Origin of the sequence: Streptococcus xiaochunlingii, assembly GCF_006385805.1 — a bacterium.
Taxonomy (GTDB): Bacteria; Bacillota; Bacilli; order Lactobacillales; family Streptococcaceae; genus Streptococcus; species Streptococcus xiaochunlingii.
The window spans coordinates 56,947-287,632 of sequence record NZ_VFSG01000001.1; the positions used below are offsets into that span (position 1 = coordinate 56,947).

Here is a 230,686-nt window from a genome sequence, read left to right on the forward strand (position 1 = left end):
GGCATGGAATTTTGGTTCAGTTGCCTCTACCAGCCCATATCGACGATGAGGCAGTTTTGTTAGCCATTGATCCGGCTAAGGATGTCGATGGCTTCCATCCTCTCAATATGGGACATCTTTGGGCAGGAAATCCGATCATGGTCCCCTCTACACCAGCAGGGATTATGGAAATGTTCCGGGAATATGATATCGATGTTGAAGGGAAAAATGCAGTCGTCATTGGCCGTTCAAACATCGTTGGGAAACCGATGGCCCAGCTTCTCCTAGCAAAAAATGCAACGGTGACCTTGACCCATTCGCGGACTCATCATTTGGCTAAAATTGCTAGAAAAGCCGATATCTTAGTGGTGGCAATTGGTCGTGCCAAATTTGTTACAGCTGACTTTGTCAAAGAGGGAGCGGTCGTTATCGATGTCGGAATGAACCGTGACGAAAATGGGAAGCTCTGTGGAGACGTCGACTATGAACAAGTAGCTCCTCTGGCTAGTCACATCACTCCGGTTCCAGGTGGCGTTGGTCCTATGACCATTACCATGCTGATGGAGCAGACCTATCAGGCTGCAGTGCGTAGTTTGGATAAAAATTAAGTTTATGATGAAAAATGGTTGAGATAGTAATTTCTCGACCTTTTTATTTATTATAAACCCTGTTTTGTCAATTGAAGTTTAATTCTATCTTTTTGTAGTATAATGAAGTAGAGGTGATTATATGATTGTAAAAGTTTGTAATTCAGATTATAGTCTCCAGTGGGATGGAATTTATCAATTTGCCCTTGAAAGCTATCCTCAGATTAAAGAATGGGAATTGGAGAAGCTAGCAAAGTTTATTGCTTATGAGCGCGACCATCATCGTCAGACCAATGTGGAATGTGAGAATCATGAATTAAATATACAAATTCATGATTACTTGCAAGAGCATAGCTATTTTCCTCCGTACAGACCAAGTCATCGCCTTGTAGCTTCTACCTATGATATCCAGAGGAAGTTGGTTACTTCAAATTATTGTAGTCATACTTGTACAGTTGAGGTGGCTAAGGCTATTTTTCAGACTGGAAAACTCATGTCGGCGGTAAAAGTATTTGGTAAAAGTGGGGCTGAGCTAGTTACAGATAGTCGTAATGCAGCTTCTGATCCAGCAGACTATTTTGACTATATCATGTTCGGATGGTCTAATACGACTTCGGGTTACCGACTCGCTATGGAGCGTTTGTTAGGACGGGCACCGTCTGAGGAGGAATTGCAAGAAAAGTTCATTCCTGGCGTTAGTTTTCATTTTCTGTATGAAGAATTAATTCAAGCACCAGGTTATATGTTTGATGGCTATCATGTTGCGAAGGTAAGAGATAGTTTAGATTTGGATACCTTTCTTCATTTGTGTGTTATTCCTTCAAAAGATAAGTCTTGTTTTGAAAGCTTGATTCCTTGTCAATTACAAGATAGAGTGATTTACCTAGACTATGAGGGAGAAGGGTTACAGGCTTGGAATACTAAGGTTAATCAAGTACTACATGGTAAGGATAAGTTGAAGGAGTAGTGTATGAAAGAGATTGATCAAGCTCTTTTGAAAAAAGTTATCATCGAGCGTCCTCGTTCTAGTCATAAGGGAGACTATGGGCGTCTGCTCTTGATTGGAGGGACCTATCCCTATGGTGGAGCCATTATTATGGCAGCCCTCGCAGCGGTTCATAGTGGAGCAGGACTTGTCACGGTAGCGACAGACCGAGAGAATATCCCTTCCCTTCATAGTCAGCTACCTGAAGCCATGGCATTTGCTGTGACGGACCAAGAATTATTGGCTGAGCAAATCGCAAAAGTAGGCGTCATTTTATTGGGACCAGGACTCAATGCCAATGAGCTAGGGGGACACCTTGTAGAACTTGTTTTTGAAAGAGTTCAACCTCATCAAGTGCTCATTCTAGATGGTGGGGCCATTAGCCTCTATACTCGCTTAGGACTTTCTCTTCCTCCAGCTCAACTGGTCTTTACTCCTCATCAAAAAGAATGGGAGGCCATGTCCGGGCTAGCAATCGGAGATCAAGGGGAAGAAGCAACAAGGCAGTCTCTGTCCCAACTTCCTCCAGCAAGTATTTTAGTCCAAAAGGGTCCTCAGACTAAGATCTGGCAACAAGGGCAGACAGATTATTACCAACTATCGGTTGGAGGCCCCTATCAAGCAACGGGTGGTATGGGCGATACTTTAGCAGGGATGATTGCGGGCTTTGCGGGTCAATTTCCGCAAGTTGGACTCTATGAGCGCGTGGTAGTTGCCAGTCACCTTCATTCGGGCATTGCAGACGATTTGAGCAAGAATGCCTACGTGGTTTTACCGACCGCGATTAGTAAAGAAATTCCAAAATGGATGAGGGAAATTTGCCTTTCCAACTGCCAATAAAAAATCAAGTCTCAGATGATGAAATCTGAGGCTTTTTCCGTAGGTAGAATCAGATTTTTCCGCTTATTTTTGGTATAATTTATACTAGAATTTTCCGTGTGAAAGGGGAACTATGTCAGAGTATTTATCGGTATCCAGTCTGACCAAATACCTCAAGTTAAAATTTGATAAGGACCCCTATCTAGAGCGGGTCTATTTGACGGGTCAGGTCTCGAATTTCCGTAAGCGTCCCAATCACCAGTATTTTTCTCTAAAGGATGAAAAAGCTGTGATCCAGGCGACTGTCTGGGCTGGGATTTATAAGAGTTTCGGCTTTGAGCTCGAAGAAGGCATGAAGATCAATGTCATCGGTCGGATCCAACTCTATGAGCCAAGTGGCAGTTATTCCATTGTCATCGAAAAGGCGGAGCCAGATGGCGTCGGTGCTCTAGCTATTCAGTTTGAGCAGTTGAAAAAGAAACTCCAGGAAGAAGGCCTTTTTCAAGAGAAGTTCAAACAGGCTATCCCCCAGTTCTCCAAGAAAATTGGGGTTATTACCAGTCAGAGTGGGGCCGTTATTCGCGATATTATCACGACTGTTTCGCGGCGCTTTCCGGGCGTGGAGATTCTCCTTTTTCCAACCAAGGTACAAGGAGAGGGAGCTGCCCAAGAAATTGTCGCCAATATCCAAAAGGCCAATGATCGGTCGGACCTCGATGTCTTGATCATCGGTCGTGGTGGTGGCTCCATCGAAGACCTGTGGGCCTTTAATGAAGAGCCAGTTGTGCGGGCTATTTTTGAGTCTAGAATTCCCATTATTTCCAGTGTAGGGCATGAGACAGATACTACTCTAGCAGACTTTGTCGCAGATCGCCGGGCAGCAACTCCTACAGCTGCGGCTGAGTTGGCAACGCCTGTGACCAAGTTGGACCTGCTCAATCATTTGCAGAAGCAGGAAGGGCGGATGGCAACCGCTATGCGCAATCGCCTAGTCTATCATCGAGAACGCCTGAAAAAACTAAGCCAATCGGTCATCTTCCGTCAGCCAGAGCGGCTGTACGATTCTTACCTGCAAAAGCTGGATCAGATTCAGTTGCGATTGAAACAGGCTGTGTCAGAGTCGGTTACCAGAAATAGTCGCCAGTTACAAGAACTCCGCCATCGATTGGCTTCCCAAGCGCCACAGCATCAGCTCGAGCGTTATCGAGACCAGATTCTCCAGATGGAGCGATTGCTGACCTTGAAAGTCAAGGAGCTCTACCAGACAAAAGCAGCAGATGCCAAGCGCCTATCGGAAGCTCTCTTGATGTTGGATACCAGTCGCATTGTGGCTAGAGGCTACGCCTTGGTACAGGCTGGAGATCATGTTTTGGATAGCGTGGATACAATCAAAGAAAAGGATGCCTTGACGCTAGTCATGCGGGATGGGCAAGTAGAAGTAGAGGTAAAGCATGTCGAAAGAAAAGAAATTTGAAGAAAATTTAGCTGATTTGGAAGCTATTGTCCAAAAGTTGGAAAGTGGGCAAGTGCCCCTCGAAGAGGCCATCTCAGAGTTTCAGAAAGGAATGAAGCTATCAAAAGACTTGCAAGAAACACTTGATCAGGCTGAAAAGACCTTGGTCAAGGTGATGCAAGCAGATGGCTCAGAAACGGAACTAGTATGATTCTAGAAGAAAAACTGCAAGGGGTTGAAAAAGCGATAGAAGGTTTCTACGAGGCTAAACAAATCGCTCCCCGCTTGGTAGAATCTATCCTCTATTCAGTCCATGCAGGGGGGAAACGGATTCGACCTTTGCTCTTATTGGAGTTGCTGGAAGCCTTTCATGCTCCCATCCTTGAAGCTCATTTTCAGGTGGCAGCCGCTCTTGAAATGATTCATACGGGAAGCTTGATTCATGATGATTTACCAGCCATGGATAATGATGATTATCGTCGTGGTCAATTGACCAACCATAAAAAGTTTGGGGAAGACCTAGCCATCTTAGCAGGAGACTCGCTCTTCTTAGATGCCTTTGGCTGTGTGGCAGAGGCAGACCTTCCAGCTTCTATCCGGGTGCAACTGATTGCTCTGTTATCGGATGCTTCAGGGACAGCTGGGATGGTGGCAGGCCAAGTCTTGGATATGGAAGGGGAAGGGGCGAGCCTGACCTTGGACCAGTTGCAAGTCATCCATGCCAATAAGACGGGGCGACTGCTCGCCTATCCATTCCAAGCAACAGGGATCCTCTTAGAGCTTGAGCCAGCTATCGCGACTCTCTTAGAGGAAATTGGCCTCCATTTAGGATTGGCCTTCCAGATTCGGGATGATATTTTGGATGTGACTGCTGATTTTGCCTCCTTAGGGAAAACCCCTCAGAAGGACCTGCAAGCTGAAAAATCGACCTATCCTGCCCTCCTCGGTCTAGATGGAGCTCAGGATTATTTGGACCGGGAGCTAGATGCCTGTGAGGACTTGCTCAATCGCATCTCTCAGCAGGTAGACTTCGACGGGACTGGAATCAAAAAGATTATAGAAAGACTTAGAATTCATGGCGAAGGAAAGAGTTGACGTACTGGCCTACAAGCAGGGACTTTTTGAAACCCGGGAGCAGGCCAAACGCGGTGTGATGGCTGGTCTGGTCGTTGCGGTCCATAATGGCGAGCGCTTCGATAAACCAGGCGAAAAAATTGACGAAGCGACAGAATTAAAACTCAAGGGTGAAAAACTCAAATATGTCAGTCGTGGTGGTCTCAAGTTAGAAAAGGCCTTGGACCTTTTTGAGATTGATCTGCAGGATAAGGTCACACTGGATATCGGGGCTTCGACAGGAGGCTTTACGGATGTCATGCTCCAAAATGGGGGTGCCTTGGTCTATGCAGTGGATGTAGGGACCAATCAGTTGGCATGGAAGCTTCGTCAGGATCCTCGTGTCATCTCGATGGAGCAGTTCAACTTCCGCTATGCGACGTCTGAGGATTTTGAGCAAACCCCAAGCTTTGCTAGCATTGATGTTAGCTTTATTTCCCTCAACCTCATCTTGCCTGCTCTTTATGGGATTTTACAAGAAGGGGGCCAGGTGGTCGCCCTTGTCAAACCCCAGTTTGAAGCTGGTCGGGAGCAGATTGGAAAAAATGGGATTATCAAGGATGCCAAGGTCCATCTGTCTGTCTTGGAACAGGTTCAAGGCTTTGCATTAGAACATGGTTTCTCCGTTTTGGGAGTGGATTATTCACCGATTCAAGGGGGCCATGGCAATATTGAATTTTTACTTTATTTAGAAAAAAATACCGGGCAAGATCGTCTTGAACTGCAAGAGTTTGTGGCAGTTGTCGAAAAAGCCCATACTGATTTTAAACATGAATAGTAAACAAAACCGATTAGAAAAAATACGCCGCTTTATCCGAGAAAATAAAGTGGGTACTCAGGATGCCATTGTCGAACATCTGAAGGGAGCAGGAATTTCTGCGACACAAGCGACTGTTTCCCGTGATATCAAAGAGTTAGGAATTATTAAAACGCCATTAAAAGGTTCAGCCTATGTCTATGAATTGCCACGCGTCCAACATAGTGGCAAGTTAGCAGAAAATAATCTTCAATTTTTTGAACGCATGGGAAGCTTTTTGACCCTTAAACTTGTACCGGGAACAGCCTATTTAGTCAAGCGGCATCTGCAGGAAGATTTTGATGACATCATCTTTAGTATGATTTCAGATGACAATAGTATTTTGATTGTGGCCCGATCGGAAGAAAAGGCTCAGTTTATCGAACAACGATTGATGGAATGGTAGGAGAGAGATGCTATTAGAAATTTCAATTAAAAACTTTGCCATCATTGAAGAAATCGCTCTGAATTTTGAAACGGGGATGACCGTTTTAACCGGTGAAACTGGAGCAGGAAAATCCATCATTATCGATGCTATGAATATGATGCTGGGGAGCCGGGCGACGACGGATGTCATCCGCCACGGTGCTCCTAAGGCTGAGATTGAAGGCCTCTTTGCGATTGATGAAAACCGTGCCCTTCAGCAGCTCTTTGAGGAGCAAGGCTTAGAATGGGCAGAGGAGTTGATTATTCGCAGAGAAATTTTCCAGAATGGCCGGAGTGTCAGTCGAATCAATGGGCAGATGGTCAACCTCTCCGTTCTTAAGGCGGTTGGCCAGCATTTGGTAGATATTCACGGCCAGCACGATCAGGAAGAACTGATGCGGGCTCCATTGCATATCTCTATGCTGGATAGCTTTGGGGAGGATACTTTTTTTGCGACGAAGAAGGCCTATAGAGAGACCTTTGAGAATTATAAGTCTTTGCGCAAGCAGGTCTTGCAGATCCAAAAAAATAACCAGGAAAACCAAGCTCGCATCGAAATGCTGGAATACCAAATTTCGGAAATCGAGGCGGCTGTCTTGTCCCTGGATGAAGATGTCCAGTTAGAGCAAGAACGGCAACGCCTGCTCAATCATAAGATGATTGCGGATACTCTAAGCAATGCCTACGCTATGTTGGACGCAGAAGACTTTTCCAGTCTTAGCAATGTACGGTCGGCCATGAATGATCTGCAAAGCATCGAAGAGTATGATGCAGAATACAAGACCTTGTCTGATCAACTGGCTGAGACCTACTATACTCTGGAGGATTTGACCAAGCGCTTGGAGGATCTGGTAGATGGCTTGGACTTTGACGGCAACCGCTTGATGCAGGTAGAAGCTCGATTAGACCTAATCCACTCGATCACTCGTAAGTACGGCGGTCAGGTAAAGGATGTTCTTGATTATCTGGAGCAAATTAGCAAGGAATATAGCCTATTAACAGGAGGGGGCACCTCTTCTGAAGACTTAGAGAAAGAACTCAAGTCTATGGAAGGACAGTTGGTTGCCTTGGCCAAGGAGCTGAGTCAAGGACGTCATGCCCTGGCCCAAGAGCTGGAAGCAGAGATCCAGCAGGAATTGGCGGATCTCTATATGGAAAAAGCCCGTTTCCAAGTGCGTTTTACTCCATCTAAGTTTAATCGGGAAGGAAACGAAGCTGTTGAGTTTTATATTTCAACCAACCCTGGAGAGGACTTTAAGCCTTTGGTAAAAGTAGCATCAGGTGGGGAATTGTCCCGTCTCATGTTGGCCATCAAGTCAGCCTTTTCCCGCAAAGAAGGCAAGACCAGCATCGTCTTTGACGAGGTGGATACAGGGGTATCTGGTCGAGTGGCGCAAGCCATCGCTTCTAAGATCTATAAAATTGGACGTTTTGGTCAGGTGCTAGCCATCTCTCATTTGCCTCAGGTAATTGCAGTAGCCGATTACCAATTCTTTATCGAAAAGGTGAGCGATGAATTTTCAACGGTTTCGACCGTTCGTTTGCTCAGTCATGAAGAGCGGGTAGAAGAAGTAGCCAAGATGCTTGCTGGTGAAGATGTGACAGAAGCAGCCCGCATGCAGGCAGAGCAATTGCTTAAACGGCCATCCTAAAAAGAAAGGAAGGGATATGGGAAGCTATTTCGTAGTGGGAGACATTCATGGAAAAGCAGGTATGCTGGAGGAACTGATGACCCATTGGGATGGTCAGTCCCAGTTGGTTTTTCTCGGAGATCTGATAGACCGTGGGGAAGATAGTCGTAAAGTTATCGAACTGGTCAAAGATTTTGTCGAACAGCAAGGGGCCATCTGCCTCGCTGGTAACCACGAATACATGTTTTTAGCCTGGATTGATAACCCGACCGAACGCTATGACCATTACCGACGTAACGGAGGAGATACCACGATCAACTCTCTACTTGGTCGTCCCCTCACGGCTCCAGTAGATGGAGTGGAGGATGCTCGGCGCGTGCAAGAGACTTGTGGGGACTTAGTTGCTTTCATCCGTTCGCTTCCTTTTGTCTATGAAACAGAACACTATATTTTCGTGCATGCTGGACTTGACTTAAGCTTGCCTGATTGGCACGAAACGACAGATTACCAGAAAGTCTGGATTCGCCAGCCTTTCCATGAAGCGACCAATCAGACAGGAAAGACCATTGTTTTTGGCCATACCCCCGTCCACTATCTCTTGGATCAAAAGATTGGAACCAAGGAACTCTGGCTGACCGAAGATGGGAAGATTGGTATGGATGGTGGAGCTGTTTATGGTGGCGTCCTCCATGGCATTCTCTTTGATGAAAGTGGAATGAAGGCCGATGTTGCTTTACTCAATGAGGGATTTGCTGCTATTGATGAGTAAGTAAAAAGGACTTTGTCCCACAAAAGCCTAGAAAATTTGATATAATAGAGTGGATATATCTAAGAAAAGATTGTAGGAATGTTATGTCACAAGTAAAAATTGTTACAGACTCATCCGTAACGATTGAGCCTGAAGTTGTTGAAAAATACGGAATTACCATCGTTCCCCTCTCCGTCATGGTGGACGGTGTCCTCTATTCAGATGCGGAATTAACAGAAGGACAATTCCTTCAGTTGATGAAGTCCAGTAAGAACCTTCCAAAGACCAGTCAACCTCCAGTAGGTGTGTTTGCGGAAGCCTTCGAAGGTCTGGCGGAAAAAGGGGCGCAAATTATTGCAATCCATATGTCCCATGCCTTATCTGGTACAGTGGAAGCTGCACGTCAAGGAGCTACCTTAGCCAATGCAGATGTCACAGTGATCGATAGTAGCTTTACGGACCAAGCCATGAAGTTCCAAGTGGTGGAAGCAGCGAAACTGGCTCAAGAAGGAGCTAGCGTAGAGGAAATTGTAGCTCGCATTGAAGAGGTCAAGCAAAAATCTAGACTCTACATTGGGGTTTCTACTCTGGAAAACTTGGTTAAAGGAGGCCGGATTGGACGCGTAACTGGTTTATTGAGTTCCCTTTTGAATATTCGGGTGGTCATGGAAATGAAGAACGATGAACTGCAACCGATTGTCAAAGGACGTGGACAGAAGACCTTTAAAAAATGGATGGACGAGTTGATACAAGACTTATCTGGTAAAGAAATCGCTGAGATAGGGATTTCCTATGCTGGTGGACCTGACTTTGCTAACCAAATGAAGGCGCAACTACAGCCTTTGGTTGCAACTCCAATCTCTGTTTTGGAGACAGGTTCGATCATTCAAACTCACACTGGTGAAGATGCCTGGGCAGTTCTTGTTCGGTTTGCATAGAAGCCCGTCTGTAAAGGAATTTATTCCTAGATAAATGTTGATAAAAACAAGTTTAGTACTTGACCTAAAAGCATTTTTTAGATATGATAGAGATGTTAAGGGTAAAACCTAAAAAAATTTGGAGGATTTGTTAAATGGCTAACAAACAAGATTTGATCGCAAAAGTGGCAGAAGCTACAGAATTGACTAAAAAAGACTCAGCAGCAGCAGTTGACGCTGTATTTGCAGCTGTTTCAGAATACCTTTCAAAAGGTGAAAAAGTTCAATTGATCGGTTTCGGTAACTTCGAAGTTCGTGAACGTGCAGCTCGTAAAGGTCGCAACCCACAAACTGGTAAAGAAATCAAAATCGCTGCTTCTAAAGTTCCAGCATTCAAAGCTGGTAAAGCTCTTAAAGACGCAGTTAAATAATTGTGATTAAAAAGGTTCCTTCTAGCTTGCTAGAAGGAACCTTTTTGTTTTGGAGTAGTTTCTAGACAGGGCCTATAAATAGGAGTATAATAGAAAAAATTGAGAAATGGAGGGTGGACCATGAGATGGATTGTTGGAATCTTTGTTCTGCTCATGATTAAGCCAATTATTTATCTATTGAAAGGTCTCTGGTTTATCGCGGAACTCTTCTTTATGTTCCTCTTTGTCAAAATTTTACTGGGAACTATGAGATGGATCCTTAATTGGGGAAGTTAAGAATAAAAAAGTGTGGGAGTAAAGGAGCTTGATTCGAGCTAATTTAATCCTGCACTTTTCCTTATTTACAAACATTCTAATTAGGAAAATTTGGGTATTCGTGATATAATAGTTTTTAACAAGAGACAGAAAGGGGAAAGACCATGCTAGCTTGTTTAAGGCTCGATTCCGTTCAACAAGAAAAAGTAGAAGATGTATTGCAACACCTGCGTAAAAAATCTGTACGGATTACAGAGACGCGTCGGGCGGTCCTTTCTTATCTTGTCAAAAGTCAGGAACATCCGAGTGCCGATGCTATCTACCAAGATTTGAAACCTGCCTTTCCCAATATGAGTCTAGCAACCGTTTATAACAATCTTAAGGTCCTCATTGAAGAAGGCTTTGTCTCTGAAATAAAAGTACGCAATGATACCACGACCTACTTTGACTTTATGGGACACGATCATTTGAATCTGATTTGCGAGTCTTGTGGGAAGATTGATGATATTGACATCGAAGTTCCAGATGTAAGAGTAGAAGCGAGAGAAAAAAGTGGCAACGTCATTACCAAGTGCCAAACTACAGTTTATGGCCTTTGTCCGGAATGCCAGAATAAGCAATTGTAAGCAAACCTCTTTTTAGAGGTTTTTTGTTTAGTCTGGCTTGTGAAAAATGGTGGGACAGGCAGGATTTAGAGGCTGGTGAGAGCAACATGTAAAAATCAATGAAAAATAATTGATAAAATTTTCACGAAATCTCCGATCTGGCCCTGTTAAGACTAGATTTTTCCTTAAAAATCTAGTAGAATAGAATAGATAAACGAGGGGAACCTCGGAAAATAAAAGGAGATCCATCAAATGGTAAAATTGGTTTTTGCTCGCCACGGTGAGTCTGAATGGAACAAAGCTAACCTTTTCACTGGTTGGGCTGATGTTGATTTGTCTGAAAAAGGTACACAACAAGCGATCGACGCTGGTAAATTGATCAAAGAAGCTGGTATCGAATTTGACCAAGCTTACACTTCAGTATTGAAACGTGCGATCAAAACAACTAACTTGGCTCTTGAAGCTTCTGACCAATTGTGGGTTCCAGTTGAAAAATCATGGCGCTTGAACGAACGTCACTATGGTGGATTGACTGGTAAAAACAAAGCTGAAGCTGCTGAACAATTTGGTGATGAGCAAGTTCATATCTGGCGTCGTTCATATGATGTATTGCCTCCAAACATGGATCGCGATGATGAGCACTCAGCACACACTGACCGTCGTTACGCTTCACTTGACGACTCAGTAATTCCAGATGCTGAAAACTTGAAAGTGACTTTGGAACGTGCCCTTCCATTCTGGGAAGATAAAATCGCTCCAGCGCTTAAAGATGGTAAAAATGTATTCGTAGGAGCACACGGTAACTCAATCCGTGCTCTTGTAAAACACATCAAACAATTGTCAGACGACGAAATCATGGACGTGGAAATCCCTAACTTCCCACCATTGGTATTCGAATTTGACGAAAAATTGAACGTAGTTTCTGAATACTATCTTGGAAAGTAAGATAGCGGGATTCGTTATCAATCATAAAAAGCTGACTTCGGTCAGCTTTTTTTGTTCATCGCAGACCTAGCCGGTTTTTGGTTTTCAGGGTCTTCTAAAAATGATATAATGAAGTGTTATTACATAAGGTTTCATTAGCCTTGAAAGGAAAAGAAAATGACAAAATCATTCTACATCACAACCCCTATCTATTACCCATCTGGTAAATTGCATATTGGTTCAGCTTACACAACCATCGCCTGTGACGTCTTGGCACGTTACAAACGCATGATGAACTACGATGTTTTCTACCTGACTGGTCTCGATGAGCATGGGCAAAAGATTCAGCAGAAAGCAGAAGAAGCTGGCATTACACCGCAAGCTTATGTAGATGGAATGGCGGTTGGAGTGAAAGAACTCTGGCAATTACTCGATATCTCATACGATAAATTCATCCGTACGACAGACGATTACCATGAAAAAGTGGTGGCCCAGATCTTTGAACGCTTGCTTGCGCAAGACGACATCTACCTGGGTGAATACTCTGGTTGGTATTCAGTATCTGATGAAGAGTTCTTTACAGAAAGCCAATTGGCTGAGGTCTACCGTGATGAGAATGGCAAGGTCATCGGTGGGGTAGCCCCATCAGGCCACGAAGTAGAATGGGTTTCTGAAGAATCTTATTTCCTTCGCCTCAGCAAATACCAAGACCGCTTGGTTGAGTTTTTCAAATCCCAACCAGACTTCATCACTCCAGATGGCCGTCTCAATGAAATGTTGAAAAATTTCATCGAGCCAGGTTTGGAAGACTTGGCAGTATCTCGGACTACCTTTACCTGGGGAGTTCCAGTTCCATCCAATCCTAGACACGTTGTCTACGTTTGGTTTGATGCTCTGCTTAACTATGTGACAGCTCTCGGTTATGGCCAAGAAGATCATGAAAATTTTGACAAATTCTGGAACGGAACCGTCTTCCACATGGTCGGAAAAGACATCCTTCGTTTCCACTCCATCTACTGGCCAATCCTTCTCATGATGCTCGATATCAAATTGCCAGAACGTTTGATTGGCCATGGTTGGTTTGTCATGAAAGACGGTAAGATGTCTAAGTCTAAAGGGAATGTCATCTACCCAGAAATGTTGGTGGAACGCTTCGGCTTGGATCCGCTTCGTTACTACCTCATGCGCAGTTTGCCAGTTGGTTCGGATGGTACCTTTACACCAGAAGACTACGTGGCTCGTATCAACTATGAATTAGCAAATGACCTTGGAAACCTCCTCAACCGGACAGTAGCCATGATCAATAAATACTTTGGTGGTCAAGTTCCGGCTTATGTCGAAAATGTCACAACATTTGATGCAGATTTGGCTAAGGTAGTTGAAGAAAACATCGCTGAATACCACAAGCAAATGAACGCGGTTGATTACCCACGCGCTTTAGAAGCGGTATGGAATATTATCTCTCGGGCTAACAAATACATCGATGAGACTGCTCCTTGGGTCCTCGCTAAAGAAGATGGTGACAAGGAACAATTGGCAGCAGTGATGGCTCACTTAGCAGCTAGCCTTCGTGTTGTGGCTCATTTGATCCAACCATTCATGATGACCACCTCAAATGCCATCATGGAACAACTTGGCTTGGGCTTGGACTTCGATCTTGAAAACTTGACCTTAGCAGGATTCCCTGAAAATGTCACAGTAGTTGCCAAAGGAACTCCAATTTTCCCACGTCTGGACATGGATGAAGAAATTGCCTACATCCAATCGCAAATGACTGCTGGTAAACCACAAGAAAAAGAATGGATTCCAGAAAAAGTGGAGCTCAAGTCTGAAAAAGACGAGATTAAATTTGAAGACTTTGACAAGGTTGAAATCCGTGTAGCAGAAGTCAAAGAAGTGGAACGCGTCGAAGGATCAGATAAACTGCTTCGCTTCCGCCTAGATGCAGGAGATGGCGAAGACCGTCAAATCCTCTCTGGTATCGCGAAATTCTATCCAAATGAACAAGAATTGGTCGGCAAGAAACTCCAAATCGTGGCCAACCTTAAACCACGTAAAATGATGAAGAAATATGTCAGCCAAGGCATGATTCTTTCCGCAGAACACGGGGATCAATTAACAGTCCTAACAGTTGATCCATCTGTTCCAAATGGAAGTATTATTGGTTAAACGATAATTGTATATGAAAAGCACTCCCGCGGGAGTGCTTTTGTTGTGACGAGATGGTTCCCGTCATTGAGTTTTACAAGGATGGTAGATGAGTCCTTAGTAATGAATGTTAACGGAGACTTCCGCAGTGAGATAAGAGTCTGAAACATTTTCGTTTCAGACTCTCGGAAGATTTGAGACAGTAGGCTCAAATCTTAGGTATGGAATCCTAAAGGGATTCGCTACCGTCCGTCCTCACCTAAGGAAAGTCTCCGAAAATAGTCACTATTCATCTGGCCGGTATTCTAGGATATCTCCGGGCTGGCAGTCGAGTTCTTTGCAGATAGCTTCAAGGGTGGTGAAGCGAATGGCTTTGGCCTTGCCTGTCTTGAGGATGGAGAGGTTGGCTGTCGTAATGCCGATTTTGTCAGCTAGCTCATTGGATTTCATTTTTCGCTTGGCCAGCATGACATCTAGATTGACGATAATCATGGCACCCTCCTTAAATGGTTAGCTCATTTTCTTCAGCAATCTCAATCCCTCTCTCTAAAATCTTGCCAAGGACCCAGACAATTGGGACAGCAAGGAGAAGTCCCGTGTTAAAGGTCAATTGGAAGGTAAAGGGAAGGAGATAAGCATCGCCATTGGTCTCAAGTGTACCAGACATAAAGGACAAGACCAAGAGGATCTTCCAAGCTCGGTTGCAAAGATCAATGTTGGAGTGAGAGAAGATCTTTTCTTGGTAGAGATTTTGGAGGAAGCTGCGAATAGTGAGGAGAAGAAAAATATAAATAGCGCTTGAGGCTAGTGGGAAGAGCAACTGCCAGAGGGGTTGCAGATGTTTGGGGAAGAGCTGGATGCCATTTACCTCAAAGGACAAGCGTCCAGATTGAATGAGATCCTTAAACACTCCCATCCGAGAAAGCAGGTGGATGACCAGTGCAGCCAGGGTCATAAAGCCACAGAAGTAAATGAAAGCCGTTAAGACTTCAATGACATTTTTTAAGGTTTTTGAGTTTTTCATCGCAAGCCTCCTTAAAGTTTTTTATTTTTCACTTATAGTATACTCCTTATAAAAAATAAGTCAATAAAAAAGTATCGAAAAACGATAAAAAGTTTATGAAATTCAGTCAAAATTTGCTTTAAATAGAATTTAAGGTATACTATTAGGTAACTACCATTTCAAGGAGGTATTGAAATGATCAAAAAATTAGATAAGAAATATCTTTGGATGATCATCGCTTTTGCGAGTGCAGTGGTTCTAATCGGGGGAGTTTATCTCTACTCTAGCTCCAATATTCAACCGGATCATCAAAAAGAGTTCAATCAGACCTCGAAGACCTCGTCTTCTTCTAAGGAAAAAGCCATCGATCTATCTGGTGAATATGTCTCAAGTGCGCGTGATAAGGCCAAGATTCAAAAAGATGGGAAATCTTGGAAGATTGATTACGAGACAGAAGATGGTCCTGTATCAGCAACTTTCTCAACGGATTTCAAAGTAGAAGGAGCCAATAAGGTTTCTACTAGTCAGATGAAAAAGTCAGATGGAAATAAGGATTTCACCATCACTGTGCGTATCTTTAAATACAAAACAGATAAAGACCCCCTTATTACGGTAACCATGTCAGATAAAGACCCCGATCATGAGATGGTCTTTGCCAATCGGAAGGATTTCTTCAAATCGACGAATCCAGATGATGCGGTATTGGATGGGGATTTGACAACCTTCGCGGGAAGCTATTCCAATGAATCTATTGAAAAGCAGATTGCGGATTCCGGCTTTAAGCTGTATGGTTATAGTCCAGAAGATTACTACAATCACCGGACTACTGTCTTTCCTTCTATCTACTCTGATCAGGACAATGGATGGAGCTTCTGGAGTGGAGCCACCAATGTCCAATTTGTCCTCAATAAAGATAAGAAACCTAAGAAAGCAGGCGCGACCTATCAGGTTTACTTTGTTCAAGCTGGAACAACTGGAGCAAGTCCTGGTCAAGAATTGATTGTCACCTTGATTCCTGAAAATGTTCAAGGTCCTGATGGTGTCGTGTCGCCTTTGAGACGTATCTTCTACCATCAAGCCTCCTTCCAAGCCTACCAGGACAAATGGTGGGAAGCTTACCCAGCGCCTAAGAAGGAAGTAGACCTCGATATTGCGGCTATCAATAATGGAGATTTTTCAAGCCTGGCAGGGACATGGCGCAATGCCAAAGGCCAAGAGATGGTCATCCAAGAAGATGGAACTGTGAAAGGCCAAGGAAGATTAAAAGCAGTGCCAAACTCTGATAAAACAAGTAAAGTCCCTTATGTAGATCTACGTGTGGGAGAAACAGGAGTGGCAGTTGGCCTCTTTAAGATTGGTTTTGAAAATCCTGATGGAGACCAGTCAGATAAGAGCAAACCTCGCTTGGTTGTTACCCAATCAGCTGGGAACTATCCAGCAGATCAATACTTCTATCGTCAATAAGAAGCGAAAAACCCAGGAAATGTGATTTCCTGGGTTTTGTTTTGCTTTAATGAATTCTCTTTCTATAAAAAAATTCGTTTACACCATTGGATGTAAACGATATTGTTACATTTTATAAAATAGAGTTAAAATTGTCAATCTTTGTGCTCAAGAAGCAGAGGTGAGGAGGACTCGATTGCTTTTTTTCGCTTGAAAAATGCAGTCATTTGAAGCAGGATCCGGGGAACTGTTTGCCATTTTTTCCAAGCTTGGACACGGGTGTCGATGAGTTGCTTGGCTAGACGTTCCAGCATTTCTCTTTCTGTTGGATCTAGGTCCTGAGCATTTTGAAAGATTTCTTTGATCTTGGAGAAATTTTTCAAGTTCATCAAATCATTAATCGAAGTGATGCCGGCGTCTAGAAAAATGCCAAAAAAGGTATCAAAGAACTTCTTGCGCTCATCCGCCGATGTTTCGCGAACCCATTGCTTCAGAGTCTCGTCGGTTTGCTGGCTATCAGGACTGGTTTGATCTAGGGTTACAAATTTATCTTTCTCAGTCATCCATGTAAAGGCGTCATGCTGGGCAAAGCCACCAAAAGCTCGGCTTTTGACAATCGTAGCAGGCTCAGGAACTTCCAGCATCATCCCAACGATGGACCCTTGCGGGACAAAGCGGTGAACGAGGTGCGCGATTCGTTGATAGCCCTCCGTTTCGATAATGGCCTTGTTGAGGCCAGGAGCGTCGTAACAGTAGATGGCGTCGACCCGTTCAATCAGATGATCAGGAAGGTAGGAGCAGGCGTAGGTTGCGAGATTGCCCCCTTTGGAGTGTCCGGCTACTATGAAGTGTCCTTTTGGGAACTCCTTCATGACATGTTGTAGGTAGCTAGTTGCACGTCTCTGAGCTGGGACATGGTCCATGTAGGTCATGTGGAAGTCTTCCTTCCAACCGATCAAGGTATCATCCGTCCCTCTGAAGACAACTAAATAAACATCCATGGTAAGACGATAAGTCATCGCCGCAAACTGCTTCTGAACATCGGGGTCATATTCGTCGACATAGTTAAGAAGTTTGACATTCTTAAAGCGTTTGGATGTAGCTAGGACATCGACTATTTGCAGGTGTTGGTCTGTCACGATGAAATCTGTGGTTCGATCGACTAGCTCTGCTGCATCAGATAAGCGGACTTCAATATTTGTCGTATCCCCTTGGGGCACGATCCGATCAAAAGGAAGATAGGTCAGCTCTGTCAGTGCCAGGACATCGAGTTCCTTAAAAGGGCGATCGTAGATGGAATCATAGGCGACATAGTCTAGATAATCAAAAATCGTGGACATGAGATTCTCCTTTGTATCTGTATGTTCAGTATAGCATAAAATACCTGAAAAGCCCCTCAGTAAAAATAGGAAATTGACGAAAGGAGTTACCTGTAACTTGAGATGGCGAAAAATATGTATGCTCCTTGGATAATTTGATATAATGAAAGGGTAATACTCTAGTAAGAAAGAGCAGGAAAGAGCATGCATAAAATTCTTCTTGTCGAAGATGACCAAACCATTCGCCAACAGGTGAAGATAATCATGGAGCAGTGGGGCTTTGAAGTTATTGCAGTTGATGACTTTATGGATGTATTGGGGACCTTCGTCCAGACCAATCCTCATCTGATTCTGATGGATATTGGCCTTCCTCTTTATAATGGCTACCATTGGTGCCAGGAGATTCGTAAGGTGTCTAAGGTCCCTATCATGTTTTTATCCTCACGAGATCAAGCTATGGACATCGTTATGGCTATCAATATGGGAGGAGATGACTATGTGACCAAGCCATTTGATCCCAATGTCCTTCTGGCAAAAATTCAGGGTCTCCTTCGCCGCTCTTATGAGTTTGGAACTGATCAAGATTTGTTAGAACACCGGGGCGCTATCCTCAATCTCAAATCCATGGATCTGGTCTACGAGGGAGAGGTGGTTAATTTGACCAAAAATGAATTTCAAATTCTTCGCATCCTTTTTGAAAAAGCTGGAAGTGTAGTGGCTCGGGATGATTTAATGAAGGAATTGTGGAACAGTGATTTCTTTATTGATGACAACACCCTCTCGGTCAATGTAGCTCGGCTTCGGAAGAAACTCGAAGAAGCAGGACTGGAACATTTTATCGAAACGAAAAAAGGGATAGGATATGGGTTGAGCAATGGATAATCAATTCTTATTTGTCAAACACTATCTGATTTCTCATCGCCGCTATCTCTATTTGATTGGTTTACTCCTTTCATCCCTGGTCTTGTTTGCCTATATATTCGAAGGCTACCGCAATTTTCTCCTTTACCTGACAGGAATTTTGGCTTTTTTGAGTCTTCTTCTGGTCATTTGGGATGCTGTGGCTGGGTATCAGGCCTGTCGGAAGGAAGTGCTCTATGGGGAGGGACTACCTGAGACCCCTCTAGAACTGGTCTTGAGTCAGAAACTAGCAACCAGTCAGCAAGCCCAACGTGAGCAGACAACGGTGAGTCTAGAGACCTACAATGACCTGATGGATTACTATACCCTCTGGGTCCACCAGATTAAGACGCCCATTGCGGCCAGCCAACTCTTAGTTAAAAATATAGAAGACAGCGACCTGAGACAACAAATGGAGCAGGAGCTCTTTAAGATTGATTCCTATGCCAATGTGGTCCTCCAGTATCTGAGACTCGAAAGCTTTCACGATGATTTGGTTCTTAAGCGTGTTCCACTCGAAGAGCTGGTCAAAGAAGTCGTGCGAAAGTATGCCATCTTCTTTATTCAAAAGGGCTTGACGGTGGATCTGCATGACTTAGATGTCGCCGTCATTACCGATCGCAAGTGGCTCTTGGTCATCATCGAGCAATTGCTGTCTAATAGCCTTAAGTATACCAGCACTGGCGGGATTGAGATTTATTTCAAAGACCAGACCCTTTTTATGAAAGATAGTGGGATTGGAATTAAGGATAGCGATATACTCCGTGTCTTTGAGCGGGGATTCTCCGGCTACAATGGGCATTTGACCCAGCAATCTTCGGGACTAGGCCTCTATCTGTCTAAAAAGATTGCCGATCAGCTAGGGCACCAACTCCAGATGACGTCTCAAGTCGGCCAAGGGACGACTGTTGCTATACGTTTTGAAGAGAAGAAGTTGGTCATGGATTAGGGGAATTCGTCGGTACTAATGATTCTCTCCCTAAGCTTCTCTTTTATTTGAAAATGACAAAAATGTAAGATTTAATTTTAAAAATGAAAGGTTAGGTTATGGTGACCACCTTTTATTTTTTATACAATAGTCTCATCAAATGAAGGAGGTCAAGAAAATGAAACTCTTGAAATGGATGAAAGAACCCAAAAAGATTAAGAAACCAAATAAGAAAACCGATTTGGAAAAGGTGGAATTTGGTCGCCAAGTCCTACAACAAACCCAAGAATTTTTCTTGATCTACTAGTATAAGGAGAAAAATATGTCATTACTAGACGTTCAACATATCAAAAAAATCTACAAAACCCGCTTTCAAGGGACGCAGGTCGAAGCCCTAAAGGATATTCACTTCATCGTGGAAAAAGGGGAGTATGTCGCTATTATGGGGGAATCAGGATCTGGGAAATCGACCCTCCTCAATATCTTAGCCATGCTGGACCAGCCGACGGAAGGGCGGGTCTACCTCAATGGCACGGACACTTCAACCATCAAGAACAAGGATGCCTCCAGTTTCCGTCGGGAAAAACTAGGCTTTGTCTTTCAAGATTTTAACCTGCTCGATACCTTGTCTGTCAAGGACAATATCCTCCTGCCCTTGGTGCTTTCTCGTAGATCGGTCAAAGAAATGATGAGTAAGGTCGATAGCATCAGTCGGGAGTTGGGTATTCACCAACTGCTTGAAAAATACCCTTACGAAATCTCTGGTGGTCAAAAACAACGGGTGGCTGTAGCACGGGCCATCATCACCTCACCTGAAATCCTCCTTGCTGATGAGCCAACAGGGGCGCTGGATTCCAAGTCTTCGGCTGCTTTGCTAGATGTCTTTGAAGATATCAACACCATGGGGCAAACCATTCTCATGGTGACCCACTCAACCGCAGCGGCAGCTCGGGCCAAGCGCGTGCTTTTTATCAAGGATGGAATTCTCTACAACCAGATCTTCCGCGGGGAAAAAACAGAACGTCAGATGTTCCAAGAAATCTCGGATACTTTGACGGTTATGGCAAGTGAGGTGGGGTAGATGTTTCGGTTAACCACTAAATTAGCTTGCTCCAATCTGATCAAGAACCGCAAGCTCTATTATCCCTTTGCGATTGCGGTCATTCTAGCAGTGACCATCGCCTACCTCTTTGACTCCCTGACCTTTAATCCCCACATTCAGGAGCTTCGAGGGGGATCTCCCATACTCTTCACCCTTGGATTGGGACTGTTCGTGGTCAATGCCGCGGGAGCTATCATCGTGCTCTATGCCAATAGCTTCGTCATGAAAAACCGCTCCAAGGAGCTGGGAATCTACAGCATGCTGGGCCTTGAGAAACGCCATCTCATCAGTATGATCTTCAAGGAGCTCTTGATGTTTGGCTTTTTGACTATCTCAAGCGGTGTCTTGATTGGAGCCCTCTTTGACAAGCTGATCTTTGCCTTTCTTTTGAAACTCATGAAGATGAAGGTCCAGCTAGTATCCACCTTCCAACCTGGGATTGTCATCTTGGTCTTTGTCACCTTTGGTCTCATCTTTGGCCTCCTAGTTTTTCTCAATGCTTGGCGAATTCTTCGTTTGAATGCCCTGCAGTTGACGCGTGAGAAAGCGAGTGGTGAAAAGAAAGCTCGCTTCTTGTGGCCCCAAACCATCCTGGGCCTAGCCTCTCTCGGTTTTGGCTACTACCTAGCGCTATCAGTCAAAGACCCCATGTTTGCGATTGTAACCTTCTTTCTAGCAGTTGTCTTGGTTATGATTGGGACCTACTTACTCTTTAATGCTGGGATCACCGTCTTCTTGCACCTGCTTAAGAAAAAGAAGGGGTATTATTACCAACCCAACAACATGATTTCGGTCTCTAACCTCATCTATCGCATGAAGAAAAATGCAGTGGGCCTTGCGACCATAGCCATCCTCTCAACCATGGTATTGGTGACCATCTCCTCTGCAACCAACATCTATATCGGTGGTGAAATGATCAAGAAAATCATGAATCCACATGATTTCTCCATTCAAGGAAAAGGCGTGGATTTGGAGCTAATCAATCAAAAATTTGATGAATTTGCATCTGAGCACCAGCTTGAGATCAAAAATCGTGACCTGATGAACTATGCCACCTTTGGGGTCGAATCACAAAAGGGCACAGACTTCACGGTCTATCCTGATGATGAACACGATGTCAGACCGAGAACAGTCTTTCTGGTCTTTGATGCAGCTAGCTATGAGCAGATGACAGGAGAACACGTCGATCTGACCGGCAACCAAGTCATCCTCTTTGCCCACAATAAGGCTCTCACAGGGCAAAAGCAGTTTACCATCAATGGGCAAGACTTCCAAGTCAAGGAAGAAGTGACCAAGGATTTTATCACAGATCATGTTCCAAATATCTTCAATATGCTGACAGAGGATTTCAATTACCTGATCGTGCCTGACCTTTCAGCCTTTGTCGCTCAGTTTCCGAACCTTGCTGTCGTTACTCAAATCTATGGTGGTTTCAATGTCAATGTTGACGAAGACCAGCAACTCAAGCTGGCAGCTAGTTATGACAAGATGATCGATGAACTGAGTAGCCAACAGGGACAAGGAACTTTTGTCTATGGAGGCAATCGAGCATATAATGTGAGAGAAATGAATAGCCTCTTTGGTGGCATCTTCTTTATCGGAATTTTCTTGTCATTGATCTTTATGGTCGGAACAGTCATCGTCATCTACTACAAGCAAATCTCAGAAGGCTATGAAGACCGTGACCGCTTCGTTATCCTCCAACAGGTGGGACTTGATGAAGATGAAGTCAAACGGACCATCAACCGTCAAGTGCGGACCGTCTTCTTCCTTCCCCTTATCTTTGCCTTTGTCCACCTGGCCTTTGCCTACCATATGATCCGCCTGATACTCAAAGCCCTTGGCGTCATTAATAGTGGCCAAGTCCTCATCGTGACCCTCAGTGTCTGTGCTGTCTTTCTCATCACCTACCTGGTTGTCTTTTGGATCACCTCTCGGAGTTATCGCAAGATTGTGCAGATTTAGGAAAAGAAACTCAAATTAAATTAGAAACTTTCCTTAGGTGAGTACGGACGTCAGCGAACTTCGAAGAAGTTCCATGACTAATTATTGAGCCTAAGGTCTCAATAATTCCGAGTGCCTGAAACATAATTATTTCAGGCACTTTTCTCACAGCGGAAAGTTTCAATATACTCTAATAATAATCAGATATTATTTGGATATTTTTGCACAATAATCCAGCATAGGTTATTCAAAGAAAAGAATTGTCAATTTTTTTAGCTTGCTCATAGCGGGCTTTTTTGTACGAAAACCGACTGCGATTGTTTTTGTTTTTCAAAGGGATACACAAAAAAGACTGAACCCGTAGAGTTCAGTCTTTGTTCACTTTCTATTAAAGTGATGTAAGGAAAGTCAATCCCCCTAGGATGACACCTGCCGAATTCGGAATGATCAAAATCCAGTCTTTTTTAGGTTCCTTTGTCCAACCATAAATGACCCAGATCAAGCAAGAAATAGCAGCTGACAAGGGTTGGAAAGGTTGGGCCTTATTTCCCTGTAAATTAGCAATAATTTGTGGGATGTAGGCAATGAAAACGATAATCCCAATAAAGGCACCGATCGAGCCAACGATTTGGTTGATTTTTTGTTTATTCATAAAATTTTACCTCTGTGTATCAAAATAGCATAAGTAGGAAGAAAATGCAATTAATTTGCATGCTACGCAAAATGAAAACGATCACATTTGCAAAAGAATTAGACAAAGTGTCAAAAAATGGCAACTAGAGAGAAAATTCACTCGAAAAGAAATCCATCTTCCTGCAAAATCACAAGATTGTGACACTTTACAGTTTAGTAACATTTGAAAAAAGTACTTGAATTTTAAGAGGGCAAGCGTTAGAATAGTGCGTACTTTAAAAATGAAAGGTGTCATAAAAATGAATGAAAAACAAATGAAAATTCTTGGTTGGGTTGCGACCTTTATGTCTGTGATGATGTACGTGTCTTACTTTCCTCAAATTATGGATAATCTCGCTGGTCACAAAGGAAACTTTGTACAACCCCTTGTCGCAGCTATCAACTGTAGCCTTTGGGTCTACTACGGACTCTTTAAAAAAGAACGCGATATCCCACTTGCTGCAGCCAATGCACCAGGGATCATCTTTGGGTTGATCACAGCCATCACAGCCTTATAAGAAGGAACTAGTTCCCGCAAGGAAGCTAGTTTTTTAATACCTTACAGAAATGTAAGAAATCAGGGTAAAAATGAAAGGTTAGCTTATTGTAGATCTCTCCCCAAATGGTCACAATAGAGGTGTAAAAAGTTTTATGGATATCAATCATATAACTAGATGGAAATGGAGAATGAAAATGGCCTTATTAGATGTACAACATGTGAAAAAAATTTACAAAACCCGCTTCCAAGGAACTCAGGTCGAAGCCCTAAAAGATATCCACTTCACCGTGGAGAAGGGCGAATACGTCGCCATCATGGGGGAATCAGGGTCCGGGAAATCGACCCTTCTCAATATCCTGGCCATGCTGGACCAGCCGACCGAAGGGCGAGTCTACCTCAATGGCACCGACACCTCAACCATCAAGAACAAGGATGCCTCTAGTTTCCGTCGGGAAAAATTAGGTTTTGTCTTTCAAGATTTCAATTTGCTCGATACCTTATCGGTCAAGGACAATATCCTCTTGCCTCTTGTCCTTTCTCGCAGACCAGTCAAGGAAATGATGAGTAAGGCGGAGAGCGTGAGTCGGGAGTTGGGCATTCACCAGCTCTTAGAAAAATACCCTTACGAAATCTCTGGTGGGCAAAAGCAAAGGGTAGCCGTAGCGCGTGCTATCATTACTTCACCTGAAATCCTCCTGGCGGATGAGCCAACAGGGGCGCTGGATTCCAAGTCTTCAGCTGCGTTACTAGATGTCTTTGAAGATATCAATAGTATGGGCCAAACTATCCTCATGGTAACCCACTCAACTGCAGCCGCAGCGAGGGCCAAGCGGGTGCTCTTTATCAAGGATGGGATCCTCTACAACCAGAGCTTCCGAGGAGAAAAGACAGAGCGTCAGATGTTCCAAGAAATCTCGGATACCTTGACGGTTATGGCGGGTAAGGAGGATAGCGATGTTTAAATTATCGAGTAAATTAGCCTTTTCTAACCTCAAACAAAATCGCAAGCTGTATTACCCCTTTGCCCTGGCTGTTATTTTAACGACCATGATCCTCTATAGCTTTATCGCTTTGGCATCAACCCCTCATTTAGAGGATTCTTACGGAGGGGGGGCGGCGAGAACTGTTCTTGGTTTTGGTAGTTTCGTCGTCCAGCTGGTCGTCATCATTTTGGTGGCTTATGCCAATGGCTTTGTCATGAAAAATCGTTCCAAAGAACTGGGCTTGTACAGTGTTCTGGGAATGGAGAAGAAGCATCTCCTCATCATGACCTTATGGGAATTGCTCTTCTTCTATGTTCTCACAGTTGGAGTAGGACTGGGTTTGGGGCTCTTATTTGATCGCCTGATTTTTGCCTTGCTCCTAAAATGTATGGGTCTACCAGTCGTCATTCAATCAACCTTCCAGATAGGGGCTGTTCTTAACACTTTACTTGGGTTAGCCTTAGCTTTTGGCCTCATTCTCTTGTTGAATTCTTTCCGCCTCTTGCGCTACAGTTCCCTCCACCTCATGCAACAGAAAAAAGCAGGAGAGAAGAAGGGACGCTTCTTGCTGGTCCAAACTCTTTTAGGACTTGGGCTCTTAGGAATTGCGTTTTATATAGCGCTAACCGTTGAGCGTCCGGTAGCGGCTGTTCAAGGATTCTTTATTGCTGTCATTTTGGTCATTCTGGCGACTTATCTCTTATTCAACGCAGGATCCATTACCTTCTTAAGATTTCTCAAAGGTCGGAAATCCTATTATTACAAGCCAGAGAATTTTATATCCGTCTCTAACTTAATAGCTCGGATGCGAAAAAATGCAGCGGGCCTCGCGACCATTAGTATTCTTTCCACCATGGTCTTGGTCACCTTAACCGGGTCGCTCAATATCTTTATTGGAGGGCAGAATTACCTAGATACTGTTTACCCTTCTGATTACATGATTAGTGTGGGGCATATGCCTTCAGATGCTGAGATAGAACCGGTTATCGAGGATGTTCAAGCTCAAATTAAGAAAACAGCCGATGCAACACATCTGTCAGATTATCAGGTGGCACAGACAACATACTGGTCAGCTGAAATTCGAAAGATTGATGGAAGAATCTTAGAGGTGAATGACCAGTCCACTCCATCAACTGGTCAGGAGTTGAAGACAGAAGGAACAGTCTACTTTTTTGATCAAGCGACTTATGAGCAACTGACCGGTCAAAAAGTTGAGCTTGGGGAAAATGAAATCCTAGCCTATGGGTATCAATATCCTGGAAAATTAGACGCACAATTAGAAATCAATGGGAAGACCTTCACGATTAAACAAAAACTAGACTCTAACTTTATCCAAGGGAAACTCCCTCAATCCGACCTGTTTCAACACCAAATGGGCTTGTACCTGGTCCTCCCTGACTTGAACCAACTGGGACTAAAAATTGATAAAAATTTGGAATTCTCTATTACTGCTAAAAATAAAGATAACCAAGATTTTATTTCTGGCTTGATCAAAGACCTTTATTCGACAGACAAAATGAGTCAATATGGTGCGACCTTTTTTGGTGGATTTGAACGATACAGTATAGAGAAAGAGTGGCGTGAAACAGCAGGGACTCTTCTATTTATCGGGATTTTTCTATCGGTGATCTTTCTATTAGCTACAGTTCTCGTGATTTACTACAAGCAGATTTCAGAGGGGCATGAGGATCGGGATAATTTTGTGATCTTGCAACAAGTAGGATTGGACCAAAAGCAAACCGGCACCACCATTCGCAAACAGATTCTCACCGTCTTTTTCCTTCCTCTATTCTTCTCCTTCCTGTACCTAGGAGTAGCCTACAAGATGATTGCAAAAATCGTTGCCATCCTAGGAGCGACAAATGCGGGCTTGGTCCTTCAAACAACTCTTTCCATTTGTGCTGTCTTTTTCATCTCTTATGTTCTCGTCTTTCTACTGACTTCTAGAAGTTATCGGAAGATTGTCGTGAGATAGCGTTTGATACGATGGAAGCTTAGGAAAATAGGTGAAGATAAAGCTCCCCTTGAAACTTTCTTTAGGTGAGTACGGACATCAGCGAACTTCTAGGAAGTTCCATGACTTAGTTTTGAACCTAACGTTTCAAAACTCCCGAGTGCTAGAAACAAGAATGTTTCTAGCACTTTTCTCACAGCGGAAAGTTTCAGTGTATGCTTGAATGAGCTAATTGGATGTATTATCTTAATTATTTATGTGTTCCTAATTTGTTCTATATAAAGAAACAATTTGTCTACATTTTAAAACACCGAGGATGTAATCCCCGGTGTTTTTATCGTGATTATTTCACGTGTTTTGCAAGTTCTTCTTGTGCTTTTTTGTTTGATTCTTCTTTTTCTTTTAACCAATTCTTATAAGCTTTTTCGTAGTCGTCAGTTGTGACTGTCTTGTCTTGAACTTTTTGGTATTTGAAGAAGGTTGGTTCACCTTTAATACCAATTGCAGAATTTGCTGCTGAGAATGGTGTTACCTTGGTGATAGATGGAACTCCACCCTTAGAGTAGATTGGAAGAACCATGGCATTTTCTGTCAACCAAGCTTGGGCAGCAGCGTATTTTTCATAACGTGCATTAGTATCCAATTTTTCATCATTGGCAGCATCGAGCAATGCTTGGTATTCGTTCAAACCAATTTTCTCTATGAGCGCTTGGTCTTTCTTAGGATCAAGTCCCATACCAGTCAAGGTTGAACCATCTGTTGGGTTTAAGATATCCAAGTAAGTAGATGGATCTTGGAAGTCAGGTCCCCAACCAGTGATATCCATATCAAAGTCTTTTTGTTCTGGTGATTGGGCAAAGTAAGTAGCGTTATCTGCATCGTCTGTTGACAATTTTTGTACATCGATCACGACATTGTCTTTACCAAGGGCTGATTCAATTGAGTTCTTCATAGAGTCTGCTTGCTGGACAAGAGCATTAGAAGATTGGTCTACAACATAGTCGATATGGATTGGGAATTGAACACCTTGTGATTGCAATTCAGCCTTAGCTTTTTCTAGTTTTGCTTTGGCTTTATCCGCATTATGCAAGCTATCTTGAGCATCTGCGAAGCTAACACCGTTCCACTCATCTCCTGTTGCGGCAAGTTTTTCTTCAACGAGAGTACCGAAGTCTTTCCCGTCCGCTTGCACAAATGTCGGTGGAACTAGAAGGGTACGAAGAGTTTTTGATGCTCCGTCTTTCCCGTTAACTTGAGCGCTGTATGAAGTTCTATCTAAAGCAAAGTTCAAAGCTTGACGGAAGTTTTTGTTTTGAAGAGCTGTCTTCGTGTTGTTCTTTTGCTCATCAGATGTCTTCTTCGTATGGCCGTAATTTTGACGGTTGACGTTGAAGTAAGCGTAGTAAACAGTAGAATCTTGTGGGGAATAAACGATGTTATCCTTGAATTTCTTCTCAATCGTACTGTAGGTTGAGCTAGTTGGGAAGAGACGAGCAGTAGATAGGTTACCATCTGAGAAGTTACGAGCAAGGTAGTCTTGGTCGGATCCATCGAAGTAAGTCAATTTAACCGTATCGATGTGAACATTTTTCTTGTCGTAGTAATCAGGGTTCTTTTCCAACTCGATCTGTGATTTTGAAGTGAAGGACTTCAAAATATAAGCTCCGTTATAGAGGATACCATTTGGTTTCACGATACCGAAATCTTTCCCTGCTGATTCCAAGAATTTTTCGTTGACTGGCATCATGGTCGAAGTGGTCAATTTAGAATTCCAGAAAGATTCTGGTTGGTTCAAAGTATATTGAAGAGTATGATCATCAACAGCTTTGACCCCAACAGTTGAGAAGTCTTTGGTTTTTCCGTTCACATAATCATCCAAGCCTTTGACTGAGTTTTGAACCAAGTAAAGGGCATCGGATTTTTTATCGGCTACATATTTCAGAGATGTCACGAAATCATTTGCAGTGACATCTGCATATTTGTTCCCTTCTGAGTCATACCATTTTGCATCTTTACGAAGTTTGTAAGTATAAGTCAATCCATCCTTAGAAACAGACCAATCTTCTGCTAGAGCAGGGACCAAGTTACCGTATTGGTCGTTTTCGAACAAACCGTCGACCAAGTTGGTTGTAATGTCGCTTGTAGTTGAACGATTTGAAGTCAAATAGTTCAAGGAATCAGGGTCTGTACCATACACGTAGTTGTAGGTTGTTCCCTTTGATGAGTTAGTAGATGATCCACAAGAAGCAAGGAACAGGGCTGAAGCAACCGTGACACCTGCAAGGAAAGCTAGTTTAGATTTTTTCATCACTTATCTCCTTTAATAAAGATTTTGTATTATTATACACCTTTTTTTATAAAAAGCAAATTTTATTTGAAAATAATTGTATATTTAGTCATAATGTTCGTTTTAATCGAGTTTCATGCAGTATTTTTAACTATTATGCTTTACAAACTAGCTAAGGAGGAGTATACTAATAATGAAAGGACTAGTATGTAAAACAAACTAGCTAAAAAGATGCGGTATAGAAAGGGGGAGCAGGATGAAAGAGTCGCAATTGCTCAAGGGTGTCCTGGAAGGTTGTGTTTTAGAAATTATTTCAAAAAAATCTATTTATGGCTATGAATTGATCCAAAGTCTTAAGGAAACCGGCTTCGATAAGATCGTTGCGGGGACCGTTTATCCCTTGCTTCAGAAACTAGAGAAGCAGGGAGTCATCGTAGGAGAGATGAGGCCCTCTCCGGATGGACCTGATCGCAAATATTTCTCTCTAACCAAGGAAGGAAGAGAGCGCCTAGAGGAATTTTGGAACCAGTGGCAGGATTTGGTCATTAAAGTAGAACGCGTGAAAAAGGAGGGGGAAGCATGATCGAAGATTATACAGAAAAAATGTCAGCCGAATTGATGCACCTGAATAAGGACAATCAAACCTATATGAAAAAAATGATAGCTTATATTGGAGTGAAGTCCTATTTTTATGATGATGAGCTACTGGGTGAACAGCTCTACAATATGGTTTGCGATTTAAAAGTTGCTGAGCGAGACGGGATTGGTGCAATGGACTACTACGGAAAGGATCCAAGGGCCATGATGGACCAAGTTCTCTCGGAGTTACCTAGACGCAGGCTAGGTTCTTATGTGGGGTTATTTTTGATTCTTGGAACGATTTTCGTTGGCATGCGGTTTGTAATGGATTTTGCCTGGATGCTGCCACTGGTGATTGCTCCCTTAACATATTTGCTAGATCTACTCATTTTCTTTGTGTACAGTCAATTTATGATGTGGCTTTGGTCCAAGCAGAGCTATGGGGAAATCAAGTGGACTTGGGCTCTTGTTATCAGTGTGATTAGTTTGATCCTGTCTCCTAGGATAGAGCGCGTGTTTTCTGACCATTTGAGTCTGAATCGAAGTATCCTTTTGCCAGATGGTTGGGCGATTGTTCTGGCTTTTTTGGTTCTTCTTGGATTTACGATCATGACCTATAGAAATCAGGGACGGCTCGCTGTTAGCCTACTGGTCATGGGGGTGACTTTCTTTGTAACTGGATGCTGTGTTCGCTTTGTGAATCCAGGAACTGCTAATTTATTACGCTGGCTACTCCCTCTGATAGGACTAGTCTTGTCCTTCATTGTATTTCGTCTCCAAAGAAAGGGTGAAACATCATGACATCAGCTATTTATTATGAAGAAACGCAGTCTTTGGTTCAAACCTTTAGCCAGGAGGACCAAGCTTATTTCCAAGATCTCTGGGATTATTTCAATTTTGCCGGCTTCTTATATGAGGAGAAAGCATTAAGAGAGCAGGTCTATAATCTAGCGCTAGATTTTTCGCAAGCAAGCGGTGATGGATTGACAGCCAAGGACTATTTTGGACAGGATCCAAAGGGAATGGCAGACCAAATCATCGAGAATATGCCCAAAGAATCCACGCGGTCTGTTCTGAAGTATGGGGCGATTGTCTCGGGAATTGTGATTTTTTATCGCCTCTTAAGTGATTTTGCTTCGCAAGCGGTCCTGGTTCTTAAGCCCCTCGTCTATTTAACAGATAGCATTTTAGGACTTTTAGTCGTTGGGTTGCTATTCTATCTCCTTCGTCGTCTCATTTTTGCAGAAGAAAAGTCAAAAAAAGCAATCTATGTGGCATTCGTTCTCGTCCTTGGGATCTATTTCATCAGTGAAATAGTAGGGGTCCGTTTCTTGCCAACTCTAGGTTGGTTGACGGTACCTAGTCCATGGGATACCTTCATCATGACAGGGGCTAGTGCAGGACTTATCCTCTGGCAGTGGAAAGAAGAGTTTGCTCGTGCCTTCATCTTTCCTATTCTGTCCTTCTTAGTAGTGGGATTCTTGCATCGTTGGACTTTGGCCCAAGGGATTCAGAATTCCAGCATGACCATCATTTTGCCGACGGTGATCATCGTTATAGGATTGATGATTTACTATTGGTTCACGATACGCGCTTTGAAAAAGAACAAGACAGAAAATGGTGAGTAGAGTGCAAAGGGGGAGGAAGCTCCTCCTTTTTGCTGTTGAAAAGCAACGAGCAAGCTTGATTTTTGTTATAATGAAAGGGAGTATGAAACAAAGGAGAAGATCATGACATTTGAAGAAATCTTGCCTGGACTAAAGGCAAAAAAGAAATATGTACGTACTGGTTGGGGTGGTGCTGAGAACTATGTCCAACTCTTTGATACCATCGAGCAAAATGGAGTGGCTCTGGAAGTGACCCCTTATTTCCTCATTAACGTTTCTGGTGAGGGCGAAGGTTTCTCTATGTGGAGTCCAACTCCTTGTGATGTCTTAGCGACAGATTGGGTAGAAGTGCATGACTAGACGTGTATTGATCACGGGAGTGAGTTCAGGGATTGGTCTGGCTCAAGCTCGCCTCTTTCTAGAAAAGGGCTACCAGGTCTATGGAGTGGACCAGGGAGTGGATCCCCAGTTGACGGGTGATTTTCACTTCTTGCAGCGGGACTTGACCCTGGATTTGGCGCCGATTTTTGACTGGTGTCCCCAGGTCGATGTCTTGTGCAATACGGCTGGAGTTTTAGATGATTACAAACCGCTCCTTGAGCAAAGCGCCCAGGAGATTCAGGAGATTTTTGAGATCAACTATGTGACTCCGGTAGAGCTGACACGGCATTATCTGACTCAGATGTTGGAGAAGAAGCAAGGGACCATCATCAATATGTGCTCCATTGCTTCTAGCCTAGCGGGAGGCGGTGGTCACGCTTATACCTCCTCCAAGCATGCCCTAGCGGGATTTACCAAGCAGTTGGCCTTGGATTATGCAGAAGCTGGTATTCAAGTCTTTGGCATCGCGCCGGGAGCTGTCAAAACAGGCATGACCGCAGCGGACTTTGAACCAGGAGGCCTAGCAGACTGGGTGGCTAGTGAGACCCCTATTAAACGCTGGATAGAGCCAGAAGAAGTGGCAGAAGTCAGCCTCTTTTTGGCTAGCGGGAAGGCGTCTGCTATGCAAGGGCAAATCCTGACCATTGATGGTGGCTGGAGTTTGAAGTAAGGGCTGAAATAAGCAAAAAAGACAAGGATAAAATGAGTCTAGTAGAACCGCTGGGCTCATTTTCTATTTTAGCTTTATGGAAAGGGAATCTTATGGTATGATAGCCTAAAAGGGACCTGTAATATGGAGGTCAAATAAAAAAAGCCTTTGGGAAGAGAGACTCAAAAGGAGACGGGATGCTAGTATTAACAGACACAGATCCAGCTATTTCAAGCGAAGATTTTTTACAATTTGAGGAGATTCTTGGAAAGAAATTGCCGGAAGTCATGAAGGATTTTTATCTCAAGTACAACGGTGGCCAGCCCCAAGTAAGGGGTATCCACGATGACCGTCATCTCTTTCCTTTCAATTCCTTTGATTCACTGGAGGAGATGAAGAAGTCTTTTACCTGGTTTGACGATGAGGCTGTGCCTGAGGGATTTAGGGCTACAGACCTTCTCCATTTTGCCTATGATCCTGGATCGGGTAACTATGCTCTTACTCTAAGGGCAGAGGATTATGGCAAGGTGTATTTCTATGTTTTAGAAGAAACAGCTGAGATCTACGGTCAGTGGGCTTCTTTTGAGGAATTTTTGAACTCTTTTGTTGAAGAGTGAGATTAAAAAGGAGAAGGGATGCGAAAACACCAAGAACTTTCACTAGAGCAGATAATCGAGCAGGTCATAGCGGACCAATTATCTTCAGATGATTTTTGCCTCTATGGCAAGGAGGATGGAGAACTGGAACTAGCTAGACTCTACTGGGTATCCGATTATCCGGATGTCGTGGAAGACTCTGATGTTTACCCGACGGATGTAGCTGAGCAAGATCTGCAACTAGTCTACTATGGAGAGCAGTTGATTGATGTTCTTGCAGTCGCACTTGAGGAAAAACCAAATGCAAGTCCCCAAGACTTGGTCGAGGCTTTAAATTATTATCAGCAACATGATAGCTTTATGCCATTTGATGATTAGCTAGTCAGATTAGATAAATGGCATCCGAAAGGAAGAAAGATAGTGATGAGAGAATATAAATTTGATATCCATAACGAGATGTATGTAGCAATTCCAGAGGAAAAGGAAAAGGTCTGCCTTGCTTTAAGTGATTCTTTAGAGGTTATCAATGAGGAGTTGACTCCATCTTATAAAGCAAAACTCGATCATCTACTGGATCAATCATCAGTATGGTATCCAAAAGCTTTGGAAAAAATTCAGGAGGAATTTCCAGAACTAGCGCACGCCAGACTCCTATCCATTTTTATCTTGTCTGAACAAAGGGATATAGACCTAATTTTTGGTTTGGAATTTGGACTAAGAGAGGACTCGGAGCATGGTAGAGGACTTAAATTCTCCCTCGATAGTTTTGAAATTTTAGAATATGGTTTAGGGGAAGTCGCTTACAACTAGGTCTAGTCGATAACAAGAGAAGCACTAGAAGATGGAGCAGGAAATGGTTGAGAAAGAATGGCGTTTTTATTCATCAGAGGATGATAGGGAGTGGGTGATTTTATCCGATCGTGATAGGGCTGAAACAAAAGAGGATATCCACTCTGTCAATCAGAAAGAAGCCGTTATGCGGATGTATCGAAGACCGGGTGACTTTGTCTCAGTATCTTTGCTGTCCGCTTCTTATGAAATAGACGATGTAACAGGGAAACTTGGACAAGAACGAGATTTCTATTTAAAAATTGAATGCCTACAAGACGGATGGGCCAGTATTAGTTCTCAAGTCTATAAAAAAGAGGAAGCAGTAACCATAGCAAGCCTCTTTATGGGACTCAGAAAAGATGCGGCTATCAAGCTTTGGAAGTTAAAAAAATTGGGTGAAAAGAACCTAGGAGATCGGATAGAGAAATGACAGTCAATATCAATGAATTAGTGAAGGAGCAAGGTTTTTGTGTGGTATCTACAGAGGAGAAACCATTTTGTCTGGATGAGGTCCGTTTCAACCTTTTGGCATATTTAGAGGATTATCCAAAAATGGGATTTTCTTTTGTCAAAGCAGCTAACGAACTAGTGGAACTCAGGAGAGAGCAAGAGAGTTATAGGCTTTTTGGTCAGAGTTTTTTAGGTGCTTTTGTAATAGGAGAAGAGGAGCAAGTCTTCTTACTTTGCAATCAAGAAGGAAGGGAAGTTTTTCAAGAAGAAAGAGTTTTTGTCAATTCTTCCTTGCAAGCTTTTATTTCTTCTTATTCGCTCTTTCTATCAAGCATCTTTCTTTTGAAATCAAAGTTTTATGAGATTGAGCAAGATGAAGTCGAAGAAATTGCAGCAAACTTGAAGGCTCAAGTACTTGCCTTGGAAAAGTCCCTTGAACAAGAATTGCCCTTCTGGGAGCACATGGCCTATTTGATAGAAGATGATGGAATCGTTCTAAGAGATGATCTCTTTCATATCTTAAATAAAGAGCAGTAGGAATTAATTATGGAGAAAAAATTGCCCCAGATAAAGATTCGAGAGTGGAATGAAAAGCCACGAACAAAACTTCGATTTATTAAAAATGGTGATATTTTTTGCTATCAATTTTCGGAGGAAATGTTTGTATTTGGTCAAATCCTTGGAAAAGTGAATGTTGGTCATGTCATCCAATTTTTCGATATCTTTCAAGCAAGTCCTACTATAACAGTTGAGGAGCTAAGTCGTGCTCAATTTATGGGTAAGCCCATCATTGTAGATTCCTACACCTTGTTTGATCGAAGTCCAGTATGGTCTTGGCAGATAATTGGTCACCAAGCGGATTTTGATCCAAGCCCTTTTAAGGATTTAGCCTTTAAATGGGGAGATCCAAATGGTCCTCACTTTGGGAAGGTCTGGCTAGATGGTAGGCGGGAACCTAAGATTTTTTCTAGGGAAGAAGTTGAGGACCTAGACTGGGAAGCCTGTGTCGGAAGTATAGTTTATAACAGAATATTGGAAGAAGAACTGGACAAGCAAATGAAATAAAGGAATTTTTAGATGGACTATGTAGATGAGTTAACTTCAGGACGTACGCCCTTGATAAAAAAAGCTGCGAAAAAAATTTTAAAGGACAGACTAAAAGGATATGGACCATTCTTGCATCAGGCCTTGGAAGGGGAGATGGAAAAGCCTAAATCATGGGAATCACAAATGTACTTGCTCTACGCCATGGCCGCAACGGATTGCACAGAAGAAGTCCCCTATCTCAAGTCATTACTGCTGAGAGACATCCCAACCCCTGTAACCTATCGCTCTCTAGCAGTAGCGATTGCTTATCTAGAAAATTTAGAAACAGAGAACTTGTCTTTTGTTTATGAGTCCTTGGAATCGAATAACTTATTGCAAGCTGCAGGTGCTTGTGCAGCACTCTATCTGAGAAAGATTGTGCTGAAAGATGACGATTTTAACAAAATTATGTCTCATGTGACTCAGCCTAAATACCTTGAGCATATTGGTCAAGTCACAAATCCATTTTTATTTATTTTGGCTGCATCATATCTTTATCCAGAACAGAATCGTCAGAAAATTGTTGACTTTTCTCGTCAGTTCGATATATCTATCGTCAAGGACTTAATCAATGACGTTACAAAAGGAAAGGACGGCAGAAGAGTTAGTCTATTCTAAAATCTACTTAAAGAGAGAAACTGTCACTTCCTTAAAGAGGGAAACAATGAATCTTAAAAAGAAGACTTATATTCATTTTTAAAAAGGAGTTCATACTGTGAAATGGTTTGAAAAAGTAGTGGGGAAGGAAAAGATTATTCATTTGTTTGATGGTGATTTGGACTTGAATAATGTATTTCTTGATACTGTATTATATTACGATTACAAATTAGATCTTGTCCTTTATGTATATGATTTACCAACTGACTTCCCTGAAAAGTGGCAGAAAAGTGCATTTAATGCCATAAAAATTAATTTAGAGTTTTTTAATTTAGATGAAATCCATTTTTATTCTAAGGGGATTCATAAGGTTAAGGGACAACTGGAACTGCTCTTTTTAGAGAATAAGGTTGAATTCAATTTTATAAACCAAAATGATGTGATGTTATCGGGTTCTTCTGACCTAGTTAGAATTGCTGAGATTGGTCCTGTGAAGATTGATACTTAAAGATGTATTCTTAGCTTATTTGCGGAGATTCTGGATGATCAAACAATCCTCCATTGCTAGGAGGGACACCACGACTATGGGAAAAAGTGAAGGAAGAGCACAAATATTAGACCTTGACCTAAGGCTAGACCTTTCTACAAGAAAAAAACTACGAGACCACGAATATGAAGTTACAGTATTTTGAATTAGATAAGCCCTATGTGGAAAATCAACAGAGGATTGAGAAGCTGATGGACTCAGCTACGCTAACTTACGAGGAAGCTAGAATTAAGGACTATCGACAGAATTGGAAAGACCTTCGAAGAGCGTTCGTATATGAATCCAAATGTATGACCTCTATGGTAGAACGGCTTTTCAAACCAGTTATAACCCAGGATTGTTGGAAAATCATCGTAGAATGTGTAGATACGATTAGCAATCCAGCTATCATGAACCTACTTGGCGTCTATACTGTTCAGGTCTTATTTGATTTTTCTAGCTATGAAAGCTCGAGTCCATTGGAACAGAAAAAGCTGCTCTTAGAGGCCTTGTTAAAAGGGGTAAAGCGCGTGTTTCAGGAGCTCTCTATTCCATACTCCTTGATAGAGGATGTAGTCAATGAAATAGAGAAAAACGATTATGAAAATAGCTGGGAGTGGAAAAGGAAGAAGATCCAATCCACGATCTTTTCCATTCAAGTGGAGCATCAGCTGGATAAGGTGGATTTGTTTTGGAAGATAGAGCAAAAGGATAAGAGAATCCGTCAGTTGATTCAATCCTGCGCTGCTCATGAGATGGATTATGGGGCTAAGCTTGGTAAACTGGAAGCAAAAAGTAACTTCCTGTATCTGCTGGATAAAGAGAATGAGGTTGTGAGCAAAATTTCTGTTTCAGAATGATGGAGCACAAACAATGAGTGACTTAAAAAAGAAATTATCCTTGTTAAAAGTGAAAAGACGAATCAAGAGTTTGAAGGGGATAAAGGATGTCCATTTTCTGACCGATAAACCTAAAGAAATTGCTTGGTATGCTGGGGAGTTGAATCCTATCGATTCTCCGATTCCATGCCTTTATGAGTTTCCTGTTGCCCACACTACTCAAGATTTAAGTAGGTTAATTCAAAGTCTAGTTGGCAATAGCAGGCAGTTTATCCTAGTTTTTGGGGAATTTTCACCGATTTATGTCTTGTTTCAAATGGAGTCTCTGGATGAATTTTTGCCCTCTTATTTTAGTGAATTTTCTACCAGAGACTTGACGCTATTCTTTAAAGACCAGGAAAAAGTATTGGATCTCCATTTAGCGGAGGATAAAGTAGAAGTGAGAGTCTTGGAAAATAAGGCTAAGAACCGGTAAATTCTATAAATTGAAAATGAACATAGAATTAGTCGATGAAAGAGACAGAGAGGAAAGAATGCCATTCTTGGAGAGACAAATGGTAAAGGAAGATTCTAATGTGTGAAAAAGAATATTATTATTATGGCAATAGTGAGTTTATGTCAGGCCTAGGAGTTATTTATACAGAGTTTACTGGTCAGCGTGCGAGTCGACAAATTAACGTTTTGAATGGGCACTCTTATGCTTCCTCTTGCCTACAGGATTATGTTCCAGAAGTAGGGTTTCTACTCTATGATGGTCGAAAAGATGAGTTGGATCTATCAGACTCCATCAAGATTAGTCAAGAGGAATTTGAACGAATTTGGGCTCAGGCTGTCGCTAGCGGTCAGAATGATACGTAATCGTCAGTTGAAAATAGCCAAATATAATCCCAAAAATGTGAGAGGAGTCTAATAATGATGTTCAATTTGTTGAAGGAATTCGTAGAAGTCTATCATAGAAACAAGGGCTTAGGAGAGCTTGTATTTACTAGTGACTGTCTTCATGTCGAAAAGCGAGATTTGTCTGGTCAATTGAAAGAGTTCTACCAACATTTGAGCTTTGAGGAAGAAGCTTATTTTAGAGGAGCTCCCTATGATCTTGCTCTAATTCCTCTCCCTCTATGTGAAGCTGCATCAGAAGGATGGCAGGATACTAGCTGGAAAGAGAGTTATGTGGTTTTTGCTCACATGATGGGGGATGAGCCAATTTTGTGTGATCTAACTAGCGAGCTTAGTCCTGTATTTGGCAAGATTCCTGGGAATTCCAAGCTCTATTGCTTAAGCCCCTCTTTATCTACTTTCTTGTCTACTTATAGTCAGATGAAAAAGCTAGAAATCACCAAGTTTGAGAATGACATCTACATTGATGAGGACTTGTCGGACTATAAAGAAGGTTTTTTAACAGGAATCATGGCTATTATCGAGGAGCAACTTCCTGAAGCCTATCGAAAAGACTTTATTGAATTTATGCTTGGCTAAAGCCAAAGATGAAGAGATGAGAAGCAAATGAAAATGAAGAATTTTTTAAAATGTTGTGAGGATCTGGTCATACAAGAAAGTGGGGCCTCAGCTTTTGAACTAGAAAAACTCAAAGCCAGACAGTTTCCTCAAGCTCACCTGAATTTGCTCTCCATGACCAATGGCTTGGAGTTTTATGGTGGCTATTATCGCTTGTTTGGGACGGATTCTACTCAAGCTATTACGCTAGATTCCTGGAATTCGGATGAGCTCTGGAAAGATGTCTGGAGAGATTATGCATCAGACTACTATTTTTTTGGTATGTCTGCTATTGGAGATCAATTCGCTTATAGATTGAAGGATGGGAACATTCAAAGTAATCAAGTTTATTATTTAGATGGGATTACGATGGATGTTATCGAGATCTACGACAGTTTTGAAGCGTTTTTTGAGAGGGAATTTGTTCTGAAAGCCCAAGGTGGGATGGAATCTATTTTTGTTTCTGCTAGGGAACGATTTGGAAATCTAGACCCCTCCACAAGCTGTATTTATTCCCCTTCCTTAATGATAGTGAATGATCCAAGTGTTGAAAATCTCATGCTTTTACCGACAAAGGATGTCATGACCATCAATGGGGATTTGTTTGTTCAATTGTCTGATTCAGAGGAGTCTATTACGAAACTAGAGCAATATCTAGACGCTTCGGGTAGAGCCAGAGTCAAGGTCATTTTTGATCGAGATTGAGCAAGCAGGATATATAGTTTATTTAGAAAAAATACTCTGAAGATTCGTGATTTTAACCTTTTGGCGACAAGCGATGATTTAGTCTTCTAGTCAGGGTGTCATTGTAAAATGATTTAGGTTGAAAATAGAAAACGAAGCATTTTATTCATGAAAAGAGGTGAATGATGACCAGTTTAGATAAATATTTAGAAATCATTAAAAAAGGATTTTCCGAAAGAGAGGATCTAATGGCAATGGCGCCTCTGCGTACGATTGAAGACATTGCACCATTATTGGATGAAACATTGACTTATAAAGAATTCATCAATATCAATCGCTTATTAAGACAAAAATACATTGTCGAAAACCCAGAGGATATGCTAAAAGATGTAGATTTTAACCAGCTTTCTTTACCTAGCAATACGAGAGTGATTTACTTGATGGGAAGCAAATCTGATGTGCTAGACTTTTCAACATACGAACAAGTAGAAAAGATTTTAATAGTTGGGGCTAGAAAAGTAAGAAAGATCATCTTACCCCAGAATGATTGTGTGAAAGCTCTAGGGATATCTTCCATGACAAATTTGGAAACGATAGAGAACATTTCTTTTCATACTGGCATGCGTTATCTGCACTTTGATTATGATGTAAAGTTGCCAAACTTTTCTTTTATTAGGGATTTAAATCAGTTGCTCTATCTTTCATTTACGTCAAATAAAAAATTACCAGAATTGGATTTTATCCATCCATCTAGTGAGCTCCGTTTTTTAGATTTTGTCGACACGTCTATTTTTAACTACGGATCAACAGTTAGCTACCTGAAGTGTCTGAAACATCTTCGATTTTTAACAACGGGAAGAACGAATCAAAAGCAAAGGGAACTTCTTAGAAGAGAGTTACCACATGTTTGCATGCGTAAGGGGTAAAAAATGCCTTTAATCCAGCTTTTTATGAGCGATGTCTTCATCATAAACGAACTATTAGTCCCGTTGTTTAAGCAGGAGGAAATATGAGCCATACGAATCTAGCAAAAGAAACCTTCCTCCAGTTTATGCAGGCTATGTATTCTTGGGAGAGAAAAGCCACTAGGAGCCTAAGAAACCAAGCCGATAAAGAGATGTTGAAGGATGAATTAGCTGCTATATTTGATCAGTTTTGTAGATCTAAAAAAACACTCAGAGCAAGGGAAGAATCTTTATCTGTTCGATTTCCGTTTGACTATAAATTAGAAACGCATCCCATCATTGATGAAGAGCATGACGGGAATCAAACTTACTTCTATATCAAGGAGAATCGTTCTGGTTTAGAAACTCTCTATCGTTTTCGAATGGTGTTTCAAGAAGGACGATGGTGGATTGATAAGAAAGAATGGCTTGATGATGGGAAGTGGATCAATTCTTCCTTGTGAAATACTGGATAGTATAGGAATGCAGGAAGAGATATCCTTCAAAAAAAGTGGTAGTTAAGTGTAAGAAATGAAATTTTAGAGGTCAATATGAATAAAACACTTTCAAATCAAAAAAGAAAATTAACTGCTATAAAAAATAAAATACTGAAGGCAAGAGATTTTCACTTAGAGGCAGAAAACCTATCTAATACTGAAGCCATTTTAACAGCTCTAAAATCTGATAAGAAAAGCGTTAAAGTTAACTATGAAGAAAAAGGTGAGAATCAATCATATCTGTATGATCATATAGATATGATTGATTCTATAAGTCCGTATCCTCTAGTCTCTAATTTTATAGAAAGTAAAACATCTGAAAACTACCAGTTATTATTGAATGGCTGTTTTTGTTCTGTAATGGCAGATATGGCTTCTGCTAAATATTTGGCTAAAGGGGGCTCAAACTTTGATACAGATATTTGTTTGAATATCTTATTTGCCCTTGCCTATTTAGATAATACTTATGTAGAGTTTTTAATTGATAAATTAGCCTATTTTAAAGAAGCCCAAGTTGAGAAAGGGAAAAAAATTATTTTCTTTTCAGCTAAGAGTTTATTGCCTTTAGTCGTTTTTCTTTATGGAAATGGTAAGGATGATCGACTTGCTAACCTACTGGAGAATGCTTGTGATGCCAAATATCACCCCTTGGACACGAATCCTTATCAGAATGTGAATGATGCCTATAAACAGGTTATGGAAACTATTTTTTCAGAGGACGATGATGTTTTTAGAGAAACAATTTTATCCATGTATGATTATCATTTAGCGAACACCAGAGATAGTCATTTAGTAGACTTCAATACCTTACTATGGCAATATTTCCCAATCGAAATCTTAGTTTTATTAAAAGAACGTCAGAAAAAAGGTCTCTCAATAGATGGAATTAGGCATCCCTTGTTTGATGACTTTTTGCCCTATTTCATGGATGACTTTCAGTTAACCGAGCAAAACAAGATGATTCTAGGAACGATCTTAGACTAGTTGTGTAGAATAGATGGAGAACGTCAATAACCCATGCAATCGCAAGGAATTATAGGAATCACCTATATCCATATAGATTTCTAGGAAAATGCAATGAGGAACTTTCCACATCCTTTTAGAAATAGAGGTAAAGAAATGAAAGAGGCCAAAGAACTCTTCGTAAAAAATGGCTTTTCGCGACTAAAGCGAACCCATAACTATTATAAAATTGATCATGATTTTTATACGGTCATCTATTTTCAACGAAAATCAGATGGTAGTGCCTATTTCGTAAATGTTGGCCTTCATCCTCTCTTTCTGGAGTCAGGACTGTTAGAAGAAGTGGATTGTGCTTTACGGACGCGATTAGGTTCTATCGAACATAGAAATGGCATGGATCAAGCTGAATTGGAAAAGGCTGTCCAAGAGGCCATCGATTTTACTGATCAGTATGCGTCGTATCCTACCGTATTTTCGAGCATAGATCCCGAGAAGGATCTTGAGAAGGATTGGTTGTTAAAACAATTCTCTATCACCAAAGTGAACTTATGCAGATTGTATGTTGAGTATTATGATTCAATCGATTCTAAGAAGTTGGCTTTAGATTTTGCAAACTATGGCTTATCCATTACACCTAAGATTGCTTCTGTTCCTAAAAACTTCTTTAAAACCTATATTCGTTCGGGAGAAATAATTAAAACTACTTATTAGGGCGGAGTGAAAGTGAAGATTTACTGATCAATATCCTGACGAAAGAAACCGGTAGGAAAAAATAGATGAATCTTAATGAACTCATCGAAGAGGTTGAAAATAATGTTGACTTAGCATCCTATATCAATCTTGTACCAAAAGGAAATAAGAAATGAAAAACTATTTACTTGATGAAAGGCTATTTCAGTATCCTGAATCGTTTAAAAAATTGATTGAACTCAATTTAGTTGATTTTGATTGTTGGTATCTGTTGGATTCAGAATGGGCCCTATCTTTGTATGAGGGATTGCAGGAAAGATATCCAAGCAGAGAGTTGATTCCATTTGCTAAAAGAGGAGATTGTGATGATACAGCTTGTTTTGAAATAGGAAAGGGCAATAAGGTCCAACTCATTCATGATTTTGCTGCCGAAGGATGGGAGCAACGGAAAGAGTTTAACGACTTTTGGGAATGGGTAGAATATGCAGTCAAATGCATGATAGAGTATAACAAAGAGGATGGGATTGAATAATGGGAAGGCCCTACTATAGGGACGAAGAAACTGAACTACAAGGTAAGGAGAACAAATGGAAACGATTACCCAATTATTAAATGAGATTGAAAAAAGTCTCCAACAGCTAGATCATTCTTGTGTAGACCATCTAAATCCGGGAATAACTTCTTTAAAAATTCAAGAATTGTTTGAGGAAATCCCATTGCAACCAAACCAAGACTTGCATGCCCTTTATGCTTGGAGAAACGGATCAAAAGATAGTGAGGGAATCACACTTGGTGAGCTGGCATTTTTTCCTGGCTTCTATTTGATGTCTCTGGAAGAAAGTATCCAGACCTACATGGAACTAAGAGCAAGGGATGTTTGGAACAAATTTTGGTTCCCAATTTTTGCCAGTGGAGGGGGAGATTTTTATGCCATGAACTTGGCTCCAGAATCTCAGGGTCAAATACATGGTGTTTACGTGTATGAAGAAGAACCTCAGGTCGAATACCGGTCATTGAAATCCATGCTCACAACCTTTAAAGTATGTTATGAACAAGGTATTATTTTCCGGAATGAACAAGGCTACTTGGATATGGATTATAGAAAGCATGCTGAGGTAGCGCATGAGATAAATCCAGATGTGAAGATGTGGCTGGAATTCTTAAAGGAGATGTAAGAAGAATGACCACGGAAAGAAATATGGCAGTAGTTACTGTATTAAAAAAGATCATTAAACTCTATGAGGAAACAACGTTTATCCCCCAATTGGTGAGTTTTTCAAACGAAAAATTAAGGATCCAGTCTTCCAATTTGACAGGAGAATTGCTTGCTTACTATCAACATATAGAGTTCGATAAGGATTTGTTTTTTGCCAATCAAAATTTTAATATTGTTTTGTTGCCATTAGACTCTCCTGCAAGGACAGTCGAATCTTGGGCCTTACAAGATGTTCTTCAATTTAGTGAAGGGCAATACCAGATATTCGCTACTACAGATACAGACGATATTCTTTTCTGCGATATGATAGATGAAAAATCCCCTGTTTACGCGGGCAGTCCTGGAGATCCTAATTTCTACAAACTCAGCGCAAGTTTGACGGAGTTTTTTGAGTTCTATTTTGCTTTTTCAAATTTCTGGGGCCAAAGAGAAGATGTCCCTCTGGAGGATTATATTGCAGGGACAGGTGACTTGATAGAGCGCTACCTTTCCCCGGATGTCCAAGCGATAGCGAAAGAATATCTATTTCGGTGAAATTGACCTGAGAAAAGCCTTTCTCAGTAACAAAAAGTGAATTGGATAGAAGAAAAGAAATGAATGTGAAAGAACTAATCGAAGAGATTGAAAATGATGCTGAGTTCTTCTCGTATTTAAACCAGGTTCCCAAAAAGAATAAGAAAACTCAAGCTAGCTATCTCGAATCGCTAAATCATCTGGCCTATTTACTTTATCTGGATGATCAAGAGGAAATGGCTAAGAAATTATTAGATAGGATCATACAAGTTCCATTTGAAGGGAATTATAACACGTGGACCTTTGTTGATAGCTCTCTGGTTTTATTGGCCTATCTGGAAAGAGAGGCAGAAAATCAGGTATTCGTCTATAAAAAACTCCTTTTGTTTCCGTTAGAACAAGGGGAGGAATCCACTCAAAACATAAGAAGGAGAGTTCATCAGAGATTTTTGAATGGTGATAGCTTGGAGCAAAAGCTTGCAAAAATCGAGCAAGCTTCAAGTCCTGAATCGGAAATGGAACGCCGTCTGCTATACTTAACAGATCTACTGAAAATTTACCTCTTTATTACTGAGTCAACTTGTGAAGAGACAGATATTCAGGCAAAAATTGAAGAGAATATGGAGATACTGAAGAAGTATATCAAAGAGCATGAAATATATAGCCTCTTTCCTTTTAAGGGATAAGGTGAGCTAGCAATCTTGGACTTTTAGAAAGGGTGGAATATGGAAATCAAAAATCACTTTGGTGTATATGGAATCTGTCTTCAAGACGGGAAATTGCTTTGCATTGAAAAAACGAGAGGCCCCTATCAGCATCGTTTTGATCTACCGGGTGGTAGTCAAGAACTAGGTGAGGGGTTGACAGAAACTCTCAAGAGAGAAGTTCTGGAGGAGACAGGCTATACGCTTATCCGTTATTCAAATCCTAGGATGTATGATGTGCTGGTTCAAGAAGAGGGGAAAGATTTCGCTGTACATCATATCATGGCCTTTTATGATATCGTACTCGATTTCGAAAACTCTCAAAAATCCCTTCCTCATGAAGTTCTTGATGGGACTAATGATTCAGCCAATGCAGTTTGGGTCCCTATTGAGCAGATGACCCAAGAAAATGCCTCACCCTTAGTATTGAAGGTGAAGGCAGAGTTAGGAGGATTTCCAGAATTGGAACTGACAAGTTATAAGAATTGGAAGGTAAAAAAGAGGGATAATGGAACTATTTAAAACATGGAAGAAATATATGGTTCTCTATGGTCTTAAATCTCAAATCGGGACTGTTTATCGAAACAGTGATAGGACAACAAGCTTTTATGATATTGGGAATTTTCTATACCTAGCAGGGGAGTTGGATTCCAGATTTTGGGAAGATTTTGTTAGGCAATATGGTTTAGATTATAAGATTATTATTTCAGAAGACACTAAGTGGCAAGATTTTCTGCATCGGCAAGGTGGGTTAATTTCTTTTACTCGCTATTCTCTTAAGGATAAGGCAAATTTTCAAGTTGAATTTCTAAATGACCTAGTTACTCATATAGAAGAAGGTTACAATATTGTACCTATTGATAATCGTATTTATAACTGCCTTTCTGAGGAAGAATGGTCACAAGATTTACAGGGGGATTTTGAGTCCTACCAGGATTTTGCTTTAAAAGGTGGATTTGGCTTTGTGATTCTTAAAAATAATGAAGTGATTGCTGGGATTTCCTCAGGGTTAGTTTACCGTGAAGCAGTTGAAGTGGAAGTTGCAACTAGACCAAACGAACAAGGGAATGGATTTGCTAAAAAGCTTGGTGCTGCAATGATTCTAGAGAGTTTAAATAGAGATATGTTTCCACTTTGGGATGCTCATAACGAGGCTTCCAAAAAAGTAGCAGAATTTTTAGGATATGAGTTAGTTGAACCTTATGAAGCTTTTGAACTAGAGGAAAGTGTCGTATAATGATATCTGATATTGTATCTTTTAAGACGAGGTGAATGAACATGCAAAATCAACTAGCTCTTAGTGGCGAAAAAATTGTTGAAAAAGTTTATCCCCATTTATTGCACCACGTCGGCTTGATTCGTGGGGAATACTTGTTGAGAGAACTAAACCAAAACATACTATTACCAAATTGTCAGCAATTTGTGAAAGATTATCTAGACACTATTTGTCATTTGTACTCAGATGAAGAAGTCTGGTATCGCTTTTCAGAGTTAACAAATGCAGAAGCAAATATTCTAGACGGGACTAAAGAGTATTTTGACGAACGTCACCCCTTATTTGGATACAGAGGTATCAGGCGTTTGTTGGCGTGTCCAGATGAATTTCAGGCTGAGACAAATGTTGTTACAGAAGTTTTTCAAACCAATCCCAATCTGTCTATTATTTTTCCTTTTGTCAATGATGCTGAACAATTAAAACAAGCTATTACAGTATTGCGTCAGTATGGTTTTACCGGGAAAGTCGGCACGATGATTGAATTACCATCAGCTTATTTCGACTTGGACAGGATACTGGAAACTGGTATTTCAAAGATTGTAGTTGGAATGAATGATTTAACTTCTTTTATTTTTGCGACTGTGAGAAACAGTCAATGGCATGATATGGAAAGTCCAATTATGTTAGATATGTTGAGACAGATGCAGGATAAAGCAAGGAAGAACAAGATTGATTTTGCTGTAGCAGGCTATCTGAATACTTCTTTCATACAAAAAATGAATCAGATGGGTATCGAATGTATTCTCCATTACAGCTCTATTCCAGAGATTTTTGATTTAGAAATTGACCATCCAGACCATCTTAAACATATAAAAGAAGAAAGTAAAAAATTACAAAGGAGAACCCATGACACCGCAAGAAATGTGGAATGCATACAAGAAAATCAATCCCTCTATCGGTGATGAGATAGATGCCTGGGCTTTTGGAGTAGAGGCAGATCTCTTGGCTGACTTGGTTCTAAGAGGCGAAAAAACAGCAACTGCCTCAGCTTACGATCTTTACGCAGTAGAGGACGAACCCCTTCCCCAAGAAGGTACCTTTGATGTCATTTTAGACAGTCAAGATCAGGCTGTCTGCATTGTCGAAATTACAAAGGTTTCCGTTCAGCCTTTCCATCAGGTTTCAGCCGACCATGCCTATAAGGAAGGCGAAGGAGACAAATCCTTAGCTTATTGGCGTCAGGTTCATGAGGAGTTTTTCACGGAGTGGCTGGAGGAAGCAGGTCTGACGTTTACACCTGATAGCAAGGTAGTTTTAGAAGAATTTCGCAAGGTTTATCCATTATAGATACGCTCTCCATTTAGAAAATCAGAAAAAAGAATAACTGTTTTTATACAAAATAGGCCTAGTGATTGTGACAAGTTAAAAATACTGCCCAGTTCTTAGAACTATTAAAATATTTTTTGAGACTTTCCGCTGTGAGAAAAGCGCTTGAAACCTAAAGTTTCAAGCGCTCGGGAGTTTTGAAACTTTAGGTTCAAAACTAAATCATGGAATTTCGTAGAAGTTCGCTGATGTCCGTACTCACCTAAGGAAAGTCTCAACGAAGATATGATCTTAATCTGACTCTCCTTATAGGAGAGTTTTTTGATCTATGTCAATTTTTCAAATCAGCTAAAAAATGGTATAATGTAAGCGATATTGTACAGAAAAGAGAAATGTTATGCCAAATTATGCCATTATTTTAGCAGCGGGAAAAGGTACCCGTATGAAATCAGATTTGCCTAAAGTTCTTCACAAGGTTGCTGGGATCTCTATGTTGGAGCATGTTTTCCGTAGTGTTGGAGCCATCTCACCCGAAAAGACTGTAACGGTTGTGGGCCACAAGGCTGAATTGGTGGAGCAAGTCTTAGCTGGACAAACCGAGTTTGTCAAACAAACCGAACAATTGGGAACTGGTCATGCGGTTATGATGGCGGAGCCAGTCTTGGAAGGTCTTGAAGGCCATACTCTTGTCATTGCAGGAGATACTCCTTTGATTACGGGTGAAAGCCTCAAACACTTGATCGACTTCCATATCAATCACAAGAATGTGGCAACGATTTTGACAGCCGAAGCGGCTAATCCATTTGGCTATGGTCGGATTGTCCGTAATGATAATGCGGAAGTGCTTCGAATCGTCGAGCAAAAAGATGCGACAGAATACGAGCAACAAATCAAGGAAATCAATACAGGGACTTATGTCTTTGACAATGCGCGTCTCTTTGAAGCTTTAAAGAATATCAATACTAACAATGCCCAAGGAGAATACTATATCACAGATGTGATTGGGATTTTCCGTGAAGCTGGCGAAAAAGTCGGAGCCTATACGCTCAAAGACTTTGATGAAAGTCTTGGGGTTAATGACCGCGTGGCCCTTGCGACAGCAGAAGGCATCATGCGTCGTCGCATTAACCAAGCCCACATGGTTAATGGAGTGAGCTTTGTTAACCCTGATGCGACCTATATCGATATCGATGTCGAAATCGCTCCTGAGGTACAAATCGAAGCCAATGTTACCCTAAAAGGGCACACAAAAATTGGGGCTGAGACAGTCTTAACCAATGGAACCTATATCGTGGATAGTGAAATCGGTGCAGGTGCTGTTATTACCAACTCCATGATTGAAGAAAGCACCGTAGCTGATGGTGTGACAGTGGGGCCATACGCACATATTCGTCCTGGTTCTAGCTTGTCAAAAGATGTCCATATTGGAAACTTTGTCGAAGTCAAAGGTTCGTCTATTGGCGAAAATACCAAAGCCGGTCATTTGACCTATATTGGTAACTGCCAAGTCGGCAACAACGTTAACTTTGGTGCGGGGACTATCACTGTCAACTATGATGGGAAGAATAAATACAAGACCCTTATTGGAAATAATGTCTTTATTGGCTCAAATTCGACCATCATTGCACCAGTTGAATTAGGCGACAATTCCTTAGTCGGTGCTGGATCCACCATTACCAAGGATGTGCCAGCTGATGCGATTGCGATTGGTCGTGGCCGTCAAGTGAATAAGGATGAGTACGCTACTCGCCTTCCTCACCATCCTAAAAATAAATAGGAGATTTTCATGCAATTTGAAGAAAAAACCATTGATCGCAAGGAGATTTACCAAGGACCGATTTTCCAAGTAGTCACAGATCAAGTGGAACTGCCAGATGGGCAAGGTCAAGCGCAGCGTGATTTAATCTTCCATAATGGAGCTGTTGCGGTATTACCGATCACAGATGAGGGCAAGACCATTTTGGTCAAGCAGTACCGCAAGGCGATCGAGAGGACTTCTGTAGAGATTCCAGCAGGCAAGTTGGAAAAGGGTGAAAATGCGGAACCTCAAGCAGCTGCTCTGCGTGAATTGGAAGAAGAAATTGGTTACACAGCGGATCTAGAGTTGTTGTATGATTTTTATTCAGCCATTGGATTTTGTAACGAGCGGATCAAACTCTATCTTGCGACCAATCTGAAAAAAGTGGAAAATCCTCGCCCTCAAGATGCAGATGAGACCTTGGAGCTCTTTGAGGTGACTTTAGCAGAAGCTGAGGGCTTGATCCAAACGGGTGATATCTGCGATGCCAAAACCATTATGGCAATTCAATACTGGAAACACCTACAAAACAAATAAAGAATAGAGGAGAAACCGATGGGCAAACCTTTATTAACAGATGAAATGATTGAGCGGGCAAACCGGGGAGAAGCGATCTCTGGTCCCCCGCTCTTTGATGAGGAAGAGACAAAAATTCTCCCGACAGGAAACAGAGGCTTTGGTTATGAACGGCCGGTGACCTCAAGAGAAGGAGATGGTGGACGAGGAACCTCCTATCCTCAGGAGACTATTCCGATCAGAGTCCAACCTACAGTGACCAAGAGCCGTCGGATTGAAAACCAAAAGGATGAGGTTTTTCAATCAAAATTAAATAAAATTTTATTTTGGGTCATCCTGCTCCTCATTTTGTTAATTCTTGCAATCTGGCGCCTATAGGGAGTGCCTACCAAAGGAGTGACGATTATGAAAATTGGAATCATTGCGGCCATGCCACAAGAGTTAAAAATCTTAGTGGAAGCTTTGCAGAACGGAGAGAAACACCTTCGCTTAGGAAAAGTCTACTATACAGGATCGATTGGTCGCCATGAAGTGGTCTTGGTGGAAAGCGGTATCGGCAAGGTCATGTCAGCCATGAGTGTGGCTGTATTGGCAAACGATTTTAAGGTGGAAGCCATTATCAACACGGGCTCTGCAGGTGCCGTTGCACCAGGGATGGCTGTTGGAGATATTGTCCTTGCAGACAAATTGGCCTACCATGATGTCGACGTGACAGCTTTTGGGTATGACTATGGCCAGATGGCAGGGCAACCTCTTTACTTTGAATCCAGCCGCTATTTTGTTTCAGAGATGAAAAAAGTTCTGGAAGAAGAAGCTACTTCAACTCATGTTGGCCTGATTGCAACTGGGGATAGCTTTATCGCGAGCGAAGAAAAAGTCGCTGCGATTCGGGAGCATTTCCCAGAAGTCTTGGCAGTTGAGATGGAAGGAGCAGCTATTGCCCAAGCCGCTCATGCAGCTGGGCGTCCTTTCATGGTCATTCGGGCTATGAGTGATACGGCAGATCACGCAGCCAATATCTCTTTTGATGAATTTATCGTAGAGGCTGGCGAGCGTTCTGCTCAAATCTTGATTTCTTTCTTGAAGAGATTGGTGTAAAACAAACAATAGAGTTAAGGCGCCTTTAATATAAGTAGGAAGTGGGACAGAATGAATATCATTTAAATTTCATTCTGTCCTACTTCCTTTTCTGAAGCCGATTCTTTCGGAAATAGACGGACTTCATGCTATAATAAAGTCTAGTAATACAAAGGAGACGTTATGGTTTTATCAAAAAAACGGGCACGTCATGTGATTGAAGAAATTATTGCCCTTTTTCCAGATGCTCAGCCAAGTTTGGATTTTCGCAACCATTTTGAATTATTAGTAGCGGTGATGCTCTCTGCTCAAACAACAGATGCAGCGGTTAATAAGGCAACTCCTGCCTTGTTTGAAGCCTTCCCAACTCCTCAAGCCATGTCGGTCGCCAGTGAAGCCGACATTGCCAAGCATATTTCCAAATTAGGTCTCTATCGCAATAAGGCTAAGTTTCTCAAAAAATGTGCCCAACAATTGTTGGACAACTTTGATGGCCAAGTCCCTCAGACACGGGAGGAACTGGAGAGTTTAGCCGGAGTGGGACGCAAGACAGCCAATGTGGTCATGAGTGTAGGATTTGGCATTCCTGCCTTTGCCGTTGATACCCATGTGGAGCGGATCTGTAAGCACCATGACATCGTCAAGAAATCAGCAACACCATTAGAAGTGGAAAAACGAGTGATGGATGTTCTTCCCCCTGAGCGCTGGCTCCCAGCACATCAGGCCATGATCTATTTTGGACGGGCTATCTGCCATCCTAAAAATCCTGAATGTGATCACTATCCGCAATTGTATAACTTTAAAGACAGTTAAAAAGCGAGGTCTAATGACTTCGCTTTTATTTGATAGGGAAGAAAGTAAGTAAGAGCCAAGAAATCAGTAGAGTAATAGCGCCAATTCCAAGGACAAATAGAATAGGAATGAGGATTCCTTCGTAGGGAGCTTTACCCCTTTCTTCAGCTTCTTCAATCTCGCTCAGACTGCGTCCTTGTTCATAGGCGACAAGCTGGCGATAAGTACGAAGATTATGCTTTTTCTTGAATTTTTCAATGCGTAGGGCGTAGAATATACCGACAGCAAGAATCAAGCAACTAATAGCGATGCCGTATCCATCCAAATAAAGAATGAGGGGAGTGCTGATGATAGGACTGCCAATTAGCAGTAAGCTAAAGACCACTCCATCTTTTTGATAGCGCATAAATTCTTGGTCGTGAATAATTTGTTTCATGGTTTCCAAATCTCCTTTGACTAGTTTGTCCAATGACACTTCAAAGACCTTGCTCAGTAAAAGCAGGTTTTGAATATCAGGGTAGGTTGCGCCGCGTTCCCAGTTGGAAATGGATTGACGGCTGACAAAGATGATTTCAGCTAATTCGTCTTGAGATAAGTTTTTCTCTTTACGATAGTGCTGGATTTGTTTCCCGACTTGCATAAGATTTCCTCGCTTCCTGATTTCATTCTACTAAATTTTATAAAAAAGGGCTATCAAAGTTCTTTGACATGTTGATTTCATAGGGTTTAGCAACTGTTTTTGACTATAGATTTACAAGCCTGTCAATGGATAGTTACTTACTGAAAAAGAGGCCAGTAGCCTCCTTTTTCTTATTCACTAAATCTTAAAAAATAACCATCTGGATCCAAAATCGCAAATTCATGGGGATAAATAAAGCTATCTCCTACTCGAAATTCTCTTTTTATCAGCGGACGATAGATGGGATAGTTGGCTTCCAACAGTTTTTGGTGGAGCAGAGGGACATCCTTGATGCCAAAGGAAATATTGACACCGCGCCCGAAAGGATAGGTCAGTTGGGATAATTCTTCTGCGTTGCCTTCTTCTAGCATTAGCTGGCAGTCTTCAAGCGAAAGGAAGAGAAATTTTTCCTCTGGACGCTCGTATTGGACAGAGAATCCCAACAAGTCGCAGTAGAAGCGACGCGATTTCTCGATATCCGATACGACAAATTCAGGGATGACAGCTTGATAGTCCATTGTTTCCTCCTTAGAGATCAATTTCCATGACAATTGGTGTATGGTCTTGACGGGCGCCGGAGTCAATCATAGCTGACTTGGTTACCTTGTCCGCAACTCGGTTAGAAGTGAGCCAGTAGTCAATTCTCCAGCCTGTGTTGTTGATTTTAGATGTCTTGCTACGTTGTGCCCACCAAGTATATTGATCTGGAAGGTCCCCATGCAAGTGGCGGAAGGTATCAGTGAACCCTTTGGCTAGCAAGTTAGTAAAGCCAGCACGCTCTTCATCGGTAAAGCCTGGGGAACGACGGTTGCTGGCTGGATTAGCCAAGTCGATTTCCTTGTGGGCTACGTTGTAGTCTCCTGTTGCCAGAACAGGCTTTTGCTGGTCTAGTTCTACCAAGTAGTCTGCGTATTTGGCATCCCAGATTTGGCGTTCTTCCAAGCGTTTGAGCCCATCTCCAGCATTCGGAGTATAGACCTGGGTCACAAAGAAGTCATCAAATTCAAGGGTAATAATTCGACCTTCGACGTCCATGGTAGAGGGGGCACCGATTTCTGGGAAGGTTACCGTTGGTGTCAATTCTTTTTTGTAGAGGAACATGGTTCCTGCATATCCTTTGCGGGCTGGTTCTACAGAGGACCGCCAAGTATTTTCATATCCGGGGAAGAGTTCTGCTAAGACCTCTAAGTGTTTTTTTGTTGGTCCTTTGGCAGATAATTTTGTTTCCTGAATGGCAATGATATCCGCATCCTCTGCAACCAAGGTGAGGAGGACGTCTTGCGAGAGTTTTGCGCGTGCAGAGTCACTCGTCAAGGCGGCATTCAATGAGTCAATATTCCATGAGATCAGTTTCATATCGTTTCCTTTACTAACTTTGTCGATGCTTCTATTATACCAAAAAATGTCCTATCACTTGTCTCCTGTGATTTGAGGAAGGAGCTATTTTGCAGTCAAGAGCTATGCCTCCCGCATATGCATAAAACAATGCTTGCCGAGGAGTTCAGAATGACGATTATTTTATCTGGTCTAGCGACTCGTGTCTGGATGAAATGTGCTATAATGGAAGTTGAGTTTAAAATAGAAATATTCCTCAGATTCCCTTTAAAGTTATCCTATTTTTAGGTTGTCTTGTTAGGGACTGGGGCTGAGAATCAAGGTGAAAGGAGAGGTATGGCGCAAAAATCTAAACGTTCAAAAAAAGCGAATGCTAAGGTGAGAAAATTTGATAATCGGTGGATTACTAGACGACTTTATTTGTTATTCAGTATAGTCTGTACCCTCTTTTTGATTTTAATTGCTCGACTAGGCTATATGCAGATTACTCATCAAGGCTTTTATACACAAAAATTGGCAAAAGCTACCAAAAAACACTTAACAAGAGGGAGTCTCCGGGGACAGATTTATGATGCTTCTGGTCAGCCTCTGGTAGAAAATGTTGACAAGAAGGTCTTGTCTTTTACCCGAAGCAATAAGTTTACCGCAGAAGAGATGCGTCAGACAGCACAGCTTCTCCTAAATTACGTAAGCGTGTCAAACCCTCAAGTCAGCAAGCGTCAAGAAATCGACTTTTATCTTGCAAACACCGAAGTCTATAAAGAAGTAGTGGACAAACTGCCCAAGGAGGAACGCATTGATACGGATGGCAACCCACTTCCAGAAGCGAAAATCTACCAGTATGCGGTGGACAGTATTGACCCAGCCAAATTGGGCTATACAGAAGAAGAAAAGAAGGCCATCTATCTCTTTAGCCAAATGAATGCCGTTGAAAACTTTGCCAGTGCTACGATTGTGACCGATCCGATGTCCGATGAGCAGGTAACGACGGTCAAAGATCATTTAAAAGAATTTCCAGGATTTGAAGTGATCACAAGTTGGGATCGAAAAGTGGTTGATAGCCCCTTGGCTTCCATTGTCGGTAGTGTGTCGACAGAGCAAGCCGGTCTTCCAGCTGAAGAAGTGGATGATTATTTGGAAAAAGGCTATGCCTTAAATGATCGCGTCGGAACTTCTTATTTAGAAAAACAATATGAGTCTGTTCTCCAAGGAGAACGGGTTGAAAAAGAAATCCATTTGGACAAGAATGGCAATGTCGAAAAGATCGAAACCCTCTCCAAAGGAAGCAAAGGGAACAATATCAAGCTTTCCATTGATTTGGATTTCCAAAGAGGAGTGGAAGACATCTTGAAGAAGTCCTTCCAGGCAGAATTGGCCGCTGGCAATGCCACCTACTCAGAAGGGGTCTATGCTGTTGCCTTAGATCCAAAAACGGGTAAAATTCTTGCGATGGCGGGGATGAAACATGAAGCTGGTTCGCAAGACCTGACTCCTGACGCTTTAGGAACAGTGACCAATGTCTTTGTTCCGGGATCGGTTGTGAAAGCAGCAACTTTGACAGCAGGATGGGAAAATGGAGTGATTTCTGGGAATCAAGTCCTATTGGATCAACCAATCTCCTTTTCTGGTTCAGCTCCTATCACTTCTTGGTTCACGCAGTTTGGAAGTCAAGAAATCAATGCGGTCCAAGCGTTGGAATATTCTTCTAACACCTATATGGTGCAGATAGCTCTTAATTTGATGGGCCAACCCTATCAGCCAAACATGAGCTTGAAGACAGACCAATTGGATCCAGCTATGAACAAATTGCGTTCGACCTTTGCCTCTTATGGTCTGGGAACAGAGACGGGAATTGACCTTCCGAATGAATCAACGGGCTATGTTCCCAAAGAGTTCACGATTGGTAATTACCTAACAGACGCCTTTGGTCAGTTTGATAACTATACACCTATGCAGTTGGCTCAATATGTTGCAACCATTGCCAACGATGGGAAACGCGTGGCGCCACACTTGGTGCAAGGAATTTATGAGAATGATGCCAAGGGAGGTTTGGGCCCTCTGAAAGAAGAGATTGCAACAAAATAACTCAATCAAGTAGCTTTGACACCCGAAAATCTAGCTATCATTAAACAAGGTTTTTATCAGGTTGTATACGGAACCAGTGGCTTAACAACTGGTAAAACTATCGGAGAAGGAGCTGCCGTTCCAATCAGTGCGAAGACCGGGACTGCAGAAACATTTGTAAATGGTGGGACCCCTGCTGTAAATACCAATGTCATCGCCTATGCCCCATCTGAAAATCCTCAGATTGCGGTGGCAGTCGTCTTCCCTCACAATACCAATCTCCAAGCGACTGTTAGTCACAGTATTACCAGAGAGATTATCAATCTCTACCAGCAAAAACATCCTATGAATTAGAAAGGAAGCTATGCTCTATCCAACACCTATCGCAAAATTAATTGAAAGTTATTCGAAGCTCCCTGGTATTGGGATCAAAACAGCAACTCGTCTGGCCTTTTATACCATCGGAATGAGTGATGACGATGTCAATGAGTTTGCCAAGAATCTCTTGTCAGCAAAGCGGGAATTAAGCTATTGTTCCATCTGTGGGAACCTAACAGATGAAGAAGAGTGTGCCATTTGTCGAGACGAGACGCGCGATCCATCGACCATCTTAGTGGTAGAAGATAGTCGAGATGTGTCGGCCATGGAGAATATCCAGGAGTACCATGGTCGCTACCATGTCCTTCATGGCTTGATTTCGCCTATGAATGGGGTCGGACCAGATGATATTAACCTCAAGTCCTTGATTACACGATTAATGGATCATGAGGTCCAAGAAGTGATTGTGGCGACCAATGCAACCGCGGATGGGGAAGCAACTTCTATGTATATCTCTCGCGTCCTCAAACCAGCTGGCATCAAAGTGACTCGCCTAGCACGTGGATTAGCTGTCGGAGCCGATATCGAATATGCGGACGAAGTGACACTTCTTCGAGCTATTGAAAATCGAACCGAGTTATAAGCGGTTACAGAAACTGGAGGAAGCCCTCTGGTTTTTTGTTTTTTAGGTGTTCTCTCTCGTTTTCTTTCTTTTTAAAGTGTGGTATACTAGAGGGACGAACTCGTATGTGAGGAGTGCTTCTGACAAGTCAATCAGGAAGCACAAAATTAAAAAAAGGATTAGGACCAAACAATGGCAAAAGAAAAAATTGTACTTCTTTATGGTGGCCGTAGCGCAGAGCGCGAAGTGTCTGTACTTTCAGCTGAAAGCGTAATGCGGGCGATTAATTATGACAAGTATTCTGTTGAGACCTATTTCATTACTCAGGCGGGAGACTTCATTAAGACCCAAAGCTATGAAGAGAAGCCTGCTGAAACAGAACGCTTGATGACCAACGAGACCATTGATTGGGAAGCTAAAGTATCTCCGAGCAGTATCTATCAAGAAGGAGCGGTTGTCTTTCCAGTCCTTCACGGACCAATGGGAGAAGATGGATCGGTTCAAGGTTTCCTAGAAGTTTTGAAACTTCCTTATGTGGGATGTGATATCCTTTCTTCTAGTGTGGCGATGGACAAGATTACCACAAAACGGGTCCTAGAATCAGCAGGGATTCCACAAGTTCCTTATGTGGCTGTCCTTGAAGGAGATGACCTAGAAGCTAAAATTACCTTAATCGAAAAAGAATTGACCTATCCGGTCTTTACCAAGCCTTCGAATATGGGCTCTAGTGTCGGGATTTCAAAAGCAGAGAACCAAGCAGAACTTCGTCAGTCTTTGGAATTGGCCTTTAAATACGATAGCCGTGTTCTGGTTGAGCAAGGTGTTGTAGCGCGCGAAATCGAAGTGGGACTATTAGGAAACTATGATGTGAAAAGCACCCTCCCTGGTGAGGTGGTCAAAGATGTAGCCTTCTATGACTACGAAGCCAAATACATCGATAATAAGATTACGATGGCGATTCCGGCTGAAATTCCTGCAGAAGTTGCTGCGACCATGCGTCAGAATGCCGAATTGGCCTTCCGTGCCATTGGTGGGAAGGGTCTCTCCCGTTGTGATTTCTTCTACACAGAGGATGGGGGCATCTACTTGAATGAGCTCAATACCATGCCTGGCTTTACCCAATGGTCTATGTATCCTTTACTTTGGGATAACATGGGCTTGGCCTATCCTGATTTAATCGAGCGCTTGGTAGAATTAGCCAAAGAAACCTTTGAAAAGCGTGAAGCGCACTTACTTTAAGAAACTGTTCCTAGCGGGAGTGGGAGATGAAGTCAACTCATAGAGGAGTCGCTTTTCTTCCTGCTCCCACTTTTTAGAGGAGAATACCATGAATGTAACCTTGCACGAAGTGGCTCGTGTCCTGGCTGTTCGCAATGATATCAGTCAATTTGAAGATTTTGCTTTACAGAAGCCAGAATTTGATAGTCGTCTTATTGGTCCGGGGGACCTCTTTGTTCCTCTCAAGGGGGCGCGTGATGGGCATGATTTTATTGAAACCGCCTTTGAAAATGGGGCTGTAGCGACCTTGTCTGAAAAAGAAGTAGAAGGCCACCCGTATTTGTTGGTAGATGATGTTCTAGGAGCCTTTCAAAAATTAGCACAATATGTTTTGGAGAAGAGTCAGGTAGATGTCTTGGCGGTCACCGGTTCAAACGGTAAGACAACGACCAAAGATATGTTGGCTCAATTATTATCTACTACTTATAAAACCTATAAAACACAAGGGAACTACAATAACGAGATTGGCCTTCCTTACACGGTTCTCCATATGCCAGAAGGAACAGAGAAGCTTGTCCTTGAAATGGGACAGGACCATCTGGGAGATATCCATCTCCTCTCAGAAATTGCCCATCCAAAAGCAGCAATCGTGACCCTCATTGGGGAAGCTCACCTGGAGTTTTTCAAAGATCGCACAGAAATCGCTAAAGGGAAATTGCAAATTGCGGACGGCATGCCAGCTGGTGGCTTGCTTCTAGTACCGGCCGATCCGATTGTAGAGGATTTTTTACCCAATCAACAAGAGCTTGTGCGCTTTGGTGAAGGAGCAGATATCCGCATTACCAAATTGGACGAGCGCAAGGACAGCCTGACCTTTGAAGCGAATTTTTTAGAAGAAGCCATTGACCTGCCTGTAACAGGCAAATACAATGCGACCAATGCCATGATCGCTTCCTATGTTGCCTTAAAAGAAGGAGTCAGTGAAGAGGCCATCCGTGCAAGCTTTAAAGGCTTAGAGCTGACTAAGAACCGCACAGAATGGAAGAAGGCAAGTAACGGAGCGGATATCCTATCCGATGTCTACAATGCCAATCCAACGGCCATGCGCCTGATTTTAGAAACCTTCTCGACTATTCCTACCAATCCAAATGGTCGCAAGCTTGCGGTCTTGGCAGATATGAAAGAACTCGGGGAGCAATCCATTGATCTGCACAACCAAATGATTCTCAGCCTGTCACCGGATGTCTTGGATACCGTTATTTTCTATGGCCAAGACATTGCGGGACTGGCTCAATTAGCGAGTCAGATGTTCCCACTCGGACATGTCTATTATTTCAAAAAGACCGCTGAGGAAGATCAATTTGAGGACCTGCTCAAACAAGTCAAGGAAAGCTTAAAAGAGCAGGACCAAATCCTCATCAAGGGAAGCAATTCCATGAATCTAGCCAAATTGGTAGAGGAGTTGGAGAATGGCGAGTAATAATGTACTAAAGAACATTCAGCGCTTGATTTCAATCACCAATACAGGCTTAGCGTTCTCAAAAGATCCATTTGATCAAGAGCGCTATCAGGATATTCGTGCCATTTTACAGGATCTTGTCAGAGAAGCGACTGATTTGAATCCACAAGAATTATCGGATTTGTTTCGACCGACAGACCATTACGACACTCCCTTGATTGATGTTAGGGCATGGATTGTCAAAGATGGAAAACTTTGTCTGGTGAAAGGTCAGGGAGAAGAGACCTGGGCTTTGCCGGGTGGTTTTGGTGAGGTTGGCTATTCTCCAAAAGAAAATATTTTAAAGGAAATCCAAGAAGAAACGGGCTATGTAGCACGTGTCAATCGGTTGTTGGCAGTATTTGATACCAATCGCTACCAATTGCAAAGCCGCCAATATGTGAAATTGGTATTTGAATGTGAATTGCTGGATGGAAGTTTTCAACAGAATCAGGAAATTTCCGATCTTGCATTTTTTGAGAGAGAGAAGATGCCTGCTCTTTCTACCAAGCGCAATACAGAAGAACAATTGAACTTCCTTTGGGAGGTCTATGATGGGAAACGAGATTTGTATTGTGATTAAAAATGATCTATAAATTAAAGGAATGTGAAAATGACACTTTGGGATTTATTGTTTACAAACCAAAAATCAGCCCCGCCTGGGTTTGGTCTCTGGTATTTCATTCTGCCGGCCTCTTTGTTGGTGGTTGGTTACTTTTCCATCAGATATGCGCAGTCCAAAAGCTACCAACGCTTTTGGTATTGGGCACAGTTGATCCAAGTCCTGACCATCAATGCTTGGTATATTCTCGCCCACATGCCTTTGACGGATAATTTGCCTTTTTATCATTGCCGCTTGGCCATGTTGGTGATTCTCTTTGCCCCTAAAGGGACCTATATCAAGCAATATTTTGCTCTCTTGGGAGTTTTAGGATCGATTGCGGCCTTGGTGTATCCAGCCTTTGATCCCTTCCCATTCCCTCATATCACAGTGTTGAATCTAATTTTTAGCCACTGGGCCTTGCTTGCCAATAGTTTGATTTACCTACAGGATCATTATCAATCTGAAAAACAAGACAGCTTGAGAATTTTCAAGATTACTTTTGGCATGAATGCCTTGATTTTTGTGGTCAACCTTTTGACGAAAGGGGATTATGGCTTCTTACGACGTCCACCAATCATTGGGGACCACGGTGCTCTCTTAAACTACCTTTTGGTTAGCTTTGTGATGGTAGCTGGAATTTTCTTGGTCAACCAACGTTATAAGTACAAATACAAGATGGTTGAAGAGACTGTCGGTTCGCGTTCGGAATAGAAATTAGATGAGCTGAGGTAAGGAAGACATGACTCTTTGGGATTTATTTTTCACCAGTCAACCAACGGCTCCTCCTCAATTGGGGGCTTGGTATTTCTTGTTGCCGACATCATTGGTAGTGGTGGGTCTTCTGTCTATTCGATTTGCCTCTTCCAAAGGCTATCAAAACTTTTGGTATTGGGGGCAGTTGATCCAGTTGCTGATTATCAACGCTTGGTATATTGCAGCATGCTTGCCTTTTTCAGAGAGCCTACCCTTCTATCATAGCCGGATGGCCATGTGGATCATTCTCTTGGCTCCTAAGGGAAGTTTCAAGCAGTATTTTGCCCTGATAGGAGTCTTTGGCTCTATCATGGCTTTGGTTCATCCCGTCTTTTATCCCTATCCTTTTCCTCACGTATCCTCGATCAACAATGTCTTTGGGCACTGGGCCCTCTTGGCCAATTGCTTGATCTATCTGGTTCAATCCTACCAGGTGGAAGCAAGGGATGCCTGGAAAATCTGTCAGATGACTTTTGGGGTTAATGCTATTATTCAGCTCGCTAATCTTGTAACAGGTGGAAATTATGGCTTTATGCGTCGCCCTCCTGTACTTGGTGATCATGGACTTGTGCTCAACTATTTGATCGTGACCATCCTGATGACAGGAACCCTTATCCTGATCAATGTGATCGTTAAGTCCAGTAAGAAAAAGAACATCTGAATCCGCTTAATAAGGAGATCGTATGCATCATTTTTTCACAACTGAATCCACTGCACCACCTGTTATCCCGCTCCTTTGGTATGGGGTCATGGTTCTTTTAATTCTAATGGCAGTTTGGGCTTCATTACGTTACTATCAAAATGAACAATTTCGAAAGATCTTTCGAAACTTACAAATATTTCAATTGATCTGTCTCTATATCTGGTATTTTGCTTTTCAACTTCCCTGGTCCAATAGTTTACCCTTGTACCATTGCCGTTTGGCCATGTTTGCTGTCTTGTTGTTGCCAGACCGATGGAAGAGCAAGCAGTTCTTTGCCTTGATGGGAGTCAGTGGGGCGATCTTTGCCTTGGGTTATCCGGTCTTTGATCCCTATACCTTTCCTCATATTACGAGCTTTTCTTTTCTCTTAGGGCATTACTGTCTCTTGGTTAATTCCTTGATTTATCTCTTGAGATGCTATGATTCGAGCCTCTTAAAAAATCGAGAAATTGTTCTTTATACCTTCTTCCTTGATATGTTTCTAGTTGGTGTCAACCAAGTCACTGGAGGAAATTATGGACTTATGGCCCGGCCACCGATTATCAAAGGGGACAGCCTCCTGGTGAATTATGTCGTGGTTTCCAGCATCCTAGCAGCAGCCTTGCTTCTCTTTAATGTATTTTTCAGTCGCAGAAGAGAGCGGGTTAAAGTAAGTAATTCAATATAATTGAAGAAGACTAGAATCGTATGATTTTAGTCTTCCTTTTTGATTTCAAAGAAGAATCATCGTTGAAAAAAGTGCCTATTTTCGCTATAATAGGACAGATAGAGAAATTGAGGAGAAATCCGATGTAGAGATGAATTTGTAAACTTGTCAGAAAATAAGAAGAGAAAGAAATAGGAACATGAACGTACAAGAAGAAATTAAAAAACGCCGTACCTTTGCCATCATCTCCCACCCGGATGCTGGTAAAACGACGATTACAGAGCAGTTGCTCTACTTTGGGGGAGAGATTCGGGAAGCTGGTACTGTAAAAGGAAAGAAAACAGGAAACTTTGCCAAGTCTGACTGGATGGATATCGAAAAACAACGTGGGATTTCGGTAACTTCATCTGTCATGCAGTTTGACTATGATGGAAAACGGGTCAACATCCTTGATACCCCAGGGCACGAGGACTTTTCAGAAGATACTTATCGGACCTTGATGGCAGTAGATGCTGCGGTTATGGTCGTAGACTCTGCCAAAGGTATTGAGGCCCAAACCAAGAAATTATTTGAGGTTGTCAAACACCGTGGGATTCCAGTCTTTACCTTTATGAACAAGCTGGACCGTGACGGTCGTGAGCCACTGGACCTCTTGCAAGAATTGGAAGAAGTCTTGGGCATCGCAAGTTACCCAATGAACTGGCCGATTGGGATGGGGAAAGCCTTTGAGGGGCTCTACGACCTCTATAACCAACGTTTGGAACTCTACAAAGGGGATGAACGCTTTGCCAGTCTAGAAGATGGAGACAAGCTCTTTGCCAACAATCCATTCTACGAGCAAGTCAAGGATGACATCGAACTCTTGCAAGAAGCAGGAAATGACTTCTCAGAAGAAGCTATCCTTGCGGGTGAATTAACACCAGTCTTCTTCGGATCAGCGTTGACGAACTTTGGGGTGCAGACTTTCTTGGAAACCTTCTTGAAGTTTGCTCCAGAACCACATGGCCACAAGAAGACAGATGGAGAGATTGTCGACCCTTATGACAAGGATTTCTCAGGCTTTGTCTTTAAAATCCAAGCCAACATGGACCCTCGTCACCGTGACCGGATCGCCTTTGTCCGTATTGTATCGGGTGAATTTGAACGCGGGATGAGTGTTAACCTGCCTCGTACTGGTAAGGGTGCTAAGCTATCAAATGTCACTCAGTTTATGGCTGAAAGCCGTGAAAATGTGACCAATGCCGTAGCAGGAGATATCATCGGGGTATACGATACTGGTACGTATCAGGTTGGGGATACGCTGACTGTTGGAAAAAACAAGTTCGAATTTGAACCACTGCCAACCTTTACCCCTGAAATCTTCATGAAGGTATCTGCCAAGAATGTCATGAAGCAAAAATCCTTCCACAAAGGGATTGAGCAATTGGTGCAAGAAGGAGCTATCCAGCTCTATACCAACTACCAAACAGGTGAATACATGTTAGGTGCTGTCGGGCAACTACAGTTTGAAGTCTTCAAACACCGCATGGAAAATGAGTACAATGCAGAAGTGGTCATGACCCCAATGGGTAAAAAGACCGTTCGCTGGATCAAACCAGAGGACTTAGATGAGCGCATGTCTTCAAGCCGGAACATCTTGGCTAAGGACCGCTTTGACCAACCTGTCTTCCTCTTTGAAAACGACTTTGCCCTCCGTTGGTTTGCGGATAAGTATCCAGATGTTGAACTAGAGGAAAAAATGTAACTCAGCACCAACAATTGGAACTAAAGTCCCTAATTGTTGGACGCTAGCCACTATTATGTGGGCTAGCTAACTGTCTTTCAGATTACTTTGGTAATAGAATATATTAGTTAAAAAACCAGCTCAAGCGAGCTGGTTTTGTGATATCGACAAATTTTCTTTTTCCATAAAAACCAAGTGGTTGTTCAATAAATAAAAATAATTCTATATTTTTTGTGTTTTTAAAGCAAGGACTGAAACTTTCCGCTGTGAAAAAAGTTCTAGAAACAATAGTGTTTCTAGAACTCGGGAGTTTTGAAACCTTAGGTTCAAAACTAAGTCATGGAACTTCGTAGAAGTTCGCTGACGTCCGTTCTCACATAAGGAAAGTTTATAAGAATATTTCTTAATGTTCTGTAATAAGGAGTCTTCCCAAAAATTCTTGTAGGATAAAGAAGACAATCAAACTGGCAATAGTCTCGCCTAAGAAGGACGAGCTATTTACAATTAGAGAGTAGAGGTAGGCACTTTGGCCAGCTGGAGCATAGCTTCCCCAGAAGATAACACCTGCTATGTAGTGAATCAGGTAGCGTGCGAACCCTCCTAAGACGACTCCAACAGTAATGTAAGTGAGTGTCTGAACTCGTTTCTTATCTCTGATAGCCTTGTCAAGCGTAGGTTTGACAATTCCACTCAGTCCAATCAAGCTGAAGGCTACAAAGTATTCTAAGAAACCTTGGATTGGAGTCAACCAACCACCAGCTGCTTCCCCAGTTACGACTTGCAGCAAACCCCAGATGAATCCACCCATGGCACCAGCCTTAACGCCCCAGCGGAAACTGAGGAGAAAGATGGGAACCATCTTAAAAGATAGAGAAATCCAAGGACCTAAGGACATGGGTTGAGTAACCAAATCCAAAATATAAGCAATGGTCGCTAAAAGAGCAACCTCAATCATTGGTCGAATCGTAGTTTTCGACATAAAAAAACCTCCTATACCAATCGTTTTGATTGGCTCATTTGTTGCCACATCAAAACGTTGTCATAGAAGTTTTCTATTTCATTCTGTTTTGAGACACATCCCTACGCAGGTCCTAACCTGATCAGGTGGTAAGAGTTTAGGCCAGCAACGAACACCTCTGGTATCTAAGCTAGCCAATCTCAGCAATTGCTCCTCTTGTGACTCTTTCATTATACTATCAAAAAAACGTTCTCGCAACTTTTTAACTTGTAAAAAATATGGTATAGTTATTAAGATAGAAAATGCACAAGTTGTGGAGGAAAAAAACATGGGTATTTTTGCAGGTTTGATGGGCAATGCTTCTCAAAAAGACGTCGATAAGGTTGAAAAAGATTTAGGGGATATCCTGGTTCCAGGTGAGCAAGTAACTCTGGCTTTTAGTTTGATTCGTGACTTGATTGTCTTTACGGAGTACCGTCTGATTTTGGTGGACAAACAAGGAATGACAGGGAAGAAAACATCTTATAAATCTCTTCCCTATCGTTCTATTTCGCGTTTTTCAGTAGAAACATCTGGTCATTTTGATTTGGACGCAGAATTAAAAATTTGGGTTTCTTCAGCTGTAGAGCCGTCAGAAACACTTCAATTTAAGAGTGATAATAGTGTTATCGAGATCCAGCAGGCCTTGGCAGCAGCTGTATTGCGTTGATCAGTGAATGAGGACAGGACTCATCTAGCGATTTCGGGTAATCGGTAGGAGTACTGGTAGATAAGGTAAAGAGGAAACGAAATGTTCGTTGAAAAAAAGTTAGGGGATGGCCGGAGTTGGATTAATATTGATTCTGACTTGATTGCAGAAACCTCCCAGTTGTACCAAAAGTATGGTATTGATCAAGAAACCATTGAATATGCATTGGATAAAAATGAACGTGCCCACATGGATTACAACCGTGAAAATGGAACTGTGACTTTTATCTATAATGTATTGGATATGGAAAAGGAAAAGGAATATTACGAAACCATTCCGATGACTTTCATTGTCCAAGGGCCACGTCTTGTAACTATTAGTAACCGAGACAACGCCTATATTATTGCACAAATGGAACGCTATGTTGATGCTCATGAAAGTTTATCCACCTTTAAACTCTTGTTTGCGGGGCTTGAGATGATTAGTAATGCTTATTATCCGATTATTGAGCGTCTAGATAAGCACAAGGATGAGATTACTCGTCTCTTACGAAAAACGACAACTAGTAAGAACCTTTATGCTCTTTCTGACGTGGAAACAGGTATGGTCTATCTAGCATCCGCTGCCAAGCAAAATCGCATGCTTCTGGAACATATCAAGGCTCACCTAATCTACCGCCAATTTGATGATGTGGAAAAAGAACAATTTGATGATGCCATGATTGAGGCCAGACAGTTGGTGTATATGACGGAGTTGAACTCTCAGGTCTTGCAGCAATTGTCTAGCTCTTACAATAACATCCTAAATAACAATTTGAATGATAATTTGACCACCTTGACCATCTTAGAAGCTCTGTTAGCGGTCTTAGCAGTTGTCACTGGTTTCTTTGGAATGAATGTTCCATTGCCGTTTACAAATGATCCCAATGCCTGGATTTATATTTCGGTCGCTAGCTTCGTCTTGTGGTTGATGTTATCACGAATCTTGCGCTGGATTGCCCATAAACGATAAAAAAAGAGAGGTAGGGAAGAAATTCCTTACCTCTTTCGTATCTTGGCTATTTCAGAAAATCCTTCATTTTTAACTCTGCCTCCCCTAAGAAGAAGAGGCAGTTTTGATACAAGTGATCGACTGTACAAAATCTTCTTGGAAATAGTAGGAGTAGATTTAAAAGTACTGAGTGGATTATAAACAATTTATAATTGGATTGAATCGTTGAATCAGTTAAATGAATGAAGCATTTTAATGATACTGAAATAACCTAGATACTAGAATCATTATACATATTTTCATATTAAAAATCAAGGAAACAATCCCAAAATAAAAGGGGATTTATTGTGAGTGAAAATTTTTAGAAAGCCTATTGTAACGCTGTTTTTATGAGGTGATTCAAAGTAAAGAAGAGACTTCACAGTCTTTTATATTATCGCAAATTTAAAAAATAAATTATACTAATTATCCAAAGGTGGAAAGAGCTTTTTTGAAAGAGGTTACGAAATAAAAAAACTTTTAACCTGTTTCGTTTTACTATCTTTTAACCCTAGTCTATGGTATACTAGATAGGTTGCAAAGAAAGCAGTACTTTTCTTTAGTGGAAAAGAAGCAACACGGTCTTTCATAAAAACTGAAAGTACGTCATGACAAGAAAAGTATAAACTAAGCGCTATAGGATGGCTTCGCACCATCTTTAGAAAGAAGAATAACGTGAAATTTAATGAATTTAACCTTTCTGCTGATTTGTTAGCAGAAATTGAAAAAGCAGGATTTGTAGAAGCAAGTCCTATCCAAGAGCAAACTATTCCTTTGGCTCTTGAGGGAAAAGATGTTATCGGTCAAGCACAGACTGGTACAGGGAAAACTGCAGCCTTTGGCTTGCCAACTCTTGAAAAAATTCGTACAGAAGAAGCAACTATCCAAGCTTTAGTAATTGCCCCAACTCGTGAACTGGCTGTTCAAAGTCAGGAAGAACTCTTTCGCTTTGGCCGTAGTAAAGGTGTGAAAGTCCGTTCAGTATACGGTGGTTCAAGTATTGAAAAACAAATCAAGGCTCTTAAATCAGGTGCTCACATCGTTGTAGGAACACCGGGACGTTTACTTGACTTGATTAAACGCAAGGCCTTGAAATTGCATGATATTGAAACCTTGATTTTAGATGAAGCAGATGAAATGCTGAACATGGGATTCCTTGAAGATATTGAAGATATCATCTCTCGTGTACCGGAAAATCGTCAAACCTTGCTCTTTTCAGCGACTATGCCAGATGCTATCAAACGTATTGGTGTTCAGTTCATGAAAGAACCTGAGCATGTGAAGATTGCTGCTAAAGAATTAACAACAGAACTGGTAGACCAGTACTATATCCGCGTTAAGGAACAAGAAAAATTCGACACCATGACTCGTCTTATGGATGTTGATCAACCTGAGTTGTCAATCGTTTTTGGTCGTACCAAACGTCGTGTAGATGAGTTGACTCGTGGGCTGAAAATCCGTGGTTTCCGTGCAGAAGGGATTCATGGAGATTTGGACCAAAACAAACGTCTTCGTGTCCTTCGTGATTTTAAAAATGGCAACCTTGATGTCCTCGTTGCAACAGACGTAGCTGCTCGTGGTTTGGATATTTCAGGTGTGACTCATGTCTACAACTACGATATCCCACAAGACCCTGAGAGTTATGTTCACCGTATTGGTCGTACAGGACGTGCAGGTAAGTCAGGTCAGTCTATAACCTTCGTTTCACCTAATGAAATGGGTTATCTCCAAATCATTGAGAACTTGACTAAGAAACGCATGAAAGGTCTTAAACCTGCAAGTGCAGAAGAAGCCTTCCAAGCTAAGAAGCAGGTTGCACTGAAGAAAATTGAACGTGATTTTGCGAATGAGGAGATCCGTAGCAACTTTGAAAAGTTTGGAAAGGATGCTCGTCAATTAGCATCAGAATTCAGCCCAGAAGAATTGGCCATGTATATCCTCAGCTTAACTGTTCAAGACCCAGATAGTCTTCCTGAGGTTGAGATTGCACGTGAAAAACCGTTACCATTTAAACCATCTGGTGGTGGCTTCGGTGGCAAAGGCAAGGGTGGTCGAGGAGGCCGTCGTGGGGATGACCGTCGAGACCGTGATCGCCGTGGCAATGGACGTCGTGATGACTATCGTAAAGGTGGACGTTCAAAGGATCGTTTTGATAAAGAGAAGCGTTACCGTAAGGATAATAAAAAACCACGCAATACTTCAAGCGAGAAGAAAACAGGCTTTGTGATTCGGAACAAAGGAGATAAATAAAACATACAAGGGTAAACATATGTTTACCCTTGTATATTTATAAGGAGACCGAAATTCGTAAACAAAACGTTTGCTATCACTCTGTGATAGCGCTATCAATTCTGTTAACATATTAAGAATACAACTTTTTATAAGTCCTGTCAACAGATTTGCTAAAAAAAATCTACTTTTTTTAAAAAGATGAACAAAAAAATGATCAATTCACAAAAACGATCAACAAAATAAGTGGTTAATATAGAAAAAAATCGTCAAAATGTTTGTTTCTTATTGAAAATGTTCACCATTATAGTATAATGAAAGCAGAAATAGGAAAGTAGGACGTCATATGAAAGAGAGTAGACATGTAGCAATCTTACAAGAGTTGGATAAAAATGAAGTGGTCTCTGTTAAGGATCTAAGTGATCTCTTGGGTGTAACGGATATGACAATTCGACGGGATTTGATGGACTTAGAGGAGCAAGACCTATTGGTTCGTGTTCATGGAGGGGCCCATCGAAAAATCAAGGATAGTCTGACAGAAGTCTCTCATACAGAAAAGAACATGTTGAACGTGGAAGAGAAAAGGGAGATTGCTCAAAAATGTGCGGCTTTAATCGATGAAGGCGATACAATTTTTATTGGGGCTGGAACCACTACGGATTTTATTGGCGATTATCTTGAAGGGAAACATGTCAGTATTGTCACCAATTCCCTACCTATTTTTGAAAAATTAAAAGATCAACCCAATTATGACATTATCCTAGTGGGAGGTCGATATAGGGTCAAGACACAGACCTTTGTAGGGCAGTTTGCTAATAAGCTCTTAAAGGAAATTAAGGTTTCGAAAGCCTTTATCGGGGTAAATGGAATCGACGGTCATACAGCAATGACTGCAAACGAAGAAGAAGGAAATGGTAATAAAATTATTCTTAACAATGCCATTGAAAAGTATGTAGTAGCAGATAACAGTAAGTTTGACAGCTATTCTTTCTATGCTTTTTACCGTCTAGATGATTTAGATGCGGTGATTACCGATCATTCTATCTCTAATAAGGTGCGAGAAAAATACAATTCTTATACAAAAATTTTGTAAAAATTAGAAAAGAAACAGCTAAACGGCCAGGATTCAAGCAGATTCTGGTCTTTTTTATATCCTTTAATAGGGGAGGGGTTATAAATAAATCTATAAAAAATAAACAAAAAAGAACAAAAAATTACATATTGTAATTGACAGCGCATTCATATAGTGATATACTTATCATGTAATTAAAAGATATTTTAAAAGTGGAAGGGGTGAAAAGATGGGATTAAATCAACTGTTTAATCGGGAATTAGTCTTTTGCCTAGATGTTGCGAATCAAGAAGAATTGTTTGACCAGGTTGCAACTTTATTGGAAGAACGTCAGATTGTGACAGATTCTTATCGAGCTGCATTAAAAGAGAGAGAGAAATCGTTCCCTACTGGCTTGGATATGGAATTTCTAGGAAAGGATCTTCCGAATGTAGCGATTCCTCATACGGATATCATCCATAACCTAACAGAGAATATTGTAGTTGTTCGATTGAAAAATCCGGTAACCTTCCACAATATGATCGCACCTGATAAAGAAGTAGAAGTTTCTCTTTTATTCTTCATCATTAACAATTCTAGTTCCAGCCAAACAAACATTTTGGCGCATTTGATGGATTTCTTTACGACAAATGGAAATCTTGAAAACATGTCGAAATTGGAAACTGAAGAAGACTTATATCGCTATATCACAGAAGCGATTGCTTAATAGTAAAAATTAAAAATATTTATAATGGAGGTCATTCAAATGATTAAAATTTTAGCTGCCTGTGGTGCAGGGGTTAACTCAAGCCACCAAATCAAAAGCGCTCTAGAAGAAGAGCTTTCAAACCGTGGATATGATGTACAATGTGATGCGGTAATGGTAAAAGATGTGAATGAAGATTTGATTAAAGGTTATGATATCTTTACACCAATCGCTGCAACAGATTTAGGCTTTGATCCTGGTATTCCAGTAGTTGAAGCTGGTCCAATCTTATTCCGTATTCCAGCTATGAGCGCTCCGGTATATGACAATATCGAAGCAGCCATCAAAGAACACGGTTTAAGCTAATTCGTTTATCTGTATTTTGTAAGCGGTTCCTATGCCTGGAATTGCTGACATTCTTAATTTTGTAAAATATAAAAATATAAATCGGGAGGATTTATTATGAATGGCATTATCGATTTTGCCAATAAGTTTTTCAAACCCATTCTAGATATGGGTGCACCGATCATCATGTTGATCGTCCTAACTCTATTGGCACTTTTGTTTGGAGTGAAATTCTCCAAAGCGCTTGAAGGTGGTATTAAACTTGCCATCGCCCTTACAGGTATCGGTGCAATCATCGGTATGTTGAATGGAGCTTTCTCAGCGTCTCTTGCAAAATTCGTTGAGAACACTGGTATTCAATTGAATATCACAGACGTTGGTTGGGCACCACTTGCGACCATCACTTGGGGGTCTGCCTGGACACTTTACTTCTTGCTAGTTATGTTGGTTGTCAACATTGTCATGCTTGCAATGAAGAAAACAGATACACTTGATGTCGATATCTTTGATATCTGGCACTTGTCTATCACAGGTCTTTTGATTAAATGGTATGCGGATAAAAATGGAGTTAGCGCAGGAGTTTCTCTCTTAGTTGCCACTCTTGCAGTTGTTCTTGTAGGGATTATGAAAATCATCAACTCAGACTTGATGAAACCAACATTTGACGATTTGTTGAATGCACCAAGTTCATCACCTATGACTTCAACTCACATGAACTACATGATGAACCCAATCATCATGGTTTTGGATAAAATCTTTGACAAATTCTTCCCAGGTCTTGACAAATACGACTTTGACGCAGCTAAATTGAACAAGAAAATTGGTTTCTGGGGATCTAAATTCTTCATCGGTTTCCTTCTTGGTATCGTCATCGGTATCATGGGTACTCCACATCCAGTTGCTGATGTAGCTGATGCTAAAACTTGGGAATTGGTTATTAAAGGTTGGTTGAGCCTTGGTTTGACTGCCGGTGTCTGCTTGGAATTGTTCTCATTGATCGGTTCTTGGTTCATCGCAGCGGTAGAACCATTGTCACAAGGTATTACAAACGTTGCTACTAAACGTCTTCAAGGACGTAAATTCAATATCGGTTTGGACTGGCCATTTATCGCTGGTCGTGCAGAAATCTGGGCTTGTGCAAACGTACTTGCACCAATCATGTTGATCGAAGCAGTGCTTCTTTCTAAAGTCGGAAATGGTATCTTGCCACTTGCAGGGATCATCGCTATGGGTGTGACTCCAGCTTTGTTGGTTGTAACACGTGGTAAATTGATCCGTATGATCGTGTTTGGAACACTCTTGTTGCCACTCTTCCTTCTTTCAGGTACTCTTATCGCACCATTCGCTACTGAATTGGCGAAAAGTGTAAAAGCCTTTCCAGAAGGAGTTGACAAAGCTCAATTGATCACTCACTCAACTCTTGAAGGACCTGTTGAAAAATTGCTTGGTTGGACAATCGGTAATGCAACAACTGGTGATATTAAATTGATTATTGGTGTTGTTGCCTTCTTAGCATTCTACGTTGGAATCTTTGCATGGTACAGAAAACAAATGATCAAACGTAACGAAGAATACGCAGCAAATGCAAAATAATCCGCTCCTAAATATGTAACTTGATAAAACTAGGGTATCAATTTTCCAGACATGGAGGGGTAGCCTAGTTTTTTCTCTAAAATAACATGCTAAGGAGTGAAATATGAGGATAGCTTTAAAAAATAATGATCTGGAAGTTTGTTTCAAGGAGTTAGGTGGTGAGCTGACCTCTATCAAGGATCAGGAAGGTATCGAATATCTTTGGCAGGGTGATGCTCAGTATTGGAGTGGCCAAGCCCCAGTTCTCTTTCCTATCTGTGGTTCGGTTCGAAATGATACAACCATGTATCGCCCTCAAGGTGTTGGGAAGATCCCTCGCCACGGGCTGGTTCGCAAGAAAAACTTTGAGCTGGTAGAGCAAACAGAAGATCGGGTGACTTTTGGGATAGAAGATACGGAAGAAATGTATCAGCAATATCCCTATCATTTCAGATTAGAAATTTCTTATCAATTACTTGGTAAGAAGATTCAAGTAACCTATCGGGTTCACCATCTTGGTGAGGAAGGAGTCATGCCCTTTTTCGTTGGTGGCCATCCAGGATTTAATTGTCCGTTACTGGCGGATGAAGGATTTGAAGATTACTACCTGGAATTCGAACAAGAAGAGACCTGTAGTATTCCTAAATCCTATCCAGAGACAGGCTTGCTAAACGTCTTTGATCGGACACCTTTCTTACAGCAAGAGAAAATCCTAAATCTCGATTACGATCTCTTCCAAAAGGATGCCATCACCTTAGATTGCTTACAATCAAGAAGGGTGATCCTCCGCTCTAAAAAGCACGAAAAAGGAGTAAGCCTTCATTTTCCAGATTTTTCAAACTTGATCATCTGGACAACACCTAATAAAGGACCATTTATCGCTTTAGAGCCTTGGTCTGGTTTATCCACTTCCCTTGAAGAGAGTGATTATTTGGAATATAAAAAGCAAGTTCGTCTCTTGTCAGCAGGTCAAACAGCTGAACTAAGTTTTGAAATCGAAATTTTATAGAAAATAATGTTGTTGAATATAGAAGTTTCTGTATTTGATTGAAAAATGAATTAAAAGAAGGAGTATAATATGTCAGTTATTATTGGTGCGGATGCAGCAGGTATCCGCTTAAAAGAAGTAGTCAAAGAATATTTGGAAGCAGAAGGTTTCCAAGTGGTGGATGTGACAGAAGAAGGGCAAGACTTTGTGGATGTGACCTTGGCTGTCGCTAAGGAAGTCAAACAAGCAGAAGACAATCTTGGTATTGTTATTGATGCTTATGGAGCTGGCCCATTCATGGTCGCTACTAAAATTAAAGGAATGGTTGCGGCAGAAGTTTCAGATGAGCGTTCCGCTTACATGACTCGTGGCCATAACAATTCTCGCATGATCACCATGGGGGCTCAAATCGTGGGTGATCAATTGGCGAAGAATATTGCCAAAGGTTTTGTAAACGGTAAGTATGACGGCGGTCGCCACCAAATCCGTGTCGATATGCTTAACAAGATGTGCTAAGGGGAGGAGTAAACGAATGAAAATTGCAATTGGATGTGACCATATTGTCACAAATGAAAAAATGGCTGTTTCTGAATTTTTGAAATCAAAAGGCTATGAAGTCCTTGACTTCGGAACCTATGACCATGCGCGCACCCACTACCCAATTTTTGGGAAAAAAGTCGGAGAAGCAGTAGCTAGTGGTCAAGCAGACCTTGGAGTATGTATTTGTGGAACTGGTGTTGGGATTAACAACGCGGTTAACAAGGTCCCTGGAATTCGTTCAGCTTTGGTCCGTGATATGACAACTGCACTTTATGCCAAAGAAGAACTCAATGCCAACGTCATTGGTTTTGGTGGGAAAGTAACTGGTGAGTTGCTCATGTGTGATATCATTGAAGCCTTCATTCATGCAGAATATAAACCAAGTGAAGAAAACAAGAAATTGATTGCCAAGATTCAACATTTGGAAACTCATAATGATCACCAAGAGGATGCAGACTTCTTTACAGAATTCCTTGAAAAATGGGATCGTGGTGAATACCACGACTAAGAGGTGTGCATATGATCTTAACTGTCACCTTGAATCCTTCCATTGATATTTCTTATCCCTTGGAAGAATTAAAGTTGGATACTGTGAATCGTGTGTCGGAAGTTTCTAAGACGGCTGGTGGGAAAGGGTTAAATGTCACCCGTGTCCTAGCTGAGAGCGGTGAAACAGTTGGAGCAACAGGTTTTGTTGGGGGGACCAATGGTCAATTCATCAAGACCCATCTTCCACGAGATGTCCAATCCTTCTTCTATGATATCCTTGGAGATACGCGGAACTGTATCGCCATCTTGCATGAAGGAAATCAAACAGAAATCTTAGAAGCGGGTCCAGAAATTATCCGGACAGAAGCTTTAGGCTTCCTTCACCATTTCAAACTCCTTATGCCAACAGCGGATGTGATTGCTATTTCGGGAAGTCTTCCTACAGGATTACCAGTGGACTATTATGCGAGCCTAATTGAGATTGCAAAAGAAGCAGGACGCAAGGTTGTACTTGATTCATCAGGCAAATCTTTAGAAGCGGTCCTTCACTCACCATTCAAACCAACAGTAATTAAACCCAATCGCGAAGAATTATCTCAACTCTTAGGACGGGATGTTTCAGCGGATTTTGAGGACTTAAAAGAAGTTTTGAAAGACCCACTGTTTGAAGGAATCGAATGGATTATCGTCTCCTTAGGTGGAGATGGTGCCTTTGCCAAACATGGAGACAGCTTCTATAAGGTCGATATTCCAAAAATTGAAGTGGTCAATCCAGTGGGATCTGGAGATTCAACCGTGGCTGGGATTTCTGCTGCCCTCAGTAGCGGAAAAGATGACGCGGCCCTCTTGACCCATGCTATGGTCCTAGGGATGCTAAATGCCCAAGAAAAGATGACAGGGCATGTCAATATGGCCCACTACGATGATTTGTATCAGAATATAATTGTAAAAGAGGTATAAGATGGTATTAACAGAACAAAAACGCAACTATTTAGAAAAATTGAGCACCAAAGAGGGTGTGATCTCAGCCTTGGCCTTTGACCAACGCGGTGCCTTGAAACGCCTTATGGCTCAGTATCAAGATACAGAACCAACCGTGGCTCAAATGGAAGAATTGAAGGTCTTGGTGGCTGAAGAATTGACACCATTCGCATCTTCTATGCTCTTGGATCCTGAGTATGGACTTCCAGCAACTAAGGTCTTGGATGCAGAAGCAGGTCTCTTGTTGGCTTATGAAAAAACAGGCTACGACACTTCTAGCACCAAGCGTCTGCCAGACTGCCTCAACCTTTGGTCAGCTAAACGCATCAAAGAACAAGGTGCAGATGCAGTGAAATTCTTGCTCTACTATGATGTGGATAGTGCAGAAGAACTCAACCAAGAAAAACAAGCCTATATTGAACGCATCGGTTCAGAATGTGCTGCAGAAGAAATTCCATTCTTCCTTGAAATCTTGGCTTATGATGAAAAAATCGAGGATGCCGGATCTGTAGAATATGCGAAAGTAAAACCTCGCAAGGTTATCGAAGCTATGAAAGTCTTCTCAGACCCACGCTTCAACATCGATGTTTTGAAAGTAGAAGTGCCAGTTAACGTCAAATACGTTGAAGGCTTTGGCGATGGAGAAATTGTTCATAGCCGTGAAGAAGCTGCTGCCTTCTTTAAAGAACAAGAAGCAGCAACAAACCTTCCATACATCTACTTGAGTGCCGGTGTTTCTGCCAAACTCTTCCAAGAAACCTTAGTCTTTGCCCATGAAGCAGGAGCAAACTTCAATGGAGTCCTCTGTGGCCGTGCAACTTGGGCTGGATCTGTAGAAGCTTACATCAAGAATGGCGAAGCAGCAGCTCGTGAATGGCTCCGTACCGAAGGTCGTCGCAACATTGAAGAGCTCAACCAAGTCTTAGACCAAGTCGCAACCTCTTGGAAAGAGCGTATTTAATTCCTTTGTTCCTAACGTATCAAATAGTCTTTCTAGAAAAATCTAGAAGGACTATTTTTTTATTTCCATGCAGGAGTAGTTCCGTCATTCATCAAAAATTGGTTTCCAATGTTCATAAATCTGATTAAGCTTTCATTCACTATTCAAATGGCTTCTGATTTGTAAGGATTTATGTGATAATTTCACATTACAATCGAAAATAAGAGTGTTTTAGAGTATAATAGTTTTATTAGAATGAAGGAGTTGGCGTATGGAAAGGATCGTATATAGAGAAGCAAGGCTAGATGAGTACAAGCTAATTGGAAAAGTCTGCGCCGATGCTTTTATGAATTATCCATTTTTAACCGTCATTAAAGAAGATTTAAAAAAGCCTGAATACTTTCCGGCCTTTATTAAGCTGCTGCATACCTTGTTAGTCAAGCTCTACATCAAAGGGGAAACTTGCCTAGTTGCTGAACGAGATGGAGAAATTATAGCAGTAGGACTCTTGCAACAAAAGGATTTCTCGATGGTCTCTTATTTACTAAATGGAATTTTCAAGTTATTCCGTTACATTAGCCCTTGGAAATTGATGAAATATCTGGACCTGGTGGAGCGTTCGGAGCAACATTTGAAAAAATCCGGAAACTTCGACTGGTATTTAATGATGTTTGCTGTGAGCCCGACTGTTCAGGGGCAAGGGGTTGGTAGTCATTTTCTCCAAAATGGGATAGAACCTTACGTCAAGGCCAAAGGTTGTAAGCGTCTAGGTTTGATTACCAGTACCCAGCAAAATGTTTTCTTCTATGAAAAAAATGAATTCGTCCTATTAGATTCTATGGTGCTTGACTATGGAAACCAAAGTGTTGGAAACTGGGCTTTTTTAAAGACCCTTGATGACGAATCCTAGATGATTAAAAAAAGGAGCTATTGGGGCTCCTTTTAGTGTGCAAACAATTATTTAGTTTTTTTATGTTCTGAATCCAACTTGGTTTGTTGATGCTTGATATAGGTCAGTTTTTCCTCCCGGCTCTTCCGTTTAAAGAGTGCCTCGGCTGACATAGCAGCTCTTTTGTCGGGGAAAGACTCCTGGTAGATCAAGGTCACAGGAAGTCTGGGACGTGTATATTTGGCGCCTTTGCCAGCATTGTGGGTTTTGATACGGCGTTCGATATCGGTGGTGTAGCCAGTATAGAGGGTCCCATCTGCACACTGGACTACATACATATAAGCTTTAGTTTCCATAATAAATCTCATGAATCTCCGGCGTATAGCTTCCATCTTCCTCATGGATGAACAGTGGAGGAAGAATTTTTAGACCATCCCGCGATCCATCTTTAATGGCCTCAATGAGGAGCATGTTGGCATCTTTATGGACCTTGGGATAGACAAATTGAATCCGTTTAGGAGCCAGATTGTAGTGTTTCATGGTTTCAATGATATCTAAGAAGCGATCCGGACGATGTACCATGACGAGTCGGCCATTGGACTTGAGAGTCCGTTGGGCCACTTGACAAATTTGGTCCAAATTGGTGGTGATCTCGTGACGAGCTAGCAAATAATGAGGGCTCTCATTTAAATTGGAATGCTCGTCCACTTTAAAGTAGGGAGGATTACAGAGAATAAGGTCGATTTTACTACCAGGGAAATGGTGGGGCAAGTTTTTTAAATCATCGGTAATCATGGACATACGGTCGGAGAGGCCATTTAATTGGATGGAACGCTCTGCCATGTCCGCTAGTCTTTCTTGTATCTCCACTCCAACGATGGTTGCTTTGGTGCGCGTGCTAGCAAAGAGTCCGACAGCACCATTGCCGGCACAAAGATCGACAATCAGACCACGGTTGGGCAACTTAGGAAAACGTGACAAAAGGACACTATCAATAGAATAGCTAAAAACCTCTCTGTTTTGAATGATTTTTACATCACTAGAAAATAGTTGGTTGACGCGTTCGCCGTCTTTTAATTCGATATCGTTCATGGCTCTATTATAGCATGAAAAGAGGGCGGGGAAAAGCATAGAAAGGGATAAGAAAAAATAAGGACAGAACTTTTGTTCCATCCATATCCAAGAGTTGTTTAATCAAATTCATATTTTTGATAAATAGTCGCCAAGATGAAGATTCCCGTAAAGAGAGCCATCAAGGCAAGGTAGACTGGGAAGGTCACAGCTGTCAATGTTCCGATTTCAATCAGACCTTTCAAGTAAAAGGCAGAGAGATAGAAACCGCAGACAGAGAAGATAATTAAGAGACCTCGCCAGATATTAAGTGGCAAGCAAGCCCGAATAACGGACAAGAAGCCAATAGATCCTAACAAGTAGTAGGAAAGGGTAGACATGTCCAGGCTAGACCAGCCATGATGAGCTCCCCATAAACGAACAAATAAGACGCTAAAGACAACCATCAAGGCATTTGGTAAGGCCAGATGCAAGGATCGTTTGAGGAAGTGTTTTTCCACTGGCTTAATGTTTCGTTCAAAGGTCAAGACAAATGGAGGGAATCCTTCGACAAACTGGTCAATCAGTGTAATCTGAATCGGAATAAATGGGAAGATCAACAAGTAGTTGATGTCAAATAAAAGAGCGCTTGCAATACAGATAATCGCCAGAATGAAGGAGTAGATCGTCTTAATAAAGAAGATAGGAGCTATTCGTCCAATGTTGTTGACGACCCGACGACCTTCAAAGAGAATTTCTGGAACATCATTAAAGTCAGAGTTTAACAAGACGAGATTGGCAATTTGACGGGTTGCAGGATCGCCTTCGGCCATCACGATGGAGCAGTCAGCTTCTCGTAAGGCTAGGATATCATTGACCCCGTCCCCTGTCATGGCAGTGGTTCGACCAGCGGCCTTGAGGGTTTGAATCAAAAGTTTCTTCTGATGAGGAGAAACCCGTCCAAAAATGGCTGTACTTTCAGCTAGGTCCACCAACTCATCGTCCTCAATCTTAGAACAGTCAATATAACTTTCGTAGCTTTCAAAACCAGCTTCCTTAGCAATGTAAGAAACAGTGACAGGATTATCACCAGAGATGATTTTGAGATCCACATCTTGGGAGCGAAGATAATCCAAGGTTTCGGCAGCCCCTTCGCGGATTGGATCGAGGATTTCAATGACGGCGATCGCTTCTACATCACTTGGCAAGGTCAAATCATGCATATCGATGGCTTCCACACTGCGAGCTAAGATCAAGACCCGAGATCCATGGGCTTGGGCTTCCAGTACCGCTGGAGGATTTTCTTTGAGGAGCATTTCTGGTGCCCCCAAATAAACGGTCCCCAAGTTTGTCAGAGTCATGGCACCCCATTTTCGATCACTTGAAAATGGAATGATTGATTCGGCTGTATAAGCGTGTTCTAACTCGCCAAATGCTTTGCGGATAGCTTGGGCAGTTGGGTTGTTATCCTCAGAATTTTGCATATAGGCAGCGAGAATAACTTCGATAGTTTCTTCAGAAAAGTGTTCAGACAGGGAGTGAATGCCTTTGACGGTCATTTTTCCTTGGGTGATGGTTCCTGTCTTATCCAAACAAAGAGTATCGACACGAGCCAAGGTTTCCACAGAGTACATCTCTTGGACCAAGACCTTGCGCATCCCTAACTTGATCACGGCTGTCAAGAGAGAGGTCACTGTCAGAAGGGCAATCCCTTTTGGCAACATGCCTAAGAGAGCAGTGGAAGAGGTAATCACAGAATCTTTCATTGGAAGCAGTTTAATCAAAAAGGCTTCACAGAAGAGAGCAATTCCAAATGGGATAATAATCTTTCCAGTAAAACTAGAGATTTTTGCGAGATTATAGAGAATGCGGGAATTGATGGGTTTGAGAGTTTTTGCCTCTACCATTAATTTATTAGCATAGTTATTGGCCCCCACACGACTGACACGAGCGTAGACCTGACCACTCGCTAAGAAGCTTCCGGATAGAAGTTCATCTCCCTCTTCCTTGAGAACCAAGTCACTTTCTCCTGTGAGCATGGCTTCATTGGCTTCAGCAACTCCCTTTTGAACGATGGCATCACTCGGAATTTGGTCTCCAGCTGATAGCTTAATCAGGTCGCCAAGGACGATTTTCTCTGGATCAATGGTTTCTTCTTCCCCGGCTCGGATGACAATGACGAGCTCCTTACTCATCAAATTCAATTTATCAATCATCCGTTTAGCGCGGAGCTCTGTGGCAATTCCGGATAGGGCATTAAAGCAGATGACTGCAAAAAAGACCAGGTTGCTCCAGGCTTGTACCGCAACCAAAGCGAGGGCGATCACAAAGTTCAAAGCATTAAACAAGGTGAAGACATTGCGCTTGATGATTTGCCAGGTACTGGTACTGGTATTCGCTTTAAATTCGTTGGTTTGGCCACGCTGTATTTTTTTGCGGACCTCTTCATGGGTTAATCCCTTTAATTCATTCATTTCCATAAAAACATCATATCATTTTTTTAAGAAAAAGACTAGGTGCAGTCGGTTTGTTGAGTCATCCAGTTTTTGAAAAGATTTGCGGGGAAGAGAAGGATAAGGTATAATGGATAAACAAGAGAATTATCAAAGGAGAAAGCATGTTTTATACCTATTTACGTGGCTTAGTGACCTTTATTTTATGGGTTCTGAATGGAAATGCTCATTACCATCATAAGGAACTGATTCCGAGTCAAGAGGAAAATTACATTCTCGTAGCTCCTCATCGAACTTGGTGGGATCCTGTCTACATGGCCTTTGCGACCAAACCCAAGCAATTTATCTTTATGGCTAAGAAGGAACTCTTTACTAATCGGATTTTTGGATGGTGGATTCGTATGTGCGGGGCTTTTCCAATTGACCGTGAAAATCCAGGTGCAGCAGCGATTAAATACCCAGTGAGTATGCTCAAAAAAAGCAAGCGTTCCCTGATTATGTTTCCAAGTGGAAGCCGCCATTCTCAGGATGTTAAGGGTGGAGTTGCCGTGATTGCCAAGATGGCCAAGGTACGTATTATGCCTGTTACTTATACGGGTCCAATGACTTTGAAAGGACTAGAGACCTGTGAACGGGTTGACATGAACTTTGGGCACCCTATTGATATCTCTGATATTGCAAAAATGAATGATGAGGGAGTGGAAGAAGTTGCAAGACGAATCCAGGCTGAGTTTGATCGCTTAGATGCGGAATCTCAGGCACTGCGCAATGACCGGAAACCTTTTATCCTCATCCGTTTGTTGAAGTTTTTACTGTTGCCATTTGTTTTGGTTGTTGCTCTATTGACCCTCTTGTTTAGTTATATCGCTAGTTTTGTATGGGATCCGGACAAGCATCGAAAAGACTAAGCAGTACTCTAGATAAAAAGAATGTCAAAAATCATGTGATTTTTGACATTCTTTTTTTATTTCTTCGATTTTTTACGAATAATAAAAATAAAAGGGGTATTTATGGAGACGTGGATTGAGAAGCTCAAGGAATATAAACTGTTTTTAGGTTTGGCTGCTGTGGGGCTAGTAATGGGAGGAGTATTTCTCTTTTGGCCTAAGCAACCTCCACAAGCACCGGAAACTGTCATTTCCCAGTTAGAAATGGTGGATCAGGAGGCTTCTCCTAAGGAAGACACTAGCCTCCCTTCTAGCTCTCAACAGAGGAGTGAGGAAAAGACGGACTCCTCTCAAGAGAAAATCATGGTGGATGTGAAGGGAGCTGTCAGACAAGCAGGGGTCTACGAACTTCCAGTGGGGAGCCGGGTCTATGATGCGGTCCAAAAAGCAGGAGGGATGACAGACGAAGCCAACAGCCAATCCGTCAACTTAGCGCAAAAATTGGAGGATGAGTCCATCGTCTATGTTGCTAAGAATGGAGAGGAGGTAGCGCCTGTTGCATCTACATCTGCTGGGACGACCGGTGGCGAAAAGCAGTCAAAAGATGGAAAGGTCAATCTCAATACGGCAACAGAAGCAGAACTACAGACGATTTCTGGGATAGGTCAAAAGCGAGCCCAAGATATCATTGCTTATCGAGAGGAAAAAGGAAAATTTCAGTCTGTTGATGAACTGAAAAATGTTTCTGGGATTGGCCAAAAGACGTTAGAAAAGTTAAAAGAGCATGTTACAGTGGATTAGAAGTCTCAACATTCATCCATTTCATCTCACCTTGCCGGTTTTAGCTCTCTATTATTGGATGTACACGGGACACTGGCTCGCTTCGATCTTCCTTCTGGCCTTCTTCATCTTGTTTAGGAGACGCTACGATGGCAAACGATTTCTGTGCCTCATAGGGTTTCTTTCCCTCTTTGCTCTTTGTTTTGCTTTCCGGATCGAACAGGGAAAACAAGAGTCAAGGGATCATAGGGTCCCAAGGGTCATTCAGCTTTTACCGGATACCATCAAGGTGAATGGAGATGCCTTATCCTTTCGTGCCAAGTCAGGTAGCCGTACTTTTCAGGTTTTCTACCAGCTTCAGTCAGAGGAAGAACAAGCCTATTTTAAACACCTCGATCAGGGGCTAGAATTACGGATCAAAGGGGAATTGGAACCCCCGACAAAACAGCGTAATTTTATGGGCTTTGATTATCAGGCTTATCTGAAAACACAAGGGATTTATCACCTTTTGAAAATCAGTCACATTCTTGAAAAGAGACCTGCTGAGCCTAGAGATTTCATAGGTCTGTTGTCTAGTTGGAGGCGAAAGGCGCTTGTATGGGTTCACCAGCATTTTCCCCAGCCCATGAGCCACTATATGACGGGCTTGCTTTTTGGTTTTTTAGATGTAGAGTTTGAAGAAATGAGCCAGCTGTATTCGAACTTGGGGATTATCCATTTGTTTGCCTTGTCGGGCATGCAGGTTGCCTTCTTCCTAGATGCCTTTCGACGCTTCTTTCTCCGCTTGGGACTGGAGCAGGAAAAGGTTGCCTACCTCCTCTATCCGTTTTCGCTTCTTTATGCTGGGATGACAGGCTTTTCGGTTTCGGTTGTTCGAAGCCTCTTACAGAAACTCCTGGCCCAGGCTGGGCTCAAAGGAATGGAAAATATGGGAGTCACTCTCCTCTTATTACTCCTTCTTTTACCGTCCTCCTTGTTGACTGCTGGAGGTCTCTTATCCTGCGCCTACGCCTTTATATTGACACTAACCTCTTCCGAAGAGGAGAAGGAGGGAATCCGAAAAGTCATCAAGGAGAGTCTAGTGTTAACACTAGGGGTTCTTCCTGTTCTCGTTTTTTTCTTTGGAGAATACCAACCCTGGTCCCTTCCTCTAACCTTTATTTTTTCTCTCTTATTTGACCTTCTGTTGTTGCCAGGACTGAGTGTCGTCTTTCTCCTCTCTTTTCTTTATCCCTTGACCTTCTGGAATCCTTTCTTCGTCTGGATGGAAAAAAGTATGGAGTATCTAGCGAGCTTCACTAGTCAATCCTTGGTTTTCGGACAGCCGAACATCTATTTTTTCATCTTGCTCTTGTGTTTGCTAGCTTGCCTCTATGAGATGCGAAAGGTTAAGAAGTGGCGATACCTGTTTTTACTCTTAGTATGCTCTGTGTTTGCCATCGTGAAGCATCCTTTAGAAAATGAGATTACCATCATTGATATTGGTCAAGGTGATAGTATTTTGCTACGTGATTGGCGTGGGAAAACCATCCTAATTGATACAGGAGGAAAAGTGGACTTTGGCCAAAAGGAGGAATGGAAGAAACGAAGGTCTACTAGCAATGCAGAACGGACCCTGATCCCCTATCTCAAGAGCAGGGGGATTGACCAGATTGATCATATGATTCTCACGCATACTGACACAGATCACATGGGAGATTTGGAAGTGCTTGCGGCTAAGGTTAGGATAAAGGAAATCAACATTTCCAAGGGGAGCTTAAAAAAAGACTCTTTTGTCCGTTTGCTCAAACGGTTGAACTTACCGGTAAAAACGTTGGAGGCTGGTGATCAATTGTCGATCTTTGATGGGAGTGCAGAAGTCCTCTATCCGGTAGAAATAGGAGATGGGAGTAATAACGATTCCATTGTTCTTTATGGCCGCTTTTATGGGTTGTCCTTCCTTTTTACAGGAGATTTAGAAGAAGAAGGGGAAAAGACCTTGTTAGCCCGTTATCCTCAACTGCGCGTAGATGTCCTCAAAGCAGGCCACCATGGTTCTAAGGGTTCTTCTCACCCTGCCTTCTTAGAGAAAATCCAAGCAAAAATTGCCCTGATATCTGCGGGTGAAAAAAATCGTTATCAGCACCCTCATCAGGAAACCTTGGAGCGTTTCGAAGAGTTACAAATGAGTGTTTTTCGTACAGATCAGCAAGGAGCGATTCGTTTTAGAGGGTGGAATCAGTGGAAGATTGAAACCGTTCGATAGGAGCTGTTTGATTTCTAGCTTGAAAATTGCTATGATAAAGTCAAGGAAATGAGGTTACCAGTATGAAATCATTACAGTTGTTTTGGACGCAATATGCTGATTTTTCAAGAAGATCAGATAGAAAAGAATTTTGGATTAGCCAAGCCTGGCATTTACTATTTACAAGTCCATTTTGGATTTACCAATTGGTCTTACTCTTTTCAAATTCGAAATCAGAGGAAGACGTGATTCCCTTGACCGGGATGGACGTTTCAGCTTGGTTCAGCATCTTTTTTCTCCTTTATCTCTATCTTATTTTTGTTCCCCAGCAAGCAGTAGTCGTTCGCCGGTTGAGAGATGCGGGTCTTCATTGGGCTTTGATTTTCCTATTTCTAGGCCCTATCTTGCTCTACCTTTTATCTCCTATTTCCATTTTTCTAGTGTTAGCTCTTGCGGGTTTGCTCTGTTTGGCTTGTCTCCTGGTCCTTCCAAGTGCTAGACTTGCACAATCGGACCAGAATGCTTCTCCAGTATTTGCTTCGACGAGTCCCGAGGTCTCTTCGCCAAGTATGCCATCCCATTTGATGGATCCCAACAGTTTTTCAGCTATTCCCCAGATTGTTTCGGCTCCACCAACTCCATTAGAGAAAGCTCCGCTTGAAAAGAAAATGGAATCGGAACAGACCCAGCATCAGTTTAGAGAGTGGAATGAGGTACCTTCAGAACATGCAGGCTTTACAAACAATTAAAAAAATCAGTGCCGAGAATCTTCCTCCTATCCTTGTTTTATCAGGGGATGACATCGGTCAGTTTGAGTGGATGAAAGAGCAACTTTTAAAGAAAGTTGGCTATGATTCGTCTGATTTGAACTATTCCTATTTTGACATGAAGGAAACAGCATATTCAGAGGTCGAGCTTGACTTGGTCAGCCTTCCATTTTTTGCGGACGAAAAAATAGTGATTTTGGATCATTTTGTCGATGTGACGACCGCAAAAAAAAGATACCTGACGGATGATGAATTGCAGTCCTTTGAAGGATACTTATCAGCACCTTTAGAAACGACTCGCTTGATTGTCATTGCGGAAGGAAAACTGGATAGCAAACGAAGAATTGTCAAGCTCTTAAAAAGGGATGCCCAGTTGCTGGAAGCAACTGAATTAAAGGAACAGGAGTTGCGTGCCCATTTCACGGAAGAGATCAAGTCTCTAGGGCTAGCGATTGATTCACAAGCCTTCGACCAACTTTTGATCAAATCTGGCTTTGATTTTAGTGAGATTCAGAAAAACTTGGAGTTTCTTAAAAACTATAAGGGATCCTCAAGCATTACCATCTCAGATATTGAAGAGGCTATTCCAAAAACGCTCCAGGATAATCTGTTTGATCTGATCCAGATGATCCTAAAGAAACAAATTGATCCCGCCCGTAGCTTGGTCAAGGATCTTCGTTTGCAAGGAGAGGATGAAATCAAGCTCTTGGCCATTTTATTGAGTCAGTTCCGCATCTATACACAGGTCAAGCTGTTGAAGCAAGAGGGACGGACAGAATCCCAAATCGTTTCAGACCTATCAGAGCTGACCGGCCGAAAAGTAAATCCCTATCAAGTCAAATTTGCTCTAAGAGATAGTAGAGGGATTTCTCTAGCTTATTTGGAGCAGGCGATTTGTCTTTTGATTGATACCGACTTCCAAATGAAATCGGGAACCTATGAGAAAGATTATCTATTTGATTTGGCTTTGCTAAAGTTGGCCAACCCATCTGTGTAAGCAGAATAGTTGAATAAATTAGATGATTGCGTTATCATTTTTATATACATAAAGAAATAGAGGTATTTTCCATGGCAATTATTTTACCAGATCTTCCGTACGCATACGATGCATTGGAACCATATATTGATGCTGAAACAATGCACTTGCACCATGATAAACACCATCAAACTTACGTAAACAATGCAAATGCAGCTCTTGAAAAACACCCTGAAATTGGTGAAGACCTTGAAGCTTTGTTGGCAGATGTAGAATCTATCCCAGCTGATATCCGCCAAGCGCTTATCAACAACGGTGGTGGACACTTGAACCACGCTCTTTTCTGGGAATTGATGACTCCTGAAAAGACAGCTCCTTCAGCAGAACTTGCAGCAACAATCGACGAAGCCTTCGGTTCATTCGAAGAATTCCAAGCAGCTTTCACTGCAGCAGCAACTACTCGTTTCGGTTCTGGATGGGCATGGTTGGTTGTGAACAAAGAAGGGAAGCTTGAAGTCACTTCAACAGCAAACCAAGACACACCAATCTCAGAAGGGAAGAAACCAATCTTGGGCTTGGACGTTTGGGAACATGCATACTACGTGAAATACCGCAACGTTCGTCCTGACTACATCAAAGCTTTCTTCTCAGTGATTAACTGGAACAAAGTAGACGAGCTTTACGCAGCAGCTAAATAAGCTTTCATAATAAAAAAGGTTTGAATCAAGAGGTCTCTTAAAGGAGCCTCTCGATTCAGGCTTTTTATTTTTCGAATTGGCCAACATAGTCTCAAATGAATCCCCCATTTTAGGAGGGATATTTCTTGCGTTTATACCTGAAAATGATACACTAGAAGAGTATGTGAAAGTGAGGAGAAAGGCTTCCTACATAAGGAAGAAGCCGTGTCACTTTTTCAGAAAAAAACTGTACCTCAACAAAAGGGAGAATAAAAATGACAAGTATTACGATTACAAAAGGAGCAGTGGATACACCACTTTATCTAAAAATGCTCAACCGCCACGGGTTAATTGCAGGGGCTACTGGTACAGGGAAAACCGTGACCCTAAAAGTCATTACTGAAAAATTAAGTCAGCAAGGGATTCCAGTGTTTCTAGCAGATATCAAGGGAGATCTTTCAGGTCTTGCTAAAGCCGGACAATGGACGCCAAAGATGGAAGAGCGCTATAAACTACTTGGTATTACAGATCCTTTTGAACCTCAAGCTTTTCCAGTTCGCTTATGGGATGTCTTTGGTCAAGCAGGTCATCCAGTCCGTGCTACGATTGAAGGAATGGGCTCTCTTTTGCTAGCGCGCTTGTTGGACCTCAACGAAACGCAAACAGGGATTTTGGCCATCGTCTTTAAATTAGCCAAAGAAAAAAATTGGCCTTTAATTGATTTGAAGGATTTGCAGAGTCTTTTGAAGGAAGTCTATGACCATGCCTCAGATTATTCCGCTCAATACGGCAATATCAGTAAACAATCAGTAGGAGCTATTCAACGAAGCTTGTTAGTGCTAGAGCAAGAGGGGGCAGATCAATTCTTCGGAGAGCCTGCCTTGGATCTTCAAGATTTTATGCAATTGGACAGCAGTGGACGAGGCTACATCAACATTCTATCAGCGACTCGTCTTTTCAACTCCCCTAAGCTCTATTCAACCTTCCTTATCTGGATGTTGTCTCGTCTGTTCGAGACCTTACCAGAAGTTGGAGATCTAGAAAAACCAAAATTTGTCTTCTTCTTTGATGAAGCCCACCTCTTGTTTAATGATGCGAGCAAGCTCTTCCTTGAAAAAGTTGAGCAAGTCGTTCGCCTTATCCGGTCTAAAGGAGTGGGGATCTACTTTATTACACAGAATCCTCAAGATCTCCCTGAGTCTGTATTGGCCCAGCTTGGGAATCGTGTTCAACATGCCTTGCGTGCCTATACGCCAAAAGAAATGAAAGCTATTAAAGTTGCTGCTCAAAGCTTTCGACCAAACCCAGAATTTGATACGGAAACTGTCTTGACGGAGTTGGGAACAGGGGAAGCTCTCGTCTCCTTCCTAAATGAAAAGGGGCAACCAAGTGTGGTGGAACGTTCTTATATTTTGTCTCCACAATCGAGCTTTGATTTGTTAAACGAGAGTGAACAGTTGGCCTTGATTACCAGCTCTCCTTTCCATCAAAAATATGCTGTTCGAGTAGACAATGAATCAGCTTATGAAAAGTTGACTGAAAAATCTGCTAGAGAAGAGAAGGAAAAGGAGCGGGAAGAGGAAGAAAAGACCAGAGTAGCAGAGGAAAAGACTAGTCAAAAACGGAGTCCGGGCCGTCCGCGGAAATCTAGTTTAGAAAAGGCCAAAGATTCCTTTATCAGTTCCTTGTTCCGTACCATTGCGCGTGAAGTGGCAAAACTAATCATGGGATCCTTTAAGCGGAAATAAGACAGTCAAAAGGGGATGGATTCTTAGGATATGAAGAAGGATTGACCTAGAAATCGCTAAAAAATTTCTTCTATAAGAAATCGTTTTCTGAACTGGAAATACCTTGTTATTTTAAAGAGAATCTTTTATAATTAACTTCATATGAAAAAAATATTTAATGTTCGATCGATCATGATTGTGTTGGGGATTTTATTATGTATAGGAGGAGTTGGAGCGTTAACTTACCTCCATCTTTATCAGGCTCCTGCCTCGTCGCTTGCTCAAGATGGAACGACGGCTCAAGCAGTGGACTCCAAGCAAGAGAAGCAAGCACTCCAACCTCCTCGTGTCAAAACTCCTGAGGAGAAACAAGCTGTCATGGATCAAGACCGTGAAACCATGGAGAATTTAGGTCTTGTCTATGATTATGCCAATAAAGGCTTGGTAGAAGTAGTACAAGACTACATGGCTGAATATGGTATTGATCCTTCCCAAATTACCTTTACCTATAAAAATCCTGCGACAGGCCAACAGTTTTCAATGAATGAGTTGCAGCCGATGACAGCTGGAAGTACCTATAAACTGCCCCTCAATATGTTAGTCATGGATGAAGTCGATGCAGGGAAGTTAAACTTAACGGATGAATTTGATATTACCAATACTTACTACGAGTACCTTTGAGAGCACGATAATTATGTAGCTGCCTTTGGTGGCGCTATGACGATTCCAGATATGCAGCGTTATTCTCTTGTCTATTCAGAAAATACGCCGGCATATGCCTTGGCCGACCGCTTTGGTGGTATGGACAATGTCTATGAGAAGTATGAAAAATATGGAAAATCCCGGGCAGAAATAAAAACCATTAGTCCTGAAAACAAAACGACATCTGATTACTATATTCAAGTCTTGGACTATCTTTGGAATCACAAAGAAAAGTATGGGACCTTGCTAGAATTGATCGGAGAGTCCTTCCCGAATGAATACTACAAACGGTATTTACCAGATTTAGTCATTCAGCAAAAACCTGGTTATGTAGCGGAAGCCCTCAATGTCGAAGCCATCGTTTACGAACAAACACCCTACCTCATCTCGATTTTTACAGCTGGTCTAGGGGGAACTACTCCAGAAAGTACGGAGATCAGTGGATACGGTCTTCATTTACTTGGTCAACTCTGCTATGTGATTAATGAATGGCACCGTGTAAATGTCAACTAACGATTTAGAACCTTTCCCAAAAACGTTTTGGGAAGGTTTTTTCTTAGCAAAAATAAGTTTCATGGTTAAAATCTTGGTGACATTCTTTGAGGTCAGTGAATAAATATGATATAATAACTAAAGAACCCAAAGAAAGAATAGAAATGATTACAAAAGAAGATTATCAGTTGATTCGCTCCCATTCAGCTTTCTCTGCGATTCCAGTTGAAAAATTTGATAAATTAGCTGTCGAAATCCATTATAGAGAAATCCCAAAGGGACAGATCCTATTTTTTGCCGGTGATAAGCGCGATCGAATTTTTTTAGTGGTAAAAGGCTATGTTCGTATTGAGGAGTTTGACTCTTCAGATACCTTCTCGTATATGGATTACATTAAAGAAGGAGCCGTCTTCCCATACGGTGGTATGTTTACAGATTCAACTTATCACTATACAGCCACTTCCATGACAACCGTTAAATACTTCAGTATTCCTGTTCAGCTTTATGAGGAAATTGTTCAGTCCAGTATGGAACAAGTTCTCTTTATAACGAGAAAACTTTCAAAAATTTTGGAATTCCAGGAGTTGCGACTTCGCAATGTGGTCGCAGCCAGTGCCAGTGATCGTGTGATCCAATCCTTAGCTCTACTCTGTATGGATTATCAAAAGTTTGGTCCAACCATTCCTTTTCCGATGAGCATGAAAGAGTTGGCCAGATTAGCTGCAACGACGAGAGAAACGGTCAATCAAGTATTAAAGAAGCTCCTAGAAGAGGAGAGAATCGAGTACAAGCATAAGAAATTAACTTTTCTTGATCTTCCATTCTTTTTAGATAGTTTTGAAGAAGCTTAGTAAGGCTTCTTTTATTTTCTGTCAAAAACGATAAAAGTTCTTCAATTTAAATAAAAAATATTTACCCGCAAAAAGAATATATATAATAAAATATCCAAAGAAAGCGGTTCATATTTCATAAAATGATGGTAATATTTAAAAAAACGTCAGATTCTTGGCATTCGTAATGGAAGATTGGTTGTGAAAGCGGTACCAATTGGTGATAAAATGAAACATGTAAACGGGATTAGCTAAGCTAAACCGCAAGAAAAAAGGAGGACTATAGATGTCTACACACCCAATTCATGTTTTCTCAGAAATTGGAAAACTGAAAAAAGTTTGTTTGCACCGTCCAGGTAAAGAGTTGGAAAACTTGATGCCTGACTATCTTGAACGTCTTCTTTTTGATGATATTCCATTCTTGGAAGATGCTCAAAAAGAACACGATGCATTTGCTGAAGCACTTCGTAACGAAGGAATCGAAGTACTTTATCTTGAACAGTTGGCTGCTGAGTCATTGACTTCTCCAGAAATTCGCGATCAGTTTATCGAAGAATACCTTGAAGAAGCAAACATTCGTGGACGCCAAACAAAAATTGCGATCCGTGAATTTCTTCACAGCATTGAAGACAACCAAGAATTGGTTGAAAAAACAATGGCAGGGGTTCAAAAAGCTGAACTTCCAGAAATTCCTGAAGAAGCAAAAGGATTGACAGACCTTGTTGAATCTGACTACCCATTTGCAATCGACCCAATGCCAAACTTGTACTTCACACGTGACCCATTTGCTACAATTGGTAATGCAGTATCATTGAACCACATGTACGCAGATACACGTAACCGTGAAACTTTGTATGGTAAATACATCTTCAAATACCACCCAGTTTACGGTGGAAAAGTTGAACTTGTCTACAACCGTGAAGAAGATACTCGTATCGAAGGTGGAGATGAGTTGGTACTTTCTAAAGATGTATTGGCAGTTGGTATCTCACAACGTACAGATGCTGCATCAATCGAAAAATTGTTGGTAAACATCTTCAAGAAGAACGTTGGCTTCAAGAAAGTATTGGCCTTCGAATTTGCTAACAACCGTAAATTCATGCACTTGGATACAGTATTCACAATGGTGGACTACGATAAATTCACAATCCACCCAGAAATCCAAGGTAACCTTCGCGTCTTCTCTGTAACTTATGAAAACGAACAATTGAAGATCGTTGAAGAAAAAGGTGATTTGGCTGAATTGCTTGCTGAAAACCTTGGTGTTGAAAAAGTTACTTTGATTCCATGTGGAGATGGCAACATCGTTGCTGCTGCGCGTGAACAATGGAACGACGGATCAAATACTCTTACAATCGCACCTGGTGTGGTAGTTGTATACGACCGTAACACTGTAACCAACAAGAAATTAGAAGAATACGGACTTCGTTTGATCAAGATCCGCGGAAGTGAATTGGTTCGCGGTCGTGGTGGACCTCGTTGTATGTCAATGCCATTCGAACGTGAAGAAATCTAATCATCCTTCTACAGGTTAGACGGGCTCAGTGTCTAAACTGAGCCCTCTAAACTGGTTGACAGGATCCAATCAAGCATAATAAAAGGAGATAATTAATGACAACTTCAGTATTCCAAGGACGTAGCTTTTTAGCAGAAAAAGACTTTACACGTGCAGAGTTAGAATACCTTATCGGACTTTCAGCTCACTTGAAAGATCTTAAAAAACGCAACATTGAACACCGCTACCTAGCTGGTAAAAACATTGCGCTTTTGTTTGAAAAAACTTCAACTCGTACTCGTGCAGCCTTCACTACTGCAGCCATCGACCTTGGTGCTCACCCAGAATACCTTGGTGCAAATGACATCCAACTCGGTAAAAAAGAATCTACAGAAGATACTGCTAAAGTTCTTGGACGTATGTTTGACGGTATTGAATTCCGTGGTTTCAGCCAACGTATGGTTGAAGAATTGGCTGAATTCTCAGGTGTTCCAGTATGGAATGGTTTGACTGACGAATGGCACCCAACTCAAATGCTTGCAGACTACTTGACTGTTCAAGAAAACTTTGGACGCCTTGAAGGTTTGACACTTGTGTACTGTGGTGACGGACGTAACAACGTTGCAAACAGCCTTCTTGTAACAGGTGCTATCCTTGGTGTGAACGTACACATCTTCTCACCAAAAGAACTCTTCCCAGAACAAGAAATTGTTGAATTGGCAGAAGGATTCGCAAAAGAAAGTGGCGCTCATATCTTGATCACTGAAGATGCTGACGAAGCTGTGAAAGGTGCAGATGTACTTTACACTGACGTTTGGGTATCTATGGGTGAAGAAGACAAATTTGCAGAACGCGTTGCCCTTTTGAAACCTTACCAAGTAAACATGGAATTGGTTAAGAAAGCTGATAACGAAGACTTGATCTTCTTGCACTGCTTGCCAGCTTTCCACGACACAAACACTGTTTATGGTAAAGATGTTGCTGAAAAATTCGGCGTAGAAGAAATGGAAGTTACTGACGAAGTGTTCCGTAGCAAATATGCTCGTCACTTTGACCAAGCTGAAAACCGTATGCACACCATCAAAGCGGTGATGGCAGCTACTCTTGGTAACTTGTACATTCCAAAAGTTTAAGACTTTATAACCGTATACCAACAGCTATAGGGGCTGGACTGCTAGCTTTAGTCCTGCCCCTATTTTTTATAGAAAGGGAAAACCTATGTCAAGAAAAATCGTCGTTGCTTTGGGAGGAAACGCCATCCTTTCATCTGATCCTTCTGCAAAAGCTCAACAAGAAGCACTTGTAGAAACAGCAAAACACTTAGTCAAATTAATCAAAAATGGGGATGACTTGATCATCACTCACGGAAATGGTCCTCAAGTAGGAAACCTTTTGCTCCAACACTTGGCAGCTGATTCTGAAAAGAACCCAGCTTTCCCATTGGATTCATTGGTTGCAATGACTGAAGGAAGCATTGGTTTCTGGCTTCAAAACGCTCTTCAAAATGCTCTTCTTGAAGAAGGAATTGAAAAGGATGTGGCTTCAGTTGTGACACAAGTCGTTGTGGATAAGAACGACCCAGCCTTTGTCAACCTCAGCAAACCAATCGGTCCATTCTACTCAGAAGAAGAAGCAAAAGCAGAAGCTGAAAAATCTGGAGCAACCTTTAAGGAAGATGCTGGTCGTGGCTGGCGTAAAGTTGTTGCTTCACCAAAACCAGTGGATATCAAAGAAATCAATACCATCCGTACCTTGTTGAACGACGGACAAGTCGTTGTTGCTGCTGGTGGTGGCGGTATCCCAGTTGTGAAAGAAGCAAATGGTAGCTTGACTGGTGTTGAAGCTGTTATCGACAAAGACTTTGCATCACAACGTTTGGCTGAGTTAGTAGAAGCAGACCTCTTCATCGTTTTGACCGGTGTAGACTATGTTTTTGTGAACTACAACAAACCAGACCAAGAAAAATTGGAACATGTTAATGTTGCTCAATTGGAAGAGTACATCAAACAAGATCAATTTGCACCAGGAAGTATGCTTCCTAAAGTAGAAGCTGCCATCGCCTTTGTAAACGGTCGTCCAGAAGGAAAAGCAGTTATCACTTCACTTGAAAACCTTGGCGCTTTGATTGAGTCTGAAAGTGGAACAATTATCGTTAAAGACTAATTCATGTACATGAGTGAGGGGAGTGAACCCATATTTACAGGAGTTTGTACAAAGTTCCTCCCCTATTTTTTTCTAAAAAAGATTAGGAAAAACTAGTTTTTTAATCTTAAATATGATAAAATTAACATATAGGTAAGCGCTTTCTAAAAGTTTAACCTTTTGAAAGACTCACTCAAATTTTGTTGCGTTAGGAGGATAAACAAATGAGTGAAAAAGCGAAAAAAGGGTTTAAGATGCCTTCATCTTATACCGTATTGTTAATCATCATTGCGTTTATGGCAGTGATGACTTGGATTATCCCAGCAGGGGCTTTTGTCGATGGTGTGTATAAATCACAACCTCAAAACCCTCAAGGTATCTGGGATGTATTGATGGCACCGATTCGTGCTATGCTAGGAACGACTCCTGAAGAAGGATCTTTGATTAAAGGAACTAGTGCAGCGATTGACGTAGCCTTCTTCATCTTGATGGTTGGTGGTTTCCTTGGTGTAGTCAATGAAACTGGTATGCTAGACACTGGTATTGCTTCTATCGTGAAGAAATACAAGGGTCGCGAAAAAATGTTGATTTTGGTGCTTATGCCTTTGTTTGCCCTTGGTGGTACAACTTATGGTATGGGTGAAGAAACCATGGCCTTCTATCCTCTCCTTGTGCCAGTTATGATGGCCGTTGGATTTGATAGCTTGACTGGGGTAGCCATTATCTTGCTCGGTTCACAGATTGGATGTTTGGCGTCTACCTTGAACCCATTCGCGACAGGTATCGCATCTTCAACTGCAGGTGTTGGTCTTGGGGAAGGGATCATCCTTCGTTTGATCTTCTGGGTTGTCTTGACTGGTCTTAGCACTTGGTTTGTATACAAGTATGCAGATAAGATCCAAAAAGACCCAACTAAATCCCTCACTTATGCAACTCGTGAAGAAGATATGAAATTCTTCAATGTTGGTGAAGATGAAGAAAATGTTAATTCAACTCTTTCAAAGAAACAAAAACAAGTCTTTGTACTCTTTGTATTGACCTTTATTTTGATGGTCTTGAGTTTCATTCCATGGGGTGACTTAGGTATTTCCTTCTTTGGTGACTTTAACACTTGGTTAACTAGTCTTCCAGTAGTTGGTAAGATTGTTGGTGGTTCAACTGCAGCCCTAGGTACTTGGTACTTCCCTGAAGGAGCAATGCTCTTCGCCTTTATGGGTATCTTGATTGGTATTGTCTACGGATTGAAAGAAGAACAAATCATTTCTTCATTTATGACTGGTGCAGCTGACTTGCTCAGCGTAGCCTTGATCGTAGCGATTGCACGTGGTATCCAAGTTATCATGAACAACGGTATGATCACAGATACGATCCTTAACTGGGGTAAACAAGGACTCAGTGGTCTATCTTCTCAAGTCTTCATCGTCTTGACTTATATCTTCTACTTGCCAATGTCATTCTTGATCCCATCATCTTCTGGTCTTGCCAGTGCGACAATGGGTATCATGGCTCCATTGGGAGAATTCGTCAATGTACGTCCTAGCTTGATTATCACTGCCTACCAATCTGCATCTGGTGTCTTGAACTTGATCGCACCAACTTCTGGTATCGTAATGGGAGCTCTTGCTCTTGGACGTATCAACATTGCAACTTGGTGGAAATTCATGGCAAAACTTGTTGTTGCCGTTATTGTAATCACCATTGCCCTCCTTCTTCTCGGAACTTTCGTTCCATTCCTATAAGAAGTAAAGAGGTGATTCCATGAAAATTGAGATTACAAATCAAGTCAAAGATGACTTTCTAGCTTCATTAAAGACTCTGATTTCTTATCCTTCGGTTTTAAACGAAGGTGAAAATGGAACACCGTTTGGACAAGCTATCCAAGATGTCCTTGAGAAAACGTTAGAAATTGCTCAAGAAATGGGCTTTCAAACTTATCTAGATCCTGAAGGATACTATGGATATGCAGAGATCGGTCAGGGGGAAGAACTCCTGGCCGTTCTTTGTCACTTGGATGTTGTTCCAGCCGGTGATTTAGAAGATTGGCAAACGCCACCTTTTGAGGCGACTCTGAAAGATGGATGGTTGATTGGACGTGGAGTACAAGATGATAAGGGGCCATCCCTTGCGGCGCTTTACGCAGTTAAGAGCCTACTCGACCAAGGAGTTGTATTTACCAAACGGATTCGCTTTATATTTGGTACGGACGAGGAAACTCTCTGGCGCTGTATGAACCGCTACAATCAGATAGAAGAAAAAGCAGATCTTGGCTTTGCTCCAGATTCGTCCTTCCCATTAACCTATGCTGAAAAAGGCTTGCTTCAAGTCAAGCTCCATGGACCAGGTTGGGAGGATCGTCCCTTACAAGCTGGTCGTGCCCTCAATGTGGTGCCAGATAAGGCTGCCTATAGTGGGCAACGCTTAGAGGAACTCTTACCAGTCATCGAGCAAAGTGGTGTGAAGTATACAGAAGAAGCAGGAGCAGTAACCGTTCTTGGTCTATCTAAACACTCCAAGGATGCAGCTGAGGGTGTCAATGCCATTGTAGGCTTAGCTGAAAGCCTTTCCTTGATCCAGCCTCATCCAGCCCTTCTCTTTATTGCAGATGCCGTTGGGAAAGATGCGACAGGAGCAGCTCTCTTTGGTGAAATCAAAGATGAACCAAGTGGTGCTCTTTCCTTCAATATTGCAACCCTATCCATTGATGAACAGCAATCTGAAATCGGGATTGATATTCGGATCCCTGTCTTAGCGGATAAGGAGGCCTTGGTAAAACGTTTAAGTGAGGTGGCAGCTAGCTATCAACTTCAGTATGAAGAGTTTGATTATGTAGCTCCACTATACGTCCCACTAGACAGTCCATTGGTGAGTACTCTGATGGCGGTCTACCAAGAAGAAACGGGGGATCAGACCCCAGCTATGTCCTCAGGGGGAGCGACCTTTGCGCGAACCATGGAAAATTGTGTAGCTTATGGGGCCCTCTTCCCTGATGCTCTCCAAACAGAGCACCAGGCGAATGAACGAGCTAAACTGGATGATTTATATCGTGCAATGGAAATCTATGCAGAGACCATTCGACGATTAGCAGCCAAGGAAGCTTAATAGAGATTAGAAAAAAGAGGCTGGGACAAAAGTCCTAGCCTCTCAATTATTTTTGGATTGTCGAGAAAGACGCAGTGGTTGAGTGGGCTCTACTACGCTGATTTCATCAGCTTTTACAGCCCTACTCAACTGTGCGGAGGTGGGACGACGAAATCGAATTCTAACGAATTACCGATTTCTGTCCCACTCTCTTTCTTTTATTTGCTAAAGAAGAAGGGAGGGGTGAATTCTTTCAATTTTTCAAAGCAGTCCAAGGCCCCCTGATTGTCTTCACAAATGATAAGGCAGACGTCATCTCCGCAGACGGTTGCAACAATTTGCGGCAATTCAAGGGCATCTAAGATGGCCCCGAAGGACTGGGCCAGACCAGGTAGAGTTTTGACGACTACTTGGTTTTGGACGGGACGAAGCATGACAAGGGCATCTTCCATATAAAAACGCAGTCGGTTTTCCCAACGAGATGGGGCAATGCTATTGATGGCATAGTAAGAGCTATCCCCTTCGTTAATTTTTACCAGATTCAAGGATTTGACATCTCTCGAGAGGGTGGACTGGGTCACGATGATGCCGTTGGCTTCCAGGCTGTCCTGCAATTCTTGTTGGGTTCGAATTTTCTTTTCTGAAATAATAGACCGGATCAGGCGGTGGCGACTTTCAATCTTATTCATAAGGGCTCTCCTTATTTGATAAACATAGCATCTCCAAAGCTAAAGAAACGGTAGCCTTGGTCGATAGCGTGCTGATAAGCATCCAGAGTGAGTTCTCGACCTGCGAAGGCAGAAACGAGCATGACTAAGGTTGATTTTGGTAAGTGGAAGTTGGTTGAAAAGGCGTCGACAACCTGCCACTGATAGCCTGGTTTGATAAAGATATTGGTCCAACCAGAGTCGGCTTGTAACTCTCCATTAAACTTGTTCCCAATTGTTTCTAAAGTTCGGATAGAAGTGGTCCCAACGGCAACGATGCGGTGTCCACTTGCTTTGACTTGTCGAAGGGTTTGGGCGGCTTCTTCAGAGAGTTGATAAAATTCAGAATGCATCTCATGTTGGTCTAGATTATCGACGGATACAGGACGGAAGGTTCCCAGTCCGACATGAAGGGTTAAATAAACCAAGTGAACCCCTTTGTCTTCGATCTTTTGTAAGAGCTCTGGTGTGAAATGGAGGCCAGCTGTAGGAGCTGCGGCAGATCCATTTTCTTTGGCATAGACCGTCTGGTAACGTTCCTGATCTTCTAATTTTTCATGGATGTAAGGTGGTAGGGGCATTTCTCCTAAACTTTCCAAGACTTCAAGGAAAATTCCTTGGTAAGAAAACTCTACGATACATCCTCCGTGTTCCAGCTTTTTGATTAGGGTCGCTTGAAGACGTCCATCGCCAAAGCTGACGACCCCTCCCTCTTTGAGACGTTTGGCAGGTTTAGCAAGAACCTCCCATTGATCGCCCTCAATATTTTTTAAGAGAAGAAGCTCCACATGCCCTCCTGTATCCGGTTTGACCCCATGGAGACGAGCTGGAAGGACACGGGTATTGTTCATAACCAAAGCATCCCCTGGTTCTAATTCATTGATAATGGCGTCAAAATGCTGGTCTTCCATCTGACCCGTTTGTCGATTGAGGATTAGTAGTTTTGAGGCATCGCGCTTCTCTAGTGGGGTTTGCGCAATTAACTCCTCGGGGAGGTGGAAATCAAAGTCATTCGTGTTCATGTTCTCTCCTTGTATCTAAATTCTTCTATTTCTTACATTTAACCTTCCCCATTATATCATGAAATAATAGTGAAACAAAGGAAATCACTAGCCGAATTTTAAAGGGATGAAGGTAAAAAATCCTTTTCTAACATCAAGAAAGCGCTTGACAAAAATTGGTCTATACCATATAATGAATATAAGAAATAAGCGGAGGATTTATCATGAAAGTTATTGAAGTAGCCAATCAAGTCGAAGGAGGGCAGGTTGCTTTTGACCTGCTAAAAGAAAAGTTAGAGCAGGGTGCCAAAACTCTGGGGCTTGCGACTGGAAGCAGTCCACTTGAATTTTATAAATTGATTCGGGAGAGTGACCTGGATTTCTCAGACATGGTCAGTGTCAACTTGGATGAGTATGTCGGCTTGACGGGAGAAGATCCTCAATCTTATCGTTACTTTATGCAGGAAAATTTATTCAATGCAAAGCCTTTTAAAGTTAGCTATCTTCCAAAAGGAAACGAAGATACTGCAGAAGAAGAAACAGCTCATTACAATGAAATTTTGGCCCAACATCCAGTAGATCTGCAAATTCTAGGGATCGGTCGCAACGGCCACATTGGTTTTAACGAACCAGGCACGCCATTTGACAGCCAAACGCATTTGGTCCATTTGGATCAATCAACGATTGAAGCCAACTCTCGCTTCTTTGAAAAAATTGAAGATGTTCCAACTCAAGCCATCTCCATGGGGATTGCGAACATTCTTGCTGCCAAGTCTATCATTCTCTTTGCCTATGGAGAATCAAAAGCAGAAGCTATTGCAGGAATGGTTAATGGTCCAAAAACAGAGAGTTTACCAGCAAGTGCCCTTCAAGGTCATCCAGATGTCGTGATTATTGCTGACCAAGCAGCCTTGAGCTTACTGTAACCAGTTGAAAAAGAGAGACCTATCTGAAATATCCTGAAAGATAGGTTTTTTTATAGAGTGAAGTATGGTACAATAAGATAAAATTCTATATTTGAGGAAAATATATTTTGAAAAAGAAGTTGCTCGTTTTAGGAATCGTTGTCCTATCTCTGTTTCGGCCTCTGTCAATCGTAGCGGATGAGCTAGTGGATATGGCGCAAAAAATGTATCCCAATGATCATGTGCAAGCCTATAATCGACCAAGGTCCTCTCTCGTCATTGATGCGAATACCGGGGATGTTTTGTGGAGAGACAATATTGATGAAGTGCGGGATCCAGCAAGTATGAGTAAGCTTATGACTCTGTATCTGCTCTTCGAAACCATGAAAGAGGGGAAGATTACCAAAGATACGGTTGTCACTGCAACGGCTGCGGATCAATCCATGTCAAAAATCTATGAGATTTCCAACAATAACATCGTTGCAGGAGTGGACTATACGGTCTCTGAATTGATTACCATGACGGCTGTTCCATCCTCCAATGTGGCTACGATTATGTTGGCTAATCTCCTTTCTAACCACGATGCGGATGCCTTTATTCAGCGGATGAACGAAAAGTCCAAGGAGTTGGGGATGACCAATACCATTTGGAACAATCCGAGTGGAGCGGCCATTTCAACCTTCCAAGGTTTATATACCAGCTATAACTATCCAAATGATGCGGCCAACCAGACAACTGCAAGAGATTTGGCGATTCTCGTCTATCATTTCGTGAAAGAATATCCTGAGATCCTCAGCTATACCAATCAGGCTAAGGTGACCGTGAAACAAGGAACTCCTTATGAGGAGACTTTTGATACCTATAACTATTCCTTGCCAGGAGCTAGATATGCTCTTGAAGGAGTAGATGGTCTGAAGACAGGTTCGAGTCCACGCGGTGCCTTCAACTATATCGCAACCGCTAAACGAGGAGAGCAACGAATTATCTCCGTAGTCATGGGAGTTGGTGATTGGTCTGACCAGGATGGCGAATACTATCGACATCCATTTGGCAATGCCTTGATCGAAAAAGCTTTTGCAGATTATAGTTATAAGAAGTTATTGGATAAGGGTGTTCAGACGATTGATGGAAAGACCTACACACTAGATCAACCTTTCTATGCTACGGTGAAAAAGGGAGAAGAGGATCCAAAACTCGTTGTCAAAGATGGACAGGTTGAGGCGGATTCAGGCTTGATGACCCTATCAGAAAAGATTTCTGATGGACTTCCAGTAAAAGAAGGAGCAGTGAATCAATCGGATACCCAAAGTACTACGGCTTCAACTACAGGGAAATCCTTCCATTTTCCTCTTGAAAGCTTGGTCATTCTGATTCCAATTTTCATTCTCGCTATGATTCTGTATTTAGAAAAAGCCCATCGCAAACAACGTGCGCGCAAGGCTCAGGATCGATACAAAGAATAAAGGATTAAAACTCAACTGAAATCCAGTTGGGTTTTGTCATTGCATCTTATATTTAAATTTGAAAGGAAACTAATGAAAGCATTTCGAAATTCCTATCCTGCTTATTTATTTTTATATAGTTTTTACTTCATGTCGACTGCTCTCTTTACGACTTTAATCTCTGTCTATCTGATAGGCCAGCAGTATTCAGCCAGTCAGGTATCTAATTTGGTGTCGACAGCCTTTTTCCTATCTATGCTTACCCAGCCCTTATTTGGTTATATCAATGAACGATTTGGTATTGTTAAAATCACGACCTTGAGCTTAGGAGTCCTCATGGCAGGAGTAGGTGGCTTTATCTGGGCCCCTAACTTCTTTTGGTTGACGATCTTTTATGGCTTGGTATTGCTGTGTCTAAATGGGACGGCTCCCATGATGGAGATTTTAGCTACCCAGAGTCCCTATGCTTTTGGAAAAATCCGCGTTTGGGGGACGCTAGGGTATGCGGCTGGAGCCCACCTAACTGGTTGGCTCTATGCTCATCTTAGCCCTCAGTCTGTATACTATTGTGTATTGGTCACGATCCTTCTTAGTTTCTTTACTTTAGGGGCTATCCGTATTGACAAGACCAATCGGGTACAAAAAGAAGCTGTATCGATCCGGCCTCTGCTCCACAATGGACCCTATCTCTTTTTCCTATTACTGATGGGGCTTGTGTCGGGCGTGGGGAATATTGGCCATACCTATATTCCAGCTCTTTTAATGGATAGTGGGCTCCCTGTTCAGATAGCCTCTACGGTTGTGGCCATATCTGTCGTAGTCGAAGCACCCCTCATCTTTTTCTCAGATCGTTTTATGGACCATTGGCCCATGCGCTTACTGATTTTGCTTCCTGTGGGGATTCTCTTGCTCCAGTATCTCATCTATGCTCTTCCAAGTCCTGTCTTCTTAAAAGTGCTGGTCACTCTGTTGGCCAAGCATACTACGGGGATGGTCTTGGTTATGGTCTCCTTGCGTTTTATCTCCCAACAAGTGGATAAGAAAGATCTAGTCTTAGCCATGGCTCTCGTGCAGGGAGTGCGCTATCTTAGTACCATTCTCTTGCAACCGCTAGCAGCTTTCTTTGTAGATCACGGAGGATTTTCAATGATGAGTTACTTCTTGGTGATTATCCTGATCCTCGTCCTTCTACTAAGTATCTTCTTAAAGATGCCAAAAGGAAAATCTCCAGGTCTCTTTAGGAAAACGAAGGAGTAAAAAGTTTAGGAAATAGAGTTTGTGAACAGCAGGACTTATGCTATAATGGAGAACGATGATGTTTATGAAAGAAATGAGAGAGAATGAAGTTTAAACGTGCCTTAATTGCGACACTTTCCCTTAGTTGCCTATGTTTCCCAATGCTAGCAAAGGCGGATGATATTTACCAACAAGAAGATATCATGTCAATCACAGAAAAATCAGGGACTTCGGTGGATGAATTTTTCCGTCCCAAGGCTGATATTGTTGTTGATGCTCATACAGGAGCTATTCTTTATGGCGATAATATTGATGCTCCTCGTGACTCCGGTAGTATGGCCAAATTGATGTCCGTCTATGTTCTTCTGAGAGCTATTAAAGAAGGGCAGCTGGATTATGATACCATGATTACTGCGACAGATACGGATGTGATCATTTCTCAAAATCAGAAGTTGAGCAATAGTCCCATTGTGGCGGGGGCTCAGTACAAGGTATCGACCCTCCTAAATATGATTTTTGTTCCTTCATCCAGTGCGGCGACCATCATGATTGCCAATAAGGTGTCTGGAGGAGATCCAGATAAATTCTTGGATTTGATGAACCAGCGGGCCCATGAAATTGGAATGACCAATACCAAGTGGAACAATCCTAATGGTGCCCCAACTGCAGTCCTAGATGGCTACTATAATCCGACCCGCTATGATCAAAATGCCATTAACCAAACAACAGCAAGAGATATGTCTATTTTGGCCTATCACATAGTTAACGAGTTCCCTGAAATACTCAACTATACTAAAAATGCCAAGATAACCCTCTTCCAAGGTACAGATTATGAAGAAACCCATGAAAATTATAATTATTCCTTGGAAGGTGGAAGATATTCTCTAAAGGGAGCGGATGGCCTAAAAACCGGCTCTAGTCCGACAGCAGATTATAATTACACCTTGACGGTTAATCGCGGAAATCAGCGATTTGTTCAAGTCATTATGGGAGTCGGCAACTATGATGTGGAAATTGCAGAGAGCCTGCGCCACGTCATTGGAAATGCCCTGATTGAAAGACTCTATCAGGATTATGAGTACAAAGAGGTTCTGCCGGCGGGGGATCACACGATTCAGGGGCAAACCTATCACTTAGACAAACCCTTCTATGCTACAGTGAAAAGAGGGACGAATCCAGAGATCAGTGTTCAAAATGGCCAGCTACAAATTGCCAATGGCTTGCAAACTGTTTCTCCGTCCATTCAGCAAACGCAGGCTGTAAGCGCAGTAGAAGCGCCTCATCAGAAGTCCACTAGCATGCGTCAAAAAGGCTGGGATCCAATGTGGCTCTGTTGCTTCCTTCCTTTTATTTTCTTAAGAATTTTCTTTAACGTGAGATATAAGAGAAGATAAGAAGATTTCCGTATTTGGAAATCTTAAATTAAAGAAATAATATTCCTAGAAACTTCCATAGGTGAGTACGGACGTCATGGAACTTCGAAGAAGTTCCATGACTAATTAAGATATAAAGGGCGTCTGCGGATAAAGTCAAAATAGGAAGTTTGACGCAGAATCTTTTGATTCTAGGAGAACTTATCTTTTTGACACAATCCGCAGCCCGTGTTCAATTAGTTTTGGATCTAAGGCTCCAAAACTCCCGAGCTTGATGCTAAAATGGTAGTGGAAGCTTAAAAAGGAGAGAGTGAATGAAAAAAATACTTTTATCGACGCTTGCTTTAATAGGAGTGATGGGGCTAGTAGCCTGCTCAAATCAAGAAGGGACCTCGTCCAGTGAAAAGTCTGTAAAGGAAACACGCCAGTCTTCAACCTCCTCTCAGGGCAAGAAAGTGACCAGCTTGAAAGGATCCTCAGAGTCTCCTTTTGTCTTGTATACAGATGAGGAACTTGAAAATGCTAGAACTGTTGGAGACTTTAAAGCGCTCTATGCTTTAATGATGGACCGAACCGTTGCTCATTCAGAGGAAGCAGGAGCATCACTGACGGGCTCAGCTAAAGAGACCTATGAGACCTATCTGAAAGATTTGAAAGAGAAAATGGAAACGAGCAAGGCCCGCTTTAATGAATCTATGGATACGATAGGGTCCGAAGATACCGAAGTTCCGGAAACTACTCGTGCAACCATTGTTGAAAAATTTGAAACGGCTCGAAAACAAGCTGAAGCATCTGAAAATGGGACCGCTCCATCATCGGAAACTCCAAATCTGGCATCAGACGAGAATTCGAGTGAGTCAGATCAATAAGCGAGGGATGTTTTTAAACGTCTCGTCTAGGATGGATGAGCAGTCGCTTTACATGTAAGAATGATCATATCTAAACAAGGAGCTTGTCTCCTTTTTTTCTTGCTCTACTATATAAGTGTCTTCATAAGTGTCTTCGGTTACGAATTATATAAGTGGAGGTGATGACATGTTTATTGCGAAAGATGCAAAACAGCAGCGTTGGAATTGTTTGGAGAAGATCCCGATGAAAAAGGAGGGCCCTTTTTTCTGTCTCTTGTGTGGAAAGGAAGTCCGCTTAAAGAAAGGGCCCGTGATGCGTCCTCATTTTGCTCACATTAGCCTAGAGGATTGCCCCTTTCATCATGAGACGGAGAGTCCAGAGCATTTGGAGTTGAAATTGGGGATTTATCAATGGGCCAAGCAAAACTCCGATGCTGAAGTAGAAAGTCCTCTGCAGGCTTTCCAACAGATTGCGGATGTTCTCCTTCCGAATCAAAAGATTGCCTTAGAAGTGCAATGTAGTTCCTTGTCTATGGAGCGTTTGAAAGAACGGAGCGATGCCTATCACAAGCATGGCTATCAGGTCTATTGGTTGTTAGGGAAGAACTTATGGCTCAAGAAAAGTCTATCAGCTCTGCAAGAAGGTTTTGTCTATTTTAGTCAAAATAGGGGCTTTCATCTCTGGGAGTTGGACCTTGAGAAGCAGGAAGTTCGACTCCACTATCTCATTCATCAAGACTTACGAGGGCGTCTTCATTATCGGACTCAACATTTTCCTTTTTATGGAGGTAATCTGTTAGAAGTTTTGCGGACGCCTTATGCTCAACAGAGCTTGCAACAAATGACAGTCCCTCTAGACAGACAGTTTAAGGACTATCTTCGTCAAAAGCTATATTACCGTCATCCTAAATGGATGGCCCTTCAGGAACAACTCTATCTGAAAGGAAAGCATCTCCTGGAATTGGACTTGGAAGCCTTTTATCCCCTTTGTCGGCCACTGAAGTCTTCCCATTTTATCCAGATTAGGGGAGATTGGCGAAGCTATTACCAGGACTTTATGACCTACTATCGTCGAACTGGAATGAAAGCGACGCAGACTCTTTATTCACCTCGTTTTTATCAGAATGGGAAAGCTTAAATTTCCGTGAATCAAATACCCCCAAATGGTAATATATGTGATAAAATAGAAACATTGGAGGATTTTTGTAATGGTAAAACAACGAAATGAAATTGATGAAAAATACCAATGGGATTTGTCGACCATTTTTGCGACAGACCAAGCTTGGGAAGAAGAAGCAACTGCTTTAGCTGCAGCGATTAAAGATGCTGCCCATTTTGCAGGCTCTTTATTGTCTTCTCCAGCCAACCTATTAGAAACCACAGAAGTTTATTTGGACTTGAGCCGTCGTTTGGAGAAGGTCTATGTCTACGCCCATATGAAGAATGACCAGGATACACGCGTAGCTAAATACCAAGAATTCCAATCAAAAGCCATGTCTCTATACAGCCTTTTAGGGGAGACCTTTGCCTTCTACGAACCAGAATTTATGGAGATCACCGAAGAGCAATATGCCAACTTCTTGAAAGAAGTCCCTGCCTTAGAAGCTTATGCTCATTACTTTGACAAATTGCTCAAAACCAAAGAGCACGTTCTTTCTCAAAAAGAAGAAGAGTTGTTAGCTGGAGCGGGTGAAATCTTTGCTGCGGCAGGGGAAACCTTTGAGATTCTGGACAATGCCGATATCGTCTTCCCAATGGTGAAAGATGACCAAGGGCAAGAAGTACAGTTGACTCATGGAAACTATATCTCTTTGGTAGAGTCGAAGGATCGCCAAGTCCGTAAGGAAGCTTACCAAGCCTTGTATGGTGTCTACGAACAGTACCAACATACTTATGCCAAGACCCTTCAGACCAACGTCAAGGTCCACAATTACAATGCTAAGGTTCGCAAATTCTCTAGCGCGCGTGAAGCAGCTCTTTCTGCTAACTTCATCCCAGAGAGTGTCTATGATAGCCTGGTAGAGGCAGTGAACAAGCATTTGCCACTCTTACAACGCTACGTGAAGTTGCGCTCAAAAATCTTGGGAATTGAAGATTTGAAGATGTATGATGTTTACACACCATTGTCTTCTACTGATTACAAGTTCACCTACGAAGAAGCCCTTGCTAAGTCTGAGCAGGCTTTAGCGGTGCTTGGTGATGATTACCTATCACGCGTGAAGCGTGCCTTCACCGAACGTTGGATCGACGTGCATGTCAACCAAGGGAAACGCTCAGGTGCCTATTCAGGTGGTTCATACGATACCAATGCCTTTATGTTGTTGAACTGGCAAGATACATTGGACAATCTCTTCACCTTGGTGCATGAGACTGGCCATAGTATGCACTCCAGCTACACCCGTGAAACCCAACCTTATGTCTATGGGGACTATTCGATCTTCCTTGCGGAGATTGCATCTACAACCAATGAAAATATCTTGACTGAGCAACTGTTGTCAGAAGTAGAAGATGATGAGACCCGTTTTGCTATTCTCAACCACTTCTTGGATGGCTTCCGTGGTACAGTCTTCCGTCAAACCCAGTTTGCTGAGTTTGAACATGCGATTCACAAGGCCGACCAAGAAGGACAAGTCTTGACCAGCGAATTCTTGAATGAGCTGTATGCGGACTTGAATGAGAAATATTATGGTCTTTCAAAAGAAGACAATCCAGAAATCCAATACGAATGGGCTCGCATTCCTCATTTCTACTATAACTACTATGTTTTCCAATATTCGACTGGTTTTGCAGCAGCCTCTGCCTTGGCTGAGAAGATCGTTCATGGAACACAGGAAGATAAGGACAAATACCTAGAGTATTTGAAGGCCGGAAATTCGGACTACCCACTCAATGTGATCCGCAAGGCAGGTGTTGATATGAAAAAAGAAGACTACCTTCATGCCGCCTTTGAAGTCTTTGAACGTCGTCTCAATGAATTTGAGGCCCTCGTTGAAAAATTAGGATTGGCCTAAGATGGTTGAGTCTTACAGTAAAAATGCTAACCACAATATGCGCAGACCAGTTGTGAAGGAGGAAATAGTCTCCTTCATGCGGGAGCGCCAAGCACCGGTAACCGATGCTTTAAAGGAGCTAGAAGAATTTGCTCGTCGGGAAAATATTCCCATTATCCCTCATGAAACGGTCGCTTTCTTTCGTCTCTTTTTGCAGACCATGCAGCCCAAGTCGATTTTAGAAATTGGGACAGCGATTGGCTTTTCAGCTCTCTTGATGGCGGAGCAAGTGCCTGATGCAAAGATTATGACCATTGATCGCAACGAGGAAATGATTGGTTTTGCTAAAGAAAACTTTGCTCGTTTTGATCAACGCAAGCAAATCACCCTCTTAGAGGGAGATGCGGTGGACCTGCTGGAGCATATTGAACAACGCTTTGACTTGATTTTTATGGATTCGGCTAAGTCCAAGTACATCGTCTTTCTTCCAGAAGTTCTCAAACGATTGGAAGTTGGGGGAGTCGTGATTTTGGACGATATCTTCCAAGGAGGAGATGTGGCGCGTGATATTATGGATGTACGGAGAGGACAACGGACCATTTATCGAGGCTTACAACGTCTCTTTGATGCCACTTTGGATCATCCTGGTTTGACAGCCAGTCTGATTCCCCTCGGTGATGGCATTCTCATGATTCGTAAAAATCTGGAAGAGATTTCTTTGCCGACAGAAGAGTAGCTTTTAGACTTATTTAAGTTATCCTGTTGAATTTGTGGTAAAATAGTAGCAGTGAATTTTAGAATGGAGAAAAAAACATGAAGAAAAAATTTGTAGCTGGAGCGGTGACCCTTTTATCAGTTGTAGCGCTAGCAGCTTGTGCAAAAAGTGGCAGTGACAAAGATATCGTCACAATGAAGGGAGATACCATTACTGTTGGTGACTTCTATGATGAAATCAAAAACAACCAAGGTGCACAACAATACCTTTTCCAAATGACGATTAACAAAGTCTTTGAAAAAGAATACGGCTCAAAAGTCTCAGACAAAGATGTTGAGAAAAAAGTTGATGAGCAGAAAAAACAATTGGGTGAAGCCTTCAAGAGCTACCTCACTCAACAAGGTTTAACAGAAGAAACCAACAAACAACAAATCCGTAGCAATCTTTTGTTAGAGTATGCGGTTGACCAAGCTATTTCAAAAGAGTTGACAGACGAAGCTTACAAAAAAGCATTTGAAAGCTATACACCAGAAATCACTGCAAATGTGATTAAATTGGATTCAGAAGAAAAAGCAAATGAAGTTCTTGCAAGTGTAAAAGCTGAAGGCGCAGACTTTGCACAAATCGCCAAAGAAAACTCTACAGATGCTAGCACCAAAGATAAGGGTGGAGAAATCAAATTTGACTCTGGAACAACAACTGTTCCAACCCGTGTTAAGGAAGCAGCATCTAAGCTTGATGTAAATGGTATTTCTGATGTTGTCATTGTTCCTGCTAGTCAAAACAACGCTGGTAGTTACTATATTGTGAAAGTAACCAAGAAGGAAGAAAAAGGATCAGATTGGAAGAAATACGAAAAACGCTTGAAAGAAATTCTAACGGCAGATCGTAAAAATGATGCCAACTTTATCCGTAGCATCATTGCTAAAGCAATGACAAATGCCAATATCAAGGTGAAAGATGATGCCTTCAAGGCAACCTTCAACCAATACATGCAAAATATCGGTGCAACAACAGAAGGCAGCTCATCTTCTAAATAAGGATATTAGTTGACGACCATTGTATTTATCTGTATAATGAGATAGTTGAGAATAAATCATTTAGAATCGGATGCAGAGAAGTGGCGGGGGTGCGAGCCATGGAAGAGGAATGATTTTGCTACTCAATAGAACAATTACATAATCGAATGAAGAATGACAAGTTCATTGAATGAAGGTGGTACCGCGGTTTTTCGCCCTTCGTTAGTGAGCTTGTCTTTTTTTCAGCATCTTCTACCGGAGATCCTTTCTAATAAGAGAAAGGCCTTCCTATAGATTTGCAGGAGGAAACTGATGAAATCGTATCTGGTCAAACAAAAGTTTCGACTTGGAGGGGAACGCTTTGACATCAAAAATGATCTGGGAATGGTAGAATACCATGTAGAAGGTTCATTTTTTAAGATTCCTAAGACCTTTACTATCTATGATGTTGCTGGTGAACAGGTCAGTGAGATTAGTAAAGAAGTCTTAACTTTCCTACCACGTTTTAAAATTCAACTGAGTAACGGAGATAGTTTTTATATCCGTAAGAAGTTGACTTTTTGGAAGGATAAGTATGAATTTGATAATCTTGGTCTTCGCATCGAAGGAAACGTCTGGGATTTGAATTTTAAATTGCTAGATAACCGCGATCAAGTGATTGCCGAGATAACGAAAGAACTTTTCCATTTAACCTCAACTTATACCGTAACCGTCTATGAAGACTCTTATGCAGACCTAGTTATTTCTCTCTGCGTCGCAATTGACTATGTAGAAATGCTAGAAAGTCAATCAAGTTAGTAAAAAGGAGACATCATGAAACAATTATCTAGTGCACAAGTCCGCCAAATGTGGCTTGATTTCTGGGCGACCAAAGGTCACTCAGTAGAACCATCCGTTAGCTTGGTTCCAGTAAACGATCCAACCCTATTGTGGATTAACTCAGGGGTTGCAACCCTTAAGAAATACTTTGATGGGACTATCATTCCTGAAAATCCACGGATTACCAATGCGCAAAAAGCCATCCGTACCAACGATATCGAAAACGTAGGGAAGACGGCGCGTCACCATACTATGTTTGAAATGTTGGGGAACTTCTCAATTGGGGATTACTTCCGTGATGAAGCCATTACCTGGGCTTATGAACTTTTGACAAGTCCTGAATGGTTTGACTTCCCTAAAGACAAACTTTACATGACTTACTATCCAGATGACATAGATTCATACAATCGCTGGATTGAAGTGGGCGTGGATCCAAGTCACTTGATTCCTATTGAGGATAACTTCTGGGAAATCGGTGCGGGACCTTCTGGACCTGATACAGAAATCTTCTTCGACCGTGGAGAAGCCTTTGACCCAGAAAATATTGGAATTCGCCTTCTTGCGGAAGATATCGAAAACGATCGCTACATCGAAATCTGGAATATCGTTTTGTCACAATTTAATGCGGACCCAGCGGTTCCTCGTAGTGAATACAAGGAATTGCCGCACAAGAACATTGATACGGGCGCTGGTTTGGAGCGTTTGGTGGCGGTGATCCAAGGGGCTAAGACCAACTTTGAAACAGACCTCTTCATGCCAATCATCCGTGAAGTTGAGAAATTATCTGGTAAGGTTTATGACCAAGATGGCGATAATATGAGCTTCAAGGTTATTGCAGACCATATCCGTTCGCTTTCATTTGCTATCGGTGATGGTGCCCTTCCTGGAAATGAAGGTCGTGGTTATGTCCTTCGTCGTCTTCTCCGTCGTGCTTCTATGCATGGTCAAAAATTAGGTATCAATGAGCCTTTCCTTTACAAACTGGTTCCAACTGTTGGCAAAATCATGGAAAGCTACTACCCAGAAGTGCTTGAAAAACGTGACTTTATTGAAAAAATCGTCAAGAGCGAAGAAGAGTCATTTGCCCGTACTCTTCACTCAGGTCAGAACTTTGCCCAAGGTATTGTCGCAGACTTGAAAGAAAAAGGCCAAACAGTTATCGCAGGTCAAGATGTCTTCAAACTCTACGATACTTATGGATTCCCAATGGAGTTGACAGAAGAAATCGCTGAAGAAGCTGGTATGACAGTCGACCGTGAAGGTTTTGAAGCAGCCATGAAAGAGCAGCAAGAACGTGCGCGTGCTTCAGCTGTTAAAGGCGGCTCCATGGGGATGCAAAACGAAACCCTTCAAAACATTACTGTTGAGAGTGTCTTCAACTACAATGCAAGTCAATTGCCTTCAAAATTGGTGGCTATCGTAGCAGATAACGCAGAAGTAGAAGCTGTTTCAGAAGGAACTGCATCTCTTATCTTTGCAGAAACTCCATTCTACGCTGAAATGGGTGGACAAGTAGCTGACCATGGTCAAATTTTGGATGCTAAAGGAAATGTCGTAGCAACTGTAACAGACGTTCAAAAAGCACCAAACGGACAAGCTCTTCATACTGTTGAAGTTCTTGCTCCACTTGCTTTGAACCAAGAATATACCTTGGCGATAGATACGAACCGTCGTCACCGTGTCATGAAGAACCACACAGCGACTCACTTGCTCCATGCAGCTCTTCACAATATCCTTGGCCACCATGCTACTCAAGCAGGATCTCTTAACGAAGTAGAATTCCTTCGCTTTGACTTCACCCACTTCCAGGCAGTAACTCCTGAAGAATTGCGGGCTATTGAGCAACAAGTCAATGAGAAGATTTGGGAAGCCATCGCAGTGGAAACAGTTGAGACTGACATTGATACAGCTAAAGAAATGGGAGCTATGGCCCTCTTTGGTGAGAAATACGGTAAAGAAGTCCGTGTTGTCACCATCGGTGACTACTCAGTGGAACTCTGTGGCGGTACCCATGTAAGCAATACTTCTGAAATCGGTCTCTTCAAGATTGTCAAAGAAGAAGGGATTGGATCAGGAACTCGCCGTATCTTGGCAGTGACTGGTAAAGAAGCCTTCGAAGCTTACCGTGAACAAGAAGATGCTCTAAAAGCAGTCGCAGCAACCTTGAAAGCCCCTCAACTCAAGGAAGTACCTCACAAGGTTGAAGGACTTCAAGAGCAACTTCGTCAATTGCAAAAAGAAAATGCTGAATTGAAGGAAAAAGCAGCAGCAGCGGTAGCAGGCGATGTCTTCAAGGATGTTCAAGAAGCAAATGGACACCGTTATATTGCCAGCCAAGTTTCAGTTTCAGATGCAGGTGCCCTTCGTACCTTTGCAGATAACTGGAAACAAAAAGACTACTCTGATGTCCTGGTTCTTGTCGCAGCAATTGGTAACAAGGTCAACCTTCTCGTAGCCAGCAAGAACAAAGATATCCACGCAGGTAACTTAGTTAAAGAATTGGCTCCAATCGTCGATGGACGTGGTGGTGGTAAACCAGACATGGCCATGGCAGGAGGAAGCAACCAAGCGAAAATCCAAGAATTGTTGGATGCCGTAGCAATTAAATTGTAAGCAACAAGAGATCTACCTTCGGGTAGGTCTTTTTGTATGGTAAACTGTTAAATCTTTGTAAAAACTTTTTAAGAAGTACTTGTAATTTTTGATAAATACATTACAATAAATATATAGGAAAAAGAAAGTGTCTTAGATATTGCTCCATTGTCGATTTGAAGGCGCAGTCCGAGGCCCTCATAAAAATCCTAAGTTTGACAGCATAATAAATAATCAAAGGTAGATAATTGAATTAAAAAATAGACTTGGAATAGGAATCGAAAGGAAAAAGGAGTGTTGTATGAAGGGGAACAGTATCTGGAAAAATGTTGGTTTGTATGCCTTGGTGGTCTTCTCTCATTTTATTTTATTTTCGAGGATTCTTGCTAGTTGCTTGAATGTTCTCGTTGAGGGAGGTTCCGAGCCTCTCATTCTCTTGATATTCGCTTTGGTATCTGCTCTCTATATTTTTGGTTTGTGGAAATGGTACCAAAAGGGTTGGAAACTTGAGGTTAAAAAGACCAAACTGACGTCCACGATATGGTTACCCATTGGATTATTAGTTGCCTTTATTGCTCTTCAAGCCTTGGTCTCGGGTGAATCGTCTAATAATCAAAGAAGTATTGAGTTTTTCTTGGAGTTATTTCCTGCCTTCGTTTTTTTCTATATTATTTTTATTGCTCCCATTATTGAAGAATTCATAACTAGAGGCTTAATGGCCAAGTATCTATTTTCAAAGCAAGAAACCCTAGGACAGACCTTGCTCTATATTGCTCTTTCTTCTAGTTTATTTTCTTTTCTCCATCTTCCGTCTAGTCTAGGGCAATTTCTAATTTACTTTATAATGAGTTCAATTTTCGCTTTAGCGTATCTGACTAAGGAAGATATTCGTTATGCCATTGCCCTGCATATAGCAAATAACCTGATCGCTTCTCTCCTTATCTTCTTGCTTCAATAAAGAAGAATGGGGACTAACATACCTACCAAATCAGCCCTTTCCAAATCTGGAAAGGACTGATTTGTTTATTTGAGATAGTTTCTTCTGCAGCAAGGCTAATTTTTAGCATAAAAAAACAAAAAAACCTTTCCATCTGGAAAGGTTTTTGTCTTATAGGCCATAGTTGTAATCGTCATCCTGCATGGCTTCTACTTCACCGAGAAGATAACCATTTCCGACTTGAGAGAAGAAGTCGTGGTTGGATGTACCGGTTGAGATCCCGTTCATGACGATTGGGTTGACATCATCCGCTGAGTCAGGGAAAAGGGGATCTTGTCCCAAATTCATGAGGGCTTTGTTAGCATTGTAGCGAAGGAAGGTCTTGACTTCCTCTGTCCAACCCACACCGTCATAGAGGCTCTCTGTATAGCCTTCTTCGTTTTCATAGAGGGTGTAGAGCAGGTCATACATCCATTCTCTGAGTTTTTCTTGCTCGTCTTCTGGTAATTCGTTAAATCCAAGTTGGAACTTGTAGCCGATATAGGTTCCGTGAACAGATTCGTCACGAATGATCAACTTGATGATTTCTGCCACGTTGGCCAACTTGTTGTTTCCAAGATAGTAGAGCGGTGTGAAGAAACCAGAGTAGAAGAGGAAGGTTTCAAGGAAGACGCTGGCTACTTTCTTTTCAAGGGGAGTCCCATTGAGGTAGATCTCGTTGATGATTTCTGCCTTCTTTTGAAGGAAGGGATTGGTATTGGTCCATTCAAAAATCTCTTCGATTTCTGACTTGGTATTCAAGGTAGAAAAGATAGAAGAGTAAGACTTAGCATGAACAGATTCCATGAATTGGATGTTGTTAAAGACAGCTTCTTCATGAGGAGTACGAATATCCGCACGAAGGGCTTGCACACCCGTTTCGGATTGCATGGTATCCAAGAGTGTCAATCCACCAAAGACTTTACCAACTAGGTCTTTTTCTTTATTCGACAACTTTCTCCAGTCATCCAAGTCGTTTGACAAAGGGATACGTGTATCCAACCAGAATTGTTCGGTTAGCTTTTCCCAAGTCGATTTATCGATGACATCCTCGATGGCATTCCAGTTAATGGCTTTGTAGTAAGTTTCCATTTGAAATCTCTTTCTTTTTCTAATTCATTCGATCATACAATCATTATTATTCTAACACAATTGTTAGAATACTGCACAAAAAGTCGGCGAACCGACTTTTTGGTAGCAATGGATCAGAGTGTCTTAGATGACACAGCTTTCACATTGGTTCGCGCCAACTTCTCCACCATCATCGGTAAAGGTACGGACGTAGTAGATAGACTTGATTCCCTTGTTAAAGGCGTAGTTGCGAAGGATAGACAAGTCACGAGTGGTTTGTTTGTTTTCAGTTTTCCATTCGTAAAGCCCTTTTGGAATGTCACTGCGCATGAAGAGAGTCAGTGAGAGTCCTTGGTCTACATGCTCAGTAGCCGCAGCATAGACATCGATGACTTTACGCATATCCATGTCGTAGGCAGAAGTGTAGTAAGGAATGGTTTCCGTCGACAATCCTGCTGCAGGATAGTAGATCTTCCCGATTTTCTTCTCTTGGCGTTCTTCAATCCGTTGTGTGATTGGGTGGATAGAAGCAGATACGTCATTGATGTAGCTGATAGAACCATTTGGTGCGACAGCCAAGCGGTTTTGGTGGTAAAGACCATCTGCCTTTACTTTATCACGGAGTTCAGCCCAGTCTTCTGCACTAGGAATGAAGATATCTTTAAAGAGTTCTTTGACGCGATCAGATTTTGGTACAAATTCTCCGGTTGTGTACTTATCAAAGTAGCTACCGTTGGCATAGTCTGATTTTTCAAAGTTGTGGAAGGTAACACCACGTTCACGCGCGATATTGTTGGATTCTACGAGGGTCCAGTAGTTCATGAGCATGAAGTAGATGCTCGTAAACTCAACAGACTCAGGTGATCCGTATTCGATCAATTGTTGGGCAAGGTAGCTGTGAAGTCCCATGGCTCCAAGACCAAAGGTATGCGCTTGGCTATTTCCGTGGTCAATTGTTGGAACAGCTACAATGTGAGAGCTATCTGTGACGAAGGTCAAGGCACGAACCATAGCTCGGATGGAACGACCAAAGTCAGGTGAGGTCATCATGTTAACCACATTGGTTGAACCAAGGTTACATGAGACGTCAGTCCCCATTTTAATGAATTCTTGAGCATCGTTGATCAAGCTTGGCTCTTGAACCTGGAGGATCTCTGAACACAAGTTACTCATGATGATCTTGCCATCAACTGGGTTTGCACGGTTAGCAATATCAATGTTGACAACATATGGGTAACCAGATTCTTGTTGCAATTTAGAAATTTCAGTTTCCAAATCACGGGCCTTAATTTTTGTCTTGCGGATATTTGGATTAGCGACCAACTCATCGTATTTTTCAGTGATGTCGATGTAGTTGAATGGCACTCCGTATTCACGCTCTACAGAGTATGGGCTGAAGAGATACATTTCTTCATTCTTACGAGCCAACTCGTAGAACTTGTCTGGCACGACGACACCAAGTGAAAGGGTCTTAACCCGAACTTTTTCATCGGCATTTTCTTTCTTAGTAGAAAGGAAGGCGATAATATCTGGGTGGAAGACGTTAAGGTAAACCACCCCAGCACCTTGGCGTTGTCCCAATTGGTTAGAGTAAGAGAAGCTATCTTCGAAGAGTTTCATGACTGGTACTACCCCAGAAGCGGCTCCTTCATAGCCCTTGATTGGTGCTCCAGCTTCACGAAGGTTGCTGAGGGAGATTCCAACCCCACCACCGATACGAGACAGTTGAAGGGCAGAGTTGATGGAACGACCGATCGCATTCATATCATCGGTTACCTGAATCAAGAAACAAGAAACCAATTCCCCACGGCGGGCACGTCCGGCATTTAAGAAAGAAGGAGTAGCTGGTTGGTAGCGTTGGTGGATGATTTCATTTGCGATGTCTTTAGCAATTTCTTCATTTCCATCCGCAAAATAGAGAGCATTGAAGAAGACGCGGTCTTCCATGCTTTCGAGATAGTACTCTCCATCATTTGTTTTCAGAGCATACTGGTTATAGAATTTATAGGCAGCCATGAAGGACTTGAATTGGAAGTTTTGATCTTTGATAAATTGGGCCAATTCTTCCAAAAATTCAGGACGGTACTTCTGAATGAAGGCTGTTTCGATATAGTTGTATTCAATAAGGTAGTTGATTTTATCCGTTATTGAATCAAAGGCCATGGTATTTGGCACAACATTTTCTTTGAAGAAAGCATCCAAGGCTTCTTTATCTTTATGAAGCATGATTTGACCGTTAACTGGACGGTTGATTTCATTATTAAGACGGAAGTAGGTTACGTCTTCAAGTGATTTTAATCCCATAATATTCCTTTTTCTAATTCAAAAATAAAGGGGAGGCAAGCTCCCCTGTACAAGTAAAAGGGCCAGGGGAACACTGTAGTAGAGAACTACAGTATTCCATTCCCTAGACCAATCAGATCCTGTTTGATAGTTTTAAGATAATTTCTTGAGCTTAGCTGGTTGGAAGCCAGAAAAGACTTCATCTGCCGTTTGGATAACTGGTGCAGCGTTGAAACCAAGGTTCTTCACATGGTCTACAAACTCAGGTTGCTCATCTAGATTAATTTCACGGTATTCAACGTGATTGGTATCTAAAAAACGTTTGGTCATTTTACATTGAACGCAATTATTTTTTGAATAAATTGTCACCATAATGTGATCTAACTCCTCTAAATTCATAAATCTGTTTCTAGTATAAACAAAAGGTTTTTCCTTGTCAAGAGTTTTAACTAAATATTGTGCACATAAATTAACTATATCGAAGGATACCACAATATGTAGTATTGTAAGAATTAGTGAAAATTGAGGAAAACGTGATAAAATATAGGTTTTTTAAGTCAAAGGAATTCGAACCATTTTCCTAAAATTCTATATACTGTGTCCATGAAAGCAATTCTATTTATTTAATAGAAGAAAGTAAAAAAGTAGTTTAAAAGAAGAGAAAAAATGAGTGCTTCCTGTAAGTATTTTCAGTAAGTGTGTGATAAAAATCTTGAAAAATAATGAAGAAGATGATATAATAGCAAATTGTAAGGGTTATCACAGATAACTCAAAAACTAATTTTAAAAGGAGAGTCAAACTATGGCTTCTAAAGATTTCCACATCGTGGCAGAAACAGGTATCCACGCACGTCCAGCAACTTTGTTGGTTCAAACTGCTAGCAAATTTGCTTCAGATATTACTCTTGAATACAAAGGTAAATCAGTTAACTTGAAATCAATCATGGGTGTTATGAGCCTTGGTGTTGGTCAAGGAGCTGACGTTGTAATCTCAGCTGAAGGTGCTGACGCTGATGATGCTCTTGCAGCAATCGCTGAAACAATGGAAAAAGAAGGATTGGCATAAACATGACAGAAATGCTTAAAGGAATTGCAGCATCTGATGGTGTTGCCGTTGCTAAGGCATATCTACTTGTTCAACCCGACTTGTCATTTGAAACAATCTCAGTTGAAGATACAAATGCAGAAGAAGCTCGTTTGGATGCAGCTCTTGAAGCTTCACAGAACGAGCTTTCTCTTATTCGGGAGAATGCAGTAGCGAGCCTTGGTGAGGAAGCGGCACAAGTATTTGATGCTCACATGATGGTCCTTTCTGACCCTGAAATGGTTGGTCAGATCAAGGAAACAATTCGCACGAAGAAGGTGAATGCTGAGGCTGGTTTAAAAGAAGTCACAGACATGTTTATCACCATCTTTGAAGGAATGGAAGATAACCCATACATGCAAGAACGTGCAGCAGATATTCGCGACGTGACCAAACGTGTTCTTGCAAACTTGCTTGGTAAGAAATTGCCAAACCCTGCAACCATCAATGAAGAAGCAATCGTGGTTGCGCATGACTTGACTCCATCCGATACCGCTCAATTAAACAAACAGTTTGTTAAAGCCTTTGTTACAAACATTGGTGGACGTACAAGTCACTCAGCTATCATGGCGCGTACACTTGAAATTGCAGCGGTTCTTGGTACAAACAACATTACAGATCTTGTAAAAGATGGTGATGTGTTGGCTGTATCTGGAATCACTGGTGAAGTGGTCATCAACCCAAGTGAAGAACAAATTGCAGCCTTTAAAGCAGCTGGTGAAGCTTACGCTAAACAAAAAGCTGAATGGGCTCTTTTGAAAGATGCCAAAACTGTTACTGCAGATGGCAAACACTTCGAGTTGGCTGCTAACATCGGTACACCTAAAGACGTTGAAGGTGTGAACGAAAATGGTGCAGAAGCTGTTGGTCTCTATCGTACTGAATTCTTGTACATGGATTCTCAAGATTTCCCAACTGAAGATGATCAATATGAAGCATACAAAGCGGTTCTTGAAGGAATGAACGGTAAACCTGTTGTCGTTCGTACAATGGATATCGGTGGGGATAAAGAACTTCCTTACTTCGATCTTCCTAAAGAAATGAACCCATTTTTGGGTTACCGTGCGTTGCGTATCTCTATCTCTGAAACAGGTAACCAAATGTTCCGTACACAATTGCGTGCTTTGCTTCGTGCATCTGTTCACGGTAAATTGCGGATCATGTTCCCAATGGTTGCTTTGTTGACAGAGTTCCGTACGGCTAAAGGTATTCTGGAAGAAGAAAAAGCGAAATTGGTTGCTGAAGGTGTTGCAGTTGCTGACGACATCGAAGTAGGGATCATGATTGAAATCCCAGCAGCAGCGATGTTGGCTGATCAATTTGCCAAAGAAGTTGACTTCTTCTCAATTGGTACAAACGACTTGATCCAATACACCATGGCTGCTGACCGTATGAACGAACAAGTTTCATACCTTTACCAACCATATAACCCATCAATCCTTCGTTTGATCAACAATGTGATCAAAGCAGCTCACGCTGAAGGTAAATGGGCTGGTATGTGTGGTGAAATGGCTGGTGACCAAACAGCTGTTCCTCTTCTTGTCGGAATGGGCTTGGATGAGTTTTCTATGTCAGCTACATCTGTCCTTCGTACACGTAGCTTGATGAAGAAACTTGACACAGCTAAGATGCAAGAATACGCCAATCGTGCTCTTACTGAATGTTCAACTATGGAAGAAGTGCTTGAACTTTCTAAAGAATACGTGAACGTAGACTAATTGATCTTAAAAATCTGATAAAAGTTATCACCTTGGAAGAGGTGGTAGCTTTTTTATTTTAAACCTGTATTTGTTTCTTTAAATGAAGTAGCTGAACAAAAATAGAGTTGTTGTCACTATATCAAAACAAAAAAACTAAATTTTCTAAAAATTATCGGAAATAGGTTTAATTACAATTATTTTTATAGTATAATATTGGAAAGATAGTTTGAAAACTGAACAATTATGAATCTATTTTAGGAAATTTCAGGGAAACAATGAAAGTTTCAAATTCTTTTCATAAATTTTCATCGTATTATTCAAGAAAAAATCTTGAATATTTCAACTATTTATAGTAGAATAATATTAATAGGAAGCGCTTACATAAAAGCGAGAGAGGTGAGTGAATGGATACGAAACAAGCATTGTATACATTTGGAACCGGTGAGAACTTTCATCTTCAACATTATCTAGGGGCTCATAAAGAGCAAGTAGATGGTGTGGAAGGGTATAGTTTCCGTGTATGGGCTCCAAATGCTCAGGCAGTACACCTGGTAGGTGATTTCACCCAATGGGAAGAAAATGAAATTCCTATGGTAAGAAACGAAGCTGGTGTTTGGGAAGTTTTTACAACTGCACCTCAAGTTGGCGATATCTATAAGTTTCATGTTACAAGACAAAATGGCCACCGCTTGATGAAGGTGGATCCTTTAGCAGTTCGCATGGAAAAACGTCCAGGAACAGGAGCGGTCATTACAGATATTCCAGAGAGGAAATGGAAAGATGGACTCTGGATGGCTAGACGGAGAAAACTTGGCTTTAGATCTCGTCCAGTAAATATCTATGAAGTTCATGCCGGTTCTTGGAAACGCAACGAAGATGGAAGCCCTTATTCGTTTGCTCAGTTGAAGGAAGACTTGATTCCTTACTTGGTAAAAATGAACTATACCCATGTGGAGTTCATGCCAGTGATGGCTCACCCGCTTGGATTAAGTTGGGGCTACCAATTGATGGGTTACTTTGCCTTAGAGCATTCCTACGGAACACCGGAAGAGTTTCAGGATTTCGTTGAGGCCTGTCACTTGAATAACATCGGGGTGATTGTGGACTGGGTGCCGGGTCACTTTACCATCAATGATGATGCCTTAGCTTATTATGATGGGACACCAACCTTTGAATACCAGGACCATCATCGTGCCCACAACTATGGTTGGGGAGCAATGAACTTTGACCTAGGGAAAAACCAGGTCCAATCCTTCCTTATCTCTAGTGTGAAGTTCTGGATTGAGTTTTATCATTTGGATGGAATCCGGGTCGATGCGGTCAGCAACATGCTTTACTTAGACTACGATAGTGGTCCATGGACACCAAATATTGATGGTGGAAATCTCAACTATGAGGGGATTCATTTCCTTAAGCGGATGAATGCTGTGATTAAATCAGAACATCCGGATGTCATCATGGCAGCGGAGGAAAGTTCATCTGGCACCAAGATCACTGGTCCAGAAGAGTATGGCGGTTTAGGATTTGACTACAAGTGGAATATGGGCTGGATGAATGATATCCTTCGCTTCTATGAGGAAGATCCTATTTATCGGAAATTTGATTTCAACTTGGTGACCTTTAGCTTTATGTATGCTTTCTCTGAAAACTTCTTGTTGCCATTTTCTCACGATGAAGTGGTCCACGGGAAGAAGAGTCTCATGCATAAGATGTGGGGAGATCGCTACAACCAGTTTGCTGGCTTGCGAAACCTTTTGACCTATCAGATTTGTCACCCAGGTAAGAAATTGCTCTTCATGGGTTCAGAGTTTGGCCAATTTTTAGAATGGAAGTCTGAAGAACAGCTAGAATGGTCCAATCTAGAAGATGACATGAACCGCAAGATGCAAGAGTTTACTTCACAGCTCAATCAATTCTACAAAGATAACAAGATGCTCTGGGAAATTGATGATAGCTATGATGGTATTGAGATTATTGATGCAGATAACCGAGATCAAAGTGTCTTGACCTTTACTCGTAAGGATAAAAAAGGAAATCATCTGCTATGTATCTTTAATATGGCACCAGTAGAGCGTAAGGACTTTACAGTCGGCGTCCCTGTTGCTGGGGTCTATGAAGAAGTTTGGAATACAGAATTAGAGAAATGGGGAGGTGTCTGGAAAGAGCACAACCAGGAAGTGAAGACTCAAGAGGGATTATGGAAAGATTATCCACAAACCTTGACCTTCACCTTACCGGCTCTTGGAGCTAGTGTATGGAAAGTGAAACGAAAACTTCGTTCCAATGTGTCTAAAACAAAAAAATAGTTGTTGGTGATCTACTGATCGCAGTCTATGATCCCATTCCTAAGTCTGTAGAAGAGGCCACAGTGCCTCTCCTCAGAGGTGGGAAGAAGGTCTCGTCAATCCAAAAAGGAGTAATCAATGAAGAATGAAATGCTAGCTCTGATCCTTGCTGGTGGGCAAGGAACTCGCCTTGGAAAACTCACTCAAAGCATTGCCAAACCTGCAGTGCAATTTGGTGGACGTTATCGTATTATTGACTTTGCCTTATCCAACTGTGCCAACTCAGGTATCCACAATGTTGGCGTGATTACTCAGTATCAACCGCTTGCCTTAAACAACCATATCGGAAATGGTTCCAGTTGGGGTCTTGATGGTATTAATACTGGGGTTTCTATCCTTCAACCTTATTCTGCAAGTGAAGGAAATCGTTGGTTTGAAGGAACAAGTCATGCGATTTTCCAAAATATCGACTACATCGATAGCATCAATCCAGAGTATGTGTTGATCCTTTCTGGAGACCATATCTACAAGATGGACTATGACGACATGCTTCAGTCTCACAAAGATCACAATGCCAGCCTTACAGTAGCTGTATTAGATGTACCTTTAAAAGAAGCTAGCCGTTTCGGAATTATGAATACGGATGCCAACAATCGAATTGTCGAATTTGAAGAAAAACCTGCAGAGCCAAAATCAACAAAAGCTTCTATGGGAATTTATATCTTTGACTGGTCTCGTCTTCGCAACATGCTAGTGGCTGCAGAGAAGAGTGACATCGATATGTCTGACTTCGGTAAAAACGTTATTCCAACTTACCTTGAATCTGGAGAAAGTGTCTATGCTTATGAATTCAATGGCTATTGGAAAGACGTGGGAACTATTGAATCTCTCTGGGAAGCGAATATGGAATACATTGATCCAAACAATGCCTTGGACAGCCGGGATCGTCACTGGAAGATCTATTCTCGTAACTTGATTTCACCACCAAATTCCTTTGGCGAACATGCCCAAATTGAAGATTCCTTGGTAGTGGATGGATGCTTGGTAGACGGAACAGTAAAACGTTCTATCCTGTCTACGGAAGCACAAGTTCGTAAAGGTGCAGTCGTTGAAGATTCTGTCGTCATGAGTGGTGCCATTATCGGTCAAGGTGCTGTGATTAAACGTGCTATTATCGGTGAAGGAGCAGTTGTTTCAGAAGGTGTTGTCATCGATGGAACGGAAGAAGTACAAGTCGTTGGATATAACGAAAAAGTGGGGGTAGCAACAGATGAAGATTGATAAGTATTCAGCCATTTTAGGAAACACAGTAGGCTTCCATGATATGTCATCATTGACAGATCATCGTCCTGTTGCCAGTCTGCCATTTGATGGAAAATATCGCTTGATCGACTTCCCGCTTTCTAGCCTCGCTAATGCGGGAATTCGTAGTGTATTTGGTATCTTCCAGCAAGAAAATATCAGTTCTGTCTTTGACCATATTCGCTCTGGTCGTGAGTGGGGCTTGTCAACCCTCTTGAGTCACTACTATCTCGGTATCTACAACACTCCAGTAGAAAGTTCAAACGTTGGCAAAGAATACTACGAGCAACTCTTGACCTATTTGAAACGCTCTGGTTCGAACCAGACAGTCGCTCTGAACTGTGACGTCTTGGTGAATATTGATTTGAACCAGGTTTTCCATTTGCATAATACCATTGATGCACCTATTACAGTAGTTTACAAAAAGATGCATCAACGGGATATCTCAGAAGTAAATGCAATCTTGGATATTGATGAGACAGACCATGTGACTGGTCAAAAATTGTTTGAAGGCCAAGATCCTGAAGCATTTTACAATATGTCGACCGACATCTTTATTGTGGATACTCCTTGGTTGATTGAAAAATTGGAGCAAGAAGTTCATAAGGAACATCCAGAAAAACTGCGTTATATCTTACGTGATTTAGCGGTTGAATATGGGGCATTCGCTTTTGAATACACTGGCTATATTGCCAATATTCACTCTGTTGAGTCATATTACCGCGCTAATCTTGACATGTTGGAAACTCAGAAATTCATGTCACTCTTCTCACCAAATCAAAAAGTTTATACCAAGGTGAAAAATGAAGAGCCAACTTACTATGCGACTGGTTCGCAAATTAAGAATTCGCAATTTGCCTCAGGAAGCATTGTCGAAGCTTTGGTACATGATTCTGTCATCTCTCGTCGGGTTCATCTCCATAAGGGGGCAGAAATTCGTAGCAGTCTCTTGTTCCCAGGTGTTGTTGTCCATGAGGGAGCAGTCGTAGAGCATGCGATTCTTGACAAGGGTGTCGTAGTTGAAACTGGCGTTACCATTCGTGGAACCAAAGAGGCACCTCTTGTGATTAAAAAAGGTGCTGTAATTACAGAGGATATTGGATAATGAAATTATTGTTTGTTGCCGCTGAAGGAGCTCCTTTTTCAAAAACGGGGGGCTTGGGAGACGTTATTGGGGCACTCCCTAAATCCTTGGCTAAAAAAGGCCATGATGTTCGTGTCGTCCTCCCTTACTATGACATGGTAGAGGCGAAATTTGGCGACCAAGTTGAAGATGTGCTACACTTCGAGACCAGAGTTGGATGGAGAAGTGAATACGTTGGTGTGAAACGCATCTATCGTGATGGTGTTACTTTCTATTTTATTGATAACCAGAAATATTTCTTTAGAGGACATGTCTACGGAGATTTTGATGATGGGGAGCGCTTTGCCTATTTCCAATTGGCAACGCTGGAAATGATGGAACGAGTAGACTTTATTCCAGATATCATCCATGTTCATGATTATCATACCGCCATGATTCCTTTCCTTCTTAAGGAAAAGTACCGTTGGATTCAAGCTTACAATGGTATTAAGTCTGTCTTGACCATCCATAATCTGGAGTTCCAAGGTCAGTTTGACCCAGGAATGTTGTGGGATTTGTTTGGAGTTGGATTTGAGCGCTATGAGGATGGCACTCTTCGGTGGAAAGATTGCTTAAACTGGATGAAGGCCGGGATCCTCTATGCTGATCGTGTGACCACTGTTTCACCAAGTTACGGTTATGAAATCATGACGGCTGAATATGGTTGCGGACTCGATCAAATCTTGCGGATGGAATCTGGTAAATTAACGGGTATTGTGAATGGAATCGATACAGACCTCTACAATCCTGAAACAGACCCGCTCTTGACCTATCATTTCAGTCAAGATGATTTATCAGGGAAAGCAACAAGTAAGCGAGCTCTTCAGGAACGTGTCGGACTTTCGGTACGTGATGATGTTCCCTTGTTTGGAATTGTTTCTCGTTTGACCCGCCAAAAAGGCTTTGACGTGGTGGTTGAAGAACTCCACAACCTTCTACAAAAGGATATCCAAATCGTTCTTTTGGGTACAGGAGATCCTGGCTTTGAGCAAGCCTTTGCTTGGTTTGGTCAAGCTTATCCAGATAAACTTTCTGCTAACATCATGTTTGACGTGCAGTTGGCGCAAGAAATCTATGCCGCTTCGGATGTTTTCTTGATGCCAAGCCGATTTGAACCATGTGGACTTTCTCAAATGATGGCTATGCGCTACGGCACCTTGCCATTGGTTCACGAGGTAGGGGGACTGCGTGATACAGTGCAAGCCTATAATGTCATCGATGGCAGTGGTACTGGATTTAGCTTTAACAACCTATCTGGTTATTGGTTAAACTGGGCTGTCGATCAAGCTTTGACAGTCTATACTCATGATAAGAATGCTTGGTACGGTCTTCAAAGAGAAGCCATGAGTCGTGATTTCTCTTGGGATACAGCTAGTCAACACTATGCGGATCTCTATCAGTCTTTGTAAGATAAATCTCTAAAAACGCCTATTTTGAACTGACCCCAAAAGTTAGACAGAAAAATCTGACTCTTGGGGCCGGTACATTTTAGGAGTTTTTTTGTTGCTAAGAAAGGAAGAGGAGCTACTTACATATAGGAAGCAAAAAGGGAAGAAATCTGAGCAAAATGAGTTGCTAAAAGATTCGAAAAAAGATAAGATAGATAAAGGTAAAAAATCACGGGAAGCGTTTTAGGGGAAGTGTCATTCCTCTCCAAAAATAAATGTGACTTCCTATGATTTACAAATATTACTATGTAGGAAATTATAGGATGAAACAAAGAAGACAAGCTTTTGAAAAGATTACCAAGTATTCGATTCGGAAATTATCCGTCGGAGTAGGTCCGGTTGCTATTGGAGCCCTTCTTTTTGCAGGGAGTGTAGTAGGAGCGCCTTCTGTACAAGCTGATCAATTCACGGTAGAAGCGACAGTTCATATGGGGTATGTCACGGAAAATGAGTTGACACCTGAGGAACAAGCTCAGGTGATTCGTGCAATTCCTGAAGAATATCAAAATGAAGATACCTTTTATCTGGTCTATAAGAAAAAAACACCTAGTCAAGGGCTACTACCTCAAACAGGGACGACCGAATTGGCGATTGCTGGCCTTAGTATAGCGACTGCCTCTTTAGCAGTTCTTTTGCTGTCCAAAAAACATCGTAAAAAAGTAATGGGACTCCTATTAATTGGTTCCATGGGGCAAAGCCTACTCTTATCCATTGATGCTGCAGCCTTGCAAAATATTGAATTAGCAAGCTACAATCAAACTCTTTCAATTGCAAGCAGTAAAGAACTGGTCAATGGTGTCATTCCGATTGAAGGCTATGACTATGTTGGCTACCTGCGTTGTCCAGTTGATCCAAGAGCTACGGGCCAAGAACCTCATGTAAAAGTGGAGGAGAAGCCAGTATCCCAACCTGCAATAGAAGGAAAGACTCTATCTCAGGTAACACCTGAAGAGGGTCCTGCATTCCCTATAGTGGACAAGCCAAACGTTGAAGTTTCAACAGAAATTATTCCGTTTGAAACGGTAGAACAAGCAGATCCTACTTTAGCAAAAGGTCAAACAGCAGTTTTAAGAGCTGGACAAAATGGTGAACAGACTGTTTTTACAGAAGTAAGTACGGTAAATGGTCAGGAAATTCGCAAGGTAGTTGAAAGCAAGGTTACTAAAGAACCAGTTTCACAAATTCTTGCTGTCGGGACCAAGGAGGATGTTCAACCAAGTCCACAACCTGCCCCAGTAGTCACAGCTAAGGGAACTCAGGAAGAAGGTCATGTGGGAGAAGCGCCTGTTCAGCCGGAGAACCCAACCTATACAGGTGTCGTTGAAGCCAAGGGAACACAAGAAGAAGGTCATGTAGGAGAAGCGCCTGTTCAACCGGAGACTCCATCCTATACAGGTGTCGTTGAAGCCAAGGGAACCCAGGAAGAAGGCCATGTCGGCGAAGCCCCAATTCAACCGGAGAACCCAGTTTACCAAGCGACCGAAGGGACAGTAACGGAGACAGAAATGGTAATCCTTCCATATGAAACAGAGTATGTAACGGATGCTAATCGTTACACCGATGAAGAAAGCCTTCTTCAGAAAGGCGAGGCTGGTAGTCAGGAGATTCGTCGTGTTTATAAGACGGTCAATGGTGAGAAGATTGGCGAGCCCCTCAGCACGACAACTGAAACGGTAAAAGCTCCTGTGACAGAAAGAATCAGTCGTGGAAGTAAGGCGATTGAAGGCCAAACAGAGGAAGTTGCTTTTGAGGAGATTCCATTTAAGACGGTAACCGAACAAGATGGCACCTTGCTAAAAGGAACTGAAAGGGTTTCTCAAGCCGGTAAGAATGGGAAGAAGAAAATCACCAAGGTTTACAAGACCATCAAGGGAGTTAAAACGGCGGATGCTCCTACGATTTCCGAAGAAGTGGTAGAACAAGCGCAAGATCAGATCATTCAAAAAGGGACCAAAGAACTTGAAAAGCCAACCTTAACCTTGACCCAGGTCGAGAAGGAAGAATTGAAGCGTAGTGCTAAAGCTACTTATCGTTTGGACAAACCAGACGGTGTGACCATCAAGTCTATCCAGGCTGTATTGAAGAAGGGTGATCAAGTGGTTAAAACGTTTGCCCTTTCAGAGACGGACTTAGCAGCTGCCTTAGCGGACTTGGACTACTACAAGGATTATACGCTCGCAACGACCATGGTCTATGACCGTGGAAATGGGGATGAAGAAGAAGTTCTTAAGGAAGAACCGCTAAGACTTGACCTTAAAAAAGTTGAAGTCAAAAACATCAAGGAAACCAGTCTGATTAGCGTGGATGACCAAGGCCTTGAGACTGATCGTAGCCTCTTGTCGGAGACACCATCGAATGTTAAGCCTTACTACTTAAAAGTTACGACTTACGATAACAAGGTTACGAAACTAGCTGTTGATAAAATCGAAGAAGTTACTGTAGGTGGAAATAAACTATACAAAGTAACTGCTAAGGCACCTGATTTGATTCAACGTACTGCAGAGAATCGTTTCACTGAAGAGTATGTACACTATTTACCTAAGCCAAAAGCTCACGAAGGTGATGTTTACTACGACTTTAATGAACTTGTAAAAGCTATGCAAGCCAATCCGACTGGTACATTTAAACTTGGTAGCAATATGAATGCTAATAATGTACCAGCTGCTGGCAAATCTTATGTAACCAATGCCTTTAAAGGTTCATTGGGAAGTACTGATGGCAATAAATTTGCCATTCATAATATCACTAGACCATTATTTGGAAACATTGAAGGTGGATCTGTCAAGGATCTCTTACTAGAAAATGTAAATATTGATATGCCTGGAGTTGATCGAGTAGCTCCAATTGCCAATGTCATCAAAAACAATGCAACTATCGAGAATGTCAAAGTAACAGGAAGTGTTGTCGGTAATAATGATGTAGCTGGTATTATCAATAAAATTGATGGTAGTGGAAAAGTAAGTAATGTTGCCTTTATTGGTAAACTTCACGCTGCAGGCAATAGAGGAGGCTATTTAGCTGGTATTCTTGGTGAAAACTGGAAGGGTGTTGTTGAAAAAGCTTACGTTGATGCTGAAATGACTGGTAATAAAGCAAAAGCTGCAGGTCTAGTCTATTCATCTCAAAATGGTGCTAATAACTACACGGTCGGTAAAGAAGGAGTCCTTAGAAATTCAGTTGCTAAAGGTTCGATCGAACTGAAAGAAGCTGTTCAATCTGGTGGATTGCTGGGTACCAACTGGGCCTTGGGTACTATTGAAGACAACATCACTATGATGAAAGTCAAAACAGGTGAGATGGTATTTGGTCACTCAGATATTGATGCTGACGATTACTTCACCTATTCAAGAACCAAACGTAATTATAGTGTTGATGGCGTGAGTGAAGGTAAGAAATCCTTTAACAATTCACGTAAAATTCCAAGTATCTCACTGGCAGAAGCTGAGCAGAAAATTGTAGCAATGGGAATCACTGCTGATAAATTTACTAGCAGCAAACCAATTGAAGACAAGCTTAATAACAGTCTAAACAAAGACGATCAGTACAAAGCAATTGATAGTTATGATGCAACTCGTGAGCTAGCTTACCGTAATATTGCAAAACTTCAACCTTTCTATAATAAAGAGTGGATTGTAGACCAAGGTAATAAATTAGCTGCAGGCAGTCCTCTCTTGACTAAAGAAGTATTGTCTGTAACTGCTATGAAAGGCAATACCTTTGTGACGGAATTAGCTGATGCTGATCATATTATGATCCACTATGCAGATAAGACCAAAGATGTCTTCAGCATTTCACCGAAAGAGTCCAAGGTCAAACAAGTCAAAGAGTACAGTGTAGCGGAACTCGGTGAAGTAGTCTACACGCCGAATATGGTGGACAAAGACCGTAGTGATCTCATTGGTGCCATCGTAGGGAAATTAAGTCCTGTAGAATTACAATCAGATCCTATCTACACACATCTTGGTCGAACAGGGCCAAACAAAGTCAATGCTATTAAGAACCTTTACCTCGAAGAAAGTTTCCAAGAAGTCAAGGACAATCTGACTCACTTTGTCAAACAACTGGTTGAAAACCAAGACCATCAATTAAACACGGATGAGGCTGCCAAACGTTCTCTTATCAAGAAAGTTGATGACAACAAGGCCGCTGTTCTTTTGGGTCTCTCTTACCTCAACCGCTATTATGGAGTGAAGTTTGATGATGTCAATCTTAAGCAACTCATGTTGTTCAAGCCAGACTTCTATGGGAAGAATGTCGATGTTTTAGACCGCTTGATCGAAATTGGTTCAAAAGAAGACTACATCAAAGGGACTCGTACCCATGATGCTTTCCGAGAAGTAGTTGCTAAGCATACTCGCTCTGGAAATCTCAATGATTTCTTGCAATACAACATGGAACTCTTCACAAAAGAGACAGACTTGAACGATTGGTTCATCAAAGCAACCAAAGACAATGTCTATATTGTCGAGCCTGAGACAACCAATCCAGCATTCGCATCTGCTAAGCATAGAGCCTATGAGGGCTTAAACAATGATGTTCACGGTAAAATGATCTTGCCACTCTTGAACTTAAAAGATGCCCATATGTTCTTGATTTCAACCTATAACACCATGGCCTATAGTTCCTTCGAGAAATATGGTAAGAACACGGAAGCAGAGCGGAATGCCTTCAAAGCTGAAATCGATAAGGTTGCGAAAGGACAACAGAATTACCTAGATTTTTGGTCACGTCTGGCAACGGATAAGGTTCGCAATCAACTCTTGAAGAGCAATAATATGGTGCCGACCCCTGTTCTTGATAACCAAAACTACAAGGGCATTAGTACAGATCGTTATGGCCATACTAACAGTGGTAAAGATGTGGCTCCAATCCGTGAATTGTATGGACCTACCGACCGTTACCATGCGACTGATTGGCGCATGGGAGCTGTAGCTCGCGTTTATGGAAATCCATATAAAGATGATTCTGTCTTCTTTATGGTGACGGATATGATTAGTGATTTTGGGGTATCTGCCTTTACCCACGAAACGACGCACGTCAATGACCGTATGGTCTACTTGGGTGGCTCAAGACACCGTGAAGGAACAGATCTTGAAGCCTTTGCTCAAGGAATGTTACAAACTCCGTCAGTATCCAATCCAAATGGGGAATACAAAGCCCTAGGTCTCAACATGGCTTATGAACGTCCAAATGATGGAAATCAATGGTATAACACCAATCCAAATGACCTTAAATCACGTGACGAAATTGATCGGTACATGAAGGGCTACAATGACACTCTTATGCTTCTGGATTATCTTGAAGGAGAAGCTGTCCTCAATAAAGAAAATCAAGATTTAAACAACGCTTGGTTCAAGAAAGTAGACAAGCAGTACCGAGGAAATAATACCAAGAATCAATTCGATAAGGTTCGACCTTTAAGTGATGATGAAAAGACTATTCCTTTGCGTACAGTTGATGACTTAGTTACAAACAACTTCATGACCAACCGTGGTCCTGGAAATGGAGTATATAATCCATCTGACTTTGGTTCAGCCTATGTGACCGTACCAATGATGACAGGTATCTATGGCGGAAATACCAGTGAAGGTGCTCCTGGCGCTATGTCCTTCAAACACAACACCTTCAGAATCTGGGGTTACTATGGCTACGAAAAAGGCTTCCTAAACTATGCTTCTAACATGCTAAAAGCTGAATCTAAAAAAGCTGGTAAAGATACACTAGGTGATGACTTCATCATTAACAAGATATCTGAAGGAAAATTTAACAATCTTGAAGATTGGAAGAAAGCTTACTTCAATGAAGTTGTGACAAGTGCCAAAAATGGAATTCAGGCTATTGACATCGATGGTAAAACCTACAATAGCTATGAAGACTTGAAACGTGCATTTGCTGAAGCAGTGGATAAAGATAAGGCTACTCTAAGTAACGGTTCTGTCAAATTTGACAATACTGTTTCACTGAAAGAAAAAGTCTTTAAGAAATTGCTACAACAAACAGACAGTTTCAAAACCTCTATTTTTAAATAGGAAGAAAATGCTCATCTGCTCGTCAGGTGAGTTTTTTCTATCCTTGGTAATAATGCTTCCTCTTCTGATAAAAATAATATAAATTTGTTTGAAATACAAAAATAGACAAAGTGTCTAAAGATAATGAGAATCTTTTGAACGCTAGTGGCAAGAGGAATTTTAAAAGTGGTGACAGAATTGCCGTAAAACGTTTTCTTTCTAAGCAAACATTTGACTATTATATCTTTTAGGAGTAAACTAAGGGAGTAAAATTTATTTAAGGAGAATTCATCATGAATTTAACATTTTTAGGTCTTTGTTTTGCCTGCTTCGGCGTGTCCATTGCTGAAGGATTGATTATGAGTAATCTTTTTAAAGCTGCTTCTCGTCAACCAGAGATTATCGGTCAATTACGTAGCCTTTTGATCCTTGGGATTGCCTTCGTAGAAGGTACCTTCTTCGTAACCTTGGCCATGGCCTTCGTTATTAAATAGACTTCTCTATTTAGGAAAGGAGGTGTCAAACCTTGGAAGAAAGTGTGAATCCAACTCTAAATATTGGACCAGTATCCTTTGATTTGACCCTACTTGCCATGTCTCTTGTAACCGTTTTGATGGTCTTTGCTTTTGTCTATTGGGCAAGTCGCAAAATGACCCTCCGTCCCAAGGGCAAACAAAATGCTCTTGAGATGATCTATGATTTTGTCATTAGCTTTACCAAGGGAAACATTGGAGAGCATTATATGAAGAATTATTCTTTATTCTTGTTTTCTCTTTTTATGTTTATTTTGGTAGCCAATAATATTGGCTTAATGGCAAAAGTTCAAACAACAAATGGTTATAACTTGTGGACTTCCCCAACGGCTAACCTCGGCTATGACTTATCTCTCTCCTTTATGATCACCTTGATCGCACATATAGAAGGGGTTCGTCGTCGAGGCTTTAAGGAATATTTGAAGGCTTTTGCAACACCAGGTTTTATGACCCCAATGAACCTCCTAGAAGAGGTGACCAATTTTGCTTCCTTAGCAATTCGGATCTACGGGAATATTTTTGCCGGTGAAGTATTGGCAGGCTTGCTCTTAGCCTTGTCTCAACAAGCCTTTTATTGGTATCCAGCAGCCTTTATCGGAAGCATGTTATGGACAGCCTTTTCGATTTTCATTTCATGTATCCAGGCCTATGTATTTACCATGTTGTCATCCATGTACATAGGTAAAAAAATAAACGGTGAGGAAGAGTAAGTAGAGGAGTAGAAGATGGATTTAACAATTGGTACCATTATTGGTGACTTTATACTGATCGCTGGTTCCTTCCTCTTATTAATCTTTTTAGTAAAGAAATTTGCTTGGGGCAATATTACTAGTATTTTGGATGCGCGTGCTGAAAAAATCACCAACGATATTGACGAAGCAGAGGCGGCCCGTAAAAAGGCTGAGGAACTAGCTGCAAAACGCGAAGCAGAGTTGGCAGGTAGTCGTCAAGAAGCTACAACGATTCTTGAAACGGCTAAGGAAACAGCCGAAAAAAATAAGGCTCATATTCTCAGTGAAGCTAACCAAGAAGCCCTTCGCTTGAAAGAAAAAGCGCAATTAGAAATTTCGCAAAATAAAGAAGAAGCGATGAACAGTATCAAGGGGGATGTCGCAGATCTAACCGTTAACTTAGCAGGTAGATTGCTAAGCCAACAATTGGACTCTGAAGGCCATCGCCAACTGATTGATCGCTACCTGAATGAATTAGGAGATGCCTAATGGACAAAAAGCAATTAATGGTAATTGAGAAATATTCCCAGCCTTTTGTTCAATTGGTATTTGAAAAAAATCAGCAAGATGACGTTTATGAAAAATTAAGTCAAATAAAGGCTGTTTTTGAGGAAACAGGCCTTGCTGCATTTTTAGCTCATATCGGTGTAGAGGATGAAGAGAAGGCGAAGAGTCTGCGACTTTTCCAAAACTCGGATTCAGCATTACTAGACCATTTGATTGAAGTGGTTATTCTCAATCATCGTGAAGCCTTATTTTATGATATTGTCAGAGTTAGTATGGAGCAAATTCAACAGGTGAGCAACTGTTTCGAAGTAACCGTTTCTTCGGTTGCAGGACTCGATCAGGCTCAAAAAGAAAAGTTGATCCCTATTATTGAAAAGAAGTTTGGCATCCAAGTTCGTTCTCTGAAAGAAAAATTGGATCCAGATTTGATTGGTGGTTTTGTGGTTTCAGCAAATCACAAGACGCTTGATACCAGTCTAAAACGTCAATTGCAAGTCATAAAAGCAAATTTGAAATAGAAAGTGGTGTGAATTTTGGCGATTAACGCACAAGAAATCAGCGCTTTAATTAAGCAACAAATTGAAAATTTCCAGCCAAATTTTGACGTCACAGAGACCGGAGTCGTTACCTATATTGGTGACGGGATTGCGCGTGCTCATGGCCTTGAAAATGCAATGAGTGGTGAGTTGTTGATCTTTGAAAACGGCTCATACGGGATGGCGCAAAACCTGGAAACGACAGATGTCGGGATTATCATCCTTGGAGACTTTACGGATATCCGTGAAGGAGACTCGATCCGTCGGACTGGTAAAATCATGGAAGTCCCTGCTGGGGATGCCTTGATTGGTCGGGTTGTCAATCCTCTTGGTCAGCCAGTGGATGGCTTGGGAGAAATTGTAACAGATACCTTCCGTCCAGTTGAAACACCAGCTCCTGGTGTTATGCAACGGAAATCTGTATCAGAGCCTCTTCAAACGGGCTTGAAAGCCATTGATGCCCTCGTTCCGATTGGACGAGGCCAACGGGAATTGATCATCGGAGACCGTCAAACAGGGAAAACTTCGATTGCCATCGATACTATCTTGAACCAGAAAGGTCAAGACATGATCTGTATCTATGTAGCAATTGGACAAAAAGAATCAACAGTTCGGACACAAGTAGAAACACTTCGTAAGTATGGAGCCATGGATTACACCATTGTGGTGACGGCATCAGCCTCACAACCATCTCCATTGCTATTCCTTGCACCTTATGCAGGGGTTGCTATGGCCGAAGAGTTCATGTACAATGGCAAACATGTTTTGATCGTCTATGATGATTTGTCAAAACAAGCCGTTGCTTACCGTGAATTGTCCCTTCTTCTTCGTCGTCCTCCAGGACGTGAAGCCTTCCCAGGGGATGTCTTCTACCTTCACAGCCGTTTATTGGAACGTTCTGCGAAAGTATCGGATGAATTAGGTGGTGGTTCCATCACTGCGCTTCCAATTATTGAAACACAAGCAGGAGATATTTCTGCTTATATCGCAACTAACGTGATTTCGATTACGGATGGCCAAATCTTCTTGCAAGATAGCCTCTTTAACTCAGGAATTCGTCCAGCCATCGATGCGGGATCATCTGTATCGCGGGTTGGTGGATCAGCCCAAATCAAGGCTATGAAGAAGGTTGCGGGGACTCTCCGTATTGACCTAGCTTCTTACCGTGAGTTGGAAGCCTTCACGAAGTTTGGTAGTGACTTGGATGCCGCTACTCAAGCCAAGTTGAACCGTGGTCGCCGGACAGTAGAAGTCTTGAAACAACCGGTCCATGAACCATTGACTGTCGAAAAACAGGTGGTGATCTTGTATGCTTTGACACATGGATTCTTGGATAGTGTACCAGTTGATGATATCCTTCGCTTTGAAGAGGAATTGTTTGCCTTTGTAGAAGCGCATCATCCAGAAATCTTTGAAACCATTCGTACGACCAAAGATCTTCCAAGTGAAGAAACAATGGATGCAGTGATTACTGACTTTGTCAACCAATCAAGTTTCAAATAGAAATAGGAGTGGCAGATGGCAGTTTCTTTAAATGATATCAAAAATAAAATTGCATCGACAAAGAATACCAGTCAAATTACAAATGCTATGCAGATGGTATCTGCTGCCAAACTTGGGAAGTCTGAGCAAGCTGCCAAGGACTTCCAAATTTACGCATCTAAAGTTCGTAAACTATTGACAGACCTCTTACATGGACACGAGGCTGAGAATGCTAAGTACCATCCATTTTTAAAGAGTCGTCCTGTCAAAAAGTCTGCTTATATTGTTATCACTTCTGACCGTGGACTAGTGGGAGGCTATAACGCCTCTATCCTCAAGTCAGTCATGGAATTGAAGGAAGAATACCATCCAACGGGTGAGGATTTTGAAGTCATCTGTATTGGAAGTATTGGGGCAGATTTCTTTAGAGCAAGAGGCATCCAGCCGGTTTATGAACTACGTGGTCTAGCTGATCAACCAAGCTTTGATGAAGTGCGGAAGATCATCAATAAGACAGTCCAAATGTATCAAAATGAATTGTTTGATGAATTGTATGTCTGTTATAATCACCACGTCAACAGTTTGACCAGTCAATTGCGGGTAGAGCAAATGCTTCCGATCATTGACTTGGACCCCAATGAAGCGGATGAAGATTATATCTTGAATCTGGAGTTGGAATCAGACCGCGATGCGATTTTGGATCAATTGCTTCCACAGTTTGCGGAAAGTATGATTTATGGAGCCATCATTGATGCTAAAACAGCTGAAAATGCTGCCGGTATGATGGCCATGCAAACCGCAACAGACAATGCCAAGAAGGTAATTGATGAATTGACCATTCAATACAACCGTGCTCGTCAGGCAACCATTACGCAAGAAATTACGGAAATTGTTGCAGGAGCGAGTGCGCTTGAGTAGTTGATTCGATGCACATTTTAACAATACAAACATAAGCTTGATGGTATGTATTCACAAGCTTAGAAACTTAATAGAATAGGAGAATGACATGAGTTTAGGCAAAATTTCTCAGGTTGTAGGCCCTGTCGTTGACGTAGCTTTTGCTACGGGCGATAAACTCCCTGAGATTAATAATGCGCTTGTAGTCTATAAAAATGACCAACAAAAATCAAAAGTCGTTCTTGAAGTAGCTCTTGAACTTGGGGATGGTGTCGTTCGTACCATTGCCATGGAATCAACAGATGGCTTGACTCGTGGGATGGAAGTATTGGACACTGGTCGTCCAATCTCTGTACCTGTCGGAAAAGAAACTCTTGGACGGGTCTTCAACGTCTTGGGAGATACCATTGACTTGGAAGAAGCATTTCCAGAAGATGCTCCTCGTGAATCCATTCATAAAAAAGCTCCATCCTTTGATGAGCTTTCTACTTCAGAAGAAATTCTTGAAACAGGGATCAAGGTCATTGACCTCCTTGCCCCTTACTTGAAAGGTGGGAAGGTCGGCCTCTTCGGTGGTGCCGGAGTTGGGAAGACCGTCTTGATTCAAGAATTAATCCACAACATTGCCCAAGAGCACGGTGGGATCTCTGTATTTACCGGAGTTGGAGAACGGACCCGTGAAGGGAATGACCTTTACTGGGAAATGAAAGAATCTGGCGTTATCGAAAAAACAGCCATGGTCTTTGGACAAATGAACGAACCTCCAGGAGCACGGATGCGTGTAGCTTTGACTGGTTTGACTATTGCGGAATACTTCCGTGATGTCGAAGGTCAGGACGTTCTCTTGTTTATCGACAATATCTTCCGTTTCACTCAAGCCGGTTCAGAAGTATCTGCCCTTTTGGGACGGATGCCTTCAGCCGTTGGTTACCAACCTACTTTGGCAACTGAAATGGGACAATTGCAAGAACGGATTACCTCAACCAAGAAAGGTTCTGTTACATCGATCCAGGCCATCTACGTGCCAGCCGATGACTATACAGACCCTGCCCCAGCAACAGCCTTCGCCCATTTGGACTCAACCACCAACTTGGAGCGTAAATTGGTTCAATTGGGGATCTACCCTGCCGTGGACCCATTGGCATCTAGCTCCCGTGCCCTTTCTCCAGATATCGTCGGAGAAGAGCACTATGCAGTGGCTTCTGAGGTCAAACGCGTCCTTCAACGCTACCACGAATTGCAAGATATCATTGCCATCTTGGGGATGGATGAATTGTCTGATGATGAAAAGACCTTGGTAGCTCGTGCCCGTCGTATTCAATTCTTCTTGTCTCAAAACTTTAACGTGGCGGAACAATTTACAGGTCAACCAGGTTCTTATGTACCGGTTGCAGAAACTGTACGTGGCTTTAAGGAAATTTTGGATGGGAAACACGACCACTTGCCTGAGGACGCCTTCCGTGGTGTCGGTTCGATCGAAGATGTGATTGCAAAAGCTGAAAAAATGGGATTCTAAGAAGAGGTGAAAGATGAGTCAGATGAACGTCCAAATCGTTACACCGGATGGACTGGTTTATGATCATCATGCCGCATTTGTATCTGTCAAGACAATTGATGGTGAATTAGGGATTTTACCTCGTCATATCAATACCATTGCGGTTTTGGCTGTAGACCAAGTCAAGGTCCGTCGAGTCGATGACGAAAAACACATTGATTGGATCGCCGTGAATGGTGGGATTATCGAAGTGGCAGATAATGTCATTACCATCGTAGCGGATTCGGCGGAACGCGCTCGGGACATTGATGTTAGCCGGGCTGAGCGTGCAAAAATGCGTGCTGAAAAAGCCCTTGAAGAAGCCAAAGATCAACATTCTGTTGATATGGAGCGTCGTGCAAAAATTGCCCTTCAACGCGCTATTAACCGGATTAATGTCGGAAATCGATTATAAATACAAAAAGAAGTTGATTGGATCGACTTCTTTTTTTCGCATCTTAAGAATATGAAAGGAAACTTTGTCTTATGGTATAATAGAGGTATGATTCAAATGATTTTTACTTTTTGCAGCCACTTATTGTTTATTTCCTTTGCCTACCACCTTCTTTCAACGGTGGTTCAGTGGGAGCGTTTTTTAAAGGTAACTGCCGAAACAGCTGTGAAAATTCGACTTCTTATTTTATTGATCAGCATTAGTGTAGGATATTTAACTAGTAGCTTCTTTATCAGTATTTACGAATTCAGTCGGCAACTGTTTAACGGGAACTTTTAGATTCTTTTTTGATGAATTTATGGTATGATAGTAGTCGTGACTGAATGAAATGGAGTAATAACGAGTATGGACAAAATTATTGTAAATGGTGGTCAAAATCGCCTAGTTGGAACTGTGAAAATCGAAGGAGCAAAGAATGCAGTTCTTCCTCTTTTAGCAGCAACTGTTTTGGCCAGTGAAGGAACAACAACTTTGACCAATGTTCCTGTTTTATCTGATGTCTTTACAATGAACAATGTCGTTCGTGGCTTGAACACACAAGTTACGTTTGATGAAGAAACCAATACAGTAGTCGTTGATGCGTCGCAACCATTAACAGAAGAAGCGCCTTACAAATATGTCAGCAAGATGCGAGCTTCGATCGTCGTTCTAGGTCCTGTCTTGGCTCGAAATGGTCATGCTAAAGTTTCCATGCCGGGTGGCTGTACCATTGGAAGTCGTCCGATTGATCTCCACCTTAAAGGTCTGGAAGCCATGGGAGCGAAAATCACCCAAACGGCTGGTTACATTGAAGCAAAAGCAGATCGTCTTCGAGGAGCTCATATCTACATGGATTTCCCATCCGTAGGTGCCACCCAAAATATCATGATGGCAGCAACCTTGGCAGATGGAACGACGGTTATCGAGAATGCAGCTCGCGAACCTGAGATCGTGGACTTGGCCTCTCTGTTGAATAAGATGGGTGCTAAGGTACGTGGAGCAGGTACAGAAACCTTGACAATTGTTGGAGTGGATCGTTTGCATGGAGCAGTTCACAATGTCGTTCAAGACCGAATTGAGGCAGGAACCTTCATGGTTGGTGCAGCCATGACAGGTGGAGACGTTTTAATCGAGGATGCTATTTGGGAACACAACCGCCCTCTTCTTTCTAAGATGCAAGAAATGGGCGTTGAGGTAACGGAAGAAGAGAATGGCATTCGCATTCGCTCAGATGTTTCTAAATTGAAGCCAGTGACGGTGAAAACCTTACCTTATCCAGGCTTCCCTACAGATATGCAAGCCCAATTTACTGCTTTGATGGCCATGGCTTCTGGTGAATCGACCATGATTGAAACGGTATTTGAAAATCGTTTCCAACACTTGGAAGAAATGCGTCGGATGGGCTTACACTCAGATATTATGAGAGATACAGCCCGTATCCAAGGTGGAGCTAGCTTACAAGGGGCTGAAGTAATGTCGACAGACTTGCGTGCTAGTGCGACCTTGATTTTAATGGGGCTTGTGGCTGAGGGAGAAACCAAAGTGAGCAAGTTAACCCACCTCGACCGTGGATATTTTAAATTCCATGAGAAATTGGTGGCTCTTGGAGCAGATGTACGTCGTGTGAAGGAAGATGATGATGAAAACTAAATTAAAAGCAATCGGAAAACAATTGGGGATCGTTCTATTGGTTCTTACTATCTTAGCGATTGTTTTCGCCCTTGGCTTGGTCATTGGATATGGTGTCATTGGCAATGGAAAGGATCCTTGGTCCATTCTCTCGCCAGATACCTGGAAGGAAATCATTCAGAAATTTTCAGGTAAGTAACTATTTATCAAAAAGAGGAGCTTGAGATCGTGATCCCAGGCTCTTTCCATTCAGTAGAAACAGAGGAAACCAGTGTGGCAAACAATCAAAAGAAACCACTTAAAATGAAAAAATCAGGACAAACTCTACTTGGCTTGGTGGTGGCAGCGGCCCTCTCCATCGGTGGCTATTACTTTAGTCAACCCCAGCCAGTCGCAAGTCACTCTCAGGTTCAAACGGTTGTGACTTCGAGTCAAGAAGCAACACCGAGTAAGGAACTAGCGGAGAGTGTTCTGACAGATAGTGTTCGAGCTAAACTAGGAAAGAACATTCAATGGAACGAAGCGGGCGCTTTTATCATTAATCAAAATAAAACCAATCTGGATGCTGATGTTGCTAGTCTCCCTTATGCAGATACCAAGACAAAGACTGTAAAAGGGCGAGAGATTCCAACAGTTGCCAACGCTTTGATGACCAAGGCGACTCGTCAATACCAAAAGAGAGAACAGACGGATGTAGATTGGGCCCCCGCTGGCTGGCACCAAGTAACCAATTTAGCTGGAGAATATGACCATGCAGTTGATCGGGGCCATCTTCTCGGCTATGCCTTGATTGGCAACTTAGATGGGTTTGATGCCTCGATGACGAATCCTAAAAATATTGCGGTTCAAACAGCTTGGGCCAATCAAGCGCGTGATAGTTTTTCAACGGGACAAAATTACTATGAAACCCTTGTTCGGAAGGCCTTAGATAAAAATAAGCGGGTCCGTTATCGGGTGACTCTCAACTATGCTTCAGATGAAGATTTGGTACCAGTTGGCAGTCAAATTGAAGCAAAATCGAGTGATGGCAGTCTAGAGTTTAACGTTTTTGTTCCAAATGTCCAGAGTGGGATTAGTTTGGATTATCGTACTGGAAAAGTAACAGTGCATCGCTAAGCTGCGTATAAAAGAAGAAGCAGGATGAAAAGGATTCGGTTGGCTTTGCTGTCAACTGGATCTTTTTCCTTTCATGACGTCACCCTTTAGCTTATTTTAAGAAAACTGAGGTAAAATAACCTCTTCTAGACCTAAACAAAGGTCTTCCTAAGGAAAGGAGGAACTTGTGAGAACCATTATAGCCATGATTCGTTTTCTAATACGGGTTATTTGGAGTCTTGTTTGGGGCTTGTTTTGGACTCTCGCCCTTAGTTTTGCTTTGCTGGTTGCTGCTTTATTCTTTAGTGGCAAAACCGGTAGCGGAATAGATGGGGTCAGTCGCGCAGCCCAAACGGTTGTTACTCAGGTAGATGCTTACTTTCATCGAGATGGTCCTCTACGGGGTCAGGGAAGTCCATCTGCTCAAGAGGACTTAGCAACAGATGGCCATACCTCAACAGGAGCAAGGTGGGATCAGACAAGTGCAAAAGTTTATCTAGATCCTACGATGGATGATACCTTTACCCGTGCCTATGAGGAAGCTCTTGATTCTTGGAATCAGACAGGGGCCTTCACTTTCCAACTTGTCACCAGTGAAGAAGAGGCTGATATTATCTTAACGGAGATGGATGATAGCACGGTTTCTGCAGCGGGTGAGGCCGAATCCCAGACCAATGTCTTAACCAATCGTTTCAAACGGGTGACCGTTCGTTTGAATCGCTATTATCTATTAAATAAGCAGTACAATTATTCCCATCAGCGAATTGTAAATACAGCTGAGCATGAACTAGGCCATGCGATCGGTTTGGACCATACTGAGGAAGAGTCCGTTATGCAGGCAGCCGGTTCCTTTTATAGCATTCAAGCAAGGGATATTGAGGCTGTTCGTCAACTATACAAGGAGTAAGAATAATCAAACGCATACTGTATGTTATTCGAACCTTTCCAGAACAAGTGGCACTCTTTGTGTTTAACTCTGGAATCTTTCTATGGCTATCCCAAAAAGGGCTAGCAATCTCCCATGAATTAGGCATTCAACAGGCTTGGGAAAACTATGCTCCTGAGGGAGTCCGTCAATTTTTCGGAGACAATAAGGAAGCCGTCCAAGCTTTCTTCTCGCATTCGGTCATCACTTGGCTGATTGGCTCCATGATGATCCTGCTTGTGATTCGCTTTGTAAAGGGAGTCATCAAATGGAGCTTGCTTTTGCTGGTGATTGGCATTGGGCTTTTCCTCGCCTATCAGTACAGCCAAATGGCTTCCAATATTTCAACAATCTAAAAAGTGAGGAAAGGTCAAGCGCATCTAGCGTTTGGCCTTTTCTTCAATTGTCAATTTGTCAAAAGTAAGGTAAAATGAAACTATGATTATTTTACAAGCCAACAAAATTGAACGCTCTTTTGCAGGGGAGGTTCTTTTTGATAATATCAGCCTGCAAGTGGATGAACGGGACCGGATTGCCCTGGTCGGAAAGAACGGAGCCGGCAAGTCTACGCTCTTAAAAATCTTGGTGGGAGAAGAAGAGCCGACTTCTGGGGAAATCAATAAAAAGCGGGACCTTTCTCTCTCTTATTTAGCCCAGGATAGTCGATTTGAGTCGTCCAATACTATCTACGATGAGATGCTCCATGTCTTTGACGATCTCAGAAAGACCGAGAAAACCTTGCGGCAGATGGAGCTTGCGATGGGGGAAAAAACTGGGGCTGACTTAGAAAAACTCATGCAGGACTATGACCGTCTCTCGGAAGAATTCCGTCAGGCAGGTGGCTTCACCTATGAAGCTGATATTCGCGCCATTCTCAACGGCTTTAAGTTTGATGAGTCCATGTGGCAGATGAAGATTGAAGAGCTGTCTGGTGGGCAAAATACCCGTCTGGCTCTGGCCAAGATGCTCTTGGAAAAACCAAATCTTTTGGTACTGGACGAGCCGACCAACCACTTGGATATTGAGACCATTGCCTGGTTGGAAAACTACCTGGTCAATTATAGTGGGGCCCTTCTCATTGTCAGTCACGACCGCTATTTCCTAGATAAGGTCGCAACCATTACTTTGGATTTGACCAAGCATTCTTTGGACCGCTATGTCGGCAATTACTCTAGCTTTGTCGAGCAAAAAGAGCAAAAATTGTTGACCGAAGCCAAGAACTACGAGAAGCAACAAAAAGAAATTGCGGCGCTGGAAGACTTTGTTAATCGCAATTTGGTGCGGGCGTCGACCACCAAACGGGCCCAGTCTCGTCGCAAGCAATTGGAAAAAATGGAGCGCCTAGACAAGCCCGAAGCTGGGACCAAGTCTGCCCATATGACCTTCCATTCTGATAAGGCCTCTGGCAATGTCGTTTTGACAGTAGAAGAGGCAGCTGTCGGCTATGATGATCAAATCCTGTCCGAGCCGATCAATCTGGATATCCGTAAGATGAATGCGGTCGCTATTGTAGGACCAAATGGGATCGGGAAATCTACTCTTATCAAGTCTATTGTCGGGCAGATTCCTTTCATCAAGGGGGAAGCTCGTTTTGGGGCCAATGTCGAGGTGGGCTACTATGACCAGACCCAAAGTAAACTAACCCCTCACAATAGTGTCTTGGATGAGATCTGGAATGACTTTAAACTGACACCAGAAGTAGAAATTCGCAATCGCCTAGGAGCCTTCCTTTTCTCAGGGGACGATGTCAAGAAAACCGTCGGCATGCTGTCGGGTGGAGAGCGGGCCCGCTTGCTTCTAGCTAAGCTGTCCATGGAGAATAACAATTTCTTGATTCTCGATGAGCCGACCAACCACTTGGATATCGATAGCAAGGAAGTGCTGGAAAATGCCTTGATTGATTTTGACGGGACCTTGCTCTTTGTCAGCCACGACCGTTACTTTATCAATCGGGTGGCTACACAAGTCTTGGAACTCTCAGAAGAGGGCTCGACCCTTTATTTGGGAGACTATGATTATTATCTGGAGAAAAAAGCAGAGTTAGAGGCCCTTGCTGCAGCGCAAGTAGAAGCTATGCCTGTTTCTTCTACGGAGGAAGTCACCAGCAATGACTATCACCTGCAAAAGCAAAATCAGAAGGAACTCCGGAAAATCACCCGTCGCATTGAGCAATTGGAAGCGGAGATGGAAGAGATTGATCAAAAAATCCAAGCCATCACCGAAACCATGCATAGCACCAATGATGCAGAAGACTTGGTACAACTCCAGAGTGACCTGGACCAATTAACTGTCCAGCAGGAAGCGGTCATGGAAGAATGGGCAGAACTGTCAGAGCAGGTGGAATAGATAGAAGATCTTGGAAAAGTTTTTCGTGAATTTCGAATCAGTAAAAATTATTCATTGAAAGAAGCTGCAGGCCACCAATGAAACCGGCGAACTCATTGAGAGCCAGTAGCAATTGGACCAGCTGACTGCCACCTAAGAAGAAGCCATGCTAGAATGGGAAGAATTAGCGGAGAAAGTGTAGTTTTCTAATTTGCCTAAGGAGAACATTATGACGACTGAAAATGATTGGTTTATGAAGCAGATTAAAGGTGTAGCCGATATAATTGGTACAACTTTGCGCCTACAGATTCAGAATTTAGATTTGGGGCAGTACGAGGATGAGGAAGGAAAACTCATCAACGGGAATCACTATCTTCAGCAAGTTTTAGAAGAGCAACGCTTTGCAGAGGCCATTTCTTTTGTTGAAGAGCAGATGAAACGCCTACCTCTTCATCAGTATGATCTATTGGTTGATTGGCTGATTTCTTACTTAAGACAATTAGATGTTTCCGTTAAAGAAGAACATGGATTCTACGAAGGATACTTGCAAGAGTTAGAAAGGTACTTAAAGGAATTTAAGTGGTAATCAAATGGAAGATTTAGGCAAAGTTTTTCGTGAATTTCGAATCAGTAAAAATTATTCATTGAAAGAAGCTGCAGGAGAAGCCTGCTCGACCTCTCAATTATCCCGTTTTGAATTGGGGGAGTCGGATCTGACTGCGTCGCGCTTCTTTGAAATATTAGACAATATCCATGTGACGATTGAGAATTTTATGGATAAGGCTAGGAATTTTCAACACCATGAGCATGTCGCCTTGATGGCTCAGATTATTCCGCTTTACTATGCAAATGATATTGCTGGTTTTCAAAGGCTTCAAGGAGAACAACTTGAAAAGGCTAAAGGTTCGATCAATCCCCTATATTTTGAATTGAACTGGATCTTGTTACAAGGGCTGATTTGCCAGAGAGATGTCAGCTACACCATGAAGCAGAGTGATCTGGACAAGGTGGCGGACTATCTCTTTCAGACAGAAGAGTGGACCATGTATGAATTGATCCTCTTTGGCAATCTCTACAGCTTTTATGATGTGGACTATGTCACACGGCTTGGGAGAGAAGTGATGGAGCGTGAAGATTTCTACAAGGAAATTGGTCGCCATCGAAAACTAGTCTTGATTCTAGCCCTCAATTGTTACCAGCATTGTTTAGAACACCGTTCTTTTGAAAGTGCTAGTTATTTTGAGGCCAATGTGGAAAAGATTATCGGCAAGAGTATCAAACTCTACGAGCGCAATGTCTTTCATTACCTCAAGGGATTTGCTCTCTATCAGAAGGGGCTAGAGAAAGAAGGGAGTCAGCAAATGCAAGAGGCTATGCATATTTTTGATGTGCTAGGTCTTCCAGAGCAGGTAGCTTACTATCAAGAACACTTTGATAAATTTGTAATAGATGAATGTTCTAAATAGGAGAGAGATAAAGGAGATTTTATGAACCGACATGCGGTCCAATTAATTAGTCGTGGAGCGATTACCAAAATTGGAAATATGCTCTATGATTATGGGAATAGTGTCTGGCTGGCCTCGATGGGGACTATAGGAAAGACGGTATTAGGGATCTATCAGATTTCTGAGTTAGTGACAGGGATTCTCGTGAATCCATTTGGAGGCGTGATCTCAGACCGTTTTTCCCGTCGCAAGATTTTGATGACGACCGACTTGGTGTGTGGTCTCCTGTGTTTGGCGATTTCTTTTATCAGAAATGATCGTTGGATGATTGCGGCTTTGATTGTTGCTAATATTGTTCAGGCCATTGCCTTTGGTTTTTCTCGACCTGCCAATAAAGCCATTATTACAGAAGTTGTGGAGAAAGAAGAGATTGTAACCTATAATGCGCACTTGGAGCTGGTCTTACAAGTTGTTAGTGTCAGTTCTCCCGTGTTTTCTTTCCTAGTTCTACAATTTGCCAGTCTCCATGCGACCCTCTTACTAGATGCGCTGACCTTTTTCATTGCCTTTGTCCTAGTGGCTTTCCTTCCGAAAGAAGAAGCTAAGGTTCAAGAGAGGAAACAGTTTACCGGGAAAGATATTTTTTCGGATATGAAAGATGGACTAAACTATATCTGGCATCAGAAAGACATTTCTTTCTCTTGTTGGTGGCTTCCGGCGTTAATTTCTTTTTTGCGGCTTTTGAGTTTTTACTTCCATTTTCCAATAGACTCTACGGGGGCAAGGGGGCTTATGCGACCATCTTAACATTGGGAGCTATTGGATCTATTCTAGGAGCACTTGTTGCCAATAAAATTACATCAAGTATGAAAATTCTCCTGTTTTTACTGATCATGGCAGGTGTAGGAGTGTTCATGATGGGCTTGCCTCTTCCGACTTATCTTTCCTTTTCGGGAAATCTGGTCTGTGAATTTTTTGTGACCATTTTCGACATCCACGTTTTTACTCAAGTGCAAACCAAGGTGGAAGATGATTATCTGGGGAGAGTCTTGAGTACGATTTATACTTTGGCTGTTCTCTTTATGCCCATCGCCAAAGGTTTGATGACTTGGTTGCCAAGTGTCCGAGTAGAATCCTTTCTCCTGATTGGAGCTGGAGTTATTCTCTTTTCACTCTTGGCTCAACTAGTAGCTAAGCAGCTTCAATCAAAAGAACAGTAGGGATCCTTTGATAAATTCGTAAAACACTAATTTTCCCAAATAGGGGATAAAATGAAAACCTCTTTCATGAACTGATACAATAGTTTCAGAAAATGAAGGAGGTTTTTTTATGAATCGACATGCAGTCCAATTAATTGCTCGTGGGGCGATCAATAGAATGGGAAATATGCTCTATGATTATGGGAACAGTGTCTGGCTGGCCTCAATGGGGACTATAGGAAAGACAGTGTTGGGGATTTATCAGATTTCTGAACTCGTCACCTCTATTTTAGTCAATCCCTTTGGTGGCGTGATCTCAGACCGTTTTTCCCGTCGCAAGATTTTGATGACAACCGACTTGGTTTGTGGTCTCCTTTGTTTAGCGATTTCCTTTATCAGGAACGATCGTTGGATGATTGCAGCCTTGATTGTTGCCAATATTGTCCAGGCCATTGCCTTTGCATTTTCTCGTACGGCCAACAAAGCCATTATCACTGAAGTCGTAGAGAAGGATGAGATTGTGACCTATAATGCACGCTTGGAGTTGGTCTTACAGGTTGTCGGTGTTAGTTCACCTTTGTTTTCTTTCCTTGTTCTACAATTTGCCAGTCTCCACGCGACTCTCTTACTGGATGCGCTGACCTTTTTCATCGCCTTTGTCCTAGTGGCATTCCTTCCGAAAGAAGAAGCCAAAGTTCAAGAAAAGAAACGGTTCACAGGAAAAGATATTTTTTCGGATATCAAGGATGGATTGCACTATATCTGGCATCAGAAAGAAATTCTCTTTCTCCTCTTGGTGGCTTCTAGTGTCAATTTCTTCTTTGCAGCTTTTGAGTTTTTACTTCCATTTTCCAATCGACTCTACGGAGTCAAGGGTGCTTATGCGACCATCTTAACGTTGGGAGCTATTGGTTCCATCATCGGAGCCTTGATCGCTAATAAATTTAAATCAAGTATGGAGATGCTTCTCTTCTTATTGATTTTAACAGGAGTGGGAGTGTTCATGATGGGCTTGCCTCTTCCTCACCTTCTTTCCTTTTCTGGAAATTTAGTCTGTGAACTCTTTATGACGATTTTTAATATCCACTTTTTTACCCAAGTGCAAACAAAGGTGGAAGGAGACTATCTGGGCAGGGTCTTAAGCACGATTTTTACCCTAGCCATTCTCTTTATGCCCATCGCAAAAGGCTTGATGACCTGGTTACCAAGTGTCCGAGTAGAATCCTTTCTCCTGATTGGAGCTGGCGTTATTCTCTTTTCACTCTTAGCTCAAGTAGTCGCCAAGCACCTACAAGCAAAAAATCATTAGAACAACATGAAAAAAGCACCGATTGGTGCTTTTTAGTTTTCGATTTGTTTGATTTTTTCTTCTTTATCACCTGACATCTTTTGTCCTAGTTGTTTTTTCGCAGTTTTTAACTCATGTTTTAATGAGAAATTTTTTGGAAGGCTGACTAAGAAAGTCACCAGCGAACCAAGAAGGACACAAACCAGAATCAAAATGATGAGCGGGAGTTTAAATTGGACCAGCAAAAAGTTTACAGTCACCGTTTGCATATTGGCCAAGGAAATAATCGCAATAAGCAAGACTGCAATCAGTAGTGCAACATATTGTAGTTTTCGTTTATTCATTTTGTCTCCCTATTCTTCTATTTCAGCTTTGCTTTTCACATCAGCGTATTCTTCTGCTTTTTCAAGGCTTAAGATATCATTGTAAGTCGCTAAGACGATGTCTTGTCCATATTTTTTCTTTAGAGCTGTTGTCACCAAGCGATAGGCCAAATTGGCGTTGCGAGACAAGATAGGGCCGTGGAAGTAGCTACCAAAGACGTTTTTGTAATGAACGCCTTCGCAACCATCTTCTTTATTGTTCCCATTTCCGTAGACGACCTTGCCCAGCGGTTTTTCATCCTCTGCCAAGAAGGTCCGACCTTGGTGGTTCTCAAAACCATAGTAGGTTTCATTGAACTCTTCATTATGGATCTTGATGTCTCCAATATAGCGATTGTTGACTTGGTTGAGGGTATAGTGCCCCATAATACCAAGTCCCTCAATGCGTTTACCAGAAGCTTCAATATAGTACTGGCCTAGAAGCTGAAATCCACCACAGATAGCAAGGACCACCCCATCGTTATGAATGAAGCGTTCGATGTCTTCTTTTTTATCTGGTAGATCTTCTGATACAATGGTCTGTTCGTAGTCTTGGCCTCCACCGAAAAAGGCAATATCGTAGACTTCTGGATCAAAGCGGTCTTTGAGAGAAACGATATCCACAGTGACATGAGCACCAAGTTTCTCCGCAACGTACTTGAGCATGAGGATATTTCCATTGTCCCCATAAGTATTCATCAGATTCCCATAAAGATGGGCAATTCTCAATTCATATTGGTAGTTTTCCTGATCAGGGGATTGTAGTGAAGTATACGTCATTAATTCATCTCCTTTTCAATCAGGTGTTCTTGAGCTAGCAATTCACGGAATTCTAGCATGGCCGTATAGGTGGCTAAAATATAGGCGTGAGGAGTAGCCTGTCCTTTAATCTGGGTAAAGACATCCTCTAATTTTGCATTTTCAGTAATCTGGTCAGACGGATAGCCTGTAACCCGAAGTCGTCGAGCAATTTCTGAGTGGCGTACCCCACCGGCGTTGATTTCTGGAATGTCCATCTGGGTGATTTGCTCAAAGTCGGCATCCCAGATCCAGCTGGTATCAATCCCATCTGCATAGTTGGCGTTGAGAAGAACGGACAAACTGAAGGGATACGGCGCTAGTTTGATCATTTCAATAGCCTGAGTAGCTCCAACCGGGTTTTTGATCAGGATTAGGGTACATTCTTTATCCCCAATCTTAAAGGTTTCCTGACGACCAAAGACAGCCTTACTCTTATCGAAACCACGCTTAATGACGTCTGGGCTTACATCAAAATAATGGGCCACCGCAACTGCAGCAAGGGCGTTGTAAATATTGTATAGGCCCCCAATATTAATGTGGTAGTTTGTACCGTTGATCTTAAAGTGAGAAGAAGTATTGGTCAGCTCGGTCAATTCATCGACAGCGACTGTTAAAGGAGGACGGTGGAAGCCACAGCTTTCACAAATGTAATCTCCCAGATTGGCATAGGTATTCAAGTGGTAGGTCAAGATTCTATGACATTCTGGGCAGACGATACCTTCTGTATTGTAATGAGCTAGCTGTGGAGCAGTTTTTTCCGTCTCAAAGCCAAAATATTGAACGGGATTTGGTAGGGGAAGGGTATGGAAAAGAGGACTATCCCCATTCATCAAAACAGTTGCTTGAGGCGCTTTTTTAATCCCATCTAAAATCATCCGATAAGTTGTGTAGATTTCTCCGTAGCGGTCCATTTGATCGCGGAAGATATTGGTGATCACAAACAAGGTCGGTGTGATGTAGTCACAAATCCGAGACAGACTGGCTTCATCAATTTCAAGAACAGCGATCGGACGACCAGAAGAACCTTTTGCGTTCAAGAAAGTAGTCGTAATCCCTGAAATCATATTGGCACCACTAGGATTGGTCACGATAGGTCCGAAAGCCTCCTGAAGAATCCCAACAGTGAGAGCTGTTGTTAGTGTTTTCCCATTCGTACCAGTGATAACCACAATTTCGTAGTTCTGGCCCAGATGTTGTAAAATGTCTTTATCAATTTGAAGGGCGATTTTTCCGGGAAGGGTAGAGCCACGTCCAAGCATACGCAAGAGGTGACTGCTCATTTTTCCGGCGATAAGCCCCATACTAGTCTTAATCTTCATAATTCATATTTTATCACAAAAAGCAACAGAAGGTTACAGAAAAATCTGTTGAAACATGATATAATGATGTGGAGTGGTTTGAACGCGTTATCCATTTTCTAGAAGCTCTGCTGTTGCCAGTAAGTATCTACAATGGTTAGTCGCGCGAAAAGCCTAGAAGAGAAGTGGTAGGTATGAGATTGTGAACATCCAACAACTGTCAAATCCCCAGTATTGGGCTAGTTTATTTCCCACTCCCTGGAGTGTGGTTGTCAACCTTATTGACATTGCCCTAGTGGCTTGGTTACTGTATTATTTTATCAAAGCCATTGTCGGCACTAAAATTATGATTTTGGTGCGTGGTGTTTTGACCTTTTTCTTATTTGAGTTAGTTGCCAATATGATTGGCTTGACGACCATTTCTTGGTTGATTAACCAAATCATCACATACGGGGTCATTGCTGCGGTAGTGATTTTCTCTCCGGAAATTCGGACGGGATTAGAACGATTAGGTCGAGCCACTGAATTTTTCTCAACCAATCAAATTAGTACTGAAGAAAAATTGGTTCAATCTTATGTAAAAGCGGTTGCTTATATGAGCCCTCGGAAGATTGGTGCCTTGGTTGCGATTCAAGGAAGTAGAACCCTTCAAGAATATATTTCTACTGGTATTCCCCTTGATGCAGATGTTTCGGGTGAACTTCTGATTAATATTTTTATCCCCAACACCCCGCTTCACGATGGGGCAGTGATTGTCACCAATGATAAAATTGCTGTATCTTGTGCCTATCTCCCCTTAACAGAAAGTACTGGGATTTCAAAAGAGTTCGGTACACGGCACCGGGCAGCCATCGGCTTATCCGAGGTAAGTGATGCCTTCACCTTTGTTATTTCGGAAGAAACAGGTGGTATCTCTATAACGAGAAATGGAAGTTTTAGACACGACCTCAGTATCGAAGAATTCGAACAAGAGTTGCGTTCTTTCATTATTCCAGAAGATCAAGGAAAAAAAGATTTGAAATCAAGAATTTTTGGAGGACGTATCAAATGATTCCAAAAAGAAAAATTGTCTATATCGTGACCTCCGTCTTTTTCTCAAGTCTCTTATTCATCAATGCAACCTCTGTTAATTTCCAGAATAACAGTAGTGCCCGTCAAGTGAGTTCTGAAACTTACACCAATACTCTTACCAATATTCCGATTGATGTAAAATACAACGATAGTAAATATTTTGTCAGTGGGATTAGTTCAGAAGTGACAGTCTTTCTGAAAGGATCTAACCGTGTTGCCTTAGCATCAGAGATGCAGGCTAGTACTCGTAAATTTAAAGTGGTTGCTGATTTAAGTGATCTGAAAGAAGGCCAGCATGAAATCACATTAAATATTGAAGGCTTACCTTCTGGTTTAACAGCAACCATCGAGCCTCAGAGGGTAACTGCAAAAATTGGTAAGAAGATGACGAAAAAGTTTGATGTTTCCGTCACTATACCTGATAAACAGATTGCTCCAGGGTGGAGTCTCTCACATGTTACTTTCTCTGAAGATGAAGTATCTGTGACAAGTGACCAAGATACTTTAGCTAAAATTGATCATGTGGAAGCCATCTTCCCTGAAGGAGATCTCTTGAACAATACCTACACTGCAACCGTATCAATGAAGGCAGTAGATAGTGAAGGGAATGATTTACCAGTCATTATCTCTCCATCAGAACTCTACATGAAGGTTGAGTTGAAACAAACAAGTTCCAGCTCTTCATCGACCAGTTCTTCATCACATAATAGCAATTAATATAGATTCATCGAAAGGAATATCATAATGGGTAAATATTTTGGAACGGACGGAGTCCGTGGAGAAGCAAACGTCGAATTGACGCCAGAGTTGGCCTTTAAGCTCGGTCGATACGGAGGTTATGTCCTCAGTCAACATGAAAAAGAAACTCCACTTGTTTTCGTAGGACGAGATACACGTATTTCTGGTGAAATGTTAGAAAGTGCTCTCGTAGCAGGTCTCCTATCTGTAGGGATTAAAGTTTATAAACTCGGTGTCATCGCGACACCAGGTGTAGCTTATTTGGTTCGTTCTGAAGGGGCAAGTGCTGGGGTCATGATTTCTGCCAGTCATAATCCAGCTCTAGACAATGGAATCAAATTTTTTGGGAATGACGGCTATAAACTGGATGATGACCGTGAATTAGAGATAGAAGCCTTATTGGATGCGGAGTCTGATACTCTCCCTCGTCCAAGTGCGGAAGGTCTTGGAACCGTGATGGATTATCCAGAAGGACTTCGTAAGTATCAAGAATACTTAGTTTCAACTGGAACCCAGCTGGAAGGAATGCACGTAGCTCTTGATGCTGCGAATGGTTCCGCATCTACAAGTGCCCGTCAAGTCTTTGCTGACCTAGGAGCACGTTTGACAGTTATTGGCGAAAGCCCAAATGGTCTCAATATCAATGACCAAGTAGGTTCAACCCATCCTGAGGCTTTGCAAGAGGCTGTCCGAGAATCTGGTGCGGCTATTGGTTTGGCTTTTGATGGTGATAGTGATCGTTTGATTGCAGTTGATGAAAATGGGGAACTAGTGGATGGTGATAAAATCATGTACATCATTGGGACTTATCTTTCTGATAAGGGCCTCTTAAAAGATAACACCATCGTAACGACCGTCATGTCTAATCTAGGTTTCCATAAGGCTTTGGATGCCAAGGGGATTAACAAGGTTGTGACTGCTGTTGGAGACCGCTATGTGGTCGAAGAGATGAGGAAGTCTGGTTACAATCTAGGTGGTGAACAGTCTGGTCACGTGATTGTCATGGACTACAATACCACTGGAGATGGTCAGATGAGTGCCGTTCAATTGACCAAGATTATGCAAGAAACTGGTCGTACATTATCAGACCTTGCATCAGAAGTTACCATCTATCCTCAAAAATTGGTCAATATCCGTGTTGAAAATAGCATGAAAGACAAGGCGATGGAAGTACCTGCTATTCGCGCGATTATTGAAAAGATGGAAGCTGAAATGGCTGGGAATGGGCGTATCCTAGTCCGTCCAAGTGGTACAGAACCTCTTCTCCGTGTCATGGCAGAAGCACCAACCCATGAAGAAGTAGACTACTATGTGGATACCATTGCTACAGTAGTCAAAGATGAAATTGGTCTTGAAGTTTAAATAATATAAGTAAACTTTCTAAAATAGAGTTTGAAAGGTTGGCTGAAAAAATACGTTGAATGATGAGGCCCATAGCCCTCATGACAACAGTTCTCTTTTCAATTACTTTTGTTCAAGCCATTCAAGCAGGAAACACCCTGATCTTGGCTTATCCTAAAGAAATAACTTTAATATCATCGTTTTTAAAAGGCTGGAATTTTCCAGTCTTTTTTGTTAGTTAGATGAAAAGGGATTTGAACAAGTGTGGATGTTTAAAAAAATATTTCATCCAATAGTCCTCTTTCGTATAGAGGTGGATGTTTGAAAAATGCCCTTATTCGTGGTAAAATAGGGCTAATGAATTTATTGTAATTGAGGTAAAAAACGTGGCTTTTGGAGACAACGGAAAACGCAAAAAAACTTTCTTTGAAAAATTGACCATGGTGGTCATTGTAATTATGTTGATTGTAACGGTTGGAGCAATCTTTGCTGCAGCTTTGGGTGCACTATCCTACTAAGGGACTACCAAGCAACACTTGGTTATAAAAGGAAAACGATAAACTATGAGTATGTTTTTAGATACAGCCAAGATTAAGGTCAAGGCTGGAAATGGCGGCGATGGCATGGTGGCCTTTCGCCGTGAAAAGTATGTTCCCAATGGCGGCCCTTGGGGTGGTGATGGTGGACGAGGAGGCAATGTCATCTTCGTTGTAGACGAAGGTTTGCGCACGCTGATGGACTTCCGCTATAACCGGCATTTCAAAGCCCAAAATGGGGAAAAGGGAATGACCAAAGGAATGCACGGACGGGGAGCAGAAGATCTCTATGTACGAGTTCCCCAAGGAACGACTGTCCGAGATGCTGAGACAGGCAAGGTCATTACCGACTTGGTTGAAAATGGGCAAGAGTACATTGTTGCCCATGGTGGACGTGGAGGACGCGGAAATATCCGTTTTGCCACTCCTAAAAATCCAGCACCTGAGATTTCAGAAAATGGGGAACCTGGTCAGGAACGCGAACTCGAATTAGAACTCAAAGTCTTGGCAGACGTTGGTTTGGTTGGCTTCCCATCAGTAGGAAAATCAACTCTTCTCAGTGTGATTACATCTGCCAAACCAAAAATCGGAGCCTATCATTTTACAACTATCGTTCCAAACTTGGGGATGGTTCGGACGCCGTCAGGTGAATCCTTTGCAGTCGCAGACCTTCCTGGATTGATCGAAGGAGCTAGCCAAGGGGTCGGGTTAGGAACCCAGTTCCTTCGTCACATCGAGCGCACCCGTGTTATCTTGCATATCATCGATATGTCAGCCAGTGAAGGACGAGATCCTTATGAAGATTACATTCAAATCAACAAAGAGCTTGAAACATATAATCTTCGCTTGATGGAACGTCCTCAGATTATCGTGGCGAATAAGATGGATATGCCAGAGAGCCAGGAAAATTTGAAAGAGTTCAAGAAAAAATTGGCGGCCAACTACGACGAGTTTGATGAACTGCCACAAATCTTCCCAATCTCTAGTTTAGCGCATCAAGGTTTGGACAACTTGTTAGAAGCAACAGCAGACTTGTTAGACAAAACACCAGAATTCTTGCTCTATACAGAAGAAGATATGGCGCAAGAAGAAGTCTACTACGGCTTTGATGAGGACCAACCAGCCTTCAAGATTAATCGTGATGATGATGCTTCTTGGATCTTGTCCGGTGATAAGCTAGAGAAGCTCTTCAATATGACCAATTTTGATCGCGACGAGTCTGTCATGAAGTTTGCGCGTCAATTGCGCGGAATGGGTGTCGATGAAGCCCTTCGTGCGCGTGGTGCCAAAGACGGAGATATCGTTCGGATCGGTAAATTTGAATTTGAATTTGTTGACTAGTTAGAGCTAAAGAGGAGAAGAAGATGGGAGATAAACCTATATCCTTTCGTGATAAAGACGGAAATTTTGTCTCTGCTGCAGACGTTTGGAATGCAGAAAAATTGGAAGAACTCTTTAATAAGCTGAATCCCAAACGTAAGTTACGCTTAGAACGGGAAAAATTAGCAGCATCCAGTGAAAATTAGGAATCAGGAGAAGAAAATGGCAAAAACAATTCACACAGACAAAGCACCGGCAGCAATTGGACCTTATGTTCAAGGAAAAATTGTGGGCAATCTTTTATTTGCAAGTGGGCAAGTTCCGCTTTCACCAGAAACAGGTGAAATTGTTGGAGAAACTATCCAAGAACAAACCCAGCAAGTGTTGAAGAATATTGCTGCTATCCTTGAGGAAGCTGGAACGAACTTTGATCACGTGGTTAAAACAACCTGTTTCTTAAGTGATATGAATGATTTTGTCCCTTTTAACGAGGTATACAAAACAGCATTTTCAAGTGAATTTCCAGCACGTTCTGCAGTAGAAGTGGCTCGCTTGCCACGCGATGTCAAAGTTGAAATTGAAGTCATTGCAGAAGTATAGTCTGAATAGAGGAATGCATTCGGGAAATAAGAATGCTGGAGTGAGAGCCATCGACTGACCAACTGGAAAGATGATGGTCTCCTCCTTTTTTGTAAGGAAAAGGTGATTAGGATGACAGATACAGAAAAAACAATTCAACTGGTCATTGTGACAGGAATGAGTGGTGCAGGAAAGACTGTAGCCATTCAATCCTTTGAAGATATGGGGTATTTCACCATCGACAATATGCCACCAGCTCTCTTGCCGAAATTTATTGAGCTGATTCAACTGTCGATGGACAATAATAAGTTGGCTCTCGTAGTGGATATGCGGAGCCGGTCTTTCTTCGCAGAAATTCGCTCCATTTTGGACGAATTAGAGAACCACGAAGGGATTGATTTTAAAATTCTCTTTTTGGATGCGACCGATAGTGAATTGGTTGCTCGCTACAAAGAGACTCGTCGTAGCCATCCACTGGCTGCTGATGGGCGTGTCTTGGATGGGATTACGTTGGAACGGGAACTTTTGGCTCCACTTAAAAACATGAGTCAAAATGTCATTGATACGACAGAACTAACTCCTCGTAATCTTCGAAAAGTTATTGCTGAACAGTTCTCTAGACAAGATAGCCAGCCTGAGTTTCGGATTGAAGTCATGTCCTTTGGCTTTAAGTATGGTTTGCCTTTAGATGCGGACTTGGTCTTTGATGTTCGTTTCCTACCGAATCCTTATTACAAATCAGAGCTACGGAATCAAACTGGCTTGGATGATGATGTCTATAACTATGTTATGGACCATCAAGAAGCAGAGGAGTTTTATCGTCATCTTTACGATTTGATTGCTCCCATCTTGCCAGCATACAAACGAGAAGGAAAATCTGTTTTGACGATTGCAGTTGGTTGCACAGGTGGCCAACACCGTTCAGTAGCCTTTGCTGCTCGTCTAGGACGGGATTTAGCGAAAGATTGGACGGTGAATATGAGTCATCGAGATAAAGACCGACGGAAGGAAACGGTGAATCGTTCATGAGAAAACCAAAAATGACCGTCATCGGAGGAGGTACGGGGATTTCCGTCATCTTGGATAGCCTTCGGAAAAAGGATGTTGAAATTACGGCTATTGTGACAGTGGCGGATGATGGGGGTAGTTCTGGGGAACTTCGAAAAAATATTCATCAATTGACACCACCAGGTGACTTGCGAAATGTACTAGTAGCCATGTCTGATATGCCTCGCTTTTATGAAAAAGTTTTTCAATACCGTTTTGCAGAAGAAGATGGGCCACTAGCTGGGCATCCTCTAGGGAATTTGATTATTGCAGGGATTTCTGAAATGCAGGGATCGACTTATAATGCCATGCAATTGCTGACTAAATTTTTCCATACGACAGGAAAAATCTATCCTTCTAGTGATACACCATTGACCCTTCATGCCGTCTTTATGGATGGGTCAGAGGTGGCTGGTGAGAGTGAAATCGCCCATCATGAGGGCATGATTGATTATGTTTATGTCACCAATACCTATAATGATGAGACGCCGAAAGCGAGTCGAAAAGTAGTAGATGCGATTTTAGAAAGTGATATGGTGATTTTAGGACCAGGTTCTCTCTTTACATCGATTCTTCCCAATCTAGTGATTGAAGAAATTGGACATGCCTTGCTTGAGACAAAAGCAGAGGTCGCTTATGTCTGCAATATCATGACCCAACGTGGGGAGACAGAACACTTTACCGATAGTGACCATGTTTCCGTCCTTCATAAACACTTGAAGAAGCCGTTTATTGATACTGTTTTAGTCAACATTGAAAAAGTCCCTCAAGAATATATGGACACGAATCGCTTTGATGAATACCTGGTTCAAGTAGAACATGATTTCGCAGGTCTAAAATCGCAGGTTCCCCGAGTTATTTCAAGCAATTTCCTTCGCTTGGAAAACGGCGGCGCCTTCCATGATGGAGAAGCTGTTGTGGATGAACTGATGCAAATTGTACAGGTGATTAAATGAGTTTTACCATTAAAGTAAAAGAAGAGCTCTTGACCCTTCACCGCTTTGAGAAAAGTGAGTTATCTGCTCTAATTAAGATGTCAGGTAGTTTGGGTCTAAGTATGGGGGGCTTAAGTTTGTCTCTGACCACGGAGAATGCTAAGATTGCCCGCCATATCTACGAATTGATTGTAGAATTTTATCAGGTCAAATCGGACATTCGTCACCACCAAAAAACCAATTTAAAAAAGAATCGCGTCTATACTGTTTCTATTGATGAAAAAGTCGAAGAGATTCTTGCAGACCTGCACTTAGCAGATTCTTTCTTTGGTATTGAGACAGGGATTGACCCAAGAATTTTAGAAGAAGATGAAGCAAGTCGAGCTTATCTGAGAGGTGCTTTCTTAGCAAGTGGGACCATCAAGGATCCGGAGTCTGGTCGCTATCAATTAGAAATTAGCTCTGTTTATTCTGATCATGCTCAGGACTTGGCCAACCTGATGCAACACTTTTTGTTAGATGCCAAGACCATCGAACGCAAAAAAGGAGTCGTCACCTATTTGCAGAGGGCAGAGGATATTATTGATTTCCTCATCTTGGTAGAAGCCAAGCAGGCTTTGGAAGAATTTGAGTCTGTCAAGGTCATGCGAGAAGCGCGCAATGATCTCAATCGAGCCAATAATGCTGAAATGGCCAATATTGCGCGGACGGTCACAGCTAGTATGAAGACCATTAACAATATCGTCAAAATCATGGATACCATCGGATTAGGTGGTCTTCCTGTCGAGCTTCAGGAAGTTGCCTATGTTCGAATCCAGAATCCCGACTATTCTATCCAGCAAATTGCGGATGCCTTGAAAACTCCCTTAACCAAAAGTGGCGTCAATCATCGCTTGCGAAAAATCAATAAGATAGCAGACGAGCTAGATGAACTATAAGAAAAAAACCTTTGAATCAGTTGATTCAAAGGTTTCTTCTTATAAGCTAGTCGAGTGGACTGGTTGAACTTTCTTGTCTGGATAAATGTAGTTTATCGCATTATTTACCGCAGTCGGAGCCTCGCCCAGACCAGTAGCAATCAAATCGATTTTTCCTTCGTAGAAGCAACAGTCGCCACAAGCGTAGATGCCTTCTCGGCTGGTCTCTTGTTTGCGGTTCACGAGGATCTTATGGCGTTGGAGGTCCAAGCCCCATTCTTTCAATTTCCCAACGGATGATTTAAAGCCATAGTTGACAAAGAGTTCATCGATGGGGAGTAATTGGGTTTCATCTGATTTAACCTTGCTAATTTCCAGATGGCTAGCATGGCCATTTTCTCCGATTAAACGGCTAGGAACATAAGGAGTTTGAATAGAGACGGACGAAGCCTTCAATTCTTCAACACTGTGTTCGAGAGCGCGGAAATTATCACGACGATGGACCAGAGTTGTCGGTGCGATTTTTTCAAAGGCTAGAGCCCAATCGACTGCTGAATCTCCTCCTCCTAGAATAGCAACTTGTTTGCCGGCATATTGTTGGATATTTGAAACATGGTAGTGAACGTTCTCGAATTCTTCAGCCCCATCCACTTCTAAAGGACGAGGTTTAAAGGCACCACCACCCATCGCAATAATAACAGCACGACTGAAATGCTGGTCTTTATTGGTTTCAATGAGGAAGTGATTCTCGTTTTTACGAATGTCCAAAACGGTTTCGTTCAGACAAATGTCAGTCTCGAATGTTTCTAATTGATCGATCAACCGTTGGGACAATTCTTCTCCAGTCAGGTTCGCAAAACCAGGGACATCCAGGATTCGTTTTTCAGGATAGAGAATAGCGGGTTGACCACCTAGTTGAGGAAGGGAATCAATCAATTTTACTTTTACTTGACGCATATGGCCATAGAAGGCAGCAAAGAGTCCTACAGGGCCTCCACCGATAATGGTAATGTCATAGATTTCAGACATGAGATCTCCTTTGTGATGTGTAACTAGTCCTATTGTATCATAATTCGGAGATAAATAGAAAGTGGAGGAGGGTACAAGGATTAAAAAGAATGAATCAGGGGATTGAGATATATTTTTTAAAAATAATGTTCGGTTTATTTACAAGTGTTCGATAATCTGTTAGAATAAATTATTATTATTTTTTTTATAAGGAGATTATTCAAAAATGCAATTTGATTTTTGGGTTAAAGTTGCGACCGAATTTATTGCAACAGCATTATTGATTATTTTAGGAAATGGTGCCGTTGCAAACGTTGAGTTGAAGGGTACCAAGGGGCATCAAAGTGGATGGCTCGTGATTGCGATTGGCTACGGAATAGGTGTTATGATGCCAGCCTTGATGTTTGGTAACGTTTCTGGTAACCATATCAACCCTGCCTTTACGATTGGTCTTGCAGTTAGCGGACTCTTCCCTTGGGAAAATGTTTTATACTACATCGTTGCTCAACTTCTTGGGGCTATGTTTGGGCAATTGGTTGTCGTTGCGACTCACCGTCCTTACTACCTTCAAACTGAAAATCCAAACAATATCTTGGGAACATTCTCAACGATTTCTAGTTTGGATAAAGGAACTCCAGAATCACGTAAAGCAGCAACCATCAATGGTTTCGTCAATGAGTTTGCTGGATCATTCGTCCTTTTCTTCGGTGCACTTGCCTTGACAAAACACTTCTTTGGTGCAGAGGTTGCTTCTCTAGCTCAAAGAGCAGCGACTGAGCAGGGAGGGATTTTTGATGCTTCTTCAACAGCCGCAAAATTGGCTTTGTCACAAGCACATGCTCCTGGTTTAGGAGTGGCTCACTTGGCACTTGGATTCCTCGTTATGGCTTTGGTGACATCACTTGGTGGTCCTACAGGACCTGGTTTGAACCCTGCACGTGACCTTGGTCCACGTTTGGTTCACGCTTTCCTTCCAAAATCTGTTTTAGGTGAACACAAGGGAGATTCAAAATGGTGGTACGCTTGGGTACCAGTTGTAGCACCAATCTTGGCTGCAATCGTTGCTATTGCCCTCTTTACCTTCCTTTATAAGTAAGACCAGAACACTTTTCGTAGACATTACGGAAAGTGTTTTTTTAAGAAAGTTTCGTGTAGAAACAATAATTAAGTCTGTTTTTTTATGGGGCTTTAATTGTGTTATTTTAATAAAGGAGTTAGTAGCTTGTTAATTATAATTATTACCATCTGCTTATTATTTTTATATTTCTTAATGCATCATCTAATTCAGCAGTCAAAGAATCCTACAGGAATACTCGGGAAAGGAATGATGAAAATTTGGAATTATACTTATTTTCCTATGTATGTGTGGGCAACCAGACAACTGGATAAAAATGATGTCCATAGAATACTAGATGTAGGAGTAGGAAACGGTCGTTCAAGTATCTTTTTGAAAGAAATCTATCCAAGAAGTACAGTTATAGGAATCGATAGTTCAGCAACTGCTATCTCAGAAGCGAAGGATTCGGAAAGTTTAAACCTTAAGTTTGAACGAAAAGATGTTAGAAAGACAGGTTATCCTGATGAAACGTTTGATTTAATAACAGGCTTTCAAACGCATTTTCATTGGGAGGATATAGAGACTTCATTTACGGAGTTAAGAAGAGTTCTTACATCAGATGGACTGCTTTTGCTAGCTTGTGAATGGCAAAAATTAGTTTATTTCTTGCCACAATTCAAAGTGGAGGATGAGTTTAGTAAGTTCTTGTCGTCAAAAGGACTGAATCTTTTAACAAGTCAGAAGAGTGGGCGATGGATTCTTTATAAGATTGTAAAAGAGACGAATTAAGTCAGTAAATGCTTATTATTAGGAGTAGGGATGAAAGAAAGGAATATAATAAAAGATAATAGAAGAGCTGGTTATTTTAGTTTTCTATATTATTTGCATGAGGAGAAAGAGTTTCATTCAGACGCACTTGTTGCTCTTTGTCAGTATCTAGAAAGGATGGATTCTGTTAGTCTTGAGCAACTGAAAGACTTACGTTGGATTGAATGTCAAATTTTGCGCCATATGGTCTATCATTTTGATCCAAATGATCTAAGTAGAATTCGCAATCTCCCAACGAATTATTGGGAGGAATTGGAAGCATTCGAACAAGTAGTGTCAAAGCTTTATGATCGTTATGAATGAAAGGATTTTCCAAAATCTGAAATTCTAGCACAGTTTTGAAGCTAAGATGATGGTGAGAGATGAATTCCTTTAACTTTTTCTTGACAATCTACAGAATTCCGTGTAGAATAGAATAGATCTTGAACTTGAAGGGAGTGAAAAACATGTCAAAAACAGTAGTACGTAAGAATGAATCTCTTGACGATGCTCTTCGTCGTTTCAAACGCGCGGTTACTAAAGCTGGTACTCTTCAAGAAACACGCAAACGTGAATTCTATGAAAAACCTTCTGTAAAACGTAAACGTAAATCAGAAGCAGCTCGTAAACGTAAAAAATTCTAATTGAATACAAGAACAGACTTCGGTCTGTTTTTTGTTTCTCTAGAAAAATTGAAGATAAAAAACCCGACCTTCTAGCTAGAAGATCGGATCTTTTTATCTGATTATTTGTTTGCAAGCAAGTCGCGGATTTCAGCAAGCAACTCTTCTTGAGTAGGAGCAGCTTCTTCTTCAGCAGCTTCCTCTTTTTTACCAAGGTTTTGAGCTTTCTCAGCAGCTTTTACTACGAAGAAAAGAACAGTACCAACAACAAGGAAGTTGATAACAGCGCTCAAGAAGCTACCGTAAGCAACACCGTTCCATGACAATTGTGCAATCTTTTCAACACCAGCAGCTTTCATAGCTGGGTTCAAAATAAGTGGAGTGATGATATCGTTAACAAATGATGTTACGATAGCTCCAAATGCAGCTCCGATAACGACTGCGACAGCAAGGTCAACAATATTCCCACGAAGGAGAAAAGCTTTCAAATCTTTTAACATATCCTAAATATGTCCTTTCATAATAAATTTTTACAGAGCATAGTATAACTGAAATTTTTTTCGTATTCAATAAATATGCTCAAATTTTTTTAAAAAGTTGATTTAAGGAAAATGGAGGCTTTCAAAACTCAGGAAAAATGTGGAAAAATCGGGTGAAAATCAATGCGGATGATTTACAATTGACAAAAATTAGTTTAAAATAGTTAATGATATTCTATGGTAAAATGGAGGCACTGTTTATGGTTGACAAACAACTGATTTCAGAAATTAAAAACAGTGTGAATATTGTAGATGTAATCGGAGAAGTCGTTCAATTGACAAAGGCAGGACGAAACTTTTTAGGTCTCTGCCCTTTTCATGGTGAAAAGACCCCTTCTTTCAATGTGGTCGAGGATAAACAATTCTATCATTGTTTTGGTTGTGGTCGCTCAGGCGATGTTTTTAAGTTTATTGAAGACTATCGTGGTGTCTCCTTCATGGAAGCTGTTCAAATTGTCGGAGATCAGGTGGGCATTCGTGTCCAGACTCTTCCTCCAAGTCAGTCTAGGCCCCAACAAGCAGATGGGAAACAGCCCTTCTATGAGATACATCAAGAGGCTGCCAAGTTCTATCATGCCATCCTGATGACGACAAAGATGGGTGAAGAGGCTCGGCAATACTTGTATGACCGAGGGCTTGATGATGAGGTTCTTCGGCATTTTCAAATAGGGCTTGCACCAGCAGAAGGAAATTATTTGCTTCAGAGTGTTTCAGGGAAGTTTTCAGAAAATATTCTGGCCGACTCAGGTTTATTTCATATTAGTGATAGGGGGACCATGTATGATGCGTTTCAAGATCGCATCATGTTTCCCTTGTCGGATGATACTGGTCGAGTCATTGCCTTTTCTGGTCGACTCTGGCGTGAATCAGCTGAGGGAGCAAAGCCTCAGGGGAAATACAAGAACAGCCGCGCTACGCTCCTTTTTAACAAGAGTTATGAGCTCTACCATTTGGACAAGGCCAAGCAGGTCGCTAAGAAAAACCATGAGCTTTATCTGATGGAAGGATTCATGGATGTCATCGCAGCCTACCGAGCTGGGATTGAGAATGCCGTTGCTTCTATGGGGACAGCCCTCACGCAGGAACATGTGGCTCATCTGAGCAAATTTACCAAAAAGGTTATCTTGGCCTATGATGGGGATAAGGCGGGAAGGCTGGCGACAGCAAAGGCTTTGGAGGTCCTGGAAAAACAGGAGGTAGAGGTCGTCCAGATTCCTGATCAGATGGACCCAGACGAGTATCTCAATAAGAATTCTCCTCAGGCTTTGGCGGACTTATTGGAAAAAACACGTCTCAGTCGCGTAGAGTTTCTCATGGATTATTGGAAGCCAGACAATATTGAAAATTTGCAGGCGCAGATTGAATTTGTCGAAAAAATGGCTCCCTTAATTGCTCAGACGCCATCTGTAACGGCACAGAATACCTATATTTATAAATTAGCCGATCTCTTGGTCGACTTTGATTATATGCAGGTAGAACAGACGGTTAATGCTAGTCGCCTTCAGATGCGGAGTCAGCGTCAGGCTCAAGGGCCAATCCAGACGCAGGCTCCAGTTGCTAGTCCAACTGTTGTGCAAAAGCAGCTGCCTCGTCTGATCCGGGCGGAGAATCATCTCCTTCATCGGATGAAGGACTTTCCTTATGTTTTGAATGAATATCGTCTTCGGACAGATTTTTCATTTGATACCCCTGCCTTGCAAACCTTGTACCAACTTCTTTGTCAAAATGGAGAAGTGACATCGCAGGATTTGTCAGAGCAGACAGAGGAAGTGCAACGAGCTTGGTATCTGATGCTAGAAGAAAATTTACCGGATGAAATAGCGGAGAATGAGTTGGAAGAAGTGGAAGAAACGAGAAATCGTGAGCTTCTCCGTAAAGAAAGTCAACAAATAGGAAAGAAAGTCCGAGACGCCTCTCACAGTGGAGATGCGGATCAGGCTTTGTTGGAACTCGAGCGCTTAATCGCTCAAAAAAGAAGAATGGAGTAGGAATGGCGAAAGAACAAAAAGATATCACAACTTTAGATGTCCAAATTGCAGAGTTTATTCGTAGTCATAAGAAAAGTGGTACTGCAACAGATGATGAAATCAATGATCAATTGGTCATTCCTTTTACCTTGGATGCTGATGGAATTGATGATTTGTTGCAACGGATTCAAGATGCAGGGATTTCCATCACGGATAAGGAAGGAAATCCAAGTGCGCGTGTCCTGAACAACGAAGAGGAAGAACCAGAGCTAACGGATGAGGAATTGCTTGGAAGCAACTCTGCCAAGGTCAATGACCCAGTACGGATGTACTTGAAAGAAATTGGGGTCGTTCCTCTTTTGACCAATGAAGAAGAGCAAGAATTGGCCATCTTGGTGGAACAAGGAGACTTGGAAGCCAAGCAACGTTTGGCAGAAGCCAACCTTCGTTTGGTTGTTTCCATTGCGAAGCGCTATGTTGGACGTGGGATGCAATTCTTGGACTTGATCCAAGAAGGAAATATGGGATTGATGAAGGCCGTTGATAAGTTTGACTATACCAAAGGGTTCAAGTTCTCTACTTATGCGACTTGGTGGATTCGTCAGGCTATCACGCGTGCCATTGCAGACCAAGCTCGTACCATTCGGATCCCTGTTCATATGGTAGAAACTATTAACAAGTTGGTTCGTGAGCAACGCAATCTCTTGCAAGAATTGGGACAAGATCCGACACCAGAACAAATCGCTGAGCGCATGGATATGACACCTGATAAGGTGCGTGAAATATTGAAGATTGCCCAAGAGCCTGTTTCTTTAGAAACGCCAATCGGGGAAGAAGACGATAGCCATTTGGGAGATTTTATCGAAGACGAAGTGATTGAAAATCCAGTAGACTACACCACTCGTGTGGTTCTCCGCGAACAATTGGATGAAGTCCTCGATACTCTGACAGACCGTGAAGAGAACGTCTTGCGTCTTCGTTTCGGTTTGGATGATGGAAAAATGCGGACCTTGGAAGATGTGGGGAAAGTCTTCAACGTGACCCGTGAACGGATTCGTCAGATCGAAGCCAAAGCCCTCCGCAAACTCCGCCACCCAAGCAGAAGCAAACCATTGCGTGACTTTATAGAGGATTAAAAAGGTCCGGGGGACCTTTTTAACGGCCACCAAAAAACAAGAGAGTGGCCAGGTCCGGGTGCCCTTTTCTAGAGCCCTTTGAATCTAGGGCTTGCTGTAAACAAAAAAATTCTTCCTGGGGTTGAACTGAGTGAAGAAGGAGTAAAGAATGAGTTATACGACAGAAGAAATCGAACAAATTAAAAACCGTATTCTTGAAAATCTAGAGCAAGTCATCGATCCTGAATTAGGTATAGATATTGTCAACCTTGGTTTGGTCTACGAAATTCGGTTTGATGGTGAAACTGGTGAAACAGAAATCGATATGACCCTCACCACCATGGGCTGTCCATTGGCAGACTTGCTGACGGATCAGATTTATGATGCTTTAACAGGAATGGAAGAAGTGACCAAGGTTGATGTAAAATTGGTCTGGTATCCAGCTTGGACGGTTGAAAAAATGAGCCGCTATGCACGGATTGCATTAGGAATTAAATAAAATTGTTTTAAAGGAGGAATGGATGTTCCTCTTTTTTTGCGAAGATAGTTTGGATGTCAAATAGTACGAATATTATATCTTCTTTTACGATTATATCTTGCAATCACTTCTTAGTAAGGTTATAATAGAATCATTATTAAATTAAGGAGAAGATTATGAATCAGTACCCTTTGGTCTACTTAGACCATGTTCAAAAAGTGTATGGTAAGCACATTGCCTTATATGATGTGAGTGTCAATATTCAACCGGGTCGTATCATTGGTTTGTTAGGACCAAACGGAAGTGGTAAAACAACCATCATTAAATTAGTGAATGGGCTTTTGCAACCTACTTCGGGAAATGTTTATATCCATGGTGAAGTGCCGTCTGCAAGAACCAAACAAGTCGTTTCTTATTTACCAGATACAACTTATTTGGATGAGAATATGAAGATTTCAGAGACTCTTCGTTTCTTCCAAGACTTCTATAAAGATTTCAATGTGCAACGTGCCTATCAATTGTTGAACGACTTACAATTGCACCCAGAGCAAAAGTTGAAACAACTCTCTAAAGGGAATAAAGAAAAAGTTCAATTAATTTTGGTCATGAGCCGTGAAGCGGATTTGTACATTCTCGATGAACCAATTGGTGGAGTGGACCCTGCTGCGCGTGACTACATTCTTAGAACCATCATTCAAAATCGTCGTCCAAACTCATCAGTATTGATTTCAACCCACTTGATTGCGGACGTTGAGCAAGTCTTGGATGAAGCACTCTTTATCAATCAAGGTCGTATTCTGTTGCATGAAAACACAACTGTTCTTCGTAACCAATACGGTAAATCGATTGATGAGATCTTCCGTGAACAATTTAGAATGTATTAGGAGGCTCTTATGTTTGGGAAATTAATGAAATATGAATTAAAAGCAACCTATAAGTGGTATCTCATTATTTCGGGTGTGCTTGCTATTCTCGCAATTTTTGCTGGTTTATTAGCTTCTAGTGTTATTACTGGCGCAGCAAGTTATACAGCAGATACAACCTATACGATTGTGGGAATTGTTGTTCTGGTTATTTTTGCGGGTTACATTGGGTTGACCTTGACCAACTATATCATTATTATTCGTCGTTTTTATAATAATATTTTTGGTCGAGAAGGTTATTTGACGTGGACTTTGCCAACTAGCTCTCATACCGTTTTACTTGCAAAAGCTACATCTGCTTTGATTTGGAGTATCTTCTGTTTTATTAGCTTGGTCCTTTCTTTGGTTATTTTCCTAGGTGTAATTGGACTTTCTCAACAACAGAATATCTTTGAGGTTCTTGGTCTACTTCTTGAACGTATTGGTGGCCCTCTGTTTTGGCAAACCTTATTTTTCCAATTGTTAGCAACCATTTCAGGGATTTTGATGCTCTATTGTGCGATTTCACTGGGCCAACTTTTTATTAATCATCGTGTCGTAATGGCCTTTGTCTTTGGTTTTATTCTTTGGGTTGTTCTTAGCATCATTGGAAGAATGTTTCCTACTGTGGAGTTAACCAGCCTTTCATATCTGTCAAGTGGCTATTATGATACCCTTAGTGATGTATTGGCTGTTAACTTTATTCCGGCTTATATCTATGAACTAGTGAAAATTGTAGCGATGTACTTTACAGTTCATTATGTAACAAAATTCAAATTGAACTTGCAATAAGAATGAAAGAGGGAGGAATTCCTCTTTTTCTTTTGCCATTTTACCCAAAAAATGATAAACTTGAGTATATCATTTTGGGGTCGTTACGGATTCGACAGGCATTATGAGGCATATTTTGCGACTCGTGTGGCGACGTAAACGCTCAGTTAAATATAACTGCAAAAAATAACACTTCTTACGCTCTAGCTGCCTAAAAACCAGCAGGCGTGACCCGATTCGGATTGCTCGTGTCTGATGACAGGTCTTAATTTTAGCGAGATACGATCAAACTTTGTCTAGCAGTTTGATAAGAGATTAATGGACTCGCAGTTTCTTGGCTTGAGTTATGTGTCGAGGGACTGTTAAACCAATACATAACCTATGGTTGTAGACAAATATGTTGGCAGGTGTTTGGACGTGGGTTCGATTCCCACCGGCTCCATTTTTATACATGCAAACGACAAATCCTTGTCGTTTTTTGTTTCTTTAAAATCTATCAAGCAATGATATCTTGTGAGCGATTCCTAAATTTTTTGTTGACAGGAGGAGCGCTTTTCCGTATAATGGATACTAGTTTGGAAGATTACTCAAGAGGCTTAAGAGGCCGTGTTGGAAACGCGGTAGGCGTGTAACAGCGTGCGTGGGTTCGAATCCCATGTCTTCCGTAAGAGAAAGGAAAGCAGATCAGTTGATCTGTTTTTTTTGTTAGGCAGGATTGGCAATGGGTAAGAGTGTCTTCTTTGGCGGATTTCCTGTATAATAGAAGGAAAGAACGGACGAAAAGGAGTGCAAGGTGATTACACAACTGGACACAAAATCGGTTTATACCTTTATGGACAGTTTAGTCTCTATTAGAGACTATATTCAGCGTGCCAAAGAAATGGGTTACCAACAGATTGGTCTCATGGATATAGATAATCTATATGGGGCCTACGAGTTTTTAGAAGAGTGCCAAAAAGCTGGTATTGGAGCTGTCCTAGGTCTTGATTTAGAAGTTGAGTTACCAGCGGGGCCCTTGTCTATTCGTTTGCTTGCATTAGGTACCGTAGGTTATAAACATTTAATCAAGATTTCCAGCATGAAAATGATGGGAACAACTGACTGGTCGGCCTTTCAACACTTTTTGGATGATCTAGCCATTATCGTTCCCTATTTTGAAGGGATTGAGTATTTAGACTTGGGTCAAGACTTTGCGATTGGTGTCTTTCCAGATACTCCAGCGAAACAGTTTTCTCGTCCTGTTTTCCCCCTCCATACAGTCCGCTATTTTTCAATGAGTGATTTGGAGAGTCTTCAGATGCTCCATGCCATTCGCAATAATTGCAGTCTGAAAGAAGTGGGAGCTGTTGACACTTCTATGATGTTACTGCCACCAGAAGAGTTGGAGCGGGCCTTTGCTCATAATTATCCAGATAGTATTTTTTATCTAGAGAAGACTCTTGCGGCTGTTCATTATGAGATTGATACGCAATTAAAGCTTCCCCGCTTCAATCCAGAGAAACCTGCAGTCGAGGAATTACGTGAGTTGGCTGAGGAGGGCTTGAGAAATAAGGGGCTGGACCAGACAGTCTACCAAGAGCGTTTGCGTCATGAATTAGATGTCATCCATCAGATGGGCTTTGATGACTACTTTTTGATTGTCTGGGATTTGTTACGGTTTGGTCGAAGCCAAGGTTATTATATGGGGATGGGACGTGGATCAGCAGTTGGTAGTCTAGTAGCCTATGCTTTAGATATCACAGGGATTGATCCAGTCAAGAACAATCTCCTCTTTGAGCGTTTTTTGAACTTAGAGCGCTATACCATGCCAGATATTGATATTGATATTCCAGATGTTTATCGTCCCAAATTTATCCAGTATGTTAAAAATCGCTACCGCAGTCCTCATGTGGCTCAAATTGTGACCTTCTCAACTTTTGGAGCCAAACAAGCCATTCGAGATGTTTTTAAGAGATTTGGAACCCCAGAGTATGAGTTAACCAACCTCACCAAGCGGATTGGCTTACGGGATACCTTGGCTTCCGCTTATGAAAAAAATTTAGCTTTTCGCCAAGCCATCCAAAGTCGTCCAGAATACCGGAAGGGCTTTGAAATTGCGAAGAGGATTGAAGGGCAACCACGTCAGACGTCGATTCATGCGGCAGGAGTCGTCATGAGTGGAGAAGATCTCACCAATCAAATCCCGATCAAGATGGGCGAGGAGATGAATCTGACCCAATATGATGCCCATGGTGTTGAGGCAAATGGTCTGCTCAAGATGGACTTCTTAGGACTCCGAAATTTGACTTTTGCTCAACGGATGCAGGAAGCAGTAAAGGAAAAATATCAAAAGGATATTAAAATCGAGGATATTCCTCTAGAAGATCCGGAAACGATTGCTTTGTTTGCTGCGGGGAATACCAAGGGAATCTTCCAGTTTGAGCAAGCAGGAGCTATCCGTTTATTAAGACGGGTTCAACCCAACTGTTTTGAGGAGATTGTTGCGACCACATCTTTGAACCGGCCTGGGGCTAGTGACTATATTGATAATTTCGTCAAACGCAAGCATGGCAAAGAGAAGGTCGATATGATTGATCCTAGTTTGGAAGGGGTTCTAGCACCAACATATGGCATCATGCTCTATCAGGAGCAAGTCATGCAGGTGGCCCAGACCTTTGCTGGGTTTAGTCTAGGAAAAGCCGATATCCTCAGACGGGCCATGGGGAAAAAGAACGTGGCAGAAATGCATCGGATGGAAGATGACTTTATCAAGGGGGCTGTCGCGCTTGGACACAGTGCAGAAAAAGCCAAGCAAGTCTTTGCCATTATGGAAAAATTTGCTGGCTATGGCTTCAACCGTTCCCATGCCTATGCCTACTCAGCCTTGGCCTTCCAATTGGCTTACTTTAAAGTCCATTATCCAGATGTCTTCTTTGACATTATGCTCAACTACTCTAGCAGTGATTATTTGACCGATGCGCTGCAATTTGATTTCCAAGTGGCTCCTTTGACCATTAATACCATTCCTTATAAGGATAAGTTCCAAGATCAGAAGATTCATCTAGGAATGAAAAATATCAAAGGTCTCCCAAAAGATCTAGCCTATTGGATTATTGAACAACGACCCTTTGAGAGCATAGAAGATTTTATCTTGCGCTTGCCAAACCAATACCACAAACTTCCTCTTTTAACTCCTTTGGTAGAATTGGGCTTGTTTGACTGCTTTGAAAAAAATCGCAGAAAAGTCCTTCAGAACCTTCCCAACCTATTTGTCTTTGCGGATGAATTGGGTAGCTTATTTGGTCAAGCTAATTATTCCTGGATGGATGCTGAGGATTATAGCAAGGCTGAGAAGTATGAAATGGAGCAGAGGGTCATTGGGGTCGGTCTCAGCCCTCATCCTCTGGTGGAAATAGTAGCAGCAAGTAGCAAACCGACTCGACCAATCGCTTCTTTAAGCGAAGGAGAACAGGCCACCATCTTGGTTGAAGTCCAATCAATCCGGACAATCCGAACCAAAAATGGAGAAAATATGGCCTTTTTACAAGTTTCCGATCTCCAAAAGAAGATGGATGTCACCCTTTTTCCTGATACTTATCGCCACTATAGCTCAAAAATAAGAGAGAAGGGCTACTACTATCTCAAAGGAAAAGTGCAATCTAGAGATGGTCGTCTTCAGATGGTTTTAATGGAAGCAGAAGAAGCCACCAATCAGCGTTTTTGGATTCAATTGTTTGATCACCAAGAGGATCGGGCAGTTTTAGATATCTTAAAAGCCTATCCGGGTCCCTATCCTGTCGTTATTCGCTATGAAGAGGAGAAAAAGACCATTCAATTAAAAGGAGTTTCCGTCCAGAAAAACGAGAAGTTAGAAAATGAGCTGGCAAGTATTGCTATGAAAACGATTTATCGATAAAATCTACGGAAAATAGGAGAAATTTGAGCCTCTTTGTGTTATAATCATTTAGAATGTAAAAGAAAAAAAAGGAGCAAATATCGAAATGAAACGTATTGCTGTTTTAACCAGTGGAGGAGATGCCCCTGGAATGAATGCTGCTATCCGTGCAGTTGTTCGCCAAGCAATTTCTGAAGGAATGGAAGTATTTGGTATCTATAATGGATACGCTGGTATGGTTGCTGGTGATATCCATCAATTGGATGCTTCATCAGTTGGAGATATTATTTCTCGTGGTGGAACGATGCTTCATTCAGCTCGCTATCCTGAATTTGCTGAACGCGAAGGTCAATTAAAAGGGATCGAGCAGTTGAAGAAACATGGAATCGAAGGTGTTGTCGTTATCGGTGGTGATGGATCATACCACGGAGCGATGCGTTTGACTGAACATGGCTTCCCAGCTGTAGGACTTCCTGGAACAATTGATAATGATATCGTTGGTACAGATTTTACAATCGGGTTTGATACAGCAGTTACAACTGTTATGGACGCGATTGATAAGATCCGCGATACCTCATCTAGTCACCATCGTACTTTCGTTATCGAGGTAATGGGACGTAATGCCGGGGATATTGCCCTTTGGTCTGGTATTGCTTCTGGTGCGGATGAAATTATCATCCCAGAAGAAGGCTTTGCTATCGAAGATGTCGTTGAGAGCATCAAGAAGGGCTACGAAAAAGGTCGTACACACAACATCATCGTTCTTGCTGAAGGTGTGATGTCAGCTGCTGAATTTGGTAAAGCCTTGAAAGATGCTGGAGATACAAGCGATCTTCGTGTAACAGAACTTGGACATATCCAACGTGGTGGTTCACCAACTGCGCGTGACCGTGTTCTTGCTTCACGTTTGGGTGCACATGCTGTTAAGTTGTTGAAAGCTGGTATCGGTGGCGTAGCTGTTGGTATTCGCAATGAACAAATGGTGGAAAACCCAATTCTTGGTAGTGCAGAAGAAGGTGCCCTCTTTAGCTTAACTGAAGATGGTAAGATTAAAGTGAACAACCCTCACAAGGCTGACTTGAACCTTGCAGAGTTGAACCGTAGCTTATCTTCTATTTAATATTTATTTGTTAAAATTTGTCTAAAAAGACAGTGTATTTTAAAAGGAGTCATAGAAATCATGAACAAACGTGTAAAAATCGTTGCAACCTTAGGTCCTGCGGTAGAAATCCGTGGTGGTAAAAAATTCGGTGATGACGGATACTGGGGTGAAAAACTTGACGTTGAAGCATCAGCTAAAAACATTGCTCAATTGATCGAAGCTGGAGCAAACACTTTCCGTTTCAACTTCTCACACGGTGACCACCAAGAACAAGGTGACCGTATGGCTACTGTTAAACTTGCAGAAAAACTTGCAGGTAAAAAAGTTGGTTTCCTTCTTGATACAAAAGGTCCAGAAATCCGTACTGAATTGTTCGAAGGCGATGCTAAAGAGTACTCATACAAGACTGGTGAAAAAATCCGTGTTGCTACTAAACAAGGAATCAAATCAACTCGTGAAGTGATTGCTTTGAACGTTGCAGGTGCGCTTGACATCTATGATGACGTTGAAGTTGGTCGCCAAGTATTGGTTGACGATGGTAAATTGGGTCTTCGTGTTGTAGAAAAAGACGACGCAACTCGTGAATTCGTTTGTGAAGTTGAAAATGACGGTGTGATCGCTAAACAAAAAGGTGTGAACATCCCTAACACGAAAATTCCTTTCCCAGCTCTTGCTGAACGTGATAACGCTGATATCCGCTTCGGTTTGGAACAAGGTATCAACTTCATCGCGATTTCATTCGTACGTACTGCAAAAGACGTAAACGAAGTTCGTGCCATCTGTGAAGAAACTGGTAACGGTCACGTTCAATTGTTTGCTAAAATCGAAAACCAACAAGGTATCGATAACTTGGATGAAATTATTGAAGCTGCTGACGGTATCATGATTGCTCGTGGTGACATGGGTATCGAAGTACCATTCGAAATGGTTCCAGTTTACCAAAAAATGATCATCACAAAAGTGAACGCTGCTGGTAAAGTTGTTATCACTGCAACAAACATGCTTGAAACAATGACTGAAAAACCACGTGCAACTCGTTCAGAAGTATCTGACGTCTTCAACGCAGTTATCGACGGAACTGACGCTACTATGCTTTCAGGTGAGTCTGCAAATGGTAAATACCCACTTGAGTCTGTAACAACAATGGCAACTATTGACAAGAACGCTCAAACTCTTCTTAACGAATATGGACGTTTGAACTCAGATTCATTCGAACGTAATTCTAAGACAGAAGTTATGGCTTCAGCTGTTAAAGATGCTACAAACTCAATGGACATCAAATTGATTGTAACATTGACTAAGACTGGTCACACAGCACGTTTGATTTCTAAATACCGTCCAGATGCTGACATCTTGGCCTTGACATTTGACGAATTGACAGAGCGTGGATTGATGTTGAACTGGGGTGTTATCCCAATGTTGACTGAAGCTCCATCATCAACTGACGATATGTTCGAAATCGCAGAACGTAAAGCAGTAGAAGCAGGTCTTGTACAATCTGGTGACGATATCGTTATCGTTGCAGGTGTACCACTTGGCGAAGCTGTTCGTACAAACACAATGCGTATCCGTACAGTCCGTTAATCTAATCAATGAACAAACCTTGTTTTCTAAGTTTAAAGCTTGGAGACAAGGTTTTTCTTTTTAGAGCAATTTTCTGACAATTTGGGAATGTGGGCCTTTTTTATTGTCTAATAAAATGGTATAATGAAATGAGCTGAAAGGGGGGATAGGAATGTCGAAAAGGGATTTGATTCGGAATATTATCATCATTGGAATATTGGGCTTGGTACTTATTACTTTGCGCCTATTTGTTTTTCAACCATTGTGGGTATCTGATCAAATGGCCAATGCCTCCGTTAAGAAAGATGATTTAGTATTAGCGACTAAAAAGGGGAAGATTGATCGAACGGACTTGGTCCTCTATCATGTAAAAGAGAAACAATATCTTGGACGTGTCATTGCGATAGAGAGCGATGAGGTCAGCTATGTGGATGATGTCTTTTATCTGAATGGTGTAGCTACAGCAGAGCCGTATTTGGACAAGATGAAGACCAAACATTTGGCTGCCCCAAGTGGCGATTATTTTACAAATGATTTTTTCTCTAGAGAACTCAAGGGAACCAAGGCTGGAAAAGTACCTAGTAATAGTTACTTAGTCCTAAATGATGATCGCAACAATACCAAAGACAGTCGTGAATTTGGTTATATTCAAGCAGATCAGATTGAGGGTGTTGTCGATTTCAGATTGTACCCTCTAAATAAATTTGGTTTTATTAAAGAAGAAGAATAGTCCATGAGGACTATTTTTTCTTACAAAAAAGCTACTGCAGAAAGGAATTGCAGTAGCTTTTTGTTCTAGTTTAGATTGAGGGAGAGGGATCTATTTTTCCTGTTTATTTGTAATTTGATGAAAGACCTTTTGCCAGTGTTCATGGCGACGCCAGAGACTGGTGTGAACCTGGTTGTGTAATTCATAGCGAATCAATTTGGTCTTTTGACTGATGGATTCGATCTCGAAATTCTTAAAGGGAATTTGATGCTCTTCTTGCAAACGGACTAGGTCCTCTTTGTGGCTTTCTTGGCCGAATTCATTAATGAGGGTGAAGTTGTCTGCTAGGAGGGTTGAATATTCCTGCTGAGCCTGCAAGCGTTCTTCATAAGTTTTCAATTTGAGAAGGACATTGTCCAAAATCTCATCTTCAGGGATAGAACTTGGCTCCACATGGACATCGATATCAAAGACGCCAAACTGTTGCTTGAGAAGGCGCTCGACCTCTTCGGTAATGGCATGACTCTCATAAACAGAGAGGTCTGGATTCATTTCGATGACGACATCTAGGTAAATGTTGCTTCCATAGGTCCGTCCCCGTTGGGATTTGACCCGGCTGACTTTGGGTAATTCTAGAATGGCAGCCTTGTATTTATCAAGAAGACTTTCATCAAATCCATCTGAGAGGCTGAAGGAGGATTCAATGAAAATGTCGTAGGCAGTTTTTAGGATAAAGAAGGTAATAACGATGGCCACTAATTGGTCTACAATCGGATAGTTAAGAGCACTAGCTCCAATCGCAACAGAGGTTCCTAAAGAAGTGACTACATCAGACAGGTTATCTTTAGCAGCAGCATTGAGGGCCTTGGATTGGGCTTTCTTGGCTAAATTGCGGTTATGAAGATAGACCGCAAACATGACAAGGGCTGACCCAACTCCAACAATGGCTCCTAAAGGATCAATAACAGTTGTTTCCCTGCTGAGGATTTTTTGAACCGTATCTCGTAGGACATCAAAGCCCACATAAAACATGATGATGGAAGTTACCAGGCTAGCTAGATCTTCAATCTTCCAATGACCAAATCGATGGTCGCGGTCAGCTGGCTGGCGGGCCATGCGAATGCCGATGAGAAGGGCGACATTACTGATAATATCGGATAAGTTATTAAAACCATCAGCAACCAAACTGGAGGAGTGAAGGAGGTGGCCGGTTGCTAACTTAGCGGCGGATAGGAGCAGGTAGGCCACGATACTGATCAGGGCTCCACGTTCGGCTAGTTTTAAATTACTTTGTGACTTTTCCACGAGTCCCTCCTTACTTTTCATTTTTTACTTCATTCGTTTCCTCGTTTTCCTTTGATAAAGAAAAACGTATCTTCTTAAAGATTCATTATAGACTTTTTACGCTTAAAATTCAAATGAAGCCGACCATTTTCTCAAGGAGAAAGAGGCAAATTGTGATATAATAGAACGATTGAATGAATGAGGAGTATGAGATGAATCCTTTATTGAATGGTATGAATGATCGCCAAGCGGAGGCGGTCCAAACGACAGAAGGTCCCCTCTTGATCATGGCGGGGGCGGGTTCTGGTAAGACACGTGTCTTGACCCACCGCATCGCTTACTTAATCGATGAAAAAATGGTCAATCCTTGGAATATCTTGGCTATTACCTTTACCAATAAGGCCGCTCGCGAGATGAAAGAGCGGGCTTATCAGCTAAATCCGGCGACTCAAGATTGCTTGATCGCCACCTTCCACTCCATGTGTGTGCGTATCCTTCGCCGCGATGCGGATCACATTGGTTACAATCGTAACTTTACCATTGTTGATCCAGGTGAGCAACGAACACTGATGAAACGTATTCTCAAGCAGTTAAACTTGGATCCTAAGAAATGGAATGAACGAACCATTTTGGGGACCATTTCCAATGCCAAGAATGACCTAATCGATGAAGTGGCTTATGCCGCCCAAGCGGGGGATATGTACACCCAGATCGTCGCCAAGTGCTATGAGGCTTACCAAAAGGAACTCCGTCAGTCAGAAGCGGTGGACTTTGATGATTTGATCATGTTGACCTTGCGTCTCTTTGACCAGTATCCTGATGTACTGACCTATTACCAGCAGAAGTTCCAATACATCCATGTAGATGAGTACCAAGATACCAACCATGCCCAATACCAATTGGTCAAACTCTTGGCTTCACGTTTTAAAAATATCTGTGTCGTTGGGGATGCTGACCAATCTATTTATGGCTGGCGGGGAGCGGATATGCAGAATATCCTGGATTTTGAGAAGGATTATCCCGATGCCAAGGTCGTTTTGTTAGAGGAAAATTATCGCTCCACTAAAACCATCCTACAAGCAGCTAACGATGTTATCAAAAACAATCGGAACCGCCGTCCGAAGAATCTTTGGACCCAAAATGCTGACGGGGAAGAGATTGTCTATTATCGGGCCAATGATGAGCAGGATGAAGCAGTATTTGTTGCTAAAACCATTGAAGAGCTCAGTCGCGAAGCGGGCTACAAGCACCGTGATTTTGCGGTTCTTTACCGGACCAATGCCCAGTCACGGACCATTGAAGAAGCGCTGCTCAAGTCCAACATTCCCTATACCATGGTAGGGGGCACCAAGTTCTACAGCCGGAAGGAAATTCGGGATGTCATTGCTTATCTGAACTTGATTGCCAACCTCAGTGACAATATCAGTTTTGAGCGAATTATCAATGAACCCAAGCGGGGAATCGGGCCAGGTACAGTGGATAAGATTCGTGATTTTGCTCAAATGCAAGAGTCTTCACTTCTGGATGCTTCAGCCAATATCATGCTTTCAGGCATCAAAGGAAAGGCAGCTCAGGCCATCTGGGACTTTGCCAATCTCATTCTTGATTTGAGAGAAAGATTGGACCAGCTGACCATTACAGAGTTGGTCGAAGAGGTCCTTGACAAAACAGGTTATATGACGGCCCTAACCAATCAGGGAAATTTGGAAAGTCAGGCTCGCATCGAGAATATCCAAGAGTTCTTGTCTGTTACCAAGAATTTTGATGAAAACGGTGAAACCGTCGAAGACGAATCAGGTGTGGACACCTTGAGTCGTTTCTTGAACGATTTGGCTTTGATTGCCGATACAGATGATGGAGCGCAAGAGACCTCAGAAGTCACCTTGATGACCCTTCACGCGGCCAAAGGTTTGGAATTCCCAGTGGTCTTCTTGATTGGGATGGAAGAAAATGTCTTTCCACTTAGTCGTGCAGCTGAGGATCCGGATGAATTGGAAGAAGAACGTCGCTTGGCTTATGTAGGGATTACACGGGCAGAGAAGGTTCTCTTCTTGACCAACGCCAATTCTCGTTTGCTCTTTGGACGGACCAGCTACAACCGTCCGACACGCTTTATCAATGAAATTAGCTCAGATTTGTTAACCTACCAAGGATTAGCGCGTCCGGCCAACACTAGCTTTAAGGCTTCTTATAGCAATGGTGGCGGAACGACCTTTGGAAAAGGAATGAGTCTGTCACAAGCCCTTCAAGAGCGCAAGAGACAAGCAGCTCCAAGTGCTCTCACGTCATCAAGCCTCCCCTTTAGCAATAGTAACCGAGCGGGTGCCAAAGAAACCGTCGCTTGGTCCATTGGCGACATTGCTATTCACAAGAAGTGGGGCGAAGGAACTGTGCTTGAAGTCTCTGGTAGTGGCAATACCCAAGAGCTCAAGATCAATTTCCCAGAAGTGGGTCTCAAGAAACTCTTGGCAAGTGTCGCGCCGATTGAGAAGAAATAAGTGGAGACCAGTAAGCTAAGTCCACTGTTTAAGATTATAAACAAGCAACATCTTTTCAGAAATCTAAAGTTGTTACTGAATGAGACTATTGAAAAAATATTTTGGAACTAGTTCAAAATAGATTGAGACTTTTCGCCGTGAGGAAAAGCACCAGAAACGCATTAGTTTCTGGTGCTTGGTAGATTTGAGACGTAAGGCTCAAATCTAAGGTATGGAATCCCAACGGGAGTCGCTACCGTCCGTCCTCACTTAAGGAAAGTCTCTATAGAGAAATGAATATTCAGTTAAAACCAGCAAGCCTCGTTTGCTGGTTTTGATTTTACAGGCGGCATGATATAATATACTAAGAATAGAGAAAGAGGCAGGCTATGAACGAAATCAAGTGCCCCAACTGTGGGGAAGTTTTTACAGTTAATGAAAGTCAATACAGCGAGCTCTTGTCACAGGTACGTACAGCTGAGTTTGACAAGGAAATTCATGAGCGGATTCGGCAAGAGTTGGCTTTAGCTGAGCAAAAGGCCCTTAATGAGCAGCAAGAGAAGTTAGCCAAGAAGGACCAAGAAATTGCTCAGTTACAAAACCAGATTCAACAGTTTGATACTGAAAAAGAATTGGCCAAAAAAGAGGTGGAGCAAACGGCTAGCCAAAGCCTGCTAGAGAAAGAAAAAGAAGTGCAGGCACTGGAAAATCAGTTGGCTACCTTGCGCTTGGAGCATGAAAATCAGCTTCAAAAAACACTGTCTGATCTAGAGAAAGAAAGAGATCAGGTCAAAAACCAGCTTCTCTTACAAGAAAAAGAAAACGAGCTTTCTCTGACTTCTGTTAAACAAAACTATGAGGCCCAGTTAAAAGCAGCAAATGAGCAAGTTGAGTTCTATAAGAACTTCAAGGCCCAACAGTCGACCAAGGCAATCGGAGAAAGTTTAGAACAGTATGCGGAAAGTGAATTCAACAAGGTTCGCAGTTTTGCATTTCCAAATGCTTATTTTGAAAAGGACAACAAGGTCTCTGCGCGTGGGTCTAAAGGGGACTTTATCTTCCGCGAATGCGATGAAAATGGGGTAGAGATTATCTCCATTATGTTCGAGATGAAGAATGAAGCCGACGGGACCGAAAAGAAACACAAAAATGCAGACTTCTACAAAGAATTGGACAAGGATCGTCGGGAAAAAAACTGTGAGTATGCCGTTTTAGTAACCATGCTTGAGGCAGATAACGACTACTTCAACACAGGGATTGTCGATGTCAGTCATGAATACGAGAAGATGTATGTCGTTCGTCCTCAGTTCTTTATCCAAATCATCGGCCTCTTACGTAATGCCGCTCTCAACTCCCTGAAGTACAAGCAGGAATTGGCGCTTGTTCGTGAACAAAATATCGACATCACCCACTTTGAAGAAGACCTGGATGCATTTAAAGTTGCCTTTGCAAAGAACTACAATTCAGCCTCAGTCAACTTCGGTAAGGCCATCGATGAAATCGACAAGGCCATCAAACGGATGGAAGAAGTCAAGAAATTCCTGACCACATCAGAAAACCAACTCCGCCTCGCTAACAACAAGTTGGATGATGTTTCCGTTAAAAAATTGACTCGGAAGAATCCAACCATGAAGGCCAAGTTTGATGCTCTGAAAGGAGAATAATCTTTGTATTCAGCTAAGAACGCTACCTTGTCCATGAATGAGAAAACCATGGACTATGTGACCTTTGGTAAAGGAAAGAAGCCTCTCGTTATCATACCAGGCTTGGGGGATGGGGTGCAGACGGTTAAAGGTATGGCTATGCCTTTTTCAATCACATACCGTATACTTGCCAAACGTTACAAAATTTATGTTTTTTCTCGAATCAATGAGTTGAGGCAGGGCTATACGACACGAGATATGGCAGCAGATGTAGCAGAAGCAATGGAGACACTAAACCTAGATGCCGCCTATGTTATGGGGATTTCACAAGGTGGAATGATTGCTCAATGGCTAGCTGTAGATTTTCCAGAAAGGGTTCAAAGGCTCATCCTAGCTGTGACAACAGCGAAGCCTAGTCAACTTGCTAGAGAGCGAATTGAGCATTGGCAAAAGCTTAGTCAATCTGGAACTTTTAGAGACCTCATGCTGGATATCGCAAAGCACTCCTATACGGAAAAGAGCTACCAAAAGTGGCGCTTTCTTTCTAACATTATGGGGCGCTTGGGACGAATCAAAGATGAGAAACGAATTGCCATTCAGTCTCAGTCTTGCCTTACTCATGATAGCCTTGAGGTCTTAAAAGAAATTCAATGTCCGACTTTGGTTCTTGGTGCCCTCGAAGATGATGTGATTGGTGTGGATGGATCCAAGGAACTGGCAAAAGCGATTTCGGGTTGTCAGCTCCTTATTCTTAAGCATTCAGGTCATGCTCTGTATGAAGAAAATAAAGCATTTCAAGAGGCTGTCTGTGAATTCTTAAACTAAAAAAAGCTGGAATATTTCCAGCTTTTTTATGTTAGTTAAATCGCAAAGAGGTCGTTTAGGTTTTCTGCCATGGTTGGGTGGGTAAAGATTTGTTTTGCGATGTAAGTGTAAGGGATCTTGTTGTCCATGGCCATGGTGATCAGGTTGATGAGTTCACCTGCGGCTTCTCCAAAGAGAGTTGCTCCAAGGATTTCTTTGGTTTCTGGGTTGACCACAGCTTTGAAAGCACCTCGAAGGTCTGCATTGACATGGCCACGTGGCATGGCAGCAACTGGCAATTCTTTGACAGCCACTGGAAGTCCTTTGTCGCGTGCTTCTTGCTCAGTCAAGCCGACTTGGGCCAATGGAGGAGCAATGAAGAGTGTTGTCGCATAGTTTCCACGTGTTTCGAGATTGTAGCTACCATCACCTGTAAGGTAGTTGAAGACAATGCGGAAGTCATCGAGTGACATGTAAGTGAACTGAGGCCCACCATTGACATCCCCAACTGCAAAGACACCAGGGACGCTGGTTTCCAAATGACGGTTGACTTGAATCGCTCCACGATCAGTGACTTGGATATCTGTGTTTTCAAGACCAAGTCCAGCTGTATTTGGCTTGCGTCCGGTTGCGTAGAGGAGGATATCGAACTCGAAGTCTCCTTTATCGGTTACAAGGGTTAAACTAGCTTCACCATCTTTGATTTCTTGGGTATGAACGCCTTGCAAGAATTGAATGCCATCTTCTTCAAGGTAGCTTTTTGCAAGAGTTGCGATGCTTGGCTCAATCCGTGGCAAGAACGCTTCAGAAGCATCCAGTACTGTTACTTGGCTACCCAAGGTATTGTAGAGGTGGGCAAATTCCAATCCGATTGGTCCACCACCAAGGACGCCCAGGCGTTTAGGTAGGTTTTCCAAACGTTGAATACCGGTTGAATCTACAGCAAATTTGCTTTCAGCCAGTCCTGGGATTGGAAGGATAGTTGGCACCGCACCAGTATTAATAATAATGGTTTCAGCAGTCAATTCTTCCTTTTCATCTCCAGCTTGAATTTCGATGACCTTGTTGGAAAGGAAACGAGCTGTCGCATCGATAATGTCTACACCAGTTCCTGCAATAGTTGCGTAGTTCTTGCCGTTGAGACGAGTGGTGACTGCATTTTTCTCCTTCATGGCTTGCTCAAAATCCAAGCCTTTTTCTGCGGCAACAATCAAGGTCTTGGTGGGAATACAAGCGATATTGATACAAGTACCACCGTACATAGATTTGCTCTTTTCAATCAGAGCGACTTTTTTCCCTTGGCTTGATAATTTCGCTGCGAGTGTTTTACCAGCTTTACCAAATCCAATAACAATAACATCATACATTAACATATGTTACACCTTCTTTCGTCTTCTATTGTATCAAACCCATTTTAAAAAGTCTGAAATCTGCTACGGGTTTTTTTAGGAGCTCATGGGAAGGGGGAAAGAGGGACAAGAAGTCTGCTTTCATGGTATAATAAAGGGTCGGTGACCGTCATGGTCACACATGAGATAGAAAGATCAATTCAAATGGACGGAATTATTAATGTAAAAAAAGAAGCAGGCATGACTTCACATGATGTGGTCTTTAAACTGCGGAAAATCTTAGGAACCAAGAAGATTGGCCATGGAGGGACTCTGGACCCGGATGTGGTGGGGGTGCTTCCGATTGTAGTTGTCCAAGGCGCCAGATGCGAAAGACGGTAAGGCAAAACTCGTTGCTCAAGCCCATGCCATAAAAGATATTTTGTTCAATAAAGAAGTGAATGACTACTTCGACACCACTGAACCAGAAAATAGGCTAGCTCGAATCATGTTTTCTTATTACGGGGCTCTCAATGCCCAATTAAAAGGAGATGAAGCTCGTACTCGCAGTTTGTTTGAAAGCATCTCCCATGAAAATCCAGAACTCTTTTATGTTCAGGAAGCTCAGAAATATTTAGAAGGAGAAAACTGATGTCAGAACGTACTACTTTACCGATTGGGAGTGTTGTTCGGGTGAGAGAAGGTGTGGAGCCTGTCATGATTGTTAATCATTGTCCAGATACTAAAAAGCAGAGGCAAAAATGAAACTAGGACCATTTGGATTGGGCTTATCAATAGGGTGGTAAAACATGGAAATACAATTACAATTGCGTGGAAACTCAGAAGGATTTATCCTTCAGTCAAAATTACCTGATGATGAACATTGGACTGAAAGAATTGAAATCGTTCAAGAAGAGGAAGGTTACCGTCTATATGCAAAAGATGTAGAAATTCTTGTCTTGAAAAAATCAGAATTCATTTCTAAGAGGAAAAGAATAGTCGCAAGAGGGTTAAATAAGGATTTGATTTATTTTGAAGAAGAAAGATTTGAACATTTATGGGAACAAGCATACTGGCATGGAGTTTTTCAATTCAATTTAAATAACTATGAAATGAGGTGTGTAGGTTCAGGTAGTAAAGGAGATATTTTACCTGTGACAAAAGATGGCATTCCGATTGCCGTTTATGCTGCAAGTAATATTGCAATTGCTGGAAAGAGAAACTTTTCTCTCTATACTGAAAATATTGACGAAATTGACAGTTTACTGATGTTTTATATAGTTGATTATATTAGGGGATATGACTTTTTAGATATTGATTCTTTATCTGCAAGATATCGTTACTTTTATCAATTCAGTGACCGCTCAGCTCTAACGAAGGAACATTTAGATATGCTTCCAGAGGGGAGAAGACCTTCCAAGTTAGAGGCGTTTATCATTTATTTTTTATCAGCTTTGCTTGTTGTGGTTGTCAGTTTGGTATCATTACGCTCTTGGTTCTTATTATTAGTAATTCTTCTGATACATTCTATTTATAATATCATAAAGAATTGGAGAAATAGAGATGAATAGTAGGGTATTTACCTATAGATTTATTATTGATGCTACATTAAAAGGAATCTTAAAAAAGGTACCAATAGCCTAATTAAAGGCATGAGAGGATGGTTTAATGATACTGGAACGAATTAAAAAAATTTATTAACCACATGATGAGAAAGGAAAATAGAAAGCAAGACATGGACGGAATTATTAATATAAAAAAAGAAGCGGGCATGACTTCGCATGATGTGGTCTTTAAACTTCGGAAAATCTTAGGCACCAAGAAGATTGGCCATGGAGGAACTTTGGATCCGGATGTGGTGGGCGTTTTACCCATTGCTGTAGGGAAGGCGACTCGTATGGTCGAGTTCATGCAGGATGAGGGCAAGGTCTACGAGGGGGAAATCACTCTGGGATATTCAACAACGACCGAGGATGCTAGTGGGGAAGTTGTCGCAGAGACTCCTGTTTTGTCTCCACTGGATGAAAAGCTTGTTGATGAAGCCATTGCTAGTCTGACAGGGCCTATCACCCAGATTCCACCAATGTACTCAGCAGTCAAGGTCAATGGGCGTAAGCTCTATGAATATGCGCGTGCTGGTCAGGAGGTCGAACGTCCAGAACGTCAGGTGACCATTTATAGTTTTGAAAGAACCAGTCCCATTTGCTACGAGGATAAACTTGCGCGTTTTACTTTCCGAGTAAAATGTAGCAAGGGAACCTATATCCGTACCTTATCGGTTGACTTGGGAGAGAAGCTTGGTTACTCCGCCCATATGTCTCATCTGACCCGAACCAGTGCTGCCGGTTTGTCACTGGATAATGCCTTGACCCTGGAAGAGCTTGCTGAAAAGGTAAGGCAAGGAGATTTGAGCTTCCTTCATCCACTTGAGATTGGTACCGGGGATCTGGAAAAAGTAGAGCTGACAGTTGAAGAGGTTGGCGAAGTCCAAGTGGGACGCTTTATTCCAGTTGAGAGCGAAGCCAGAGAGTTAGCTGCTTTTTACCAAGAGAAGTTGGTAGCCATTTTGGAAAAAAGGGAAGAACTTTACAAACCTCGCAAGGTTTTTCTGACAGAAAGTGTGTTACAATAAATTTATGAACATTTGTTATGTATCTAGTGAAAAAGAAATAAAAGCTCAAGCAGATACTGTTCTTGTCTTGGGCTATTTTGACGGTCTTCATCGAGGGCATCAGGAGCTCTTTCGGACAGCCCGCACTATTGCCGATGAGCAAGGACTTCGAGTAGCTCTTTTGACCTTTCCAGAATCTCCCAAATTGGCTTTTGCCCGTTACCAACCAGAATTACTCCTCCACCTCCAAAATCCAGAGGAGCGTTTTAAACGAATGGAAGAACTTGGAGTCGATGATCTTTATCTCATTGATTTCACCAGTGATTTTGCGGCTCATACGGCTGAAGAATTCGTTACTACCTACCTAACAAGACTTCGAGCTCGTGTCTTAGTGGCAGGCTTTGATTATAGCTTTGGTAGCGATAAGAAAGTAGCTAGTGATTTGGGAACCTATTTTAAAGGCCAAGTCATCGTAGTTCCACCTGTCCTAGACCAGGGCGAAAAAATCAGCTCGACCCGTATTCGCCAGGCCATTGCCTCTGGCCAAGTGAAAGAAGCAACCAATCTTTTGGGGTATCCCTTATCTAGCCGTGGCATCGTAGTTCATGGAGATGCAAGGGGGCGAACTATTGGTTTTCCAACAGCCAATCTGGCACCTATCGATCGGACCCATCTCCCTCAAGATGGTGTTTATGTCGTCGAAGTAGAAGTGCTAGGGAAACGTCACCGTGGGATGGCCTCTGTAGGAAAAAACTCGACCTTTGATGGGACGGAACTGCGCTTTGAAGCCAATATCTTTGATTTTTCAAAAGATATTTATGGGCACACCATTCGGATTTTTTGGTTAGACAAGATTCGAGAAATGGTCAAATTTGATAGTGTAGAAGCTCTTGTGGAGCAACTGCGCCAGGATGAAATCATGGCTCGTAAATGGACAAATTAATTTTTGTTAGAAATTCTCCCTTAAGGGGAGAATTTTCTTTGTCTAAATTAAAAAATCACTATGCAAGCATGGAATAATTTTGTATAATAGAGTCAGCTAAGTGTGTCCAAAAAAAGAAGAGAAGAACATGATTACATTATTTTTGTCTCCGAGTTGTACATCCTGTCGGAAGGCCAGGGCTTGGTTAGAAAAACATGAGGTTCCTTTTAAGGAACACAATATTATGACGAGTCCTCTAACAACTGAGGAGTTGCGTAATATTTTAGCTCTAACTGAGAACGGTACAGACGATATTATTTCAACTCGTTCTAAAATTTTTCAGAAGTTAAATGTTGATGTAGAGGATTTATCGATTTCTGCTTTAATCAAGTTGATTGAGGAGAATCCTAGTCTTTTGCGTCGCCCAATTATTCTAGACAAGAAACGGATGCAAATTGGTTTTAATGAGGATGAAATTCGCGCATTTCTCCCTCGAGGATATCGTAAGGAAGAGTTAAGATCTGCTACATTAAGAGCGGAGATCCATTAATATGAATAAAAATTATAGTTACCCACTCGATTTATCGTGGAGCACTGAAGAGCTTGCTTCGGTGCTTTCTTTTTTTAATCAGGTTGAACAAGCCTATGAACAAAAGGCAGATGCTCGTATCTACCTAGAAGCCTATAAGGCCTTTAAGAAAGTTGTCCCAAGTATTGGCGAAGAAAAGCGTCTGGGAAAGGAGTTTGAAGAGGTCAGTGGCTACTCACTTTACCGCGCAACCAAAGCCGCGAAAGAAAAAGGGGAAGGATGGTTTTCGATTGATCAATAAATTAGAATTTGCTAAGACCATTGTCAAAGAAGCAGGAAGCTATCTAAGAGAACACTTACATGACCAGCTAGCGATTACTGTCAAAACAAATCCGACGGATTTGGTGACTCAGATGGATCAGGAAGTGCAAGCAACCCTGGTCCGTAAGATTTTGGAAGCTTATCCAGAAGATCAAATTTTTGCTGAAGAAGATGAACTTCGTGCTCCTATTCACTCCGGTAAGGTTTGGGTGATTGATCCCATTGATGGGACCAATAATTTTGTGACCCAAAAAGAAGATTTTGCTGTTATGGTTGCCTATTTTGAAGAAGGTCTTGGTCAGTTTGGCTTGATCTATGATGTCATGCGCGACCATCTCTTTTTTGGTGGAAAGGATTTTGGAGTCTTTTGCAATGACAAAGAACTAAAACCGTTTCAAAATAGGCCTATTGGGGACTTATTAGTGGCTTCTAATGTCGGCATGCTCAAGTCCAACGCTTGGGGCATGGCGGATCTGGGAGCAGAGTGCTTGGGGATTCGGGTCTACGGGAGCGCTGGTATCAGCTTTACCAAGATTCTATCTGGTGGCATTTTAGGCTACTTTAGCTATATTTGGCCATGGGACTATGCAGCAGCAGCTATTATGGGTGAGTGCCTCGGATACTCAGTCTTGACCTTGGAAGGGAAAGAACCTAGCTATGAGACCTTGGAGCCTATCATGATGGTCCCAACTTGTAAACTAGATGAGATTCAACCTTTTTTGACGAAAGGAAAAGACGCATGACCTTTCCTCAAGGATTTAAAGAAAAGTATACCCAACTACTTGGAGAGGAGGCTGAGGCCTTCTTTCAAACCTTTGACGAGCCGGCCGTATCTGCCTATCGGACTAATCCATTGAAGGCGGAGCAAATCAGAGGTGATGAACCTATTCCAGGCATGCCTTGGAGTTACTATGGCAAGGTATCAGGGAAATCCATTGCCCATGTCACTGGACTGGTCTATTCGCAAGAACCGGCTGCCCAAATGGTAGCCCAAGTAGCTCATCCAAAACCAGGTATGAAGGTCTTGGATCTTGCGGCAGCACCGGGTGGCAAGACGACCCACTTGCTCTCTTATTTAGACAATCAAGGACTCCTCGTTTCCAATGAAATCCACAAGGGCCGCTCTAAGATTTTGGTCGAGAATGTCGAACGCTTTGGAGCCCGTAATGTCGTGGTGACCAATGAATCAGCCGATCGCTTGGCTAAGGTTTTCCCAGCCTATTTTGATTTGATTGTTTTGGATGCTCCGTGTTCTGGTGAAGGCATGTTCCGGAAGCAGCCAGATGCTATGGACTATTGGCATCCTGATTATCCAGCCCAATGTGCTGGTCTCCAGAGAGAAATCTTAACAGATGCTATCAAGATGCTGGCACCAGGTGGACAGCTAGTTTATTCGACCTGTACCTGGGCACCGGAAGAGAATGAAGAGATTGTCTCTTGGCTCTTAGAAGAATATGAGTTGGAATTGCTACCGATTGAAAAAATCAATGGCATGGTAGAGGGGATCGGCTATCCTGAAACAGCCCGGATGTATCCCCATCGTTTCAAAGGGGAAGGGCAATTTGTTGCTAAATTCCTTTATCACGGAAAGCCTGAAGTTAAGAAGATCAAGGAAGGACGTTCCAATCTAACAGCTGAGCAGAAGAAACTGTGGCAAGCTTTTGCCAAGGATTGCTTGGCTATTGACTTGGAGGGCCTCTACCAATGTTTTGGAGACCAGCTTTATCTCTTGCCGGTTGGACTTCCTGATTTGAAAAAGGTCAAGATTGCTCGCAATGGATTGCACCTTGGAACCTTTAAGAAAAATCGCTTTGAACCTAGCTTTGCTTTGGGCCTAGCTCTGAAACCAGATCAAGTGAAGAAATCGGTCAGCTTGTCGGATCCAGACTTTATGAAGTACGTGGCTGGAGAGACTATTCAGCTAGATCAAGACTACCCAAATGGTTGGTATCAGGTCTTAGCTGGAGGAAATGGTTTAGGTTTTGCAAAAGTGACTGGACGGACCTTAAAAAATTTCTTTCCTAAAGGTTTGAGATTTAGATAAATTATTAGGAAATGCCGTCTTTCTATGTTATAGTGGAAATAGAGTGATTCTTGCTAGAATACTAGAAGATAACAAGTGTTTAGAGATAAGATTTAAACGATATTTGATTATGATTCAAGGAGACTTACATTGAATAAATGCAAAAAGCTAGTCCTTGGGCTAGCAACAGTAGCACTTGCAGCTTCTCTTTCTGCCTGTGCGTCTTGGATTGACCGTGGAGAAGCGATTACAGCTGTTGGATCAACAGCCCTACAACCGCTCGTTGAAGGGGTGGTAGATCGTTATATTGAAGAGCATCCCGGTAAGATTGTCAATGTCCAAGGGGGTGGATCTGGTACAGGTCTGTCTCAGGTCCAATCAGGAGCTGTCGACATTGGCAATAGTGACCTCTTTGCAGAGGAAAAAGATGGCATAGATGCTTCTAGCTTGGTAGACCATCAAGTGGCAGTAGCGGGAACAGCCATCATTGCCAATAAGAATATTTCTGTTGACGATTTGACAACCGAACAATTGCGTAAGATTTTTACTGGTGAATATACCAACTGGAAGCAATTGGGTGGTGAGGACCTGGAAATTACCATTGTGAACCGGGCTGTAGGATCTGGTAGCCGTGCTGTATTTGATGACATCATCATGAATGGGAAAGATCCAAAACAGGCTCAGGAACAAGATTCAAATGGAATGGTGAAAAACATTGTTTCCCAAACTCCAGGTGCCATTTCTTATTTGGCCTTTACCTACGTGGATGATAGTGTTAAAACCATGAAGTTAAATGGCTATGAACCAACTAAGGAAAACGTTGTGAACAATAACTGGCCAATCTGGTCTTACGAACATATGTATACCAAGGGAGAGCCAAGTAAATTGGCTAAGAAATTCTTGGATTATATGATGACAGATGAGGTCCAGCAGGAAATCGTTGGTAAGATGGGCTATATCCCAATCAATGATATGAAAGTCAGCCGTGATCTTGACGGTAACATTACGAAGAAATAAGAAGAATTAGGTAAAACATGAACGAAGTAGCAAAAAAAATGCTCGCAAAGTCCAATAATTCTCGGTTGGAAAAATTTGGTAAAACCATTACTTTCTGCTGTATGAGTTTGATCGTCTTTGTCGTAGCTTTGATTTTGATTTTTGTAGCCCAAAAGGGATTATCGACCTTCTTTGTCAACAAGGTCAATGTCTTTAGTTTCCTTTTCGGATCCACATGGAATCCATCAGGGAAAGAATTTGGGGCTTTGCCAATGATCTTGGGTTCCTTCATTGTAACCCTTTTGTCTGCCTTGGTGGCGACACCTTTTGCCATCGGTGCAGCAGTCTTTATGACAGAAGTTTCTCCTAAGGGAGCTCGCTTCTTGCAACCAGCCATTGAATTGTTGGTAGGAATTCCTTCTGTTGTATACGGATTTATTGGTTTGCAAGTGGTGGTTCCATTTGTCCGTTCCATCTTTGGTGGGACAGGATTTGGGATCTTGTCAGGGGTCTTTGTCCTCTTTGTCATGATTCTTCCAACTGTGACCTTTATGACAACAGACAGCTTACGGGCAGTGCCTCGTCACTATCGGGAAGCGAGTATGGCTATGGGAGCGACTCGTTGGCAAACGATTTGGCATGTCACCTTAAAAGCAGCCCGCTCAGGTATTTTTACGGCAGTTGTCTTTGGAATGGCCCGTGCCTTTGGTGAAGCCTTGGCTATTCAGATGGTGGTCGGAAATTCAGCGGTTGTTCCAACATCTTTAACAACTCCAGCTTCCACCTTGACCTCTATCTTGACCATGGGTATCGGAAATACGGTTATGGGAACTGTTAACAACAACGTTCTCTGGTCACTTGCCTTGGTGCTCTTGCTGATGAGTTTGGCATTCAACAGCGTTATCAAATTGATCACGAAAGAAAGAGGTAAGAAGAACTATGCACGCTAAAAAAATAGATAAGATAGCGACAGGGGTTCTCTATGCAATTGCTGGAATTATTGTCACTATTCTTGCTTCTTTGATTCTCTATATCCTGGTTAGAGGGTTGCCGCATGTGTCTTGGACCTTCTTGACCAGCAAATCCTCTTCTTACCAAGCAGGTGGTGGGATTGGGATTAAGCTCTATAATTCCTTCTTTCTCTTAGTCATTACCTTGATTATTTCCTTCCCACTTTCATTAGGGGCAGGGATCTACTTATCAGAGTATGCCAAGAAGGGTCCATTGACCAATTTGGTTCGGACCTGTATTGAAATCTTGTCTTCTCTACCATCGGTTGTAGTCGGTCTCTTTGGTTATTTGGTCTTTGTAGTGCAGTTCCAATATGGCTTCTCAATTATTTCTGGAGCCTTGGCCTTGACGGTCTTTAACCTGCCACAGATGACACGAAACATTGAAGATAGTTTGCAAAATGTCCACCATACACAAAGGGAAGCCGGCCTTGCGCTTGGAATTTCTCGTTGGGAAACCGTGATTCACGTGGTGGTACCTGAAGCCTTGCCAAGTATTATTACGGGTGTCGTATTAGCTTCTGGGCGGATCTTTGGGGAAGCAGCGGCCTTGATTTATACTGCTGGTCAGTCTGCCCCAGCCTTGGATTGGAGCAACTGGAACCTCTTTAGTGTCACCAGTCCGATCTCTATTTTCCGTCAAGCAGAAACACTAGCGGTCCACATTTGGAAGGTTAATAGTGAAGGAACCATTCCAGATGCGATTGAAGTATCTGCTGGATCGGCCGCAGTCTTGTTGATCTTCATTTTGATTTTCAACTTTGGAGCGCGTAAGCTTGGTACTTACCTCCATAAGAAATTAACCTCAGCATAAAAGGAGAAGAAATGTCAAAGTACAATTGGGATGAGAAACATATCATTACTTTTCCTGAAGAAAAAGTGGTCCTTTCGACCAAAGACTTGCATGTCTACTATGGTTCAAATGAATCTATCAAAGGGGTGGATATGCAATTTGAGAAGAATAAAATCACAGCTTTGATCGGTCCTTCTGGATCTGGGAAATCCACTTATCTTAGAAGTTTGAACCGGATGAACGATACCATTGATATTGCGCGTGTGACTGGTGAGATTTGGTACGAAGGGATCGATGTCAACCGACCAGATATCAATGTCTATGAAATGAGAAAGCATATCGGGATGGTCTTCCAACGACCAAATCCCTTTGCCAAGTCCATCTATCGCAATATTACCTTCCCTCACGAGCGGGCAGGTGTCAAAGACAAGAAGGTCTTGGACGAGATCGTCGAAAAATCTTTGAAGCAAGCAGCCCTCTGGGATCAGGTCAAGGATGACTTGCACAAGTCAGCATTGACCCTCTCTGGTGGTCAACAGCAACGGCTCTGTATCGCTCGAGCTATCTCCGTTAAACCAGAGATTTTGCTCATGGACGAGCCAGCTTCAGCCTTGGATCCTATCGCGACAGCTCAGTTGGAAGAAACCATGCTAGAGTTGAAGAAGGACTATACCATTATCATCGTGACCCACAGCATGCAGCAGGCTGCTCGTGCTAGCGATTATACAGGCTTCTTCTATCTAGGCGATTTGATCGAGTATGATAAAACAGCCAACATTTTCCAAAATGCAAAACTGCAATCGACCAACGATTATGTATCTGGTCACTTTGGATAGGAATTGGCAACTTAGAAACAACATAAGGATGAAAACATGACAGAACCAATTTTGCAAGTCAAGGACTTGTAGGTTTATTACAATAAGAAAAAGGCACTGAATAGTGTGTCACTGGATTTCACCCCTAAAGAAATCACGGCTTTAATCGGTCCTTCTGGATCTGGGAAGTCTACCTTGCTCAAGGCTATCAACCGGATGGGAGATTTGAACCATGAGGTGACGACGACAGGAACCGTCCTCTACAATGGTCATAATATCTATAGTCCTCGGACAGATACAGTAGAGCTTCGTAAGGAAATCGGGATGGTCTTTCAACAGCCCAACCCCTTCCCTATGTCGATCTATGACAATGTCACTTACGGACTCATGATTAATGGGGTCAAGGACAAGCAAGTCTTGGATGAAGCAGTCGAAACCTCTTTGAAAAATGCTTCTATTTGGGATGAGGTCAAGGATCGTCTCCATGATTCAGCGATTGGGCTTTCAGGGGGGCAGCAACAACGGGTTTGTGTGGCGCGTGTATTGGCAACCAGCCCTAAGATTATCCTCTTGGATGAGCCAACCTCAGCCTTGGACCCGATTTCTGCTGGAAAGATTGAAGAAACACTTTATGGCTTGAAGGACCGTTATACCATGCTCTTGGTGACGAGGTCTATGCAGCAAGCCAGTCGGATCTCGGATAAGACAGCCTTTTTCTTGGATGGGGACCTCATCGAGTATGATGACACCTCAAAAATCTTCTTGAACCCTGCTCGTAAGGAAACAGAAGATTATGTATCAGGGAAGTTTGGATAAGAAAGGGAAAGTAAATGTTACGTGTACAATTTGAAGAAGATTTAGAAAAGCTTCATAATCAGTTTTATGCCATGGGAAATGAAGTCTTGACCCAGATCAACCGCACGGTTCGAGCTTTTGTCACTCATGATCGTGATCTAGCACGTCAGGTGATCGAAGATGATGCGGAGATTAACGAATATGAAGTGAAGTTGGAGCGCAAATCCTTTGAGATGATTGCCCTTCAACAACCAGTTTCTCAGGATCTTCGGATGGTGATGACTGTCTTAAAAGCTGTATCTGACGTGGAGCGTATGGGAGACCATGCGGTATCTATCGCCCGTGCAACCATCCGTATGAAGGGAGAACTTCGTAGTAAGGTTGTAGAAGAAGAAATCAGCAAAATGGGTCGAGAAGTCAAAGACTTTGTTGAAGCAACCTTGGAGCTCTACTTAAAAGGGGATGTTGAAACGGCCTATGAAGTAGCGACTCGCGATGAAAAGATTAATGAGTATTATGATCGTATTCAAGAGCTGGCAACAGAAGAAATCAAGCATAATCCTGACTTGATCATTACTGGACGTGATTACTTCCAAGTCATCAACTACTTGGAGCGTATTGGTGATTACGCTAAAAATATCTGTGAGTGGGTTGTCTACTTCGAAACTGGAAAAATTGTGGAATTATAAGAAAAGAAAGTCTGAGGTCATGATCTCAGACTTTTGTCTTTTTGTAGATCTGGTTTTGCCCCCTCTTACCTTACAGTTAGTAGGATTTATGATAGAATAGAAGGTGAGAAAAAATGAAGAAGGAGTTACTCATGCAAGCAGTTGCACATTTTATTGATACATTTGTACCTGAGCACTATGATCTATTCTTAGATTTGAACCGCTCTAGTAAAACTTTCTCAGGGAAAGTGACCATTAGCGGAAAAGCAAAAGAGACTCGCATCTCTCTTCACCAAAAGGATTTGACCATCGAAACAGTAGAAGTAGCAGGTCAAAACCGTCCATTTACGGTGGATGATGACAATGAAGCAGTCTATGTCGAATTAGAAGGGACAGGTCAAGTAACGATTACCTTGACCTATTCAGGTAAGATCACAGACAATATGACAGGAATTTATCCTTCTTACTACACAGTAGATGGTGTGAAGAAGGAAGTGATCTCTACTCAGTTTGAGAGCCATTTTGCGCGTGAAGCCTTCCCAAGTGTGGATGAGCCAGAAGCCAAAGCGACCTTTGATTTGGCTGTGAAATTTGACCAAGAAGAGGGAGAAATCGTTCTTTCTAATATGCCAGAAATCGATGTGGAAAACCGTAAAGAAACGGGGATTTGGAAGTTTGATACGACTCCACGTATGTCTTCTTATCTCTTGGCCTTTGCGGCTGGAGACCTCCAAGGGGTGACAGCTAAGACCAAGAATGGAACCCTAGTCGGTGTTTACTCTACCAAAGCTCACCCATTAGAAAACTTGGACTTCTCATTGGATATTGCCGTTCGTGCTATTGAATTTTATGAAGACTACTATGGCGTGAAGTATCCAATCCCTCAATCTCTTCATATCGCCCTTCCAGACTTCTCTTCAGGTGCGATGGAAAACTGGGGCTTGGTAACCTACCGTGAAGTCTACCTTCTTGTTGATGAGAATTCGACTGCCCAAAGCCGTCAAACAGTAGCCTTAGTGGTGGCTCACGAGTTGGCTCACCAATGGTTCGGAAACCTCGTGACCATGAAATGGTGGGATGACCTCTGGTTGAATGAAAGCTTCGCCAATATGATGGAATATGTCAGCTTGGATGCCATCGAACCAAGCTGGAATATCTTTGAAGACTTCCAAACAACTGGTGTGCCTGCTGCCTTGAAACGCGATGCTACAGATGGCGTTCAATCCGTCCATGTGGAAGTGAAACACCCAGACGAGATCAACACCCTCTTTGACCCAGCCATCGTTTACGCTAAGGGTAGCCGTCTCATGCACATGCTTCGCCGTTGGTTAGGCGATGACGCCTTCCGTAAAGGGTTGAAGATTTACTTTGAAAAACACCAATACGGAAATACCATCGGTCGTGACCTTTGGGATGCTCTTGGGCAAGCTTCAGGTCGTGATGTCGCAGCCTTTATGGATTCTTGGTTGGAGCAACCAGGATACCCTGTTGTCTCAGCTGTTGTAGAGAACGATACCTTGATCATCCGTCAAGAGCAGTTCTTCATCGGAGAAAGAGAAGAAAAAGGCCGTAAGTGGGTTGTTCCATTGAATAGCAACTGGACAGGTATTCCAGATACCTTGGAAACTGAAGTCTTAGAAATTCCAAACTACAGTGCCTTGAAAGCAGCTAACAACGGAGCTCTTCGCTTCAATACAGAAAATACAGCTCACTATATCAGTGACTACCGTGGGGAATTGTTAGAAGACATCCTTGCTGAACTTGCTAACTTGGATAGCACTTCGAAACTACAAGTGGTTCAAGAACGCCGTCTCTTAGCGGAAAGTGGTCAAATTTCTTATGCAAGCCTCTTGCCAGTGATTGAACATTTGACAGAAGAAAGTTCCTACTTGGTCGTTTCTGCTGTTTCGAGCGTCTTGAGCGGAATCAGTCTCTTTGTGGATGAAGGAACTGAAACAGAAGTAGCCTTCCATGAGTTGTTGAAACGGATGAACCGTTACAACTTCGAACGCTTGGGACTGGAAGCTAAGCCTGGTGAAACAGAAGAAGACGAAAAAGTTCGTCAGCTAATGATTGCTAATATGATCAAGGCCAATGATGAAGCTGCACAAGCACAAGCGAGCGCTATCTTTGAAGCGCACGCAGCTGATCTAGAAAAACTTCCAGCTGCCATTCGCTTGCAAATCTTGGTCAACCAAATCAAACACCAGGAAACCAAGGCGCTTAGCCAACAATATCTGGATACCTATGTGAAGACAGTTGATGGAAACTTTAAACGCCAGTTGGCGGCTGCCCTTTCTTATACCAAGGATGAGGAAACTTTGGAAGCTCTATTGAAGGAGTGGAAGAACAAGGATGTGGTGAAACCTCAGGACTTGGCTATGAGCTGGTACTTCAATTTCTTGCACCATGACTTTACCCAAGGAAGAACCTGGACTTGGGCGCGTGAAAACTGGGATTGGATCAAGAAAGCACTCGGTGGTGATATGAGCTTTGATAAGTTTGTCATCTACCCAGCTAACTGTTTCAAGACCCGTGAACGGTTGAATGAATACAAGGCCTTCTTTGAGCCTCAATTGGATGATATGGCGATCAGCCGTAATATCAAGATGGGAATTAAAGAGATCGCGGCTCGTATCGATCTTATCGAGCGGGAGAAAGCAGCGGTTGAAACAGCCCTTCTAGCAACTAAATAAAGAAAAAAAAGCTCCTAGAGAGGAACCTACAGGTTTGTAGGCCTCTCTAAGAGTTTTTATTTTGCTTTTTTGAAATATGGGAGATGTTTGAGATTGCGATAGAGAATAACTGCGAAAACCGTTGTCAACGTGATCTTAATCAAATCTGGTAATACAAAAGGTAGGACGACCAGTTTTACGGTGAGATCCAAACTCTGGTGGGTAATGAGCATAAAACCTAAGGCACCCCCAATAAAGAGGACGACTTCCCCCAAGGCGTTAGCTAGGAAGATACGAATGGGCTGTCCCTTTTGGCCAGCGAGGCTAGAGGTAACCAAAGCACGAAGGGGAAAGAAGAAAAGGAATCCAGCAGTGGGACCGTAGAAGGAGCTGATGCCTCCGTGACCACCTGCAAAGACGGGGAGGCCAATGGCACCTAAGAGGAGGTAAATGAGAACAGAAAGGGTGGCTTCTTTTGGACGGTAGATGCTGGCGATCAATCCAATCGCTAAAGTCTGAAGCGTGATAGGAATGGGTCCAAGTAGGATTGTAAAAGGAGATAGGGCAGCAATCAGAGCTGCTCCAAGAGCAATTAATGTCATTGATTCTATTTTTTTCAAAACAGTAAACCTCGCTTTATTTTTATGGTAACTATTCTACAAAAAAGAATGCAAGCCTGTCAAGTCCTCTATTCAGCTGTGACAATTGTCTCCATCCTCATTTTAGGAAAGTTTAAGAAAAAATTTAGTCACGATTAAGGAAGAATCGGTAAACTATCCCTATCTAAACAAAGGCCTTGTTTAAATAATTTAAGGAATGGAAAGAATGCAAGCTTCGAATGAACAAAAGCAAGAAAGAACTGAAAAAATGATTGTCGTTAAGAAAAGTCCTAAGTGGTGGGCAACTGCCGCAGCAACAGGAGGACTTGTCGTAGGAATGACTGGTGGATTTGGCTTGGGAATGTTGGCGACAGCCAATACGACTCCCCAACGCCAACAAGCAGCAGTAGCTACACAAAATAGTAACCAGCCTGCCCAAAACCATCAAGGACAAAATAGCCATGGGAACGATCAAAATGGACCTTCTAACTCACAAGGTTTTGATGGCCAAAATGGTGGTCCAGGGCAAGGAGAAATGAACGGTCAACCACCTCAAGGAGGGGGCTCGCAAGGTGGTCAAGGACAAGATGGATTTGGTGGAGGACCAGGCGGTATGCCACCGCAAGATGGCCAAAACGGTGGACCAGGACAAGGAGACATGAATGGCCAACCACCACAAAATGGAGGCCCTCAAGGTCAACAAGACAAGCAACAAAATAGTAAATCGAGTAAAAAGTCCTCCAAGAAATCCTCTTCGAAAAAATCGTCTAGCAATACAAACAATTCATCAAAGGATGAGACAGGGACAGCAGGCTAAGAAAAAACTTGAAATCGCTATCTGAATGCTACTGAATGAAGCCTGGTCATGTTATAATAGAGTAGAAAATACTCATCATCCCTGAATGGAAGAATGAGAAGGAGAAAGTACACATGATTAAGATTCTATTAGTCGAAGACGACCTCGGTTTGTCTAATTCAGTATTTGATTTTTTAGATGACTTTGCAGATGTCATGCAGGTCTTTGATGGAGACGAAGGCCTTTATGAGGCTGAAAGTGGCATCTATGACCTCATTTTACTAGATCTCATGCTTCCTGAAAAAGATGGTTTCCAAGTTCTGAAAGAATTGAGAGATAAGGGTGTTTCCACTCCAGTATTGATTATGACAGCCAAAGAAAGTTTGGACGATAAGGGCCATGGGTTTGAGTTAGGGGCAGATGACTATCTGACCAAGCCATTCTACCTAGAAGAGCTCAAAATGCGGATCCAAGCATTGCTGAAGCGCTCTGGTAAGGTCAATGAAAATACCCTTTCTTATGGGAATGTAACCGTTAATCTTTCGACAAATTCTACGCTTGTTGAAGGGAAAGAAGTGGAGCTATTAGGTAAAGAATTTGATCTTTTGGTCTATTTCCTTCAAAATCAAAATGTTATCCTGCCCAAGACACAAATATTTGATCGACTTTGGGGATTTGATAGCGATACGACTATCTCGGTTGTCGAAGTGTATGTTTCTAAGATTCGTAAGAAGTTAAAAGGAACAGACTTTGCAAAAAATCTCCAAACATTGCGTAGCGTGGGGTACATTCTGAAAGATGCTCAATAAAATTAAAAAAACTGTCAATGCGGATGACTTTTCTTATTTCATCCGCTATTTCGGACTCTTTACCTTGATTTTCTCAACCATGACCTTGATTATTATTCAAGTGATGCGGTCAAGTCTGTATACAACGGTTGATGAAAATTTAAAGATGCTGAGTAAAGATCGTTATTCCATCATTAGCTTGGCCAATCGTACCGGAAATGGGATGGGAAGAGACGAACCAGATGATGACCGACCAGAAGATGATGAACCTGATCCCGAGGATGGACCTAGACCATCGGTCACTTCCAATAGTACAGCCATCCTCTTGAATGATAATTTTGAAAATGTGACGACGGACAATGGTTTTCTTGATTTAAAAACAGTGACCTTTAGTCGCAGCTATTTAAACAAGATCAAGCAGATTCAAATCACCAATCATTATAAGCAGAAGGAAAGCTACCGCGCTTATTTGGTGGATATTGATCCCGATGATTATATCGATGGGGTGAAATATGCCGTGATCATGACCAATATCAGCCAGTTGGAGCAGACCAGTGAAAAACACGAGAGCCAAATCGCCTTGGTCATGATTTGCTTCTGGGGCATTTCCCTCTTTGCAAGTATCTTCCTGGCTAAAATGAGTGTGAAACCTCTCTTAGAGAGCATGAATCGGCAGAAGGCTTTTGTCGAAAATGCTTCTCATGAATTGCGGACACCTTTAGCCGTTTTGCAAAATCGTTTGGAAACCCTGTTCCGAAAGCCAGAGGCAACAATTATGAAATCCAGTGAGAATATCGCCTCCTCTTTGGATGAGGTTCGCAATATGCGCTTACTGACGACGAATCTCTTAAACTTAGCCCGTCGGGATGATGGGATTAAACCTGAGTTTTGTGAAATCCCTCCCTCTTTTTTCGACCAAACCTTTGCCAATTATGAAATCATTGCCGAGGAAAATGATAAAATTTTCGAGTATGAGAATCATGTCGAAAGGAGTCTGGTGTCTGACAAGGTCCTACTGAAACAGCTGATGACCATTTTGTATGACAATGCCCTCAAATACACAGAGGAAGAAGGAAAGATACGGTTTGTCGCCCAATTCAAGGATCGCTATCTCTATCTTCGGGTAGAGGATAATGGACCAGGGATTGCAGACGAAGATAAAAAGCGGATATTTGATCGATTCTACCGAGTGGATAAGGCGCGGACCCGTCAAAAGGGTGGTTTTGGGTTAGGACTGTCCTTAGCCAAGCAAATCGTAGAAGCCTTTAATGGTACCATTACTGTTCGAGATAACAAGCCGAAAGGTGCTATTTTCGAGGTCAAACTAGCAACCAAGTCAGATAGTAAAAAGAAATCAAGTTCTAAATCAACGAAAAACAAGTAAGAGAGTGGGACAGAAATCGGTAATTCGTTAGAATTCGATTTCGTCGTCTCACCTCCGCATAGTTGAGTAGGGCTGTAAAAGCTGATAAAATCAGCGTAGTAGAGCCCACTCAACCACTGCGTCTTGCTCGATAATCCAAAGACAATTGAGAGGCTAGGACTTTTGTCCCAGCCTCTTTTTTCATCTATTTCAAATAATCGCTATTTTTGCCTGACTAGTGTATAATAGTAAAAAAAGAAAGAGGTGTCGTATGGCTTCAAAAATGTTACACACTTGTTTGCGAGTGGAGAATTTAGAAAAATCAATTGCCTTTTATGCAGATGCGTTTGGCTTTAAGGAATTGCGTCGCAAAGATTTTCCTGAATACAAATTTACGATTGTTTATCTTGGTTTAGAAGGGGATGACTATGAGTTGGAATTAACTTACAACTATGATCATGGTCCTTACGTCATTGGAGATGGCTTTGCCCATGTTGCCTTGAGTACGCCAGACCTTGAAGCCCTTCATGCGGAGCATAAGGAAAAAGGTTACCAAGTAACAGATCCTAAAGGCTTGCCAGGAACTCTTCCAAACTATTACTTTATTGTGGACCCAGATGGCTACAAAGTAGAAGTGATTCGTGAAAAGTCCTTATAATCAGCATCATATAACTTGTGACAAAGAGCAGATGTGACTACATCTGTTCTTTTTTTCTGCTTGAAAGTTGCCGGCTCAAAGTGACAGGAGATAGGACTGAGCTACTTTAATTCCCCTACTATATTTTAGGTTTTATTTTCTAGATTCTAGAGTTTTCTACTGTTTTTTGGTGATAAAATTGCTATAATAAGAGTATGAAGAAATCCTACTTGAAAATACTTATTCTCATCCTCCTCAACCTCCTTTTCATCGGGGGAATTTATCTTGCTTATCAGAAGATTGAGGAAGCACGCGCTATCAAAAATTATAATCAACAGTTTTCCAAAGCAATCCAGGAAGAAGAAGCAGTTGAAAAAGACAAAGATACCATTCTTCAAAAAGGAATGGTCGGTCAATCTTATGTTGCTGCCTACTACCCGAATAATAACGAAGAACCCATCGCAGTAGTCAAAGAGAGAATTTTGGCTGACGTAGGCTCTCTTCCCCAAGAAGAGAAGAAGAATCAGCAAGCAAAAGAGCTATTGTTCTATCATACCGAACGCTCAGAAGACCCATTTGTCGGGGTTCACCCTTATCAGGTGAAGAAGACCCAGTACAAGTGGAAAAACGGCAAGTTCATCAAAGATGGGATCGACAAACTTCCCCTCCTTTATCTAACGGATGAGGGGACGGTCTTCCAATTCTCCCAATTGTTTACGGATGCTGATCTAGCCAAAGAAACCCTCTTAACTGAGTTGCGCTCTCAGCTGGTTTTCCTACAGTTAGGGGAAGATCGAATTGAAGAGCTGATGCAAGCTGTCTCAGCAAGTGATATGGCAAGCTGGCAGTTCACCTACAATCAAGGGGTTCTTTCTATCACCCTTCCAGTTACTATTGAGGGCATGGAAACCTTCGATATGCCCCTTTCGAAGCTCTATGATGTGATTGATTCTGCTCGCCTGAATCCTGGAGATCGTGATGCTTATGAGGCCTACCAAACCCAACGTCACGCTAAAATGGTTGCCTTGACTTTTGATGATGGTCCAGATCCATCGACGACTCCTCAAGCCCTGGATATCCTCAACAAGTACCATGTTAAAGCGACTTTCTTTATGCTTGGGAAGAATGTCTCTGCCTATCCAGAAGTGGCTAAACGGGTCCGTCAGGAAGGACATGAAATCGGGATCCATACTTGGAACCACCCTGTCTTAACTAAGTTGCCTTTGGAGTCAGCTCAAAAAGAAATCATGGATACCAAAGAAGTGATTCAAAAGGTGACTGGAGTGCAAACGAAGATTACTCGTCCTCCTTATGGTTCGATTAATAGTGCCATTCAATATGCAGTGGATCAAGCCTTTATCATGTGGGATGTGGACACCTTGGATTGGAAGAGTCATAACACCGAAGCGATCTTAGCAGAGGTGAAAAAACAAGTCAAACCAGGATCAATTATCCTGATGCATGATATTCACCAAACTTCGATTAATGCTCTCCCAGCTGTGATCCAATACCTTCAATCGCAAGGCTACACTATCGTCACGGTTGATGAACTCTTAAACCACCAAGTGGAAAGTCATCGCCTCTATTACAATCGGAATTAAAAAAATCGTTCGTAGAAATACGAACGATTTTGAATATAGACAAACTATTGTTTTACATAAAAAAACTGGATGATTATCAAAAAATGACTTTTATTTTTTAGTCATTTAAGAATATGAATAACTTTCCGCTGTGAGAAAAGTGCCTGAAACACTATTGATTCAGGCACTCGGGAGTTTTGAGACCTTAGGCTCAAAACTAAGTCATGGAACTTCTTCGAAGTTCGCTGACGTCCGTACTCACCGAAGGAAAGTTTTAAAAATGACTTTATCTTCAATCTGAATCGTTCGTAATGTTACGAACGATTTTCTTATTCTTCCCCTATATAGAGTTGAGCTCCCTTGAGGATTAAAGGACGAACAGGGGTTAATTTTTTCAAACTTTTTAATTCTTCTGGATGGCTAACCAAGGTGATGACATAGCCTTCTTTGCCCATGCGTCCGGTACGCCCAGATCGGTGGATGTAGGTTTCGGCATCTCTTGGGACTTCATAGTTGACGACACATTCTAGTGAGTCGATATCGATTCCCCGCGCTACCAAATCTGTTGCCAGAAGGAGTGTCAGCTGATGATCCTTAAAGCGTTCCAGAATGACTTTCCGGAATTTGACGTTGACGTCACTAGCAAGTGAGACAGCGCTAACTTCTCGGTACTGGAGTTTTTCTTCAGCGCTCCCTAGGTCGGACAAGCTATTGAAGAAAACGAGGCCACGAAAGTCTTCGACATTGGAGAGTTTTCTGAGGAGTTCGACCTTTTCTCGCTTGTCCACTTCCATATAGAAGTGCTGGATATTGTCCAAGCTTTGCCCTTCTACCTGAATGGTCAGGGTATTGGGCTCGATTTGCTCTGCATCAAACTTAGTCGTTGCACTCATATAGATAAATTGATGATCTCGCGGCGCGTAGTGGCAAATCTTGTCGACAAAGTGATACTGAGAGTCGCTGAAAAGTTGGTCAAATTCGTCCAGGATGATGGTATCGACATTCATCATCTTGATTTTCTTGAGCTTGATCAACTCAAAAATACGGCCTGGAGTTCCGATGAGAATTTCGGGTCCTTTTTTGAGACGTTCGATTTGCCGTTTTTGACTAGAGCCAGAAAGGAAAAGTTGAGCACTGAGTCCAAGAGGCTCTGCCCATTGTTTAGTGACATCAAAGATTTGTCCGGCCAACTCTGTATTGGGGGAGAGGATCAGCAATTGTTGCGCTTTTTTAGGTTTTAGCTTGAGAAGACTAGGGAAGAGATAGGCCAGAGTCTTCCCAGTTCCTGTCGGGCTGACTCCAAGTACGTTCTCCCCTTGGGTGATCGGCTCAAAGAGGCGTTCTTGGATTTCAGTGAGTTGCTCAAAGCCGAGGGTTTTGAGTTGCTCTTGCCAGAGCGGTGGGAATGCTAGTGTCATATTAGTTTTCGTCCTTAAAGTGTATTCCAGCATCTTGGCGCATAGCGTAGAGAGCTTGGTGGACCATCTGTCCGGTTTGAAGCCAAGTCTGGTAAAGTATCTGGTCGCCCTCTGTCATCATGCTAGCAAAGGCCTGGGCTTCTTCTAGCATGTTATGAGGGGCGGGAGTGATTGGAAGCTGGTAGCTGTTTCCAGAATGATCTTGAAAAACTACCTCGTTAACGGCTTCAATGCCACTCAGAAAGAGGGTGCCATCTGTTGTGTAGATTTCAGCAGGAAGATTGCTAGTCACATCCTTGCCGGCTTGAATGCCGATGACAAAGTCTGAATAAACCAAGCTACCATGTCCGTTCAAATCGATTGAATTAGGCAATTGCCGCGCCTGATAGGCTACTGATTCAGGTTGACCAAAGAGGCCGATTGCAAAGTAGAGGGGATAGACACCCAAATCCATAAGGGCTCCGCCAGCAAACTGGTCAGAGAAAATATTAGGTGTAGCCCCTTTCAGGAGTTCGGGCATTTTAGAGGAGTATTTGGCATAGGTCATGTGGCCACCCAAGATGGTTTTGTCTTTGAGAAAGTCTTGGATGGTCGCAAAGGCTTTTTCATGATAGTTGCGAGCTGCTTCAAAGAGATAGACCTGGTGCTCCTTGGCCAATTTGACCAACTCTTCCCATTCCTTTGGAGTAGTGACGGCTGGTTTTTCAAGGATGACATGTTTCTTAGCTAGGAGGGCTAATTTTGCCTGGGGATAGTGGAGTGAATTGGGACTAGCAATGTAGATGACATCCAGGTCACTATCTAGAAAGGCAATCAGATCATCATAGAGGGCTACTTGTCCATAGGGTTGGGCGAAGCTACGAGCCTTCTCTAAGGTCCGTGAATAGACCGCCTTTAACTCATAGTGGCCTGTTTCTTTAGTTGCGGCCAGGAAGGAATGGGAGATGGCACTGGTGCCGATGATACCAAGTTTCAGCATGGCAGCTCCTTTCAATCAGGTATTTACTGGTTTCATTATATCATGTTTCACCCTAAAAAGATGGAATGGGCCTTTCGAACTGGGACGGAAGGGGAAAGGAGATCCTTCTTTGATTTTGGATGAAAGCCATAGAAAAATGGTTCAAGTCGTGGTCAAGTGACCGCTTTTGTGATAGAATAAATAGGATTATAGAAAATGGAGAAGAAGATGCGAAACAGACCAATTATTATCGGTGTAACAGGCGGTTCTGGTGGGGGAAAAACTAGTGTTTCTCGGGCAATTTTGTCCCACTTCCCGGATGAGAAGATTGCCATGATTGAGCACGATTCTTATTACAAGGATCAAAGCCATTTAACCTTTGAAGAGCGGATTCAGACCAACTATGACCATCCTTTTGCCTTTGATACAGACCTCATGATCGAGCAAATCAATGAGTTGTTGGCTGGACGTCCGGTTGATATTCCAACATATGACTATGCAGCGCATACGCGTAGTGCTAAGACTTATCGCCAGGAGCCTCAGGATGTCTTTATCGTTGAGGGGATTTTGGTCTTGGAGGACAAGCGTCTTCGTGACTTGATGGATATCAAGATTTTCGTTGATACTGACGATGATGTGCGGATCATTCGCAGGATCAAGCGAGATATGGAAGAGCGCGGTCGGAGTTTGGACAGCGTCATCGAGCAGTACTTGGGAGTGGTGAAGCCGATGTACCATCAGTTTATCGAGCCAACCAAGCGCTATGCGGATGTCATCATTCCAGAAGGAGTGACCAATACTGTAGCCATCGATTTGATTACGACCAAGATTGAGAAGATTTTGAGCGAATCACGTGAAGGATAAGATAACAAGTGAGAGAGGTTAGGAAGTTGTGTCCCAGCCTCTTTTCCATGACAAATAAGGAGAAATATGAAAAAGTTAAGAAGGGAGTTTCACTCCAGAAGTAAGGCCTTTGCCTGCCTGCTGACTATGTGTGCGGGTTTTTCAGATGCCTACACCTTTATTGAAAGAGGAGGGACCTTGGCGGCTGGCCAAACGGGAAACGTGGTCTTTCTATCCGTTGGGTTAATTGGCCATGAAATATCTGATGTGGAGGTCAAACTAGCCACCATGTTAGCCTTTATGATCGGGATTTTTTTGATGACCGTCTTTCAGCGCTTCTTTAGTCATTCGGTTTGGCGGCTTAGTACCTTGGTGCCCTTGGTCCTGACGACCTTGGTGGCTGGCTTTCTGCCAAAAGAAGTGCCCAATGTTCTGATCGTGCCTTTCTTTGGACTGAGCTTGGGGATTGTAGCCATTTCCTTTGGAGAAGTCGATGGCTATGCTTACAACCATTCCTTTATGACAGGGAATCTCAAGAAGACCATGGTCGCTTACGGGAATTTTGTGCGGGATCGCAAGATGGAGTTTTTCTGGGAATCCCTCTTTATGACCTCCTTGATTGGGAGTTTTGTCGGAGGGGCTATTCTTTCGACCTTCCTCATCCAATATTATGGACTTCGGACAATTTGGTTTGTTTCCCTTGTTCTGACCATCTTTCTGACATATCGGGCGATTCAATATGTTCGGAGAGACGCTTAAATGAATTTTTACAAAGTCAGGGACCTTGCACCCTGGCTTTTTTATTGAGAACATTTGCTTGGTACTTCTGATGTCTAGTCGGGTTTTTATCAAGGCTTGCTCCGTGGTAAATACTTAATTTTCTAGCCAAAGTTTGGTATAATAAAGGGTATGAATACGCAAGAAAAAGAATCAAATTACAAACTCTTACTAGCCCAGTTAGAAGCTCTTTTAGAAGGAGAGAGCAATGCCTTGGCCAATTTAGCCAATGCCAGTGCTCTGCTCAATCAAGCTCTACCTCATTCAGTCTTTGCAGGTTTTTACCTCTATGATCAAAAAGAGTTGATTTTAGGCCCCTTTCAAGGACAGGTATCTTGTGTCCATATCGCTCTAGGAAAAGGTGTCTGTGGAGAATCAGCAGAGAAAAGAGAGACGCTGGTCATCGAGGATGTGACCCAGCATGCCAATTATATCTCTTGTGACAGTCGGGCCATGAGTGAGATTGTGGTCCCTATGGTCTTGAATGACCAGTTGCTGGGAGTGTTGGATCTAGATTCGGATCGGGTGGGAGATTATGACGACCTGGATCGCCTTTATTTGGAACGTTTTGTAGCCATCTTGCTCGAAAAAACAAATTGGAATTTTAGGATGTTTGGAGTAGTAGACTAATGTATCAAGCCCTCTATCGTAAATACCGAAGCCAGACCTTTGGCCAGCTTGTAGGGCAGGAGGTTATTGCGACGACCCTTCGACAAGCTGTCGAACAGGGGAAAATTAGCCATGCCTATCTCTTTTCTGGCCCTCGTGGGACGGGGAAGACCAGTGTGGCGAAAATTTTTGCCAAGGCCATGAACTGCCCCAACCAAAAAGGGGGAGAACCTTGTAATGATTGCTATATCTGTGAAGCCATTACCAATGGCAGTTTAGAGGATGTCATTGAGATTGACGCGGCCTCTAATAATGGAGTGGATGAAATCCGTGATATTCGTGACAAATCCACCTATGCGCCTAGTTTGGCCCCTCATAAGGTCTATATCATTGACGAGGTGCACATGCTCTCGACAGGCGCTTTTAATGCCCTTCTCAAGACCTTGGAAGAACCAACAGAAAATGTAGTCTTTATTTTAGCAACAACAGAGTTACATAAGATTCCAGCAACTATTCTTTCGCGGGTTCAGCGCTTTGAATTCAAATCTATCAAGACTCCGGCCATCCAAGACCACCTAAAAGCTGTTTTGGACAAAGAAGGGATTGATTACGAAGAAGAAGCTGTAGCCATTATTGCCCGTCGGGCCGAAGGTGGGATGCGGGATGCCTTGTCCATTTTGGACCAAGCCCTCAGTCTGACATGTGAAGCTCGATTGACCACTGCAACAGCAGAAGAAATCACAGGCTCCATCAGTCAAGAAGCCTTAGATCTCTATGTTGCAGCCTTGTCAGCACAAGATGCAACAGCTGCCTTGGACCAGTTGAACCTGATCTTTGATAATGGGAAAAATATGGCCCGCTTTGTGACGGACCTCTTGCAGTATTTGCGGGATCTCTTGATCGTTCAGACAGGTGGGGAAAATCTCCATGTCAGTGAGCGATTTAACCAGAATCTAGCTATTCCACAAGCGACCCTCTTTGCTTGGATTGACCTCGCGACGAAGAGCTTAGCGGATATCAAAAACAGTCTGCAACCGAAGATTTACACGGAGATGATGACCATTCGCTTGGCAGAATACAAGGGGGAGAGCCCTTCGGCTAGTCAAGCGGCTCTTCCAGCAGATTTCTTGGTCCAAATGGACCAGCTCAAAAGAGAAGTCGAGTCTCTGAAGAATCAGTTTGCCCAAGCAGCGAATGAGGCTCCTGTGGGCAAGTCCGCACCAGCTCGTCCTCAGAAGTCCAGCAAGGGCTATCGAGTGGATCGTAATAAGCTTCAAGCCATCTTACAAGAAGCGGTTGAAAATCCAGATTTGGCCCGTAACAATCTCATTCGCCTACAAAACGCCTGGGGGGAAATTATTGAAAGCCTAGCAGGAGCAGATAAGGCCTTGCTGGTTGGTTCCCAACCGGTTGCGGCCAATGAACGTCATGCGATTTTAGCCTTTGAGTCTGCCTTCAATGCTGAACAGACCATGAAGCGTGATAACCTCAATACCATGTTTGGCAATATTTTAAGCAATGCGGCAGGTTTCTCTCCGGAGATTCTGGCTATTTCCATGGAAGAATGGACCCAGGTTCGGGCGGAATTCTCTAAGAAAGCGCGTGGTCACAAGGAAGAGGTCGAAGTGGCAGAAGAGTCTGTTATTCCGGAGGGCTTTGATTTCCTCTCTGATAAAATTACGGTCCAAGAAGACTAGCCTGTGCTTTTTCTAGAAAATCGTGGTAGAATAACAATATGAATAAACGTCAATTTTGGAGTCTGGCTATTTTTACAGCCTTTGAAACCTATTTTTTTAATGATGCTGTGATGAGAGAAAGCTACTTCGCAGCAATCTTTTGGGCTCTCTTGATATTAAGAAATTTACAAGTCAGCTATATCTTAGGGAAGTTGGTCGAAAGTATCGATCAACAGCTCAATCAGAAAAAACGAGATAAGTATAAAAAATAAGCACCGACTGGTGCTTATTTTTTTTGAGTTGTTGGTCTATTTTACAAATCCCATTGCTTGAGGGAGATTTCGCCACTGTTGAGCCAGCGTTCTTGGCCGTCCGTCAGTTGGACTAGTAGTTGTCCATTGTCCGAGATATCCTTGGCCAGGCCTTGGTAGCTGGTCTGATTTTGTTCGAAGCAGACTTCCTTACCTAGGACTAGTGAGCGCTGCTTGTAGAGGTAGATTAGCTCCTCTTCTGGTGTGTTGAAAAATTCCTTCCAAATCTCAGCAATCAGTTCATTGCGGCTAATGGGAGGCTGGGAGTCAAAGAGGGAACCAGCCTTGTCCTTCAGTTCCTTTGGAAAATCGGTGATGGCAAAATTGATCCCCACTCCAATGATGACATCTGTAATAAGGCCTGTTTCGATGGAGCTGATGGCTTCGGTCAGAATGCCCCCGACCTTTTTCCCCCTGTAGTAGATATCATTGACCCACTTAATATCGATATCCAATAAGGCCAGATTTTTCAGGGCCTTGTAGATGGCTGCTGCGACCATGAGGGTATAGGCAGGAGCTTGATCAAAGGGGAGGTTGGGCTTGAGATGGAGAGACATGTAGATCCCCCCTTGAGAAGGGCAGAAGTAGTCACGCCCAAAACGTCCCTTACCTGCTGTCTGGAAAGGAGCCAGATAAAGAGTAGAAGATTGTCCTCCAGCTTCCATGGCATTCTTGGCATCTAACTGAGTGGATTGGCACTGGGGATTATAGGAGACTGTTAGAGGACAATACTCCTCGATAACTTGGGGAATGAGGAGGTCTCCGGATAGGATCTTGTAGCCTCGATTTTTGACGGACTCAATCTCGATGCCTTCTTTTTCTAGACGCTGAATGGCCTTCCAGATAGACGTGCGAGACAGTCCCATTTCTTGGGCTAGTTGCTCGCCATTGACATAATCTTGAGCTTGGGCTAAGGTTTGGTATAAAATTTCGTGTGTTTTCATAAGTTTTGATTTTCGGAAAGGATGGTGGATCATCCATTCTTTGTGCTTTCTCTAATAGTTAGCTTGGTTCCTAGCATAGTGAGGGTTGGTATTTCTCTTGGAGATAGGACTTGTTTATTTAGGACATCCATAGCGGTTCGTCCCATTTCTTCTGTAAAAACAGTGATGGTCGAGAGGGGAGGAAAGACTTGCTTGGCTAAACTTGTATCATTAAAGGAAATGAGTTGGATATCATCAGGGACCTTGATACCGGCCTCTTGAAAAGCTCGGAGAGCCCCAATGGCCAAACTATCACTCGAAACAAAATAGGCATCTGGTAAGGGTGAGTCAGACTGAAGCCGAGAGGAAATGAGGTCATAGCCTGATTGAGCTGTAAAACTTCCTGTGAGGATGAGTTCAGGGTGGTAAATACTTCTTTCAATACAATAGTTTCGATAGGCTCGTCGCCGAGGATCTGGGATACTTTCCAATAGGTCAGTTGTTTTTTCCTCACCAGTTAGGAGGCCAATTGTTTGACAGCCTTGTTTTCGTAAATAGGAAAGGGCAGTCTGTACAGCATTTTCAAATTCAGTCGTGACACAAGGGTGTCCTTGGTTAAGGGTGTTACTATCGACAAAAACCAGAGGCTTGTCTAGACGTTCTAACTCGACAATTTGAACCCTACTAAACTTTCCAATACAAAGGACTCCAATAACTTCCTCACCTAATCGAAAAGGAATATCATTGAAATAGCGGAGAATCCCATAGTCGAAATCCTGTGCTCTTTTTTCAATGCCTAAGCGGATGTTGTAGTAGTAGAGGTCGTCCAGCTCTCCCTCTTCACTTTTCCATTGGATGATGACAATTTGTTGTTTTTCTTTTTTAAAGTTCCCACTTTTCTGATGTCTGGTGTAGCCTAGTTCGTCAGCAACAGTCAAAATTCTGTGGCGGGTTTCCTCCGATACAGAAAGACTGGCATCTTGGTTCAGAACACGAGAAACAGTGGCGATGGATACGTTTGCGAGGTTAGCAATATCCTTTAATGTGGCCATTCGTTTTCTCCTTCTTCCTTCTAGTATATCATAGGTTTGGTCATGTTAGCGGATTTTACTAAAATTTTAGTAAAATTATTGATTTGTTGTATGAAAGGGGTTACACTAGAGGTAAATAACTATATAAGTGAGGTAATCTCAATGAATACTCAAGAACTTCGGGAAGCTTTTCAAACCGTCTTTGGAGCAGAAGCGGATCATACCTACTTCTCACCAGGTCGAATCAATCTGATCGGTGAACACACGGACTATAACGGAGGGCATGTTTTCCCTGCAGCCATTACGCTTGGTACCTATGGAGCAGCAAGAAAGCGCGAAGACAAGGTTTTGCGTTTCTTCTCTGCTAACTTTGAAGACAAGGGCATCATTGAAGTCCCGCTTGAAAATCTTCATTTTGAAGAGGAGCACAATTGGACCAACTATCCAAAAGGCGTGCTTCATTTCTTGCAGGAAGCTGGTCACACCATTGATGTTGGCATGGATGTCTATGTTTACGGCAATATTCCAAATGGATCTGGCCTTTCTTCCTCAGCCTCACTAGAGATGTTGACAGGAGTCATTGCGGAAACCATCTATGGTCTTAAAGTGGATCGGGTAGAACTGGTTAAGATTGGAAAACAAACGGAAAATCATTTTATCGGGGTCAACTCTGGCATCATGGATCAGTTTGCCATCGGTATGGGGGCTGATCAACGGGCCATTTATCTGGATACTAACACTTTGAAATATGATTTGGTGCCCCTTGATTTGAAAGACAATGTCGTCGTGATTATGAATACCAATAAACGCCGGGAATTGATTGATTCAAAATACAATGAACGTCGTGCGGAATGCGAAACAGCTGTCTCTGAACTCCAAGAAAAACTAGACATCCAAACCTTGGGTGAATTGGATGTCTGGGATTTTGATACCTATAGTTACTTGATCAAGGATGAAAATCGCATCAAACGAGCTCGCCATGCTGTACTCGAAAACCAACGGACTCTCCAAGCTCGTAAGGCTCTTGAGGAAGGAGATTTGGAAGGCTTTGGCCGGTTCATGAATGCTTCCCATGTATCCTTGGAGCATGATTACGAAGTGACCGGCTTGGAATTAGATACTCTAGTTCATACAGCTTGGGAACAAGAAGGAGTGCTTGGTGCTCGTATGACGGGTGCAGGATTTGGAGGCTGTGCCATCGCCCTTGTCAACAAGGACAAGGTTCAAGCCTTTGAAGAAGCTGTCGGCAAACGCTATGAGGAAGTTGTCGGCTATGCTCCAAGCTTTTACATTGCTGAAGTAGCAGGAGGCAGTCGCATTTTAGATTAGGAGAGAAGGAGACAAAATGGCACAAGGAATTCTAGATGCATTTGTGACAGAAGTGATTGCAGTGAGCCACTTTGAAGAGTTAGATCGGATCTATCTAAAAAATCGGATCATGAGCTTGGTCGGAGAAGAGGGCGTGGACCAACCAGTTAAAAAAGAAGGATTGTTGGCGCTTAAAGACCAACTCATCGAGCTCGCCCTTGCTAACGGTCAGATTGAGGAAACCATGGCAGCTCAGGATAGTCTGGGAGCCGAGTTAATGAATTTGATCACTCCTCGTCCTAGTCAGGTAAATCATCATTTCTGGGAGACTTACCGTCAGTCCAAGGAAGACGCGATTGCTGATTTCTATGCCCTCTCCAAGCGCAACAACTACATCAAGGTAGATGCTATCGCGCAAAATATCGCCTTTGAAGCAGAGACTGCTTATGGTCCGCTAGAGATTACGATCAACCTCTCCAAACCAGAAAAAGATCCCAAAGAGATAGCAGCGGCACGTCAGGCCAAAGCCAGTCATTATCCTGCTTGCCAGCTTTGCATGGAGAATGAGGGCTATCAAGGTCGCCTAGACCATCCTGCTCGTGCCAATCACCGGATCATTCGCTTTGACATGGACGGTCATGACTGGGGCTTCCAGTATTCGCCTTATGCCTACTTTAATGAACACTGCATTTTCCTCGATAGTCAACATGTTCCTATGGCCATCAGTCGCAAGACCTTTGAGCGACTTTTGACCATTGTAGAGACTTTTCCAGGCTATTTTGCAGGGTCCAATGCAGATCTTCCCATTGTGGGGGGGTCGATCTTGACTCATGACCACTATCAAGGGGGACGCCATACCTTCCCTATGGAACTGGCTCCTGTTGGGGAAAGCTTTACCATTGAGGGCTTTGAGGCTGTCTCAGTAGGGATTGTCAACTGGCCCATGTCTGTGCTTCGTTTGCAATCGGATGACAAGGCGCAATTGATTGACCTGGCGGACCATATCCTAAAGACCTGGCGAGGTTACTCGGATCCAGCCGTTCAAGTCTTGGCCACATCCGACGGTCAACCCCATCATACCATTACCCCCATTGCACGAATCCGTGATGGGCATTATGAACTGGACTTGGTGCTCCGTGATAACCAAACCTCACCAGAGCATCCAGATGGCATTTACCACCCACATGCTGATGTGCAACACATCAAAAAAGAAAATATCGGCCTCATCGAAGTCATGGGCTTGGCCATCTTGCCTCCTCGGCTTAAGAAAGAGCTCAAGCAGGTCCAAGACTATCTGCTCGGTCGTGAATGCAGTGTGGCTCATTACCACCAAGAATGGGCAGCTGACTTGAAAGCCACTCACCCATCCATTACAGAAGAAGCAGAGGCTGAGGCCATTGTCCGTGAATCGGTCGGCCAAATCTTTGCGCGGGTACTGGAAGATGCGGGTGTCTACAAGCGAACAGCAGAAGGTCAAGCAGCCTTTAGACGCTTTGTCGCAACACTTTAAGGATGGAGAAGAGGCAGAAATTTGGTACAATAAGAGAGAAGACAAAGAAGCGAAAGGAAAACAAATGGCAATACTCGTACTCGGAGGAGCTGGCTATATCGGTTCCCACATGGTAGACCGCTTGGTCAATGAAGGACAGGAAAAAGTCGTGGTGGTAGATAGCCTGGTCACAGGCCATCGTGCAGCGGTGCATCCAGATGCCGTCTTTTACCAAGGAGACCTGGCGGATCAAGATTTCATGCGCACTGTTTTTAAGGAACATGCAGATATTGACGCCGTCATCCACTTTGCGGCTTACTCACTGGTTGCTGAGTCTATGGCGGATCCATTGAAATATTTTGACAATAATACAGCTGGCATGGTCAAACTCTTGGAAGTCATGCATGAATGTGGGGTGCGCTATATCGTCTTTTCTTCAACCGCAGCCACCTATGGTATTCCAGAAGAAATTCCGATTCTTGAAACCACTCCACAAAAACCAATTAATCCCTATGGCGAAAGCAAACTCATGATGGAAACCATAATGCGCTGGGCCGATCAAGCCTATGGCATCAAGTATGTCCCCCTTCGTTACTTTAATGTAGCGGGTGCCAAGCCAGACGGGTCCATTGGCGAAGACCATGGACCAGAGACCCATCTCCTGCCAATCGTCTTGCAAGTGGCGCAAGGCAAACGCGAAAAGATCGCAATTTTTGGAGATGACTACAATACACCAGATGGGACCAATGTTCGGGACTATGTCCATCCATTTGATTTAGCTGATGCTCATCTGCTAGCAGTGGAGTATCTGCGTAATGGTAATCCATCTACCGCCTTTAATCTGGGCTCATCGACCGGATTCTCTAATCTTCAGATTGTCGAAGCAGCCCGCAAGGTGACGGGTCATCCGATCCCACTTGAGATTGCAGATCGCAGACCAGGAGATCCAGATACCTTGATCGCATCCTCTGAGAAGGCGCGTGCGATCCTCGGTTGGCAACCAAAATTTGACAATATCGAAACCATCATCCAAACAGCTTGGGCATGGCATTCCAGCCACCCAGATGGGTACAATGATCGATAAGAAGGAAACTCAAGTCAGTTGGCTTGAGTTTTTTGTGTAGACTAATATGCTATAATGAAGTAAACAGAAGGGTGTGCTCGAATAGTGTCACCTAACGGATCAATAAGGATAGTAGGAGCAACAATGACAAAATATTTGGCGCAAAAATTTCTCTGGTTTCGAGAGCGTGGATTCGTACAAATCAGCCAGAAGACCTTGGTCTCTCTCTTTCCATTTTTACTTTTCTCAGCAATTGTTCAAGTGATTTCCCAGTCTCTCTTTTCAGATAGGGGCTATGTAAATATGCTTTTTTCTGTCTCGGATTGGTTCCCAGGATTTCAGCTCACGGGTCAGGTTTTGTCCAATCTATCAAGTTTTATAGGAGGTTTTGCTGGCCCATTAGCAACCTATTTTGCAGGGAAATACACAGCTGGACATTATGGAAGAAGTACAGGGACGGCTGGTGTAACAGCTCTTTTAGTCAGTTTTATTGTTAGCTCACAGGGCTTGTTGATGGGCCCTCTTCCTGATGGACAATTATCTCCTATCCATCTATCTGCGTCGACCAATATTTTCTTAGCGATTTTTTTAGGTTATTTAATTGGCCAGATTTTTCGCCTATCAAAAGCTAGTGACGATCAAATCGTGAATAAAGACTTCATTTATCAACCCAAGACTGTTCGTCCGATTTTCTTGTCTCTACTCTTAGGTGTCAGTCTAAATGGTCTCTAAATCCTGGGGAATCAGTACCGTGTTCTTCAGACTATCGCTCAGTTTTTCAGTTCACTAACGGTGACCAGTCATCACCTCTTATCCACCTTTGTCATGGGACTCTTGAATGGCTTATCGGGTTGGGTCGGGAACAGTCAGGTTTTTGCCTTGAACTCGATTGCGGATGACAGTTTTGCCTTAGAAAATCTGACTTATGCTGTAACCCATCATACGACGACAGGCATTCCTTATCCCTATACCTTGACTAACTTGTACCGCAGTTTTGGCATGGTGGCAGGAGTTGGTGCAGTTTTAGCTTTATTGGTAGCGATCTTACTGGTTTCACGGAGTCAAAAGGATAGGAAGGTTAGTCTCCTCAGTCTGTTTCCAAGTCTCTTTAACAATGGGGCTTCTTTCATGGTAGGAATTCCCATCCTCCTCAACCTGCTCTATGTGATCCCCTTCTTATTGATCCCCTTGGTAAATATGACAATTGCAGCTTTAGCCTTATTTTTAAAACTCATGCCGGCAGCTGTCTACCCAGTGCCAGATGGGACACCTAGTCTTCTCTATGCCTTTATTGGGACTGGAGGAAGCCTAAGAGCTTTAGGTGTCAGTCTCTTTTGCTTTGCCCTAGATGTAGCACTCTATATTCCCTTTGTCCGCATGGGCAACCAAGTTCGAAAAGATTTGCTAGAAGAAGTAGGAAGCCATGAAAGTCTCTAAAAAAACAGTGCTAATTTTCACCTTGGTCTGTCTTTTCTTGCTTGGGTTAGCCGTCCCTTCTTATAGCTGGACTCGAAAAAATGTCCAAAAGATCGAAAAATTCTATAATTCAAAACTATCGCCAATTATCATGATTCCTGGAAGTTCTGCGACGGAAAATCGTTTTGATGGCTTGGTGACCAAGCTCAACCAAGACCGGCAAGGAACCAAACACAGCCTTCTAAAGGTTAAGGTCTGGAACGATGGTAGGATTACTTATAGTGGGAGCATTGATGCCAAAGACAATGAGCCGATTATCGTGATTGGTTTTGAAAACAACAAGGATGGTTACAGCAATATCAAAAAGCAAGCCAAGATGGTGAACCAAGCCTTTGAAGCTCTACAATCCAAATACAACTTCAATAACTTTAAAGGACTAGGTCATTCCAATGGCGGCTTGATCTACACAGCCTTTATTGAAAATTATTTAGGGGATTATGATGTGGATCTGAAGACCCTCATGACCATTGGGACCCCTTATAACTTCACCGAGACCAATATCAAAAACAAATCAGAGATGTTGGCGGACTTTATCAAGGCTAGAGAAGCTATCCCAACAACTCTTCATATGTATTCGGTAGCAGGTACTATCACCTATGACTCAGATGAGTTGGTTCCTGATGCTAGTGTGTCCGCTGGCAAGTATATCTATCAAAATCAAGCGGAGACCTACACGGAGATTACCGTTACGGGAGAGGATGCCCAGCATTCGGATCTTCCAACAAATGATGAAGTAGTTGCCTTAATCAAGCAGCATCTTGAAAGCCAGGATAATCCGGGTCGTCGAGAGCAAAAGAATCCAAATTAAATCAAACAGAATAAGATGGTTTTACACAAATCATCAGGTGTAGCCTTCTTTTTTGGTATAATATAGAGAAAAGTACAGCTATCAAGGATGACACAAAAGGAGAAACTTATGAAACGAAAAGAGAAATTGGGAGCAGTCATTCTCCTAGCAACAGGACTTGTTACGGTTGGTTGTAGCAAACGGACTCCTCGACATTCTAGTCAGTTGAATAACAGCTCGGAAACATCGTCGATATCATCTTCCGGTAAAAAAGTTACTAAAAAAGAGGTGAAAAAGGATTACAAGAAGTTGTACCAGCCCATATTTGAGGATTATCAAAAGATTTTGTCCTCGCCAAAGGATACAGCAAGTATTGCAAGTCTCTATCAAAGTTTACAAGCAACTGAGCGTCCAATCAATAGTTGGGCAATCGAGAATGCAGTTAACCAAGCAGATGAAATGCGTTATGCCTTTGCAGATTTGAATAATGATGGGATAGAGGAACTGTTGATTGCAGACCTAAATGTGAGTGGCAAATATTTCTTAACCGGTCTTTATTATTTGCAAGCTGGGAAACCAGTCCTTTTAGCAGAAGGGTTCGTGGCAGGCCATGGTGGAGCAAGAAATGCTGCTCTTGTCTATAAAGAAGGAGAAGTTTTGGAGCTTAGCTGGTCCTCAGGTACGGGTCAAGGTTATGGAACTCTTTATCAGCTTAATGCTAAGCAAAAGCAAGCGACTATCCTCCAAGAAAAAGAGATTCAAATACAAGCAAATGATATTGCTGCTGATTTTGGAAAAAATGCATCCGATCAAATTGATTTAAGAGGTCTCGAATGGCAGGAATTTGAAGTTTCTGGTCGTACAACTAAATCAGAAACACAACTAAAAGCTCCTTGGAATGCTAACAAATCGGCGAAACTCGAAGCTTTTATAAAAGACTGGGGAGAAAGACTAGGACAACCCAATTACCAAAAGGGGATCGCAGGAGGGGATGTAGGGCCTGACCACCTCTATACACTTAGGGATGATGGACCAAGTGAGAAAATGAATGCCGAGTATACGGATACAGGTCTAGGAAATGCTCAATATCGAATTGTAGAACGCTACAGTAATTGGGATAAATTTCCAGATGTTCATAGTTATTTTTTCGCTATCACCAATACGGGAGAACCGATCGTCTTTCATTCAGATACAACTAATGGAGGACAAATGTATCTTAAACCGACAGAAAATACTGAACTCCAGGCAGAGTTCAAACGCTTAGTGGAAGAAGAGTAATTTTTATTATCCAGAGTTTGGTCTTGGCCAAACTCTTTTTTTAAAAAAATAATATTTCGATATCGAAATAGTTGACAGATGTAATTCAGGGTGTTACAATAGTTCAAAAAGTTCGATATAGAAGAATAAGGAGTTGAAATGAACAAGGGGTTAGGGGGCTATCAAGCTCTACAGATTCGTTTGTTAAACGGGCGTATCTTTCAAAAACTCTTGAGCAAGGAACCAGATGCTCAATACAGAAGTGAACAGGGAAAAATTTTAACGATTTTATGGAAGCAAGAGTTGGGGTGCGCTACTGCGACCGATATCGCTCTTGCGACGGGTCTAGCCAATAATACATTGACCAGTATGGTTAAGAAATTGGAAGAACAAGGCTTGGTCACGATTCAACCTTGTACGCAGGATAAAAGGAAAAAATATATCTCTTTGACAGACCTCGGTTGGGCGCAAAAAGAGATTGGCGACCGTGTCAGCAACGAACTTGGAGAGATTTTTTATCAAGGATTTTCTGATCAAGAAATCCAGGAATTTGAAGCTTATCAAGAGCGTATTATCTCAAATCTAAAAGCTAAAGAGAATGACATCTAGGGAAAGGAAGTAACAGTTATGATTGGAATAACAGGTGTAACAGGGAAATTAGGTTCCTATATGGCTGATCTTGTTGATAAAAAAGGAATCGCTTCAGTCCATCTAGCAAGAAGCCCAGAGCGTGCAAAAGTTTACGCGTCTGCGGAAATCCGTAAAATAGTGTATGCCAATACTCCAGAGGTGGTTGAGGCCTTGAAGGGTATCGATATCTTGTTGATGGTTTCTGCTAGGGAAAATCCAGAGCGTGTCAAGGAGCACAAGGAGTTTTTAGATGCTGCAAAGCTAGCGGGGGTGCAGCAAATTGTTTATACCTCCTTTTATGGGGCAGATGAGAAGGCAACTTTCACTTTGTCTCGAGATCATGCCCAGACGGAAGCCTATATCAAGGAGTCAGGGTTCACCTACACTTTTTTGAGAGATAATTTTTACTTGGACTTCTTGATTGATATTGCGCTTGAAAATGGAGAAATTCGTGGTCCAGCAGGAAGTGGTCTTGTGTCAGCTGTTGCCCGTAAGGACACATCTAGGGTTGCGGCAGAGATTCTTTTAAATCCTAAGGAGTGGGAAAATCAAACCTTGAATCTGACAGGGCCAGAGGATCTTTCCATGGAAGAAATCGTAGCGCTCCTCTCAAAAGAGAGCGGTAAGACCATCACGTATGTAGATGAATCAGTAGAAGAAGCCTATGAGTCACGGAAAAAATGGCCAGCACAAAACTGGGAGTACGATGCCTGGGTCAGTACCTATACAGCGATTAAAGCTGGCGAACAGGCTGGGGTTTCAACAGATGTCGAAAAAGTCCTAGGGCATCCAGCAAGTAGTCTATTGGATATTCTTAGAGATAGAAAATTTATTGAGGAAGAACATGATTGAATACAAACATGTAGCATTGCGCTACACGGATAATAATATTTTAAAAGATGTCAATCTCCGAATTGAAAATGGAGAATTTATGGTACTAGTGGGTCCTTCAGGATCTGGAAAGACCACCATGCTCAAGATGGTCAACCGTCTCTTGGAGCCGACAGATGGAAATATCTATATGGATGGGAAACGGATCAAGGACTATGATGAACGGGAGTTACGTCTCAGTACCGGCTATGTCCTTCAAGCCATTGCCCTATTTCCTAACCTGACAGTTGCGGAAAATATTGCTCTCATTCCTGAGATGAAGGGCTGGAGCAAGGAGCAAATCTCCTCCAAAACAGAAGAACTCTTGGCCAAGGTTGGCCTACCTGCTGCAGAGTATGCAAATCGCATGCCTAGTGAATTATCTGGTGGGGAGCAACAGCGGATTGGCATTGTGCGAGCTATCATTGGGGAACCAAAGATTCTATTGATGGACGAACCTTTTTCAGCCTTGGATGCCATCTCTCGCAAGCAGTTGCAGGCTCTTACAAAAGATTTACATAAAGAATTCGGCATGACGACCATCTTCGTAACCCATGATACGGACGAGGCTTTGAAATTAGGCGACCGGATTGCAGTACTGCAAGAAGGAGAGATTGTGCAGGTGGCGGATTCTAAAATCATCCTAGTCAAGCCAGCCAACGACTTTGTCGCAGATTTATTTGGAGGTGCTCACCATGTCTAAACTACTTGCAACCTTTCAAGAACGATTTGGGGACTGGCTCACTGCACTGGGGCAACATTTGCAACTGTCATTACTGACCTTGCTCCTTGCTGTTTTTCTGGCTGTCCCGCTAGCTGTTTATTTAAGTACACGCAAGAGAGCTAGCAACTGGGTCTTACAGGTAGCTGGGATCTTCCAGACCATTCCTTCCATGGCCCTTCTCGGCCTCTTCATTCCTATTATGGGGATTGGGACGCTTCCGGCCTTGACAGCTCTCGTCATCTATGCCATTTTCCCCATCCTTCAAAATACCATCACCGGTTTGCAAGGGATAGACCCAAGTCTAGAAGAAGCAGGGGTCGCCTTTGGAATGACCAAGTGGGAACGACTCAAGAAGTTCGAGATTCCCTTGGCCATGCCCGTCATTATGTCTGGAATACGGACAGCAGCTGTGATGATTATCGGGACGGCTACCCTAGCTGCCTTGATTGGAGCAGGAGGACTCGGTTCCTTTATCCTTCTGGGGATTGACCGCAATAATGCCAGTCTGATTTTGATCGGTGCTCTGTCTTCTGCCTTCTTAGCCATCGCCTTTAACCTTCTTCTCAAATGGATGGAAAAGGCTAAATTGCGGACCATCTTTGCGGCCTTTGCTTTCATGGTCCTTGGATTGGGAGCTAGCTATGCACCAAGTCTTCTTCCAAAACCAGAAAAAGAAAACCTGGTCATTGCTGGGAAGTTAGGACCAGAACCCGAAATTCTAGCTAACATGTATAAGATCTTGATCGAGGAAAACACGGACATGACAGTGACCGTCAAGCCGAATTTTGGGAAGACCACCTTCCTCTATGAAGCCCTGAAAAAAGGGGACATCGCTATCTATCCAGAGTTTACAGGGACCGTGACCGAAAGTCTCCTCAAGCCAGCACCACAAGTCGGTCATGATCCAGAAGCAGTCTACAAAGCAGCCCGAGATGGGATCAAACGACAAGACGACTTGGCCTTGCTCAAACCCATGGCTTATCAGAATACCTACGCTGTCGCGGTGCCTAAGAAAATTGCCCAAGAGTATGGCCTTAAGACCATTTCCGACTTGAAAAAGGTAGAAGGACAACTCAAGGCAGGCTTTACCTTGGAGTTTAACGACCGAGAGGACGGAAACAAGGGATTGCAGAAGGTCTATGGTCTTAATCTACAAGTCTCCACCATGGAGCCAGCCCTTCGCTACCAGGCGATCCAGTCTGGCGATATCCAGATAACAGATGCCTACTCAACGGATGCCGAGCTGGCTCGTTATGACCTGGTGGTCCTTGAAGATGACAAGCAACTCTTCCCACCTTATCAAGGGGCGCCCCTCATGAAAACTTCATTGCTCGAAAAACACCCTGAGTTGGAAGCTGTTCTCAATAAGTTGGCTGGTAAAATCACAGCAGACCAAATGAGCCAGATGAATTACCAAGTCGGAGTAGAAGGCAAGTCTGCTAATCAAGTGGCACGTGACTTTCTGGTGAAAGAAGGGTTTATCAAAAAATAATCCGAATTTTAAATTGAAATAAGTCACTTTATTTAAGTTGTTTCAGATTGAAGATAAAATACTCAAAATAGCTTTCCTTAGGTGAGTGCGGACGTCAGCGAACTTCGAAGAAGTTCCATGACTAATTATTGAGCCTAAGGTCTCAATAATTCCGAGTTCTAGAAACACTAGTGTTTCTAGAACTTTTCTCACAGAGGAAAGTTTCAGAAGATGGTTGAATAAATCTAATAAATAATATTATTTCATCTTTAAAGAAGTTATTAGATTGATATAAAAGAACAGTTTGTCTACAGTCTCAACAAACATCAGAAATGGTGTTTGTTTTTTATAGCAGTTATCTCCAATTGATTTTCTGAAGTCTTCAGGGATGTTTGATCTATTTTTTAATTCCCGAACGTTTTTAGGAAAATTTCAGAAAAATCTTGACTTCTATGAAAATAGGCGTATGATTGGTTGTGAACTGTTGAACAATCTTTTTCAAGAGAATCCCTGATGTCGACTAAGGGATCTGTGAAAGGAGAAGCAGTTCAAATTAAAAATCTATAGAGCGTTGCGTCCGAAAGTCTAAATAGACACGGCTCTTTAAAAACAAAAGGAGAAAAAATGAATACTTATTTCCAAAAGAAACTCGCAAATGCCAAAGTGACTCTCAGTGAGATGTCAGGTGGTTACCACAGGATGGTTGCCGGGATGAAGAAGCTTGGCTTTCTTGGGAGCTTAAAAGCAATCTGGAAAGACCTCTTTGCCCATCGTAGCTTAGGAGGCTGGATTTACCTCTTGGTATTGGGAAGTTTCCCACTGTGGTTGGAGCTTATATACGAGCACCGCATAGTGGATTGGACTGGGATGATTTGTAGTCTAACAGGGATTATCTGCGTGATCTTTGTATCGGAAGGTCGTGCTAGTAACTACCTCTTTGGTTTGATCAATTCTATTATCTATCTGATATTGGCCTTACAAAAAGGCTTTTACGGTGAGGTTTTGACAACCCTATACTTCACAGTCATGCAGCCGATTGGCCTTCTGGTATGGATTTATCAAGCTCAATTCAAAAAAGAACAACAAGAATTTGTTGCCCGTAAATTAGATAAGGTCGGATGGACCAAGTATCTATCTATTAGCGTGCTTTGGTGGTTAGTTTTCGGGCTTATATATCAGTCAATTGGGGCCAATCGTCCGTATCGGGATTCCATCACGGATGCAACAAATGGGGTTGGCCAACTCTTGATGACAGCTGTTTACCGTGAACAGTGGATTTTCTGGGCAGCGACCAACGTTTTCTCTATCTACCTTTGGTGGGGAGAGAGCCTTCAAATTCAAGGGAAATACTTCATTTACTTAATCAACAGTCTAGTTGGTTGGTACCAATGGACGAACGCTGCTAAGAAGGGGTATTAGTGATAATCAATAAAATGCAATAGGTTGGGAATTTTGCCCAACCTATTTTTGTGATATACTAGAGTAGTTTTTGAGACTTATAAAAATGGGTTTTTCTAGTTCAAATATATAAAAAAGGAGAATACATGGACATCTTTTTGAGGAGTATATCGGGGATTCTCGTCATCCTGGGTATGATTTTAGTGGGCTTTGTCATTGGTGAAAAAGGCTGGTTCGATGACAAGTCGCGTGGCCTACTCGCTAAATTGGTCACTCAAGTTGCTCTTCCCTGCTATATGCTCTACACCATCACGCAGCGCTTCACAGCAGAAGATCTACTTAAAATGTTGCCAGCCTTGCGGTTTCCTGCCCTGTCTATGGTTATTTTGCTTGGCATCGCGACAGGAGTAGCCAGAATCTTTGCGGTGAGACAGGACCGTCGTGGCCTCTTTATTTCCATGTTTTTTAACTCCAATACCATCTTCGTGGGGCTTCCTATTAACCAAGCCCTCTTTGGAGATGCCAGCATTCCCTATGTTTTGATCTATTACATGTGCAATACGACCTTTTTCTGGACCTTGGGGACCTATCTCATCCAGCGGGATGGTGAGGGAGAAGCTCAGTTTGATCTCAAAACGAGTCTGAAAAAAGTCTTTTCTCCGCCACTCATGGGCTTTCTCTTGGGACTAGTCTTGGTGATGCTGCAGATCAAGTTGCCAGCCTTTCTAGCCAGTGATTTGCAGTATCTGGGTAATTTAACAACCCCTTTATCCATGATATTCATCGGTTTGTCAGTGTCTCATGTAGGTGTGAAGCAGTTGGTTCTGGGAAAAGATCAGCTATTGATTCTACTAGGTCGCTTCCTGGTTGCTCCACTCTTAATGGCTTCCATCGTTTACTGGATGCCTCTTCCAAACTTGATGAAGCAAGTCTTTATCATCCAGTCCGCCATGCCTGTGATGACCAATGCGCCAGTTGTTGCCAGACTCTACGGTGCTGATAGTAATTATGCATCCGTCATGGTGACAGAGACGACCCTTGCAACCATGGTGGTGATCCCTATTCTCATGCTGTTGATGGCTTAATAAATAAAAAGAGCTCAAGTTTTCATTGAAAAAACCTGAGCTTTTCTTATATGAGAGCTAATAAAATTGTAATCACCAGAGCGATGCCCACTCGAATAACATGATGAACTGGTTTGAAGTTTTCTTTGTGCTTGCCATTCCAATAGGCCCCGTAGCAAATCAAACCACAGCCAATCATCCAAAGGAATAAAGCAACAATCGGTAAAAAGAAGTAGAGGATGAGAGAAAAGGTCGCAAGGCAACTTCCGATGAATAGAAGTCGATTTCCTAGAGTATTCTTGCCCTTTCTTAATTCTGAAAGGCTGGCCAATAAATGAAGGAGGGGAAAGGCAAGGGCTAAGAAGGCTGTAAAAATACCAAGAAGAATAAGGAGGTTCATAAGATTTCCTTTCTAGCTAGAAAAATGATGTTTATTCTTGTTTAGCTGTCATTTCCATAACATCTAAATAAAAGCTAACAACTTCTTGCTCGTTATAAGCTTTCCCTTTTCTCAACCACCAGGTCAGAGTTTCGATGAAGTTAGTAACGACAAAGTGCTTGAGGTAAGAAGTTGGAATTCTAGGATGAGCTGTTTTTAAATCATCTGCCACCATAGGATAGACATGGGCTTCTAATTCCTTATGAAGTTGACGGAGAAAATAATCATTTTTGGAGAGAAGGAGGCTGGTTACGTGGTCTTGATTTTCTCGGAAATGGAGAAAGATGTGAGCCAGGTAGTCTTCTGCAGCTAGGTGTGCCTCTCTCTCAAACAAGTGATGGAATAGGTAGTGGCAGAGTTCGTCAAGCAATAGTTCCTTGCTTTCATAATGACTGTAAAAGGTAGACCTCCCAACATCTGCCCGATCAATAATATCTTGAACAGTCGTCGCTTGATAACCTTTACTATTTAACAGTTCTAAGAAGGCTGTATAGATCGCTTTTCTTGTTTTAGCAATCCGCCGGTCGGTTTGACTCATATAGACAATTCGAACAAACTGTTCAGTAACGTACATAAAGAACGGTTTGCTTCTATCCTTTCTAAATAGAGTAGGAGATAATACTAGTGAGAGAATCATCTATTCCCATTATACCATATATTAAAGGAGGTCAAAAATGAGTTCAAAATTTGCTGTTTGGCTGGCTTTTGTCTTAAATTTTAGCTTTGCCATCATCGAATTTATCTTTGGCGGTCTCTTTGGCTCCAGTGCAATCTTAGCGGATGCTGTCCATGACTTGGGAGATGCCTTGGCTATTGGTATCTCAGCTTTTCTCGAAAGTATTTCCAATCGGGAGGAGGACAGCCACTATACCCTGGGCTACAAGCGCTTTAGCCTCTTGGGGGCCATCCTGACAGCAGTCATCCTCATAACAGGCTCTAGTTTAGTCATTCTAGAGAATATCAGCAAGCTAATCGAGTCTCAGCCGGTGGATCATGAGGGAATGCTTTGGTTGGGAGTCATTGCGATTGCCATAAATCTAACAGCCAGTCTCATCGTCCGTAAGGGGCAGACTAAGAATGAATCCATCCTGAGTCTCCATTTCCTTGAGGATACACTAGGTTGGTTGGCAGTGATTGTCGTCGCCATCATCTTGCGCTACACTGATTGGTACTTCCTCGATCCCCTCTTATCTCTTCTAATTTCTGCGTTCATCTTGTCCAAAGCCCTTCCACGTTTTTGGAGTACGCTCAAGATTTTCCTCGATGCTGTGCCAGAAGGAGTGGATATCCAGCAAGTCAAGAGTGATTTGGAGCAGTTGGACCATGTGACTAGTATCAATCAGCTCAATCTCTGGACCATGGATGGCCTGGAAAAAAACGCCATTGTCCATGTTTGTCTAGAGCATGTCAACCACATGGAGGTTTGTAAAGAAGCGATTCGTACCTTGCTCAAAGATTGTGGTTTCCAAAACATTACCATTGAGGTGGACGAAGACTTGGCTACTCACCGAGCCCACAAGCGCAATATCGAAGAACTGGAAGCTGATCAACATCATGGGCATGATCATCACCACCATCATTAATGAAAATCGAACAATGCTTTGTTGAGGATATTTTTAAAATCATCAATTTAATATATTGACCTCGGATTCAATTTGTGATAGACTACTCATATTTATGAAAGGAACGAGTATATGTTACAACTACAACATATTTCAAAAGTGTATTATACGGGCAATCAAGAGTTTCACGCGTTGAAAGATATCTCGATTCGCTTCCGTAAAAATGAGTTCGTCTCCATTCTCGGACAATCGGGTTCAGGGAAAACGACCCTCTTAAATATCATCGGTGGACTCGACCAATACACATCGGGTGATTTACTCATCCAAGGAAAATCAACCAAGCAATTTAAAGACCGCGATTGGGATAGCTACAGAAACCACACCATCGGATTCGTCTTCCAATCCTATAATCTGATTGGTCACCAAACGGCACTCTCAAACGTCGAGATTGCGATGACGCTCTCTGGTGTTTCTAAAGCGGAACGCAAGAAACGTGCCATCGAAGCGCTCGAACGCGTTGGATTGAAAGACCATTTATATAAGAAACCAAATCAAATGTCTGGCGGACAAATGCAACGAATCGCGATTGCGCGTGCCCTTGTCAATAATCCTAAAGTCGTTTTAGCCGATGAGCCAACAGGAGCGCTCGATTCTGAGACTTCTGTTCAAATCATGGATTTATTAAAAGACATCGCCAAGGAACGTCTGGTCATCATGGTGACGCATAACCCAGAGCTGGCAAAAACCTACTCCACTCGAATCGTACAGGTATTGGATGGAAACATCTTGAGCGACTCGAATCCGTATGAGCCTACAGAAGAAACCAAACAAGGCGACATTCAGTTCACGAAGACAAAGATGAGTTTTCTGACGGCTCTGGCCCTTTCGTTTAATAACTTATTGACGAAGAAAGGCCGTACCTTCCTGACTGCCTTTGCAGGTTCCATCGGGATTATCGGGATTGCCCTTATTCTGTCCCTCTCAAACGGTGTGAGCGACTATGTGAAAAAGGTGCAAGAAGACACTCTCGTCTCTTTGCCACTGACGATTAGCGAGCAAAACCAGAGTAATCTTATGGCAACATCTCCAGACTTGAGTGAAAAGCCTTATAGGGATAAAAACGAACTCGGTGTCAATACGCTTTTAACGAATCTATTGAAAAAACAAATCGGGAAAAACGATATCGCGTCCTTCAAGGCTTACTTGGACGAACACGCATCCGAAGTCGCAAAACTGACAAAAGACATTCGTTACCAATACAACCTGCAACCATATATTTACGCTAGTGACACATCAAACGGTCCAAAGAGCATTCTTCCGTCAAACCTAGCAAGCGAAGTTGATACGGCGAACCAAACGATTAAAGGCTACTTGCAAAACATCGACTATTGGAGCCAACTTTCAAGCGACGAGGCGATGCTTGAAGCGCAATATGACGTGTTAGAAGGTCGTCTTCCAAAGGATAAATCTGAAATCGTCCTTATCGTCGATGAAGATAACCAAATCAGTGACCTGCTCCTTTATAGCTTACGCATCAAAGACCCTAGCGAATTAAACGATGTGAAGAAACTGGACGAACTCAAATCGCAAACGTATCAATATAGTGATTTCATCGGAAAAACATTCAAAGCCGTTGTGAACACGAACCGCTTCGCAAAAGAAAACAACCAATGGATGAATAAAATTGATGACGAAGCGTATATGAAGACGCAAATCGAGAATGGCCTCGAGCTTAGAATCGTCGGCGTTCTTCGTCAAAAAGAAGGCACAAGTTCTGGTGTAAACTCTCCTTCTGGTGGTGTGGCTTATACAAGCGCCCTTATCGATTACACTTCTGAACAAATTCAAAACAGTGACATCGTGAAAGAGCAAGAAGCCAATCCAACCATCAATGTATTTACTGGTAAACCATTTGCCAAAGATCCAAAACCATTCAATTCGGCTGATTTAACCGAAGAAGAAAAAATCCAGTTGGTCAAATTGACGCCTGAACAACAAGCGCAATACATCCAACAATACAACGAAAACTCGGCTGCCACTTACGAGGAAAACCTCGCAAAACTAGGTGTCATCGACAAATCCAAACCGGCTGCCATCGAGTTCTACACCTCTTCGTTCCAACAAAAACAAGAGTTGAAGGACTTCATCAACGCCTATAACACGGCGAAAAAAGACGCCGGCGAAGACGACAAAGTGCTCGCCTACTCCGACGATATTCAAACCATCATGTCCTCGATTACGACAATGGTGGGCGTGATTACAACCGTACTCGTTGGTTTTGTTGCCATCTCGCTCATCGTATCATCGATTATGATTGCGATCATCACGTACATCTCGGTTCTCGAACGTACAAAAGAAATCGGAATCCTACGTGCAATGGGGGCTTCGAAGAAAGACATCCGTCGCATCTTCACCGCCGAAACAGCCATCGAAGGATTTATTTCCGGGGTGCTCGGTATCGGAATTACACTTCTTGCAACACTTCCAATCAATGCCGTCGTTGCGAAAATGACTAACGTGGAGAACGTGGCGCAGTTACCATGGGAAGCAGCGCTCATCCTAATTGGTATCTCCATTGTCCTTACCATGTTAGCTGGTCTCATCCCTTCACGCATCGCCGCAAAGAAAGACCCAGTGGAATCTTTACGTAGCGAATAAAAGCTGTAAACAATAAAGTGGATAGAAGAATGTTTCTTTATCCACTTTTTCTATTGTGTAGAAATTCATAGAAAGGAATTTAAACCATTTCTTCTTACATGAAAGATGGTAATTTCAAATAGATGTTGTTTTCAAAGAATAATACAGTATCGGATTGGGCATAAAAAGATATTTGTTCCACTTTCTTTGAATGATTTCTTTTAATAGCTTGTGTATTGACCTAGAAAATTAGTGTCTTCTTCCAAATGATTTATAAAAGAGTTCCCTAAAG

The 230,686-nt window shown here is 42.3% G+C and carries 228 protein-coding genes, 1 tRNA gene, 1 other RNA gene, 5 pseudogenes and 1 riboswitch (1 of these 236 cut by a window edge); of the genes and pseudogenes, 204 read left to right on the forward strand and 31 right to left on the reverse strand.

All coding sequences use genetic code 11. The annotated features are described in order from the left end of the window. From FJR71_RS00335 to metG, 16 genes are all read left to right on the forward strand, one after another. Positions 1-587, forward strand: partial view of a bifunctional methylenetetrahydrofolate dehydrogenase/methenyltetrahydrofolate cyclohydrolase gene (locus FJR71_RS00335; RefSeq protein ID WP_048789755.1) — the 3' portion only. The gene continues 271 nt to the left of window position 1, outside the view; 587 of the gene's 858 nt are visible here — the last part of the coding sequence; its start codon lies beyond the left edge, outside the window; the stop codon is at positions 585-587. A gap of 121 nt (positions 588-708) precedes the next feature. Beyond that, positions 709-1,533, forward strand: a complete 825-nt coding sequence (locus FJR71_RS00340) for a hypothetical protein (RefSeq protein WP_048789754.1) — start codon at positions 709-711, stop codon at positions 1,531-1,533. Between the two features lie 3 nt (positions 1,534-1,536). Next, complete coding sequence (locus tag FJR71_RS00345; RefSeq protein ID WP_048789753.1) at positions 1,537-2,391, forward strand: NAD(P)H-hydrate dehydratase; 855 nt, start codon at positions 1,537-1,539, stop codon at positions 2,389-2,391. A 112-nt stretch (positions 2,392-2,503) separates the two neighbouring features. Further along, entirely contained in the window at positions 2,504-3,844 is a 1,341-nt protein-coding gene (gene xseA, locus FJR71_RS00350; protein WP_048789752.1) for an exodeoxyribonuclease VII large subunit, read from the forward strand. After that, positions 3,822-4,034 (forward strand): exodeoxyribonuclease VII small subunit, encoded by a 213-nt coding sequence (locus FJR71_RS00355; RefSeq protein WP_006596769.1) that lies wholly within the window; start codon positions 3,822-3,824, stop codon positions 4,032-4,034. Before xseA ends, FJR71_RS00355 begins: the two co-directional genes overlap by 23 nt. After that, on the forward strand, positions 4,031-4,918 hold the full coding sequence (locus tag FJR71_RS00360; protein WP_048789751.1) for a polyprenyl synthetase family protein: 888 nt from the start codon (positions 4,031-4,033) through the stop codon (positions 4,916-4,918). Before FJR71_RS00355 ends, FJR71_RS00360 begins: the two co-directional genes overlap by 4 nt. Continuing rightward, on the forward strand, positions 4,899-5,714 hold the full coding sequence (locus tag FJR71_RS00365; protein ID WP_140813800.1) for a TlyA family RNA methyltransferase: 816 nt from the start codon (positions 4,899-4,901) through the stop codon (positions 5,712-5,714). The genes FJR71_RS00360 and FJR71_RS00365 overlap by 20 nt, the downstream gene beginning before the upstream one ends. Further along, entirely contained in the window at positions 5,707-6,138 is a 432-nt protein-coding gene (locus FJR71_RS00370; protein ID WP_140813801.1) for an arginine repressor, read from the forward strand. Before FJR71_RS00365 ends, FJR71_RS00370 begins: the two co-directional genes overlap by 8 nt. Positions 6,139-6,145: 7 nt before the next feature. Continuing rightward, the gene (recN, locus tag FJR71_RS00375) at positions 6,146-7,810 is read left to right on the forward strand and encodes a DNA repair protein RecN (protein WP_140813802.1); all 1,665 of its coding nucleotides are present in this window, start codon (positions 6,146-6,148) and stop codon (positions 7,808-7,810) included. 16 nt (positions 7,811-7,826) lie between these two features. After that, entirely contained in the window at positions 7,827-8,558 is a 732-nt protein-coding gene (locus tag FJR71_RS00380) for a metallophosphoesterase (protein ID WP_140813803.1), read from the forward strand. Positions 8,559-8,641: 83 nt separating this feature from the next. After that, entirely contained in the window at positions 8,642-9,475 is an 834-nt protein-coding gene (locus FJR71_RS00385; protein WP_140813804.1) for a DegV family protein, read from the forward strand. Between the two features lie 134 nt (positions 9,476-9,609). Beyond that, a complete protein-coding gene (locus FJR71_RS00390) occupies positions 9,610-9,885 on the forward strand; it encodes an HU family DNA-binding protein (protein WP_006596762.1) in 276 nt (91 codons plus the stop codon). A gap of 120 nt (positions 9,886-10,005) precedes the next feature. Further along, the gene (locus FJR71_RS09945; RefSeq protein ID WP_172605084.1) at positions 10,006-10,161 is read left to right on the forward strand and encodes a hypothetical protein; all 156 of its coding nucleotides are present in this window, start codon (positions 10,006-10,008) and stop codon (positions 10,159-10,161) included. A gap of 143 nt (positions 10,162-10,304) precedes the next feature. Beyond that, positions 10,305-10,766 carry a Fur family transcriptional regulator gene (locus tag FJR71_RS00395; RefSeq protein ID WP_140813805.1) on the forward strand — a complete coding sequence of 154 codons (462 nt, stop codon included), beginning with the start codon at positions 10,305-10,307 and terminating at the stop codon, positions 10,764-10,766. A 231-nt stretch (positions 10,767-10,997) separates the two neighbouring features. Then, entirely contained in the window at positions 10,998-11,690 is a 693-nt protein-coding gene (locus tag FJR71_RS00400) for a phosphoglycerate mutase (protein ID WP_042768625.1), read from the forward strand. 156 nt (positions 11,691-11,846) lie between these two features. Continuing rightward, complete coding sequence (gene metG / locus FJR71_RS00405; protein WP_140813806.1) at positions 11,847-13,838, forward strand: methionine--tRNA ligase; 1,992 nt, start codon at positions 11,847-11,849, stop codon at positions 13,836-13,838. Positions 13,839-14,102: 264 nt separating this feature from the next. Here metG and FJR71_RS00410 read toward each other — a convergent pair whose 3' ends face one another. Both FJR71_RS00410 and FJR71_RS00415 read right to left on the reverse strand, forming a co-directional pair. After that, positions 14,103-14,309: a helix-turn-helix domain-containing protein gene (locus FJR71_RS00410; RefSeq protein ID WP_003006064.1), complete on the reverse strand. Its 207-nt coding sequence runs from the start codon at positions 14,307-14,309 to the stop codon at positions 14,103-14,105. 10 nt (positions 14,310-14,319) lie between these two features. After that, a complete protein-coding gene (locus FJR71_RS00415) occupies positions 14,320-14,841 on the reverse strand; it encodes a DUF2975 domain-containing protein (protein ID WP_129268658.1) in 522 nt (173 codons plus the stop codon). Positions 14,842-15,015: 174 nt separating this feature from the next. Here FJR71_RS00415 and FJR71_RS00420 point away from each other — a divergent pair, with 174 nt between their 5' ends. Beyond that, entirely contained in the window at positions 15,016-16,284 is a 1,269-nt protein-coding gene (locus tag FJR71_RS00420) for a DUF6287 domain-containing protein (protein WP_140813807.1), read from the forward strand. A 134-nt stretch (positions 16,285-16,418) separates the two neighbouring features. Here the strand turns inward: FJR71_RS00420 and FJR71_RS00425 are convergent, their stop codons facing one another. Continuing rightward, the gene (locus tag FJR71_RS00425) at positions 16,419-17,603 is read right to left on the reverse strand and encodes a DUF2974 domain-containing protein (RefSeq protein WP_140813808.1); all 1,185 of its coding nucleotides are present in this window, start codon (positions 17,601-17,603) and stop codon (positions 16,419-16,421) included. A gap of 183 nt (positions 17,604-17,786) precedes the next feature. On the opposite strand from FJR71_RS00425, the gene FJR71_RS00430 reads away from it, so the two are divergent. The 5 genes from FJR71_RS00430 to FJR71_RS00445 all read left to right on the forward strand — a co-directional run bounded on the left by FJR71_RS00430 (position 17,787) and on the right by FJR71_RS00445 (position 22,477). Next, complete coding sequence (locus FJR71_RS00430; protein WP_129268664.1) at positions 17,787-18,464, forward strand: response regulator transcription factor; 678 nt, start codon at positions 17,787-17,789, stop codon at positions 18,462-18,464. Then, positions 18,457-19,431 (forward strand): sensor histidine kinase, encoded by a 975-nt coding sequence (locus FJR71_RS00435; protein ID WP_140813809.1) that lies wholly within the window; start codon positions 18,457-18,459, stop codon positions 19,429-19,431. Before FJR71_RS00430 ends, FJR71_RS00435 begins: the two co-directional genes overlap by 8 nt. A 157-nt stretch (positions 19,432-19,588) precedes the next feature. Further along, positions 19,589-19,717 carry a hypothetical protein gene (locus FJR71_RS10155; protein WP_257721762.1) on the forward strand — a complete coding sequence of 43 codons (129 nt, stop codon included), beginning with the start codon at positions 19,589-19,591 and terminating at the stop codon, positions 19,715-19,717. 15 nt (positions 19,718-19,732) lie between these two features. Beyond that, a complete protein-coding gene (locus FJR71_RS00440; protein WP_140813810.1) occupies positions 19,733-20,491 on the forward strand; it encodes an ABC transporter ATP-binding protein in 759 nt (252 codons plus the stop codon). Beyond that, on the forward strand, positions 20,492-22,477 hold the full coding sequence (locus FJR71_RS00445; RefSeq protein ID WP_140813811.1) for an FtsX-like permease family protein: 1,986 nt from the start codon (positions 20,492-20,494) through the stop codon (positions 22,475-22,477). It begins immediately after the preceding gene. Between the two features lie 367 nt (positions 22,478-22,844). On the opposite strand, the gene FJR71_RS00450 is transcribed toward FJR71_RS00445, so the two are convergent. Further along, entirely contained in the window at positions 22,845-23,108 is a 264-nt protein-coding gene (locus FJR71_RS00450; protein WP_003012241.1) for a SemiSWEET family transporter, read from the reverse strand. Positions 23,109-23,388: 280 nt separating this feature from the next. Between FJR71_RS00450 and FJR71_RS00455 the strand changes: the two genes are divergently transcribed. From FJR71_RS00455 to FJR71_RS00465, 3 genes are all read left to right on the forward strand, one after another. After that, the gene (locus FJR71_RS00455) at positions 23,389-23,646 is read left to right on the forward strand and encodes a SemiSWEET family transporter (RefSeq protein ID WP_003006102.1); all 258 of its coding nucleotides are present in this window, start codon (positions 23,389-23,391) and stop codon (positions 23,644-23,646) included. Between the two features lie 175 nt (positions 23,647-23,821). Next, entirely contained in the window at positions 23,822-24,589 is a 768-nt protein-coding gene (locus FJR71_RS00460) for an ABC transporter ATP-binding protein (RefSeq protein ID WP_140813812.1), read from the forward strand. Next, entirely contained in the window at positions 24,582-26,585 is a 2,004-nt protein-coding gene (locus tag FJR71_RS00465) for an FtsX-like permease family protein (RefSeq protein ID WP_140813813.1), read from the forward strand. Before FJR71_RS00460 ends, FJR71_RS00465 begins: the two co-directional genes overlap by 8 nt. Positions 26,586-26,907: 322 nt before the next feature. Here FJR71_RS00465 and FJR71_RS00470 read toward each other — a convergent pair whose 3' ends face one another. Continuing rightward, a complete protein-coding gene (locus FJR71_RS00470; RefSeq protein ID WP_140813814.1) occupies positions 26,908-28,872 on the reverse strand; it encodes a peptide ABC transporter substrate-binding protein in 1,965 nt (654 codons plus the stop codon). 235 nt (positions 28,873-29,107) lie between these two features. Between FJR71_RS00470 and FJR71_RS00475 the strand changes: the two genes are divergently transcribed. From FJR71_RS00475 to nth, 35 genes are all read left to right on the forward strand, one after another. Then, positions 29,108-29,434, forward strand: coding sequence for a PadR family transcriptional regulator (locus tag FJR71_RS00475; RefSeq protein WP_120702278.1), 327 nt, complete (start codon positions 29,108-29,110; stop codon positions 29,432-29,434). Continuing rightward, a complete protein-coding gene (locus FJR71_RS00480; protein ID WP_140813815.1) occupies positions 29,431-30,231 on the forward strand; it encodes a hypothetical protein in 801 nt (266 codons plus the stop codon). The genes FJR71_RS00475 and FJR71_RS00480 overlap by 4 nt, the downstream gene beginning before the upstream one ends. Then, the gene (locus FJR71_RS00485; RefSeq protein ID WP_140813816.1) at positions 30,228-31,058 is read left to right on the forward strand and encodes a hypothetical protein; all 831 of its coding nucleotides are present in this window, start codon (positions 30,228-30,230) and stop codon (positions 31,056-31,058) included. Before FJR71_RS00480 ends, FJR71_RS00485 begins: the two co-directional genes overlap by 4 nt. 102 nt (positions 31,059-31,160) lie before the next feature. Continuing rightward, positions 31,161-31,397, forward strand: coding sequence for a DUF2829 domain-containing protein (locus FJR71_RS00490; RefSeq protein ID WP_000141913.1), 237 nt, complete (start codon positions 31,161-31,163; stop codon positions 31,395-31,397). Further along, positions 31,390-32,088: a 3-oxoacyl-ACP reductase gene (locus FJR71_RS00495; RefSeq protein ID WP_140813817.1), complete on the forward strand. Its 699-nt coding sequence runs from the start codon at positions 31,390-31,392 to the stop codon at positions 32,086-32,088. The genes FJR71_RS00490 and FJR71_RS00495 overlap by 8 nt, the downstream gene beginning before the upstream one ends. 176 nt (positions 32,089-32,264) lie before the next feature. Next, a complete protein-coding gene (locus tag FJR71_RS00500; protein WP_140813818.1) occupies positions 32,265-32,684 on the forward strand; it encodes an SMI1/KNR4 family protein in 420 nt (139 codons plus the stop codon). Between the two features lie 18 nt (positions 32,685-32,702). Beyond that, positions 32,703-33,041, forward strand: a complete 339-nt coding sequence (locus FJR71_RS00505; RefSeq protein ID WP_140813819.1) for a DUF7716 domain-containing protein — start codon at positions 32,703-32,705, stop codon at positions 33,039-33,041. Positions 33,042-33,086: 45 nt separating this feature from the next. Beyond that, entirely contained in the window at positions 33,087-33,473 is a 387-nt protein-coding gene (locus FJR71_RS00510) for a hypothetical protein (protein ID WP_140813820.1), read from the forward strand. Between the two features lie 43 nt (positions 33,474-33,516). Continuing rightward, complete coding sequence (locus FJR71_RS00515; RefSeq protein WP_140813821.1) at positions 33,517-33,924, forward strand: hypothetical protein; 408 nt, start codon at positions 33,517-33,519, stop codon at positions 33,922-33,924. Next, a complete protein-coding gene (locus FJR71_RS00520; RefSeq protein WP_140813822.1) occupies positions 33,921-34,481 on the forward strand; it encodes an immunity protein in 561 nt (186 codons plus the stop codon). The genes FJR71_RS00515 and FJR71_RS00520 overlap by 4 nt, the downstream gene beginning before the upstream one ends. Positions 34,482-34,490: 9 nt before the next feature. Further along, a complete protein-coding gene (locus FJR71_RS00525; RefSeq protein WP_246040080.1) occupies positions 34,491-35,009 on the forward strand; it encodes an Imm26 family immunity protein in 519 nt (172 codons plus the stop codon). A 12-nt stretch (positions 35,010-35,021) separates the two neighbouring features. After that, positions 35,022-35,648, forward strand: a complete 627-nt coding sequence (locus tag FJR71_RS00530) for a hypothetical protein (protein ID WP_140813823.1) — start codon at positions 35,022-35,024, stop codon at positions 35,646-35,648. Between the two features lie 97 nt (positions 35,649-35,745). Further along, positions 35,746-36,135, forward strand: a complete 390-nt coding sequence (locus tag FJR71_RS00535; RefSeq protein WP_140813824.1) for an Imm50 family immunity protein — start codon at positions 35,746-35,748, stop codon at positions 36,133-36,135. A gap of 329 nt (positions 36,136-36,464) precedes the next feature. Then, a complete protein-coding gene (locus FJR71_RS00540) occupies positions 36,465-37,013 on the forward strand; it encodes a hypothetical protein (protein ID WP_246040081.1) in 549 nt (182 codons plus the stop codon). 13 nt (positions 37,014-37,026) lie between these two features. Next, positions 37,027-37,467, forward strand: a complete 441-nt coding sequence (locus FJR71_RS00545; protein ID WP_140813826.1) for a hypothetical protein — start codon at positions 37,027-37,029, stop codon at positions 37,465-37,467. A 98-nt stretch (positions 37,468-37,565) separates the two neighbouring features. Beyond that, positions 37,566-37,850, forward strand: coding sequence for a hypothetical protein (locus FJR71_RS00550; RefSeq protein WP_061563717.1), 285 nt, complete (start codon positions 37,566-37,568; stop codon positions 37,848-37,850). A 54-nt stretch (positions 37,851-37,904) separates the two neighbouring features. After that, positions 37,905-38,468, forward strand: coding sequence for a hypothetical protein (locus FJR71_RS00555; RefSeq protein ID WP_140813827.1), 564 nt, complete (start codon positions 37,905-37,907; stop codon positions 38,466-38,468). Positions 38,469-38,495: 27 nt separating this feature from the next. After that, positions 38,496-39,191 carry an SMI1/KNR4 family protein gene (locus FJR71_RS00560; protein ID WP_140813828.1) on the forward strand — a complete coding sequence of 232 codons (696 nt, stop codon included), beginning with the start codon at positions 38,496-38,498 and terminating at the stop codon, positions 39,189-39,191. 164 nt (positions 39,192-39,355) lie between these two features. Further along, positions 39,356-40,096 (forward strand): hypothetical protein, encoded by a 741-nt coding sequence (locus FJR71_RS00565; protein WP_140813829.1) that lies wholly within the window; start codon positions 39,356-39,358, stop codon positions 40,094-40,096. Positions 40,097-40,179: 83 nt separating this feature from the next. Beyond that, a complete protein-coding gene (locus tag FJR71_RS00570; protein WP_140813830.1) occupies positions 40,180-40,578 on the forward strand; it encodes an NTF2 fold immunity protein in 399 nt (132 codons plus the stop codon). Between the two features lie 87 nt (positions 40,579-40,665). Then, positions 40,666-41,595 carry a hypothetical protein gene (locus FJR71_RS00575; protein ID WP_048691796.1) on the forward strand — a complete coding sequence of 310 codons (930 nt, stop codon included), beginning with the start codon at positions 40,666-40,668 and terminating at the stop codon, positions 41,593-41,595. A 135-nt stretch (positions 41,596-41,730) separates the two neighbouring features. Then, positions 41,731-42,285, forward strand: coding sequence for a DUF4304 domain-containing protein (locus FJR71_RS00580; RefSeq protein WP_140813831.1), 555 nt, complete (start codon positions 41,731-41,733; stop codon positions 42,283-42,285). Positions 42,286-42,436: 151 nt separating this feature from the next. Further along, a complete protein-coding gene (locus tag FJR71_RS00585; protein ID WP_140813832.1) occupies positions 42,437-42,796 on the forward strand; it encodes a hypothetical protein in 360 nt (119 codons plus the stop codon). Positions 42,797-42,851: 55 nt separating this feature from the next. Then, positions 42,852-43,439, forward strand: coding sequence for an SMI1/KNR4 family protein (locus FJR71_RS00590; RefSeq protein WP_140813833.1), 588 nt, complete (start codon positions 42,852-42,854; stop codon positions 43,437-43,439). Further along, positions 43,412-44,014, forward strand: a complete 603-nt coding sequence (locus FJR71_RS00595) for a hypothetical protein (RefSeq protein ID WP_246040082.1) — start codon at positions 43,412-43,414, stop codon at positions 44,012-44,014. Before FJR71_RS00590 ends, FJR71_RS00595 begins: the two co-directional genes overlap by 28 nt. Positions 44,015-44,073: 59 nt before the next feature. Then, positions 44,074-44,679, forward strand: a complete 606-nt coding sequence (locus FJR71_RS00600) for a DUF6707 family protein (protein WP_140813834.1) — start codon at positions 44,074-44,076, stop codon at positions 44,677-44,679. 39 nt (positions 44,680-44,718) lie between these two features. Continuing rightward, positions 44,719-45,219, forward strand: a complete 501-nt coding sequence (locus FJR71_RS00605) for an NUDIX hydrolase (protein ID WP_140813835.1) — start codon at positions 44,719-44,721, stop codon at positions 45,217-45,219. Further along, complete coding sequence (locus FJR71_RS00610) at positions 45,206-45,934, forward strand: GNAT family N-acetyltransferase (RefSeq protein WP_048691784.1); 729 nt, start codon at positions 45,206-45,208, stop codon at positions 45,932-45,934. The genes FJR71_RS00605 and FJR71_RS00610 overlap by 14 nt, the downstream gene beginning before the upstream one ends. 41 nt (positions 45,935-45,975) lie before the next feature. Then, complete coding sequence (locus tag FJR71_RS00615; RefSeq protein WP_048691782.1) at positions 45,976-46,875, forward strand: putative PEP-binding protein; 900 nt, start codon at positions 45,976-45,978, stop codon at positions 46,873-46,875. Further along, entirely contained in the window at positions 46,820-47,260 is a 441-nt protein-coding gene (locus FJR71_RS00620) for an ASCH domain-containing protein (RefSeq protein ID WP_140813836.1), read from the forward strand. Before FJR71_RS00615 ends, FJR71_RS00620 begins: the two co-directional genes overlap by 56 nt. A gap of 376 nt (positions 47,261-47,636) precedes the next feature. Next, positions 47,637-49,016: a bifunctional UDP-N-acetylglucosamine diphosphorylase/glucosamine-1-phosphate N-acetyltransferase GlmU gene (glmU, locus tag FJR71_RS00625; protein ID WP_140813837.1), complete on the forward strand. Its 1,380-nt coding sequence runs from the start codon at positions 47,637-47,639 to the stop codon at positions 49,014-49,016. A gap of 9 nt (positions 49,017-49,025) precedes the next feature. Beyond that, the gene (locus tag FJR71_RS00630; protein WP_140813838.1) at positions 49,026-49,574 is read left to right on the forward strand and encodes an NUDIX hydrolase; all 549 of its coding nucleotides are present in this window, start codon (positions 49,026-49,028) and stop codon (positions 49,572-49,574) included. 18 nt (positions 49,575-49,592) lie between these two features. Next, a complete protein-coding gene (macP, locus tag FJR71_RS00635; RefSeq protein ID WP_048789705.1) occupies positions 49,593-49,931 on the forward strand; it encodes a cell wall synthase accessory phosphoprotein MacP in 339 nt (112 codons plus the stop codon). Positions 49,932-49,958: 27 nt separating this feature from the next. Beyond that, a complete protein-coding gene (locus tag FJR71_RS00640) occupies positions 49,959-50,651 on the forward strand; it encodes a 5'-methylthioadenosine/adenosylhomocysteine nucleosidase (RefSeq protein ID WP_140813839.1) in 693 nt (230 codons plus the stop codon). A gap of 162 nt (positions 50,652-50,813) precedes the next feature. Beyond that, positions 50,814-51,443, forward strand: a complete 630-nt coding sequence (gene nth / locus FJR71_RS00645) for an endonuclease III (protein ID WP_140813840.1) — start codon at positions 50,814-50,816, stop codon at positions 51,441-51,443. Between the two features lie 25 nt (positions 51,444-51,468). On the opposite strand, the gene FJR71_RS00650 is transcribed toward nth, so the two are convergent. The 3 genes from FJR71_RS00650 to FJR71_RS00665 form a co-directional block, all read right to left on the reverse strand. Continuing rightward, complete coding sequence (locus tag FJR71_RS00650; protein WP_129268734.1) at positions 51,469-52,062, reverse strand: helix-turn-helix domain-containing protein; 594 nt, start codon at positions 52,060-52,062, stop codon at positions 51,469-51,471. A 170-nt stretch (positions 52,063-52,232) separates the two neighbouring features. Then, entirely contained in the window at positions 52,233-52,619 is a 387-nt protein-coding gene (locus FJR71_RS00660; RefSeq protein ID WP_140813841.1) for a bleomycin resistance protein, read from the reverse strand. 10 nt (positions 52,620-52,629) lie between these two features. Next, the gene (locus FJR71_RS00665; protein WP_140813842.1) at positions 52,630-53,457 is read right to left on the reverse strand and encodes an exodeoxyribonuclease III; all 828 of its coding nucleotides are present in this window, start codon (positions 53,455-53,457) and stop codon (positions 52,630-52,632) included. Positions 53,458-53,772: 315 nt separating this feature from the next. On the opposite strand from FJR71_RS00665, the pseudogene pbp2b reads away from it, so the two are divergent. The 9 genes and pseudogenes from pbp2b to FJR71_RS00710 all read left to right on the forward strand — a co-directional run bounded on the left by pbp2b (position 53,773) and on the right by FJR71_RS00710 (position 63,606). Further along, a pseudogene (gene pbp2b / locus FJR71_RS00670) lies at positions 53,773-55,854 on the forward strand (penicillin-binding protein PBP2B). A 10-nt stretch (positions 55,855-55,864) separates the two neighbouring features. Next, complete coding sequence (recR, locus tag FJR71_RS00675; protein WP_006596694.1) at positions 55,865-56,461, forward strand: recombination mediator RecR; 597 nt, start codon at positions 55,865-55,867, stop codon at positions 56,459-56,461. Between the two features lie 171 nt (positions 56,462-56,632). Further along, positions 56,633-57,679, forward strand: coding sequence for a D-alanine--D-alanine ligase (locus FJR71_RS00680; RefSeq protein WP_140813843.1), 1,047 nt, complete (start codon positions 56,633-56,635; stop codon positions 57,677-57,679). Positions 57,680-57,767: 88 nt separating this feature from the next. Beyond that, positions 57,768-59,138 carry a UDP-N-acetylmuramoyl-tripeptide--D-alanyl-D-alanine ligase gene (locus FJR71_RS00685; protein ID WP_140813844.1) on the forward strand — a complete coding sequence of 457 codons (1,371 nt, stop codon included), beginning with the start codon at positions 57,768-57,770 and terminating at the stop codon, positions 59,136-59,138. Next, the gene (locus tag FJR71_RS00690; protein ID WP_140813845.1) at positions 59,128-59,739 is read left to right on the forward strand and encodes an NUDIX hydrolase; all 612 of its coding nucleotides are present in this window, start codon (positions 59,128-59,130) and stop codon (positions 59,737-59,739) included. The genes FJR71_RS00685 and FJR71_RS00690 overlap by 11 nt, the downstream gene beginning before the upstream one ends. A 30-nt stretch (positions 59,740-59,769) precedes the next feature. Beyond that, the gene (locus FJR71_RS00695; RefSeq protein WP_140813846.1) at positions 59,770-60,471 is read left to right on the forward strand and encodes a YwaF family protein; all 702 of its coding nucleotides are present in this window, start codon (positions 59,770-59,772) and stop codon (positions 60,469-60,471) included. 28 nt (positions 60,472-60,499) lie between these two features. Beyond that, the gene (locus FJR71_RS00700) at positions 60,500-61,174 is read left to right on the forward strand and encodes a YwaF family protein (protein WP_048789694.1); all 675 of its coding nucleotides are present in this window, start codon (positions 60,500-60,502) and stop codon (positions 61,172-61,174) included. Between the two features lie 22 nt (positions 61,175-61,196). Further along, positions 61,197-61,883 (forward strand): YwaF family protein, encoded by a 687-nt coding sequence (locus FJR71_RS00705; protein ID WP_048789693.1) that lies wholly within the window; start codon positions 61,197-61,199, stop codon positions 61,881-61,883. Positions 61,884-62,061: 178 nt separating this feature from the next. Continuing rightward, positions 62,062-63,606 (forward strand): peptide chain release factor 3, encoded by a 1,545-nt coding sequence (locus FJR71_RS00710; RefSeq protein ID WP_140813847.1) that lies wholly within the window; start codon positions 62,062-62,064, stop codon positions 63,604-63,606. 382 nt (positions 63,607-63,988) lie between these two features. Here FJR71_RS00710 and thiT read toward each other — a convergent pair whose 3' ends face one another. Then, positions 63,989-64,564: an energy-coupled thiamine transporter ThiT gene (thiT, locus tag FJR71_RS00715; protein WP_140813848.1), complete on the reverse strand. Its 576-nt coding sequence runs from the start codon at positions 64,562-64,564 to the stop codon at positions 63,989-63,991. Positions 64,565-64,645: 81 nt separating this feature from the next. Then, a riboswitch (TPP riboswitch) is annotated at positions 64,646-64,770 on the reverse strand. A 101-nt stretch (positions 64,771-64,871) separates the two neighbouring features. Between thiT and FJR71_RS00720 the strand changes: the two genes are divergently transcribed. The 13 genes from FJR71_RS00720 to FJR71_RS00780 all read left to right on the forward strand — a co-directional run bounded on the left by FJR71_RS00720 (position 64,872) and on the right by FJR71_RS00780 (position 77,011). After that, a complete protein-coding gene (locus FJR71_RS00720) occupies positions 64,872-65,252 on the forward strand; it encodes a PH domain-containing protein (RefSeq protein WP_006596927.1) in 381 nt (126 codons plus the stop codon). Between the two features lie 81 nt (positions 65,253-65,333). Beyond that, positions 65,334-66,242, forward strand: a complete 909-nt coding sequence (locus FJR71_RS00725; protein ID WP_006596683.1) for a magnesium transporter CorA family protein — start codon at positions 65,334-65,336, stop codon at positions 66,240-66,242. 693 nt (positions 66,243-66,935) lie between these two features. After that, positions 66,936-68,510, forward strand: a complete 1,575-nt coding sequence (cshA, locus tag FJR71_RS00730; protein WP_126403975.1) for a degradosome RNA helicase CshA — start codon at positions 66,936-66,938, stop codon at positions 68,508-68,510. Positions 68,511-68,835: 325 nt separating this feature from the next. Next, entirely contained in the window at positions 68,836-69,582 is a 747-nt protein-coding gene (locus tag FJR71_RS00735) for a DeoR/GlpR family DNA-binding transcription regulator (protein WP_129268758.1), read from the forward strand. Positions 69,583-69,790: 208 nt separating this feature from the next. Beyond that, complete coding sequence (locus FJR71_RS00740; RefSeq protein ID WP_048689142.1) at positions 69,791-70,267, forward strand: PTS sugar transporter subunit IIA; 477 nt, start codon at positions 69,791-69,793, stop codon at positions 70,265-70,267. Between the two features lie 39 nt (positions 70,268-70,306). Then, on the forward strand, positions 70,307-70,612 hold the full coding sequence (locus FJR71_RS00745) for a PTS sugar transporter subunit IIB (protein WP_006148587.1): 306 nt from the start codon (positions 70,307-70,309) through the stop codon (positions 70,610-70,612). 96 nt (positions 70,613-70,708) lie between these two features. Further along, the gene (locus FJR71_RS00750) at positions 70,709-72,184 is read left to right on the forward strand and encodes a PTS galactitol transporter subunit IIC (protein ID WP_023026582.1); all 1,476 of its coding nucleotides are present in this window, start codon (positions 70,709-70,711) and stop codon (positions 72,182-72,184) included. A gap of 103 nt (positions 72,185-72,287) precedes the next feature. Beyond that, complete coding sequence (locus tag FJR71_RS00755; protein ID WP_120702196.1) at positions 72,288-73,172, forward strand: aldose 1-epimerase family protein; 885 nt, start codon at positions 72,288-72,290, stop codon at positions 73,170-73,172. A gap of 69 nt (positions 73,173-73,241) precedes the next feature. Further along, on the forward strand, positions 73,242-73,667 hold the full coding sequence (lacA, locus tag FJR71_RS00760) for a galactose-6-phosphate isomerase subunit LacA (protein WP_023026584.1): 426 nt from the start codon (positions 73,242-73,244) through the stop codon (positions 73,665-73,667). Positions 73,668-73,683: 16 nt separating this feature from the next. After that, the gene (gene lacB / locus FJR71_RS00765; protein ID WP_023026585.1) at positions 73,684-74,199 is read left to right on the forward strand and encodes a galactose-6-phosphate isomerase subunit LacB; all 516 of its coding nucleotides are present in this window, start codon (positions 73,684-73,686) and stop codon (positions 74,197-74,199) included. Between the two features lie 11 nt (positions 74,200-74,210). After that, positions 74,211-75,140, forward strand: coding sequence for a tagatose-6-phosphate kinase (locus FJR71_RS00770; protein WP_023026586.1), 930 nt, complete (start codon positions 74,211-74,213; stop codon positions 75,138-75,140). Position 75,141: 1 nt separating this feature from the next. Further along, positions 75,142-76,122, forward strand: a complete 981-nt coding sequence (gene lacD / locus FJR71_RS00775) for a tagatose-bisphosphate aldolase (protein ID WP_140813849.1) — start codon at positions 75,142-75,144, stop codon at positions 76,120-76,122. A gap of 250 nt (positions 76,123-76,372) precedes the next feature. After that, positions 76,373-77,011 (forward strand): GNAT family N-acetyltransferase, encoded by a 639-nt coding sequence (locus FJR71_RS00780; protein WP_140813850.1) that lies wholly within the window; start codon positions 76,373-76,375, stop codon positions 77,009-77,011. A 47-nt stretch (positions 77,012-77,058) separates the two neighbouring features. Here FJR71_RS00780 and FJR71_RS00785 read toward each other — a convergent pair whose 3' ends face one another. From FJR71_RS00785 to FJR71_RS00795, 3 genes are all read right to left on the reverse strand, one after another. Then, the gene (locus FJR71_RS00785) at positions 77,059-77,346 is read right to left on the reverse strand and encodes a GIY-YIG nuclease family protein (RefSeq protein WP_061563750.1); all 288 of its coding nucleotides are present in this window, start codon (positions 77,344-77,346) and stop codon (positions 77,059-77,061) included. Then, the gene (locus FJR71_RS00790) at positions 77,336-78,082 is read right to left on the reverse strand and encodes a tRNA1(Val) (adenine(37)-N6)-methyltransferase (protein WP_129268764.1); all 747 of its coding nucleotides are present in this window, start codon (positions 78,080-78,082) and stop codon (positions 77,336-77,338) included. The genes FJR71_RS00785 and FJR71_RS00790 overlap by 11 nt, the downstream gene beginning before the upstream one ends. A gap of 98 nt (positions 78,083-78,180) precedes the next feature. After that, positions 78,181-80,520 carry an HAD-IC family P-type ATPase gene (locus FJR71_RS00795; protein WP_140813851.1) on the reverse strand — a complete coding sequence of 780 codons (2,340 nt, stop codon included), beginning with the start codon at positions 80,518-80,520 and terminating at the stop codon, positions 78,181-78,183. A 137-nt stretch (positions 80,521-80,657) separates the two neighbouring features. On the opposite strand from FJR71_RS00795, the gene FJR71_RS00800 reads away from it, so the two are divergent. The 14 genes and pseudogenes from FJR71_RS00800 to FJR71_RS00865 all read left to right on the forward strand — a co-directional run bounded on the left by FJR71_RS00800 (position 80,658) and on the right by FJR71_RS00865 (position 97,291). Beyond that, the gene (locus FJR71_RS00800) at positions 80,658-81,401 is read left to right on the forward strand and encodes a lysophospholipid acyltransferase family protein (RefSeq protein WP_140813852.1); all 744 of its coding nucleotides are present in this window, start codon (positions 80,658-80,660) and stop codon (positions 81,399-81,401) included. Positions 81,402-81,503: 102 nt separating this feature from the next. Beyond that, the gene (locus tag FJR71_RS00805) at positions 81,504-82,181 is read left to right on the forward strand and encodes a helix-hairpin-helix domain-containing protein (protein ID WP_140813853.1); all 678 of its coding nucleotides are present in this window, start codon (positions 81,504-81,506) and stop codon (positions 82,179-82,181) included. After that, positions 82,165-84,405 (forward strand): DNA internalization-related competence protein ComEC/Rec2, encoded by a 2,241-nt coding sequence (locus FJR71_RS00810; RefSeq protein WP_140813854.1) that lies wholly within the window; start codon positions 82,165-82,167, stop codon positions 84,403-84,405. Before FJR71_RS00805 ends, FJR71_RS00810 begins: the two co-directional genes overlap by 17 nt. 62 nt (positions 84,406-84,467) lie before the next feature. Continuing rightward, a complete protein-coding gene (locus FJR71_RS00815) occupies positions 84,468-85,133 on the forward strand; it encodes a DUF805 domain-containing protein (protein ID WP_048689189.1) in 666 nt (221 codons plus the stop codon). Then, positions 85,111-86,148 (forward strand): DNA polymerase III subunit delta, encoded by a 1,038-nt coding sequence (gene holA, locus FJR71_RS00820; RefSeq protein ID WP_140813855.1) that lies wholly within the window; start codon positions 85,111-85,113, stop codon positions 86,146-86,148. The genes FJR71_RS00815 and holA overlap by 23 nt, the downstream gene beginning before the upstream one ends. Positions 86,149-86,219: 71 nt before the next feature. Continuing rightward, positions 86,220-86,825 (forward strand): superoxide dismutase SodA, encoded by a 606-nt coding sequence (sodA, locus tag FJR71_RS00825; RefSeq protein ID WP_125329628.1) that lies wholly within the window; start codon positions 86,220-86,222, stop codon positions 86,823-86,825. Between the two features lie 254 nt (positions 86,826-87,079). After that, positions 87,080-88,552, forward strand: a complete 1,473-nt coding sequence (locus FJR71_RS00830) for a helicase HerA-like domain-containing protein (protein ID WP_048689198.1) — start codon at positions 87,080-87,082, stop codon at positions 88,550-88,552. Positions 88,553-88,693: 141 nt separating this feature from the next. Continuing rightward, a pseudogene (locus FJR71_RS00835) lies at positions 88,694-89,746 on the forward strand (serine hydrolase). Positions 89,747-89,889: 143 nt separating this feature from the next. Further along, positions 89,890-90,576, forward strand: a complete 687-nt coding sequence (locus tag FJR71_RS00840; RefSeq protein ID WP_048689203.1) for a Crp/Fnr family transcriptional regulator — start codon at positions 89,890-89,892, stop codon at positions 90,574-90,576. A gap of 265 nt (positions 90,577-90,841) precedes the next feature. Then, positions 90,842-92,071, forward strand: coding sequence for an arginine deiminase (gene arcA / locus FJR71_RS00845; RefSeq protein ID WP_140813856.1), 1,230 nt, complete (start codon positions 90,842-90,844; stop codon positions 92,069-92,071). 95 nt (positions 92,072-92,166) lie between these two features. After that, positions 92,167-93,183 carry an ornithine carbamoyltransferase gene (argF, locus tag FJR71_RS00850; protein WP_048689206.1) on the forward strand — a complete coding sequence of 339 codons (1,017 nt, stop codon included), beginning with the start codon at positions 92,167-92,169 and terminating at the stop codon, positions 93,181-93,183. Positions 93,184-93,268: 85 nt separating this feature from the next. Then, a complete protein-coding gene (gene arcC, locus FJR71_RS00855; protein ID WP_048689208.1) occupies positions 93,269-94,213 on the forward strand; it encodes a carbamate kinase in 945 nt (314 codons plus the stop codon). 203 nt (positions 94,214-94,416) lie between these two features. Beyond that, entirely contained in the window at positions 94,417-95,931 is a 1,515-nt protein-coding gene (locus FJR71_RS00860; RefSeq protein WP_048689211.1) for a YfcC family protein, read from the forward strand. A gap of 19 nt (positions 95,932-95,950) precedes the next feature. Further along, positions 95,951-97,291, forward strand: a complete 1,341-nt coding sequence (locus FJR71_RS00865; RefSeq protein ID WP_140813857.1) for a dipeptidase — start codon at positions 95,951-95,953, stop codon at positions 97,289-97,291. A 197-nt stretch (positions 97,292-97,488) separates the two neighbouring features. On the opposite strand, the gene FJR71_RS00875 is transcribed toward FJR71_RS00865, so the two are convergent. Further along, entirely contained in the window at positions 97,489-97,959 is a 471-nt protein-coding gene (locus FJR71_RS00875; protein ID WP_048689219.1) for an arginine repressor, read from the reverse strand. Positions 97,960-97,970: 11 nt separating this feature from the next. Next, positions 97,971-98,999, reverse strand: a complete 1,029-nt coding sequence (gene queA / locus FJR71_RS00880) for a tRNA preQ1(34) S-adenosylmethionine ribosyltransferase-isomerase QueA (protein ID WP_023026605.1) — start codon at positions 98,997-98,999, stop codon at positions 97,971-97,973. A 203-nt stretch (positions 99,000-99,202) separates the two neighbouring features. Here queA and FJR71_RS00885 point away from each other — a divergent pair, with 203 nt between their 5' ends. The 12 genes from FJR71_RS00885 to FJR71_RS00940 all read left to right on the forward strand — a co-directional run bounded on the left by FJR71_RS00885 (position 99,203) and on the right by FJR71_RS00940 (position 113,875). After that, entirely contained in the window at positions 99,203-99,904 is a 702-nt protein-coding gene (locus FJR71_RS00885) for a glucosamine-6-phosphate deaminase (protein ID WP_061563763.1), read from the forward strand. Between the two features lie 107 nt (positions 99,905-100,011). After that, positions 100,012-101,346, forward strand: a complete 1,335-nt coding sequence (locus tag FJR71_RS00890) for a DUF1958 domain-containing protein (RefSeq protein ID WP_140813858.1) — start codon at positions 100,012-100,014, stop codon at positions 101,344-101,346. A gap of 72 nt (positions 101,347-101,418) precedes the next feature. Beyond that, a complete protein-coding gene (locus tag FJR71_RS00895) occupies positions 101,419-102,582 on the forward strand; it encodes an MFS transporter (RefSeq protein WP_140813859.1) in 1,164 nt (387 codons plus the stop codon). 83 nt (positions 102,583-102,665) lie between these two features. Then, positions 102,666-103,955 (forward strand): DUF1958 domain-containing protein, encoded by a 1,290-nt coding sequence (locus tag FJR71_RS00900; RefSeq protein WP_140813860.1) that lies wholly within the window; start codon positions 102,666-102,668, stop codon positions 103,953-103,955. Between the two features lie 293 nt (positions 103,956-104,248). Then, entirely contained in the window at positions 104,249-104,803 is a 555-nt protein-coding gene (locus tag FJR71_RS00905; protein WP_125329621.1) for a hypothetical protein, read from the forward strand. Between the two features lie 166 nt (positions 104,804-104,969). Further along, a complete protein-coding gene (locus tag FJR71_RS00910) occupies positions 104,970-105,920 on the forward strand; it encodes a competence protein CoiA (protein WP_125329620.1) in 951 nt (316 codons plus the stop codon). 70 nt (positions 105,921-105,990) lie between these two features. Further along, entirely contained in the window at positions 105,991-107,793 is a 1,803-nt protein-coding gene (gene pepF / locus FJR71_RS00915; protein WP_140813861.1) for an oligoendopeptidase F, read from the forward strand. 1 nt (position 107,794) lies between these two features. Continuing rightward, the gene (locus tag FJR71_RS00920) at positions 107,795-108,508 is read left to right on the forward strand and encodes an O-methyltransferase (RefSeq protein WP_048689248.1); all 714 of its coding nucleotides are present in this window, start codon (positions 107,795-107,797) and stop codon (positions 108,506-108,508) included. A 77-nt stretch (positions 108,509-108,585) separates the two neighbouring features. Continuing rightward, entirely contained in the window at positions 108,586-109,527 is a 942-nt protein-coding gene (prsA, locus tag FJR71_RS00925) for a peptidylprolyl isomerase PrsA (RefSeq protein ID WP_048689251.1), read from the forward strand. 291 nt (positions 109,528-109,818) lie between these two features. After that, entirely contained in the window at positions 109,819-110,304 is a 486-nt protein-coding gene (locus FJR71_RS00930) for an LURP-one-related/scramblase family protein (protein WP_048689253.1), read from the forward strand. Positions 110,305-110,319: 15 nt separating this feature from the next. Next, positions 110,320-112,938 carry an alanine--tRNA ligase gene (alaS, locus tag FJR71_RS00935; RefSeq protein WP_061563770.1) on the forward strand — a complete coding sequence of 873 codons (2,619 nt, stop codon included), beginning with the start codon at positions 110,320-110,322 and terminating at the stop codon, positions 112,936-112,938. 280 nt (positions 112,939-113,218) lie between these two features. Further along, the gene (locus FJR71_RS00940; protein ID WP_140813862.1) at positions 113,219-113,875 is read left to right on the forward strand and encodes a CPBP family intramembrane glutamic endopeptidase; all 657 of its coding nucleotides are present in this window, start codon (positions 113,219-113,221) and stop codon (positions 113,873-113,875) included. A 150-nt stretch (positions 113,876-114,025) separates the two neighbouring features. Here the strand turns inward: FJR71_RS00940 and nrdF are convergent, their stop codons facing one another. From nrdF to nrdH, 3 genes are all read right to left on the reverse strand, one after another. Next, on the reverse strand, positions 114,026-114,985 hold the full coding sequence (gene nrdF, locus FJR71_RS00945) for a class 1b ribonucleoside-diphosphate reductase subunit beta (protein WP_048689261.1): 960 nt from the start codon (positions 114,983-114,985) through the stop codon (positions 114,026-114,028). A 123-nt stretch (positions 114,986-115,108) separates the two neighbouring features. After that, positions 115,109-117,268 carry a class 1b ribonucleoside-diphosphate reductase subunit alpha gene (nrdE, locus tag FJR71_RS00950; RefSeq protein ID WP_048689264.1) on the reverse strand — a complete coding sequence of 720 codons (2,160 nt, stop codon included), beginning with the start codon at positions 117,266-117,268 and terminating at the stop codon, positions 115,109-115,111. Between the two features lie 132 nt (positions 117,269-117,400). Next, a complete protein-coding gene (gene nrdH, locus FJR71_RS00955) occupies positions 117,401-117,619 on the reverse strand; it encodes a glutaredoxin-like protein NrdH (protein WP_006596951.1) in 219 nt (72 codons plus the stop codon). Positions 117,620-118,049: 430 nt separating this feature from the next. Between nrdH and FJR71_RS00960 the strand changes: the two genes are divergently transcribed. From FJR71_RS00960 to FJR71_RS01090, 27 genes are all read left to right on the forward strand, one after another. After that, the gene (locus FJR71_RS00960) at positions 118,050-118,313 is read left to right on the forward strand and encodes a phosphocarrier protein HPr (RefSeq protein ID WP_006596636.1); all 264 of its coding nucleotides are present in this window, start codon (positions 118,050-118,052) and stop codon (positions 118,311-118,313) included. Positions 118,314-118,315: 2 nt separating this feature from the next. Next, positions 118,316-120,049 carry a phosphoenolpyruvate--protein phosphotransferase gene (ptsP, locus tag FJR71_RS00965; RefSeq protein ID WP_048789642.1) on the forward strand — a complete coding sequence of 578 codons (1,734 nt, stop codon included), beginning with the start codon at positions 118,316-118,318 and terminating at the stop codon, positions 120,047-120,049. 386 nt (positions 120,050-120,435) lie between these two features. Then, positions 120,436-122,337 (forward strand): 1,4-alpha-glucan branching protein GlgB, encoded by a 1,902-nt coding sequence (glgB, locus tag FJR71_RS00970; RefSeq protein ID WP_048689271.1) that lies wholly within the window; start codon positions 120,436-120,438, stop codon positions 122,335-122,337. A gap of 117 nt (positions 122,338-122,454) precedes the next feature. Beyond that, positions 122,455-123,597, forward strand: coding sequence for a glucose-1-phosphate adenylyltransferase (locus FJR71_RS00975; protein WP_048689275.1), 1,143 nt, complete (start codon positions 122,455-122,457; stop codon positions 123,595-123,597). After that, entirely contained in the window at positions 123,587-124,723 is a 1,137-nt protein-coding gene (gene glgD, locus FJR71_RS00980; RefSeq protein ID WP_048689281.1) for a glucose-1-phosphate adenylyltransferase subunit GlgD, read from the forward strand. Before FJR71_RS00975 ends, glgD begins: the two co-directional genes overlap by 11 nt. After that, entirely contained in the window at positions 124,723-126,150 is a 1,428-nt protein-coding gene (gene glgA / locus FJR71_RS00985) for a glycogen synthase GlgA (protein ID WP_048689284.1), read from the forward strand. Before glgD ends, glgA begins: the two co-directional genes overlap by 1 nt. Positions 126,151-126,452: 302 nt before the next feature. After that, positions 126,453-132,218, forward strand: coding sequence for a ZmpA/ZmpB/ZmpC family metallo-endopeptidase (locus tag FJR71_RS00990; protein WP_140813863.1), 5,766 nt, complete (start codon positions 126,453-126,455; stop codon positions 132,216-132,218). Positions 132,219-132,490: 272 nt separating this feature from the next. Further along, positions 132,491-132,691: a F0F1 ATP synthase subunit C gene (locus FJR71_RS00995; protein ID WP_006596628.1), complete on the forward strand. Its 201-nt coding sequence runs from the start codon at positions 132,491-132,493 to the stop codon at positions 132,689-132,691. Positions 132,692-132,723: 32 nt separating this feature from the next. Further along, on the forward strand, positions 132,724-133,440 hold the full coding sequence (atpB, locus tag FJR71_RS01000) for a F0F1 ATP synthase subunit A (RefSeq protein WP_048689291.1): 717 nt from the start codon (positions 132,724-132,726) through the stop codon (positions 133,438-133,440). 15 nt (positions 133,441-133,455) lie between these two features. Then, positions 133,456-133,950 carry a F0F1 ATP synthase subunit B gene (gene atpF / locus FJR71_RS01005; RefSeq protein ID WP_048689293.1) on the forward strand — a complete coding sequence of 165 codons (495 nt, stop codon included), beginning with the start codon at positions 133,456-133,458 and terminating at the stop codon, positions 133,948-133,950. After that, on the forward strand, positions 133,950-134,486 hold the full coding sequence (locus FJR71_RS01010; protein ID WP_048689296.1) for a F0F1 ATP synthase subunit delta: 537 nt from the start codon (positions 133,950-133,952) through the stop codon (positions 134,484-134,486). Before atpF ends, FJR71_RS01010 begins: the two co-directional genes overlap by 1 nt. 15 nt (positions 134,487-134,501) lie before the next feature. After that, the gene (gene atpA / locus FJR71_RS01015) at positions 134,502-136,007 is read left to right on the forward strand and encodes a F0F1 ATP synthase subunit alpha (RefSeq protein ID WP_048689300.1); all 1,506 of its coding nucleotides are present in this window, start codon (positions 134,502-134,504) and stop codon (positions 136,005-136,007) included. A 15-nt stretch (positions 136,008-136,022) separates the two neighbouring features. Continuing rightward, entirely contained in the window at positions 136,023-136,904 is an 882-nt protein-coding gene (locus FJR71_RS01020; protein WP_006596944.1) for a F0F1 ATP synthase subunit gamma, read from the forward strand. Positions 136,905-136,992: 88 nt separating this feature from the next. Then, positions 136,993-138,399: a F0F1 ATP synthase subunit beta gene (gene atpD / locus FJR71_RS01025; protein WP_048689303.1), complete on the forward strand. Its 1,407-nt coding sequence runs from the start codon at positions 136,993-136,995 to the stop codon at positions 138,397-138,399. Positions 138,400-138,412: 13 nt separating this feature from the next. Next, complete coding sequence (locus tag FJR71_RS01030; protein ID WP_048689307.1) at positions 138,413-138,832, forward strand: F0F1 ATP synthase subunit epsilon; 420 nt, start codon at positions 138,413-138,415, stop codon at positions 138,830-138,832. 87 nt (positions 138,833-138,919) lie between these two features. Further along, positions 138,920-139,150, forward strand: a complete 231-nt coding sequence (locus FJR71_RS01035) for a DUF1146 family protein (RefSeq protein ID WP_082161854.1) — start codon at positions 138,920-138,922, stop codon at positions 139,148-139,150. 66 nt (positions 139,151-139,216) lie between these two features. After that, the gene (gene murA / locus FJR71_RS01040; protein ID WP_048689310.1) at positions 139,217-140,500 is read left to right on the forward strand and encodes a UDP-N-acetylglucosamine 1-carboxyvinyltransferase; all 1,284 of its coding nucleotides are present in this window, start codon (positions 139,217-139,219) and stop codon (positions 140,498-140,500) included. Further along, on the forward strand, positions 140,490-140,678 hold the full coding sequence (locus FJR71_RS01045) for a DNA-directed RNA polymerase subunit beta (RefSeq protein ID WP_048689312.1): 189 nt from the start codon (positions 140,490-140,492) through the stop codon (positions 140,676-140,678). Before murA ends, FJR71_RS01045 begins: the two co-directional genes overlap by 11 nt. A gap of 104 nt (positions 140,679-140,782) precedes the next feature. Then, positions 140,783-141,595 (forward strand): DNA/RNA non-specific endonuclease, encoded by an 813-nt coding sequence (locus FJR71_RS01050; RefSeq protein WP_172605111.1) that lies wholly within the window; start codon positions 140,783-140,785, stop codon positions 141,593-141,595. Between the two features lie 166 nt (positions 141,596-141,761). Next, on the forward strand, positions 141,762-142,481 hold the full coding sequence (locus tag FJR71_RS01055) for a matrixin family metalloprotease (RefSeq protein WP_140813864.1): 720 nt from the start codon (positions 141,762-141,764) through the stop codon (positions 142,479-142,481). Between the two features lie 2 nt (positions 142,482-142,483). Beyond that, complete coding sequence (locus FJR71_RS01060; RefSeq protein ID WP_048689318.1) at positions 142,484-142,855, forward strand: hypothetical protein; 372 nt, start codon at positions 142,484-142,486, stop codon at positions 142,853-142,855. Between the two features lie 82 nt (positions 142,856-142,937). After that, positions 142,938-144,845 (forward strand): ABC-F family ATP-binding cassette domain-containing protein, encoded by a 1,908-nt coding sequence (locus FJR71_RS01065; protein ID WP_048689324.1) that lies wholly within the window; start codon positions 142,938-142,940, stop codon positions 144,843-144,845. A 208-nt stretch (positions 144,846-145,053) separates the two neighbouring features. Further along, the gene (locus tag FJR71_RS01075) at positions 145,054-145,410 is read left to right on the forward strand and encodes a hypothetical protein (RefSeq protein WP_048689327.1); all 357 of its coding nucleotides are present in this window, start codon (positions 145,054-145,056) and stop codon (positions 145,408-145,410) included. 4 nt (positions 145,411-145,414) lie between these two features. Then, positions 145,415-146,290, forward strand: a complete 876-nt coding sequence (locus FJR71_RS01080; RefSeq protein ID WP_048689332.1) for an XRE/MutR family transcriptional regulator — start codon at positions 145,415-145,417, stop codon at positions 146,288-146,290. A 21-nt stretch (positions 146,291-146,311) separates the two neighbouring features. Next, complete coding sequence (locus FJR71_RS10060) at positions 146,312-147,076, forward strand: MFS transporter (protein WP_082161855.1); 765 nt, start codon at positions 146,312-146,314, stop codon at positions 147,074-147,076. 107 nt (positions 147,077-147,183) lie between these two features. After that, positions 147,184-147,489, forward strand: a complete 306-nt coding sequence (locus tag FJR71_RS10065; RefSeq protein WP_246040084.1) for an MFS transporter — start codon at positions 147,184-147,186, stop codon at positions 147,487-147,489. A 109-nt stretch (positions 147,490-147,598) separates the two neighbouring features. Then, positions 147,599-148,777 carry an MFS transporter gene (locus FJR71_RS01090; protein WP_048689336.1) on the forward strand — a complete coding sequence of 393 codons (1,179 nt, stop codon included), beginning with the start codon at positions 147,599-147,601 and terminating at the stop codon, positions 148,775-148,777. Between the two features lie 32 nt (positions 148,778-148,809). Here the strand turns inward: FJR71_RS01090 and FJR71_RS01095 are convergent, their stop codons facing one another. Genes FJR71_RS01095 through murT form a run of 3 tightly spaced genes read right to left on the reverse strand, consistent with a single transcriptional unit; the run spans position 148,810 to position 151,238 of the window. Then, a complete protein-coding gene (locus tag FJR71_RS01095; RefSeq protein ID WP_048689338.1) occupies positions 148,810-149,100 on the reverse strand; it encodes a LapA family protein in 291 nt (96 codons plus the stop codon). A 9-nt stretch (positions 149,101-149,109) separates the two neighbouring features. Further along, on the reverse strand, positions 149,110-149,898 hold the full coding sequence (gene gatD / locus FJR71_RS01100; RefSeq protein WP_048689341.1) for a lipid II isoglutaminyl synthase subunit GatD: 789 nt from the start codon (positions 149,896-149,898) through the stop codon (positions 149,110-149,112). Next, positions 149,898-151,238 carry a lipid II isoglutaminyl synthase subunit MurT gene (gene murT / locus FJR71_RS01105; RefSeq protein ID WP_048689344.1) on the reverse strand — a complete coding sequence of 447 codons (1,341 nt, stop codon included), beginning with the start codon at positions 151,236-151,238 and terminating at the stop codon, positions 149,898-149,900. Before murT ends, gatD begins: the two co-directional genes overlap by 1 nt. 181 nt (positions 151,239-151,419) lie before the next feature. On the opposite strand from murT, the gene cdaA reads away from it, so the two are divergent. From cdaA to whiA, 10 genes are all read left to right on the forward strand, one after another. After that, complete coding sequence (gene cdaA, locus FJR71_RS01110) at positions 151,420-152,268, forward strand: diadenylate cyclase CdaA (RefSeq protein WP_048689347.1); 849 nt, start codon at positions 151,420-151,422, stop codon at positions 152,266-152,268. Next, positions 152,265-153,005, forward strand: coding sequence for a CdaR family protein (locus tag FJR71_RS01115; protein ID WP_048689349.1), 741 nt, complete (start codon positions 152,265-152,267; stop codon positions 153,003-153,005). Before cdaA ends, FJR71_RS01115 begins: the two co-directional genes overlap by 4 nt. A gap of 27 nt (positions 153,006-153,032) precedes the next feature. Beyond that, a complete protein-coding gene (gene glmM, locus FJR71_RS01120; RefSeq protein ID WP_140813866.1) occupies positions 153,033-154,388 on the forward strand; it encodes a phosphoglucosamine mutase in 1,356 nt (451 codons plus the stop codon). Positions 154,389-154,753: 365 nt separating this feature from the next. Next, a complete protein-coding gene (locus FJR71_RS01125) occupies positions 154,754-154,885 on the forward strand; it encodes a DUF4044 domain-containing protein (protein WP_065426872.1) in 132 nt (43 codons plus the stop codon). A gap of 45 nt (positions 154,886-154,930) precedes the next feature. After that, a complete protein-coding gene (gene obgE / locus FJR71_RS01130) occupies positions 154,931-156,244 on the forward strand; it encodes a GTPase ObgE (RefSeq protein WP_048689356.1) in 1,314 nt (437 codons plus the stop codon). Positions 156,245-156,267: 23 nt separating this feature from the next. Continuing rightward, positions 156,268-156,429, forward strand: a complete 162-nt coding sequence (locus FJR71_RS01135; protein WP_006596601.1) for a hypothetical protein — start codon at positions 156,268-156,270, stop codon at positions 156,427-156,429. Between the two features lie 16 nt (positions 156,430-156,445). Continuing rightward, complete coding sequence (locus FJR71_RS01140; RefSeq protein WP_048689361.1) at positions 156,446-156,823, forward strand: RidA family protein; 378 nt, start codon at positions 156,446-156,448, stop codon at positions 156,821-156,823. A gap of 111 nt (positions 156,824-156,934) precedes the next feature. Continuing rightward, positions 156,935-157,831: an RNase adapter RapZ gene (rapZ, locus tag FJR71_RS01145; protein WP_048689366.1), complete on the forward strand. Its 897-nt coding sequence runs from the start codon at positions 156,935-156,937 to the stop codon at positions 157,829-157,831. Then, positions 157,828-158,805, forward strand: coding sequence for a YvcK family protein (locus FJR71_RS01150; protein ID WP_048689370.1), 978 nt, complete (start codon positions 157,828-157,830; stop codon positions 158,803-158,805). Before rapZ ends, FJR71_RS01150 begins: the two co-directional genes overlap by 4 nt. Continuing rightward, positions 158,802-159,722: a DNA-binding protein WhiA gene (whiA, locus tag FJR71_RS01155; protein ID WP_048689373.1), complete on the forward strand. Its 921-nt coding sequence runs from the start codon at positions 158,802-158,804 to the stop codon at positions 159,720-159,722. Before FJR71_RS01150 ends, whiA begins: the two co-directional genes overlap by 4 nt. A 39-nt stretch (positions 159,723-159,761) precedes the next feature. On the opposite strand, the gene FJR71_RS01160 is transcribed toward whiA, so the two are convergent. Next, on the reverse strand, positions 159,762-160,730 hold the full coding sequence (locus tag FJR71_RS01160) for an NAD(P)/FAD-dependent oxidoreductase (RefSeq protein ID WP_140813867.1): 969 nt from the start codon (positions 160,728-160,730) through the stop codon (positions 159,762-159,764). 205 nt (positions 160,731-160,935) lie between these two features. Here FJR71_RS01160 and gla point away from each other — a divergent pair, with 205 nt between their 5' ends. The 4 genes from gla (at position 160,936) to rpsU (ending at position 163,217) form a co-directional block, all read left to right on the forward strand. Continuing rightward, the gene (gene gla, locus FJR71_RS01165; protein WP_048689380.1) at positions 160,936-161,805 is read left to right on the forward strand and encodes an aquaglyceroporin Gla; all 870 of its coding nucleotides are present in this window, start codon (positions 160,936-160,938) and stop codon (positions 161,803-161,805) included. A 126-nt stretch (positions 161,806-161,931) separates the two neighbouring features. Beyond that, entirely contained in the window at positions 161,932-162,555 is a 624-nt protein-coding gene (locus FJR71_RS01170; RefSeq protein ID WP_125329602.1) for a class I SAM-dependent methyltransferase, read from the forward strand. 30 nt (positions 162,556-162,585) lie between these two features. Further along, positions 162,586-162,897 (forward strand): hypothetical protein, encoded by a 312-nt coding sequence (locus FJR71_RS01175; protein ID WP_048689384.1) that lies wholly within the window; start codon positions 162,586-162,588, stop codon positions 162,895-162,897. A 143-nt stretch (positions 162,898-163,040) separates the two neighbouring features. After that, entirely contained in the window at positions 163,041-163,217 is a 177-nt protein-coding gene (rpsU, locus tag FJR71_RS01180; protein WP_000048054.1) for a 30S ribosomal protein S21, read from the forward strand. Between the two features lie 101 nt (positions 163,218-163,318). On the opposite strand, the gene mscL is transcribed toward rpsU, so the two are convergent. After that, entirely contained in the window at positions 163,319-163,696 is a 378-nt protein-coding gene (gene mscL / locus FJR71_RS01185) for a large conductance mechanosensitive channel protein MscL (protein WP_048689389.1), read from the reverse strand. A 239-nt stretch (positions 163,697-163,935) separates the two neighbouring features. On the opposite strand from mscL, the gene dnaG reads away from it, so the two are divergent. From dnaG to lepB, 11 genes are all read left to right on the forward strand, one after another. Next, positions 163,936-165,723, forward strand: a complete 1,788-nt coding sequence (gene dnaG / locus FJR71_RS01190) for a DNA primase (protein WP_140813868.1) — start codon at positions 163,936-163,938, stop codon at positions 165,721-165,723. A 2-nt stretch (positions 165,724-165,725) separates the two neighbouring features. Further along, positions 165,726-166,838 carry an RNA polymerase sigma factor RpoD gene (rpoD, locus tag FJR71_RS01195; protein ID WP_048689399.1) on the forward strand — a complete coding sequence of 371 codons (1,113 nt, stop codon included), beginning with the start codon at positions 165,726-165,728 and terminating at the stop codon, positions 166,836-166,838. Positions 166,839-166,986: 148 nt separating this feature from the next. After that, positions 166,987-167,316, forward strand: coding sequence for a metal-sulfur cluster assembly factor (locus tag FJR71_RS01200; RefSeq protein ID WP_006596590.1), 330 nt, complete (start codon positions 166,987-166,989; stop codon positions 167,314-167,316). Positions 167,317-167,471: 155 nt separating this feature from the next. Continuing rightward, on the forward strand, positions 167,472-168,179 hold the full coding sequence (locus tag FJR71_RS01205; protein WP_048691014.1) for an ABC transporter ATP-binding protein: 708 nt from the start codon (positions 167,472-167,474) through the stop codon (positions 168,177-168,179). Between the two features lie 9 nt (positions 168,180-168,188). Further along, on the forward strand, positions 168,189-168,989 hold the full coding sequence (locus tag FJR71_RS01210; protein ID WP_048691012.1) for a hypothetical protein: 801 nt from the start codon (positions 168,189-168,191) through the stop codon (positions 168,987-168,989). 76 nt (positions 168,990-169,065) lie between these two features. Further along, positions 169,066-169,413: a transfer-messenger RNA gene (gene ssrA, locus FJR71_RS01215) on the forward strand. Positions 169,414-169,545: 132 nt separating this feature from the next. Continuing rightward, positions 169,546-169,633, forward strand: a tRNA-Ser gene (locus tag FJR71_RS01220). Between the two features lie 128 nt (positions 169,634-169,761). After that, complete coding sequence (locus FJR71_RS01225; protein ID WP_140813869.1) at positions 169,762-172,863, forward strand: DNA polymerase III subunit alpha; 3,102 nt, start codon at positions 169,762-169,764, stop codon at positions 172,861-172,863. Between the two features lie 85 nt (positions 172,864-172,948). Further along, positions 172,949-173,962 (forward strand): 6-phosphofructokinase, encoded by a 1,014-nt coding sequence (gene pfkA / locus FJR71_RS01230; protein WP_048689104.1) that lies wholly within the window; start codon positions 172,949-172,951, stop codon positions 173,960-173,962. Positions 173,963-174,022: 60 nt separating this feature from the next. Then, positions 174,023-175,528 (forward strand): pyruvate kinase, encoded by a 1,506-nt coding sequence (pyk, locus tag FJR71_RS01235; protein WP_048689107.1) that lies wholly within the window; start codon positions 174,023-174,025, stop codon positions 175,526-175,528. Positions 175,529-175,679: 151 nt separating this feature from the next. Further along, entirely contained in the window at positions 175,680-176,237 is a 558-nt protein-coding gene (gene lepB, locus FJR71_RS01240; RefSeq protein ID WP_006596584.1) for a signal peptidase I, read from the forward strand. Between the two features lie 90 nt (positions 176,238-176,327). Here lepB and FJR71_RS01245 read toward each other — a convergent pair whose 3' ends face one another. Next, on the reverse strand, positions 176,328-177,521 hold the full coding sequence (locus tag FJR71_RS01245) for a cation diffusion facilitator family transporter (protein ID WP_140813870.1): 1,194 nt from the start codon (positions 177,519-177,521) through the stop codon (positions 176,328-176,330). Positions 177,522-177,712: 191 nt separating this feature from the next. On the opposite strand from FJR71_RS01245, the gene pcrA reads away from it, so the two are divergent. The 3 genes from pcrA to FJR71_RS01260 all read left to right on the forward strand — a co-directional run bounded on the left by pcrA (position 177,713) and on the right by FJR71_RS01260 (position 182,445). Then, positions 177,713-179,998: a DNA helicase PcrA gene (gene pcrA, locus FJR71_RS01250; RefSeq protein WP_140813871.1), complete on the forward strand. Its 2,286-nt coding sequence runs from the start codon at positions 177,713-177,715 to the stop codon at positions 179,996-179,998. A gap of 368 nt (positions 179,999-180,366) precedes the next feature. Beyond that, on the forward strand, positions 180,367-181,641 hold the full coding sequence (locus FJR71_RS01255; RefSeq protein WP_023917750.1) for a DUF2130 domain-containing protein: 1,275 nt from the start codon (positions 180,367-180,369) through the stop codon (positions 181,639-181,641). 3 nt (positions 181,642-181,644) lie between these two features. Continuing rightward, positions 181,645-182,445: an alpha/beta fold hydrolase gene (locus FJR71_RS01260; protein ID WP_140813872.1), complete on the forward strand. Its 801-nt coding sequence runs from the start codon at positions 181,645-181,647 to the stop codon at positions 182,443-182,445. Positions 182,446-182,480: 35 nt separating this feature from the next. Here FJR71_RS01260 and FJR71_RS01265 read toward each other — a convergent pair whose 3' ends face one another. After that, entirely contained in the window at positions 182,481-183,797 is a 1,317-nt protein-coding gene (locus tag FJR71_RS01265) for an FAD-containing oxidoreductase (protein ID WP_140813873.1), read from the reverse strand. A gap of 180 nt (positions 183,798-183,977) precedes the next feature. On the opposite strand from FJR71_RS01265, the pseudogene truB (FJR71_RS01270) reads away from it, so the two are divergent. The 17 genes and pseudogenes from truB (FJR71_RS01270) to FJR71_RS01350 form a co-directional block, all read left to right on the forward strand. Next, positions 183,978-184,139: pseudogene (gene truB, locus FJR71_RS01270) on the forward strand (tRNA pseudouridine(55) synthase TruB); the annotation flags it as partial. Further along, positions 184,123-184,404, forward strand: coding sequence for a hypothetical protein (locus tag FJR71_RS01275; protein ID WP_140813874.1), 282 nt, complete (start codon positions 184,123-184,125; stop codon positions 184,402-184,404). The pseudogene truB (FJR71_RS01270) and the gene FJR71_RS01275, both read left to right, overlap by 17 nt. Further along, positions 184,404-184,517, forward strand: coding sequence for a DUF4176 domain-containing protein (locus FJR71_RS01280; RefSeq protein ID WP_172605081.1), 114 nt, complete (start codon positions 184,404-184,406; stop codon positions 184,515-184,517). Before FJR71_RS01275 ends, FJR71_RS01280 begins: the two co-directional genes overlap by 1 nt. Positions 184,518-184,561: 44 nt before the next feature. Further along, a complete protein-coding gene (locus FJR71_RS01285; protein ID WP_140813875.1) occupies positions 184,562-185,323 on the forward strand; it encodes a hypothetical protein in 762 nt (253 codons plus the stop codon). Between the two features lie 164 nt (positions 185,324-185,487). Next, positions 185,488-186,384 carry a tRNA pseudouridine(55) synthase TruB gene (gene truB / locus FJR71_RS01290; RefSeq protein WP_048689984.1) on the forward strand — a complete coding sequence of 299 codons (897 nt, stop codon included), beginning with the start codon at positions 185,488-185,490 and terminating at the stop codon, positions 186,382-186,384. A 4-nt stretch (positions 186,385-186,388) separates the two neighbouring features. Next, positions 186,389-187,306, forward strand: coding sequence for a bifunctional riboflavin kinase/FAD synthetase (locus FJR71_RS01295; RefSeq protein ID WP_140813876.1), 918 nt, complete (start codon positions 186,389-186,391; stop codon positions 187,304-187,306). Between the two features lie 127 nt (positions 187,307-187,433). Then, complete coding sequence (locus FJR71_RS01300; RefSeq protein WP_040803090.1) at positions 187,434-187,835, forward strand: Spx/MgsR family RNA polymerase-binding regulatory protein; 402 nt, start codon at positions 187,434-187,436, stop codon at positions 187,833-187,835. 1 nt (position 187,836) lies between these two features. Continuing rightward, the gene (locus FJR71_RS01305) at positions 187,837-188,115 is read left to right on the forward strand and encodes a UPF0223 family protein (RefSeq protein ID WP_048689976.1); all 279 of its coding nucleotides are present in this window, start codon (positions 187,837-187,839) and stop codon (positions 188,113-188,115) included. Next, on the forward strand, positions 188,105-188,878 hold the full coding sequence (locus FJR71_RS01310; RefSeq protein WP_125329547.1) for an inositol monophosphatase family protein: 774 nt from the start codon (positions 188,105-188,107) through the stop codon (positions 188,876-188,878). Before FJR71_RS01305 ends, FJR71_RS01310 begins: the two co-directional genes overlap by 11 nt. Continuing rightward, a complete protein-coding gene (locus FJR71_RS01315; protein WP_125329546.1) occupies positions 188,875-190,179 on the forward strand; it encodes an RsmF rRNA methyltransferase first C-terminal domain-containing protein in 1,305 nt (434 codons plus the stop codon). Before FJR71_RS01310 ends, FJR71_RS01315 begins: the two co-directional genes overlap by 4 nt. Positions 190,180-190,308: 129 nt before the next feature. Next, a complete protein-coding gene (locus tag FJR71_RS01320; protein WP_140813877.1) occupies positions 190,309-191,175 on the forward strand; it encodes a phosphate ABC transporter substrate-binding protein PstS family protein in 867 nt (288 codons plus the stop codon). Positions 191,176-191,192: 17 nt separating this feature from the next. After that, positions 191,193-192,104, forward strand: coding sequence for a phosphate ABC transporter permease subunit PstC (pstC, locus tag FJR71_RS01325; protein ID WP_140813878.1), 912 nt, complete (start codon positions 191,193-191,195; stop codon positions 192,102-192,104). Further along, a complete protein-coding gene (pstA, locus tag FJR71_RS01330) occupies positions 192,094-192,978 on the forward strand; it encodes a phosphate ABC transporter permease PstA (RefSeq protein WP_140813879.1) in 885 nt (294 codons plus the stop codon). The genes pstC and pstA overlap by 11 nt, the downstream gene beginning before the upstream one ends. A gap of 11 nt (positions 192,979-192,989) precedes the next feature. Continuing rightward, positions 192,990-193,793, forward strand: coding sequence for a phosphate ABC transporter ATP-binding protein PstB (pstB, locus tag FJR71_RS01335; protein ID WP_048689960.1), 804 nt, complete (start codon positions 192,990-192,992; stop codon positions 193,791-193,793). 36 nt (positions 193,794-193,829) lie between these two features. Beyond that, positions 193,830-194,588 (forward strand): annotated as a pseudogene (pstB, locus tag FJR71_RS01340) (phosphate ABC transporter ATP-binding protein PstB). 14 nt (positions 194,589-194,602) lie between these two features. Next, positions 194,603-195,256, forward strand: a complete 654-nt coding sequence (gene phoU / locus FJR71_RS01345) for a phosphate signaling complex protein PhoU (protein WP_006596567.1) — start codon at positions 194,603-194,605, stop codon at positions 195,254-195,256. A 131-nt stretch (positions 195,257-195,387) separates the two neighbouring features. Then, positions 195,388-197,931, forward strand: coding sequence for a M1 family metallopeptidase (locus FJR71_RS01350; RefSeq protein WP_140814433.1), 2,544 nt, complete (start codon positions 195,388-195,390; stop codon positions 197,929-197,931). A 56-nt stretch (positions 197,932-197,987) separates the two neighbouring features. On the opposite strand, the gene FJR71_RS01355 is transcribed toward FJR71_RS01350, so the two are convergent. After that, entirely contained in the window at positions 197,988-198,530 is a 543-nt protein-coding gene (locus FJR71_RS01355) for a biotin transporter BioY (protein ID WP_140813880.1), read from the reverse strand. Between the two features lie 205 nt (positions 198,531-198,735). Here FJR71_RS01355 and FJR71_RS01360 point away from each other — a divergent pair, with 205 nt between their 5' ends. The 5 genes from FJR71_RS01360 (at position 198,736) to FJR71_RS01380 (ending at position 203,694) form a co-directional block, all read left to right on the forward strand. Next, positions 198,736-199,326 carry a hypothetical protein gene (locus FJR71_RS01360; protein WP_023022846.1) on the forward strand — a complete coding sequence of 197 codons (591 nt, stop codon included), beginning with the start codon at positions 198,736-198,738 and terminating at the stop codon, positions 199,324-199,326. Between the two features lie 113 nt (positions 199,327-199,439). After that, positions 199,440-200,114: a response regulator transcription factor gene (locus FJR71_RS01365; RefSeq protein ID WP_006596563.1), complete on the forward strand. Its 675-nt coding sequence runs from the start codon at positions 199,440-199,442 to the stop codon at positions 200,112-200,114. Further along, positions 200,104-201,477, forward strand: a complete 1,374-nt coding sequence (locus tag FJR71_RS01370; RefSeq protein ID WP_140813881.1) for a sensor histidine kinase — start codon at positions 200,104-200,106, stop codon at positions 201,475-201,477. Before FJR71_RS01365 ends, FJR71_RS01370 begins: the two co-directional genes overlap by 11 nt. Positions 201,478-201,727: 250 nt before the next feature. Then, the gene (gloA, locus tag FJR71_RS01375; RefSeq protein WP_023022851.1) at positions 201,728-202,114 is read left to right on the forward strand and encodes a lactoylglutathione lyase; all 387 of its coding nucleotides are present in this window, start codon (positions 201,728-201,730) and stop codon (positions 202,112-202,114) included. A gap of 209 nt (positions 202,115-202,323) precedes the next feature. Beyond that, positions 202,324-203,694 (forward strand): polysaccharide deacetylase family protein, encoded by a 1,371-nt coding sequence (locus FJR71_RS01380; protein WP_246040085.1) that lies wholly within the window; start codon positions 202,324-202,326, stop codon positions 203,692-203,694. A gap of 308 nt (positions 203,695-204,002) precedes the next feature. On the opposite strand, the gene FJR71_RS01385 is transcribed toward FJR71_RS01380, so the two are convergent. Further along, positions 204,003-205,091 (reverse strand): DEAD/DEAH box helicase, encoded by a 1,089-nt coding sequence (locus FJR71_RS01385; RefSeq protein ID WP_140813883.1) that lies wholly within the window; start codon positions 205,089-205,091, stop codon positions 204,003-204,005. A gap of 1 nt (position 205,092) precedes the next feature. Continuing rightward, positions 205,093-206,070, reverse strand: a complete 978-nt coding sequence (locus tag FJR71_RS01390; RefSeq protein ID WP_140813884.1) for a Gfo/Idh/MocA family protein — start codon at positions 206,068-206,070, stop codon at positions 205,093-205,095. A 207-nt stretch (positions 206,071-206,277) separates the two neighbouring features. Between FJR71_RS01390 and udk the strand changes: the two genes are divergently transcribed. The 5 genes from udk (at position 206,278) to FJR71_RS01420 (ending at position 210,226) form a co-directional block, all read left to right on the forward strand. Then, the gene (udk, locus tag FJR71_RS01400) at positions 206,278-206,913 is read left to right on the forward strand and encodes a uridine kinase (protein ID WP_048691384.1); all 636 of its coding nucleotides are present in this window, start codon (positions 206,278-206,280) and stop codon (positions 206,911-206,913) included. Between the two features lie 66 nt (positions 206,914-206,979). Further along, the gene (locus tag FJR71_RS01405; RefSeq protein ID WP_140813885.1) at positions 206,980-207,651 is read left to right on the forward strand and encodes a YoaK family protein; all 672 of its coding nucleotides are present in this window, start codon (positions 206,980-206,982) and stop codon (positions 207,649-207,651) included. A gap of 150 nt (positions 207,652-207,801) precedes the next feature. Beyond that, complete coding sequence (locus tag FJR71_RS01410; protein ID WP_140813886.1) at positions 207,802-208,299, forward strand: GAF domain-containing protein; 498 nt, start codon at positions 207,802-207,804, stop codon at positions 208,297-208,299. After that, on the forward strand, positions 208,299-209,975 hold the full coding sequence (gene dnaX / locus FJR71_RS01415) for a DNA polymerase III subunit gamma/tau (protein ID WP_140813887.1): 1,677 nt from the start codon (positions 208,299-208,301) through the stop codon (positions 209,973-209,975). Before FJR71_RS01410 ends, dnaX begins: the two co-directional genes overlap by 1 nt. A gap of 38 nt (positions 209,976-210,013) precedes the next feature. Continuing rightward, positions 210,014-210,226, forward strand: coding sequence for a DUF3272 family protein (locus tag FJR71_RS01420; RefSeq protein ID WP_140813888.1), 213 nt, complete (start codon positions 210,014-210,016; stop codon positions 210,224-210,226). Between the two features lie 41 nt (positions 210,227-210,267). Here FJR71_RS01420 and birA read toward each other — a convergent pair whose 3' ends face one another. Continuing rightward, positions 210,268-211,209 carry a bifunctional biotin--[acetyl-CoA-carboxylase] ligase/biotin operon repressor BirA gene (birA, locus tag FJR71_RS01425; RefSeq protein WP_140813889.1) on the reverse strand — a complete coding sequence of 314 codons (942 nt, stop codon included), beginning with the start codon at positions 211,207-211,209 and terminating at the stop codon, positions 210,268-210,270. 29 nt (positions 211,210-211,238) lie between these two features. Further along, positions 211,239-212,240 carry a LacI family DNA-binding transcriptional regulator gene (locus FJR71_RS01430; RefSeq protein ID WP_140813890.1) on the reverse strand — a complete coding sequence of 334 codons (1,002 nt, stop codon included), beginning with the start codon at positions 212,238-212,240 and terminating at the stop codon, positions 211,239-211,241. A 141-nt stretch (positions 212,241-212,381) separates the two neighbouring features. On the opposite strand from FJR71_RS01430, the gene FJR71_RS01435 reads away from it, so the two are divergent. The 12 genes and pseudogenes from FJR71_RS01435 (at position 212,382) to FJR71_RS01490 (ending at position 225,777) form a co-directional block, all read left to right on the forward strand. Next, entirely contained in the window at positions 212,382-213,548 is a 1,167-nt protein-coding gene (locus FJR71_RS01435; RefSeq protein ID WP_140813891.1) for a galactokinase, read from the forward strand. Between the two features lie 16 nt (positions 213,549-213,564). Beyond that, positions 213,565-215,037, forward strand: a complete 1,473-nt coding sequence (gene galT / locus FJR71_RS01440) for a UDP-glucose--hexose-1-phosphate uridylyltransferase (protein ID WP_140813892.1) — start codon at positions 213,565-213,567, stop codon at positions 215,035-215,037. Positions 215,038-215,101: 64 nt separating this feature from the next. Continuing rightward, positions 215,102-216,100 (forward strand): UDP-glucose 4-epimerase GalE, encoded by a 999-nt coding sequence (gene galE, locus FJR71_RS01445; RefSeq protein WP_140813893.1) that lies wholly within the window; start codon positions 215,102-215,104, stop codon positions 216,098-216,100. A 123-nt stretch (positions 216,101-216,223) separates the two neighbouring features. Further along, positions 216,224-217,516 (forward strand): annotated as a pseudogene (locus tag FJR71_RS01450) (PTS transporter subunit EIIC). Continuing rightward, positions 217,503-218,363 carry an alpha/beta hydrolase gene (locus tag FJR71_RS01455; RefSeq protein ID WP_140813894.1) on the forward strand — a complete coding sequence of 287 codons (861 nt, stop codon included), beginning with the start codon at positions 217,503-217,505 and terminating at the stop codon, positions 218,361-218,363. Before FJR71_RS01450 ends, FJR71_RS01455 begins: the two are co-directional and overlap by 14 nt. A gap of 108 nt (positions 218,364-218,471) precedes the next feature. Beyond that, positions 218,472-219,620, forward strand: coding sequence for a DUF4767 domain-containing protein (locus FJR71_RS01460; protein ID WP_140813895.1), 1,149 nt, complete (start codon positions 218,472-218,474; stop codon positions 219,618-219,620). A gap of 138 nt (positions 219,621-219,758) precedes the next feature. Then, positions 219,759-220,208, forward strand: coding sequence for a MarR family winged helix-turn-helix transcriptional regulator (locus FJR71_RS01465; RefSeq protein ID WP_048690932.1), 450 nt, complete (start codon positions 219,759-219,761; stop codon positions 220,206-220,208). 18 nt (positions 220,209-220,226) lie between these two features. Further along, positions 220,227-221,081 carry an SDR family oxidoreductase gene (locus FJR71_RS01470; protein WP_048690934.1) on the forward strand — a complete coding sequence of 285 codons (855 nt, stop codon included), beginning with the start codon at positions 220,227-220,229 and terminating at the stop codon, positions 221,079-221,081. Beyond that, entirely contained in the window at positions 221,074-221,802 is a 729-nt protein-coding gene (locus FJR71_RS01475) for an ATP-binding cassette domain-containing protein (RefSeq protein WP_140813896.1), read from the forward strand. Before FJR71_RS01470 ends, FJR71_RS01475 begins: the two co-directional genes overlap by 8 nt. After that, positions 221,795-223,315, forward strand: coding sequence for an ABC transporter permease/substrate-binding protein (locus tag FJR71_RS01480; RefSeq protein WP_140813897.1), 1,521 nt, complete (start codon positions 221,795-221,797; stop codon positions 223,313-223,315). Before FJR71_RS01475 ends, FJR71_RS01480 begins: the two co-directional genes overlap by 8 nt. 603 nt (positions 223,316-223,918) lie before the next feature. Next, a complete protein-coding gene (pnuC, locus tag FJR71_RS01485) occupies positions 223,919-224,713 on the forward strand; it encodes a nicotinamide riboside transporter PnuC (protein WP_048690940.1) in 795 nt (264 codons plus the stop codon). Positions 224,714-224,838: 125 nt separating this feature from the next. Beyond that, positions 224,839-225,777, forward strand: coding sequence for an AEC family transporter (locus FJR71_RS01490; RefSeq protein ID WP_140813898.1), 939 nt, complete (start codon positions 224,839-224,841; stop codon positions 225,775-225,777). Positions 225,778-225,823: 46 nt separating this feature from the next. Here FJR71_RS01490 and FJR71_RS01495 read toward each other — a convergent pair whose 3' ends face one another. Together FJR71_RS01495 and FJR71_RS01500 are read right to left on the reverse strand one after the other, a co-directional pair. Next, the gene (locus FJR71_RS01495) at positions 225,824-226,156 is read right to left on the reverse strand and encodes a hypothetical protein (RefSeq protein ID WP_048690947.1); all 333 of its coding nucleotides are present in this window, start codon (positions 226,154-226,156) and stop codon (positions 225,824-225,826) included. Between the two features lie 31 nt (positions 226,157-226,187). Next, positions 226,188-226,733 carry a TetR/AcrR family transcriptional regulator gene (locus tag FJR71_RS01500; protein ID WP_048690949.1) on the reverse strand — a complete coding sequence of 182 codons (546 nt, stop codon included), beginning with the start codon at positions 226,731-226,733 and terminating at the stop codon, positions 226,188-226,190. Between the two features lie 136 nt (positions 226,734-226,869). Between FJR71_RS01500 and FJR71_RS01505 the strand changes: the two genes are divergently transcribed. Then, positions 226,870-227,778, forward strand: a complete 909-nt coding sequence (locus FJR71_RS01505; protein WP_048690951.1) for a cation diffusion facilitator family transporter — start codon at positions 226,870-226,872, stop codon at positions 227,776-227,778. A gap of 111 nt (positions 227,779-227,889) precedes the next feature. Next, positions 227,890-230,415 carry an ABC transporter ATP-binding protein/permease gene (locus FJR71_RS01510; RefSeq protein WP_140813900.1) on the forward strand — a complete coding sequence of 842 codons (2,526 nt, stop codon included), beginning with the start codon at positions 227,890-227,892 and terminating at the stop codon, positions 230,413-230,415. Positions 230,416-230,686: the final 271 nt, after the last annotated feature.

What these genes read in the sequence shown, in the direction of transcription:
- FJR71_RS00340 (WP_048789754.1), top strand. Translation starts at nt 709, where the DNA reads ATGATTGTAAAAGTTTGTAATTCAGATTATAGTCTCCAGTGGGATGGA.
- FJR71_RS00345 (WP_048789753.1), top strand. Translation starts at nt 1,537, where the DNA reads ATGAAAGAGATTGATCAAGCTCTTTTGAAAAAAGTTATCATCGAGCGT.
- xseA (WP_048789752.1), top strand. Translation starts at nt 2,504, where the DNA reads ATGTCAGAGTATTTATCGGTATCCAGTCTGACCAAATACCTCAAGTTA.
- FJR71_RS00355 (WP_006596769.1), top strand. Translation starts at nt 3,822, where the DNA reads ATGTCGAAAGAAAAGAAATTTGAAGAAAATTTAGCTGATTTGGAAGCT.
- FJR71_RS00360 (WP_048789751.1), top strand. Translation starts at nt 4,031, where the DNA reads ATGATTCTAGAAGAAAAACTGCAAGGGGTTGAAAAAGCGATAGAAGGT.
- FJR71_RS00365 (WP_140813800.1), top strand. Translation starts at nt 4,899, where the DNA reads ATGGCGAAGGAAAGAGTTGACGTACTGGCCTACAAGCAGGGACTTTTT.
- FJR71_RS00370 (WP_140813801.1), top strand. Translation starts at nt 5,707, where the DNA reads ATGAATAGTAAACAAAACCGATTAGAAAAAATACGCCGCTTTATCCGA.
- recN (WP_140813802.1), top strand. Translation starts at nt 6,146, where the DNA reads ATGCTATTAGAAATTTCAATTAAAAACTTTGCCATCATTGAAGAAATC.
- FJR71_RS00380 (WP_140813803.1), top strand. Translation starts at nt 7,827, where the DNA reads ATGGGAAGCTATTTCGTAGTGGGAGACATTCATGGAAAAGCAGGTATG.
- FJR71_RS00385 (WP_140813804.1), top strand. Translation starts at nt 8,642, where the DNA reads ATGTCACAAGTAAAAATTGTTACAGACTCATCCGTAACGATTGAGCCT.
- FJR71_RS00390 (WP_006596762.1), top strand. Translation starts at nt 9,610, where the DNA reads ATGGCTAACAAACAAGATTTGATCGCAAAAGTGGCAGAAGCTACAGAA.
- FJR71_RS09945 (WP_172605084.1), top strand. Translation starts at nt 10,006, where the DNA reads ATGAGATGGATTGTTGGAATCTTTGTTCTGCTCATGATTAAGCCAATT.
- FJR71_RS00395 (WP_140813805.1), top strand. Translation starts at nt 10,305, where the DNA reads ATGCTAGCTTGTTTAAGGCTCGATTCCGTTCAACAAGAAAAAGTAGAA.
- FJR71_RS00400 (WP_042768625.1), top strand. Translation starts at nt 10,998, where the DNA reads ATGGTAAAATTGGTTTTTGCTCGCCACGGTGAGTCTGAATGGAACAAA.
- metG (WP_140813806.1), top strand. Translation starts at nt 11,847, where the DNA reads ATGACAAAATCATTCTACATCACAACCCCTATCTATTACCCATCTGGT.
- FJR71_RS00410 (WP_003006064.1), bottom strand. Translation starts at nt 14,309, where the DNA reads ATGATTATCGTCAATCTAGATGTCATGCTGGCCAAGCGAAAAATGAAA.
- FJR71_RS00415 (WP_129268658.1), bottom strand. Translation starts at nt 14,841, where the DNA reads ATGAAAAACTCAAAAACCTTAAAAAATGTCATTGAAGTCTTAACGGCT.
- FJR71_RS00420 (WP_140813807.1), top strand. Translation starts at nt 15,016, where the DNA reads ATGATCAAAAAATTAGATAAGAAATATCTTTGGATGATCATCGCTTTT.
- FJR71_RS00425 (WP_140813808.1), bottom strand. Translation starts at nt 17,603, where the DNA reads ATGTCCACGATTTTTGATTATCTAGACTATGTCGCCTATGATTCCATC.
- FJR71_RS00430 (WP_129268664.1), top strand. Translation starts at nt 17,787, where the DNA reads ATGCATAAAATTCTTCTTGTCGAAGATGACCAAACCATTCGCCAACAG.
- FJR71_RS00435 (WP_140813809.1), top strand. Translation starts at nt 18,457, where the DNA reads ATGGATAATCAATTCTTATTTGTCAAACACTATCTGATTTCTCATCGC.
- FJR71_RS10155 (WP_257721762.1), top strand. Translation starts at nt 19,589, where the DNA reads ATGAAACTCTTGAAATGGATGAAAGAACCCAAAAAGATTAAGAAACCA.
- FJR71_RS00440 (WP_140813810.1), top strand. Translation starts at nt 19,733, where the DNA reads ATGTCATTACTAGACGTTCAACATATCAAAAAAATCTACAAAACCCGC.
- FJR71_RS00445 (WP_140813811.1), top strand. Translation starts at nt 20,492, where the DNA reads ATGTTTCGGTTAACCACTAAATTAGCTTGCTCCAATCTGATCAAGAAC.
- FJR71_RS00450 (WP_003012241.1), bottom strand. Translation starts at nt 23,108, where the DNA reads ATGAATAAACAAAAAATCAACCAAATCGTTGGCTCGATCGGTGCCTTT.
- FJR71_RS00455 (WP_003006102.1), top strand. Translation starts at nt 23,389, where the DNA reads ATGAATGAAAAACAAATGAAAATTCTTGGTTGGGTTGCGACCTTTATG.
- FJR71_RS00460 (WP_140813812.1), top strand. Translation starts at nt 23,822, where the DNA reads ATGGCCTTATTAGATGTACAACATGTGAAAAAAATTTACAAAACCCGC.
- FJR71_RS00465 (WP_140813813.1), top strand. Translation starts at nt 24,582, where the DNA reads ATGTTTAAATTATCGAGTAAATTAGCCTTTTCTAACCTCAAACAAAAT.
- FJR71_RS00470 (WP_140813814.1), bottom strand. Translation starts at nt 28,872, where the DNA reads ATGAAAAAATCTAAACTAGCTTTCCTTGCAGGTGTCACGGTTGCTTCA.
- FJR71_RS00475 (WP_120702278.1), top strand. Translation starts at nt 29,108, where the DNA reads ATGAAAGAGTCGCAATTGCTCAAGGGTGTCCTGGAAGGTTGTGTTTTA.
- FJR71_RS00480 (WP_140813815.1), top strand. Translation starts at nt 29,431, where the DNA reads ATGATCGAAGATTATACAGAAAAAATGTCAGCCGAATTGATGCACCTG.
- FJR71_RS00485 (WP_140813816.1), top strand. Translation starts at nt 30,228, where the DNA reads ATGACATCAGCTATTTATTATGAAGAAACGCAGTCTTTGGTTCAAACC.
- FJR71_RS00490 (WP_000141913.1), top strand. Translation starts at nt 31,161, where the DNA reads ATGACATTTGAAGAAATCTTGCCTGGACTAAAGGCAAAAAAGAAATAT.
- FJR71_RS00495 (WP_140813817.1), top strand. Translation starts at nt 31,390, where the DNA reads ATGACTAGACGTGTATTGATCACGGGAGTGAGTTCAGGGATTGGTCTG.
- FJR71_RS00500 (WP_140813818.1), top strand. Translation starts at nt 32,265, where the DNA reads ATGCTAGTATTAACAGACACAGATCCAGCTATTTCAAGCGAAGATTTT.
- FJR71_RS00505 (WP_140813819.1), top strand. Translation starts at nt 32,703, where the DNA reads ATGCGAAAACACCAAGAACTTTCACTAGAGCAGATAATCGAGCAGGTC.
- FJR71_RS00510 (WP_140813820.1), top strand. Translation starts at nt 33,087, where the DNA reads ATGAGAGAATATAAATTTGATATCCATAACGAGATGTATGTAGCAATT.
- FJR71_RS00515 (WP_140813821.1), top strand. Translation starts at nt 33,517, where the DNA reads ATGGTTGAGAAAGAATGGCGTTTTTATTCATCAGAGGATGATAGGGAG.
- FJR71_RS00520 (WP_140813822.1), top strand. Translation starts at nt 33,921, where the DNA reads ATGACAGTCAATATCAATGAATTAGTGAAGGAGCAAGGTTTTTGTGTG.
- FJR71_RS00525 (WP_246040080.1), top strand. Translation starts at nt 34,491, where the DNA reads ATGGAGAAAAAATTGCCCCAGATAAAGATTCGAGAGTGGAATGAAAAG.
- FJR71_RS00530 (WP_140813823.1), top strand. Translation starts at nt 35,022, where the DNA reads ATGGACTATGTAGATGAGTTAACTTCAGGACGTACGCCCTTGATAAAA.
- FJR71_RS00540 (WP_246040081.1), top strand. Translation starts at nt 36,465, where the DNA reads ATGACCTCTATGGTAGAACGGCTTTTCAAACCAGTTATAACCCAGGAT.
- FJR71_RS00545 (WP_140813826.1), top strand. Translation starts at nt 37,027, where the DNA reads ATGAGTGACTTAAAAAAGAAATTATCCTTGTTAAAAGTGAAAAGACGA.
- FJR71_RS00550 (WP_061563717.1), top strand. Translation starts at nt 37,566, where the DNA reads ATGTGTGAAAAAGAATATTATTATTATGGCAATAGTGAGTTTATGTCA.
- FJR71_RS00555 (WP_140813827.1), top strand. Translation starts at nt 37,905, where the DNA reads ATGATGTTCAATTTGTTGAAGGAATTCGTAGAAGTCTATCATAGAAAC.
- FJR71_RS00560 (WP_140813828.1), top strand. Translation starts at nt 38,496, where the DNA reads ATGAAAATGAAGAATTTTTTAAAATGTTGTGAGGATCTGGTCATACAA.
- FJR71_RS00565 (WP_140813829.1), top strand. Translation starts at nt 39,356, where the DNA reads ATGACCAGTTTAGATAAATATTTAGAAATCATTAAAAAAGGATTTTCC.
- FJR71_RS00570 (WP_140813830.1), top strand. Translation starts at nt 40,180, where the DNA reads ATGAGCCATACGAATCTAGCAAAAGAAACCTTCCTCCAGTTTATGCAG.
- FJR71_RS00575 (WP_048691796.1), top strand. Translation starts at nt 40,666, where the DNA reads ATGAATAAAACACTTTCAAATCAAAAAAGAAAATTAACTGCTATAAAA.
- FJR71_RS00580 (WP_140813831.1), top strand. Translation starts at nt 41,731, where the DNA reads ATGAAAGAGGCCAAAGAACTCTTCGTAAAAAATGGCTTTTCGCGACTA.
- FJR71_RS00585 (WP_140813832.1), top strand. Translation starts at nt 42,437, where the DNA reads ATGAAAAACTATTTACTTGATGAAAGGCTATTTCAGTATCCTGAATCG.
- FJR71_RS00590 (WP_140813833.1), top strand. Translation starts at nt 42,852, where the DNA reads ATGGAAACGATTACCCAATTATTAAATGAGATTGAAAAAAGTCTCCAA.
- FJR71_RS00600 (WP_140813834.1), top strand. Translation starts at nt 44,074, where the DNA reads ATGAATGTGAAAGAACTAATCGAAGAGATTGAAAATGATGCTGAGTTC.
- FJR71_RS00605 (WP_140813835.1), top strand. Translation starts at nt 44,719, where the DNA reads ATGGAAATCAAAAATCACTTTGGTGTATATGGAATCTGTCTTCAAGAC.
- FJR71_RS00610 (WP_048691784.1), top strand. Translation starts at nt 45,206, where the DNA reads ATGGAACTATTTAAAACATGGAAGAAATATATGGTTCTCTATGGTCTT.
- FJR71_RS00615 (WP_048691782.1), top strand. Translation starts at nt 45,976, where the DNA reads ATGCAAAATCAACTAGCTCTTAGTGGCGAAAAAATTGTTGAAAAAGTT.
- FJR71_RS00620 (WP_140813836.1), top strand. Translation starts at nt 46,820, where the DNA reads ATGACACCGCAAGAAATGTGGAATGCATACAAGAAAATCAATCCCTCT.
- glmU (WP_140813837.1), top strand. Translation starts at nt 47,637, where the DNA reads ATGCCAAATTATGCCATTATTTTAGCAGCGGGAAAAGGTACCCGTATG.
- FJR71_RS00630 (WP_140813838.1), top strand. Translation starts at nt 49,026, where the DNA reads ATGCAATTTGAAGAAAAAACCATTGATCGCAAGGAGATTTACCAAGGA.
- macP (WP_048789705.1), top strand. Translation starts at nt 49,593, where the DNA reads ATGGGCAAACCTTTATTAACAGATGAAATGATTGAGCGGGCAAACCGG.
- FJR71_RS00640 (WP_140813839.1), top strand. Translation starts at nt 49,959, where the DNA reads ATGAAAATTGGAATCATTGCGGCCATGCCACAAGAGTTAAAAATCTTA.
- nth (WP_140813840.1), top strand. Translation starts at nt 50,814, where the DNA reads ATGGTTTTATCAAAAAAACGGGCACGTCATGTGATTGAAGAAATTATT.
- FJR71_RS00650 (WP_129268734.1), bottom strand. Translation starts at nt 52,062, where the DNA reads ATGCAAGTCGGGAAACAAATCCAGCACTATCGTAAAGAGAAAAACTTA.
- FJR71_RS00660 (WP_140813841.1), bottom strand. Translation starts at nt 52,619, where the DNA reads ATGGACTATCAAGCTGTCATCCCTGAATTTGTCGTATCGGATATCGAG.
- FJR71_RS00665 (WP_140813842.1), bottom strand. Translation starts at nt 53,457, where the DNA reads ATGAAACTGATCTCATGGAATATTGACTCATTGAATGCCGCCTTGACG.
- recR (WP_006596694.1), top strand. Translation starts at nt 55,865, where the DNA reads ATGCTCTATCCAACACCTATCGCAAAATTAATTGAAAGTTATTCGAAG.
- FJR71_RS00680 (WP_140813843.1), top strand. Translation starts at nt 56,633, where the DNA reads ATGGCAAAAGAAAAAATTGTACTTCTTTATGGTGGCCGTAGCGCAGAG.
- FJR71_RS00685 (WP_140813844.1), top strand. Translation starts at nt 57,768, where the DNA reads ATGAATGTAACCTTGCACGAAGTGGCTCGTGTCCTGGCTGTTCGCAAT.
- FJR71_RS00690 (WP_140813845.1), top strand. Translation starts at nt 59,128, where the DNA reads ATGGCGAGTAATAATGTACTAAAGAACATTCAGCGCTTGATTTCAATC.
- FJR71_RS00695 (WP_140813846.1), top strand. Translation starts at nt 59,770, where the DNA reads ATGACACTTTGGGATTTATTGTTTACAAACCAAAAATCAGCCCCGCCT.
- FJR71_RS00700 (WP_048789694.1), top strand. Translation starts at nt 60,500, where the DNA reads ATGACTCTTTGGGATTTATTTTTCACCAGTCAACCAACGGCTCCTCCT.
- FJR71_RS00705 (WP_048789693.1), top strand. Translation starts at nt 61,197, where the DNA reads ATGCATCATTTTTTCACAACTGAATCCACTGCACCACCTGTTATCCCG.
- FJR71_RS00710 (WP_140813847.1), top strand. Translation starts at nt 62,062, where the DNA reads ATGAACGTACAAGAAGAAATTAAAAAACGCCGTACCTTTGCCATCATC.
- thiT (WP_140813848.1), bottom strand. Translation starts at nt 64,564, where the DNA reads ATGTCGAAAACTACGATTCGACCAATGATTGAGGTTGCTCTTTTAGCG.
- FJR71_RS00720 (WP_006596927.1), top strand. Translation starts at nt 64,872, where the DNA reads ATGGGTATTTTTGCAGGTTTGATGGGCAATGCTTCTCAAAAAGACGTC.
- FJR71_RS00725 (WP_006596683.1), top strand. Translation starts at nt 65,334, where the DNA reads ATGTTCGTTGAAAAAAAGTTAGGGGATGGCCGGAGTTGGATTAATATT.
- FJR71_RS00735 (WP_129268758.1), top strand. Translation starts at nt 68,836, where the DNA reads ATGAAAGAGAGTAGACATGTAGCAATCTTACAAGAGTTGGATAAAAAT.
- FJR71_RS00740 (WP_048689142.1), top strand. Translation starts at nt 69,791, where the DNA reads ATGGGATTAAATCAACTGTTTAATCGGGAATTAGTCTTTTGCCTAGAT.
- FJR71_RS00745 (WP_006148587.1), top strand. Translation starts at nt 70,307, where the DNA reads ATGATTAAAATTTTAGCTGCCTGTGGTGCAGGGGTTAACTCAAGCCAC.
- FJR71_RS00750 (WP_023026582.1), top strand. Translation starts at nt 70,709, where the DNA reads ATGAATGGCATTATCGATTTTGCCAATAAGTTTTTCAAACCCATTCTA.
- FJR71_RS00755 (WP_120702196.1), top strand. Translation starts at nt 72,288, where the DNA reads ATGAGGATAGCTTTAAAAAATAATGATCTGGAAGTTTGTTTCAAGGAG.
- lacA (WP_023026584.1), top strand. Translation starts at nt 73,242, where the DNA reads ATGTCAGTTATTATTGGTGCGGATGCAGCAGGTATCCGCTTAAAAGAA.
- lacB (WP_023026585.1), top strand. Translation starts at nt 73,684, where the DNA reads ATGAAAATTGCAATTGGATGTGACCATATTGTCACAAATGAAAAAATG.
- FJR71_RS00770 (WP_023026586.1), top strand. Translation starts at nt 74,211, where the DNA reads ATGATCTTAACTGTCACCTTGAATCCTTCCATTGATATTTCTTATCCC.
- lacD (WP_140813849.1), top strand. Translation starts at nt 75,142, where the DNA reads ATGGTATTAACAGAACAAAAACGCAACTATTTAGAAAAATTGAGCACC.
- FJR71_RS00780 (WP_140813850.1), top strand. Translation starts at nt 76,373, where the DNA reads ATGGAAAGGATCGTATATAGAGAAGCAAGGCTAGATGAGTACAAGCTA.
- FJR71_RS00785 (WP_061563750.1), bottom strand. Translation starts at nt 77,346, where the DNA reads ATGGAAACTAAAGCTTATATGTATGTAGTCCAGTGTGCAGATGGGACC.
- FJR71_RS00790 (WP_129268764.1), bottom strand. Translation starts at nt 78,082, where the DNA reads ATGAACGATATCGAATTAAAAGACGGCGAACGCGTCAACCAACTATTT.
- FJR71_RS00795 (WP_140813851.1), bottom strand. Translation starts at nt 80,520, where the DNA reads ATGGAAATGAATGAATTAAAGGGATTAACCCATGAAGAGGTCCGCAAA.
- FJR71_RS00800 (WP_140813852.1), top strand. Translation starts at nt 80,658, where the DNA reads ATGTTTTATACCTATTTACGTGGCTTAGTGACCTTTATTTTATGGGTT.
- FJR71_RS00805 (WP_140813853.1), top strand. Translation starts at nt 81,504, where the DNA reads ATGGAGACGTGGATTGAGAAGCTCAAGGAATATAAACTGTTTTTAGGT.
- FJR71_RS00810 (WP_140813854.1), top strand. Translation starts at nt 82,165, where the DNA reads ATGTTACAGTGGATTAGAAGTCTCAACATTCATCCATTTCATCTCACC.
- FJR71_RS00815 (WP_048689189.1), top strand. Translation starts at nt 84,468, where the DNA reads ATGAAATCATTACAGTTGTTTTGGACGCAATATGCTGATTTTTCAAGA.
- holA (WP_140813855.1), top strand. Translation starts at nt 85,111, where the DNA reads ATGCAGGCTTTACAAACAATTAAAAAAATCAGTGCCGAGAATCTTCCT.
- sodA (WP_125329628.1), top strand. Translation starts at nt 86,220, where the DNA reads ATGGCAATTATTTTACCAGATCTTCCGTACGCATACGATGCATTGGAA.
- FJR71_RS00830 (WP_048689198.1), top strand. Translation starts at nt 87,080, where the DNA reads ATGACAAGTATTACGATTACAAAAGGAGCAGTGGATACACCACTTTAT.
- FJR71_RS00840 (WP_048689203.1), top strand. Translation starts at nt 89,890, where the DNA reads ATGATTACAAAAGAAGATTATCAGTTGATTCGCTCCCATTCAGCTTTC.
- arcA (WP_140813856.1), top strand. Translation starts at nt 90,842, where the DNA reads ATGTCTACACACCCAATTCATGTTTTCTCAGAAATTGGAAAACTGAAA.
- argF (WP_048689206.1), top strand. Translation starts at nt 92,167, where the DNA reads ATGACAACTTCAGTATTCCAAGGACGTAGCTTTTTAGCAGAAAAAGAC.
- arcC (WP_048689208.1), top strand. Translation starts at nt 93,269, where the DNA reads ATGTCAAGAAAAATCGTCGTTGCTTTGGGAGGAAACGCCATCCTTTCA.
- FJR71_RS00860 (WP_048689211.1), top strand. Translation starts at nt 94,417, where the DNA reads ATGAGTGAAAAAGCGAAAAAAGGGTTTAAGATGCCTTCATCTTATACC.
- FJR71_RS00865 (WP_140813857.1), top strand. Translation starts at nt 95,951, where the DNA reads ATGAAAATTGAGATTACAAATCAAGTCAAAGATGACTTTCTAGCTTCA.
- FJR71_RS00875 (WP_048689219.1), bottom strand. Translation starts at nt 97,959, where the DNA reads ATGAATAAGATTGAAAGTCGCCACCGCCTGATCCGGTCTATTATTTCA.
- queA (WP_023026605.1), bottom strand. Translation starts at nt 98,999, where the DNA reads ATGAACACGAATGACTTTGATTTCCACCTCCCCGAGGAGTTAATTGCG.
- FJR71_RS00885 (WP_061563763.1), top strand. Translation starts at nt 99,203, where the DNA reads ATGAAAGTTATTGAAGTAGCCAATCAAGTCGAAGGAGGGCAGGTTGCT.
- FJR71_RS00895 (WP_140813859.1), top strand. Translation starts at nt 101,419, where the DNA reads ATGAAAGCATTTCGAAATTCCTATCCTGCTTATTTATTTTTATATAGT.
- FJR71_RS00900 (WP_140813860.1), top strand. Translation starts at nt 102,666, where the DNA reads ATGAAGTTTAAACGTGCCTTAATTGCGACACTTTCCCTTAGTTGCCTA.
- FJR71_RS00905 (WP_125329621.1), top strand. Translation starts at nt 104,249, where the DNA reads ATGAAAAAAATACTTTTATCGACGCTTGCTTTAATAGGAGTGATGGGG.
- FJR71_RS00910 (WP_125329620.1), top strand. Translation starts at nt 104,970, where the DNA reads ATGTTTATTGCGAAAGATGCAAAACAGCAGCGTTGGAATTGTTTGGAG.
- pepF (WP_140813861.1), top strand. Translation starts at nt 105,991, where the DNA reads ATGGTAAAACAACGAAATGAAATTGATGAAAAATACCAATGGGATTTG.
- FJR71_RS00920 (WP_048689248.1), top strand. Translation starts at nt 107,795, where the DNA reads ATGGTTGAGTCTTACAGTAAAAATGCTAACCACAATATGCGCAGACCA.
- prsA (WP_048689251.1), top strand. Translation starts at nt 108,586, where the DNA reads ATGAAGAAAAAATTTGTAGCTGGAGCGGTGACCCTTTTATCAGTTGTA.
- FJR71_RS00930 (WP_048689253.1), top strand. Translation starts at nt 109,819, where the DNA reads ATGAAATCGTATCTGGTCAAACAAAAGTTTCGACTTGGAGGGGAACGC.
- alaS (WP_061563770.1), top strand. Translation starts at nt 110,320, where the DNA reads ATGAAACAATTATCTAGTGCACAAGTCCGCCAAATGTGGCTTGATTTC.
- FJR71_RS00940 (WP_140813862.1), top strand. Translation starts at nt 113,219, where the DNA reads ATGAAGGGGAACAGTATCTGGAAAAATGTTGGTTTGTATGCCTTGGTG.
- nrdF (WP_048689261.1), bottom strand. Translation starts at nt 114,985, where the DNA reads ATGGAAACTTACTACAAAGCCATTAACTGGAATGCCATCGAGGATGTC.
- nrdE (WP_048689264.1), bottom strand. Translation starts at nt 117,268, where the DNA reads ATGGGATTAAAATCACTTGAAGACGTAACCTACTTCCGTCTTAATAAT.
- nrdH (WP_006596951.1), bottom strand. Translation starts at nt 117,619, where the DNA reads ATGGTGACAATTTATTCAAAAAATAATTGCGTTCAATGTAAAATGACC.
- FJR71_RS00960 (WP_006596636.1), top strand. Translation starts at nt 118,050, where the DNA reads ATGGCTTCTAAAGATTTCCACATCGTGGCAGAAACAGGTATCCACGCA.
- ptsP (WP_048789642.1), top strand. Translation starts at nt 118,316, where the DNA reads ATGACAGAAATGCTTAAAGGAATTGCAGCATCTGATGGTGTTGCCGTT.
- glgB (WP_048689271.1), top strand. Translation starts at nt 120,436, where the DNA reads ATGGATACGAAACAAGCATTGTATACATTTGGAACCGGTGAGAACTTT.
- FJR71_RS00975 (WP_048689275.1), top strand. Translation starts at nt 122,455, where the DNA reads ATGAAGAATGAAATGCTAGCTCTGATCCTTGCTGGTGGGCAAGGAACT.
- glgD (WP_048689281.1), top strand. Translation starts at nt 123,587, where the DNA reads ATGAAGATTGATAAGTATTCAGCCATTTTAGGAAACACAGTAGGCTTC.
- glgA (WP_048689284.1), top strand. Translation starts at nt 124,723, where the DNA reads ATGAAATTATTGTTTGTTGCCGCTGAAGGAGCTCCTTTTTCAAAAACG.
- FJR71_RS00990 (WP_140813863.1), top strand. Translation starts at nt 126,453, where the DNA reads ATGAAACAAAGAAGACAAGCTTTTGAAAAGATTACCAAGTATTCGATT.
- FJR71_RS00995 (WP_006596628.1), top strand. Translation starts at nt 132,491, where the DNA reads ATGAATTTAACATTTTTAGGTCTTTGTTTTGCCTGCTTCGGCGTGTCC.
- atpF (WP_048689293.1), top strand. Translation starts at nt 133,456, where the DNA reads ATGGATTTAACAATTGGTACCATTATTGGTGACTTTATACTGATCGCT.
- FJR71_RS01010 (WP_048689296.1), top strand. Translation starts at nt 133,950, where the DNA reads ATGGACAAAAAGCAATTAATGGTAATTGAGAAATATTCCCAGCCTTTT.
- FJR71_RS01020 (WP_006596944.1), top strand. Translation starts at nt 136,023, where the DNA reads ATGGCAGTTTCTTTAAATGATATCAAAAATAAAATTGCATCGACAAAG.
- atpD (WP_048689303.1), top strand. Translation starts at nt 136,993, where the DNA reads ATGAGTTTAGGCAAAATTTCTCAGGTTGTAGGCCCTGTCGTTGACGTA.
- FJR71_RS01030 (WP_048689307.1), top strand. Translation starts at nt 138,413, where the DNA reads ATGAGTCAGATGAACGTCCAAATCGTTACACCGGATGGACTGGTTTAT.
- FJR71_RS01035 (WP_082161854.1), top strand. Translation starts at nt 138,920, where the DNA reads ATGATTCAAATGATTTTTACTTTTTGCAGCCACTTATTGTTTATTTCC.
- murA (WP_048689310.1), top strand. Translation starts at nt 139,217, where the DNA reads ATGGACAAAATTATTGTAAATGGTGGTCAAAATCGCCTAGTTGGAACT.
- FJR71_RS01045 (WP_048689312.1), top strand. Translation starts at nt 140,490, where the DNA reads ATGAAAACTAAATTAAAAGCAATCGGAAAACAATTGGGGATCGTTCTA.
- FJR71_RS01050 (WP_172605111.1), top strand. Translation starts at nt 140,783, where the DNA reads ATGAAAAAATCAGGACAAACTCTACTTGGCTTGGTGGTGGCAGCGGCC.
- FJR71_RS01065 (WP_048689324.1), top strand. Translation starts at nt 142,938, where the DNA reads ATGATTATTTTACAAGCCAACAAAATTGAACGCTCTTTTGCAGGGGAG.
- FJR71_RS01075 (WP_048689327.1), top strand. Translation starts at nt 145,054, where the DNA reads ATGACGACTGAAAATGATTGGTTTATGAAGCAGATTAAAGGTGTAGCC.
- FJR71_RS01080 (WP_048689332.1), top strand. Translation starts at nt 145,415, where the DNA reads ATGGAAGATTTAGGCAAAGTTTTTCGTGAATTTCGAATCAGTAAAAAT.
- FJR71_RS10060 (WP_082161855.1), top strand. Translation starts at nt 146,312, where the DNA reads ATGAACCGACATGCGGTCCAATTAATTAGTCGTGGAGCGATTACCAAA.
- FJR71_RS10065 (WP_246040084.1), top strand. Translation starts at nt 147,184, where the DNA reads ATGATGGGCTTGCCTCTTCCGACTTATCTTTCCTTTTCGGGAAATCTG.
- FJR71_RS01090 (WP_048689336.1), top strand. Translation starts at nt 147,599, where the DNA reads ATGAATCGACATGCAGTCCAATTAATTGCTCGTGGGGCGATCAATAGA.
- FJR71_RS01095 (WP_048689338.1), bottom strand. Translation starts at nt 149,100, where the DNA reads ATGAATAAACGAAAACTACAATATGTTGCACTACTGATTGCAGTCTTG.
- gatD (WP_048689341.1), bottom strand. Translation starts at nt 149,898, where the DNA reads ATGACGTATACTTCACTACAATCCCCTGATCAGGAAAACTACCAATAT.
- murT (WP_048689344.1), bottom strand. Translation starts at nt 151,238, where the DNA reads ATGAAGATTAAGACTAGTATGGGGCTTATCGCCGGAAAAATGAGCAGT.
- FJR71_RS01115 (WP_048689349.1), top strand. Translation starts at nt 152,265, where the DNA reads ATGATTCCAAAAAGAAAAATTGTCTATATCGTGACCTCCGTCTTTTTC.
- glmM (WP_140813866.1), top strand. Translation starts at nt 153,033, where the DNA reads ATGGGTAAATATTTTGGAACGGACGGAGTCCGTGGAGAAGCAAACGTC.
- obgE (WP_048689356.1), top strand. Translation starts at nt 154,931, where the DNA reads ATGAGTATGTTTTTAGATACAGCCAAGATTAAGGTCAAGGCTGGAAAT.
- FJR71_RS01135 (WP_006596601.1), top strand. Translation starts at nt 156,268, where the DNA reads ATGGGAGATAAACCTATATCCTTTCGTGATAAAGACGGAAATTTTGTC.
- FJR71_RS01140 (WP_048689361.1), top strand. Translation starts at nt 156,446, where the DNA reads ATGGCAAAAACAATTCACACAGACAAAGCACCGGCAGCAATTGGACCT.
- rapZ (WP_048689366.1), top strand. Translation starts at nt 156,935, where the DNA reads ATGACAGATACAGAAAAAACAATTCAACTGGTCATTGTGACAGGAATG.
- FJR71_RS01150 (WP_048689370.1), top strand. Translation starts at nt 157,828, where the DNA reads ATGAGAAAACCAAAAATGACCGTCATCGGAGGAGGTACGGGGATTTCC.
- whiA (WP_048689373.1), top strand. Translation starts at nt 158,802, where the DNA reads ATGAGTTTTACCATTAAAGTAAAAGAAGAGCTCTTGACCCTTCACCGC.
- FJR71_RS01160 (WP_140813867.1), bottom strand. Translation starts at nt 160,730, where the DNA reads ATGTCTGAAATCTATGACATTACCATTATCGGTGGAGGCCCTGTAGGA.
- gla (WP_048689380.1), top strand. Translation starts at nt 160,936, where the DNA reads ATGCAATTTGATTTTTGGGTTAAAGTTGCGACCGAATTTATTGCAACA.
- FJR71_RS01175 (WP_048689384.1), top strand. Translation starts at nt 162,586, where the DNA reads ATGAAAGAAAGGAATATAATAAAAGATAATAGAAGAGCTGGTTATTTT.
- rpsU (WP_000048054.1), top strand. Translation starts at nt 163,041, where the DNA reads ATGTCAAAAACAGTAGTACGTAAGAATGAATCTCTTGACGATGCTCTT.
- mscL (WP_048689389.1), bottom strand. Translation starts at nt 163,696, where the DNA reads ATGTTAAAAGATTTGAAAGCTTTTCTCCTTCGTGGGAATATTGTTGAC.
- dnaG (WP_140813868.1), top strand. Translation starts at nt 163,936, where the DNA reads ATGGTTGACAAACAACTGATTTCAGAAATTAAAAACAGTGTGAATATT.
- rpoD (WP_048689399.1), top strand. Translation starts at nt 165,726, where the DNA reads ATGGCGAAAGAACAAAAAGATATCACAACTTTAGATGTCCAAATTGCA.
- FJR71_RS01200 (WP_006596590.1), top strand. Translation starts at nt 166,987, where the DNA reads ATGAGTTATACGACAGAAGAAATCGAACAAATTAAAAACCGTATTCTT.
- FJR71_RS01205 (WP_048691014.1), top strand. Translation starts at nt 167,472, where the DNA reads ATGAATCAGTACCCTTTGGTCTACTTAGACCATGTTCAAAAAGTGTAT.
- FJR71_RS01210 (WP_048691012.1), top strand. Translation starts at nt 168,189, where the DNA reads ATGTTTGGGAAATTAATGAAATATGAATTAAAAGCAACCTATAAGTGG.
- pfkA (WP_048689104.1), top strand. Translation starts at nt 172,949, where the DNA reads ATGAAACGTATTGCTGTTTTAACCAGTGGAGGAGATGCCCCTGGAATG.
- pyk (WP_048689107.1), top strand. Translation starts at nt 174,023, where the DNA reads ATGAACAAACGTGTAAAAATCGTTGCAACCTTAGGTCCTGCGGTAGAA.
- lepB (WP_006596584.1), top strand. Translation starts at nt 175,680, where the DNA reads ATGTCGAAAAGGGATTTGATTCGGAATATTATCATCATTGGAATATTG.
- pcrA (WP_140813871.1), top strand. Translation starts at nt 177,713, where the DNA reads ATGAATCCTTTATTGAATGGTATGAATGATCGCCAAGCGGAGGCGGTC.
- FJR71_RS01255 (WP_023917750.1), top strand. Translation starts at nt 180,367, where the DNA reads ATGAACGAAATCAAGTGCCCCAACTGTGGGGAAGTTTTTACAGTTAAT.
- FJR71_RS01265 (WP_140813873.1), bottom strand. Translation starts at nt 183,797, where the DNA reads ATGTTAATGTATGATGTTATTGTTATTGGATTTGGTAAAGCTGGTAAA.
- FJR71_RS01280 (WP_172605081.1), top strand. Translation starts at nt 184,404, where the DNA reads ATGTCAGAACGTACTACTTTACCGATTGGGAGTGTTGTTCGGGTGAGA.
- FJR71_RS01285 (WP_140813875.1), top strand. Translation starts at nt 184,562, where the DNA reads ATGGAAATACAATTACAATTGCGTGGAAACTCAGAAGGATTTATCCTT.
- truB (WP_048689984.1), top strand. Translation starts at nt 185,488, where the DNA reads ATGGACGGAATTATTAATATAAAAAAAGAAGCGGGCATGACTTCGCAT.
- FJR71_RS01295 (WP_140813876.1), top strand. Translation starts at nt 186,389, where the DNA reads ATGAACATTTGTTATGTATCTAGTGAAAAAGAAATAAAAGCTCAAGCA.
- FJR71_RS01300 (WP_040803090.1), top strand. Translation starts at nt 187,434, where the DNA reads ATGATTACATTATTTTTGTCTCCGAGTTGTACATCCTGTCGGAAGGCC.
- FJR71_RS01305 (WP_048689976.1), top strand. Translation starts at nt 187,837, where the DNA reads ATGAATAAAAATTATAGTTACCCACTCGATTTATCGTGGAGCACTGAA.
- FJR71_RS01315 (WP_125329546.1), top strand. Translation starts at nt 188,875, where the DNA reads ATGACCTTTCCTCAAGGATTTAAAGAAAAGTATACCCAACTACTTGGA.
- pstC (WP_140813878.1), top strand. Translation starts at nt 191,193, where the DNA reads ATGAACGAAGTAGCAAAAAAAATGCTCGCAAAGTCCAATAATTCTCGG.
- pstA (WP_140813879.1), top strand. Translation starts at nt 192,094, where the DNA reads ATGCACGCTAAAAAAATAGATAAGATAGCGACAGGGGTTCTCTATGCA.
- pstB (WP_048689960.1), top strand. Translation starts at nt 192,990, where the DNA reads ATGTCAAAGTACAATTGGGATGAGAAACATATCATTACTTTTCCTGAA.
- phoU (WP_006596567.1), top strand. Translation starts at nt 194,603, where the DNA reads ATGTTACGTGTACAATTTGAAGAAGATTTAGAAAAGCTTCATAATCAG.
- FJR71_RS01350 (WP_140814433.1), top strand. Translation starts at nt 195,388, where the DNA reads ATGCAAGCAGTTGCACATTTTATTGATACATTTGTACCTGAGCACTAT.
- FJR71_RS01360 (WP_023022846.1), top strand. Translation starts at nt 198,736, where the DNA reads ATGCAAGCTTCGAATGAACAAAAGCAAGAAAGAACTGAAAAAATGATT.
- FJR71_RS01365 (WP_006596563.1), top strand. Translation starts at nt 199,440, where the DNA reads ATGATTAAGATTCTATTAGTCGAAGACGACCTCGGTTTGTCTAATTCA.
- FJR71_RS01370 (WP_140813881.1), top strand. Translation starts at nt 200,104, where the DNA reads ATGCTCAATAAAATTAAAAAAACTGTCAATGCGGATGACTTTTCTTAT.
- gloA (WP_023022851.1), top strand. Translation starts at nt 201,728, where the DNA reads ATGGCTTCAAAAATGTTACACACTTGTTTGCGAGTGGAGAATTTAGAA.
- FJR71_RS01385 (WP_140813883.1), bottom strand. Translation starts at nt 205,091, where the DNA reads ATGACACTAGCATTCCCACCGCTCTGGCAAGAGCAACTCAAAACCCTC.
- FJR71_RS01390 (WP_140813884.1), bottom strand. Translation starts at nt 206,070, where the DNA reads ATGCTGAAACTTGGTATCATCGGCACCAGTGCCATCTCCCATTCCTTC.
- udk (WP_048691384.1), top strand. Translation starts at nt 206,278, where the DNA reads ATGCGAAACAGACCAATTATTATCGGTGTAACAGGCGGTTCTGGTGGG.
- FJR71_RS01405 (WP_140813885.1), top strand. Translation starts at nt 206,980, where the DNA reads ATGAAAAAGTTAAGAAGGGAGTTTCACTCCAGAAGTAAGGCCTTTGCC.
- FJR71_RS01410 (WP_140813886.1), top strand. Translation starts at nt 207,802, where the DNA reads ATGAATACGCAAGAAAAAGAATCAAATTACAAACTCTTACTAGCCCAG.
- dnaX (WP_140813887.1), top strand. Translation starts at nt 208,299, where the DNA reads ATGTATCAAGCCCTCTATCGTAAATACCGAAGCCAGACCTTTGGCCAG.
- FJR71_RS01420 (WP_140813888.1), top strand. Translation starts at nt 210,014, where the DNA reads ATGAATAAACGTCAATTTTGGAGTCTGGCTATTTTTACAGCCTTTGAA.
- birA (WP_140813889.1), bottom strand. Translation starts at nt 211,209, where the DNA reads ATGAAAACACACGAAATTTTATACCAAACCTTAGCCCAAGCTCAAGAT.
- FJR71_RS01430 (WP_140813890.1), bottom strand. Translation starts at nt 212,240, where the DNA reads ATGGCCACATTAAAGGATATTGCTAACCTCGCAAACGTATCCATCGCC.
- FJR71_RS01435 (WP_140813891.1), top strand. Translation starts at nt 212,382, where the DNA reads ATGAATACTCAAGAACTTCGGGAAGCTTTTCAAACCGTCTTTGGAGCA.
- galT (WP_140813892.1), top strand. Translation starts at nt 213,565, where the DNA reads ATGGCACAAGGAATTCTAGATGCATTTGTGACAGAAGTGATTGCAGTG.
- galE (WP_140813893.1), top strand. Translation starts at nt 215,102, where the DNA reads ATGGCAATACTCGTACTCGGAGGAGCTGGCTATATCGGTTCCCACATG.
- FJR71_RS01455 (WP_140813894.1), top strand. Translation starts at nt 217,503, where the DNA reads ATGAAAGTCTCTAAAAAAACAGTGCTAATTTTCACCTTGGTCTGTCTT.
- FJR71_RS01460 (WP_140813895.1), top strand. Translation starts at nt 218,472, where the DNA reads ATGAAACGAAAAGAGAAATTGGGAGCAGTCATTCTCCTAGCAACAGGA.
- FJR71_RS01465 (WP_048690932.1), top strand. Translation starts at nt 219,759, where the DNA reads ATGAACAAGGGGTTAGGGGGCTATCAAGCTCTACAGATTCGTTTGTTA.
- FJR71_RS01470 (WP_048690934.1), top strand. Translation starts at nt 220,227, where the DNA reads ATGATTGGAATAACAGGTGTAACAGGGAAATTAGGTTCCTATATGGCT.
- FJR71_RS01475 (WP_140813896.1), top strand. Translation starts at nt 221,074, where the DNA reads ATGATTGAATACAAACATGTAGCATTGCGCTACACGGATAATAATATT.
- FJR71_RS01480 (WP_140813897.1), top strand. Translation starts at nt 221,795, where the DNA reads ATGTCTAAACTACTTGCAACCTTTCAAGAACGATTTGGGGACTGGCTC.
- pnuC (WP_048690940.1), top strand. Translation starts at nt 223,919, where the DNA reads ATGAATACTTATTTCCAAAAGAAACTCGCAAATGCCAAAGTGACTCTC.
- FJR71_RS01490 (WP_140813898.1), top strand. Translation starts at nt 224,839, where the DNA reads ATGGACATCTTTTTGAGGAGTATATCGGGGATTCTCGTCATCCTGGGT.
- FJR71_RS01495 (WP_048690947.1), bottom strand. Translation starts at nt 226,156, where the DNA reads ATGAACCTCCTTATTCTTCTTGGTATTTTTACAGCCTTCTTAGCCCTT.
- FJR71_RS01500 (WP_048690949.1), bottom strand. Translation starts at nt 226,733, where the DNA reads ATGAGTCAAACCGACCGGCGGATTGCTAAAACAAGAAAAGCGATCTAT.
- FJR71_RS01505 (WP_048690951.1), top strand. Translation starts at nt 226,870, where the DNA reads ATGAGTTCAAAATTTGCTGTTTGGCTGGCTTTTGTCTTAAATTTTAGC.
- FJR71_RS01510 (WP_140813900.1), top strand. Translation starts at nt 227,890, where the DNA reads ATGTTACAACTACAACATATTTCAAAAGTGTATTATACGGGCAATCAA.